Below are 223,904 nucleotides of genomic sequence, written 5' to 3'. Positions count from 1 at the left end.
CTGGGTGACCGACTGGATGGCGCCGATCTGGGTGGCGATCTCCTCCGTCGCCTTGGCGGTCTGGCTGGCCAGATTCTTCACCTCGCTCGCCACGACGGCGAAGCCCTTGCCGGCCTCCCCGGCGCGCGCCGCCTCGATGGTCGCGTTGAGGGCCAGCAGGTTGGTCTGCCCGGCGATGGAGGTGATGAGGCTGGTGATCTCGCCGATCTTGGCGGCGCCGGCGGCCAGCGCCTCCACCGTCTTGCGGCTGGCGTCGGCGCGGTCGATGGCCTGGGCGGACATGGCCACCGACTGCTTCACGCTCTCGGCGATGCTGCGGATCGACTGGGTGAGCTGCTCCGCCGCCGCGCTGGCGGTCTGGACGGTGCGGCTGGTCTCGTCGGCGGCGCCGGCCACCGAGGCGTTGCACTGGTCGGCGCGCAGCGCGCTCTCCAACATGCTGCCGGCGCTGCCCTTCATTTGCGAGGCGGCGGTAGAGGCCTCGCCGACCGTCGCCTGGACCGAGCGGTCGAAGGCGGCGGCAAGGCGGGTCAGCCGCTCGCCCCGCTGCGCCTCCTCCGCCTGCCGGGCCAGCTTCTCGGCTTCGAGCTGTTCACGATGCTGGGCGTTCTGGCGCAGCATGTCGATGGTGCGGGCCATGGCGCCCATCTCATCGCGGCGATCCAGGGCCGGCACGGCGACCGCATAGTCGCCCTGGGCCAGCCGCCCGACCATGGCGGTGATCTGCATCAGCGGGCGCGTGATGGCCGAGACGACGAGGTAGAGCGCCGCCATGATGGCGAGGAAGGCGACCGCCCCGACGACGATCTGGGTCACCGCGTCGGCGGTCACCCGCGCCTCCACCCGGTCGGTGCGCAGACGCAGGACGAATTCGCCGATGGTCTTGCGCTGCCCGGCCTGCCCGCCGACGATTGGCTTCACCACCTCGATGAAGCCCTTCGCGGCCTTGGTGTCGCCGACCTCGGCGACCACCTTGGCCTTGTCGTCGCGCACCTGGGCGCCGAGGAAGTCGGGATCGGAGGACGGCGCCTTGGCGACCTCGCGCACCTGCTCGGTGTCGAAGTCGTAGAGCGGGATCGCCGCGGCGCGGGCCTGCAGCGACGCCACCATGTCGGCGCGCGCCGCCAGCGTCTCCTTCGCCTGGTTGGCCGAGCTGTGCACGCCCCAGGCGATGGCCAGAACCTGATAGACCAGCAGCACGCCGCCGATCAGCAGCAACGCCCGCAGGCGCAGCCCCAGACCGCCGCCTACATTTCTGCCGCCTTGATTCCCGCTGTCCTGCGTCCCGTCTGCCGCGCCGCTGACCGTCATGATCCGCCCTTTTCTCTTGCTGAACAATCGTTTGCCGAACGGTCGGCGCCCGCCTTGGCGCTATTGGGTCGCCTTGAACCCGGCTTCGAGCTTCGCCAGAACCGCCGCGGCGTCCGGGGTCTTCTTCGACACGACGATGTAGACGTCCAGGCTCTGGACCGACGTGGCCTTCAGGTCGGAAAGCGTCTTCCCACCCAGCGCCTGCTGCATCGGCAGCGAGTATTGCAGCAGCGTCGGCGCCCGCCCGGCCTGGAGAAGCTGCAGCGCTTGGTCGGCGGTGCGCGCATCGACCAGTTGCACCTTGTTGGCCGGGTCTTCCATCCAGGCGCGCCAGCCGCCGTAGGAATAGCCGTTCAACGCGATGACCGCCTTGCCCGACAGATCCTCCTTCGCCTTGACCGCCGGAGCTTCGCCGATGCCGTAGGCGTTCAGCTCGATCCGGGCGATGGGGGCGGCGCTGATCAGCGTGGAGCCGTCGAATTCCTTGACCGTGCGGATTCCCAGGAAGATGTTGAACTCGCCGTCCGCGATGCCGGAGAAGAGGCGGCGGGCCGGGGCCGATTCGGCGGTGTAGGCGATCCCGGCGGCCTTGGCGGCCTTGTCGAACGCCTCGATCAGGCTGCCCTTTGCGGCGCCGCCGTCGGTCTGGGTGTAGGGCGGGAATTCCACATAGCCGAGCTTGACCCCGTCCGCCCGCGCCGTGGCGATCCCCGGAGCGGCCATGCCGGCAACGGCCCCGACCATGGCTCCGAACAGGCTGGCGAACACCCCGGCCCGCAGCGTCCGCCGGGCGCCCCCGGCAACAGTCGCGATCATACGGCTTCCCCTTGCTGTGTCGTTCCGCGCTCGCGCCGGCGCACAGGCCGCCTTATGCGAGTATTTTTTGGAAAACATACATCTTTCCGCGATGCACCTCCACAAGGATAGGGCTGCAATATTGAAATCTGATGGCAGTCCTTAAACAATCCTGACCGGTTGCGGAAAGCCGAACGCCGGACATAAGCTGATCCCCGTTTTCCCCCGCCGAGGCGTCCTTCCGTGAACTCCGTCTTCCTGCCGACCGCCTGCCCGCACGATTGCCCCAGCACCTGCGCCCTCGAAGTGGAACAGGTCGCGCCGGACCGCATCGGCAAGGTCCGCGGAGCCGCCGCCAACAGCTACACGGCGGGCGTCATCTGCGCGAAGGTCAGCCGCTACGCCGAGCGCGTCCATTCTCCCGACCGGCTGAGGACGCCCCTGCGGCGCACCGGCCCCAAGGGGTCGGGCCAATGGGCGGAAATCGGCTGGGACGAGGCGCTGGACCGCATCGCCGACGCCTTCCTGGACGCCGAGCGAGTCCACGGCGCGGAAGCCGTATGGCCCTATTTCTACGCCGGCACCATGGGGCTGGTGCAGCGCGGCGGCATCCAGCGGCTGCGCCACGCCAAGGGCTATTCCCGGCAGATCAGCACGGTCTGCGACACGCCGGCCAACATGGGCTGGCTGGCCGGCCACGGCGACATCCGCGGCGCCGACCCGCGCGAGATGGCCGACAGCGATCTGATCGTGAACTGGGGCGGCAACCCGGTGGCGACCCAGGTCAATGTGATGACCCACGTCAGCCGCGCCCGCAAGGGCCGCGGGGCGAAGCTGGTCACCATCGACCCCTACCGCACCGGCACGGCGGAGGTGTCGGACCTGCATCTGATGCTGCGCCCCGGCACCGACGGGGCGCTGGCCTGCGCGGTGATGCACGTCCTGTTCCGCGAGGGTCTGGCCGACCGTGCCTATCTCGACCGCTACGCCGCCGGGGCGGATCGGTTCGAGGCGCATCTCGCCACCCGCACGCCCGAATGGGCGGCGGCGATCACCGGCCTGACGGTGGAGGAGATCGTCGGCTTCGCCCGCCTCTACGGCACCACCAAGCGCAGCTATCTGCGGCTGGGCTATGGGCTGACGCGCGCCCACAACGGGGCGGCGCAGATGCACGCGGTGTCCTGCCTGCCGGTGGTCACCGGCGCCTGGGCGCACAAGGGCGGCGGGGCGCTCTACTGCTCGTCGGGCATCTACAGCATCGACCGCACCCTGTCGGAGGGGCTGGACCGGCTGGACACCTCGGTGCGCGGCTTCGACCAGTCGCGCATCGGCGCGGTGCTGACCGGGGAGGACATCGCCAGTGGTCCGCCCATCACCGCCATGCTGATCCAGAACACCAACCCGGCGGCGATCTGTCCGGACAGCGCCCGCGTGCGCCGAGGCTTCCTGCGCGACGACCTGTTCGTGGCGGTGCACGAGCAGTTCATGACCGACACGGCGCAGCTGGCCGACATCGTCATCCCCGCCACCACCTTCCTGGAGCATGACGACCTCTACCGTGGCGGCGGGCAGATGCACATCCTGATCGGCCGCAAGGTGATCGAGCCGCAGTTCGAATCGCGCGAGAACCACTGGGTGATTTCCGAGCTGGCCCGCCGCGTCGGCGCCGAGCATCCCGGCTTCGGCATGAGCGCGCTGGAGATCATCGACTCCATGCTGAAGACCTCCGGCCTGACCGACGCCGCCACCCTGACGGAGCAGCGCTGGATCGACGCCCAGCCGGATTTCGAGACCTCGCATTTCCTGAACGGCTTCGCCTTTCCGGACGGGCGCTTCCGCTTCGCGCCGGACTGGGCGGCGCTCGGTCCCTACGGCGCCGGCCAGTTGCCGGAACTGCCGGACCACATGGCGCCCGGCCGCCCGGCCGACGCGGAGCATCCCTTCCGCCTCGTCACCGCCCCGGCGCGGCAGTTCCTGAACTCCAGCTTCACCGAGACGGTGACCGCCCAGCGCCGCGAAGGCCGTCCCACCGTCCTGATCCATCCGGAGGACGCGGCGGACCTCGCCCTGGCCGACGGCGACGCCGTGCGCCTCGGCAACGGGCTGGGCAGCGTCGTCGTCCACGCCAAGCCCTTCGCCGGGGTGCCGCGCGGGGTGGTGATCGTGGAAGGCATCTGGCCGAACAGCGCCTTCCTGGAGGGGATAGGGATCAACACCCTGACCTCGCCCGAGCCGATCCCGCCGGCGGGCGGTGCGGCCTTCCACGACACGGCGGTGTGGCTGCGCGCGGCGTGACGTGGCCACGGCCTCCCATCACCGGACATGATCCGTCCCATCTGAACAAATCATTTTTCACGATGGCCGGACTGTCCTAGCCTCCCTCCGCGGATCACCGAAAGCGGAGGGCGGCGCGATGCCGGTTCACACCAGTCTGACCCAGCGCCTGGGCCTGTCCAACCCCATCGTACAGGCCCCGATGGCCGGGGGCGCCGACACGGCGGACCTCGTCGCCGCGGTGGGCGAGGCCGGCGGGATCGGCTTCGTCGGCGCGGCCTATCTGTCACCGGAGCAGATCGCCGAACGGGCGCGGGCGATCCGCGCCCGGACTTCCCGCCCCTTCGGGATCAACCTGTTCGCCCCCCTGCCCGCGCCCGACGCACCGGGCGCCGGGAGGATGGACGCGGCGGTCGCTGCCATCGCGCACTACCACGCCGACCTCGGCCTGCCCTCTCCCGGAACGCCGGTCCTGGGAGCCGACGGATTCGCCGCCCAACTGGCAGCGGCGCTGGACTGCGGGGCGTCGGCGTTCAGCTTCACCTTCGGCATCCCGCCCGCCGACGCATTGGCCGCCATCAAGGCGCGGGGCATGCTCCTGATCGGCACGGCGACCGGCGTCGAAGAAGCCATTGCGCTGGAGCGGGCGGGCATGGACGCCGTGATCGCCCAGGGTTCCGAGGCCGGTGGGCACCGCGGCAGCTTCGCCACGGGCCCGGGCGAGGTGGATTTCGCCGCCGGACTGGTCGGCACCATGGCGCTGGTTCCGCAGGTGGTGGACGCGGTGAAGCTGCCCGTTCTGGCCTCCGGCGGCATCATGGACGGGCGCGGCATCGTGGCGGCGCTGGCTCTGGGCGCTGCCGGCGTGCAGATGGGTACCGCCTTCCTGACCTGCGCCGAGGCCGGCATCCCCGAGGCGCACAAGCGGGCGATCCTCGACGCCCGCGAGACCCAGACGCGGGTGACCCGCGCCTTCTCGGGCCGCCCGGCGCGCGGGATCGTGAACCGGGTCATGGAGGACATCGCGGACGGCGACGCCCTGCCCTTCCCCCTTCAGAACGCGCTGACCCGCCCGATGCGCACCGCCGCGGCGCAGCAGGGGCGCGCCGAGTTCCTGTCTCTGTGGGCCGGACAAGGCGTCCGCCTTGCGCGGCGGCAGACGGCGGCGGAGCTGATGGCGCGGCTGGTGGACGAAACCGACGCCACGGTCCGGCGCCTGACGGGGATCATCTGACGGAAGCCATCGTATGAGCGGCGGTCAGCCGGCCACCGTGGCCTCCGCGCAGACGCGGTTGCGCCCGCCGCGCTTGGCGGTGTAGAGCGCCTCGTCGGCGCGGCGCAGCAGGGCCAGCAGATCCTCGCCGGGCCGGTATTCCGCCGCGCCGACCGACAAGGACACCGATCCGTAGTTGGCGTTGCGCGTCCGGTTGATGATCTGCCGCGACCCCACCGAGGCGCGAAGCTGCTCGGCCACCTTGATGGCGTTGGCAAGCGCGGTGTGGGGCAGGATGACGCTGAACTCCTCCCCGCCGTAGCGGGCGACGGTGTCGCGCCCCTTCACCCCCTCGGTCAGCACCTTGGCGACCAGCTTCAGCACATGGTCGCCGACGAGATGGCCATGGACGTCGTTGAAGCGCTTGAAATGATCGATGTCCACCATCAGCAGGGTCATCGGCATGCCGGTCTGCATCGCCTCCTCCGCGGCGGAGGCCAGCGCCAGATCGAAGCCGCGCCGGTTGACAATGCCGGTCAACCCGTCGGTCATCGCCTCGCGACGCGCGGAATCCAGAACGACGCGCAACTCGGCCAGCTGCTGGCTGGATTCGAGGAGCTGGCTCTGCAGACGGGTCTGGCGATCCACGATGGCGGTCGTCTCCGCCGCGATGGCCGCCACCATGGCGCGCAGCTCGGCCAGGCTCATCGGCTGGTCCAGTTCCCCCCGGAAACCGGCCAGCGCCTGCCCGTAGCGGTCAGTCTCCGACCCGACGCTGCCCAATTGGTCGAGGATGCGCCCCAGAGCGACGCGCGCGCGTTCCGACGTTTCGCGGATGGCCTGGGCCTCGGCATCGAGCGTGAAGAAGCGTTTGTACAGCTCGTCGCAATGACCTTGCGACAGCGTGGCGCCGTCGCGCTGGGCCAGTTCGATGGCCCGCGTCAGGTCCGGGTTCTGCCCACCGAAATAAGCGTACCAGAGGGTGAAGTTTTCCGGATTCGGCAGAAGCCCATGGACGGCGATCCGATCCATGGCGCGGCTCGCGAGAATCCGCGCCGTCTCGAAATCCTGATCGCCCGCCATCGTGCCCGCCTTTCCACTGCGTTTTGAAAAAAGCTACCGCAGCGGGAAAGAGACGGGCAAGCGACTTTCCAAATGGGTCACTATATTACAATTGCGAGGAAATTTACTTACGAATTCCTCAGTTGCACTGACCTACGGATTTCTCGGCGCACACCGTCGTGCCGTCGATCCAGGTGGCGCCCGACAAATCGGCGTGCCGCAGGTCCGCCCCGCCGAGACGCGCCCCGGTGAAGTTGGCGTTGTGCAGAATGGCGTTCACCAGCTTCGCGTTGCGCAGGTCGGTTTCCTTCAGGGACGCCCCGGTCAGATCGGCCCGCGTGAAATCGGCCTCGATCAGGCGGGCGCCATCCAGCTTCACCCCCGGCATGGTGGCGCTGAAGAATTTCGCGCGGTAGCTGTCGGTCTCCGAGAGGTCGGCGTCCTTCAGCGTGGCCCGCTGGAAGGTGGCGTCGCGCAGCATTGCCCCGGCCAGTTTCGCCGACGACAGATCGCGCCCGTCGAAATAGCAGCGGCGCCAGTTCACCTTCGGCTGCGCCGGGTCGGTGCATTCGGCCAATGCGGCGGATGGGACCAGGGCTGTGCCCAGGAAGGTGGAAAGTACCGCGAAGGCGGCGAAAATTGTCGTCTTCATGCGCCAACAGATAGTGTCGCAGGGGCCGAATAACAAAGGGTCCGGCGCAACAAAAGGCGGTGGTGGGCAGCGACTTACCGTCACGCCCCCTTCGGCGTCCGCAGCGCGACCGAACGACCGGCCTGCGGCGGCACGGGCAGAGCGGCGTGCTCGGCCGCGGTGCGTGTCAGCCGCTCCGCGGTTTCCGGAGCCAGCGGCACCGAACGGCGCTCCGCCAGATCGACATGGAGCAGGACGAATTCCGCCGTGGCGGCGAGGAAGCCGTCCTCCTCATGGCGCATTTCGTGGAACAGATGCAGCCGCTTGGCGTCCGCACCCAGGACCAGGGAGGTGAAGGTCAGCCCATCCCCCTCCGTCACCTCGCGGGCGTAGGTCAAGTGCGCCTCCACCGCGAACATCGACCGTCCCTCACCCTCCGCATAGGCCTTGCCGATCCCGAAACGGTCGAGCACGGCATCGGTCGCGTGATCGAAGGCGAGCAGGTAATAGGCCACGTTCATGTGGCCGTTGTAGTCGATCCACTCCGGGCGGACGGTTTCCCGGTGCAGGCGAAGCGGGGTGGGCGAATGGTTCATGCCCTCAAGGATAAGCGATGCCGCCACGCTTTGGGAACCGGCTTGGACGGTCAGCCAAGCCGGTTCCGGCGATCCTGGAACGCCTCTTTCCCCATCGCGACGCGGGAAAGGAGGCGATGCCCCGGTTCAGGCGCCCCGCGTCACACGCTGAAGTACTTCGCCCGCGGGTGATGGAGGACGATGGCGGACGTGCTCTGCTCCGGGTGGAGCTGGTGCTCGTCGGACATCTCCACGCCGATCCGCCCGGCGTCGAGGAGCGTCAGAAGCTGCTCCTGGTCGGCGAGGTTCGGGCAGGCCGGATAGCCGAAGCTGTAGCGGCTGCCGCGGTAGGCCTGCTGGAGCAGCTTCTCCTTATCGCGGCTGTCCTCGGCGCCGTAGCCCAGCTCGGCGCGGATGCGGGCGTGGACATACTCCGCCATGGCCTCGGTCATCTCCACCGACAGGCCGTGCAGGTAGAGGTAGTCCTGGTAGCGGTTCTCGGCGAACCACTCCCGCGCCACCTCGGCGCAATGCTGGCCCATGGTGACGATCTGCAGGCCCAGCACGTCGCGCTCGCCGTCGTTCACGTCGCGCAGGAAGTCAGCGATGCACTCGCCGTCCTCCTTCGCCTGACGCGGCAGGGTGAAGCGGGCGACCTCGCTGGTCCCATCCTCGGCGAACAGGATGACGTCGTCGCCGTCGGCCGCCGCCTTCCAGTAGCCGTAGACCGCCTGGGGCCGCAGGATCTCCTCCTTCGCGGCGATCTGAAGAATGCGGTCGAGCACCGGGCGAAGCTCCTTCTTCGCCCACTCCTTGAACTCCTCGAAGGACTTGCCGTCCTTCCGGTAGCCCCACTGGAGCTGGTAGAGCATGCGCTCGTTCAGGTAGGTCACCAGCGTCTTCAGCGGGACATGCTCGATGACCTTCGGCCCCCAGAAGGGCGGCGTCGGCACCGGCACGCCCTCGGCCAGACGGGCGCGGCGGGCGCGGGCGGCGTCCTTGTCCACCGGACCGACGGTGGCGCTCGTCGCCTGCCCGAGCACGCGGCGGCGGTTGACCGCCCGGCCCGCCCGCTTGGCCTGCTGGATGGCGAGCTGCTGGTCGAAGCTGCCGCCCACCACCTGATCCATCAGGGTCAACCCGTCGAAGGCGTCGCCCGCGTAGGCCACGCGACCCGAGCCGTAGGAGGCCACGCAGTCCGTCTCCACATAGGCGCGGGTCAGCGCGGCGCCGCCGAGCAGGACCGGAACCTCCAGCCCCTCGCGGGTCATCTCCTCCAAATTCTCGCGCATGACGACGGTGGACTTCACCAGCAGGCCGGACATGCCCACGGCGTCGGCCTTGTGCTCCTTCGCCGCCTGGATGATCGCGCCGACCGGCTGCTTGATGCCCAGGTTGACCACCTTGTAGCCGTTGTTGGTCAGGATGATGTCGACGAGGTTCTTGCCGATGTCGTGGACGTCGCCCTTCACGGTGGCCAGCACCATGGTGCCCTTCTGCTGGCCGTCCAGCTTCTCCATGTGCGGCTCCAGCCACGCCACGGCGGCCTTCATGGTCTCCGCGGACTGGAGCACGAAGGGAAGCTGCATCTTGCCGGCGCCGAACAGCTCGCCCACCACCTTCATGCCGTCGAGCAGGTAGGTGTTGATGATCTCCAGCGGCGGGTGGGTCTTCATCGCCTCGGCGAGATCGTCCTCTAGCCCGGTGCGGTCGCCGTCGACGATGCGCTCCTTCAGCCGTTCCTCGACCGTCTCGGCGCGGGCCTTCTTCTTGGCGTCCGCGGCCTTGCGGCCTTCGAACAGCGCGATGAAGGCCTGGAGCGGATCATACCCTTCCGCGCGGCGATCGAAGATCAGGTCCTCGGCGGTCTTGACCTCCTTTTCGGGGATCAGGTGCAGCGGCATGATCTTCGACACATGCACGATGGCGCCGGTCATGCCGCGCTTCACCGCATGGTCGAGGAAGACCGAATTCAGGACGTGGCGCGCCGCCGCGTTCAGGCCGAAGGAGACGTTGGACAGGCCCAGGATGATCTGGCAGCCGGGCATCTCACGGCTGATCGCCTCGATGCCCTCCAGCGTCCAGATGGCCAGCTTGCGGTCGTCCTCGTTGCCGGTGGCGATGGTGAAGGTCAGCGGGTCGAACAGCAGGTCGTGGGCCGGCAGGCCGAACTCGTTGACCGCGAGGTCGTAGAGGCGCTTGGCGACGGCGAGCTTGCGCTCCGGCGTCTTCGCCATGCCCTCCTCGTCGATGGTCAGCGCGATCACCGCCGCGCCGAACTTCTTGGCGAGCGCGAGGCGCTTGCGGGCCGGCTCCTCGCCGTCCTCGAAGTTGATCGAGTTGAGGATCGCCTTGCCGCCGTAGAGCGCCAGCGCCTTCTCCAGAACGATGTATTCGGTGGAGTCGATGACTAGCGGGGCGGTGACCGAGCCGGCGAAGCGCTGCACGACGGCCTGCATCTCCGCCACCTCGTCGCGGCCGACGAAGGCGGTGCAGACGTCCAGCGTGTGCGAGCCTTCCTTCACCTGCTCGCGCGCCATCTCGACGCAGCCGTCCCAGTCGTTCTTCTCCTGAAGCTCGCGCCACTTCTTGGAGCCGTTGGCGTTGCAGCGCTCGCCGATGGCGAAGAAGGCGTTCTCCTGGCGCAGCGTGACCTGGGAGTAGAGCGAGGCGACCGCGGGCACCCAATGGACCGTGCGGCCCTTCGGATTCGGGCGGTGCGAGCCCGCCGGGGCCAGCTTGCGCAGCATCTGGTTGGCCGCCGCGATGTGCGGGACGTTGGTGCCGCAGCAGCCGCCGACGAGATTCACCCCATCCTCAGTCACGAAGCGCTCCAGCCAGTGCGCGAAGTCGTCGGCGCGCAACGGGTAGTGCGTCTTGCCGTCGACCAGTTCCGGCAGGCCGGCGTTCGGCTGCACGGAGACGAGGCCCGGCCAGTTCTGGGTCAGCCACTTCACATGCTCGCTCATCTCCAGCGGGCCGGTGGCGCAGTTCAGGCCCATCAGCGGGACGTCCAGCGCCTGGATCACCGTGGCCGCCGCGGCGATGTCGGTGCCGACCAGCAGCGTGCCCGTGGTTTCCACCGTCACCTGGACGAAGACCGGCGTGTCGCTTCCGGCCTCGGCGCGGGCGCGCTTGATGCCGTTGACGGCGGCCTTGATCTGCAGCGGGTCCTGGCAGGTCTCGACCAGGATGGCGTCGGCACCGCCGGCGATCAGACCGGCCGCCTGGACGAAGAAGCTGTCCTCAAGGTCCTGATAGGGGATATGGCCCAGGCTGGGCAGCTTGGTGCCCGGCCCGACCGAGCCGATGACGAAGCGCGGCTGCCCGTCCGTGAAGGTCTCCGCCGCCTCGCGCGCCAGTTCGACCGCGCGCTGGTTGATCTCGAACGCCTTCTCGGAGATGCCGAACTCGCCCAGCGTCACCGGGGAGGCGCCGAAGGTGTCCGTCTCCACCATGTCCGCGCCGGCCTCGAAATAGCCGCGGTGGATCTCCCGCACGATGTCCGGACGCGAGAGCGGCAGGATGTCGGTGCAGTTCTCGTGCCCCCAGTAGTCCTTCTCCACGTCGAGATCGAGCGCCTGGATGCGGCTGCCGAACCCGCCGTCGCAGAGCAGGACGCGGTCGCGGAGAGTGTCGAGAATGTGCGGCATGGGAAGATCGGGTCCGTTTCGGAAGGAAGGTCGGGCGGAAAGGGTCAAGAGGTTGTCAGCGGTTCACTCAAGGCCATGGCGGTTCGTGGGCCACCAGTCGTGATCAAGCACCTGCTCCAGCGTGTAGGGGCAATCCTGTGGGACGGCGTCTTCGGACATTCCATCCCGGGCGAGACCAAGGACGGCCAAGCGGCGGGCATCCCGGTGGGCACGCGCGAGGTCAATTTTCTTGCGCAGGCTGGGGCTGGCGTCGATCTCGTCCCAGGCGGCGATGCGGTGATTGACCACCGACTCCCGCCACCCCAGCCGGGGGTCGGGCGCGGGCGAACGTTCGAGCTTCAGAAGATGCTCGATCACCCGCTTCAGTGCGCTGCCAAGCGCCTTGGCATCCGAACGCCCCATGTCCTCGATCTCCCCCGCCACATGCTCCCAATCGATGGGCGTATCGAGGCGTTCGCGGGCGGCTTCGCGGAGAAGGCGGGCCTGTTCCTGGGTCCAGGCGTAGAAGTCGTCGTCGTAGCCGATCCGGCTGTCCATGGCCCTTCCTCCGCGACCGCGATGATCCGCAACACCCTAGCACAGGGGGGCGGTCAGGACACCGCCGGCTGCTTTGCCTTGACGCCCAGCATTCGGCAGATGGCCACCGTCAGGTCGGAGCGGTTCAGCGTGTAGAAATGGAAGTCCTTGATGCCCTGGGCCTGGAGTGCCTGGCACTGCTCCGCCGCCATGGTCGCGGCGACGAGCTGACGGGTCTCCGGATCGGCGTCCAGCCCCTCAAAGGTCTCGGCGAAGCGCTTGGGCATCGCCGCCCCGCACTTGCCGGCGAACTCCACCGCGCGGGCGAAGTTGGTGATCGGCAGGATGCCGGGCACGATCGGCACGGTGATGCCGGCGGCGGCGCAGCGGTCGAGGAACCGGAAATAGGCGTCGTTGTCGAAGAAGAACTGGGTGATCGCCCGGGTCGCCCCGGCGTCCACCTTGCGCTTCAGGTTGTCCAGGTCGAACTGGGCGCTCGGCGCTTCCGGATGGGACTCCGGATAGGCGGCGACGGAGATCTCGAAATCGGCGACCTTCCTCATCCCCGCCACCAGATCGGCGGCGTAGGCGTAGCCGCCGGGATGCGGCACGTAGCGCCCACCCACCCCGCCCTCGGTCTCCGGCGGATCGCCGCGCAGGGCCACGAGATGGCGGATGCCGGCGTCCCAATAGGTGCGGGCGATGGCGTCGATCTCCTCGCGTGTCGCACCCACGCAGGTGAAGTGGGCGGCGGCGGGGATGCCCGTCTCCTTCTGGATGCGCGTCACCGTGTTGTGCGTGCGCTCGCGGGTCGAGCCGCCGGCCCCGTAGGTCACCGAGACGAAGGACGGGCCGAGCGGGGCCAGGCGCTGGATCGCCTGCCACAGGCTCTGTTCCATCTTCTCCGTCTTGGGCGGGAAGAATTCGAAGCTGACCGACGGGGTGCCGGACGTCATGACTGGGCTCCGCTGATGGAGAGGATGGAAGACACGGCCGGGGATGCGCCCTTCGCGGCGCGCACCGCCGGCCAGATGGTTACGGTAAGCGGTTCGCCCGGCAGATGCACCACCGCGCCGCACTCCAGGCCGGATTGGCGGCACCAGGCGGCGACCTCGGCGTCGGAGAAGCCCAGCCGGCGGTGCGCATGCTCCGCGCGCAGGGTCTCCAGGACATGGGGGGCGAAATCGACCACCAGCAGCAGGCCGCCGGGCCGCAGCACCCGCGCCGCCTCGGCCAGAAGATCGGCCGGCGCCTCCGCGAAGTGCAGCACTTGGTGGACGACCGCCGCGTCGAAGGACCCGGACGGAAAGGGAAGCTGGTACATGTCCGCCTGCCGCACGTGGCAATGGCGAAGCGCCGTATCCTCCAGCTTGGTGCGGGCAATCGACAGCATCTCGCGCGACTGGTCGACGCCCACGGCGCGCCGGGCGCGCGGCCCCAGCACCTCCAGCATGCGGCCCGTGCCGGTGCCGATGTCCAGAAGGTCGCCGATCCCGTCGGCGGGGATCAGGCGCAGCAACGCCTCCTCCACCTCGCGTTCCGGGACGTGGAGGGAGCGGATTTCATGCCAGCGGGCGGCGTTCTCCCGGAAGTAGCTGGCCGCCGCCTCCGAGCGGGCGCGCTTGATCGCGTCCAGCCGCTCCAGGTCCAGCGTCAGCGTCGGGTCGTCGGACGGGATGGCGTCCACCAGCACCCGCGCCAGCTCGCCCGAGGCCCCGCGTTCCGTCAGCCGGTAAAAGGCGAAGGTGCCCTCCCGGAAGCGGTCGAGCAGCCCGGCGTCGCACAGGAGCTTCAGATGGCGCGACACCCGCGGCTGGCTCTGCCCCAGGATCTGGGTCAGTTCGGTCACCGTCAGCTCGCCATGCGCGCACAACGCCAACAGCCGAAGCCGCGTGGTTTCCGCCGCCGCCTTCAATGTCGCAAGCAGTTCGTCCATGACCGCCGGCACCGTCCCCAATGCCCCCGAAGGGCTGGCCGACCACCGCGGTCCGCCATGCGGGATACAGATATAAAGATATCTTTATGCAGCGTAAACACGTTTTCACCGCACCCCTTCCAATCGGGGGGAAGCGGCTGACGGAACCCCCGGACGGCACGCGAAGGGCGCGGCAATCCTACCACAAGGGGCGGTATCCGTATGGTGACCTCGCGTGGCACGCTGGTCAAAAGGCGGCGCCTGTGTTAGGCACGGAACAAAGGGATCGCACGGATTTTCCGGGCGATGTCCTGTCCGGCAGCGTCCGTTGCCGCCCGGCGGGGGGGGTCGAACCCTTCGGACGTGGCGCGACGGGGCCGCGGAATCGGATGCCCCGCCCAAAGTCGTGTCCCCAGAAAGAGCCGTCGCCGATGAAGCTGGCCAACCTCTCCCGCTCCCTTCTTCGCTCGGCCGCCGTGGCCGTCGTCGCCCTCGGCATGGCGGGCTGCGCAACCGCGCCCGGCAGCAACGAAGCCGATGTCACGGTCAGCGATCCCCTGGAGATTCCCAACCGATTCGTCTTCGCCGTCAACGAGACCGCGGACATCCTGCTGATCCGCCCGGCGACGGAAGTGTATGTGGGCGTCGTCCCCGACCCGCTGCGTCAGGCGGTGCACAACTTCGTCCAGAACCTGCTCGGCCCGCTCTACATCGCCAACAACCTGTTGCAGGGTGATTTCGAGGGCGCCCAGGTCGCCACCGGCCGGTTCATGACCAACACCATCCTCGGCCTCGGCGGCCTCGCCGACGTGGCGACGGAGGCCGGTATCGGCGACCGTCCGGAGGATTTTGGCCAGACGCTGGGTGTCTGGGGCGTCGGACCGGGGCCCTACGTGGTGCTGCCGTTCCTCGGCCCGTCGAACGTCCGCGACACGCTGGGCTACGGCGTCGACACGTTGGCCGACCCGTTCCGCATCGGCACCAACGCGGCCGGGGCGGACGGCGCGCAGTACGGCCGGACCGCCGCCGCCGGTCTGGACCGCCGCTCGCAGCTCCTGCGCGAGATCGACGACCTGCGCAAGAACTCGCTGGACTTCTACGCGACGGCCCGCAGCCTGTACGCGCAGCAGCGCCGCGCCGCGATCGCCAACGACATCGCGCCGGCGACGCCGGAGTTCCCCGATTTCGACGAACCCGCCAAGAAATAAGGAGGAGGCCTGCCGCGGTGCGACCGTCCGCGCTCGATCCTTTAACCGATTGAGTGTTGACAAAGCCTCCGCGGCAGCCACTTTTGCCTTGCCATGCTGACACGTCGCCTGTTTCTCGTGTGCGCGGCCCTGCTCGCGGTGAGCAGCTGGGCCGCCCGTCCCGCCGCCGCGCAATCGGCCGATCCGGGCGCGACCGCGTTCATCCAATCGCTGGGTAACGAGGCCGTCGCCACCTTCTCGAACAAGAGCCTGTCGCGCGAACAGGCGGTGCAGCGCTTCCGCACCCTGCTCTACCAGGGCTTCGACGTGGCCTACATCGGGCGCTGGGTGCTGGGCCGCTATTGGAACTCCGCCACGCCGCAGCAGCACGACGAGTACCAGAAGCTGTTCGAACGGTTGATCGTCAACACCTACGCCGACCGCTTCGTCGAGTATTCGGGCGAGACCTTCCGGATCTCCGGGTCCCGCGTGGAAGGCGAAGCGGACACCATGGTCTCCACCCAGATCGTCCGCCCCAACGGCCCGCCGGTGAATGTGGACTGGCGCGTGCGCAAGCGCGACACCGCCTACAAGATCATCGACGTGGTGGTCGAGGGCGTGAGCATGGGCGTGACCCAGCGCCAGGAATTCGCTTCCGTCATCGGCCAGAACGGCGGTCGGGTCGAAGGGTTGCTCCAGGCGCTGCGCCAGAAGGTCGGTAGCGCCGGCTGATCCTTCGCTCCGCGCGTCCCGGAAAGACCGGACCATCTCAAGGGCTGCCTTCAGGCGGCCCTTTTTCACGGCTGCTTTTTCATGGCCCCTTTTTCATGATGGGCCCAAACGGCGATTCCGTGACGAACACCGCCGGAAGGGGTATGGTCCCGCCCGAAGCCTCTCTTGTGTGTTGCAGCAGCGGGCGCCCCATCCGATGGCCGACCGGACTCCGAACGAGATCGAAGAGATCAAGGCGATCATCCTCGCCCACCAGACGTGGCTGACGCGCCGCGGCGGGCGGCGGGCCGACCTCAGCTTCCGCGATCTTTCGAATCTCAACCTCGACCGGGTGAACCTGAACGGGGCGAAGCTGGCCGGAACCAATCTGGTCGGCGCCCGCCTCGTCCGGGCCGACCTCTCGCAGGCCGACCTGTTCGGCGCCGACATGGAAGGGGCGAACCTGACCGCCTCGACGCTGATCGGGGCGGATCTGCGCGGCGCCAACCTGCACCGCGCCATCCTGACCGACGCCAACCTGCGCGGCGCCGACTTCCGGGCCGGGTCCCTGATGAACGGAACGAGCGACAAGCCGCGCAGCGACGGCGTCACCCGCCTGACCGAGGCGAAGATGGAGCGCTCCATCCTGGCCGGCGCGAACTTCACCGGGTGCGACCTCAGCGGCGCCGACCTGAACGACGCCGATCTGACGGGCGCCGACATGACCGCGGCCGTCCTGGTCGGCGCCGATTTCTGGGGCGCCACCCTGGACGGCGTGACCTTCGACGGCACCACCATCGACGAGGCGACGCTCGACCGCAACTACCTGCCCGCCTCCCTCCCGGAGAACGCCATCGTCAAGCCGGCCTACAAGCCGATGCCGGCGGGCGCCTTCCTGGAGGCCGTCACCGAGCACGAGCGGTGGGTGAACAGCCAGGGGGCGGAGGGCCGCCATCTCGATCTCGATCTCGTCTCGGTGATCGGGGCCGACCTGACCGGCCGCGTGCTCGCCGCCGCACGGCTGCGCCGTTGCCGCCTGATGGGTGTGCGGCTGCGCAAGGCCAGCTTGGAGATGGCCGACCTCTCCTACACCGAGATGATCGGGGCCGACCTGACGGAGGCCTGCCTGAACGGCACCAACCTGCGCCGGGCCGGGCTGTCCCGCGCCGTCCTGGCCCGCGCCGACGCCCGCCCCGCCCGCCTGTCCGGCGACCGTCCCTGGCCCGCCAATTTCGACGGCGCCAACCTGACCGGCGCCGACCTGCGCGACGCCCGGATGGAGGACGCGGTGCTGCGTTCCGCCAAGCTGGGTGGCGCGAAGCTCGACGGCACGGGGATCACGGTGACGGTGGACACCGCGCCATCGCCGCCCCCGGCGCCGGAGGAACGGCGGGCGCAGAAGCGCTACGCCCAGCCCTGTCTGGTCGTCCAGACCGACCGTGGCGCCCATTCCTCCCGCAACTGGTCGATCGGCGGCGTCAGTTTCTACGCTCCGGACGATCTGTTCGAGGAGGGCGAGACGATCGAGGGCCGCCTGTCCATCGCCGGGCGGAACGACATCATGGCCACCGCGCGTATGGTCGTCGTGCACAAGGGCGCGGGGAAAGGCCAAGTGTCCGTGCGCTTCCACCAGTACGGCGACGATCTCAAGCAGCTCTTGAAGACCGCCTTCCTGGAGCATCAGAAGCTGGAAGGGTAGCCGGAGAACGCCCCCTCCCCCGAAGGGGGAGGGGGCGTTCGCCGGAGCCGCTTAGGAACGGACCAGCGGCTTGTACTTGATGCGGTGCGGGTTCACCGCATCCTCGCCCAGACGGCGCTTCTTGTCGGCCTCGTAGGCTTCGAAGTTGCCCTCGAACCACTCCACATGGCTGTCGCCCTCGAAGGCCAGGATGTGGGTGGCGAGGCGGTCGAGGAACCAGCGGTCGTGGCTGATGACCACGGCGCAGCCGGCGAAGCTCTCCAGCGCCTCTTCCAGGGCCCGCAGCGTGTCGACGTCCAGATCGTTGGTCGGTTCGTCGAGCAGCAGGACGTTGGCGCCGGACTTCAGCATCTTGGCGAGATGGACGCGGTTGCGCTCACCGCCGGAGAGCTGGCCGACCTTCTTCTGCTGGTCCGGACCGCGGAAGTTGAAGGACGAGACGTAGGCGCGGCTGGGCATCGACTTCTTGCCGAGGTCGATGATGTCCAGCCCGTCGGAAATCTCCTCCCACACGGTCTTGTTCGGGTTCAGCGAATCGCGGCTCTGGTCGACATAGCCCAGCTTCACCGTCTCACCGACGCGGAAGGTGCCGGCGTCCGGCCCATCCTGCTCGGTGATCATGCGGAACAGGGTGGTCTTACCGGCGCCGTTCGGGCCGATCACGCCGACGATGCCGCCCGGCGGCAGGCGGAAGGACAGGCCGTCGATCAGCAGGCGGTCGCCGAAGCCCTTGTTGATGCTCTCGGCCTCGATGACGACGTTGCCCAGGCGCGGCGGCGTCGGGATGACGATGCGGGCCTCGCCCGTCGCTTCCTTGCCGCTCTCGGCCAGCAAGGTCTCGTAGGCGGAGATGCGGGCCTTGCTCTTGGCCTGACGGGCGCGCGGGGACTGCCGGATCCATTCCAGCTCGGTGGCGAGCTGCTTCTGGCGGGCCTCCTCGGCGCGGCCTTCCTGCTCCAGACGCTTCTGCTTCTGCTCCAGCCAGGAGGAATAGTTGCCTTCCCACGGAATCCCCGACCCGCGGTCGAGTTCGAGGATCCAGCCAGTCACGTTGTCGAGGAAGTAGCGGTCGTGGGTGACCAGGACGACGGTGCCCTTGTAGTCCTCCAAGTGCTTCTGCAGCCACGCCACGGACTCGGCGTCCAGATGGTTGGTCGGCTCGTCGAGCAGCAGCAGGTCGGGCTTTTCCAGAAGCAGCTTGCACAGCGCGACGCGGCGGCGCTCACCGCCAGACAGCTTGGTCACGTCGGAATCGCCCGGCGGGCAGCGCAGCGCGTCCATGGCGATCTCGACCGTGCGGTCGATGTCCCAGGCGTCGGCGGCGTCGATCTTTTCCTGAAGCTCGGCCTGCTCGGCCATCAGCGCGTCGAAGTCGGCGTCCGGGTCGCCCATCGCCTCAGACACGGCGTTGAAGCGGTCCAGCAGGCCCTTGGTCTCGGCCAGGGCCTCCAGGACGTTCTCCTGCACCGTCTTCGTCGGGTCGAGCTGCGGCTCCTGCGACAGGTAGCCGACCTTGGCGCCCTGCGCGGCCCAAGCCTCGCCCGAATAATCCTTGTCCAGGCCGGCCATGATCTTCATCAGGGTCGACTTGCCGGCGCCGTTGACGCCGAGGACGCCGATCTTCACGCCGGGCAGGAAGGACAGCCAGATGTTGTCCAGAACCTTCTTGCCGCCGGGGTAGACCTTGGACAGGCCCTTCATCACATAGACATATTGATAGGACGCCATGCGCCGCTCCGACCCTTCTGCACAAAAAGGAAAAATCCAGGACGCCACCCGCGGCGCCACTTCGCTCGTTCAGGGTTTTAGCGCATAAGGACGCGGCATGAAACGGCGAAGGAGGGAAGCCGGGTGGTCGAGATTTATGTGGATGCCGATGCCTGCCCGGTAAAGTCGGAAATTTACCGGGTGGCCGGGCGCAACGGAATCAAGGTGTGGATCGTCAGCAACGGCCCGCTCCGCCTGCCCAACGAATGCCTGTCGGAGCTGGTCGTCGTCGGGTCGGAGTTCGACGCCGCCGACAACTGGATCGCCGAGCACGCGACCGAGGCCGACATCGTGGTCACCGCCGACATCCAGCTCGCCGACCGCTGCGTCAAGAAGCGCGCCGTGGTGATCGGCCCGACCGGCCGCCCCTTCACCGACGACAGCATCGGCTCGGCCATCGCCACCCGCGCGCTGATGCAGGATCTGCGCGACATGGGCGTGGTCAGCGGCGGCAACAAGCCGATGAGCCAGCAGGACAAGTCGAAGTTCCTGCAGACGCTCGATCAGGCGGTGCAAGCGCTGAAGGCCGGACGGCGGCCGAAATGGCGGTGAGGCGTCACTCGGGCAAAGTTCACTTGGGCAAAGTTCACTTGGGCAGGATTCACTCGGGCAGCGCGCCGGCCTGACCGGCGGCGAAGGCGCGCGCCTGCCCGTGCGTGGCGATCCCCCGCTGCTCCAGCCGCGTCAGCAAACCCGCGGCCAGTTCCGCCTCGACCAGGGCGGGGGCGAAGGGACCCAGGCGGCGGTCGGTGGCGATGCCGAAGGCGGCGCCCAATTGCACCAGCGAGGCCCCCTCCAGCGCCGGATCGAGCGCCGCGGCGAGCCGGGCGAGGTCGAGCGTCGGCGGCGCCTCCGGCTCTGGCAGGCCGGCGTCGCGGCAGGCGCGGGCCAGCGTGCCGAGCGCCGTGTCCACCCCCCAGCCGACCACCGCGCAGCCGCGCAGGGCGTCGGCGATCACCAGCCAAGCCGCGGCGAAGGGGCGCGCGCCTTCCACCATCGCCGCGGTCACGCCGTGGGTCGCAGTGCCCTCCGCCGGGATCGGCGCGCCGGGATCGATGAACAGCTCCAGCGACAGGCTGCGGAAGACGCGCGGCCCGACCATCCGCACCGTCCCCACGGCGACGACCGGCCCCTCCTCCGCCCGCCCGGTGGCGGTGGCCACCCACAGGCTGACCATCGGCAGGGCCAGCAGCGGGTCCTCGTCGCCGAGATGGACGGGACGGGCGTTGGGGCGCAGCAGCCTCCGCTCGCCGGACAGCAGCGGCTGCGCCTCCCCCGCCTTCGCCGGGAAGACCAGGGCGATCCCCGACTGGAGCCCCAGATCCTTGACGCGGACCGGCACCTCGCCCCCCTGGGCGCGGCGCAGCAGGGCGGAGACCATCTGGCCGTCCTCGCGCGCCCGCTCGATGGCGCGGAACAGCTCGGGGCGCGACAGGTGGTCGTAGATGTCGGCCCCGGCCGCCAGCCCAAGATGGGCGGAGGCCGCCGGATTCAGCGTGTCGATCCGCCCGAAATCGTCGAGCACCACCACCGGCTCCTCCAGCGCGGCGATCACCCCGGCCAGCCGTTCGCCCGGACGGCTTTCGCCGTGGCGGCCATGACGCAGCGCCTCCGCCGCCGCCCGCGCGAGGTCGCCGGCCTCGTCCTCCTTCGCATCGGCGGCGAGGGAGGCGGCGCTGCGTCCACGCCACGCAGACAGGGTCTCGCGCAGCCGGCCCAGATCGCGGAAATGGCGGTTCAGCCGGGCAAAGGCCATCCACAGCGCCAGCACGCCGATCCCGACCGCCCCCATGTCCAGCAAGGAACGCTCGGGATCGGCGACGACCAGCCGCCCGATCTCCACCCCCAGGAAGGCGAGCGCCATGCCCGCCACCGCAAAGCCCAGCACCGCCGAACGCCACGCCCCGCCCCGCATCGGGCCGCCTCCACACACCGTACGAATGGCGCGACTGTAGCGCCCCCGGGTGCCGGCGGAAAGGGAGCGGGCGGGTCAGCCCTCCCGCTCCCGCCCTGCTAATCCGCCGCGAAGCAGTAGAGCAGCCCCGCGCCGCCCGTGCTCTTCAAGGCATCCTGGCTGCAACCGCCCCGCGTCAGGTGCGAGCTGTTCCAGGATTTGGCCGAGGGGTCGTCGCCGAGCCCCATGCGGTCGTGGTGACCGACCATGGCGGCGCCCTCCGTCCCGCTGCGGGTCCAGTTGCCGCAGGTCCGGTCCTCCGCACCATCGAAGGCCGTGCCGTCCGGCTGGCTGCCGGTCAGGATGTCGTGGGTGTTGGGGGTGTCGCCGCGGCCTTTGACCGTCTCACCGGTTTCGGTCAGCCCGGTCTGCTTGGTCAGGCCGTTGGTGGTGTGCAGATCCTCCACGCTGCGGGCGATCACCTGCCCCTTGGCGTTCTGCCAGGGGCCGGGGCCGATGCGGTCGCGGGCGTTCACTGCGGGTCGGCCGTCGGCCGCCTGGGTGGACAGATAGGCCTTCCAGTCGCGGTTCCCCGCCCCGACGGCCTGCGCCAACTGCCGGCAATGGCGATCCGCACCTTCCAGGCCGCCGAGGTCGGCGCCCTTCCCCGATCCGACGCTGGTGATGAAAAAGCTCATGCCCGCGGAGCCTCCGGACGTCTGCGCAGACGCCGGCGCCGCCGCCGACAGAACCGCCGCCGATAGCGCAGCGCCGATGCCAGCCCCAAAGATGGTGCGGACCATGGGTGCCCTCCCCTGCCTTGTTGTTCAGACGATGGTGGTTTGTGGACGCTGGGCCAAACGGCTTTATTCCGCATCCTTTCGGCGCTCCGCCCATCCGCATGGCCGATCCTTCTTTTTTCCCCTTCCGGTGCGGTGCGGAATCCTTATCTTCCCTGGCGGTTCGCTGGGCGACCTCGCCCCAAGAGCCCCATCGAATTATTTAATACGAATTTCGAACCATTTTTCCCACATATCGCTCGAAAGCTCCATGCAACTCAAAATAATTATGAGAGTGAGCGCGAACAAACACACGCTCTCGTTATCCCGCCTTTAAAGATTCAAAGACTTATTTGGAGGCTGTTAATCGCTCATTAAGGCAGTTTTGGCAGATTTGATCTTGCGTTCTCCTTCACATTTTTTGGGTCCGGCGATGGTGATGGTCTACCACCCTTACGCGCTCCAGCATCGGCGGGAACGGCGGTCCGGGCGCAGGCTTGCGCTGGCCTTGATCGTCGCGCTCGGCCTTCCCCTGGCGGTGGGCGCCGGCTACACCCTGGAGACGGTGCGCGGCTACGCGGTGCAGGCCCGTTTGGCGCAGGCGGTGGACGCAGCGGCCCTGGCCGGTGGACGGGTGATGTTCGACGACCAGCGCGACGGCCATATCCGCAGCTTCTTCGACAACGCCTTCACCAAGAGCTTCCTGGGTGCCCACGCCGCGGTGCTGAAGATCGAGGACGACACGCGCAGCGGCGTGCTGACGGTGCACGGACAGGCGACGGTGAAGGCGCTGTTCACCCGCGTCCTGGGCGGCAGTGATCTGGTCGTGGAGGCGCAATCGGTCGTGCGCCGCAACATCCGTGGCCGCAAGGGGTCTTAAACCCTTCGAATCGCACCCCTCGGCGCCGTCGGATGGACGGCCACCACGGCGCCGTGCCCCTGCCCGAATTTTTTAAGGCATCGGGAAGCTTTGCGCTGATACGATACGGGATCAGGTTCACCCACAAGCCGCCCCGCCCCCGTGTCCAGCATCCTGTCCCTATCATCGGCGTCGAACGCTCAATCCCTGTCCGGGATGAGTCGGCTTCGGCAGATGCTGGCCAGCGAAGCCATTGCGGTGCAGCCCATCCGGCGCGTGCCGGGGGAACAGGAACGCCGGCGGTCCGACGATGTCTCGGCCACCGACGATGCGCTGAAAAGCGGAAACTGGACGGAACTGGGCGGAGCGGAAGGCAATCGCGCCGGCCGTGCCGGTTCCTCGTCCAGATTTGCGCTGGACGATGCGGAGGGTGACGACGGACCAGTGACCGGCGCGTCGCCGCGCCTGAGCGCCACCCCCAACGCTGGTTTTATAGCGCAGAGCATCCATCAGGACGCCATGGGCAGCGGCCTGCACATCGAACCCTGGTCCGCCGCCATCACCGCCTACCGCAAGGCCGACGCCGCGGCCTATGCGGCCGGGACGTCGGCGGGGATGTCCGTCTAGGCGGCGGACCGCTCCCCATCGCCTGTTAGGCCCCCATCGCTTAGGACGAGGAGTCCTCGCCGTAGATCTGCTCCTGCTGGTAGGCGGTCAGGCCCACGCGCTGGATCAGGTCGAGCTGGGTCTCCAGCCAGTCGATGTGTTCTTCGGTGTCCTCCAGGATCTCCCGGAAGATTTCGCGGCTCTGATAGTCGCGCACCGCGTCGCAGTCGGCGATGGCTTCCAGCAGGTTGCCGCGGTTGTGGCTCTCGATGCCCAGGTCGGCGGTGAACATCTCCGGCAGGTCCTCGCCGATCTTCAGCTTGTGCAGGTCCTGAAGGTTGGGAAGACCTTCCAGGAACAGGATGCGCTCGATCAGCTTGTCGGCGTGCTTCATCTCGCCGATGGATTCCTCGTAGACCTTGCCCGCCAGCCGGTGCAGGCCCCAGTTCTTCAACATGCGGGCGTGCAGGAAATACTGGTTGATGGCCGTCAGCTCGTTCGTCAGAATCGTGTTGAGGTGCCGGATAACCTTCGGATCACCTTTCATCTACCCCTCCGTCTTGATTGGCCACGCGGGATCGCGCGCGGCGCGCTGTTCTTTTGCCCGACGACTGCCGCCAAGTGTAAGCCAATAGCGCAGGATCGCAATCGGCTTCCGGTTCGGCTGGCTTCAGGGCCGCTCGCCGCGGACCGCCTCGGCCAGCCGGCGCAGCCCCTCGTCCCCGGCCATCGCCTCCACCGGCAGGCCAAGCCGGCGGCGCCAATTCGGATGCTGGTCCACGGTGCCCGGCAGGTTCGGCTGCTCCACCTCGCCAAGCGCGTCCTCGATCTGCACCATGGCGATGCGGCCCGGCGAGCGGGCGAGATAGCGGTGCACCGCCTCCATCAGCTCGCGCGAGAAGGGTTGCGAACCCTCGTTGTTCGGGTAGCGGACCGGGCGCAACCCTTCCCGCTCCAGCGCCTGAAGCATCCACCAGCGGTCCACGCCGCGGTCCCAGACGTCCTTGTTCCGCGCCGCCTCGTCAGGATAGAGGTCCAGTTTGGCCCGCCAGTCGAGGTCGCGGTTGATCCAGAAACCCTTGAAAGTGGCGAGGTCGTGGGTGGTCACCGTGACCATGGCCCCGGCGGGATACTCGTCCGGCGCCTTGAAGCCGCCATCGGCGCTGCGCTCGAAATACAGCACGCGGTAGCTGAGGATGCCGGCCCGCTCCAGCGCCGGGCGGAAGCCCTCCGGCACGGTGCCGAGATCCTCGCCGATGACGATGCAGCGGTTGCGCCGGCTTTCCAGCGCGATGATCCGCAGCAGATCCTCGAACGGGTACTCGACATAGGCGCCGTCGCTGCCGTCCGCCGGGATCCAGAACAGGTGCTGCAAAGCCATCACATGGTCGATGCGCAGCGCCCCGGCGTGGCGCATGTTGGCGCGCAGCATGGCGATGAAGCTGCCATAGGCCGATTCACGCAAGCCCACCGGCGACAGCGGGGCGAGGCCCCAGTTCTGCCCCTTCATGTTGAACTGGTCCGGCGGCGCGCCGACGTTGGCCCCCTGCACCAGGATGTCCGACTCACCCCAGGCCGCCGCCCCGCCGGGATGCGCCGCCACGGCGAGGTCGCGGTAGAAGCCGATGGGCAACCCGGCTCGGCGCCCGCGCTCCGCCGCCGTGCCCAGCTGGCGGTCGGCCTCCCATTGCAGATACTCGAAGAAATCCACCCGCTCGGCCTGCTCGGCGGCGAAGGCCTGGACCTCCGGGCTGTCCGGGTGCTGGAAGGCCGGCGGCCACGTCCGCCACATCCATTGGGACGGGTCGCGGCGATAGAAATACTCGTGCAGCGCCTCGAACACGGCGTGGCGGCGCAGCGGCTCGCCCATCTCCCGTCGGAACGTCTCGAACGCCTCGCGCCGCGCGTCGCTCTCGCCCAGCGCGCGGAAGGTCGCGTGCAGCGCCTCCAGGACCGGCATCTTCAGGGCGGAGACGGCGGGATAGTCCACCAGCTCCATCGCCCGCGCGGCGGCCAGCCGCTGCCGGAAGTCCTCCGACGCGATGAGGGCCTGCGCCTGCGGCGTGGCCGCCAGCTCCGGCACCCGCTCCACGTCGATGTAGAGGACGTTGAGGAAGGTTCGGCTGCTCGGCGAATAGGGGCCGATGTGGTTGGGGTCGGCCGGGAACAGCGCGTGCAGCGGGTTGAGCCCGACCAGCCCGGCGCCGAGCCCCGCCGCCGTCTCGGCGAAGCGCCCGAGATCGTCGAAGTCGCCGATGCCCCAGTCATCGCCGCTCTTCAGTGCGTAGAGCTGCAAACCGATGCCCCAGGTCCGCCCGCCGGGAACGACGTCCTCCACCGTCAGGCAGCGCTGCGGGGCGACGATCAGCACCGTGCCGCCCTCCAGCGTGCCGCCCACGCCCTGGGGCCGGATCACCACCGACAAACGGTGATAGCCGAGCGGCAGGGTCGGCGGCAGGCGGGTCGAAACCGTCCGCCGCTCGTAGGCCACGCCGTCGAGCACCCGCTGCTCGGCCAGCGGCAGGTTGCCGACGCGCAGCGCCGCGCGGTGGGCGAGCCCGCCCTCCTCGGTCAGCGTCCAGGTCAGCTCGGCGTCCTCCAGCCCGGCTGGGACGGCCAGGGCGAGGCTGAGCGGCGCGCCCTCGTCGATCACCAGGACGGGAGGCAGCATGCGCCGCCACGCCCGGTCCTCCACCGCGTGCAGGCTCGCCGCCAGTTCCTCGCCGGTGTCGGCGGGATAGCCCATGGCGGCGGACAAGGCCCGCTTCGTCGCGTCGGAGGTCTCGCGCCGGTTGCCCCAGATGTCGTGGTAGAAGGGCTCGATGCCAAGCCGTTCGGCAAGCCGGTCGAGATCGCTCATTCAGGGGTCCCCGCGTTTGTCGGTCGTGCGTCTTGGTGGCGTCATTCTGGCCGCAACGGCCTGCGCGCGAGCATTGCGCGTCGGGCCGATTCCGTCCAGCCCCGAACATTCGAATTTTCATATTGACCGCAACGCTTTCGCGCACGGCGACGGGGCAAGGGTGACAACGCGCCGCAACCCTGGATGATCCGGCCTTCTTCAGCGGCTCACCATTTGCGGGATCACGACCCGACCGCCTCTTTCGCGGCATCGCCATTCGCCGCGGGCATCGCCACGGCGACCCGTGCCGCCTCCGCCTTGGCCGCCTCCGCCTTGGCTTGGGCCATCTGCTCCAGGCGGGTGCGGTAGCCGGTCACGGCGGCGGCGACCTCCGCCATCATCGCATCGAGCGGGCGGGCCGTGTCCACCGCCCGCATCAGGTCGCGGGCGAGCGAGCGAGCGCTCTCCAGCTCCTCCGCCGCGACGGCGCCCGATTCGGCGTGGAGCCGCAGCCGTTCGGCCATCATCTTCAGGGACTTGGCGACGGACTCCGCCGGTCCCGGCTCGCCCAGGTCGTCGAGGCGGCGCAGCAGGTCGTCGAGGAAGGCCGGGACGCGGGCCACATGCTCCACCGCCATGCGCTCCGGCGGGCGGGCGGTCAGGCCGATGGCGGCGAACTCGATCAGGAAGGCGACCTGGACGCTGATGCGCAGCAGCTTCTGCTCGTTGACGAAATGGTTGGCCTCGGCCATGAGCTGCCGGGCGTTGATGTGCGCCCAGCGGTTGGTGGCCTTCAGCCGCAGCGTGTTCGGCGCGTCGAGCAGCGGCACCTGGGCGCCCTCGCGCGGCGACTTGCGCCGGTCGGGGCCGGTGTAGTCGGCAGTCACCACGAACTTCTTGCGCGATTCGATCAGGGCGGCCAGCCGTTCCTGAACCTGCTTGGGCGAGACCGGCTTCACCAGAAGATCGTCGGCCCCGGCGTTGGTGACGCGCATGACCAGAAGGGGCGTCGGCTGCCACGTCGTGGCGACGATGCAGGCGTAGGGATTGCGGGTGTCCGGCTCGTTGCGCAGGCGGCGAATGAGGCGCAGCGCCTCCGCCTCCTCCCCGTCGATGTCCAGCAGGATCAGGTCGGGGGTGGCCGCCGCCGCCATGTCCGCCGCGTCCCGGACCGAGCCGTAGGTCTCCGCCCGCTTCATCCCCAGCCGCGCCAGCACCTCGCGCAGGACGCGCTGGGTGTTGGACTGCGTGTCGATGATGGCGGCATCAACCAGGGAATAGTCGTAATCGGGCATGCGTCGATTCCGCGGAAACCGGAGGTAGAAAGGCCACCCCAGGCCAGGACGTTAGCACAGGCGGAAAATACCGCCTAATGACCCGCATCAACGACCGGGCGATTCGACCTGCACGAACACCAGCGCCGTCCGCCCGTCGACCGGCATCGTCCGCCCGGCGAGCTGCATCCGCCCGTCGCCGGCCCCGTCCGCCACGCGGGTGTCGAGCACGCAACGCCAGCCGCGCGCGTCGGGAACCTCGGGCAGTGTGACGTTGACCGTGTCGGTGTGGGCGTTCAGCACGATCAGCAGCACCCCGTCGTCCTGCGGCGCCCCGTCCACCCCGGTATAGGTTCCGGCATGGCCGTTCAGCAGCAGCATGATGCAGCGCGCGTGGCCGTTGCGCCAATCCTCCGCCGACTTCTCAACCCCCTGCGGCGTGTACCAGACGATGTCCTTCAAACCGTCCGCGGAGGTGCGGCGGCCGTGCAGGAACACCGGACGGCGCAGCACCGGATGGGCCTTGCGCAGCGCGATCAGCCGCTTGACGAAGGCCAGCATCGGCCCGCCCTCGCCCTTCAGCCGCGCCCAGTCGAGCCAGGAGGTCTCGTTGTCCTGGCAATAAGCGTTGTTGTTGCCCTTCTGGCTGTGGCCGATCTCGTCGCCGGCCAGCATCATCGGCGTGCCCTGCGACAGGAACAGGGTGGCCAGCAGGTTGCGCTTCTGCTTGGCGCGGGCCTCGCGGATCGCCGGGTCGTCGGTCTCACCCTCCACCCCATGGTTCCAGGAGTGGTTGGCGGAATGGCCGTCGCGGTTGTCCTCGCCGTTGGCCCAATTGTGCTTGTCGTTGTAGGAAACGAGGTCGTGCAGGGTGAAGCCGTCGTGCGCCGTGACGAAGTTCACCGACGACCAGGGCCGCCGCCCGCGCTTCTCGAACAGGTCCGATGAGCCGGCGATGCGCCCCGCCAGTTCCGGCAGCATGCCGTCGTCGCCGCGCCAGTAGCGGCGCACGGTGTCGCGGTAGCGGTCGTTCCACTCCGCCCAGCCCGGCGGGAAGTTGCCGACCTGATAGCCGCCGGGACCGACGTCCCACGGCTCGGCGATCAGCTTGACGTCGGCCAGCGCCGGGTCCTGCCGCACGGCGTCGAGGAAGCCCGACCCGGGGTCGAACCCATAGGGCTCCCGCGCCAGCACGGTGGCGAGGTCGAAACGGAAGCCGTCGACGTGCATCTCCGTCACCCAGTAGCGCAAGCTGTCCATGACCATCTGGAGCACGCGCGGGTGGCTGAGATTCAGGGTGTTTCCGGTGCCGGTGTCGTTGATGTAGAAGCGCGGATTGTCGGGCAGCAGCCGGTAGTAGCTGAGGTTGTCGATGCCCTTGAAGGACAGGGTGGGGCCGAGATGGTTGCCCTCGCCCGTGTGGTTGTAGACCACATCGAGGATGACCTCGATCCCCGCCTCGTGCAGGCGGGCGACCATGGTCTTGAACTCCGACAGCACGCCGGTGGTCATGTAGCGCGGCTCGGGCGCGAAGAAGCCGACGCTGTTGTAGCCCCAGTAGTTGCGCAGGCCCTGCCCGACCAGATGCCGGTCGTCGGCGAAGGACTGCACCGGCAGGAACTCCACCGAGGTGATGCCCAGCGCCTTCAGATAGTCGATCACCGCGTGGGTGGACATGCCGGCGAAGGTGCCGCGCAGCGGGGCCGGCACCTCCGGGTGGCGCATGGTGAAGCCGCCGACATGCGTCTCGTAGATCACCGTGTCCGACCAGGGCACCGCCGGGTGACGGTCGTGGCCCCAGGTGAAGGCGCGGTCGACCACCCGGCACTTCGGCATGCCGCGGGCGTTGTCGCGCCGGTCGAAGGACAGATCCTCGCGCGTCGAGCCGACGCGGTAGCCGTAATGGGCGTCCGACCAGCGGAACGGCCCGAACAGCGCCTTGGCGTAGGGGTCGAGCAGCAGCTTGTTCGGGTTGAAGCGGTGCCCCGCCGCCGGCTCGTAGGGACCGTGGACGCGGTAGCCGTAGAGCAGGCCGGGCCGGGCCTCCGGCAGATAGCCGTGCCAGACCTCGTCGGTGTGCTCCGGCAGGACGACCCGCTCGACCTCGCGCTGGCCGGTCTGGTCGAACAGGCACAGCTCGACCTTCTCTGCGTGAGCGGAGAAGAGGGCGAAGTTAACCCCGAACCCGTCCCAGTTCGCCCCCAGCGGATAGGGCTTGCCGGGCCAGACGGCGGTGCGCGTGGCGGTGGAGATGGACATCAGACGACGATCCCGTCTTGTGGGACCGTCATGGCCGGTTCCCTTCGATCCGCATCAACTCCGCGACGACCACAGCCCTCAGCGGCGAAAGTTCGTGTTGAATGGTGTGCCACGTAAGAGCGTCGTCCACGTTGTCGTAATCGTGCCGGTAGATGTTACCGGCACCGGCTATGGCCCGCCAATCGATTTCGGGATGGCGCTGTCTGACGTCATCGGGGATGCGCCGAGAGGCTTCCGAAATGATTTCGAGAGCGCGCAGCACGGCGTAACTGGTCTTCTGATCGGCCAGAAAATCCTCGAACCCCATTCCAGAAACGAATCGGGCAATCGCATCGATGTTCTGAACGATGTCCTCCAGCCGCCGCTGCGGCGACCTAGAAGGCATGCACCGCCTCCTCCGCCACGCTGTCCCGAAGGGCGGGTTTCAAATTCCTCCGCACCACCACATCCGTCGGACGGTCGAACAGGTCACCGATGTCCAGCGTCACCCGCGTGTACTCGAACAGCCCCATGGGACGCCCGGGGTCCAGATCGATCACGATGTCGATGTCGCTGTCGGATCGGGCCTCGCCACGTGCCACAGAACCGAAGACGGCGGCATGCAGGACACCGCGTCGACGCAGGTCCGCACTGTGGCTGCGCAGGATGCGCACCACCTCTTCGACGGACGGCGGCCGGTTCCTCATCGTCATGAACGTTCCCCCGGACGCTCGTCCGCCCGGAGCCTGTGCGGGATAACCAAATCAATAAAGAAGAGGCACGCACCGCCCGTCAAGGGTGCCCATTGGGAAGAGACGGCCCCCTACCCCGCCTTCCGCTCCAGCACCAGCGTGCCCAGCGGCGGCAGGGTCAGGGTGATGGAGTGCGGACGGCCATGCCACTCCGTCTCCTCGCTCTCCACGCCGCCGGCGTTGCCGACGCCGCTGCCGCCATACTCCGGGGCGTCGGTGTTCAGCACCTCCTCGTAGCGACCCGGCAGGGTGACGCCAACGCGGTAGCCGTCGCGCGGCATCGGGGTGAAGTTGCAGACCACGACCACATGGTGCTCCGGGTCCTCCCCGCTCTTGCGCAGGAAGGCGAGGACGGAGTTGTCGCTGTCGTTTGCCTCGATCCATTCGAAGCCCGCCGGGTCGCAGTCGGTCTGGTGCAGCGGCTTCAGCCCGCGGTACATGCCGTTCAGGTCGCGCACCAGCGCGTGCAGCCCCTGGTGCAGCGGCTCCTCCAGCAGATGCCAGTCCAGGCTGTGCGCCTCGCTCCACTCGCGCCACTGGCCGAACTCGCCGCCCATGAACAGCAGCTTCTTGCCGGGATGGGCGAACATGAAGCCGTAATAGGCGCGCAGGTTGGCGAACTTCTGCCAGTCGTCGCCCGGCATCTTGTTGATCAGCGAGCCCTTGCCGTGCACCACCTCGTCGTGGCTGAGCGGCAGGACGAAGTTTTCCGAGAACTGGTAGATCAGGCCGAAGGTGAGCTGGTGGTGGTGGTAGCGGCGGTGGATGGGGTCCTTCGCCATATACTCCAGCGTGTCGTGCATCCAGCCCATGTTCCACTTGTAGCCGAAGCCCAAGCCCCCGAGATAGACGGGTCGCGACACCGCCGGCCACGCCGTGGATTCCTCGGCCACCGTCATGATGCCCTGGTTGTGGCCGTAGGTCAGTTCGTTCATCCGCTTGAGGAAGGCGATGGATTCCAGGTTCTCGCGCCCGCCGAAGCGGTTGGGAACCCACTCGCCGGCCTTGCGGCTGTAGTCGAGGTAGAGCATGGAGGCCACGGCATCGACCCGCAGCCCGTCCAGCCGGTAATGCTCCAGCCAGAACAGCGCGTTGCCGAGCAGGAAGTTCTGCACCTCCGTCCGGCCGAAATTGTAGATCAGCGTGTTCCAGTCCTGGTGATAGCCCTGGCGCGGGTCGGCGTGCTCGTAGAGGTGCGTGCCGTCGAACCAGCCCAGCCCGTGCGGGTCGGTCGGGAAGTGGCCGGGCACCCAGTCGAGCAGCAGCCCGATCCCCGCCGCGTGGCAGGCGTCCACGAAATACTTGAAGTCCTCCGGCGTGCCGTGGCGGCTGGTCGGCGCGTACATGCCGATCGGCTGGTAGCCCCAGGAGCCGTCGAAGGGATGCTCGGTGATCGGCAGCAACTCGATGTGGGTGAAGCCGAGATCCTTCACGTAGGGCACCAGCCGGTCGGCCAGTTCGCGGTAGGTGAGGAAGCGGTCGCCCTCCTCCGGCACCCGCGCCCAGGAGCCGAGATGGACCTCGTAGATGGAGATCGGAGCGGTCAGGTCGGCGCTGGCGGAGCGGGTCCGCTGCCACTCGGCGTCCTGCCAGTCGTAGGACGGCAGGCCGTGCACGACGGAGGCGGTCTGGGGGCGGAACTCCGCCTGGAAGGCGTAGGGGTCGGACTTCAGCGGCAGCAGGTCGCCGCCCGCCCCCTTGATCTCGAACTTGTAGCGCTGGCCGACGGTGGCGTGGGGCACGAAAATCTCCCACACACCGGCTTCCGTCCGCTTGCGCATGGGCAGGCGCCGTCCGTCCCAGTCGCAGAAATCGCCGACGACGCTGACCCGACGGGCGTTGGGCGCCCAGACGGCGAAGGCCACGCCGGCCACGCCGTCGATCTCCCGCGGGTGGGCGCCCAGCCGCTCGAAGCTCTTGAGGTGCGTGCCCTCGGCCAGCAGATGGATGTCCAACTCGCCCAGGACGGACCAGAAGCGGTAGGCGTCCTCGAACTCCACCGTCGCCAGGGGGAACTGGACGCGCAGGCGGTAGCGGAAGGGCTCCTTGCGGTCGGTCAGGACGGCGACGAAGAAGCCCTCGCCATGGACCTTGTCCGCCTCGCCCACCGGGTCGCCCGACGCGCTGTCGATCACCCACAGCTTTTCCGCGCCGGGGATGAAGGCGCGGACCTCGACGGGCTGATCCTTGCCGGTCTGGTGCATGCCCAGGATCGCGAAGGGATCACCGTGGTTGGCGTGGACGATGGCCTCGATGCCGCCGCTCAACGGCGACGCGGCCTTCGGCGACGCTTCCTGCGCCTTGGCACGGTTTCCCGTTCGGATGTCGTTCGGCATCAGCTGACCTTCCCCTACCCTTGCTCGTTCTTGGGGTGTGAACATAGCGCCGGGGCGTTTGTCACACCACGCCCGCGGCGTCCTATGTCCCGTTTCGGGTTTTGCCTCAGGACTCGCCGTCCAGAAGCCCCAGCACGCCCTTCACCGGAATGCCGATCCAGTTGGGCCGGTTGGCGGCCTCGTAGGCGATCTCGTACAACGCCTTCTCCATCAGGAAAAGCGCGAGGAGACGGCGGTCACCGGCGGTTCCGTCCGGCACGTCCGGGCAGGCCCCCATGGCGGCGCGGTAGGCCTCCAGGAAGCTCTGCATGCTGCGCCGTTCCCAATCAAGCGCCGCCTCCATCACGGCACCGGCCTCCTCCAGCACGCCCGTCTCGTCGATCCGGAACAGCGCTGCCCAGGTGGCGTAGTTGAAGGAGCGCAGCATCCCCGCCACGTCCCGCAGCGGGCTGTGCTTGGCCCGGCGCTCCTCCAGGGACTTCGCCGGCTCGCCCTCGAAGTCGATGATGTACCAGTCGTTCTGGGCACGCAGCACCTGCCCCAGGTGATAGTCGCCGTGGATGCGCGTCTTGTCGCCCTGCGGTGGCGTGTCCGCCAGCTCGGCCAGCCGGTTCATCACGTCAGTGCGGCGGGCCAGCAGCGATTCCGCCTGCTCGCGCACGGCGGGGGCCAGACGGTCCAAGGCGCCGGGCAGCGCGGCGAAGGCGGCCTCGGCCTGACGGCGGGCGGCCTCGCCCCAGCCCTTCAGGTCGTCGGCGGTGACCGGCTCCGGATCGAAGGCCGGATCGCCGGTCCGCTTCGCCAGCGCGCAATGGAGTTCCGCGGTGCGCTGGCCGAGTGTCGCCATCATGGCGGCGTGCATGCCGAAGGGTTCGCCCTCAGTGGGCTCCTCCGGGTCGTGGGACAGGCCGAGACGGATGTCGTCAAGATCGCGCACCAGCGAATCGACGGTGCTGCTCCAGCCGTCGCCCTGGTTGCGGACATAGCCCTGGAGAACGAACAGCGCGGTCGGCGTGCCGTCCTCCGCCACATGCTCGACGGAACCGAGCAGCGGCGGCGTGTTCTGGAAGCCCGCCACCTCGGTCAGAAAGCGCCCGACCTCCAGTTCCGGATGGGCGCCGGGGGTCAGGCGGCGGAACGCCTTCAGCACGGCCTGGCTGCCGACGAGGATGGAGCTGTTGCTCTGCTCCACGCCGAGGCGGCGGATTTCGGTGTCGTCGTCCACCGACAGGTCGGCCATGCAGGCCGTGGGCGAGAAGCGCAGGTGCCCGCTCGACGCCGGAACCTCCCGCCCCTCGCGCAGGGCGGTCAGCAGGCTGCGGGTGAAGGCGTCGGCCTGCATGGCGTCGTAGATGGCGCCGGTCCGCGGACCGCGCCGGGCCTTGGCCAGCGTGAAGGGCAGCAGCGGCCAGCCGGTGTTGCCGGCGTTCTCCTCCCAGCTCATGGCGAGCGGCAGGAAGTAGGACTGCGGCTTGGCTCCGGTCAGGGAGACGTCGGCCCGCACCATCATGAAGCCGTCGCCCGGCCCGTTGAGCCGCGCGAACATCGGGATGTGCGCGCTCTCGATCCGGCGGTCCTTGGCGGCGAACCAGCGCTGCTGCGGCAGGTAGGCCTGCAGGATGTCGCGTGCCAGTTCCTCGCCGGCGCGGCCGCTGATCAGGCTGTGCCAGCCGTCGCGCACGACAATGGTCAGCAGGTCGGGCACCGGCTCCGGCATCGTCTCGTGCCAGGAGGGCAGAGCCGCCTCGGCGGCCAGCGCGAACCAGTAGAAGCCGTAAGCAGGGATGGTCAGCAAGTAGGGCAAATCGCCGACCGGCGGGAAGACCGTCCGGCCCAGCATCTCCACCGGCACGCGCCCGCGGAACTGCTTCAGGTCCAGTTCGACCGCCTGGGCGGAGCGGGACAGGTTGGCCACGCAGAGGATGACCTCGTCGCCCTCCTCCGTCGAATGGCAGCGCAGATAGGCCAGGACCTTGCGGTTGCCCGGATAGAGGAGTTGGAAACGGCCGCGCCCGAAGGCCTTGTGCTGCTGGCGCACCGCGATCAGCCGCTTCATCCAGTTCAGCAGAGACGACGGGCTGCGCTGCTGCGCCTCCACGTTGATGGCCTGGAAGCCGTAGATCGGGTCCTGGATCGCCGGCAGATACAGCCGAGCCGGGTCGGCGCGGGAGAAGCCGCCGTTGCGGTCGGGCGACCACTGCATCGGCGTGCGCACGCCGTCGCGGTCGCCGAGATAGATGTTGTCACCCATGCCGATCTCGTCGCCGTAATAGAGCACCGGCGTGCCCGGCATGGACAGCAGCAGGCTCTTCAACAGCTCGATCTTGCGGCGGTCGTTCTGGAGCAGCGGGGCGAGGCGCCGCCGGATGCCCAGGTTGATCCGCATGCGCCGGTCGGCGGCGTAGAAGTCCCAGAGATAATCGCGCTCCCGGTCGGTCACCATCTCCAGCGTCAGCTCGTCATGGTTGCGCAGGAAGATGGCCCACTGACATTCGTCCGGGATGTCCGGAGTCTGGCGCATGATGTCGGCGATGGGGTGCCGGTCCTCCATGGCGACGGCCATGTAGATACGCGGCATCAGCGGGAAGTGGAAGGCCATGTGGCATTCGTCCCCGCCCTTCTCCAGGTCGCCGAAATAGGGGAGCACGTCCTCCGGCCACTGGTTCGCTTCGGCCAGCAGCATGCGGTCGCCGTAGCCCTTGTCGATCTCGGTGCGGATCGCCTTCAGGACGTCGTGGGTTTCCGGCAGGTTCTCGTTGTTGGTGCCCTCGCGCTCCTTCAGGTAGGGCACGGCGTCGAGCCGCAGCCCGTCCACCCCCATGTCCAGCCAGAAGCGCATGACGTTCAGCACCTCCTGAAGAACCTTCGGGTTGTCGAAGTTCAGGTCGGGCTGGTGCGAATAGAAGCGGTGCCAGAAATAGGCCTGCGCCTCGGAATCCCAGGTCCAGTTGGACTTTTCCGTGTCGCAGAAGATGATGCGGGTGCCCTGGTACTTCTGGTCGGTGTCGGACCAGACGTAGAAATTGCGGTGGTTGGAACCCGGCTTGGCCTGACGGGCGCGCTGGAACCACGGGTGCTGGTCGGAGGTGTGGTTGATGACCAGTTCCGTGATGACACGCAGGCCGCGGTCGTGGCACTCGCGCAGGAACCGCTTGAAGTCCTGGAGATTGCCGTAGGACGGGTTGACCGCCTTGTAGTCGGCGATGTCGTAGCCGTCGTCGCGCAGCGGCGAGGGGTAGAAGGGCAGCAGCCACAGCGTGGTGACGCCAAGCTCCTGGATGTAGTCGAGCTTCTGCGTCAGGCCGGCGATGTCGCCGATGCCGTCATTGTCGGCGTCGAAGAACGCCTTGACGTGAAGCTGATAGATGACCGCGTCCTTGTACCAGAGCGTGTCGTTCCGATCGATCCGGCCATTGTCCGAGTTCTTCATACCGCCCCGTCGCTCCGCTGGTCTGGTGGAGCGGGGCCGCCGCACGGGCGGGGAATCCCGCGCCCATCCGGCAGCCGCGCCACATCATAAACCAGTTAGAGTTGGGTCCGTTCCACGGCAAAGGCAACGTTGGACGCGAAACCTGCGATGGCGGACCACCATTGGAGGCGGTGCCGAACTCAGGCGGAGGCCCGCTTCCGCTTGGCGCCAGGAATAAGGCTGCGGTAGACGCCCTGATCCTCTTCGATGAAGTGGGCGATCAGGCGGTGCTCGACCCAGTTGGTCAGTTCGTTGGGCGTGCAGAAGACGACGCCGTACGGCCCCTCGAACCGCAGGGCCAGCAGTTCTTCGGTGATCTGCCGGTGCAGCCGCTTGTGCTTCTCGACGCCGGCGCTCTTGGCGTCGATCCAGAACTGTTCCTCGTCGGAGAAATGCTCCTCCGTGTACTTCACCAGGGCGGCGAAGGCGTTCTGGATGATCTTGTAGCCCTGCCCCGCCGCGACCGCCATGTGCAACAGCCCGGCCAGTTCCAGAAGGGTCCGGTGCTGCTCGTCGATGGACTCGTTTCCGACCGTGTATTCGGACTTCCACGGGAAGCGGGCGGATGGCTGCATGGGAGGGCCTGCCGGCGAACGGCTGTGCTGAAGGTGTGGGGGACGCCGCAAGATAGCACCCCGAACCGCCCGCCGGGGTCGGACAACTTGCCGCAAATCGTGTCTCCGCCTGGCGCGATGGATGCAATCTTCGGCAAATTATCACAAAGGCGTCGGATCAGCCTTTCACCGGCTTCGTCATGTAGGTCATGCCGCCGCCGTAGGAGGCGAGCTTGGCCGCCAGCCCGGCCCCGCCGTCATGGGGCCGGAATCCTTGCGCGTCCCAAAAGGCCCGCGCGCCGGGGGTCGAGGTCAGGGCCAGCCAGCGAAACCCCTGCCGCGCCGCCAGCGCGTTCATGCGCTCCAGCGCCGCCACGCCCAACCCCAGACCCCGCGCCGCGGGCAGCAGGGCGACGTCGTGCAGATAGAGGCAGTCCGGCATTTCCGGCAGCGCGCCGAGCGGCGAGTCGAGCGGCGGCGGAACACCCAGCCGGCCCGGATGCATCACGATATAGCCGATGCAGGGTCCGTCCGCGTCCGCCCCGGAGACTTCCGCCATGGCGCAGCCGTCGGGGTAGAGGGCCAGCCGCTCGGCGAACACGGCACGTTCCTCCGGGTAATCGGGGTGCACGACCTCGGCGATGGCCATCACACGGTCCAGGTCCGCCGATTCCATCGCCCGCCAGCCCGCATTCATCCGCATTCTCCTGTCCTCCCCGCCCTTTCCAGCCTTCCAGCCCACCATCCGGGCGCGCTATGGTGACCGTTCGCACACCAGCCGACCGGAGGACCACCCATGACCGACACCGCCGCGGCGAGCCTGCTGCCCAAGGTGCGGACCATCGCCCACGAAGCGGGTCAGGTGATCCTGCGCTTCTACAACGACGGCATCGACGCCGCCACAAAGGTCGACGGCAGTCCGGTCACCCAGGCCGATCTGGCCGCCGAGCACGTCATAACCCCGGCCCTGCACCACATCGCCCCCGGCATTCCGGTTGTCGCGGAGGAGGCCGTGGCCGCCGGGCACCGGCCGGACATTTCCGGCGGGCGGTTCTGGCTGGTCGACCCGCTGGACGGCACCAAGGAGTTCATCAGCCGCAACGACGAGTTCACCGTCAACATCGCCCTGATCGACGGCGGGCGTCCGGTCCTGGGCGTCGTCTACGCGCCGGCCACCGGCGACCTCTACGCCGCCTGCGGAGCGGGCACCGCCGTTCATTGGGTGGAAGGCCGCCACGACTACCCCATCCAGGTGCGCAAGCCGCCGCCCGACGGCCTGACCGTGGTCGCCAGCCGCTCCCACGGCAGCGGCAGCGAACTGGACGGCTTCCTCGCCGGCTACACGGTGAAGAACCGGGTGACCTGCGGCAGCTCGCTGAAATTCTGCACGGTGGCGTCCGGCAAGGCCGACCTCTACCCCCGCTTCGGCCCGACCAGCGAATGGGACACCGCCGCCGGCCACGCCATCCTCGCCGCCGCCGGCGGGCGGGTGGAGCAGCCCGACGGCTCGCCCTTCCTCTATGGCAAGGCCGACATCGTGAACCCCCATTTCGTTGCGTATGGATGGTGACGACTCTGTGTGACGCGGCCATCGCGGTTCTGACCACCGCGGCGCCGCTGGAGAAGGTGCGCCTGACGCGGAATTACGCCGCGGCGTGGCGCGATGGCCTCATTGCTGAGTTCGGCGCGCTGGTCCCGCCGGAGCGCCCCGCCCGTCCGGAGCGTCCGCCGCTGATGCTGCCCCGCGACATGCCCAAGCGCGGGCGCGGCGGCAGCGCGCAGAACCGCCTCGCCCTGCTCCACGCGCTGGCCCACATCGAGCTGAACGCCATCGACCTCGCCTGGGACATCGTGTGCCGCTTCGTCGGCGAGGGGATGCCCAAGGGCTTCACCGACGACTGGGTGCAGGTCGCCGACGACGAGGCCCGGCATTTCCAGATGCTGGAGGAGCGGCTGAACCAGCTCGGCTCCGGCTATGGCGAGTTGCCGGCCCATGACGGGCTGTGGCAGGCGGCGACCACCACCGCCCACGACCTCGCCGCCCGGCTGGCCGTGGTGCCCATGGTTCTGGAGGCGCGCGGGCTCGACGTCACTCCGGAAACCGTCCGCCGCCTGCGCGAGTTCGGGGACGCGGAGAGCGCCGCCCTGCTCCAGGTCATCCACGACGAGGAGATCACCCACGTCGCCGCCGGACGCCGCTGGTTCGGCCATCTCTGCGCCAAGCGCGGCGTGGACCCGGTGGAGACGTGGCAGGATCTGGTGAAGCGGTATTTCCGCGGCGGCCTGAAGAAGCCGTTCAACGTGACCAGCCGCCAAGCCGCCGACTTCGGCCCGGAATTCTACGAGCCGATCGCGGAGTAACAAGCGATGGCGCCGTCAGGTCCGGCGGCGCCATCGTTCCGGATGGCGGCTGGTATGAATGCAAGCGATGACATACACGCCGTCGGCCTCGTCACGGAAGAACAGGGCATAGGGAAAACGCCCAAGCCACGCCCGTTGAATGTTGCCATGCACATGCGGAAAGCGGTGTGGGGCGTCTCCGATCCGCCACGACAGCGCATCAATGGCATCGAAAAAGCGGTCGCCCAAACCTGCGGAGCGCGCATCGTACCATGCCTGCGCCTCGGCCAACTCCTCCGCTGCTTCAGGAAGAAAGTAAACGGGACGGCTCACGCTCTCCCCGGACGCAGGACGCCGCGGAGTTCAGTCCAGGATACGGCCTTGACCCGGCCTTCCTGAAAGTCAGCGTTCCGGCGGTCGAGTTCGGCCCGCACCCCCTCCGAGACCGGCACATCGCCTTCATCCAGCGATTCCCAAAGCTCTCCGATCAGGTCCAGGCGTTCCTGGGGGGACAAGTGGCTGAAATCGATGGGCATGACGATGGGCTTTCATCCAGGGCATTCCGCCTGTGAAATGGTAATGGCAACAGAGGGCGTCGAGAAGGGAAAAAACCCAGCTCCGCCCCTACCCTTGCAACAGCTTTGGGTTGGCGATGCCCAGCCGGGCCTGGACGATCTCCTCCAGGCACTCCATCAGCACGTCCTGCCCGTCGTGGTCGAAGTCGCCCGCGGCGATCTCGATGCACAGCCGGTGCTGCAGGGCCTCCACCCGCCGGCGCAGGTCGGCCCCGGACAGGCTGTCGTCGGCGTCCTCGCCGTAGAGCAGGGCCAGCGCCGCCAGCATGGCGTGACCGGCCTCGTCCGCGCCGGCCAGCTCGCGCTGCACGATGCCGAGCGCGTTGGCGATCATCAGCGCCGTGTAGCGCTGAGCCGGCGGGATGTGGGGAAGCAGGTCGGTGCGGAACGTCTCCGCGACGATGCTCAGCAATTCCTGGGCGTCGGGGCTGGTGCGCATCAGGCAACCCTCTCTTCGTCGGCATCGCCGGACGGTTCGGCACCCACCGCCGCCGGGGCGGACGCCGTCAGCCCCAGCCCATGGAGGTGGCGCAGCAAGTCCAACTCGATCTCCGGCAGCATCCGCCCGGTCAAAGCCAGCTCCAGCGACGGCTCCTCGCCGGAGGTGTGGCGGCGCCCCTGGAGAACCGCGATGGCCGCCCAGCGCATGTAGGCGGCGGTTTCCCAATAGGCGACCGCCTGCGGGTCCACCCGGCGGCCCGACGTCTCCTCGTAACCGGCGTAGAAGTCCTCCCGACCGGCCAGCCCGCCTGCCTCGCGGTCGTTACGCCCGAACCGCCAGGAGCGGGCGCAGAACCAGCCAAGATCCTCCATGGGGTCGCTGAATCCCGCGAACTCCCAATCCAGGATGGCGGTCAGGCCGCCGTCCTTCACCAGATAGTTCCCAGTGCGGTAGTCGCGGTGGCACAGCACCAGATCGCCCGGCGGCGGCGCGTGGATTTCCAGCCAGCGCAGGCCCCAGGCCAGCACGGCGTCGCGCAGCGCCAGATCGCCCAGCCAGTCGCGGTAGGCGTGGACGCAGTCGAGCGCCGGCGATGCGGCCGGCACCGGCAGATCCTCCAGCCCCGGCGTGTCCGGCCCGGCCTTGTGCAGGCGGCCCAATTGCCGGCCAAGCTCGCGGGCGAGGCCGCGCTGCGGCTGGTCGGCCTTCACCACCTTGTGCCCGGCCCCGATGCCCTCGGCGCGGCGCATGATGTAGAAATCGGCACCGAGAACCGCCGGGTCGCCGCAAGCGGCGATGGGTTCGGGCGCCGCCACCCCGGCGCCGAAGGCGGCGCGCAGCACAGCGAACTCCTGCGCCTTGGAAATGCTGGCCTTCATGCCGGACGCCGCCGCGCCGCCGGGCTGGGCGCGCAGAACGCAGGCGTGCCGCCCGGCCTGCGGCCCGCCATCGATGTCCAGAGTCACCGCGAGGTTGAGCGAGATGGCTCCCCCGCCGAGCGTGCCTTCGTCAGCCACCGACACGCGCGTCGCGCCGGTCGCCCCGGCCAGCCACGATTCCAGCCGCGGCCGGCTTTCCCCGTCGATCAGTGCGCCCATCCCATCACCCCCAGGCCCAGAAGCCGTCGCCCTCGTCCATGTAGAATCGCGCCAGGACCATCTTGTGGACCTCCGACGCCCCGTCCACCAGCCGGGCCTGCCGGGCGTAGCGGTACATCCACTCCAGCGCCGTGTCCTTCGAATAGCCCCTGGCCCCGCAGAGCTGGATGGCCGTGTCCACCGCCTTGTGCAGCGTGTCGGCGACATGGACCTTGGCCATCGACACCTCCTTGCGGGCGAAATCGCCGCGGTCGAGCTGCCACGCCGCCTTCATGACCAGCAGCCGCCCGATCTCGATCTGCATGGCGACGTCGCCCATCATCCACTGCACGCCCTCGTGCCCGGCGAGCGTGGTGCCGAAGCTCTCGCGCTCGCGCACATAGGCGGCGGCGATCTCCATGGCCCGCTTCGACAGGCCGGTCCAGCGCATGCAATGGGTCAGCCGCGCCGGGCCGAGGCGGATCTGCGTCGCCTTGAGCCCGTCGCCGATGTTCATCAGGACGTTCTCGTCGGAAACTTCCAGCCCGTCGAAACGCAGCTCGCAATGGCCGCCATGCTCCTCCGGCCCCATGATCGGGATGCGGCGGACGATCTCCCATCCGGGCTGGTCCTTGTCGAACAGGAAGGCGGTCAGCCCCTTGCGCGCGTCGTCGGAGGTGCGGGCGATCAGGATGAAATGCTGCGCCTCGCCCGCCCCGGTGATGAACCATTTGTGGCCGGAGATCACCCAGCGGTCGCCCTTGCGCTCCGCCCGGGTCTTCATCATCGAGGGGTCGGAACCGCCGCCGGGATGCGGCTCGGTCATCGCGAAGGCGGAGCACACCTTGCCGTCGACGATGGGCTGGAGCCAGCGCTCCTTCTGCGCCTCGGTCGCCACCTTGTTGAGAAGCTGCATGTTGCCATCGTCGGGGGCGGCGCAGTTGAAGCAGACCGGCCCGAAGATGGACCGGTTCATCTCCTCGTAGGCGGCGGCCATGCCGACGATTCCCAGCCCCTGCCCGCCGCGCTCCACCGGCATCTGCGGCGCCCACAGCCCGGCGGCCTTCACCTCCCCGCGCAGGCGCTCCAGCAGGGCGGGCGCGATGTTCTCGTGCGCGTCGTAGGAGGCCGGGTCCGCTTCCAGCGGCAGGATGCGCTCCTCCACGAAGGCGCGCACGCGGCGGCGGAACTCCTCGATCGGCGGGGGCAGGCTGAAATCCATCGGTTCGGGTCCTCTCCGTGGTTTTTTCTTGATTACAAGGTGCTGACCAAGTGCCCGCCGTCCACCGGCACGACCGCCCCGGTCATGTAGGCCGACGCGTCGGAGCAGAGCAGCAGCAGCGGCCCGTCGAGGTCCGCCAGCCGCCCCAGCCGCCGCTGCGGCACCCGCCGGATCAGCGCCTGCCCGGAGTCGGTCGCCAGGAAGTCTCGGTTCAGGTCGGTTTCCATGTAACCGGGGGCCAGCGCGTTGACGCGGATGCCGTAACGCGCCCACTCCAGGGCCAGCGCCTGGGTCATCTGCACCAGCCCGGCCTTCGACGCCGTGTAGGCCACGACATGGCCGGCCACCCGCAGCCCGAGGATGGAGGCGATGTTGACGATCGACCCGCCCCGCCCCTGCTCCCTCATCACGCGCGCCGTCTCCTGCGCGGTGAGAAAGGCGCCCTTCAGGTTGGTGTCGATGACGCGGTCCCACTCCTCCTCCGCGTAATCCAGCGCGGGCTTGGCGACGGTGGCCCCGGCGTTGTTGACGAGGATGTCCAGCCCGCCGAGCGCACCCGCCGCCTCGCGGACACCGGCGCGGACGGAGGCGGCGTCGGTGACGTCCAGCGGCACGGCGATGGCCTGCCCGCCCGCCGCTTCGATCTCGGCGACGGCGGCGTCCAGGCTCTCGCGCCGCCGCGCGGCCAGAGCGACGCGGGCGCCCGCCGCGGCGAGCACACCGGCGAAGTGACGGCCCAGACCGGCGGAGGCCCCGGTGACCAGGGCGGTGCGGTTGGTGAGGGAGAGGGTCATGGGGATCCTGAGTTTGTGAAGGTGGGGTTCATGCGTCGGGCCCCCTCCCTAACCCTCCCCCGCTGCGCAGGGGAGGGAACTGACTCCTCCCCCTGCGCAGCGGGGGGAGGTTGGGAGGGGGGCTCCGATGCGACCACTCCCTCACAACCCCCTCGCCTGCTCGCGCAGCACGAACTTCTGAATCTTCCCGGTCGAGGTCTTCGGCAAGGCTCCGAACACCACCGTCCGGGGCGTTTTGAAATGGGCGAGATGGTCGCGGCACCAGCCGATCACCTCGGCCTCGCTCACCTGCCCTTCCGATCCTGGCTTCAGCGTGACGAAGGCGCAGGGAGTCTCGCCCCATTTCGCATCGGGACGGGCGACGACGGCGGCCTCCATGACGTGGGGGTGCTTGTAGAGGACCTCCTCGACCTCCAGCGAGGCGATGTTCTCGCCGCCGGAGATGATGATGTCCTTGGCGCGGTCCTTGATCTCGACGTAGCGGTCGGGGTGGAGGACGGCGAGGTCGCCGGTGTGAAGCCAGCCGTCGCGCAGCGCCTCGTCGGTCGCCGTGGGGTTCTTCAGATAGCCCTTCATCACCGTGTTGCCGCGCAGCGCCAACTCGCCCAGCGTCTCGCCGTCGGCGGGCACCTCGCGGCCGGTGTCGGGGTCGAGCACGGTCTGCTCGGACATGGTGACGTTGGGCACGCCCTGGCGAGCCATCTTCACCGCCCGTTCTTCCAACGGCAGCTCCGCCCAGCTCCCCTGCCACGCGCAGCCGGTGGAGGGGCCATAGCATTCCGTCATGCCGTAGAGGTGGGTCAGACGGAAGCCCATCCGCTCCATCCCCGCGATCACCGCGCTGGGCGGCGCCGCACCGCCGGTCGCCACCTGCACCGGGTCGTGGTCGAAGCCGCGCTTCACCGCGTCCGGCGCGTGGATCAGCATAGTCAGCACGACCGGCGCGCCGCAGAGATGGGTGACCTTCTCCTCGGCGATCAGGCGGAAGATCGCCGCCGGGTCGACGGCGCGCAGGCAGACATGGGTCGCCCCGACCGCCGTCACCGCCCAGGGGTAGGTCCAGCCGTTGCAGTGGAACATGGGCAACGTCCACAGATAGACGCTGTCAGGCCGCAGCCCGAAGGTGATGACGTTGCCGAGCGCGTTCAGATGGGCGCCGCGGTGATGATACAGAACGCCCTTAGGATTCCCGGTGGTACCGGAGGTGTAGTTGAGCGCGATGGACTCCCACTCGTCCTCCGGCGTGCGCCAGAGCGTCTCGGGGTCGCCGGTCTTGAGGAAATCCTCATACTCCAGATCGCCCACCGGGTCGGCGTCCTGCGCCGCCGGGTCGTCGATCCACACCACCCGCGGCGGGGCCGCCATGTGCTCCAGCGCGGCGCGGGCCACCGCGGACAGGCCACGGTCGACCAGGAACAGGCGGCTCTCGGCGTGCTCCAGGATGAAGGCGACGGCGGGCGGGTCGAGCCGCGTGTTGATGGCGTTCAGCACCGCCCCGGCGCCGGGAATGCCGAAATGCGCCTCCAGCATCGCCGGGGTGTTGAAGGCCAGGACCGACACCACCTCCCCCGGCCGGACGCCGGCCCGGCTCACTGCGGAGGCCAGCACGCGGGCGCGGCGTTCGACCTCAGCCCAGCTCCGCCGCAACGGGCCGTAAACCACGGCGGTCTTGTCCGGATAGACCATCGCGGAGCGGCGCAGGAAGTCCAGCGGCGTCAGCGGCACATGGTTGGCCGTGCGCCTGGATAGGTCTACGGACGGAGTGGTGGCGTCCACGCTCGTCTCCTTCCCTGTTCTGCGGTCCCTGAGTCAGGGCCGGCGCCTCATACCGGGCGCCTTGCCGACGATGGTAGTCACGAACCATTGGGCAGAACAAGTTTCACCTTTGGTCGGTCCCTTCCCCTATGCCCGCAAGAACGTGGCAGGGACGGGCGAGCGCGTTACCGCCTCTGGCGCCGCGGTTGCAGGCCGTCCGCCCGCTACACTGTCCGGCATCGAGCCGTATGGGGGCGACCATGACGACGGTGCGGATCGCGTTCGACAAGGAACTGGTGCTGTCCGGGCATTTCCTGCTGAAGCATCTGGAGAAGCCGGAACTGCAACGCCTCGCCGCCAGCGCCCGGCTGGCCTATTTCCGGCCCGGTGCGGTCATTTTCCAGAAGGGCGACCCCGGCGACAGCATGATGGCGGTCATCCGCGGGCGGGTGAAGATCTGCTCCCACTCCACCGACGGCAAGGAGCTGGTGCTGAACATCATCAACAAGGGCGGCCTGTTCGGCGAGATCGCCCTGCTCGACGGCGAGCCGCGGACCGCCGACGCCGTGGCGCTTGAGGAGACCGACCTGCTGGTGCTCGACCGCTCGAAGTTCGTGCCGCTGCTCAACGAGCGCCCGGCGGTGGCGCTCCAGCTCATCACGGTGCTGTGCAAGCGCCTGCGCCAGACCAGCGAGCATCTGGAGGACACGCTGTTCCTGGAGGCATCGTCGCGCTTCGCCCGCGCGCTGATGCGGCTGGCCGACGTGTTCGGCAAACCGGCGCCGGGCGGGCTGAAGCTGGACATCAAGCTGTCGCAGCAGCAGCTCGGCTGTCTGGTGGGCGTCTCGCGGGAGAGCATCAACAAGCTGCTCGGCGAATGGCAGCGCAACGGCGTGATCGCTGTGGAATCCGGGCGGATCACCCTGCTCGACCGCGACGCGCTGGAGGAGATTGCCGAGGCGAATGGGTAGGGTGTCGCGTCGGGCCCCCACCCCACCCCTCCCCCGCTTTGCGGGAGAGGGTGCCTTCTGCGAAGCGTCATCCGTCCCCTCCACCTCGGAGAGGGAGAGGTTAGGGAGGGGGCCCGACGCAACCACTCCCCCTCAATTTAACTCCCGCAGCACCCTCATCCCGTTGTTCAGATACCGCACGTCGGGATCGTAGAACAGCCGCGCCGTGTCGGTGATGTCAGCCAAGCCGCCCCGCCACGACCCGCCGCGCAACACGCGCTCACGACAGTTGGTGGAGGTCCAGGCGCTGCCGTCCGTCGGCGCGCCCGCATAGTCGGCGTGCCAGCAGTCGGCAACCCACTCCGCCACGCCGCCGTTCATGTCGTGCAGGCCGAAGGGATTCGGCTTGTAGCTGCCAACCGAGGCCGGGGTGAGCCGCTCCTGCGCGCCGCCGCAGTCCTTGCAGTTGGCGAGCGTGCCGGTCTGCCCGTCCCACCAATAGCGGCCCGTCGTACCGCCGCGCGCCGCGTATTCCCATTCCGCTTCAGACGGCAGGCGGTAGCGCTGGCCGGTCTTCTGACTCAGCCACTTCGCGTAGGCTTGGGCCTCCAGCCAGGAGATGTTGTGGATCGGGGTGCTGTCGGTGGGCTTGGTCATGCGCGGCATGCCGCCGGTGCAGCCGCCACCCTCCACGCAGGCGCGCCACTCGGCCACCGTCACCTCGTAGGCACCGAGCGCGAAGGGTTTGGCGATGGTCACCCTGTGCACCGGACGTTCGGAGCGGTCGCTCTGGTCGCTGCCCATGGAGAAGCTGCCGGGCGCGATGCGCACCATCACCGGACAGTCCGGGCAATCCTGGAAGCTAGCCGACTTGCTGTGGTTGCGCACCGCGCTGTTGCCGTTGGTGGCCAGGGGTGCTGCCGCCACCTGCTCGGGCGCTGACACTGGCGCCGGCTGCGGTGGTGCCGGCGGGGGCGGTGCCGCCGCCTCGACGACTGGGGCCGGGGTTGGGGCCGGGACCGGAGAAGGCACCGATTTCGGCGGCGGCGCTTGAGGCGCCGACGCGACCTCCGGCGGCTTGGCGGCGGGGGTGAGCGCGCCCAGCTTCTCACGCGCCGGCTTGGCGTAGGCGCCACTGCCGAACAGCCGCAGGAAGGCTTCGAAGTCGGCGGGCTCGCGGCTGCCCTTGACCATCTGCCACAGCGATTCCTCAAGCGCCGGCGCGGCCGGAGCGGTACCCGGCGGAGCGATCTCCAGCGTCACCGTGCCGATGGCCTTGCCGCCCTTGCCGTCCTCCACCTGATAGGTGAAGGCGCCGGCGGCCCCTGCCCGCTCCTGCTCCGGGTCGAAGGTCAGCCGCGTCAACCCCTCGGCCGGCAGGCGGTCGCCGGGGCGGATCAGGGTGGCGCCGTCCCGCACCTTGCCGCGGTCGGGCACGGCGGTAACGGTGACGGTCAGCGGGTCGCCGTCGGGGTCCACCGGCGCCTCGATGGTCAGGAGATTCGGCAGGGCACGGACAGTGCGCGCCCCGGCGACGATCGGCGGGCGGTTGCTGGGCTTGATGGCGATCGCCACCCCGCCCCGCACCACGCCACCCCGCCCGTCCATGATCGCGAAGTCAAACCGCCCGGCGTCCCCCACCATCGTCGCGTCCGGCTTGAAGCTGGTGGCGGCGAGTTGCTCCACGGTCAGATAGTCGCCGATCAGCACGGTGCGGTCGCCGATGCGCACGCTGCCGCCGCGCGGCAGGCCGGATATCTGGGCGAAGAGCTGGTCGTCGTCGGGATCGGTCGGGCGCCCGATGCGCAGCGGCTCGGCGTCGGCGCGGTCGGACAGCTCCAGCGGGCGGATTTCGCCGAGCACCGGCGGGCGGTTCGGCGGGCGCGGGTTGAAGTAGAAGGGCGCCGCCCCCAGCGAGCCGAAAATGTAGGGCTCCTGCCGCCCGTTGGTCGCCTGCCGCACGGTGTCGCGCACGTTGCGGAAGAACAGGCTCAGCTCCAGCCCCGGCGTCTGGAGGTGCTGGAGCAGCGCGTCTGTGTAGGGGCTGTGGTCGCTCTGCCCGTCCTCGGCCAGTTGGTCGGCGCGGGTCGCCATGGCGACCAGCGTGTCGCTGGGCGTGTCGTCGACGCGGGCGAAGCCGTAATTGACCTGGATGCGGTTCTGCCCGGCCTGCTTCAGCCGGTCGACGAAGGGGTTGTTGCGGCAGGAGTCGAGCATCAGGATGCCCAGCTTGCGCGCCTGCGACAGCTCGCCCAGCATCAGGTTCAGCGGCATCGCCTCGTAGACGAGGTCGCGCTCACGCTCCAGCTTGGCGTCCGCCGGGACGATGTAGTTGTTGCCGCCCACTTGGATGCCGTGCCCGGCGTAGAAGATCACCGCCACGTCGGCCTGCGAGGCGCGGATGCCGAAATCGCGCAGAGCCCGCTCGAAGCCGCGGTTGTCCATGTCGAACTTCTCGTCCACGTCGAACTGCAGCTTGCGCAGGGCCTCGGCGATGGCCTTGGCGTCGTTCACCGGGTTCTGGAGTTCGGGGGCGAACTCGTACTTGCCGATGCCGACGACCAGCGCGATGCGCTTCTCCGGGGACTGGGAGGCCTGGGCTGCAGATTGAGGGGGAGCGGATTGGGCGGCCGCGCCCGGCGCCCACCCAAAGAGGCCAAGCAACAGCAGGACGAGGCCGAGCGACCAGAGGTCCCTGCCCAAACGATGCTGCGTCGAGGGTCCGTCGAACATCGGCCGGCTCCATGGTGGGAAGGCGGTTGCGCACCCCATACCCGGCACCTGTCGGCATAAAATTGCCAATTAGCCGATGTTAATATTTCGATTCCTGCGCACCAAGCGTTCATTCAGCCTAATCCCGAATACGGAGAAGGCCCGCTCACTCCCCGGCCTCCGCCGCGGGCCGCGCCTCCTCCCCCTCCCGGTCGAGGACCAGCCAGGCGCGGACCGCCTTGCGCTTGCCCTTCAGTGCCATCTCGCCCACCGGCAGTCCGGCCACCGTGCCCTGCACCGCCGTCCAGGTCGGCTCCCCGATGACGATCCGGCAATGGGGGGAGGAGCGCATGTCCACCGTCTTGCCCAACGCCTCCAGCCGGGCCGCCGTGTTGGCGGTGTCGCCGAGCAGCGAATACTCCATGTGCCGCAAGCCGCCCAGGCTGCCCGCCACCAGCGGACCGGTGTGGATGCCGACGCGGATGCCGATGGCCGGCAGCCCCTCCGCCTGCCAGCGCTTGTTCAACTCCCGAAGCTCCCGCCCCATCTGGACGGCGCAGCGCACGGCGCGTTCGGCGTCAGCGTCAATCTCGGCCTGGGTGGTGCGGGCGACGGGAGCGCCGAAGACCGCCAGGATGGCGTCGCCGATGAAGCGCAGAACGATCCCGTCATGCGCCGCCACCACCCGCACCATGGCGTCGAGATAGCCCTCCAGCCAGAGGATCAGCGGCTCCGGCTCCAGCGCCTCGCAGACCGTGGTGAAGCCCTCGATGTCGGAGAAGAAGACGGTGGCGGTCAGCTCCTGCGGGCGGGGGCGCCCGCCGGCCAGGAAGGTCGCGCGCTCCCGCCAGATCTCGTCGGCGACGGGCTGGGAGACGTGGTTGGCAAACAGCTGCATCAGGCTGCGGCGGTCGGCGCGCTCCTTCAGCGACAGATGCGCCGTCATCACCGCGATGCCGCCCAGCCACGCCGCCGAGGGCGCCATCATCGCCACCAGCGGCCCGCCCTGGGCGAACAGCGCCAGCGCCGCCGCCCATAGGGCCAGCAGCCCGAGCAGGCTCGCCGGCACCAGCAGCCACACCGGCCAGCCCGCTGCCGCCAGCGCCACCCCCGCGGCGCTCAACGCCAGCACCAGCGCGACCATCCAGCCATCGGACAGGTCGCGGCTGGTCCGCCCGTCGAGGATCTGGGCCAGCGCGTGGGCCTGGATCTCCACCCCCGGCGTGGACAGGCCGGCGACCGACAGCGGCGTGCGGTGCTGGTCCACCCCGACCAGGACGGTGCCGACCACGGCGATCCGCCCGGCCAGCCAGCCGCGCGGCAGCATTCCCACCATGTCCGCCGGATAGGTCGGGAAGGGCGGCGCGTCCGGCGACGGGCGGGCGTGCCAGTCGATGCGGAAGGGCTCCGCCGGGACCTCCCCCCCGGCCGCCCCTCCGGCAAGCTGGGCCATCCGCGCCGGGAAGCTGGGCAGCCCGTCCGGCCCGCGCGGCACGTGCCAGCGCACCGTGCCGTCGAGCCGGTCCTTGGCGAGGTTGGCGTGGCCGTGCGGGATGCCGTCGAGGAAGCGCCCGAGGTAGCGCCGCTGCTCCTCGGTCAGCGGCGTGTCGCCGAGCGCGGTGATGGCGACCACCGGCACCGTGGCGCGTTGCATGCGCTGGCGCAGCCGCTCGTCGAGCGCCGGCAGGGTCGGCTGGTCGAACAGGATGTCCAGCCCGATCGCCCGCACCCCCGCCGCCTCCAGCGTCCCCACCAGATCGGCGAGGAAACCGCGGTCCACCGGTGACCGGCAGGCCAGCGTGGCGAACAGGTCCTCCCCCAGCGTGACCAGCACGATGCCGGGATGCTGCGGCGCGGGCGGCGTGAAGTAGGCGATGGCGAGGTCGCGGAAGCTCTCGTCGGCGGAGCGCAGGGGAGGCACCAGCCGGGTCAGCCCCAGCGCCGCCGCCGACACGCCGACCACCGCGGCCAAGCCCACCAGCCCTCTGGCCAGTCCTTTGGCGAGCCACGGGGCTTTTGCCCAGCTTGGCCTGCCCCCCGATGTCCCCAACGGCGGCGCCCTCACTCCACGCGCAGGATCACCTGCGCCATCACCAGTTCGGTCTGCTTCAGCGAGGCGAGCGTCCGCTCCAGCCGGGCCGCCGCCTCGTCGGACAGGGGCCGGAAGGCGTCCTGCCGCCCCGGCAGGTCGGCGCCGAGATCGCGCCCGGCGGCGAAGCAGCGCACCTCCTGGTCGGCGGACAGGCTCCCCGACCGCTCCGCCGCGCGCAGCGGCACCGGCATGCGGTCGCCGGCCAGCGTCAATGTGTGGTGCCCCTCCACCAGCGAACTGGCCGACGGCCCCGGCGGGTAGATCGGCGTCAGCTGGCCGCGCGTGTTGCGCAGATAGCAGTAGAGATGCGCGTCCCGGTTCGTCTGGAGCACCAGCGTCACCGCCTCCCCGGACCGGTAGGTCGGGTAGAGGCCGCGGTCGGTGGCGAGATAGAGATTCAGCGGCGCCACGCTGTCCCGCACCGGGTCGAGCAGAGCCGCTGCCTGGGTGGCGCAGCCGGCACCAGCCAGCCGGACAGCCAGCTCAGCACCCTGCACCTCGGCACTGACCACGCGCAGCGTCACGCTGTGGCGCACCCGCCCATCTGGCCCGGCAACGGAGACGGCGGTTCCGTCCGTCATTGGAAGCTCGCGCGGCCAGGGCATCGTCGCTCCCTTGTCCCAGCGCAGCGTGGCGGTGGCGCCGCGGTTTTCCGCGCGCAGGGTGGCCGGGATCAGCGCCGGGTCGGCGGGCTTGCGCAGCAGCACCGTGCCGCCGGACTTCACGCATTGGGTTCCGGGGCGGCCGGGGTCGAGGGTGAAGACCTGCTCCTCCCCCTTCTGCATCGGGGTTCCGACCGCGCGGGCAGCACCCAGGTCGGTTTGGAAGAAGCGCTCCCCACCGACGAGGCTGCCGACTCCGCCCCAACCCGAAGCATCGGGCATGCGGTCGAGCGACCCGTCAAACGGCCCCTTGATCCGCAGCATGCGTCCGTTGGCGAACAGGAACATGGCGTTGGCGCCGTCCGGCACGGTGACCGCCGCGCCGTCGGGGACCAGTTGCCCCTGGGCGTAGCCGGGGGCGGTGGAGGCGACGACCACCGCCTGCTCCGCCGCCGCGCGGCCGGCGGTGACGCCGACCGCTCCGACGGCGGCCAGTGTCAGGGCCGCCGCCACGAGTCCGCTCAGGGTCCTGTGCGCCATGCTGGCCTCCACCGGCGGGGATCGCGGAATCATTGGCGTTTCCCGGACGCCTGTCCAGGCGGCGAAGGGGGAAGGACGGGGCTGCGGACCCGGCCCAAAGAAGGGCGGACGCCGTGAACGGACGGGCATGGTCGGACCTCCGAAATGATGCGCGCCGGCCAATTTGCCGGCCCGTCGAGGCTAGACGGCGGAAGACGGCGGCCGCTGTGAGGCGCGGCACAAAGTTGCGCAGGAGTTGGCCCCCTCCGACGTACTGAGTGTGGCGGGCTCCACAGCGCGGCCCGGTCCAGCCCCCTAGAGTGCCGGGCAGGACCGGCGCCCCGTTGGTCCGCTCCAGCGCCCGAGGAGACCAACCATGACCAACCGCCGCACCAAAGCCGACGCCACCGAGGGCTTCGACGACCGCTTCGCCCGTCATGGAATCCTGGAGGTCGCCTATCTGCGGTCGGTGGAGATCGACGGACTGCACGCCTACGCCGTGTACGCCGCGAACGGCACCTGCCTGTGGCTGGACACCGACCGCGCGTCGGCGGGGGCGACGCTTCAGGAGCATGGGATGGAGCTGGTCAGCGTGCATTGAGAGCGGAGGTGATGGGGGCATTGCCCCCACCCTCCCCACTTCGTGGGTCCCCTCCCTCCCCCGCTTCGCAAGGGAGGGATTTTTCGTGTCAGCAACAACGATTCCCTCCCTCGCCGAAGGACGGGGGAGGGGTCGAGGGAGGGGGGCGGAAGGCACTCAACTCATTCCTTCGGGCTCAACAGACACGACGTCCGGTTCCGCGTCACGATGGCGAGGCTGTTCTCCGGCTCGCCCGCCCGGCGGAAACGCAACGAATTCAACTGGCTGGCGACGCTGAGCGACAACACGTTCAAATCCGTCTCGTCGATGATCTTCTCGCCGTCCTGCCAGCACTGGATGCGCACGCGGCCCTTGGGAACTCCGACGTCGATACCACCGGGCTGCACGCCCGGGTCGCTGCTCTTCTTGCGGACCACCGTCGCGTCGGCGGCGCCCCCGACGAGGGGGAGCGCCGCGATCGCCACCAGGAGAAGGAGTTTTCGGACCATGGCGCGCGTCCCCCTTCCCTCTCGATCACTGGATGGGCCGGAACTCGACGCGCCGGTTGCGGCTGTCGGTCGGGTCGGGGGTCAGCGGCTGGCTCTTGCCCAGGCCGGCGATGGCGATGCGCTGCGGCTCGATGTGGTGGACGCGGACCAGATACTCGCCCACCGACACGGCCCGGCGCTCGGAGAGGGCGAGGTTGTATTGCTCGCTTCCCACGGCGTCGGTGTGCCCTTCGATGACGAGGCGGAGCTGCGGGTCCTGCGACATCAGCCCACCGACCGCATCGACGTAGGAATAGAACTCCTTCGGGACATCGGCGGAGTTGAAGGCGAAGTTGATGCGGAAGCCGAAGCCGTTGGTCGGGCGGGTCTCCGCCGGGGTTTCCGGCGCGGAGAGGGTGGCCGGCTGCACGCCGTTGGAGCGGCGCGGCGCGGCCGGCGGCGGGGCGACGGGCGGGGCCGCGGCCTCCTGCACGGGCGCGCGCTTGGGCTTGGGCTGAGGCGCCGGCTCCGGCTGCGCCACGGGTGCGGTCGGTTGACTGTAGCTCGGCTGGCTGTAGCCCGGCTGCGGGGTCGCCTGCTGTTGAGCGGGCGCGCCGTAGTTCACGCTGTCGGTCGGACGCGGGCGGTTGGCGCTGTTCATGCCGCCGCCGATGATCTCGATGCTGCGGGTGCGAATCTTCGGCTGTTCGCTGCCGTCCGTCGGCGCCGGGCCGGGCTTCACCGCCTCGCGCAGCTCGTCCACGGTCGGCGGGCGCTCGAACATCATGACCCGATTGCCACCGGAGCCCTCGACGGTCTGTGCCCGCGCCGGGACGGCCATGCAGGCCAGGGCGATCATCGGCAGGGCCAGAGCGGGAAGCGCCACGCCGTTCAGCCGTCGGGCGATGATCTTGGAGGTCGGTCGCGGCATCGCTGGTCTCCCATGATTCGGCGCCATGATCTGGCGTGGTGTTCTGCTGCCCCCTTCTCTACCCTCATCCCCCGCCCCCGCGCTGTGAGCCGGCCCACAACTCCCCGCTCTTACCGCTGCCCCGACCCTATCGTTGAGCCGACACGGCGGGCAGAACCTGCACGGCCATCTGCCGGCTGCGCACGTTGGTCCCCTGGATGCTGCCATAAGCGCCCACCACGTCGGCCAGCGTTGCGCCGGGGATGGGTTGAAGGTCCTCGGTCTTGTAGCGGTCGGCGATGCGCGTCCCGAGTTCGTCGGGGGAGACGATGCAGGCGATGGTCTCGGAGGCGCCGGGGCGGTCCATGCGCAGGTTGAAGGGCTTCTGCGCTCCCGGCGGGACTTCCACCTGCTGGTTGGCCTGGACGAAGCTGTCGGGCTGGAAGCGGTTGGGGAAGATGCGGGCCACCGACCCTGCGGCGTCCTGGTAGTAGCAGTAGACGAAGCCGTTGGCCGTCGGCTGCACCTTGACCACCAGCGCCTCCCCGGCGCGGTAGCGCGGCTGCGGCCCGCGGTCAGAACTGAGGACCAGATCGGGCGCCGCTCCGGCCGGCGCCGGAGTGGCGCGCGGCAACCCCTCCCCGCCCGCGTTCGACACCGATTGCAGGCGCGGCGCCCCCGGCCCCTTTTGCCCGCTGGGCTGGGCGAGCATGCGCTGGTAGAGGTCGAAGTCGATGCGCCCCGTGGCGATCAGGTCGTTGTCCGCCTGATAGCGGGAAATCGCGTCGCGGGTGCGCTCGTCGAGCTGGCCGCTGTCCGATCCGTCGTAATAGCCCTCGGCCAGCAGGACGCGCTGGACGTAGGCGACGCGCTGTGACGGTGCCATGCTGTCGAACCAGTCGCGCGCCTGCCCCGCGAAGGCCGGGTTGGTCTGGTCGATGCCGAGACACTGCCAGTAGGGGGTGCGGGTCATCTTGCCCAGCACCTCGATCGTGCTGAGTTCGATCAACGTGCGCACCGCCTGATGCAGCCCCTCGGACTTGTTGAGCGAGACGTTGAAGGACAGGCCGGCCTTGCCGATCACCGCCCCGGCGTCCGCCCCCTTGCCCGACGAGATGATGGCGAGCGAGTTGCTGGCCGACAGGCCGGGGATGATCTGGCGCGTCGCCAGTTCCCCGATGTTCAGGTCGACCGAGATCACCGACATCACCTGATCGGCGGAGATGCCCAGGTCGAAGGTCGGCAGCGAGATGCCGGCGCTGGCCGCCTCGCTCACCACATTGTCGTCGAGTTGGGTGATGGCGCCGCGCACGTAGTAGGACGGCGCACGGAAGTTGGGCTGCACCCCGATCATCCAGTAGAGCGCGTTCACGTCGTCCAGCGTCGGTTCGAAATCGACGAAGCGGAAGGCGTTCGACCGCTCCGACATGCGCGACACGGCGGTGATCAGCATCTCCTTGGTGCCGCCGGCCACCCGGCCCGTGGCGTCGGGAATGCCGTTGGAGGTGATGAAGATGTCGCGCTTGCCATGGTTCCACATCAGCGTGTCCATGCAGCGCAGCGCCTCGCTGAAGTTGGACACCGTGCGCACGGGCGGGGTCTTCGGCTTCTGGACCACGGTTGCCTGTTCGCCCGAGGTCACGCAGGCTCCGAGAAGCAGGAGCGCCGCGACAGCCGCCACCCTCGCGAAACCGGTGCGCCGGACAATTCCCATGGCCTCACTCCCTGGACGTTTACCCGGCTGGATCAGCGGGCCAGATCAACGCACTGACACGCGCGTGCTGTCGCCGCCCGGACGCACGGTGATGGTGATCTTCTTGGACAGGATCGGCGGGTCGTGCGGGATGTGCTCGGCGTCGCCCATCAGAAGCTGGAGCGTGTGCCGCCCCGGCGGCAGCTCCAGGTAGGTTTCCGTCTGGCCCTTGCCGAAATGGATGTAGTTGCGGTTGTTGGGGATCGGCTCGTCCATCGGCGGCAGGTCGGTGTCCACCAGCAGGTGATGGTGGCCGGTGTTGTCCTTTCGCACGCCCGCCGGCGCCACGCCGAAGTTGCGCAGGCCGAACCACACCTTGAAGCGGCCCCTCACCGCCTCGCCGTCGTTGGGCCAGCCGATGTAGATATAGGCGTCCTTCGGCGCCGCCGTCCGTCCGGACTTCGCGGCGTCGGGGGTGGAGGGCGTGCTTTCATGCTCGTGCCCCGGGCTGGCCGGCTGCGGCGTGTTGGTGGTGTCGGACAGCGGCTTGTCGAGCGGGTCGGCCTCCGGCGATGATTGCGCGGCCAGCGGCCCGGCGGCGAGCAGGACGGCCAGAAGGACCGGGACGGCGGCGGTGCGCATCATGACTTCCTCCCTGTCGCGCTCCCGTTGAGGGACGATGCCCTTAAGGGACGATGATGGTGACCTTCTGCGACATGATCGGCGGGTCGTGCGGGATATGATCCGCGTCGCCCAGGATCATCTGGAGCGTGTGCCGGCCCGGCGGCAGCTCCAGCCGCACCTCCGTCTGGCCGCCGCCGAAATGCAGCGACTGCTTGGTGTTCGGGATCGGCTCGTCGTAGGTGGCGAGATCGGAGTCCACCAGCAGATGGTGGTGCCCGGTGTCCTCCTTGCGGATGCCGGCCGGGGCGATGCCCATATTCTGCAAGCCCATGCGGACCCACAGCTTTCCGCCGGAGATGGTGGTGCCGTTGGACGGCCACATGATGTAGGCGCGCGCCCCTTCCGGCGCCTTCACCCGTCCATTCGCGCTTTGAGCGTTCGCACTTTGGGCCGACGCCACGCCCGGCAACAGGAGCAGCGCGGCCGCCACGATCATGGCGGCATGAGGCATGGGCACCTCGCTCTTCTGGCTCTTCTCTTTGGGAGTTTCAATCTTATGCTTGGTGGGCGGACAATGTTCGCGGTTTTTCGGGCCTCATCCTTTCTCTCCCCACCCTCCGAATATTAAGGAACGAAAGTGATCCCCGACCACCCCACTTTGCGCGAAGACCGGGGCCGCTTCGCCTATTCCTATTTTGGGCTTGACGGTTCCGCCTGCGGTGCGAAGGTCACGGGGCAGGAGGTTGCCGGTCCCGCATGCCCGATTCATCCCGCCTCGCCCCGCTTCCCGTCGGTCCCACCGGCGCGCCGCCGCGCCTCGGTTTCCGCCACCTTCTGGCCCCGGCGCTGCTGACCCTCGGGGCGGCCGGCCTGGCGGGCCAGCGCCCCTGGCTGTCCGGTCACATCGCCCCGGTCGCTGGCGTCATGGTGGCGGACGCGCTGGTCTCGCTGCTCGCCGCGGTGGCGTGGCTGGGAGCGGCATGGCTGGGATCGCGGGTCATCGACCTCGTGGTGGCGCGCAACGCCCGCGCCACGCCGATGCCGCGCCTGCTGACCGATCTGCTGCGCGCCCTGCTCTACGGCTTGGCAGTTCTCGGCATCCTGGCCTTCGTGCTGGGGCAGCCGGTGACCGGGCTGGTCGCCACCTCCGGCGTGGTGATCGCGGTGCTGGGCTTCGCGCTGCGCAACATGATCGCCGACATCTTCTCCGGCATCGCTCTGAACGTCGAGCATCCCTACCGCATCGGCGACTGGGTGGAGCTGACCCCCGGCGTCACCGGGCGGGTGGACGAGATCAACTGGCGGGCCACCCGGCTGGTCACGCTGGACGGCACGGCGCTGGTGGTGCCGAACGGGCTGGCAGCGGGCAACCGCATCACCAACTACAGCCAGCCCGGCAGCGGCTTCCGTGCCGGGGTTCCGGTGACCCTCGACGCCGAGGTGCCGGTGGCCCGCGCCAAGCGGATCATCCTGTCGGCCATCGTCTGCTGCGACGCCGTTCCCACCGAGCCGCGGCCCGACGTGATGGTGGACTCGATCACGCTGAACGGCGTCACCTATCAGGCAAGATTCTGGGTGGCGGACTATTCCCGGCTGGCCGCGACCCGCGACGCCGTGGCGACCACCATCCTGGAGCATCTGGCCCGCGCCGGGCTGGAGCCGGCCAGCCCCAAGCAGGAGATGCGCCGCCGCAGCAACCGCCCGCCGCCCTGTTCGGCGCTGGGGCTGGGGCGGGACCTGCTGTCCCATGTGGACCTGTTCGCCGCCTTCCGCCCTGAGGAGATCGATGAGCTGGCCTCCGGCATGCATCTGCGCCACGTCGCCGCCGGGGAAGCGGTGGTGCGCCAGGACGAGACCGGGACCTCCCTCTTCCTGGTGGCCGAGGGCGCGCTGGACGTGCGCGGGGCCTTCGGAGGGCGGACGCTCCTGCTCGACCACATGGGGCCGGGCGATGTGTTCGGGGAAATGTCGCTGCTGACCGGCCAGCCGCGCAGCGCGTCGGTGATTGCCAACACCGACGCCGTGGTCTACGAGCTGGACAAGGAGGCGCTCGACCCCGTCCTGCGCCGCCGTCCGGAGCTGGCCGCCCGGCTGGCCGACCTGATGGGCCTGCGCCAGCGCCGCAACGATGCCCACCGCCGGGCCACCGCCACCGCCGCCGTGACCCAGACGGCGACCGAGCATGACCTGCTGGCCCGGCTGAAGACGTTCTTCAGTTTGTGAGTCAGTTGCTCAACGGAGAGAAGGGCATCCCCGCCTGCTCCAGCGCCTTCTCGATCACCTCCGCCGAGGTCTGGTCGAACAGTTGCAGCAGCAGGTCGTCGATCTCGCGGTCCTGGCTGTTGCCGCAGGCGTCGAACAGGGTGGCGATGGCCTCCGTCTGGAAACGCTCGCGCCCCTCGTCGCCGCCCCGGTAGTCCAGTGCCTTCGCCACCGCGATGGCGACGCGGAAGGGCTTCAGCAGGGTGAAGGACAGGCCCGCCTTGGCGAACAGCCCCTTCAGCGCGTGCGGCCCGCCGTCCCAGGCGAGCTGACGGGCGTTCTCCGGCGGCAGGTTGGCGCGCACCGCCATACCGGCGTCGAACAGCGCGATCTCCCCGGCGCACAGCGCGCGGAAGAGCAGCGGCGCCGACAGCCGCCCGCGGATCAGCAGATGCCGGGCGAGAAGCTCCACGTCCGCCTCGCGCGGGGTCAGCGGCTTCAGCAGGAGCAGGGTCACCGCCTCCCGCGCCCGCTCGACCAGGATGCCGATCAGGCGGGGGTTCAGCCGGTGGGTGCGGATCAGCCGGTTGCGGATCTCCTCCGACACGAAGAGGATCAGTTTCTCCACCACCGCCGCCGACAGGTCGGGCCGCGCCGCCATGGCCTCGTTCACCGTGGCGACGCCACCCCAGCGGTCGAGCACGCTGTGCAGGGACGGTTCCGGGATGACGGCGCCCCGGTTGCGCAGAAGCTCGGTGATGACGATGACGTTGCCGTTGCGCACCAGCGCGTCGGACACCACGGGCGAGACGGAGCGGCGCCCGGCGATGGCAAGCTCCTTCGCCGGACGCCGTTCGCGCAGGATGTCCAGGAGCAAGCCTTCGCTCAGCTTTTCCGCGTGGCGCAGGATGGGAAAGGCCACCCGGTCCACGTCGCGGGCCAGCTTCTCCGCCAGCCCCTCCGTCAGCAGGGAGGAGTTGTGGATCTGCCACGCCACCGCCTCGCGCACGGCGGTCACCGCATCGGCGGCGAAGCGTTGCAGGATGTCCATGGCCAGCGCCCGTTCCGCCTCGGCGAGGTCCCCCGCCTCCAGGTCGCGCACCAGATGGGTCATGGTGTCGATGCGCGCCTGGGCGTCGGGTGCGGCCAGCAGGCGTTCGACATCCTTCTGGCTCAGGGACCGCTGTGACATGCGCTGGGTCTTCCGGAACGGACGCTCGGGATCAGTACTCCGGCGTATCGTAGCGGATCAGATCGCTCCACGCCCGCTCCAATCGGCGCAACGTGCGGTAAGTCGTCTCCAGATCGGCGGCTTCCTCGTCGGTACGGATCAGCGCCTCGCCCCGCACGGCCTCCAGCCCGCGCAGCGCCTCGCACAGCTTCAGGCCGCGCTCCGACAGGCGGAGCCGCGCCGTGCGTCGGTCGCGCTGCGAGGCGGAGCGGTCGACATAGCCCGCCTCCACCAGATGCTTCAGGTTGTAGGAGGCGTTGGAGCCGAGATAGTAGCCGCGCTCCAGCAAATCGCGCACCGACAGCTCCTCGCCGCCGATGTTGATCAGCATAAGGGCTTGGCCGGGGCTGAGGTCGTCGATCCCGATCCGCGCCAGCTCCATCCGCAGCACGTCCAGGAAACGCCGGGTCATGCTCTCGATGATGCGGCCGAGGTCGGTGTAGACGGCGGGCAGGGACGCGCCCACCGAGGCGGCGCTGTCCGGCGTGGCTCTCTCCGGCACGGCTGGGGTCGGCTGCTGCTTGGCGGCGGCGCTCATCGCGATACTCCCGCTTTGGAAAAAACCATCATGGTATGGCGTCGATCCAATTCCGAACGGTGGACGGTTTACCCGTCCTTCTGTCGCAAGAATGATAAGATTTTAGTTTAATTTGTAGAAACAATGTTGAGACATAGCGGCCCTGCGCACCGGAACCGCCCCATCCACCTCCTGTTGCTCCCCTGACCCTGCAACCCGCCCCTGCAACTCGGAGGAGACCGGCCATGCCGCAGTCCACACGTCATCCCGACACATCGCAAGCGCGCCGCCGGAGGGTCCGCTGATGCGCGGCGGCTTGACTCTCGCGGCCGGTTTGCTGGCCGGCTTGTGGCTGGACACTCGCCGCCGCACCAACCGGGCGGAGCAGGAGCACCCGCCGACCGGCCATTTCATGAGCGTCGGCGGCACCCGCCTGCACTATCTCGACCATGGGCCGAAGCGCGGGTCGAAGGACGGCACGGCGCCCCCCGTGGTGTTCCTGCACGGCAACGGCACCACCGCCGGCGACTGGGCGCTGAGCCTTCTGGACGAGGCGGCCCGGCACCGGCGCTGTATCTGCTTCGACCGGCCCGGCCATGGCTACAGCGAGGCGACGCCGCGGCGCGACGCCGGTCCCGCCGCCCAGGCCGCGCTGCTGCGCGCCGCCACCCGCAAGCTGGGGCTGGAGCGTCCCATCGTCGTCGGCCATTCGCTGGCCGGGGCGGTGGCGCTTGCCTGGGCGCTGGATTTCCCGGAGGAGATCGGCGGTCTGGTCATCCTGTCCGCCTTCACCCATCCGACCCCGCGCCCCGATTTCCTTCCCTTCATGGGACCGGCCATTCCGGCGGCCGGTCCGCTGCTCAGCCACACCGTCCTGCCGCCGCTGGACCGGCTGATCCTGCCGCCGCTGATGCGCCGCATCTTCGAGCCGAACCCCGTGCCGCCCAGCTACAACGAACTGTCTCCCGACCTTCTGCTGCGCCCGACGCAGTTGGAAGCCGCCGCCGATCAACTCGCTGCGCTGATCCCCGGCGTGGCGGCGATGGCGCCGCGCTATTCCGAGATCCGCTGCCCGATGGCGGTCGTCGCGGGACGGGAGGACCGCATCGTCGATCCCCACGCCCACGCGGTACAGCTGCACAACGCGGTGGCCGGATCGACGCTGCATCTGCTGGCGGAAACCGGGCACATGCCGCAGCACGCCCGCCCGGACGCGGTGATGGCCGCCATCGAGCGGGTGGAGCGGGCCATGACCGGCACGTCGGCTCACGCGGAGGCATGAGTCGTCCCTCCTGATTCGGCGACCGGGGATTGCGACTCGAAAAAAGCGACTCGTGGCGACTCGGGTGAGGGATGGTTAACAGTTTGGTTACGATCCGAGCGCTAACCTTTGGCCATATCGCACACTTTCAGCGCCTCAAGGATTACGCCGATGTCCATGGCCGCCGACGTTGACACCATCGAACGCACGTCCATCGTCGCCTACACCCTCCTCAACGAGCTGCACGACGTGCTGGCTCTGCCCAAGGCGCCCGATGACGTGACGCTCGGCATTCTGATGGGGCTGTCCATGTTCATGGACGACAAGGTCGGTCCGATGCGCTCCAAGCGCCTGATGTCGGAGGCGCCGACCATCGTCCTGAAGACCGACGCCCACGTCACGTCGGACCAGATGCAGCGGATCATGCCGGTCCTGCGCGCCTTCGGCGACCATCTGAAGGACATGCGCGCCAAGGCCGCCCGCCCGGTCGACGACACCGTCGCCTGACCGCGGAGCGCACCCCCGGTTTCACGAAAGGCCCGGCCGGCAACGGCTGGGCCTTTTGCCGTTCCGGTGCCCGGCTTGACCCGCCCGGCAATTCATCGGATGCTGAAACCATTGGTTCACCGGAGGGTCGCCGCCGGTGGTCCGGACGCAACGCAGGGGCGGCTTCGGCCATGGAACTGCCAACGGGGGATTGGATCTGGGCTCTGGCCATCGCCGCCCTTCTGACGGGCGCGACGGTCAGCGTTATCGTGCTCGCCGCCGTCGGCTCGATCCGCCGCAGCGTCAACGAGGGCGGCGCCCGCCAATCGCAGCAAATCCGCCGGCTGGCCGAGAACGTCGCCACCCTGAACGCCCAGCAGCAAGCCGCCGAGGGCCGCGTCCAATCCCTGACCGAGGCGAACCGCAAGCTGGCGGAGGAGGTCGCGGCGCTGAACGAGCGGCTGCGCGACGCGGACTCCGTCCCCCGCATCACCGGCAGCGCAAGGCTTCTCCACTGACCATGCCCGACTTGTCCACCTGCCCCATCGACGGCGACGCCGAGCGCGCCCGCTGGACCGCCAGCGCCGACGCCTGGGACCGCTGGGCCGACCCGATGGCCGATCTGGCCGACAAGCTGAACCAACCCCTGCTGGACGCTGCCGGGGTGACGGCGGGCGACCGGGTGCTGGACCTCGCCTCCGGGGCCGGTGAACCGGCGCTGAGCGCCGCGTTGCGGACAGGTCCGGACGGGCTGGTGGTGGGCAGCGACCTCGTGCCCGGAATGATGGCCGGCGCCCGGCGCCGCGCCGCGGGGATCGCCGACGGGCTACGCCCGGCCTTCGCCGCCGCCGACATGACCGCCCTGCCCTTCGCCGCGGCGAGCTTCGACCGGGTGACCTGCCGCTTCGGCATCATGTTCGTCCCCGATGTGGCGGCGGCCCTGGCTGAACTGCGCCGCGTGCTGCGCCCCGGCGGGCGGGCGGCCTTCATGGTCTGGGGGCCGCGCGCCGGCAACGCCCTGTTCGACACGGTGGGCGACGCTGTCGCCACCCAGTTGGGCGAGGACCGCAGCCTGGACCCGCTGTTCCGCTTCGCCGCCCCCGGCCCTCTGGCGGAGGCGATGCACGCCGCCGGCTTCGCCACGGTAAGCGAGACCGACATCACCCCGGTCCGTAAGGCCCCCCAGGGCCAGCCCTTCTGGCGCGCCACGCTGGAGATGAGCTTCGGCCACCGCCTGCACGACCTCACCGCCGGGCAGCGCGCCGACCTGGACGCCGAGGTGACCCGTCGCTTCGACGCGCAGGCCAAGGGCGGCACGATCCCCCTGCCCATCCACGTCCGCATCGTGACCGGCGCCTAATTTCCCTCCCCTGCGAAGCTCTCGCGCAAACCGAGGGTTTGCGCTGACGCGGCAGGCGGACCTTCGGTCCGCCGAGAGCGGGGGAGGGTCAGGGAGGGGGCAAGCCCTCGCACCCCGACGACGCGCCCAAGTGCCGCAGCCATCCCACCGAGCCACATCCCCGGTTGACCACGCCCACGCATTCCTTTGGATGTTGCGTGCCGACGGGCCCTACCCGTCCGGCATCCGAAAGGAGGTGATGCGCTTGAAAAAGTACCTGAAGTGGTTCCGCCGCTTCTGGTTCCGGATGAAGATCGAGTTGGAAGCCGGCTTCAACCAGGACCGCGATCGCTAAGGAACCAATGGGCGGGGTCGGGAAACCGGCTCCGCCTCCAGGAGACCGAAGGCGCATCACCTCCTTGCCTCGTAAAATACCACAGCTCCCGAAGCCGTCAAACGCCGCGAAGGACAGAGGCTCAACCGGCGCTCAGGGTTCGCCAACGCGCCATTCAATGAAGCCTCATCGGGTCGATGGGGCGGTCGCCCATGACCTCCTCCAACGACGACTTCCGGGGCGTTGTGGACGGTGGCGCCTCGTCCTTCCCCGAAACACCCCGCACACGCGGACAGGGCGGGTCCCACACCGTGGCGAGGGCGATCCACGACAGCCCGAGTCCCACCAGGATCACCGAAAACGACACAACGTATGCGTAAGGAAACCTGTCCCCGAGAAAGCTCATGGTCATCTCGTCGAGGCTGGCGATCAGGCCCAGTTGCTTCCGGTACCCCCATGTCCACGGCAGGGTAAGCGGCACCAGCAGTCCACCCCAGATGATGAGCAACACACCGGACAGACGCATGGTACACCCGTTCCGCACTGAATAATTACTTTAAGTTTACAGCGCTTCAGATACATGGTCAACGCTCTTCGCCCGGATGAAAGTCCGGACATGGAACGCACGCAGGAATTCGGGCGGATGCTCCGCACGCTTCGGGAACAACGAAACCTCACGCAAGAAGATCTTGCGGAGTTGATTGACCGTTCCGTTCAGGCAGTTTCAAAAATGGAGCGCGGCTTGACGTTTCCTAAATTGGAAACGCTCATCAACATAAGTGAAAAAATGAGCGTTCCACTGCGCAATCTGCTCATTGCATTCGAACCAAACGCTACGCATGATCCAAATCGGGAGGATTTGGAATTTTCGATTATTAGAGCAACAAAGCGACTGAGCATTCGAGACCTAAGTATACTCGAGAAAATCTCTCTTTCTTTTCCAGATGAAAACGCTCAAACGATATCCCATCCATGAAAGAGATGCAGCAATTCGGGAAAATGCTCCGCGAACTTCGAGAGCAGCGAGGACTTACACAGGAAGACCTTGCAGGATTGATCGAGCGCTCCGTTCAGGCGATTTCAGCGATGGAGCGTGGGCAGAACATGCCGAGATTGGAGACGCTAATTCGCATTAGCGAGAAGCTAGATATTCCATTATGCGATATCGTAAAAATATTTGATACTCGCAACGAAAACAACCAAGAGAAAACCTTGCTGGAAATTACCATAGTCGATGCAGCACGACACCTGAGTCTTCGCGATCTCAAAGTCGTATCAAACATCATAAAGTCATTCCCAAAAGAAAATAAAAAACGATACGATACTGGAATTTTCTTTATCTCTTACCACCTCCCCAAAGGCGCCAACATTGGCCGTTCGCCAGCCCGTTCGACTTTCTGACAATGCTTTCAAATATCATTTCCACGAAGGCAGGAACATAGTGTTTCCAATACGTTGCGTGGTGCAATGCCTGGATTCTCGCTTTCGCAGGAATGACGTGGAACGAAGTTTTCCTCAACCGTGAATACAATTCCTGATTACAGCCAGCGCTCATGCCTGAACTCCCCTCCCCCCTCCTCCCCGCCAACGTCCAGGGCTGGTTCCGGTCGCGGGGCTGGGCGCCGCACCCGCACCAGCTCGCCATGGTCGAGGCGGCGGCGGCCGGGGACAGCGCCCTGCTGATCGCGCCGACCGGCGGCGGCAAGACGCTGGCCGGCTTCCTGCCATCGCTGATCGATCTGGCGGAGCGCCCGCGCGAGGGGCTGCACACGCTCTACATCTCGCCGCTGAAGGCGCTCGCGGTGGACATCCAGCGCAATCTGGAGGAGCCCGTCGCCGAGATGCGGCTGCCCATCCGCACCGAAACCCGCACCGGCGACACGCCCGAATCCAAGCGGCGGCGGCAGCGGGCCAACCCGCCGCACATCCTGATGACCACGCCGGAAAGTCTGGCGCTGATGATCGCCTACGCCGACGCGGCGACGATCTTCCGGCACCTGCGCTGCGTCATCATCGACGAGTTGCACGCGCTGGCCGGGACCAAGCGCGGCGACCTGCTGGCGCTGGGGCTGGCGCGGCTGTCCCGGCTGGCGCCGCAGGCCCGGCGGGTCGGGCTGTCGGCCACCGTGGCGGAGCCGGCGCAGCTGCTCGCCTGGCTGTCCAAGACCGGACACGCGGATGGCGGCGACGTGCGGCTGGTCACCGGGCGGGCCGGCGCCTCCGCCGAGGTGGACATCCTGACGACGCGCGAGCGGCTGCCCTGGTCCGGCCGCATGGCCATGCACGCGCTGAAGGAGGTGTACCAGCGCATCCGCGCTCACCGCACCACGCTGGTCTTCGTCAACACCCGCGCCCAGGCGGAACTGGTCTTCCAGGAACTCTGGCGCCTCAACGACGACACGCTGCCCATCGCGCTCCATCACGGCTCGCTGGCGGCGGAGCAGCGGCGCAAGGTCGAGGCCGCCATGGCGGCGGGCAAGCTGCGGGCGGTGGTGGCGACCTCCTCGCTCGACCTCGGCATCGACTGGGCGGCGGTCGATCTGGTGGTGCAGATCGGCGCGCCGAAGGGGGCGAGCCGGCTGGTCCAGCGCATCGGCCGCGCCAACCACCGGCTGGACGAGCCGAGCCGCGCCCTGCTCGTCCCCGCCAACCGGTTCGAGGTGCTGGAATGCCGCGCCGCGCTCGACGCCGTGGCGGCCATGAGCCTGGACGGCGAGCGGCCCCGCCCCGGCGGGCTGGACGTGCTGGCCCAGCACATGCTCGGCATGGCCTGCGCGGAACCGTTCCGGCCCGACGACCTGTACGACGAGGTGGTCTGCGCCTCCCCCTACGCCGGGCTGTCGCGGGACGAGTTCGACGACGTGCTGGACTTCGTGGCGACCGGCGGCTACGCGCTCGGCAATTACGAGCGTTTCCATCGGCTGACGCTGCGCGAGGACGGGCGCATGGCGGTGGCCGGGCCGGCGGTGGCGCGGCAGTACCGCATGAACGTCGGCACCATCACGCAGGAGGCCATGCTGCGCGTGCGCCTGAGCCGCGGCCCGGTGCTCGGCGAGGTGGAGGAGCATTTCATCCAGGGCCTCACCCCCGGCGACACCTTCGTCTTCGCCGGCCAATTGCTGAAGTTCCTCGGCATCCGCGAGATGGAGGCGCAGGTCGCCAAGGGGGGCACCGGGGAGCCGAAGGTCCCGGCCTACGCCGGCGGGCGGCTGCCGCTGACCACGGCGCTGGCCGACCGGGTGCGCGCCATGCTGGCCGACCCGGCGCAGTGGCCCGGCCTGCCGGAGGACGTGCAGGAATGGCTGCGGCTCCAGCGCTGGCGTTCCGTCCTGCCGGCGCGCGACGGGCTGCTGGTGGAGAGCTTCCCCAAGGCGGGCAAGCGCTTCCTCGTCGTCTACGCCTTCGAGGGGCGGAACGCGCACCAGACGCTGGGGATGCTGCTGACCCGGCGGATGGAGCGGATGGGCTGCGGCCCGCTCGGCTTCGTCGCCACCGACTATGTGCTGGCGGTGTGGTCGCTGCGAACGCCGAAGGACATGGATGGGCTGTTCGACCAGGACATGCTGGGCGACGACCTGGAAGCCTGGATGGACGAGTCCTCGATGCTGCGGCGGACCTTCCGCAACGTGGCGCTGATCACCGGGGTCATCGACCGCCGCCATCCGGGGCAGGAGAAGTCGGGGCGGCAGGTCACCTTCTCCTCCGACCTGATCTACGACGTGCTGCGCAAGCACGACCCCGGCCATGTGCTGCTGCGCGCCACCCGCGCCGACGCGGCGGGCGGGCTGACCGACGTGCGGCGCCTGTCGGATTTCCTGGTCCGGGTGAAGGGCCGCATTACCCACAAGGACCTCGACCGCATTTCCCCCCTCGCCGTGCCGGTCATCCTGGAGATCGGGCGGGAACGGGTGGACGGTTCCGCCACCGACGAGCTTCTGGAGCAGGCCGCCGCCGATCTGGTGGCCGAGGCGATGCCGGAATTGGATTCGTCCCGTGATGAGCAGGGCCGGCTGACGTTGTGATGACCATGGACACGACGATGACCCTGCGGGGCGCCGCGCTGGCCCCCGATCCCTCCGGCGCGCTGGTCTGGCCGGCGGAGCGGACGCTGGTGGTCGCCGACCTGCATCTGGAGAAGGGCTCCGCCTTCGCGGCGCGCGGGCGGATGCTGCCGCCCTACGACACGCGGGCGACGCTCGGCCGGCTGGCGGAGCTGGTGGAGCGGCTGGCCCCGGAGCGGGTGATCTGCCTTGGCGACAGCTTCCACGACCGCCGGGCGGCGAGCCGCATGGAGGCGGGGGACGTGGTGCGGCTGCGCGACCTGACCGGGCGGGTGGCGGACTGGCTGTGGGTCACCGGCAACCACGATCCGGAACCGCCGGAGGGGTTCGGCGGGCGCATCCTGGACGAGTTGGCGCTCGGCCCGCTGACCTTCCGGCACGAGGCGGTGCCCGGCGCCGTCGGCGAATTGTCGGGGCATCTGCACCCGGTGGCCGCCGTCGTCGTGCCGGGCCGGCGGGTGCGGGAGCGCTGCTTCGCCTTCGACGGGGGAAAGCTGATCCTGCCGGCCTTCGGCGCTTTCGCGGGCGGGCTGAACGTGCTGGACCCGGCGGTGTCCGGCCTGCTGGCGGCGCGGTTCGAGGTGCATCTGCTGGCCCGCGGCAAGGTCCACCGCTTCCCGCGCAGCCGCCTCTCTCCGGACAAGGCTTGACAAGAAAAAGCCCGGAGAGTCGGGGGAACTCTCCGGGCGAGTGGTCCTGCCGGCACTGGCGGTGAAACGTCCGGCAGGAGGGACCTCGATGAAAAGACAGAACGTCAGTTCGGCATCATGACCGTGTCGATCACGTGGATGACGCCGTTGGACGCCATGATGTCGGGCTTCACGACCTTCGCGTTGTCCACCATCACGCCGCCCTTCGTCGCGTCGATGTCCACGGTGGTGCCCTGCACGGTTTTCGGCGATGCCGTCTTGCCGGCGATATCGGCCGAAGTCACCTTGCCCGACACCACATGATAGGTGAGTACGGAGCGGAGCTTCTCGCGGTTCTCCGGCTTCAGAAGATTTTCGACCGTGCCGGCGGGAAGCTTGGCGAAGGCCTCGTCGGTCGGGGCGAAGACGGTGAAGGGACCGCTGCCCTTCAGCGTGTCCGCGAGGCCGGCGGCCTGGACGGCCTGGACCAGCGTCTTGAACTGGCCCGCCGAGACGGCGGTGTCCACGATGTCCGCCGCCTTGGCGGACATGGCGGCGAGGGACAGCGGCAGGGCGACGGTGGCGGCGGTCAGCAGGCGTGACAGGCGGGACATGTGGTTTCCTCCGTTGATGACGTCTCGTTCCTCCCCCGACCGTGGAACCGGCGCCGTCGGCCGCCGTGCCTCCGGCTCCACGTCGTGGCAGCGAAGGCGGAAATAGCGGTGCGGAAATCGCCGTCAATAGGATTTCCCCAGGAAAAATTTTCGCCGCCGTGGTGATCCGGAACAATTGGCGCCGCGTAGCAAGAGCCACTGACCGTGGTCATTGGCTGCGGCGTTTTGGCATGCCCGTTCTTCTGTCCATGTCCTTAAAGTTGGCCGATGACGACCGATCAATCCCCCATCCTCGTCTGGTTCCGCAACGATCTTCGCCTTGCCGACAACCCGGCGCTCAGCGCCGCGGCGGAGGATGGGGCGCCGGTCATCCCGGTCTACATCCGTGAGAAGGACGCCCACGACCCCTGGCTTCCCGGCGCCGCCTCCCGCTGGTGGCTGCATGGCAGCCTGGAGCGGCTGGGCAAGGCGCTGGCTAAGCTCGGCTCGCCCCTGGTGCTGCGCAGCGGCGACCCCGCCGCCGTGCTGGCGGCACTGGCGGAGGAGACCGGCGCCGACACGCTGCTGTGCAACCGCCGCGCCGGCCCGACCGCCATCGCCCGCGACCGCCGGGTGGTCGAACGGCTGAGCGTGCGCGGCGTGACGGTGCACCCCCACAACGCCGCTCTGCTCTTCGAGCCGGGAACCATCCGCACCAAGTCGGACACGCCCTTTCGGGTCTTCACGCCCTTCTGGAAGGCGCTGCTGTCGATGCCGGAACCGCCGCGCCCCACCCGCGCGCCGACCAAGCTGACCCCGCCGGCCAAGCCGGTGTCCAGCGAGTCGCTGAAGGACTGGGATCTGCTGCCCAGCGCGCCGGACTGGGCCGGCGGCCTGCGCGAGCGCTGGGAGCCCGGCGAGGAGGCGGCGCGGGAGCGGTTGGCCGATTTCCTGGAAGGTCCGGTCGCCGCCTACCCGGCGGAGCGCGACCGCCCGGACCATGATGGAACCTCGGCGATGTCGCCGCACCTCGCCTTCGGGGAGATCGGCCCACGGCAGATCTGGCACGCCACCCGCCACGCCGCAGACCAGCGGCATGAGTTGGCAGCCGGCGCCGAAGCCTTCCTGCGGGAACTCGGCTGGCGGGAGTTCAACCACCATCTGTTGCGCGAGGAGCCGGGCATTCCGGACACGCCGCTGGACGCGCGCTTCGCCCGCTTCCCCTGGCGGACGGACAAGGCGGGCCTCCGCGCGTGGCAGCGCGGGCGCACCGGCTATCCCATTGTCGACGCCGGAATGCGGCAGCTTTGGCAGACCGGCTGGATGCACAACCGCGTGCGGATGATCGTCGGTTCCTTCCTCATCAAGGATTTGCTGATTCCCTGGCAGGAGGGCGAGGCGTGGTTCTGGGACACGCTGGTCGACGCCGACATCGGCAACAACGCCGGGAACTGGCAATGGGTGGCCGGCTGCGGCGCCGACGCGGCCCCCTTCTTCCGCGTCTTCAACCCGATCCTCCAGGGCGAGAAGTTCGATCCGGAGGGGGCCTATGTCCGGCGCTATGTGCCGGAACTGGAAAAGCTGTCCAACCGCTGGATCCACAAGCCGTGGGAGGCCCCGGACGAAGTGCTGCGGCAGGCGAATGTGAAGATCGGCAAGGATTACCCGCGGCCGATCGTCGACCACGGCACCGCCCGAGACCGCGCGCTGGCCGCCTTCAACGAGGTCAAGAAAGCCGGCGATTGATCGTTGCGGGATCGTAAAACCCGACCATGCGTTTTCATTCCGCCTTCATGGGAGTGCAAAGAAACCGTCACAGGCCCCCGGTAAGGTGCGCCCGCCCCCACCCAAAATAAATTTGCGGAAAGAGACGAGGCACACCGATGGACACCCATGACCTGCCCCAGAAGGGCACCAAGTATCTGACCTTCGAGGGCCGCGAGGACATCGGCTCCAACCCGTCCGAAAACCCGACCATGGGCGACGTCATCAACGCCCGCCTCGGCCGCCGCGACATGATGCGCGGCATGCTGACCGGTGCGGCGGTCAGCGCCCTGATCGGCCCGGCCGCCCTGCTCTCCCCGACCCGCGCGGCCGAGGCCGCCGTGACCGGCGCCCCGCGCCCGGCCAAGGCCAGCTTCTCCTTCCAGGAAGTGGCTCACGGTGTCGACGCCGACCATCACGTGGCATCCGGCTACGACGCCGACATCCTGATCCGCTGGGGCGACCCGGTGGTCCCCGGCGCGCCGGCCTTCGACCCGATGAACCAGTCGGCCGAGGCGCAGTCGAAGCAGTTCGGCTACAACAACGACTTCGTCGGCTACGCCCCGCTGCCGCTCGGCTCGCAGTCGCCGGACCGCGCCCTGCTCTGCGTGAATCACGAGTACACCGACGAGGAGGTCATGTTCCCCGGCGTCGGCGTGGAGCAGCAGAAGGACAAGTTCGCCCGCATGACCAAGACGCTGGTGGACATCGAGATGGCCGCCCACGGCGGTACCGTCGTCGAGATCCGCAAGGTCAAGGGCAAGTGGGTGACGGTGGCGGACTCCCGCTACAACCGCCGCATCACCGGCGAGACGGCCTGCGCCATCACCGGCCTGGCCGCCGGCCACGCCCTGATGAAGACCAGCTACGACCCGACCGGCACGATGGTCCGCGGCATGCTGAACAACTGTTCCGGCGGCATGACGCCCTGGGGCACCTGGCTGTCGGCGGAAGAGAACTTCAACGGCTACTTCTGGGGCAAGGTCGAGGACACCAACCCGAACGCCAAGGTGCTGAAGCGCTACGGCTTCCCCGGCGAGTGGTACAATTGGGGCGTCCACCACGACCGCTTCGACATCGCCAAGGAGCCGAACGAGTCCAACCGCTTCGGCTGGATCGTCGAGATCGACCCGTACGACCCGACCTCGACCCCGAAGAAGCGAACGGCGCTCGGCCGCTTCAAGCATGAGGCCTGCCAGATCGCGCTCGGCAAGGACGGCACCGTGGTCGCCTACACCGGCGACGACGAGCGCTTCGACTATGTCTATAAGTTCGTCGCGGCCAAGAAGTTTGACCCGAAGAACCGCGCCGCCAACATGGACATCCTGGAGACCGGGACGCTCTACGTGGCGAAGTTCAAGGCCGACGCCTCGGTCGAATGGCTGCCGCTGGTCCACGGCCAGGGCCCGCTGACCGCCGAGAAGGGCTTCCCCGACCAAGCCACCGTCCTGATCAACGCCCGCCTCGCCGCCGACGCGCTGGGCGCCACCAAGATGGACCGCCCGGAGGACATCGAGGTCAACGCGGTGACCGGCAAGGTCTACGTCATCCTCACCAACAACTCCCGCCGCAAGCCGGAGCAGGTGGACGCGACCAACCCGCGCGCCGAGAACAACTGGGGCCACATCGTCGAGATCCTGCCGGAGAACGGCAACCACGCCGCCACCAAGGCGGAGTGGACGATCCTGGTCCGCGGCGGCAACCCGGCGGACGAGAAGGTCGGCGCGCAGTTCCACGCCGACACCTCGGCCAACGGCTGGTTCTCCTGCCCTGACAACGCGGCGGTGGACCACCGCGGCCGCCTGTGGATCACCACCGACCAGGGCGAGAACTGGAAGAAGGCGTCCGGCACCGCCGACGGCGTCTGGGCCGTGGAGACCGAAGGCGACCTGCGCGGCCTGTCCAAGATGTTCTACCGCGTGCCGGTGGGGGCCGAGATGTGCGGCCCCTGCTTCACCACCGACGACAAGACCCTGTTCGTCGCCGTGCAGCACCCGGCCACCGATGGCGTCGACCAGTGGGAAGGCTTCAAGGGCAAGCTCTCCTCCTTCGAGGACCCGGCGACCCGCTGGCCCGACTTCAAGCCCAACATGCCACCGCGCCCGTCGGTGGTCGCCATCACCAAGAAGGACGGCGGCGTGATCGGTCTCTAACCGGTCGGGGAACCGCCCCCAATCGAGCGACACGCCTGAAAGGGCGGCCCCCGCGTCCGGGGCCGCCCTTCTTCTTTGTCTGGTGTCGGCGTCCGGCGATGTAATAAGATAACGCCATGACCACCGATCCCCAACCCACCGCCGGCCCGGCCTCCCGGCATGGGCACGACCACGCGCATTGCATCGCCGACGCGCTGACGCGCGCCGACGCCCTGTGCGCGGAGCGCGGCGCCCGGCTGACCGCGCTGCGCCGGCAGGTGCTGGAGCTGGTCTGGAACAGCCACAAGCCGCGCGGCGCCTACGCCATCCTGGAAGACCTCAGCCAGCGCGAGGGCAAGGCCACCGCCCCGCTGACCGTCTACCGCGCGCTGGAGTTCCTGGTGGAGCACGGGCTGGTCCACCGTATCGAATCGCTGAACGCCTACATCGGCTGCGCGGCGCCGGGGGCCGTCCATTCCGGGCAGTTCCTGGTGTGCGAGACCTGCGGCAACGCCGTGGAGATCGACGATCCGCGCATCCGCGCCGCCATCGGCACGATCGCCGCCGAGCATGGTTTCCAGGTCAGCCGCCCCACCGTCGAGGTGCGCGGCACATGCACCGACTGCCAGGAGAAGACCCCGTGACCGCCGCACCCACCCCCGCCGCCCAACCGGCGCCCCGCCTGCCCGTCTCGGTGCTGACCGGCTTCCTCGGCAGCGGCAAGACCACGCTGCTGCAACGGCTCCTGCACCATCCCGGCATGGCCCGCACCGCCGTGGTCATCAACGAGTTCGGTGAGGTCGGGCTGGACCATCTGCTGGTCGCCAAGGCGTCGGAGAACATGGTGCTGATGGACAGCGGCTGCCTGTGCTGCACCATCCGCGGCGACCTCGTCGACACGCTGCGCGACCTGTTCCTGAAGCGCGTGCGCGGCGACATCCCGGAGTTCGACCGGGTGGTGGTGGAGACCACCGGCCTCGCCGACCCGGCCCCGATCATCCACACGCTGATGAGCGACCCGCTGCTGGCCGCCCGCTTCCGCCTGGACGGGGTCATCAGCACGGTGGACGCGGTGCACGGCGCCAGCCAACTCGACCGCCAGCCGGAGAGCGTGAAGCAGGCCGCCGTCGCCGACCGCATCGTGCTGACCAAGACCGACCTCGCCACGCCCCACACGACGCTCGCCTTGTGCCAGCGCCTGTCGGCGATCAACCCGGCGGCTCCGCAGATTCCCGCCGCCTTCGGCGAGGTCGATCCGGCTCTGCTGTTCGACGCCGGCCTCTACAACCCGGAGACCAAGAGCCCCGACGTGGCGCGCTGGCTCCGGGAAGAGGCGTACCGCGACGAGCAGGCCCATCATCATGATCACGGGCATGACCATGATCATGACCACCATCACCACGAACACGGGCATGGCGACGCCTGCGGTCCCGACTGCGGGCACGATCACCACCACCACGACACCAACCGGCACGACGACCACATCCGCGCCTTCTGCATGGTGGTGGACGAGCCGATCCCGTGGAACAACTTCGTCGACTTCATGGAGGCCCTGATCGCCACCGGCGGGGAGAACCTGCTGCGCATCAAGGGGTTGCTGAACGTGAAGGAAAGCCCACTGCCGGTCGTCGTCCACGGCGTGCAGCACATGTTCCATCCGCCGGTCCAGCTCCAGGAATGGCCCGGCGAGGACCACCGCTCCAAGATCGTCTTCATCACCCGCGACATCGGCGAGGCGGTGATCCAACCGATGTTCGACCAGTTCGTCTGGGGAGCGGAAGGGGCGGCCTGAGGGGCTTTGCCCCCTCCCTAACCCTCCCCCTCCCTTCCGTCGGTGGTACGGGGACGGTCGCCCGCCGGACTGCCGCCGCTTCGCAGAAGGCACCCTCTCCCGCAACGCGGGGGAGGGCCGGGGAGGGGGCAACCGCCCGCCTCACTTCACCTTGTAAAGCTGGAAGTACCGCCCCTCCTGCACCAGCGTCAGATGCTCCGGCACGGGGTTGGCACGACCGGGCTCGCTGAACAGCACATAGACGTAGCCGAAGCGCCGGGGCCAGTCGGCCCAGTAATGGTTGTCGCGCAAGCCCGGCTGGCGCACCGCGTCGGCGACGTAGCCGATGCGCGGCATGTAGGTGAAATCGCCGTCCAGGTCCGCATAGTCCGGCTTCAGCAACAGCACCTGCTTGCCCGGATGCGTGAAGGCGATGGGCACGAGGCTGGAGCGCTCCATCAGCGCCAGCACCGGCGCGTGGTGCAGGCCGAAGGACAGGGCACGGTCGTCGGTGAACTGGGTGGCGCGGAAGATCGACTTGTGCAGCGCCTCGTCGGCGTAGGTGGCGAGCACCGTGCTGCCCGGCTCAATCCGGTGCAGGGACTGGCGCACCTCCTCCAGCAGCGGGTCCACCTTGGCCAGCCCCACCCCGGCGTCGGCGCTGCGCAGCAGCGACAGCGCGACCACCACCGAGAGGAAGGCCGCCCGCATGGCTGAGGTCGCCAACTCCCAGCGCACGAAGCCCAGCGCAACGAAGGCGATGCCGATGGGCAGGCGGCTGTCGGCGAACCAGGAGCCGAACAGGACCAGCGGCATCGCCGCATAGACCACCAGCCCCAGCGCGATGGTGATGGCGCCAACCGGATGGACCCGCAGCGCCCCGCTCCACAGGCCCCAGGCGATGCCCAGCCCGACCGCGATCCCCGTCACATAGCCAACCGTATCGGCATAGCCGCCGAACAAGAAGTCGAAGCCCATCAGCTTCGCCGTGCCGACCCACAGCACCGCGTCGGCGAAGCCCGACGACGGGCTCATCAGCAGCAGCGGCGGCACGATCAGGAAGGGCAGACCGAAGGCCAGCGCGTCCGGCAGCGCCCGCCGCGGTTCGCGCCAGCCACCGCTCCGCCACAGCCGCCAGCCCTCGAAGGCCAGCAGCGTCAGGCCGTAGAGCCCGAGGGCGAACAGGTGCGAGATGAACAGAAGCAGCACGATGCCGAGCGAGGCCAGCCCGCGCTGCCAGGGCGCGCGCTCCCGCATGACGATCCAGCCGGCGATTCCCCACAGCGCCAGCCCCAGCCCGAACAGGTAATTGAACAGGCCCATGTAGGTGGACAGCGTGTAGAGGAACAGCCCGGCGGCCAGCGGCCCCAACTCCACCCGGCCCCAGACGGCACGGTAAAGCGCGATGGAGCCGGTCACCAGAACCAGATAGCTGGCGGTGACGAAAAGCCGGCTCGCCGTGTGCACGCCGATCAGCTTGGCCAGAGGCGGCACGACGATGTCCATCACCAGATTGGGGATGATCGCCCAGCGCACCATGTAGAATTGCGCCAGCGCCGGGTCCTGGTCGAGATCGGCCAGGGCGTACATGCGGGTGACGTGGTTGACGTAGTCGCCCAGCGCCGGAATCTCGAACATCCAGACGGGGACCGAAGCCGCCACCAGGATCAGCAGGGCGGCGGGCCAGACATACACGGACTCGGTACGCGACGCCGCCCGCCCGTCGAGGGTGAAATCCCTGAACATGCGGCCCCCCTCAGACGCTTTTCGGGAAGGACTGGGGCGGAGCGCCAGAGGCGGCTACAGGAGCCGCCGCCGTGGGGGATGCCTGCAGGTCCTGCGGATAGCGGTTCTGCAGGCCGGCCCGGTAATGGGTCCAGAAGCCGCGCAGCCCCTTCACGTCGGCGCGCCGGTGCAGCAGGTAATAGAGCGTGTACTTGACCATCATGCGGGCGATGGACTTGCGCTCGTAGGTGGCATGGATGTAGCCCATGTTGCGGAAGAAATAGGGGGCGCGGTTCTCCGGCATCTCCTCGATCGTGCCGAGAAAGCCGCCGACCAGCGGACGCTGGGTGCGGCGGTTGCGCGGGTGGACGTGCAGGGCGTGCACCGCCGTCCCGTCGCGCAGCCCGGCCCGGCGCGCGCGCAGGGTGAACTCCCACTCGTCGCCCCAGATGAACATCTCGCGCTTGATGTTGCCGATCCGCTCGAACACGCGGCGGCGCAGCAGGGTCCCGTTGAACAGCGCGATGGCGCCCGGCACGATGCCGTCCTGCGCCGCGGCGGCGAAGGCGTCGGCCTTGGTGAAGCCCTGCATGGTGAAGGCCAGGTCGCCGCGGTCCTCCGCCGCGACCACGGTCGGCCCAACGAGGTCGAGGTCGTGCCGCTCGCCCTGGCGCAGCAGTTCAGCCAGCGCGCCCGGCGCCGGGATGCCGTCGTCGTCGGTGCTCCAGATCCAGCGGGCGCCCAGTTCCAGCGCCGTGGCGAAGGCGGTGTGGTAAGCGCCGGCGGAGCCGATGTTGGCCTGCCGGACCACCAGAAGCTCCGGCATCACGGCCCGCTGCTCGGCCAGCCATTCCGCGGTGCCGTCACTGGAGCCGTTGTCCACCACGACGATGCGGTCGGGCCGCGGCTCCTGCCCATGGATGGCCGCCAGACAAGTCTTCAGCAGGGCCAGACGGTTGTGGGTGACCACCACCGCGATGACCGGCGTCTCCCAGGGCGTTTCCCGAGGCCGTTCCTGGGCTCCGGTGTCCAGCGTCCGGGGCGTCTGGGCTTCTGACATGCGGTTTCCGTCCTTCGTCTGTGCTTCGGGCGTCTGAGCTTCGGGCATCGGTGCCTTGGGGCTGCCTTGAACAGGCCACCCCAAGTTTTTTGCTTTGCGAAGAGAGGGCAATGCCCCGGACGGAGAGGGGCGGCACCATTCGCATAGCCCATAAGGAGAAAAATCAGCTCAGACGCATCCAGCCGGTGCTCCACAACCACATAACGGCGAATCCCATCGACAAAAGGGTCATCGGGATGCCGCAACGGGCGTGCTCCACAAAGCCGAGCCGGACGCCGGAGGCCGCCGCCCGCTCCACCACGATGATGTTGGCGAGGCTGCCGGGGATCAGCAGGTTGCCGGCCAGCGTGGACAGGATCGCCAGCCCGTAGAGAGCCCCCTCCGGCGGCGACGGCCAGGCGGCGAGCAGCAGGATCACCGCCGGCACGTTGCCGATGCTGTTGCTGGCGGCCAGGGCGAGCGGGGTCATCACCGCCAGCCGGTCGGGCAGCCAGCCGGCGGCCTCCAGCCCCGACACGAACTCGGCGGGCAGGCCGGTCAGCTTCAGCGCGTGGTTGATGGCGAACAGCGCCGCGAAGAGGACCAGCAGGTGCCAGTCCACCATGCCCAGCATCCCGCGCGAGGCCAGCCGCCGGCTGATCAGCATCGCCCCGGCGACCAGCAGCACGCCGATCTCGTGCGGCAGGTCGGTGGTGAACAGGCCGAGAAGCACCAGGGTCGCCACCACCGCCTTGCCGAGCTGCGCCCGGTCGAGCGTCACCGGCTCCGCCCCGCCCTCCCCGGTCGCCCCGCTGCCCGCCGCGCCGTCATCCGGCTCGCCGAAGCGGCCCCGCCAGGCGAGCCACACCACGACATACACCACCACGAGGCCGACCAGCGCCGGCACCCCGCAGACCGCCAGGAAGCGCCAGAAATCCAGATGCCCCATCTGGCCGATCAGGATGTTCTGCGGGTTGCCGATCACCGTCGCCGCCGAGCCGGCGTTCGCCGCTCCGGCCAGACCGATCAGGTAGGGCCGCGGGTCCAGCCGGCGCGCCAGCAGTCCGACGCAGAGCATCGGCGTCATGGCGAAGACCACCACGTCGTTGGCGAGGATCGCCGACAAGCCGCCGCCCACCGCCACCGTCACCGCCAGCAGCCGGGCCGGGGAACGCGCCGCCTGCGCCACCCGCAGGGCGCACCAGTCGTAAAAGCCGCTGGCCGCGTATTGGGCGGACAGCACCATCAGCCCGAACAGGATGAACAGGGTCGGGAAGTCGATGGCCTCGGTCACCTGCCCCGATTCCAGCGCCCCGATGGCGAGCAGAAGGATGGCCGCGACCAGGGCGATGCCGGTGCGGTCGATGCGCAGTCCGGGGAAGCGCCCCAGCGCCATGCCGACATAGGTGAGGACGAACAGCGCGACGACCGTCAGCGTCATGGGCGGGACGGCCAGGAAGGAAATGGGCATGGATGGGGGTTCGCTGCGGGGTGGAGGAAGCCCCTCTATAACGGCCCGGCACCGGGTCAGACCATAGGCGCCAAGCCGAGGTCAGGCCAGCGTGACCGTCATCCCTTCCCGCGCGGCGAAGCAGTCCGGGAACACCGCCTGGGCGGCCGCCTCGATGGCGGTCATGGTGGCGTCGTCATGGTCGGGGTCGTGGTGGAACAGCACCAGCCGCTTGACCCCCGCCGCCTGGGCCAGCCGGACGCCCTCGGTCCAGGTCGAATGTCCCCAGCCGATGCGGTTCCGCCATTCCTCGTCCGTGTAGGTGCTGTCGTAGAGCACGAGGTCGGCGCCGTCGATCAGATCCAGGATGTTGCGGTCGGGATGGCCCGGCACATGCTCGGTGTCGGTCACATAGGCGAAGGACTTGCCCAGATGCTCGACGCGATAGCCGGTGGCGCCGTCCGGATGGTTCAGCCGCGCCGTGCGGACCTGCACCCCTTCGCCCAGCGCGAATTGGTCGCCGGCCGTGATCTCGTCGAACACGATGTTGCTTCCCATAGTGCGCATGGGCACCGGGAACAGGGGGCGCTCCATCTGCCGGGCCATGGCCGCCTCGATGCCGGGGGTGCCATTCAGGTGGCCGGAGACGATGCGCAGGTGGAAGCCCTTGGTGTAGGCCGGAGCGAAGAAGGGAAAGCCGCAGATGTGGTCGAGGTGGGTGTGGCTCATCAGCAGGGTCGCCTCGGCAGCGCCCTCCTTCAGCAGGCGCTTGCCGAGCATGCGGATGCCGGTGCCCGCGTCGATGACGATGCGCTGGTCGCCCGCCTGAACCTCGACGCAGCTGGTGTTGCCGCCGAAGCCCATATGGGACGGCAGCGGGCAAGGGACCGTGCCCCGAACCCCCCAGAAGGTCACCGAAAAGCCCATACCGACCTCAAGACGCGAATCTCCGGTCCACCGCACCGCCTGAAGCCGCTACCCGTGAAGCCGCTGCCGTGGACCGTTAAGACGGCATTTTAGCATGGTTTTCGGTTTACGCGGTGACGACCGTCACAGCCCCGCCGGTTCCAAAGAGGGAGGCCGCCCCCATCCGGATTGGACCAGGCAAGGTCCTGGGGTCAGCTGGTCCACAGGATGCTTTCGATGAAACGCTCGCAGGACCGGCGGTGGACGCATCCGGTGCAGCCCGCGTCGGAACAGGGCAGCCCGGTCTTCAGGACGGTCAGCCCATCCACCAGCCGGTCCTTCGTGGCCTGATCGATGACGTCGGCCACAAGCACGTCGCGGATCGCCTCCGCGACGAGGTCGTCTTCCTGTTCCGGTACGATCACGATCTGCCTGAGAGCCTGCATGCGAAGCACCTTTCCATGGTTCAACTGCACCACGGGGGTGTTTCGCCAGCATTTCAGGCGGAGCACTCAAAAGTATCGAATTGCTGCAATCCAACACGTCTATTCGCAACGACTGACGGATTCCTGAACGATCACTCCGAACCAGCCGAGTCCTTTGTAGGTTTCATAACCCGGCGTGACGGCGAAACCGACCACGCGTCCCTGGTCGTCGGAATAGCTGCCGTGCCCTTGGCCGCCGGTGCGCAACGGAAAACTTTCCGCCAGGACGCCCCTGCGGTCGGACGCGGCGATCACGCGGTGGCGGCTGTCCACCAGAAGGCAGCGGGTCCGGGCGCGCTCCTCGTCGGTCAGGCGGACGGAGTCGACGACGCTCTGGGACTGGGGCTGCCAGTCGAAGAAGACGCCCAGAACACCGACCACGGCGCCACCCTCCTCCCCGCCGGCCCGGATGGCCGTGGCGTAGGTGGCGACGGTGGCGCGGTCCAGAAGGTCGTTGGTGCCGATGTCGGCCACCGCGAAATCCGTGCCGCTGCGGGTCGCCATCGCCTCGCGGAACCAGGGTTCCGACGCGACCGACGCACCCACCGGGCGGCGGTAGCGGTCGGGCCGCCCGTTCGCCAGAACCACGCCCTTGGCGTCGACGATCCAGAGGTCGAGATAGACGGTGTAGGCGCCCAGGATGACGCCCAGCCGTTGCGCGGCGTCGCGGCGGTTGGTCTCGGACGGATCGTCGGCGCAATCCACCACGGCGCGGTCGGTGGCCCACCAGCGCACGTCGCAGGACCGCTCGTACAAATTGCGGTCGATGATGTCGATCATGTTGAGCGCCAGATCGGCCAGCCGACCGCCGCGCAACTGCGAGACCAGACGGTTGCCGAGCGTGTTCAACTCGTCGGTCTGCACCGCCATCTGGCTGCGCAGTTCCCCGCCGATGCCGGTGATCCGTTCCGAGATGGCCTTCACCTCCTGGGCCACCACGGCGAAGCCCCGTCCAGCCTCCCCCGCGCGCATCGCCTCGATCAGCGCGTTGAGCGCCAAGATCTTGGTCGTGTTCGTAACGGCCTGAATCTCATCCATCTTGCGCGTGGCGAGATCGGACACGGCGCGCGACAACGCCACGATTCGCTCGGGCATAAACATCACCTCCAAGAGTCATCAGTGATGACGCCCGTTGATGACCAACGACCGGATTTTTCGGTTCAGCCGATCATCCGCAACCCACCCCGGCCGCATTCAATGGATGCAATCATGAAACTGCAACACTCAATGGTACCCATTTCAACGCCGCCCGAACGGCGGCGCCATCGACGTCACGGCGCATCCCCGGACGGCGGGCCTGTGACCGTTCAGACCTTATAGGCCAGACGCAGGCCGCCCCAATGACGCCCGCGCACGGTGATCGGCGCGGAGACGTCTTTCATCAGGGCGTATTTGCCGCCCCCCATGTCGCGCCGGTAGGTCTGGAGCAGGAACGGCTTCGTGCTGCGCCCCGCGGCCAGGCCGACCCGGTCGTTGAAGATGCGCCGATTGCGGCAATTGGCCGCGTTCCAGGTGGGGTCGGTTCCCTGGGGTTGGCTGAACTTCCGGTTGTGGGTCGGCAGGTAGCCGTTCGAATCGACCGCCACGCAGAAGACGATACGTTCGCTCTGCCCCAGCAGCGAATCGAGGACCTTCGGCAGCACGCGGTCGCAGAACTCCGTGAAGCGGGTCATGTGCTGCTGCGGGTTGGAGCCGGGAATGGGCTGGTAGTTGCTGTCGAACAGGTCGCCCTCGCGCACCTCGCCGCGCGCCATCGCATCCTCGAAGTCCGCGGAGATGCGCGACGCGGCGTCGGAGACCATGCGGATGAAAGGCGTGTCCACCGTCTCCACGTCCAGTTCGGCGGTGATGCCGATCAGCCGCTCGCTCATGCCGACCAGCGTGTTCACGCGGTCGCGCGCCTGGGCCAGATTGTCGCTGGACAGCTGCACGCCGACCGCGAGGTCGTCGATCTCGTGCTGCAACTCCTCGCAGTTGGCGCCGATCTCGGAGGAGGCCGCGTCGATCTTGTCGGTCTCGCCGTTCAGTTCCGACATGGCGCGGCCGACGGTCTCGATGACGGCGCCAATGGCGGTGGTGCCCTCGCTCACCGCGCGGGCCTTGCCGGCGCTGGACGCGCTTTCGGCCATCAGGCGCTGCGCCTGGTCGTTGAGGTATTTCAGCGTGGCGTCGATCTCCGTCGTCGCCTCGCTGGTCTTCTTGGACAGGGCCTTCACCTCGTTCGCCACCACGGCGAAGCCGCGCCCCGCCTCGCCGGCGCGGGCCGCCTCGATGGTCGCGTTGAGCGCCAGCAGGTTGGTCTGCTTGGCGATGACGAAGATTTCCTTGGCGACCCGGCCCACGCGGTCGAGCGCCTCCTGAAGACCGGCGATCTGGCCTTCGATGCCCCCCACCGCGGCGACGAGGGCGTGGATGTCGTTCATCGACCGCTGCACCCGGTCGTGCGAGGACTCGACCTCCTGCCGGGCCTGCTCGGTCACGGAACGCGCCACGGTCGCGGCGGCGGAGATGCGCTGCGTGCTCTCCGACATCTTGTTCCCGGTGCCGCGCAACTGCGCGAAGACGTTGGCCTGATGGCCGAGGCGGCCGTTGACCTCCTCCACATGGCCCGCGATGTCCGCGATCTCGATGCCGAGATTGCCCGCTTCGGTGGCAATGTCCGCGATCAAATGAGAGCGGCCGCCGAACGCACTGTCCATTTTTCCGCCATCCGTTTCACAAGAATGCGCAGAGCGCTAAAATCCAATGCAATTATTACCGAACCCTTACAATTGCGCAACGGAGGAAGGGTCATTCTAAAAGGCAATGTGCCCAATTATTGCGCGCCGGTAACCTGATCGCAACCGAAGGCGGAGAAAGCGTCAGCCGGCACTGCCCTCTACGCCCTGGCCCGGGGCGCCTTGACCAGGAGCGCCCTGGCCATCGGCGATGCGATGGTCCAACCGGTCGTCCTGAAGACCGGCGGGTTCCTGGTGGATCAGGACCTCGGCGCCGGGAAAGGCGTCCTTCAGGCGGTTCTCCACCCGGTCGGTGATGTCGTGCGCCCTGGCGACCGACAGCGAGGGGTCGAGTTCCAGGTGCAGTTCGATGAAAGCGCCGACGCCGGAACTGCGGGTGCGCAGATCGTGCATCCCCGCGACGTCCGGTTGCGCCATCACCAGCACCGCGATGCGCTCCCGCTCCTCCGCTGGCAGTTCGCGGTCCATCAGGACGTTCAGCGCCTCCCTGGCGACCTTGCGGGCGCCGTAGAGCAGGAAGGCGGCGATGCCCAGACCGAACAGCGGATCGAAGGCGCTGATGCCCGTCCATCCGGTCAGCAGGATCGCCAGGATGACCGCCGCGTTCATCAGCAGGTCGCCGGAATAATGCAGCCGGTCCGCCCCCACCGCGACCGAGCCGGTGGCCGTCACCACATGGCGCTGGAAGGTGATCAGGCCGGCGGTCAGCAGGATCGACAGCAGCATCACGGCGATGCCCACCGCCCCCTCGCCCACCGGCTGCGGGGTGATGAGGCGGCGCACCGCCTCGATGGTCAGGAACAGCGCGGAACCGCCGATGAAGGCGGCCTGGGCGAGCGCGGCCAGCGCCTCCGCCTTGCCGTGGCCGAAGCGGTGCGCCTCGTCCGGCGGGCGCAACGCCGTCCGCACCCCCAGCAGCGTCACCACCGAGGCCATCATGTCGGTGCTGGAATCGATCAGCGACGACAGGATGCTGACCGAGTCGGTCGCCAGATAGGCCGCCAGCTTCGCCAGGATCAGCGTGAGAGACACCGACACGCTGGCGTAGGTGGCGTAACGGCGCAGCCGGTGCGAACGCGATTCGTTCATGAGCGCCTTCTCATGTGATGACGGCACCGGTCCTTTACGGGAAAAGACGCTCCGTCGTCCAGCGCGCCGGCTCCTGCGCCGCCGGGTCGCCTTCGCGCAGGTACAGAATCCGCTCGTGCAGGCGGAAGGGGCGGTCCTGCCAGAACTCGATTCGCCGCGGCAGGATGCGGAAGCCGGTCCAGTGCGGCGGCCGGGGAACCGCGCCCAGGCCGAACTTGGCAGCGAACTGGGCGACCCGCTTCTCCAGCTCCCAGCGGCCCTCCAGCGGGCGCGACTGCTGCGACGCCCAGGCACCGATGCGGCTTTCCCGCGGGCGGCTTTCGAAATAGGCGTCGGCCTCGGCGTCGGACACCTGCTCCACCGCGCCCTCGACGCGGACCTGACGCTTCAGCGTCTTCCAGTGGAAGCACAGGGCGGCGTTGGCGTTGGCCAGAAGCTGCTCGCCCTTGCGGCTCTCCGTGTTGGTGTAGAAGACGAATCCGCGCGGATCGATGCCCTTCAGAAGCACCATGCGCAGCGACGGCGCTCCCTGCGCGTCGGCCGTGGCGAGCGCCATGGCGTTGGGATCGTTGATCTCGCTGCGGGTGGCCTCGTCCATCCAGTCCTGGAACAGGGCGTACGGGTCCCGGTCGTTGGATTCGCTCATTGTCCCCTCGTCGCGCGGCCGTAGGCCCAAAGTTTCAACGTCAGGTTTCGGCGCCGTTCCCGGCGTCTTCCCAGTTCACAAATATGCCCAATTCACAGATAGGATAGCCTCGCATATATGAGTGTCCACCGGTGCGCCAGAAGCAAGGCACGCCGGCTCCCAACCTTTCGAGGCAGCATCGATGTTCGTGAAGAAGCTCGTCCCGGCGGCGATGGCGATCGCCCTGCTTGCGGGTTGCGTCAGCACCTCCCAGGAGGCCACCAAGAACGCGGAAACCGTCGGCGGCCGGATCTCGTCGACCTATGGCAACGCCTCGGGCAAGGTCGCGTCCTCGGGCACCGGCCCGCTGCTGGGCGCCTTCATCGGCGGCGCGGCGATCCAGCCGTCGGACGCGGCGGCCGCCGAGACCGCGGCCAAGCGCGCCTACGCAGCCCCGGTCGGCGACAAGATCGGCTGGACCAACCCGGCGACGGGCCATTACGGCTCCCTGACCACGACGCGTGAGGGCTACAACAACGCCGGTCAGTATTGCCGGGAGTTCCACCAAACGGTAACCACAAAGAGCCAGACCGAATTGGCCTACGGAACCGCTTGCAAACAGGCCGACGGTACGTGGAAGATTGTCGCCAATTCGTAATGCCGTATCCCCGGGCTTCGGGGTGGAATAACTCTGTCCGTGGAAAGCATGCGTGACCCTTATCAAATCCTCGGCCTCACCCGCTCCGCGAGCGCCGACGACATCAAGAAGGCGTACCGCAAGCTCGCCAAGGAGTTCCACCCCGACCTGAAGCCCGGCAACGCCGCGAACGAGGAGCGCTTCAAGGAAATCTCGGCGGCCTACACGCTGCTGTCCGATTCCGACAAGCGCGCCCGCTTCGACCGCGGCGAGATCGACGCCTCGGGCCAGGAGCGGCACCACGGGTTCGGCGGCCGCTCCCGCGCCAACGCCGGGCGCAGCCGCGCCTACAGCGGGGCCGGCGGCGGCGCCGGAGACGATTCCTTCTTCGGCGGCGAGGACTGGTTCTCCGACCTGTTCGGCGGCGGGCGCAAGCGCGGCGGGCCCGGTGGCGGCGCCGCGGGCGGGGCTGCCGGCGGCGGTTCGCGGTCGCGCGGCAGCGACATCAACTATTCGGTCTCCGTGCCCTTCGTCGAGGCGGCGCAGGGCACCAAGCGGCGCATCAGCCTGTCCAACGGCAAGAGCATCGACGTCGCCGTTCCCCCGGGGACGGAGGATCAGGCGAAGCTGCGGCTGAAGGGCCAGGGGCTTCCCGGCGCCGGCGGCTTCGGGGCCGGCGACGCCATCGTCGAGGTCCATGTCGAGGCGCACCCCTTCTTCACCCGCCAGGGCTCCGACATCCATGTCGAGGTGCCGATCACCCTGAACGAAGCCGTTCTCGGCGCCACCATCCGCGTGCCGACCGTCAGCGGTCCGGTCGCGCTGAAGATCCAGCCGGGGGCCAACACCGGCTCCACCCTGCGGCTGCGCGGCAAGGGCGTGATGAACCAGGCGACCAAGCAGGCCGGCGACCAGTATGTTAAGCTGAAGGTCGTCCTCCCCGACCCGCCCGACGCGGAGCTGGTCAAGTTCATGGAGGAATGGTCGCGGACGCGCAGTTACGACGTGCGCAAGAAGGCCGGCCTGGAGTGAATCCGGGCCGTTAACCCTCTCCTTACTTCTGGGTCAAAGAAAAGTCCTGGACCGAATGCGGTTGATGCGGGGCGGTGGCGCCTTCATCAATGATGGTGATGTGCCGGAAACGGTTTTCACCGCCTTCGTAGGACGCCATGCCGCCGATCCCGAAAAAGTACCTGACCGCCGCCGCCGCTGTTGCTGCGCTTCTGCTTGGCTGGTTCGCCTTCGCGGCCTGGACCGACTACGCACGCGACGGCGCCGAGGAGGTCGCGACCTACAGCGACTTGGTGGCGGCGGCCGAACGGGGGGACATCGCGTCGGTCACCTTCCGCGGTGACGGGGCGCACGCCGTCACGCCGGACGGCCAGCGGCTGCGCGCCGTCGTTCCGGTCACCGATGACCTGCTGAAGGAACTGCGCGGGCGGAAGATCGCCATCGCCTTCGAGGAGGAGGCCGGCGGGCTGGTCTCCGGCACCGTTTCCGTTCTGGAGAAGCTGGCCCCCTTCCTGGTGATCGGCCTGCTGATCGGCGCGCTGCTGCTCAGCGGCGGTCAGTTCCTCGGCGGCAGCCGCGCCACCCGCGTCCGCCCGCGCGACACCGGCACCGTCTTCGCCGACGTCGCCGGGGTGGACGAGGCCAAGGACGAGCTTCGCGAAACCGTGGAGTTCCTGCGCGACCCGCGCCGTTTCGCCATGGCCGGTGCCCGCGTGCCCAAGGGCATCCTGCTGGTCGGCCCGCCGGGCACCGGCAAGACGATGCTGGCGAAGGCCGCGGCCGGCGAGGCCGGGGTGCCCTTCTTCACCGTTTCCGGTTCCGACTTTGTCGAAATGTTCGTCGGGCTGGGTGCCGCGCGGGTGCGCAGCGTCTTCAAGACGGCGCGGGCCGCCGCCCCCTGCCTGCTGTTCATCGACGAGGTCGACGCGCTGGCCGGCAAGCGCGGCGAATCCAACTCCCATTCAGAGCGGGAGCAGACCCTGAACCAGCTCCTGGTCGAGATGGACGGCATCGTGAACGGCGGCGAGGTGGTGGTGATCGCCGCGACCAACCGTGCCGAGATGCTGGACCCCGCCGTGACCCGGCCGGGCCGCTTCGACCGCCACATCCATGTCGCGCTGCCCGACGTGGCCGGGCGCGAGGCCATCCTGGGCGTCCACACCGGCCGGCTGCACCTCGCCCCCGACGTCTGCGTCCGCACAGTGGCGCGGGGCACGCCCGGCTTCTCCGGCGCCGAACTGGCCAACCTGACCAACGAGGCCGCCCTGTCCGCCGCGCGCAACGGGCGCGTCATCGTCGGCATGGCCGATTTCGAGGCGGCGAAGGACCGCGTCCTGATGGGCAACGAGCGGCGCAGCCTCGCCCTTTCCAGCCACGAGCGGCGCCTGACCGCCTATCACGAGGCCGGTCACGCGCTGGTCTCCATCCGCTGCCCGGAGGCCGACCCCATCCACAAGGCCACGATCATCCCGCGCGGCCGCGCGCTGGGCATGGTGGTGCGGCTGCCGGAGGGCGACCGCGTGTCGGTGTCGCGCGCCAAGCTGCTGGCCGACATCGCCGTCGCCATGGCCGGGCGGGCGGCGGAGGATCTGGTCTTCGGTCCGGACGCCGTCACCACCGGGGCCGAAGCCGATTTCCGCGCCGCCACCGACCTCGCCCGCCGCATGGTCACCGCCTGGGGCATGAGCGACGCCATCGGCTACGTTGCCCACGCCGGCAACGACCCCGCCGTCGTCCGCTCGGAACGCACCGCCTGGCGCATCGACGAGGAGGTCCGCCGCATCACCGACGAGGGGATGGAGCGCGCCCGGCGCATCCTGGCCGCCGACCGCGCCGCGCTGGAGCGCATCACCGCCGCCCTGCTGGAGCGCGAGACGCTGAGCGGCGAGGAGATCGGCGGGCTGGCGGCTGAGGAGCGGGAAACCGAAGCGGCCTGATGGTAAAAATCTTCTTTCACATTCAACGACAAACATTGCTGCATACGCGCATACATTGGTAAAATGCCGTAGATTTTTCGCACGGCTGTGCGAACAGCATCGGGGCTGAGGATGGCAAAAGCGGTTGCCCGCCGGACGATACTGGCCTTGGCGCTCGCCGGACTGACGGCGGGCGGCATGCCGTCGTCCGGTCTTGCCGCGACCGCCGAATCCGCACCCGCCGAGTCCGCGGCTGCTCCGGTGACCGTCAAGGTCGGCGGCTACGAGTTTCCTCCCTATGTCACCGAGTCCGGCGGCGGCGTCGCGCAGGCCCTGCTCGACCTGTTGAACGCAGAGCAGAGCGACTTCCGATTCGAACTGGTCCGCACCTCCCCCCAGCGGCGCTACGAGGACATGGAGCGGGGCCGCTTCGACATGATCGCCTTCGAAAGCCTCGCCTGGGGCTGGAAGGGGCGTCCCGTGGAGGCGTCGCGGGTGTTCCTGCGCGACGCGGAGGTGTTCGTCGCCAAGGCCGGTCCGGGCATGGACCAGAGCTATTTCGACCGGCTGGACGACAAGACGATCCTTGGGCGGCTCGGCTATCATTACGCCTTCGCCGGCATGACCGCCGACCCGGAGGTTCTGGAGAAGCGCTTCAACACCCGGCTGACCGTCACGCACGAGGGCAACGTGCGCAGCGTCGCCGCCGGGCGCGCCGCGCTGGCCATCGTCACACGCTCCTTCCTGGCGCAATTCCTGAAGGCCAACCCCGACATGGCGCCGCAACTCCTGGTGTCCGACCGCACCGACCAGATCTACGAGCACACCATCCTGGTCCGCCGCGACGGCCCGGTCGGCATCGACTGGGTCAACGGCACGCTCGACCGGCTGGAGCGCAGCGGCGCCCTTCCGGCGCTGTGGGCCCGGCAGGGAATCGCCCCGTGACCGAATTGCGCGCCCTCGCCGATGGCCGGCGCGACCGTTCGCTGCTGACCCGCGTCGGCAGCATCATCCTGGTCACCGCCGCCGCCGTGGGGATGGTCGCCGTGGCCGTGTCGGCCAACATCGTGGAGCACCAGCAGTTCTCGGCGCTGACCAAGCGGGCGCAGCTGGTGGCCGCCATGCAGACGGACGCGCTGGCCAACCCGATCTGGGAAATCGACGACCGCGCCGTCCGCAACATCATCGATTCGCTGCGCGAGCGCGACCCGGCCATTCTCGCCGTCTCCGTCTTCGAGCCGGGGCACAGCGAGCCGATGGCGGTGTCCGGCAACCCCAGGACCTCCGCCGACTCCACCACCATCGAAAGGGTCATTGACCTGCGGGGGCGCGACGGGGTGACCCGGCAGGTGGGGACGCTGCGCCTGCTCTATTCGACGGAGGAGGTCCACCGCAACACGCTGGATGCGCTGCTGCCGGTGGTCGGGCTGCTTCTGCTGTCCCTGGTCACCGCCATCGCCATCATCAGCGTCATGCTGAACCGCGTCGTGCTCCGTCCGCTGCGCCGACTGACCCAGGCGACCCAGGCGGTCTCCCGCGGCGATTACGGCGCCCGCCTCGCCACCGAGCGGGAGGACGAGATCGGGGTCCTGACCAAGACCTTCAACCGTATGGCCGAGACGGTCCAGGACTACACCCAGACCCTGGAATCCCGTGTTCAGGAACGGACGGAGGCGCTGGCCGACATCAACCGCCGCATCATGGACAGCATCAACTACGCCCAGCTGATCCAGTCCTCGATCCTGCCGAAGCCGGAGGTGCTGGAGGGCGGGCTGGCCCAGCATTTCGTCCTGTGGCGTCCACGCGACGTGGTCAGCGGCGACTTCTATTATTACCGCGAGGTCGAGGACGGCTTCCTCATCGGCGTGGCCGACTGCACGGGCCACGGCGTCCCCGGCGCCTTCATGACGATGACGGCCAGCGCGGTGCTGAACAACGTGGTGGACGGCATGGGCGCCGCCGACCCCGCGGCCCTGCTCGCCACGGTGGACGACAAGGTGCGGGCGGCCCTGCACCAGGACGGCGACGCGGCAAGCTGGGAAGGCGGCTTCGACAACGGGCTCGACCTCGCGCTGTGCTACGTCCAGCCGGCGCAGCGGCGGCTCGTCTACGCCGGTGCCCGCCTGTCCCTGGCCATCGCCGGCCCGGACGGGCTGAGCGAGATCCGCGCCGACCGCCGCAGCCTGGGCTATCGCGCGTCCGGCCCGACCCCGGCCTTCACCAATCACAGCCTGGACCTGCAGCCGGACCAGACCTTCTACATCTGCACCGACGGCCTGACCGACCAGTGCGGCGGGGAGCGGGGACGGAGCTTCGGCAAGCGCCGGCTGCACGGCGTGGTCGAGGAGTGCAGCGCGCTGCCGCTCGACCGGCAGAAGGAGCGCATCGAGGCCAGCCTGTCCGGCTTCCAGGGCGACCGCCCGCAGCGCGACGACATCACCATGGTCGGCTTCCGCGTCCGGCTGGCCGGCGACCCGGCGGCCCCGACGCGGAACACCCTGTGGGAAATCGCGTAACTACCCGTCCGAGGATTGCGTGATAGTGCAGCAGAGGGCCGTCGCGGGCCGAAGTCGCTCGACCTACGATTCGAATTCATATAGTTTCCGCGCCGGCCCTATGAACAATAAGCACCGGTAACGGGGGAGCAGAGGGGATGGCGGCCGTTACGATCGTTGTCGTCGAGGACGAGGCGTCTCTGCGACGTGACATGATCGAATACCTGCGCAGTTGCGGCTTCGATGCGGTCGGAGCGAAGAATGGGCGCGAACTGGACGAACAGATCGCCACGCGCCCGGTGTCCTTGGTTGTTCTGGACGTCAATCTTCCGGGTGAAGACGGGTTCAAGATCGCCACACGGCTGCGCGAGAATCCCGCCATCGGAATCATCATGGTGACCGCCCGCGGCTCCACCGTCGATCGGGTGGTCGGGCTGGAGCTGGGCGCCGACGCCTATCTGGTGAAGCCCGTCGAAATGCGCGAGTTGGAGGCCCAGGCCAAGGCCCTGCTCCGCCGCCTGGAGACGAGCAACGGCAACGCCGCCCCGCCGGCCCCGCAATCCTCCGGCCAGCCCGCGACCGACGAGGCCAGTTGGATTCTGGACGCAACGGCCTGGGCGCTGACCAGCCCGACGGGTGTGCGGGTCAGCCTGACGAGCATGGAGATGAAGCTGGTCTCGCTGCTGGCCGGGCAGGCCCGCCAGCCGGCAACCCGCGACCAGATTTCCGTGGCGCTCTACAACCGCCGCTGGAACCCCGACGACCGTTCGATCGACACGGTGGTCGGGCGCCTGCGCCACAAGGTGGAAAACGCCATCGGCGAAACCGCCCCGGTCAAATCGGTCCACGGCGTGGGGTATGTGTTCTCCGCTCCCGTCCGCATGACCTGAGGCCGCCGTGACTTGAGACCGCTCAGGCGGACGCCTCGTCCGGAGGGGTGATTTTCGGGAAGGTCAGGACGAAGCGGGTTCCCTGCCCCGGCGCGCTGCTCACTGCGATCGTCCCCTTCAGCGCCCCGACCGCCAGATTGTGTACGATGTGCAGACCAAGCCCGCTGCCCCCCTCGCCGCGCCGCGTCGTGAAGAAGGGATCGAAGATCCGCGGCAGATGGTCCGCCGGAATGCCCCGGCCATCGTCGGTGTAGACCAGCCGAACGGTGCCCGGCTCCGGCTCGTCCACCGTGACCGACAAGGCGCCGCCCTGCCCCTCCGCACCCTGCGCGTCGACGAAGGCGTGGGTGACGGAATTCATCACGAGGTTGGTCAGGATCTGCGACAGCGCCCCCGGATAGCTGTCGACCACCAGCCCGTCCGGGCAGGACACGGAGATGGTGTGCCGGCCCTGGCGGAGCTTGGGTTCCAGGCTGACCAGCGTCTCCTGGATGTAGCGGTTGAGATTCACGGCCCGCCGTTCGGCACTGGCGCGGTCCACCGCCACCTGCTTGAAGCTGGCGATCAGCTTGGCCGCCCGCTCGCAATTGGTGAGGATCAGCGCCGAGGTGTCCGTCGCCGTGGCCAGATAGCGGGAAAAGTCCGCCTTGCTCAATTCGCCCGACTGGGCGCGCCGGCGCAGCCCGGCGGTGGCGTCGGATAGATGCGACGCGCAGGACACGGCGATGCCCACAGGGGTGTTGATCTCGTGCGCCACCCCGGCCACCAGGGCGCCCAGGGAAGCCAGCTTCTCGGCGCGGACCATCGCCTCCTGGGCTTCGCGCAGGTCGGCCAGCGCACCTTCCGCTTCCTGCCGGCGGCGCTCCAGTTCCTGGTTGGCGGAGCCGATCTGCGCCTGCAGCCGGTCGCTGACCCGGACCAGCCGACGCTGCTCGCGCGTGCTGCGCTGGAACGCCTCCACCAGCGCCTCGAACTCGGCGCGCAGTTCGGGCGCGGCGGCGCCCAGCCTCTCCCCCAGAAGGCGGGCCTGCTCGATGGCCTGCTCCTCAGCGGCGAAGAGGTTGAAGGTCATGACGCCCCGTCGGCCGGAATCTGTTTCAGGGTGAAGGCGACGTGCTGCAGGTCCTCGGCGAAATCCTCGCCCAGCTCCTGCATGGAATCGTCGTTCTCCTCGTAGCACCAGGTGACCGAGATGCTGCGTCCCTCGCCAGCCGCCGTCTCCAGCATCTGGAAGATGTTCATCAGGGCCTTCGCGCTGGAGCTGTTGAAATACAGCAGCTCCATGTCGAAGCGGATGGGGTGGCCGCCCGCCTCGGCGAGGAAGCCGCGGAGCGCTGCGAAGATCGGGCCGAAGAAGGTCGCGACGTCGTCGGGATAGGACTCGCCGCTGAGGCGAAGCACGCCTTGGGCGAAGTCGAAATCGACTTCGGGCGTCCGGCCCGTCGCGGGTAGTTTCAGGGATTCCATGGTCGTCCGGATGTCCACAGCCGCTCTCAGATCCGAGCCTTGAGACAGAAGAAGCTTTTGCCTTCGTCCATTTCGAGGAAATCATACTCGATGGGTTCGCTGGCGCGGCGCGCGATCTCGATCAGGCCGATGTTGGCGCCCCGCGCGCCCTCTTCCGGGGTTTCGCGCAGCTGCTCCCGGTAATAGGTCTTGATCCCATCCTTGTCCAAGCCCTTCAGATACTCCAGCCGATCGCGCAGGCGCGGCACGTCGGCGTTGTACACGGTGTTGCCGCAGACGATGAAGACCTTCCCGCCCTCCATGCCGATGGTGACCATCCCGGCGCTCAGCTCGACCGGCTTCTCGCGCGCCCCGGTCACCTTTTCGGCGGAGTACCGGATGATGTTCTGCATCTGCTCGACGAAGACGGCGAAAACCCGGCGCACCGTGGGGCCGTCGGTTTCCTCCAGGGTCATCTTTTCACGCAAAGCCTCTCCCAGGGAATAGAGTATCCCCTCGGACAGATAGCCGCTAAACGAGAAAATGATGCCTTTCTCGTCAAGGTCCCGTTTGATCCCGGCATATTGCTGAGCGAGCATAATGGAGTCCACGGTTCTTCCGTTGGAGTGCGAAAAGGCCGCCCGCCGCGGCTGAGTGTTCCGGACCGGTTTCCGGCAATCGCGGCAGCCTTGTTATGAACACGTTACATTTCCGTCCGCCGCGCTGGAAGGATTATCCGGGGTGGGCGGCAGCGGACCGGCCTTGCGCGTTCAGCTTTTGACCGGAAGGCGGACGCGGAAGACGCTGCCCTGCCCGACCGTGCTTTCGGCGCTGATCGAGCCGCCATGCAGCAGGATGATCTGCCGCACCGTGTGCAGCCCGATGCCCGTCCCCGGCACGCCCACCGAGCCGGTTCCCCGGTAATGACGCTCGAACAGCAGGGGCAACTCATGCTGCGGGATGCCGCGGCCCTGGTCGGCCACCTCGACCACCGCCAGGCCCCCCTCGGTCTCGCCGCGCACGGTGATGCGGCAGTCGCCGTCCGAATATTTGAAGGCGTTGTTCAGCAGGTTGCTGAACAGCATGCCCAGCAGATGCCCGTCGGCCATCACCACCGACGGCAGCCGGTCCAGGTCCAGATGGAAGTCGCAGCCGGTGTAGGCGGTGCGGAAGGGTTCCGTCACCGAGCGCAGGAGCGTCCTCAAATCGACCTCGGCCCGCTGCACCCTCAGCGTGCCGGCCTGAAGCCGCTCGTCGGTCAGATGCGTGTCGATCAACCCGGTCAGGCGCTGAACGCTGCTGCGGATGACGCGCAGTCGTTCCAGAGAGTCCGGGGTCTCCCGCTCCGCCCGCAGCGTCAGCATCTGGGCGGCGCTGTCGATGATGGCCAGCGGTGTGCGGAATTCGTGGCTGACCATGGTGACGAACTGGCGCTGCTGCTCGCGGGCGACCAGCTCCGCCTCCAACGCCCGCTCCACCCGTTCCTTGGCGGCGACCAGGGCGGCCTGATTAGCGGCCAGTTCGGCCGTCCGCTCGCCGACACGCCGTTCCAGCGACTGGTTCAGCGCCACCAGATCCTCGTACAGGCACACGTTGTCGAAGCCGATGATGACGCGGGCGCAGAACAGCTCCAGCAGCCGGTGATCGTCTTCGCGGTAAGGCTCGCTCCGCTCCAGGGCGAAGACCGTCGTCCCATGTTCCCGGGTGCGGAAGGCGAGGATGCAGCGGGCCGACCCGAAATTGCTCTGCTGCGTCTCGAAGGCGCCGATCACCTGGGCGGTCAGGTCGGGCTCCAGCGTGTCGGGCGCGGGCCGCCCGACGAACCGCGCGAAACGGCCGGAGCCGGCGACCACGGCGGCCCGCGTCTTGCCGTCGCCGCGATCCACCAGGCGGCAGGCCAGAACGGCGCCGCCGCTGTTGTCCACGACCTTGCTGAGCTGGTCCACCAACTCTTCCACCAGCGTGCGCATGGAGCGGGTTTCGAACAGCGGAGCGGAGGCGGCGAGGATGCGCTCCAACCCCTGGCGGTGCCGCTCGATGGTCACGATGTCGCGCCACGCCCGCAGGCCGCTGACCAACGTGGTGAACAGACGCTGGGCGGTGAGTTCGCTCTTGGCCTTGTAATCGTTGATGTCGTAGGCGACGACCACGTCCCGCTCCGGCGCCTGTCCCGGCTGGCCGGTGCGCAGGATGATGCGCATGCGGTGGTTGTTCAGATCCTCACGGATGAAGCGGACCAGACGCAGGCCGGCGTCGTCCGTCTCCATCACCACGTCGAGCAGCGCCACCGGGATGTCCGGACGGGTCAACAGCAGCGACCGCGCGGCGGCGGCGGACAGGGCGCTGACCACTTCGAACGGGCGGTCTTCGAACTCGAAATCGCGCAGCAGCACCTCGGTCATGGTATGGACCTGGGGATCGTCGTCGACCACCAGCACGGGCCAAGGGTCCGCCGGCCGGCCGTTGACCGTGGAGTCGTCGGCGAAGCCGTCGTCGGGTCCGAACAACGGTTCGTCGTCCAGACCTTCGTCCATATCCTGGCCCATGCTCTCCTCCACGCATGACCTACCCGAATGGTTCCGCATCGACGGACAAGGAAGGCACCAAAGCGGTACGAGACCTAAGCCCACCCGTCCAGGGCTGTAGCAAATTGTCACAAAGCGCCATGCATTAGAGGCACATAGCACGAATTTGGGCCGATTCTGCCCTTTGATGAATACCCAAGTATTACTGTAATCTTTTATACTCCCCGAAAACGAGGGAGTTTGCCCGCGTATGGACATGGACCTCAATGTCGGGGACATCCAGAATGAGGATTCCAATGGCAGGGATCTGGACGGCATGACCCCAATCGGCACGACCCTGGACGCTATGCCTCTGGACAGCTCGGGCCCGAACGGCGCGCCCACCGGCCGGTACGCGGCGTTCCGCCGGTTCCTGTCATGCTTCGACCGCCGTCCCGGTGCGTCGCCGACCACGGAGCGGCCGGCCGGGCTGCCGGTGCGGGCCATGCTTCTCGGCTTGCTGTCCAGCCGGCGGCAGGCGCACACGCGCCGCCTGTGGGCGCGTTGGCTGGAGCCGGTGATGCTGCGCGATCCGGCCCTGCTGTCGGTCCCGGACCCGCTGCCCGGCTGCATCCGCGTCCTCGACACCGCCGGCTGGTGGCCGGCCCTGTCGCGGCGGATGGACGACCTGCCGGCCACCGTGCAGAACCGCCTGGAGAACCGGCTGGTCGACGGCGCTTTGGACCGGGTTCTCGCCTCCGCGGAAATGGTGGATTGGGCGGAAGTCCTGCGCGAGCGCTCGCTGGCCGTCCTGGACGCGCTGCGCACCGACCCCGCCGCGCTCGCCCTGTTCCTGGAGGAGGCCAACACCCACCGCATGCGCGCCGCCAGCACCCTGGCGATTCCCGGGGGTGTCGTGGCGCTCCGCGCCCTGGACGGCACGGACGTCGACACGCTGGCCGCCGCGCTGCGCCTGTGCGACGGATGGCGGGCGCTGGGCGGGCGGGCGCCGGACATGGAGATCGACGAGCTGCTGGCCTGCGTGCGCGGCGCGCTGGCCAACGACAGCGTCCCACCCGAAGCGATGGCCCTGTTCGCGGTGGCCGGTCTCTACACCCGCCGCGACCCGCTGCTCGGCGCGGCGCTTCGCGCGCTTTTGCCCCTGCCGCTGGTGGATGCCGCCGCGGCTTGGCTGACGGCGCACACCGAGGACACGGACAGCGGCGTCACGGATTTCCCCATGCATGGCGGCATTTCGACACGCGGTCTCGACCGCGGTCTGCGCGACCTGTACGAAGCCGCAAGGCGCTCCGGCGATTTCCCGTCTCCCGCGCACGCCAGACGGCCGGGGCATGCCCTGTCCGGGGCGATGAACGCCACCGGCACACCGGGCGGGCGCTGATGGTTCGGATGGTGATGCGATGAATTTGGACACCTTCGCCCTCGCCGTGCTGGTTCTGTGCGTGGGCGCGCTCGGCATTTCCGTGGTCTACGAGGCCTCGCGCCTGACCGCCACCGGCAGCCGCAAGGCGCTGGTGCGACGGAAGCTGGAAGCCCAGTCCGCCGACCTCGCCGCCCTCGGCCGCGGCATCGAGATCGCCCAGGCCGAGAGCGCCGCGAGGCAGGAGGCTCTCGACCGTCTGACCGCCGAGCGCGGGCGCCTGACCGGCCTGATCGCGTCGGTGAAAGCGTCCAAGATCGCCCTGGTGCATGAGATCGGCGACGCGCAGAGCGGCGCCCAGCGCTACGAGAGCGAGTTGCGCACCGTCCCGGATTTCGCCCGGCTCGACCCCCGGCGCATGCTGTTCGCGCGGGCGATCTGGGATCGCCGGAACATCGCCCGTGTCTGGGCCGACACGCCGGACGCCGCCGCGGCGATGCTCCAGCGTGCCTTCAGCACGCGCAACGGAGTCCTGGCCTCGCGGCCGGAAACGATCCCGCTTATCCCGGCCGGAAGCGGGACCAACGAAGGTGCGCGGCCGGTTTCCCCATGACGGCGATCATCCTTTACGCGTCGCTGCTGCTGCTGGCGGCCAGCGTCCTGGTGAACCGGATGGGCGAGCGCCGCGTCCGCGCGGCGCGCGACGAGATCGTCTCCGCCGAAAAGGACATCCGGACCATGGAGCAGCGCGTCCAGGAGGCCCGGAAGACGCTGGAGACGACGCGCGGTACGCTGGGTGGCCTGGAGGAGTCTCTGGCCGAGGCCAAGCGGCAGGCCGAGGTTCTGGAACGGCAGCTCGACGCGGCCCAGCGGGCGCCGATGGAGTTCTTCCACGTCTTCGACCGGCTGGAGGCCCGGCCCGGAACCATCTGGGAGGTGACGGTGCGCCGCGCCCCCGACGCGCTCTACACCAGCGGCGCCATGGCCGCCTCCTGGCGCGACGGGCGGGCCTATCTGGTCGTCGCCGCCAACCAGAAGGAGGCGCTGGACCGCGTCGCCCAGCGCTTCCCGCGCGTCAACGGCTACGAGATCGGGCCGGTCCTGACCTGCCGCCTGTTCCTGTCCAAGGATGCGACAGAGCGCAAGCGGGCCTGACACGCCTTGTGAGGCCCGCCACAGCGCGGGGAGGACACCATGGTTAGAGTGGAGCGAACGACCCTCCCACCCTGGTGACCGCCATGACCCGCCGCACCGCAACGCACCCCCAGTCTCCTTCACCGTCGCAGCCGGCCACCCGCGAGCGCCCCACGCCCGGCTTCACGGTCCTGCCGCTGGACGACCGCCGCTGTCCCCGCCGCGAGGTCGCCATGCTGTGCGAAACCGACAGCGGCCATCGCTGGGACGGCGCTTGACCACGGGGCTTGACCGGACCGCCCGCATCCCTATATCCCGGTCGCCCTCCCGTGAGGACGACCTCACCACGGCACACCCGTTTCGGGCGTGGGGAGTTCGGCGGGGACGACCCTGCCTCCAATCCATCGGAGGTGTTCCGTGTCCTGGGTCATCCTGTTCTTCGCCGGCCTCTTTGAAATCGGCTGGGCCGTCGGCCTGAAGCAGACGGAGGGCTTCACCCGCCCCATTCCCACCGCCCTGACCGTCGCCTCGATGGTCATCAGCCTCGCCCTGCTGGGCATGGCGCTGAAGTCGCTGCCGCTCGGCACCGCCTACGCCGTGTGGACCGGCATCGGAACGGTCGGCACCGTCATCCTCGGCATCTTCATCTACGGTGAATCCGCCGACATCCTGCGGCTCGGCTGCATCGCGCTGATCGTGGCGGGCATCCTCGGGCTGAAGCTCATCACGCCCTGATCCGCCTTCCTTGCCCCACTGTCAGGCGCGCTCCTTGCGCAGGACCGCGCGCGCGGCGTAGCCGAGCCCCCCGACCACCGCGAGGCCAGCGAGAAAGGCAAAGCCACGCGCCGCGGTTCCTGTGGTGCTCAGCGACAGGCGCTCCTCCTGGCCGGTGAAGCGCCCGTGCGTGCGGTGCAGGCCTGGAACCGGCTCGAACAGATTGTCGGGCCGGTTCGGCGCCTCCGTTTCTTCCGTCTCCTGCCCTTCGAAGGCGGTGAAGGCCACCCGGTAATCGGCGTAGGCGGGCAGCGCCTGGGTGCCAAGGATCGCCTCGGCGGTGGTGAAGCCCAGCCAGTGCTCCCGCTTGGGGTCCGCCGCGGCCCGGACGATGGCGCGGCCGATGTCGTCCGGGTCGAAAATGGCGCCAACCGGCTTGGCCCGGCGCGTCATGTGGCTGCGCGCCCAGTCGAACTGCGGCGTGTTGACCGCCGGCAGATGGACCATGGTCACCTGTAGGCGGCTGCCGTCGTGGATCAGTTCGGAGCGCAGGCTGTCGATGAAGCCGCGGATGGCGCTCTTGGCCCCGCAATAGGCCGCCTGAAGCGGGATGGAGCGGTAGGCCAGCGCCGACCCGACCTGAAGGATGAGGCCGCGGTCGCGCGGCAGCATGCGGCGCAGCGCCGCCATCGTGCCGTGGACGGAGCCGAGATAGGTCACCTCGGTCACCCGCCGGACCTCCTCGGGCGTCAGGTCGCGGATGCGCCCGAACACCGTCACCATGGCGTTGTTGACCCAGACATCGATGGGACCGAGCGCCCGCTCGGCCTGCTCGGCGGCGGCCTCCACCGCCTCGGCATCGGCGACGTCGGCGGTCAGCACCAGCGCCGCGCCGCCGAGCCGCTCGACCTCCGCCGCCACCTCCTCCAGCGCCTCGCGGGAGCGGGCGATCAGCCCGACCGCCGCGCCCCATTCCCGCGCGAAGGCAAGCGCCGTCGCCCGCCCGACCCCGGCGGACGCTCCGGTGACGACGACGACGGGCCGATTCCGGCCGGCAACGGGATTGGAGGGCATGGCGGCGGGGCTCCATGGGCTGGGGTGGGCATCGACGCTGTCCCAACCCGCCCGAAGCCCGCCGGTTCCGCCACCGCAGTTCCGCCGCCGTTGCGCTTACGGCGCTTCGACGATCTCGAAATCGTGGGTGATCGCGGCGGTGGCGCCCAGCATGATCGAGGCGGAGCAGTATTTTTCCGCCGACAGGGCGATGGCGCGCTCGACCTTGGCCGGGTCCAGGCCGCGCCCGGTGACCACGAAATGAACATGGATCTTCGTGAAGACCTTGGGGTCGGTCTCGGCGCGCTCGGCCTCGATCTCGGCCACGCAGTCGGTGATGGCCTGACGGCCTTTCTCCAGGATCATCACCACGTCGAAGCCGGTGCAGCCGCCCATGCCGATCAGCAGCATCTCCATGGGACGGATGCCCAGGTTGCGCCCGCCCGCCTCCGGCGCGCCGTCCATGATCACGGCGTGGCCGCTGCCGGACTCGCCGACGAACATCCGACCATCAACCCACTTCACCCGCGCCTTCATGGCGGTCTCCCGATTATTGTTCGTCTTCCAATGGATGGCATGGCTTGCAGCCGGTCGGCCAGGGCTCGCCCAGATCCTCCACGAAGCAGGTCCAGGACGGGCTTTCCAGCCGGATGCAGGCGCCGCCGGCGAAATTCAGGACAAGGGCGCCCTCCGCCGCCTCGACGGAGAGCAATTCCAGGATCTGCGCGCGGTCCTTCAGGTCGAGGCCGCGCAGCTTCACGGCCTTCACCCCTTCGATCCGCACGCCGCAATTGACGCGCTCGAAGGGGTTCAGGTGGTCGTCGTCGGCGGTCGGGCCAGGGCGCCGCTTGCCCGCGGTCTCCCACTTGAAGCGGTTGGCCACCAGCACGAAGCGCGCCTCTTCGGGCAGGAAGCACATGTCCCCGATCGGCAGGATGGCGTCCTGCAGACAGGCGGAGACGACTTTCAGATCCTCGGCATCCTGTGCGCGCAGGCGGATCGGCGTGGCGGTCATGAGCTTCCCTTCGCTGTGGACGGCTGAACGGGCGCAGGACGCCGTCAGTCGTCCTCCGCCCGGATGCGTTCGATGTCCGCGCCGCAGGCCGCCAGCTTGTCCTCCAGCCGCTCGTAGCCGCGGTCGAGGTGATAGACGCGGTTGACCGTCGTCTCCCCTTCCGCCGCAAGACCGGCCAGGACCAGCGACACCGACGCGCGGAGATCCGTCGCCATAACGGGCGCGCCGGTCAAACGCTCCACACCCCGGACGAGGGCGGAGGAACCGTGCACCGTGATGCGGGCTCCCATGCGGGTCAGCTCGGGCGCGTGCATGAACCGATTCTCAAATATGGTCTCGGTGATCATGCCTGCACCCCTGGCCGTGCACATCAGGGCCATCATCTGGGCCTGAAGGTCGGTGGGGAAGCCGGGATAGGGCTCGGTCATCACGTCCACGCCGACCAGCTCGCCGTTGGCGCGGGAGACGCGAATGCCCGTCTGGCCATTGGTCTCGATCTCGGTGAACTCCACGCCCGCCGGGACCAGGGCGGTCACCGCCGCCTTGATCAGGTCCAGACGGGTGTTCAGGATGTCCAGCGTGCCGCCGGTCATCGCCGCCGCCATGGCGTAGGTGCCGGTCTCGATGCGGTCCGGCACCACCATGTGGCGGGCGCCGTTCAGCCGGTCGACGCCGACGATGGTCAGCCGGTCGGTGCCGATGCCGGTGATCTTGGCGCCCATCTTGACGAGGCATTCGGCGAGGTCGGTGACCTCCGGCTCGCGGGCGGCGTTGACCAGCACCGTGGTGCCGCGGGCCAGCGTGGCGGCCATCAGCAGGTTCTCGGTGGCGCCCACCGACACCTTGGGGAAGACATACTCGGCACCGCGCAGGCCGCCCTGCGGCGCCTTGGCGACGATGTAGCCGCCCTCGATGCGGATGTCCGCCCCCATGGCCTCCAGGCCCTTGATGTGCAGGTCCACCGGGCGGGCGCCGATGGCGCAGCCACCGGGCAGCGATACCTTGGCCTCGCCGCAGCGGGCGAGCAGCGGGCCGAGCACCAGGACGCTCGCCCGCATCTTGCGGACGAGGTCGTAGGGGGCCGTGGTGTTGGTGATGTCGCGGGCGGTGAACTCCACCACGCGGCCGGCGCAATCCCCGCCCGCCCCGGCCATGTGGATCGCGACGCCGTGCTGGAGCAGCAGGTTGCACAGCGTGTTGATGTCCGCGAGGATCGGCAGGTTGGTGAGCGTCAGCGTCCCGTCGGTGAGGAGCGCCGCGGTCATCAGGGGCAGCGCCGCGTTCTTGGCGCCGCCGACCGTGATCGACCCGTGAAGGGGCTTGCCGCCGCGGATGCGGATCTTGTCCATGAAGCTGTCTTGTCCGGTCAGATGCTGTCGAAAAGGCCGAAGCCCGGCGGATTAGGCCATCTTGCGGGTCCGAGGGTCCGACGACACGCCCATCGTCGGCGGACTTCTCGGGTCTTACGGGGATTGAATCTGTCAGGCGTTGTAGCGGAGCATGCGGGCGCGCTCAAGGGAAGGAATTGAGGCTTTTTCTCATGGAAGCCCTTCTCCCGCCGCAATTGAAAGGACGGACCGCGTGACACAGGACAGCGCCCGGCACAGTGCCCGGGACGAGTTGATGGCCGGACTGACCCTCTCCCTCTCCGGGCGGCTCGACCCGGACGAGGTGAAGCAGATCCACGGTGAACTGCGCGCCTTCAACGAGCGCTTCACCGACCCCTACGACCTGCGGGACCTCCAGGTGACCGTCCGCGACGCGGACGGGGCGCTTATGGCCGGGCTGACCGGCTACACCAACTGGGAATGGCTGTATGTGGATTATCTGTGGGTCCATGACGGCCGGCGCGGCGGCGGGCTTGGCGCCCGGCTGCTGGCCGCCGCGGAGGTGGAGGCGGTGAAACGCGGCTGCCGCTGGTCGCGCCTCTACACCTACGATTTCCAGGCGCCGGGCTTCTACCGCAAGCAGGGCTACGAGGTGTGGGCGGAGATGGAGGGCTACCCGCCGGGGCACACGCAGATCTGGCTCAGGAAGGCTCTGCGGCGGGACGGGGAATAGCCTGCACGGCGGATTCGTTGCGCTTCAGGAAGACGATCACCGCGCAGACCACCACCATCCCGGCGAGTTGGGGCAGTTCGAAGGTTTCGCCCAGCAGCAGGAAGGCCGTCACCCCGGCGAAGACGGGATCGAGCATGCCGATCACCGTCGCCGGGAACGGTTCGATGGTCTTCAGCCCTTCCAGATAGAGCCAGTAGGGCGCCACCGTGCCGAACACGCCGATGAACAGCACGAAGCTCACCGTCTCCCAGGTCACCTCGACCGCCGCGTAATCAATGGCGGGAGTGGCGAGCAGCCAGAACAGCGCCGACAGGAAGAAGGGCCAGAAGGTCATCGACCAGCTGTCCAGCCCCCGCCGGTGGCCGTGGGCGCAACGGACGTTGTAAGCGGCGAAGCACACGGCGCAGAGCATGCCCACCGCCGCCCCCAGCGCGTTGCCCGACCACAGGGCCGGATCGTAGGCGCCGACCAGCAGGAAGCAGCCGGCGGCGTTGCCCGCCAGGATCAACGCCACCGCCCGGTTCATCCGGTGGGTGCCGAGCAGCAGCCCGGCGGCCACGATCAGCATGGGGGCGGTGTATTCCAGCATCAGCGCCAGCGCCACGTTGGTCAGAGCGATGGCGTAAAAGAAGGTCAGGTTGACCAGAGTCAGCCAGACCGCCAGTTCCCCCAGGAACGGCAGGTCCACCCGCCGCACCCGGATCGGCCGGCCGAGCGCCAGCATGATCAGGGCCAGCACAGCGGCGGACACCATGGCGCGCACCGCGATCATCACCAACGGCGGCATGGAGGCGACGAACATCATCTTGGCCGCCGTCCCGGCCACGCCGAACAGCAGGGCGGAGGCGACGATGCAGCCATAGCCCCACAGGCGCGCCCGCGCCGAGTCAACCACCATGGCCCCGCCCTGCCCCGTTCCGGATCGGCGGCAACGATACCGTGCGACTGGCTCCGGACCGATGCGGCAAATGCGTCATCGGTCAATGACTGTCAGCCCGGCTGGCCGTCCTTCTCCCGCCCGCGCGCCTGCTCCTTGCGCTTGCGCAGGTTCTCGCGCAGACGGGCGGCGAGCCGGTCCTGCTTGTCGTCCTTTTTCGGCGAAACGGCGGGGGGCGGGGCGGCGGGTGTCTTGGTCGTCTCGTCGGTCGTCATGCGGCGCTCGCGGCAAGCGGGGCCGGGGCGGCGGCGCTGCCCCAGCGGCGGTTCCAGTCCTGGAACATCAGCACGTTCCAGAGCCGGTGCTGGTTGTTGCGGGTTCCCGCCAGATGCTCCGTCCAGCAGGCGCGGATCGGCGCGGGATCGAAGAAGCCCTCCCGGCGCAAGCGTCCCTCGTCCAGCAAATCCTCCGCCCAGTCGCGCAGCGGGCCGCGCAGCCAGCCGTCCAAGGGAATGGCAAAGCCGGCTTTGGGCCGCTCCACCAGGGCCGGTGGGACATGGCGGTAGAGCACTTGGCGCAGCAGCCACTTGCCCTTGCCGTCGCGCAGCTTCTGCGCTTGCGGCACGCGCCAAGCGAATTCCACCACCCGGTGGTCGAGCAGCGGCACGCGCGCCTCCAGCGACACGCCCATGCTGGCGCGGTCCACCTTCGCCAGGATGTCGTCCGGCAGATAGGTGACGCTGTCGAGATGCTGCATGCGCTCGACGAAATCGGGGATGCTCGCCGCCAGCCCATCGTCCCAGGCCGGACCATGCGGCTCCCGCCCGCCGCGGACCAGTGCGTCGGGGTCCGGCCACTGGCTGACCAGACGGCGGTAGATGGCGTCCGGCCCGGCGGCGTCCAGCACGCCGGCCAGCTTGTGCAGCTTGTCGCCGGTCTGGCGCGGGCGCCGCCCCTCGGGGATCAGTCCGGCCAGCGCGTCCCAGCCGGCGGGCCGGACGGCGCGGATCAGCCCGGCGGCGCCACGGCGCAGCCCGGCGGGCAGCGGCGCCATGCGCCGCCACAAGGCGGGCGCCGTCAGATAGCGGTTGTAGCCGGCGAACAACTCGTCCCCGCCGTCGCCGGACAGGGCCACGGTGACGGAGCGCCGGGTCATTTCCGACACCAGCAGCGTCGGAATCTGCGAGCTATCGGCGAAGGGCTCGTCGTACCAGTCGGCCAGCTTGGGGATGACCTCCAGCGCGTGGCTGGCCTCCACCCGAAGCTCGGTGTGCTCGGTGCCGAGATGAGCGGCGACCGCGCGGGCGTGCACCGCCTCGTCGTAGCCGTCCTCTCCAAAACCGATGGTGAATGTGCGCACCGGCCGCGCGCTCTGCGCCTGCATCAGCGCGACGACGGTGGAGCTGTCGATCCCGCCGGACAGAAAGGCGCCCAGCGGCACGTCGGCCATCATCTGCCGCCCGACCGCGTCCTTGAGTAGCGCCTCCAGCGCGTCCGTCGCGTCGGCGTCGGACAGCGACAGCCGGTCGGCGATGCCGGCCCGCGCCGCGTCGCCGGGGTCCCAATAGACGGTGCGCTCAGGGTCGCGCCCCGGACGGACGGTCAGGATGCTGCCCGGCTCCAGCTTGTGGACGCCCTGGTAGATGCTGTGCGGCGCCGGGACGTAGCTGAAACGGAGATAGGCGGACAGCGCGTCGCGGTCGATTGCCGCCGTGAAGGCCGGGTGGGCGCGCAGCGCCTTGGGCTGGGAGCCGAACAGCAGAGCCCCGCCCATCCGCGCCCAGTAGAGCGGCTTCACCCCCAGATGGTCGCGCACCAGAAAGAGCGTGCGCTCGCGGCGGTCCCACAAGGCGAAGGCGAAGATGCCAACCAGCCGGCGCACGGTGCGCTCGACACCCCAGGCGGCACAGCCCTCCAGCAGCACTTCGGTGTCCGAGTGGCCGCGGAATTGATGGCCGGCGGATTCGAGTTCCGCCCGCAGGTCCTGGAAATTGTAGATCTCGCCGTTGTAGGCGATCACCCAGCGCCCATCCGCCGACTCCATCGGCTGGCGGCCCAGCGGCGACAGCTCCACGATGGCGAGCCGCCGGTGGCCGAGGGCGATCCCGGCCTCCCCATCCGCCCACACGCCATCCCCGTCGGGCCCGCGGTGGGCGATGGTGTCGGCCATGCGCCGTGCTGTGGCCTCAAGCCCGGATGCAGGCCCAGAGCCGGCCAGGAAGCCGCAGATGCCGCACACGGCGCGCGCCCTCGCTTTTAATGGTCGGAGCGGTGCAGGATGCTGTCGCGCAGGCCCGTCTCGTAGGCCATGCCCTCGGCGGTCACGATGCCGTAACCGGCATCGCGGCGCAGCATGCCTTTGCGCTCAAGGATGGTCCAGACGGCCTCGTTGGTCAGGCCGGTGGCGTCGCGGGAGGCGACGACCGCGCTGCCCAGATGGAAGTGGTTGCCATGGGCGTGCGGCAGGTTGGTGACCTGGAAGGCCCCCTCCTCGCCCTCGACCGGCTTCTGCTCCAGACGGGCGAGTTCCTGAAGGAGGGTCAGCGTCTTGAGCTGCAGCGGGTTGAGGTTCGCGGGATTCTTCTTCGGCGGCATGGATGTCCGGCTCGGCAACGTGATTAAGGTTGCGGCAGTAGATCGGGTGCGCCCGCCGGCTGTCAAGCGGTGGAGGATTTTTGCGGACTGGCGTCCGGTCCCCGGGTCGGGCATAAGACGGGCTGTTGACGCGCGCGTTACGTTCGAAGCAAGCGTCTGGCCGGTGCAGGCCCGTCAAGGATGGTGGATATGACGATCGTGGTCACCGGCGCGGCCGGCTTCATCGGCTCGCACGTCGCGGCGGCCCTGCTGGACCGCGGCGAGACGGTGTTGGGGATCGACAACCTCAACGACTACTATTCCGTGGCGCTGAAGGAGGCGCGGCTGGCCCGCCTCGCCGCCCGTCCCGGCTTCCGCTTCATCAAGGCCGACGTGTCCGACCGCGCGACGGTCGAGGCGCTGGCCCCCGACTTCACGACAGCGACGGGCGTCGTGCATCTGGCCGCCCAGGCCGGGGTGCGCTACTCGCTGGAGAATCCCTACGCCTATGTGGACGCCAACGTCACCGGGCAGGTGGCGATGCTGGAAGCCGCCCGGCGCATGCCGAAGCTGAAGCATTTCGTCTACGCCTCCACCTCCTCCGTCTATGGCGCCAACAAGAAGATGCCCTTCTCGGTGGAGGACCGCGTCGACTCCCCCATGTCGATCTACGCCGCGACGAAGAAGGCGGCGGAGATGATGACCTACGCCTACTGTCACCTCTACAAATTCCCGGCGACCGGCCTGCGCTTCTTCACCGTCTACGGCCCGTGGGGCCGCCCGGACATGGCCGCCTATCTGTTCGCCGACGCGATCATGGCGGGCCGTCCGATCCGCGTCTTCAACGAGGGGCGGATGAAGCGCGACTTCACCTATGTGGACGACATTGCGGCGGGGGTGCTGGCGGCGCTCGACCGTCCGGCGGCCCCCGACGCCAATGGCGCGCCGCACGCCGTCTACAACCTCGGCAACAACCGGACCGAGGACCTGATGCGCTTCATCGGCATCATCGAAGAGTCGCTGGGGCGCAAGGCCAACATGAACATGGAGCCTATCCAGGCCGGAGACGTGCCGGAAACCTCCGCCGACATCGAGGTCAGCCGCCGCGACCTCGGCTATGAGCCGACCACGTCCATCGAGACCGGCCTGCCCCGCTTCGTCGCGTGGTACAAGGGCTACCACGGCCTCGCCTGAGGTCCGCCGTTCCGATCCGCCCCTCCGAGATCCGCCCCTCCGAGATCCGCCCCCCGAGATCCGCAACGTGTCCGTGAAACCAAAGCTGATCTACCTCGTCACCGAGGACTGGTATTTCTGGTCGCATCGGCTGCCGATGGCCCGCGCCGCGCGCGATGCCGGCTTCGACGTCGCGGTGGCCGCCCGGATCGACCGGCATGGCGACCGCATCGCCGCCGAGGGCTTCCGCGTGCTGCCGCTGTCCTGGCAGCGGCGCAGCGTCAACCCGCTGGGTGCCCTGTCCGACGTCGCCGAGATCGCCGCCCTCTACCGCCGGGAGGCGCCGGACATCGTCCATCACGTGGCCGTGAAGCCGGTCGTCCTGGGCGGGCTGGCGGCGTGGCAGGCCGGGGTTCCCGCCGTGGTGAACGCCCTGGCCGGGCTCGGCACCATGTTTCTCGGCACCGGCGGCGCCAAGGCCCGGCTGGCCGGCCAGCTGGCGAAGCCGGTCCTGGGCTGCATGCTGCGCCGTCCCAACAGCGTCACCATCCTGCAGAACGAGGACGACCGCCGGACCCTGCTGGAGCAGCGTCTGATCACCCCGGACAAGACCTGCATCATCCGCGGCTCGGGCATCGACACGGCGCACCACACTGTCCTGCCCGAACCGCCGGAGCCACCGGTGACCATCGGCTGCGCCGCCCGCCTGCTCGCCAACAAGGGCATGGACCGGCTGGTCGAGGCGCACGACCGCCTGCTGGACAAGGGGTTGGACGTGCGGCTGATCCTGGCCGGCCAGCCCGACCCGGCGAACCCCACCTCCTTCCCGCAACCGGTTCTCGACGGCTGGGCCGCCCGCCCGAACGTCGAGCTGACCGGCCATCTCGACGACATCCGCGCCCTGTGGCGGCGCTGCCACGTCGCCGTCCTGCCGACGCTGGGCGGCGAAGGGCTGCCGAAGAGCCTGCTGGAGGCCGCGGCCTGCGGGCGAGCCATCGTCGCCACCGACGTGCCGGGCTGCCGCGAGGTGGCGCGCGCCGGCGAGAACGCCCTGCTGGTCCCGCCCGGCGACGTGGCGGCCCTGACCGACGCGCTGGAGGTCCTGGTGCGCGACGCCGCCCTGCGGCGGCAATTCGGCGCGGCCAGCCGTCGGCTGGTCGAATCCGACATGGCGGCCGACCGGGTGGGCGCGAAGACGGTCGAGCTGTACCGCCGCCTGCTGGCTTCCGCCCGGACCGGCACGGCCGCCCCGGTCGCGGAGGCGTCATGAGCGGCGCCCTGGCCCTGGCTCTCGCCCTGGGCGGCAGTTTCGCGCTGTCCTGGCTGCTCACCGGACGGGTGCTCGCCTACCTGCGGCGCAAGGCGATCCTCGACCACCCGAACGACCGGTCCAGCCATTCCATCCCGACGCCGCGCGGCGGCGGCTGGGGTGTGATGCTGACCCTGCTGCCCGCCTGGGCGGTCATCGCCGCGACGGCGGACGATCCGCTGCGGGCGCTGCCGATCCTGGTCGGCGCGGTGGCGCTGATGGCCGTCTCCTGGATGGACGACCGGCGCGGGCTGGGTCCGGCGCCGCGTTTCCTGGCCCAGATCGCCGCGGTGGTCGCCGGGCTGAGCGCGCTTCCCAGTGGCGCACTTCCCGGTGGCGCACTTCCCGGCGACGGGCTGGTCTTCCAAGGGCTGCTGCCCTTCTGGGCGGACCGGCTGGTGGCCGCGGTCGGCTGGCTGTGGTTCGTCAACCTGTTCAACTTCATGGACGGCATCGACGGGCTGGCCGGCGGCGAGGCGGCGTCCATCGGCGCCGGGCTGGCGCTGGTCGCCGCGCTCGCCGGGCTCGACCCGGCGTTGGCCCTCTACGGGCTGGCCGCGGCGGGGGCGGCGCTGGGGTTCCTGATGTGGAACTGGCATCCCGCCAAACTCTTCATGGGCGACGTCGGCAGCGTGCCGCTGGGCTTCACGCTGGGCTGGCTGCTGCTGGCCCTGGCGGCGTCGGGGCTGTGGGTCGCCGCCCTGCTCATCCCCGCCTATTTCCTGGCCGACGCGACCTTCACCCTGCTGCGCCGTTTGGTCGAGGGCAAGAAGGTCTGGCAGGCCCACCGCGAGCATTTCTATCAGAAGGCCACCCAGCGCGGGCGCAGCCACGCCCAGGTCGTGCGGCTGGTCCTGATGCTGAACGCCGCGCTGCTGCTGCTGGCCGCGGCGTCGCTGGCGCTCGGCTGGGTGGTGCTCCCGGCGGGAGCGGCGGCGGTCGTTCTGCTGCTGGCCCTGCTGGCGCGCCCTGTGCGGGCGGCGGCGTGATGCGCGTCCTGGTCACCGGGGCCACCGGTTTCGTCGCGCGGACGGTCATTCCTCTGCTTGTGGCGCGCGGGCACAGCGTGCGTGCCGTGGTTCGCCGCCCCGACGTCGCGGTTCCGCAGGCGGCGGAGACCGTCACCATCGACGACATCGGCCCCGCCACCGCCTGGGGCAACGCGCTCCAGGGCATGGACGGGGTGGTCCATCTGGCCGCCCGCGTCCACGTCATGCGCGACCGCGAGTCCGACCCGCTGGCCGCCTTCCGCCGCGTCAACACCGCCGGCACCCGCGTGCTGGCCGAGGCGGCCGCGGCGGCCGGCGTCAAGCGCATGGTCTATCTCAGCAGCGTCAAGGCGCTGGCCGACGAGAGCCGCCCGGACGAGCTGAGCGAGGAGACGGAGCCCGATCCGCATTCCCCCTACGGCATCTCCAAGCTGGAGGCGGAGCGCGCTCTGGCCGAGATCTCCACCCGCACCGGGCTGGAGGTCGCGGTGATCCGCCCGCCGCTGGTCTACGGTCCGGGCGTGGGTGGCAATTTCCTGCGGCTGATGCAGGCGGTGGACCGCGGCATCCCCCTGCCGCTGGGCGCCCTGGAGAACCGGCGCAGCCTGATCTTCGTGGGCAACCTCGCCGACGCCATCCAGGAGTGCCTGACCCACCCGCAGGCGGCGGGCGCACGGTTCCTGGTCCATGACGGCCGCCCCATGTCCACGGCGGAGCTGGTGCGCGCCATCGCGGAGGCGCTGAACAAGCCCGCGCGCCTTCTGCCCGTGCCGCCGTCCCTGCTGGCCCTCGCCGCCCGGCTGGCCCGGCGCGAGGCCATGCTGGACCGCATCGCCGGCTCGCTGGTGATCGACGATGGGGCCATCCGCCGCGCCCTGAACTGGCGCCCGCCCTGCTACCCTGCGTACGGCTTGCGCCTGACCGCCGAATGGTTCAAAGCTGTGCGCGGCTGAACGGCCAACATGGTCCGCGGGTTGCCCGAAAGGGAACGGCCCCGGCAAAGCGAATTCCAAGGTAAAGCGCATGCGCATCCCGTCCCCGCGGGCGTCCCTCGTCTACCTTCACGACCTGACGATGACGGCCGTTTCCCTGGTTGTGGCGCTGTATCTGCGCGTGGGCCAGCAGGCGTTCGACGAATACAGAGACCCGCTGCTGACGGGCCTGCCCATTCTGGTGCTGATCGGCGCGGTGGCGTTCCGTTTTTCCGGGCTGTACCGCGGCATCTGGCGCTACGCATCGGTGCCTGATCTGGCCCAGCTCCTACGCGCGGTCACGATGGTCGTGCTGTGCTTCGTCGCGGTCATGTTCCTGCTGACGCGGCTGGAATCCCTGCCGCGGTCCCTGCCGGTGATCCTGTGGTTCGTGCAGCTCGTCCTGCTCGGCGGCCCGCGCTTCGCCTACCGTCTGGTGAAGGACCGCCGGCTGGGCCTTCATGACCGGGAAGCAGGGGGCGTGCCACGCATCCCGGTGCTTCTGCTCGGCGTCAGCGACGCGGCGGAGCTGTTCATCCGCTCGCTGGACCAGAACGCCGGCGCCGCCTACCGCGCGGTCGGCCTGCTCGACGACAAGAACCGCCGCATCGGCCACGCCATCCGCGGCGTGCCCGTTCTGGGCGGTCCCGACGACCTGCCCCGCGTGGTCGAGGAGCTGGCGCAGCGCGGCGACCGCCCGCAGCGCCTGATCGTCGCCAAGGGCCAGGCCGACGTGCCCGGCACCGTCCTGCGCGACCTGCTGGAGCAGGCGGAGTTGCTCGGCCTGTCCATGGCCCGGCTGCCCAGCCTGACCGAGTTCAAGTCCGCGCTGGGCGAAGGCAAGATCGAGGTGCGCCCGATCGCGCTGGAGGACCTGCTGGGCCGTCCCCAGGCGGTTCTCAACCGCGGCGCCATCGCCAGCCTGGTGACCGGACGGCGCGTCGTGGTGACCGGGGCGGGCGGCACCATCGGAAGCGAGCTGGTCCGCCAGATTGCCGCCCTCGAACCGGAGACGCTGACCCTCGTCGATGCCGGCGAGTTCAACCTCTACACCATCGAGATGGAGATGCGGGAGCGCTTCCCCGCCCTGGCGCTCCAGGCGGTGATCGCCGACGTGCGCGACCGCGACCGCATCTTCCGCCTGTTCCAGACACAGCGCCCGCACATGGTCTTCCACGCCGCGGCGCTGAAGCATGTGCCGCTGGTCGAGGCCAACCCGGCGGAAGGCGCGCTGACCAACGTCATCGGCACCCGGAACGTCGCCGACGCGGCGCGGGCCAACGGCTGCCAGGCGATGGTTCTGGTGTCCACCGACAAGGCGATCCGCCCGACCAGCGTGATGGGCGCCACCAAGCGCTTCGCCGAATGCTACTGCCAAGCGCTCGACATGCTGCCGCCGCGCGACGGCAGCGAGACGGCGACCCGCTACATGACGGTGCGCTTCGGCAACGTGCTGGGCTCCAGCGGGTCGGTGGTGCCGCTGTTCACCCGCCAGCTCGCCAAGGGCGGCCCGCTGACCGTCACCCACCCCGACATGCGCCGCTACTTCATGACGGTGCGCGAGGCGGTGGAGTTGGTGCTCCAGGCCTCGGCCCACGGGGTCGCCCGCGCGGAGGAGCGCGGCAAGGTGCTGGTGCTCGACATGGGCGAGCCGGTGAAGATCGTTGACCTCGCCCGACAGATGATCCGGCTGGCCGGCTATCGTCCGGGCGAGGACATCAGGATCGAATTCACCGGCCTGCGTCCCGGCGAGAAGCTGTTCGAAGAAATCCTGACCTCGGCGGAGGCGCCGTCGCGCACGGAGGCCGACGGCGTGTTCCTCGCCTCTCCCCGCGTCATCGACTACGCCCTCATCAACCGCGCCCTGGGCGAGCTGGAGACGGCGGCACGGGCCGGGGATGCGGAGCGGGTGATGACGATCCTGACCAACATCGTCCCCGACTTCCGCGCCGAGGCCGTCCTGCCGCCGCCCAGCGCCTTCAGCAACGCCTCCGGCGAGGGCGGCGCCGACTGACCGGTGCGGAAATCCGGCAGGATCCTGGGCGTGACCATGGGCGGGGATTTCCCCGCCCATTTTTCTTTGGCGAGAAAGCGCTTCCCCGCTTGCATCGCGGCAAGGCCTGTGGCATAACCCGCGCCACTTCGACGGTTGGCCGCAAGTTCTTCCCGGCCAGCATCACCGTCCCGGCGCTGCCGTAGCTCAGTGGTAGAGCACTCCCTTGGTAAGGGAGAGGTCGAGAGTTCAATCCTCTCTGGCAGCACCATCCTCCCCCCTTTTGATTTCTTCGAGAATGCTGAAGCGCAACCGCAGGCCGGCTTGCGTGGCTTTTTGCGTTCTGCATTCAGCGATGGATCTGGACCTTGCCCCCTCCCTACCCCTCGCCCGCTTCGCAGGGGAGGGAATGGATGCCGCTTCGCGTAAGGCCCCCCACCACCCCCTTAAAAGAAAAACGCCGCCCCGGATCGCTCCGGAGCGGCGTTTCCCTTTGGAACCCGGACGGGCGCCGTCGTTAGTCGACGACGGTCACGCCACGACGGTTCTGCGCCCAGGAGGCCTCGTTCGAGCCGAGGACCGCCGGCTTCTCCTTGCCGTAGGAGATGACCTTGACGCGCGACGTGTTGATGCCGCCGGCGACGAGGTAGTTCTTCACCGAGTTGGCGCGACGCTCACCCAGGGCGAGGTTGTACTCGCGGGTGCCGCGCTCGTCGGCGTGACCTTCGATGGTCACGGTGACGTTCGGGTACTGCTTCAGCCAGGAAGCCTGACGGTCCAGGGTGGCGCGAGCCTCCGGAGCCAGGTCGTAGCGGTCGAGACCGAAGAACACGCGGTCGCCAACGTTGACGACCAGGTCTTCCTGCGAGCCCGGACGGATGCTGGACTGGGTGGCGGCGCCATTGCCCGAAGCGTTGCCGGCATCCTTCGGAGCGGTTTCGCAAGCGGCAACCAGAGCGACGGCCGCGATCAGGCTCAGATACTTGATACGCATGTCTAATGACCCCCTAAGCGACACGATATGTTTTGACCGGATTGTGGAGGAAGAACGCCGCCGACTTCCGCCAGACCCCGACGGAAGTACCGACTTCCGGCCTTCGTCTTGAGCGTCGTTCTTGCGCGCGCAAAATAGGGCTACTCCACTAGGGAATCAAGGGCGACCATGCGGGATCGGAGCCGTCGAGCGGAGTGATCACACGGCGTTCGTTTGCGCCCGTCACGTCGATGGTGTAGAGCTTCGCGCTTCGCCCGCGGCCGTCGCCGGCCGGAACATCGCGGAAGAAGCTCAGCACGCGGCCGTTCGGCGCCCAGGTCGGGCCTTCCACGTGGAACGACTCGGTCAGGATGCGCTCGCCGGTGCCGTCCGGGCGGATCACGCCGAGCGCGAAGTTGCTGCCGCGTTGGCGGGTGAAGGCGATCAGATCACCGCGCGGCGACCACACCGGGGTGCCGTAGCGGCCCTCGCCGAAGGTCAGGCGCTTCTGCCCCGAGCCGTCCGCGTTCATGATGTAGAGCTGCTGGCTGCCGCCGCGGTCCGACTCGAAGACGATGCGCTGGCCGTCCGGCGAGTAGCTGGGACCGGTGTCGATGCCCGGCGAATCGGTGAGCTGGGTCTGGCGGCGGGTCCGCAGGTCCAGGGCGTAGATGTCGGTGTTGCCGTTCTGCGCCATGCTCATGATGACCTTGTTGCCGTCCGGCGAGAAGCGCGGGGCGAAGGTCATGCCGACGAAGTCGCCGAGGACTTCCTGGCGGCCGCTGTCGATGTTGAACAGGTACACGCGCGGCTTCTTGTTGAAGTACGACATGTACGTGATTTCCTGGGTCGCCGGCGAGAAGCGCGGCGTCAGGACGAGGTTCTTGCCGTCGGTCAGGAACTGATGGTTCTCACCGTCCTGGTCCATGATGGCGAGCTGCTTCTTGCGCGCGTTGGCCGGGCCGGATTCGGCCACATAGACGATGCGCGTGTCGAAATAGCCCTCTTCGCCGGTCAGCCGCTTGTAGATGGCGTCGGCGACGATGTGGGCGATGCGGCGCCAGCTGTCGGCGGTCGCGGTGTAGCTCAGCCCCTGCATGTACTGGCCGGCGGCGACGTCCCACAGGCGGAAGTCGACCTTCATGCGGCCGTCGCCCATGGCGGTGGTGTTGCCGGCGACCAGCGCCTGGGCGCCGACGGCGCGCCAGTCCTGGTAGCGCGGCTCGCCGGAGCGGAGCTGGTCGGGGGTCTGCAGGAAGCCCTTGGGGTCGAGCGGGCGGAACAGGCCCGACCGCTCCAGGTCGGCGGCGACCACCTTGGAGATGTCCGAGCCGACCTGCGCCTCGCGCCCGCCGGCACCGGCGAAGCTGGTGATGGCGATCGGCAGCGGCTCGACCACGCCCTTGGTGATGTCGATTCGCACCTCGGCGCGGGCCGGGGCGGGCGCCGCGACGCCGAGGGCGAGCAGCAGGGCGCCGGCGCAACCGGCGGCCTTCAGCAGGAGCCTCGTCTTCTTCGTCATCGTCAGAACATGTCCCTCGGGTCGAAATTGAACACGAAGTAACGCCACTCTTCATACCGGGCGGGCGTGAAGTCGCCGGAGAACTCGCTGATGGGCAGGGGGCTGGCCCGCTTCACCGCGCGCAGCGCGGCGTCGGCCGATGCCCGGAAGGCCGCGTCCGACATGTAGCGGGAGCGGTACCTCTCGTTGATCGTCGCGTTGAGGACCGAACCGTCGCGGCCCAGCTCAACGATGATCTCCACCTGCATGTTCCCGGCGTCCTTGCGGCCCGGGTCGAAGTTCCAGTTCTTGCTCACCGCTCCGCGGATGCCGTCGATGGCGCGCCCGGACGGCTTGAACGGCTTGTCCGGACCGTTCACCGCCTTGGCGGCCCCCGAGGGCGCCGGCGATGCGGCGGCGTGCTGGGTCGGCTTGGCGTCGGCCTTGCTTTCCGAAGCCGCCGGCTTGGCCGGGGCGTTCTTCTGAACGTTCTTCAGAAGGTCGGCCAGCGCGTCGGTCTTCTCCGGCGGCTTCTCCGGCTTCTTCGGCTCGGCCTTCGGAGGCTCCGGCTTGGCCGGCTCGGGCTTCTTGGGCTCGGGCTTGGGCGGTTCCGGTTTGGCCGGTTCCGGCTTCGGCGGCTCGGACTTCTTCGGCTCCGGCTTCGGGGGCTCGGGCTTGGGAGGCTCAGGCTTCGGCGGTTCCGGTTTGGGCGGCTCCGGCTTCGGAGGCTGCGGCTTCGGTTCCGGCTTGGGCTCGGGCGGCTTGACCACCGGCGCCGGCTCCGGATCGGGCGGCGGCGGGGGGCGGTGCCGGCTTGGGGCGGCGGCGGCGTGGTGGCGGGCGTCGTCGGCGTTCGGCGCCTCTGGCGGCGGTGGGGGCGGCGGCTCGCTGGCCGGTTCCGGCGGCGCGGGGGCCGGCGGGCTCGGCTTGGCCTCGGGGACCGGCGGCTTGGGCGCCGACGGCTTGGGCTCGCCTTTGTCGACGCGCGCGGCCTGGGTCACCTCGCCCATGTCCACGATCTCGATCGGGATGGACTCGGGGATGTCCAGCTTGCGATCGCTGGGCGGCATGCCGAGCACGAACAGCGCGACCAGCGCGACGTGCAGCGTTGCCGAGGCGATCAGGGGTTTGCGCATGGGTCAGCCTTCAACTCGCCGTGGCGTCTCAGCGCTGCGCCGAGCCGCCGACGCGCGGCCCGGTGGCGCCCGGCCCGCTGGGCATCTCGGCGACCAGCCCGACCTTCTTGAAGCCGGCGGCGCTCATGGTGCCCATCACCTCCAGCATCTTGCCGTAGGCGATCTTCGCGTCGCCGCGCACCAGGATGCGGGCGTCTGGGTTGTTGTTGGTCACGGCGATCAGCAGCGGCACCATGTTGGCCGTCTCCACCGCCGTCTCCTGCACATAGACCCGGCCGTCGGACTGGACGGTCACGAACAGCGGGTCCTTCTGCGCCTCCAGCGGCGCGGCGTTGGTCTTCGGCAGATCGACCGGCACGCCGACGGTCAGCAGCGGTGCCGCGACCATGAAGACGATCAGCAGCACCAGCATGACGTCGATGAAGGGCGTCATGTTGATGTCGGCCATCGCGCGGTATCCGCGGCGGCGGCCCCGACCGTGGCCGCCCTTTCCTGCGAGCTGGGCTCCCATGTCAGGCGGCTCCCCGCTCCTCGAGGTGGCGCGACAGGATCGCCGAGAACTCGCCCGAGAAGGTCTCCAGCCGGTCGGCGTAGCGGCCGAGGTCGGTGGTGAACTTGTTGTACGAGATCACGGCGGGAATGGCGGCCACGAGACCCAGCGCCGTGGCGAACAGCGCCTCGGCGATGCCGGGGGCGACGACGGCGAGGCTGGTGTTGCCCGAGGCGGCGATGGAGGTGAAGGAGTTCATGATGCCCCACACCGTGCCGAACAGGCCGATGAAGGGAGCCGTCGAACCGACCGAGGCCAGGAAGGTCATGTAGCGTTCGGCGCGCAGCATCTCGCGCCCGATGGTCACCGACATGACGCGCTCGACCCGCTGCTGCAGCGAGCCCTTCATGGAGCCGATGCCGCGGTCGGCGGCGTGGCGCCACTCGCGCATGCCGGCGGCGAAGGTCGCCGACATCGGATCGCTCGGGTTCTGCCCGATGCGGTCGTACAGCGCGTCCAGCGAGCCGCCGGACCAGAAGCTTTCCTCGAAGGCGTCCGCCTGCGCGTTCAGGCGGCGGATGCGCATCAGCTTCTCGATGATGATGGCCCAGCACCACACCGAGGCAACCAGCAGCATCAGCATCACGACCTTGACGATCAGGTCGGCCTGCCAGAACAGGCCCCACATCGTGATGTCGTGAGCCTTCGCCGCGGCCCCGACCACCTGGGCGGAATTCAGATCCATCGCAGTCAGTCTCGCTTCTGCCTTTTGTACAAATCGATGAGCGCCTCGCGGACCGGCGCCGGAAGGCGCGCGGGACGTCCGGCCCGGTTACCGGCCAAATTGATCATCGCCAGCTGAATCACCGCCCGCGCGAGGTCGCGGCCGTCGCGACGGGCAAGTTGTGCAACTGCGAAGGAGGCACCGCCGGTATCGGTGATTCGCGTCACCACTTCAAGCGTATCCTCGAGCTTTGCGGGAGCGACAAAATCGATCTCCGCCCGTCGTACCGCAAATGACACACCGTCGCTTTCAGCCAGCCCGGCGTTGGTGAATCCGGTCAGCCGCAGCATCTCGGTGCGCGCCCGCTCGAAGAAGCGCAGGTAGTTGGCGTGATAGACCAGCCCCCCGGCGTCCGTGTCCTCGTAGTAGACCCGCAAGCGCAGCCTGTGCTGCGCGTTCTCGTCAAACCAGCCCGAAAGATTCGCCGTCCCGGTACCGTCAGACATCGCCGTCCTCCGGGTCCGGGTTGGCCTCCGACAGCCGGTCCAGCAGATCGAACTGGCGGGTCGGCGCCGACGGCGGGTTGAGGCCGAGATAGCGAAAGCCCTGATCGGTCAGCATGCGCCCGCGCGGGGTCCGCTGCAGGAAGCCCTGCTGGATCAGGTAGGGTTCCACCACCTCCTCCAGCACATCGCGCTGCTCGCCGAGTGCCGCGCCCAGCGTGTCCACGCCCACCGGGCCGCCGCCGTAGTTGTTGGCGATGATTCCCAGATAGCGCCGGTCCATGCTGTCGAGGCCGAGCCGGTCGACCTCCAGCCGGGTCAGGGCGGCGTCGGCGATGCGGGCGTCCACCTCCGGCACGCCGGCCACCGAGGCGAAGTCGCGGACCCGGCGCAGCAGCCGCCCCGACACGCGCGGCGTCCCGCGCGAGCGGTTGGCGATCTCCCGCGCCCCTTCCGGCGTGATGAGCATGTTGAACACAGCCGCGGCTCGGCGGACGATCAGCTCCAACTCATCCGGCTCGTAGAACTGCAGCCGCACGGGAATGCCGAACCGTTCGCGCAGGGGGCGCGTGATCAGGCCCGAGCGCGTGGTGGCGCCGACCAGCGTGAAGGGCGGCAGGTCGATCCGGATGGACCGCGCCGACGGGCCTTCGCCGATGATGAGGTCGAGCTGGAAATCCTCCATGGCGGGATAGAGCACCTCTTCCACGGCGGGATTAAGGCGATGAATCTCGTCGATGAAGAGGACGTCGTGCGGCTGCAGGTTGGTGAGCAGCGCGGCGAGGTCGCCGGCCCGCGCGATGACCGGGCCGGAGGTCGCGCGGAAGCCCACCCCCAGCTCGCGCGAGACGATCTGGGCCAGGGTCGTCTTGCCCAGGCCGGGCGGGCCGAACAGCAGCACATGGTCCAACGCCTCCCCGCGGGAACGGGCGGCCTGGATGAAGATCGACAGGTTTTCGCGCGCCTGCCGCTGGCCGATGAACTCGGCGAGCGAGAGCGGGCGGATCGAGGCTTCGCCGGAGTCGCCGGCGCCCCGCCCCGGCTGCACCAGCCGGTCGGGATCGGAGCCGTTCTGGTCGGCGGTCATTGGCTGAGTTCCTTAAGGCCATGGCGGATCAGCTCCGACACGCCGGCCCCGTCGCCCAGCTTGCGCCCGGCGGCCACGACGGCGCCGAACGCCTCCGACCGCCCGTAGCCGAGGTTGACGAGGGCCGAAACGGCGTCCGCCATGACCATGTTGTCGGGTCCGCCCGCCGCCGGCGCCGCCTTGCCGCCCGCCGCCGGAGCGGCGGAGGCCGAGGCGCCGAGGGTGAGGTTGCCCACCTTGTCCTTCAACTCGTTGACGATGCGCGCGGCCACCTTCGGCCCCACGCCGTCGGCGCGGGTGAGCGCCGTCTTGTCCTGCGCCGCGATGGCGCGGGTGAGCTGGTCCGGGTCGAGCACGCCGAGAATCGACAGGGCCAGGCGCGAGCCGACGCCCTGGATGGTGGTCAGCAGCCGGAACCAGTCGCGCTCGCCGGAATCGGCGAAGCCATAGAGGGTGATCCGGTCGTCGCGGATGAAGGTCTCGACGACCAGCGCCCGCCGCTCCCCCACCGCCATGCGCGACAGCGTGCGGTTGGAGCAGGCGACCTGATAGCCGACCCCGTTGACGTCCACCACCACCCAGTCGGTCCCGACCGAATCCACGACACCGGTGAGCTTGGCGATCATGGGGAATTCTCCTTGTCCCTCAAACGCTGGAGGGGATCACGGCGCAACACGGTGGTCGCGGAAAGCGCCGTGCGGATGGTTTCGAGAACGCCTTCCAGATTGTCGTTCACGTCGTTGTTCCAGAAGCGCAGCACACGGAAACCGGCCTGTTCCAGCATGCGCGTCCGGCGCTCGTCATAGGGCGCCTGATCGGCGTGCTGTCCGCCGTCCAGTTCGATCACCAACCGATGGTCGTGCGCGACGAAATCCACGATGAAGCCGACAATAGGTTCCTGCCGACGGAATTTGGCCCCCATCTGCGCGTTCCGCAAACGTTGCCATATGATCTTTTCCATCTCGGTGGAATCGCGCCGCATTTGAACGGCCCGATTGGTGTGCAAAGGCGCCGGCTTGTCCTTCGCAACCGGCAGCAACACCCCCTCTCCCCTCTGGGGAGAGGGTTGGGGTGAGGGGGTTGCGCGCGTGCCGGACATCCCACCACGTGCATCCCCCTCACCCGGCCCTACGGGCCACCCTCTCCCCGGAGGGGAGAGGGACTGCACATCGCTCCGCCGCCACATCTGCCAGCTTGCGCGGTGATGCGCGTGGCAGATCGCCACGGCCAGCGCGTCCGCGGCGTCCGGCGTGGTGATGGCGCAGCCGGGAAGCAGCAGACGCACCATGGCTTGCACCTGCGTCTTGTCGGCCCGGCCCTGCCCCACCACGGCCTTCTTCACCATGTTGTTGGCATACTCGGCGACCAACAGCCCGGCCAGCGCCGGGACCAGCAGGGCCACCGCCCGTGCTTGCCCCAGCTTCAGCGTGGAGACCGCGTTGCTGTTGACGAAGGTCTCCTCCACCGCCGCCTCGTCGGGGCGGTAGCGCTCCAGCACCTCGGTCAGCGCGTCGTGGATCTGGCACAGCCGTTCGGCGAGCGGACGGCCGTCGTCGGAATGGACGGCGCCGTCCGCCACATGGGTCAGCCGGTTGCCGGACACGTCGATGACGCCCCAGCCGGTGTGGCGGAGGCCGGGGTCCAGCCCCAACAGGCGTACGGGCGGCTGTTGCGCCGCCCCGCTCCTTCCGGCCTGCCCAAGCACCCCGGTCCCTCCGCTCCGCGGCCTGAAATCAGGCCGTCAGCTTCTGCATCAGCTCGTCGGAGATGTCGAAGTTGCCTTCGACGGTCTGGACGTCGTCGTTGTCCTCCAGCACGTCCAGCAGCTTCATCAGGCTGGCCGCGGCGTCCTCGGACGGAGCGACGGTGTTCAGCGGCTTCCAGGTCAGGCGCGCGCTCTCCGCACCGCCGAACTTGGCCTCCAGCGCGTCGCGCACGATCGCGAAATTCTCCACCGTGGTGGTGACCTCGTGACCGTTCTCGTCGGACGCCACGTCTTCCGCGCCGGCTTCCAGAGCCACCTCGAACACGGCGTCCGCGGCCGCGGCGGCGGCCGGGTAGTAGATCGCGCCGACGCGGCTGAACATGAAGCTGACCGAGTTCGTCTCGCCCAGCGAGCCGCCGTACTTGGTGAAGGCCGAGCGCACTTCCGAGGCGGTGCGGTTGCGGTTGTCGGTCAACGCCTCGACGATCAGAGCGACGCCGCCGGGGCCGTAGCCCTCGTACCGCACCTCGTCGTAGTTCGCGTCGTCACCACCGCCGGGCGTGCCCTGCTTGATCGCACGGTCGATGCGGTCGCGCGGCATGTTCTGCACGCGGGCCGCGGTGATCGCGGCGCGCAGGCGCGGGTTGGCCGCCGGGTCCGGCAGGCCGCCCTTGGCCGCAACGGTGATCTCGCGGGCGAGCTTGTTGAAGATCTTCGACCGCTTGGCGTCCTGCGCGCCTTTGCGGTGCATGATGTTCTTGAATTGGCTATGACCGGCCATGCGTCGAACGAGCCCCAGATGGATTCAAAGATACAAGGTCTTGTGAAACAGCTTGGTAAGCGGTGGGACACATGTACCAGCCTTTGTGCGCCACCGCACGCCTTCGGCGCCGGAGACGACACCTACCCATATAGAAAGTCAATATGGCAGTATTGGGGCGCCCCTTTTGCGCCCCGCGGGGCCGGAGCCGGTGGCGCCGCTCAGCCCCGGACCGGCATGGACTGGCTCAGCCGGCCGCCCAGCCGAACCGGCTGGATGCTGGTGGCGAGCCCGGTGCGGTCGTCCGTCTCGACGTAGCAGCCACAGACGGTGCCCTCGCCTTCCGCCGGGCTCAGCCGCTCGGTCGGCAGCTTGCGGATCAGCTTGGCCATGGCGACCTCCTTCTTCATGCCGATGGCGCTGTCGTAGTCGCCGCACATGCCGGCGTCGGTCAGATAGGCCGTGCCGCCCTTCATCACCACATGGTCCGCCGTCGGAACGTGGCTGTGCGTGCCGACCACCAGCGAGGCGCGGCCGTCGCAGAAATGGCCCATGATCATCTTCTCGCTGGTCGCCTCGCCATGGACGTCGACCAGGATGGCGTCGGCGCCGTTGGGGCCCAGCCGGTGGGCGCGCAGCACCCGGTCCACCGCGGCGAAGGGATCGTCCATCGGGTCCATGAACAGGCGCAGCATCACGTTCATGACCAGCACCTTGCGCCCGCCCCGCGCCTGCAGCAGCACGAAGCCGCGCCCCGGAGTCCCTTCCGGGTAATTCAGCGGACGAATGATGCGCGGCTGCTGGTCGATCGCCGCGACCAGCTCCTTCTGGTCCCAGCTGTGGTTGCCCAGCGTCACCACGTCCACGCCGGCCGCAAAGAACTCCTCGGCGATTTTCACGGTGATGCCGAAGCCGCCGGCGGCGTTCTCGCCGTTGACCACGGTCAGGTCGGGGTCGAGCCGGTCGCGCAGCGTCGGCATGTGCGCGATCACCGCGTCGCGTCCCGACCGCCCCACCACATCACCGAGAAACAAAAGCCGCATCGTCCCCAACCTTCACTGCGTAAAGCGGAGCGTCTCGCGCTCCGTCAGAATCCAATCGAGCCGCTCGTCGTGCGCCCCGCAGGGCACCGCGTCCATCTCCTGCGCGGCGAAGGCCATGCCGACCGCCAGGACGGGACGGATCGCGCGCAAGGCGTCCAGCGTCCGGTCGTAGTAGCCGGCGCCGTAGCCCAGCCGGTGCCCGCTGCGGTCGAAGGCCAGCATCGGCACCAGCAGCACCGCCGGAACCACCTCGGGCCGGTCGGCGCCCGGCTCCTGGATGCCGTAGCGGCCGGCGGCCAGCGGCAGCGCCGGGTCCCAGTCGCGGAAGGTCAGCGCCTGCCCGCGCGGCCCGGACACCGGAAGCGCGACGGAGCGCCCGCCTGTCTTAAGCCCGCCGGCCCTAAGCCCGCCCATCCTAAGATGGAGCAGCAGAGGCCGCACGTCGAGTTCCGAACCGAGCGGCCAATAACCGGCAACCGGTCCGTCGGCGATAAACCCCGGCCGAACCAGCTCCTCCAGGAAGCGGTCGCGCAGAGCATCCGCGGCAAAAGCGCGCATCCGGTCGTCGCTGAGGGAATCGCGCCGGGCGCGTGCCTGGGCTCGGGCGGCGTCCTTGGCCGCGCGCAGGTCGGTCATCGTCGCCTGGAAAGGTCGGGGAAAGTCAGGGGAGAGGCGGAAGGTGCCGCCTTGGCCGTTGGCATTGCTTATCCTCCATGACCTGCAGAGCAGGTGGGCGCCGTGTAACCGGACCAGGGTCCGGACAGGGACAGCTCCCGAGAGTCTAAGATTATCGGCCCTGGGGATTATTGCGACCTGACGAACCAGGCAGCGACCTTCCGTTCACTAACTTAAGCGCGCTCGAGCCGCGCGGCAACCTCTTCGATGCGCAAAGCGACATTGTCCACGGCGGCGGCCACCTCGGCCTCGTTGACTGTGGACAGCGGGGCGAGGCCGCGGCCGGCCATGACGTCCTGCATCTCGTCGGCCATGACGATGGCGGTGAGGACGAGCATCTGCGCCTCCGACCCGGATTTCCCGCCGCCGGTCACCTGCTTCAGCTTGGCGTCCACGAAACCGGCCAGCTCACGCAGGCGGGCCTCCTGGCCGTCCTGGCAGAAGACGCGGTAGGCGCGCCCGTTCACCTCGATGTCCACCTGGGCCATGGCTCAGTTCTCCAAAACCGCTTCGAGACGGCCGATGGCCGCCTCCAGACGCTTCGACACGGTTTCCGCGTTCTCCTGGGCCCGCGCCTGCTCGATGCGCGCCTCGCGCAGGGACTCGCTCAGCTCCTGCTCGCGCTTGGCCACCCGTTCCTCGCGGGCGCACGCGGCATGCTCCAGACGATCCACGGCCTTGGAGAGGCGGTCGAGCGCGGCTTTCAGGGAATCCATGGGCGGAGAACCTTGACGGACGGATGGACGGCGGGCGGGCAGCAGTTCGCACATGCATAAAATGCCGAGCGCTACAGTTGGGCCGGCCATGCCGCCCCGTCAACCGGAATTACGCCGCAGTTCACGGTGGAAATGGCGCCGTCACAATGCGCCGGAAGCCGGACCGCCATCCCCATTCCCGTGTTGACCTGCGCACACGGGTTCTGCATGGTGCGCGCGTCCTGCGGGAAGCCTTGTTTCCCGCCCAATCGGTGTTGCCCGATGCCATTCGGCCCCCACCGTTCGCTGCCCGCCTGCCCACGGGAACATTCTTCAGGAACCCTGCCCGATGTCCGCTGCTTCCGCCGCCACCCCGCCCGCCCCCATCACCACCATGGCGAACGCCATCCGCGCGCTGTCCATGGACGCGGTGGAGGCCGCGAAGTCCGGCCACCCCGGCATGCCGATGGGCATGGCCGACGTGGCCACGGTGCTGTTCACGCGCTTCCTGAAGTTCAACCCGAAGCAGCCGGCCTGGGCCGACCGCGACCGCTTCATCCTGTCGGCCGGCCACGGCTCGATGCTGATCTACTCGCTGGGCTACCTGACCGGCTATGAGCGGATGACCATCGACGAGCTGAAGCGCTTCCGCCAGCTCGGCAGCCTGACGCCGGGCCACCCGGAGGTCGACCCGTCGCTCGGCATCGAGATGACCACCGGGCCGCTGGGCCAGGGCGTCTCCACCGCCGTCGGCTTCGCCCTGGCGGAGCGCATCACCAACGCCCGCTTCGGCGACGATCTTATCAACCACTTCACCTACGTCATCGCCTCGGACGGCGACCTGATGGAGGGTGTCAGCCACGAGGCCTGCTCGCTGGCCGGCCATCTCGGGCTGAACCGCCTGATCGTGCTGTGGGACGACAACCACATCTCCATCGACGGCTCGACCGACCTCAGCTTCACCGACGACACGCCGGCCCGCTTCCGCTCCTACGGCTGGAACACGGCGACCGTCGACGGCCACGATCCGGAAGCCGTCGCCAAGGCCATCGAGGCCGCGCAGACCTCCGACAAGCCGACGCTGATCGCCTGCCGCACCATCATCGGCAAGGGCGCCCCGAACAAGGCCAACACCCACGGCTGCCACGGCTCGCCGCTGGGCGCCGACGAGGTGGCCGCCACCCGTGAGAATCTCGGCTGGCCGCACGAGGCCTTCGTCGTCCCGCAGGACGTGCTGGACGCTTGGCGCGCCGCCGGCACCCGCGCCGACGCCGCCTACGCCGACTGGGCGCAGCGCGTCGCGGCGATGGACCCCTCCGCCCGCAAGGCGTTCGAGGCGGCCATGGACCGGGGCGTTCCCGCCGGCCTGGACGAGCTGATCGCCGCCTTCAAGAAGAAGGTGTCTGAGGACAAGCCGAGCTGGGCGACCCGCGTCGCCTCGGGCAACGTGCTCGACATCCTGGTTCCGGCGGTGCCGGAGATGATCGGCGGCTCCGCCGACCTGACCCCGTCGAACAACACCAAGGCGAAGAACACCGCCGACGTGAAGGGCCGCGGCGAGTTCAACGGCCGCTACGTCCGCTACGGCGTGCGCGAGCACGGCATGGCCACCGTCATGAACGGCATGGCGCTGCACGGCGGCGTCATTCCCTACGGCGGCACCTTCATGCAGTTCGCCGATTACTGCCGCCCGTCGATCCGTCTCGCCGCGCTGATGAAGCAGCGCTCGATCTTCGTGATGACCCACGACTCGATCGGCCTCGGCGAGGACGGCCCGACCCACCAGCCGGTGGAGCATCTGGCCGCTCTGCGCGCCATCCCGAACCTGCTGACCCTGCGCCCGGCCGACGCCGTGGAGACCGCGGAGTGCTGGCAGATCGCGCTGGAGCGGGTCAAGGGCCCGTCCGTCCTGGCGCTGACCCGCCAGAACGTGCCGACCCTGCGCACCGAGCACGCGGCGGAGAACCGCTCCGCCCGCGGCGGCTACGTGATCCTGGAGGCCGAGGGCGAGCGCAAGGTGACGCTGCTCGCCACCGGCTCGGAAGTCTCGCTGGCCGCCGAGGCCCGCAAGGCGCTCCAGGCCGAGGGCATCGGCGCCGCCGTGGTGTCGATCCCGAGCTTCGAGCTGTTCGAGGCGCAGGACGACGCCTACAAGGCTTCCGTTCTCGGCAGCGGCGTCCGCGTCGCGGTCGAGGCCGCCATCCGTCAGGGCTGGGACCGCTGGCTCGGCTATCCGGGCGCCACGGCCGTCGCCTTCGTCGGCATGAGTGGCTTCGGCGAGTCGGCTCCCTATCAGGAACTCTACAAGCACTTCGGCATTACCGCCGAGGCCGTGGTCGCCGCGGCGAAGGCGCGCCTGTAAAAGAGCGAGCGTTCGCAGGATCGGGCTCCGGGCCGACGGTCCGGGGCTGACAATTGCCGCCCCGGACCACACATCCGGGGCCGGGAGTTACCGCCCCAAGCCGGATGGTTCGGGGTCGGGGAATGCCAGACTGGAGGAAAAACAATGGCTGTTCGGGTAGCGATCAACGGTTTTGGCCGTATCGGCCGTCTGGTTCTGCGGGCCATCTACGAGAGCGGCCGCAACGACGTGGAGGTCGTGGCGATCAACGACCTGGCCGACCTCAAGGCCAACGCCCACCTGCTGAAGTACGACAGCGTCCATGGCCGTTTCCCCGGCACCGTGGAGGTCAAGGATGGCGCCCTGATCGTCAACGGCCACTCGATCAAGGTCGTGCAGGAGCGTGACCCGGCCAAGCTGCCGTGGAAGGATCTGGGCATCCAGATCGCCATGGAATGCTCGGGCATCTTCACCAAGCGCGCCGACGCCGCCAAGCATCTGGAAGCGGGTGCCGAGAAGGTGCTGATCTCCGCCCCGGCCACCGACGAGGACATCACGGTGGTCTACGGCGTCAACCACGACCAGCTCAAGGCCGAGCACCGCATCGTCTCGAACGCGTCGTGCACGACGAACTGCCTGGCCCCGGTGGCCTTCGTGCTGAACAACCTGATCGGCATCGAGAAGGGCTTCATGACGACGATCCACTCCTACACGGGGGATCAGCGCATCGTCGACACCAACCACAAGGACCTGCACCGCGCCCGCGCCGCGGCGCTGAACATGATCCCGACCTCGACCGGGGCGGCCAAGGCGGTGGGCAAGGTGCTGCCCGAGCTGAAGGGCAAGCTGGACGGCACCGCCATGCGCGTGCCGACGCCGAACGTCTCGGTGGTCGACTTCAAGTTCACCGCCAAGCGCGCCACCTCGGTGGAGGAGATCACCAAGGCGATCGCCGAGGCCGCCAACGGCCCGCTCAAGGGCATCCTGGGTGCCTACACCGAGGATCTCGTCTCCACCGACTTCAACCACGACCCGCACAGCTCGATCTTCGCGCTGAACGAAACCAAGGTCATCGACGGCAACTTCGTCCGCATCATGACTTGGTACGACAACGAGTGGGGCTTCTCCAACCGCATGAGCGACACCGCCGTCGCCATGGCCAACGCCAAGTAAGCCGTCCGTGGCTTGCTGCAAAGAGAAAGGGCGCCCTGAACGGGGCGCCCTTTTTCATGAGCGGATTGTTGCGACAGCGGTCGCGGTCACCCCGCCTTGACGGCGTTGATTCCCGTGGCCTGCGTCAACTGGTCGGCGACCCAGGCGGAGACGCTCTTGCCTTCACGTTCCGCACAGGTGGCGATGGCACGGTGGAGCATCGGGTTGACGCGGATGGCGAGCTTGCCGGAATAGGGCTGCTCGGTGTTGCCCGCCATGTCGCAGGCCATCGCCAGATAGTCGTCCACGGCCTCGCGGAAGGCCCTGCGCAGCTCATCGACCGAGCGGCCGGTGAAGGTGATGCCGTCGCGCGTGTTGATGACGGCGCCGACGAAGATGCCGGCGTCGTTGTCGAAATCGATCTGGGCCTTGTAGCCCTTATAGTCCATCATCGGCGGCGACCCCAGGAATGCGTAGGTTGGAAGGATAGCCTCGCCTCCGCCCCCGCGGTTTGACCTGCCTCAATTCCCGGAATCGGGCTGAGGGAATGCCAGCCGTGTTTTTCCCGTCATGCCCCCTGCCCCCATGACCGCCCTGCCCCCGCATTCCCGCCCCATCCGCATCCACAGCCTGACCGACGCCGACGCCGCCTGCGCCGCGGCGGCGGAACTCGGAATTCCCCTTCTGCTGGTCAGCGCGCCCGGTGCGGCGGCCTCCGCCGGGGCCGGCTGGTTTCGCGCGGTCGCCGCCCGCGCCGCCGCCCGACACCCGTCGGTTGCGATGACGGCGGTGCTCGACTGCGCCGACCGGCCCGGCGATGCCCTGGGCGCGCTGTCCGCCGGGATCGGTGCGATCCTGTTCACCGGGCGCTTGGATGTCGCGGAGCGGCTGGCCGACATCGCCACGCAGCGCGGCGCCCGCCTGCTGACGGCGCTTCCCGAGGCCCTCGACCTGCGCAGCGCCCGCGATCCCCGGCGCACCTGCCGGAATTGGCTAGGCGGGCAAGACGGCGGCCATGTCACGGAATAGTCCCAAGGCGATACCGCTTTTTCCCCGAATCCGCAGGATCAAAAGTGGTGTATGGTGGTTTCCTCATCACGATGCGGTACCACCCTCATGACCACGACCACGCCTTTGCGGCCCCAGGCGGGCGCCACACCGCTGAAGGGTGAGGACTCCGCTCTCCTCCATCCGGAGAGGCCGGACGGGCTGCCGCGCGGCTCGCGCTTTCCCGCGCCTCAGGTGGAGAAGATCCGCGGCGCCCGCCTGCTCGTCGTCTGGGCCGGCCTGGCTGCCGGGGCCTGGGCCGTGGCGGTGGGTGCGGGCTACGGCCTCTACGTCATCGTCCAGTCCGTGCTCTGACGACAAAAGGCTGCTGCGCGACGTTCGTGTCGCCTTTCGGAGAATTCCGAATCCGGCCTCTTGGATAGGCCCTTTTGGCGCTGCGGAAGGCCGCGTTACACCCCTGCCGACGTTGCAAAGAGTCCCGCGCTGGGCTATGAGGGCCGCATTTCCGACAGAAACCCCAAGGGGAAGAGCCAGATGAAGCTCACTCGTCGTGTTAAGGAAATTCTTGCGAACTACGAAAGCGACACCCCGGGCGTCAAGGCCAACCTTGCCCGCATTCTTATGGAAGGCAAGCTGGGCGGCACCGGCAAGCTGGTGATCCTCCCCGTCGACCAGGGTTTCGAGCACGGCCCGGCGCGCAGCTTTGCGCCGAATGAGCCGGGCTACGACCCGCATTACCATTACCAGCTCGCCATCGACGCCGGCTGCAACGCCTACGCCGCCCCGCTGGGCTCGCTGGAGGCCGGTGCCTCGACCTTCGCCGGCTCGATTCCGCTGATCCTCAAGATGAACAGCGCCAACAGCCTGTCGCGCCAGAAGGAGGACGCCGATCAGGCGGTGACCGCCTCGGTGCAGGACGCGCTGCGCCTCGGCTGCTCGGCCATCGGCTTCACGATCTACCCCGGCTCGGACGCCATGTACGACCAGTACGAGGAAATCCGCGAGTTGTCGAAGGAGGCCAAGTCGGTCGGCCTGCCCACCGTTCTGTGGTCCTACCCGCGCGGCGGCACGATCTCCAAGGAGGGCGAGCTGGCCATCGACGTGATCGGCTACGCCGCCCACATGGCCGCCCTGCTCGGCGCCCACATCATCAAGGTGAAGCTGCCGTCGGCCCATCTGGAGCAGGCGGAGGCCAAGAAGGTCTACGAGTCCAAGAACATCCCGATCGCCACCCAGGCCGACCGCGTCCGCCACATCATGCAGTGCGCCTTCAACGGCCGCCGCATCGTGGTCTTCTCGGGCGGCGCCACCAAGGGCGAGGACGCGGTGTTCGAGGACGCCCGCGCGATCCGCGACGGCGGCGGCAACGGCTCGATCATCGGCCGCAACGCCTTCCAGCGCCCGCGCGAAGACGCTTTGAAGCTGCTCGACCGGATCATGAAGATCTACCAGGGCAAAGAGTAAGGATCGCCTCGGGTGACCGAAACCGCCTGTCGGCTCTACCTCGTGACGCCGCCGGTCCTGGAACCGGCGGCGTTCGCGCCGAAACTGACCGAAGCGCTGGACGCGGGCGATGTCGCCTGCGTCCAGTTGCGTTTGAAGGACTGCTCCGACGACGCCGTGCGCCGGGCCTGCGACGCCCTGCGCCCGATCGCCCAGGACCGCGGCGTGGCCTTCATCCTGAACGACCATCCCGAACTGGCCCGCGAGACCGGCTGCGACGGCGTGCATGTCGGGCAGAAGGACACGCCCTACGCCCAGGCGCGGCGGATCGTCGGAAACGACGCCATCGTCGGCGTGACCTGCCACGACAGCCGCCATCTCGCCATGGAAGCGGGCGAGGCCGGGGCCGATTACGTCGCCTTCGGCGCCTTCTTCCCCACCACCACCAAGGACGCCGAATTCAAGGCGGAGCCGGAGCTGCTCCGGTGGTGGTCGGAGCTGATGGAGGTCCCCTGCGTCGCGATCGGCGGGATCACCCAGGAGAATTGCGGGCCGCTGGTGAGCGCCGGGGCCGATTTCCTGGCCGTGGTCGGCGCCGTGTGGAACCATCCCGATGGACCGGGCGCCGCCGTGAAGGCGTTCAACGCCGCCATCGCCGCGGCCGAAGGGTAACGAAGGCCGCCGCCGGATCATGGACCTCCTTTCCATCGAGACGCTGTCCGCGCTGTTCGCGGTCGGCCTTGTCGCGGGCTTCGTCGACGCCATCGCCGGGGGTGGCGGGCTTCTGACCCTCCCCGCGCTGCTCTGGGCCGGCCTGTCGCCCGCCCAAGCGCTGGCGACGAACAAGCTGCAATCGAGCTTCGGCTCCTTCTCCGCCGCGGTGAAATTCACCCGCGGCGGCGAGGTGAAGCCGCGCGACATGGCGGTGATGATCGGCTGCACCTTCGCCGGCTCCGCGGCGGGCGCCATCATCGTCCAGATGATCGATCCGGGATTCCTGCGCAACGTCATCCCGGTGCTGCTGATCGGCATCGCCATCTGGCTGCTCGTCTCCCCGAAGGCCGGCGAGATCGACGCGCAGCAGCGCATCGGGGAGCGTGGATTCGCCCTGCTCGCCGGGACGGGGATCGGATTTTACGACGGCTTCTTCGGGCCGGGCACCGGCACCTTCTTCGCCATCGCCTTCGTCTCGCTGCTCGGCTTCAACCTGCGCAAGGCGACCGCCCACACGAAGGTGCTGAACTTCACCAGCAACATCGCCGCCCTCCTCTTCTTCCTGGCCGGCGGGCAGATCGCCTGGGTGGCCGGGCTGCTGATGGGCGTGGGCCAGATGATCGGCGCGCAGATCGGCGCCCACATGGTCATCCGCAACGGCGCCGCCATCGTGCGGCCCATGCTGGTCGTCGCCTCCATCGCCATCACGGCGAAGCTGATCTGGACCGACGCCCAAGGGGTGATCGGCGCGGGCATGGCCATGGTCGCCGGCTGGCTGGGCTGAGCGCCCCCAATATCCCGATTTTCACACCCGCGCCCTCATGCCGCGGCGAATCGACCGTAGCGGGCATTCCCCTCCCCCCTGCACACTCGCGGGCGCATGATTTGTTGGCCCAACATTTTTTCAGCGGGGCCACTTTACGTTAACGTCAATCTGTGTATCATTGCGTCAAATAACGAAATTGGGGAGAAACGCATGTCCAAAGGGTCATTGAAGGGGAATCTGCTCGCCGCTGCCGCGGCCGTCGCCATTGCGGCCCCGCTGCCGGCCTGCGCCGCCGGCTATCTGCTGAAGGAGCAGAGCGCCTCGGGCCAGGGCACCTCCTTCGCGGGCGCCACCGCCAACGGCATGGGCGACGCCACCGGCCTGTTCTTCAACCCCGCGGCCCTGGGGACCATCGAGGGGAATCAGGCGGTCGGCGTTCTGAGCGGCGTGTTCCCGACCTCGAAGACCAGCAACGCCCGCGGCACCCGCGCCACGCGGCTGGGCGGCAGCACCATCCAGGGCACCTCCGACCCCGGCGACATCGGCATGGACGCGGTGATTCCGTCGGGCTACATGGCCTACACGGTGTCGCCGGACGTCAAGCTAGGCCTCGCCATCACCGCCCCCTGGGGCCTGTCCACCGACTATCCGGAAAGCTGGACCGGCCGCTACCACGGCATCCATTCCAGCCTGCTGACGATCAACATCTCCCCGACCGTGTCCTACCGGCTGATGCCGGACCTGACCATCGCCGGCGGCCTGCAGCTCCAGTACGCCAAGGCGCGGCTGAGCCAGGCCGTGGACTTCGGCTCCATCCTGGCGGCGACCGGCGTTCCCATCGCGCCGGGTTCGCGCGACGGCGTGGGCGAGGTCAAGGGCGACGACTGGGGCTTCGGCTTCACCGCCGGCATGCTGTACGAGCCGGCCAAGGGCACCCGCTTCGGTGTCTCCTACCGCTCCTCCGTCTTCCACGAGCTGGACGGCGATTCGAAGTTCGAGGGCGTCCCCGCGACTCCGGCGCTGCAGGCCAGCTTCGCCAATTCGCCGGTGCGGGCGAAGGTCGCCACGCCGGACATCATCTCCTTCGGCGCCTATCACGAACTGACCAGCTCCTTCGCTGTGATGGCCGACGCGCAGTGGACCAACTGGTCGCGCTTCAAGGAGCTGCGCATCCGCTACCGCAACCCGCTGCGCACCGACACGGTGACCGACGAGAATTGGGACGACTCCTGGTTCTTCGCGCTGGGCGCCGCCTACAAGTGGAACGAGAAGCTGACCCTGCGCTTCGGCGTGGCCTATGACCAGACCCCGGTCAGCGACCAGTACCGCACGCCACGCATCCCGGACGAGGACCGTTACTGGGTGTCGATCGGCGCCGGCTACCAGGTCACCGACAACATCCGGACCGACATCGGCTACAGCCACATCTTCGCCAACAAGGCCAAGATCGACCTGCGCGACAACCTGACGGGCAACGACGCCTTCCGCGGCAACCTGTCCGCCGACTACAAGGCCCATGTGGACGTGATCGCGCTCCAGACCAAGATCACCTTCTGATCCGCATCCCGGTGGAGCGCGCGGGCGCCGCCCGTTCGCTCCACCGTCCCCGCCTCTTGTCCATCGCCGGGTCCGTGCTAGGCTTTCCCCCAATCAAGAACCCGACCCGGGAGAGGAATCCGCATGGCCGACACCTTCACCGCCTTCGTCATCGAAGACGCCGACGGCAAGCCCAAGGGGGGCTTCAAGCCGCTGAGCCTGACCGACCTGCCCGACCATGACGTGCTGGTCGAGGTCGCCTGTTCCACCCTGAACTACAAGGATGGCCTCGCCGTGTCCGGCAAGGGCCGGATCGCCCGCAAGCTGCCGATGGTCGCCGGCATCGACCTCGCCGGCACGGTCGTGGAGTCGCGCTCCGCCGACTGGAAGGCCGGGGACAAGGTCATCGTCAACGGCTGGGGGCTGTCGGAAACCCAATGGGGCGGCTACAGCCGGTTCCAGCGCGTGAAGCCGGAATGGTTGATCCGGCTGCCCGACGTCTTCTCGCCGGAGGAGGCGATGGGCATCGGCACCGCCGGCTACACCGCGGCGCTCTGCGTCGACGCGCTGGAGGATTGGGGCGCGATCCAGCCCGGCGGCAAGGAGGTTCTGGTCACCGGAGCGGCCGGCGGCGTCGGTTCCGTCGCGGTCGCCCTGCTCGCCAAGGCCGGCTATCCGGTCACCGCCTCCACCGGACGGCCCGAGACCCACGAGTATCTGTCCGGCCTGGGCGCCACCGGCTTCATCGACCGCGCCGCCCTTCAGGAGAAAGGCCCGCCCCTGCAGAAGGAGCGTTGGGCCGGCGGCGTCGATTCGGTGGGCGGCATCACGCTGGTCAACGCCCTGTCGCAGACCGTCTGGGGCGGCGCCATTGCCGCCTGCGGGCTGGCGGGCAGCGCCGATCTGCCCGGAACGGTGCTGCCGCACATCCTGCGCAGCGTCACTCTGATCGGCGTCGATTCGGTCGCCGCCCCGGCGGCGCGGCGCGAGCGCGCCTGGGCGCGGCTGGCCCGCGACCTCGACAAGGACCATCTGAAGACGATGTACACCGTGGAGCCGATGTCGAAGCTGCCGGAACTGGCCGGCCAGATCCTCGCCGGGCAGGTGCGCGGCCGCGTGGTGATCGACGTAACCGCCTGAAGACGCCGGTACCGGTGGCAGGTGGGGTCAGGCCCCCGCCACCGGCAGCCACAACACCTCGTCGATGCGCTCCGCCCCGCTGCACAGCATGACCAGCCGGTCGAAGCCCAGCGCGATGCCGCTGCACTCCGGCATACCGTGTTCCAGTGCTGCGAGGAAATCCTCGTCCACCGGGAAGCGGTCGCCGTAGATGCGTTCCTTGAGGTCCATGTCGGCCTCGAAACGGGTGCGCTGGGCGCGGGCGTCGGTCAGCTCGCCAAAGGCGTTGGCGAGTTCCAGACCGCAGGCGTACAGCTCGAACCGCTCGGCCAGCCGCAAGTCCTCCGGCTTGGGGCGCGACAGGGCGGCCATGCAGATGGGATAATCGGTCAGCACGCAGGGCACGCCGGCGCCCAGATGCGGCTCGATCCGGTCGAACATGATGCGGAAGACGATGTCCTCCCAGCGGTCGCCGTCGTGCGGGGCGATGCCGATGGCCCGCGCCATGGCGGCCAGCGGGGCCGGGTCGGGGTCGTGGCTGCCGTCGAAGGTTTCCAGCAGATCGATCCCCGCATACTCGCGGAAGGCGTCCTGAACGGTCAGCACCCGCCACTCCTTGAAGGGGTCGCAGGTCATGCCGCGGAAGTCGAATCGCGTCCGCCCGGCGGCGATGGCGGCCTCGCGCACCAGATCCTCGCAGTCGCGGATCAGCGTCCGATAGCCCTCCCCCGCCCGGTACCATTCGAGCATGGAGAACTCCGGCGCGTGGGTGGCCGACCGCTCGCCGTTCCGAAAGACGTGGGCGATCTGGTAGATGCGCGGCAACCCCGTCACCAGCAGCTTCTTCATGGCGAATTCGGGGCTGGTGTGCAGGTGCAGCCGCAGCCGGTCGTCGGGGTGCGGCCCCACCAGTTCCGTCGCGAAGGCCTGGAGATGCGGCTCCATCCCCGGCGAGACCTGGAGCGCCGGGGTGTCCACCTCCAGGAAGGCGTTCTCCTCGAAGAAGCGGCGGACGGCGCCCAGCACGCGGCCGCGCACGGCCAGATGGGGGCGGCGGCGGGCGAAGCTCTCGGGAGCCCAGGCGGGCGTGACGGGGGACATGATGGCCTTCACTGACGGAGCGATGACGTTGCTTAGCAGAGCGGGAGCGGCGGCGAAAACGGACAAAGAAGGCGCAGAACGCCGATTGAGCCCCACCCGGCGTTGCCACCGGCCCGGCAAGCTGCTAGGTTCCGCGCCGCCTGTCTCCTGGAAATCACGAGTATGTCATGAAGGTCAACGCCAACACGATGCGTCCCGGCCATGTGCTGGAGCATAACGGGAAGCTCTGGGTCATCACGAAGACCGCCATCGTCCAACCCGGCAAGGGCGGCGCCTTCATCCAGCTTGAAATGAAGGATGTGCGCACCGGCAACAAGTCGATCGAGCGCTTCCGCACCCAGGAGACGGTCGAGCGCGCCCGCCTGGACGAGCACGAGATGACCTTCCTGTTCGCCGAAGGCGACAGCTACACCTTCATGGACAAGGAAAGCTACGAGCAGACCGCCATCCCCGGCGAGATCATCGGCGACCAGAAGGTGTTCCTGCAGGACGGCATGGAAGTCACCGTGCAGTCCTTCGAAGGAGCGCCGCTCGGCGTCGAGATCCCCGGCAAGGTCACCCTGCAGATCACCGAGGCCGACCCGGTGGTGAAGGGCCAGACGGCCTCCTCCTCCTACAAGCCGGCGAAGCTGGAGAACGGCGTGTCGATCCTGGTCCCGCCGCACATCGAGTCGGGCACCCGCGTCGTCGTCGACACCCAGACCGGCGAGTATGTCGAGCGCGCCAAGGACTGACCGTCCCGGCTGATTTTCTGCGCACCGGCTCTCGCTTAAGGCAGGGGCCGGTGTATTCTTTTTCCGGTTCCGCACGAGATAAAGCACGCCCATGGCCACCCGCTCCGCCCTTATCAACGTGATGGTCCGCGCCGCCGAAAAGGCGGCCCGCGGCCTTGTCCGCGACTTCGGCGAGGTCGAGCACCTCCAGGTGTCGCGCAAGGGCCCGGCGGACTTCGTGTCCGCCGCCGACATGAAGGCGGAAAAGCTGCTGCGCGAAGAGCTGCAGAAGGCCCGCCCGGATTTCGGCTTCCTCATGGAGGAGACGGGCGCCAGCAAGGGCAGCGACCCGACCGCCCGCTGGATCGTCGATCCGCTGGACGGCACCACCAACTTCCTGCACGGCATCCCGCACTGGGCGATCTCCATCGCCGCGGAGAAGAACGGCGAGATCGTCGCCGGCGTCGTGTACGAGCCGGTGCACGACCAGATGTTCTGGGCCGAGAAGGGCCAGGGCGCCTTCCTCAACCACCAGCGCCTGCGCGTGTCGGAGCGCCGCAACCTCGCCGACGCGGTGATCGCTACCGGCATCCCGTTCAAGGGCCGCGGCGACCATGCCGGCTTCCTGGTGGAGGCCGAGGCCCTGATGAAGGAGGTCGCGGGCATCCGCCGCTTCGGCGCCGCCTCGCTCGACCTCGCCTACGTCGCGGCGGGCCGCTACGACGGCTATTGGGAGCGCGGTCTCGCCCCCTGGGACGCCGCGGCCGGCCAGCTTCTGGTCACCGAGGCCGGCGGCTTCGTCGGTGAGATCGGCGGCGGGCGCAATCCGGTGTTCGGCGGCACGATCCTGGCGGCCAATGCCCATTTCCACCTGCCGATCGCCAAGATCCTGCGCGGTGCGGCGGAACGCAAGGTGCGCTCCGCTCCCGCCGGAGCGGCTGGGGCGGCGGACGCCGGTCAGGGCTGACCTCCGGCCGAGCCATAAGCCCTTCATGACGTTGGGGTAGCAAGGGCCGCGCTTTGGTGGGGAAACACGCCGCGCGGCCCAAAGGGCGTTGTCCCTACGCCGATCGAAGGGCTATGGTACCAACGCTTTTCCGTGTCACTGGGAACAACGCGCTGGTCACCATGAGGATTGTCGGACGCATGAGCCGTTCTCCGAACGCGCCCGCCGGGCGGCCGGTACCCCCGCGCGTCCTCTCCGCCGCTGCGGCCGTGGCTCTGTCCCTGGCCGTGACCGCCTGCTCCTCGCCCGGCACCGCGCCGCCCCAGACCAGCGCCGCACCGCCCCAGACCGCCGCCGCCAACACGGGCGGACTGACGCTGGAGAACGCGCAGCCGCTGCCGATTCCGCCGCGGCCCGATCTCTTCCCGCCCCCGCCCCCGCCGGCCCCGCCCGTCTTCAAGGCCCCGACCCTGATGACGGCGCCGGATCTGCCGCAGATTTCGATCGGTCCCACGCCACCGCCACCGGCCCTGCCGGAAGGCGCGCCGCCGGTCCCCGCCTCCAACCGGCCGGCGGCATCGCCGCCGCCCGACCGGACGCAAACCGCTGCCCTGCCGCCGCCAACTCCGAAGGCACCCTCGGCGCCCTCCCTGCCCCGCATGGAGCCGTTGACCGTGCTGTTCGATGGCACGGCCACCACCTTGCCCGATCCGGCCCAGACGCGTCTGGACACCATCGCCGAGCGCATGAACGCCAACCCGCAGCTTCGCCTGCAGATCCGCTCCTACGCCAGCGGCACGCCGGAAACGGCGCGCGAGGCGCGGCAGCTGTCGCTGGCCCGCGCGCTGGCCGTGCGCGAACGGCTGGGGACCGCCGGCATCGCCAGCACCCGCGTCGACATCCGCGCCATGGGTATGGAGGCGGCGGGCGGTGCGCCGGACCGGCTGGACGTCGAGTTCCTGAACCAATGAGCTGCTCTCTGTAAGCCGTACCGCCTGCCCCCTTCCCTGGACGAGAGTGCCCATGGCCGCCATCGCCCCGTCGTCCCACCCTCTTGAGGAGCCTTCCCCGATGACGCGCCCGGAGCGCTTCCTGACACGGATGATCCTCTTCCTGGTGGTCGTGGGAAGCGTGACGGCCTTGCTGTTCCCGGCCCTGCGCGCCGCCTTCATGAACAACCCGGCGCTGAACGGGCTGATCCTCGGCACGCTGCTCGCTGGCATCCTGTTCATCTTCCGCCAGGTGCTGATGCTGCGGCCCGAGGTGGCATGGTTGGAGCATTTCCAGTCCGGCAACCCCGCCGTCGCCGCGCCGGAGCCGGTTCTGCTCGCCCCGATGGCGCGCATGCTGCGGGAGCGGCGCGGGCGGCTGACCCTATCCGCGTTGTCGATGCGCTCGCTGCTCGACGGCATCGCCTCGCGGCTGGACGAGTCGCGGGAGTTGTCGCGCTACCTGATCGGTCTGCTGATCTTCCTCGGCCTGCTCGGCACCTTCTGGGGCCTGCTGCACACGGTGCAGTCGGTCGGCTCCGTCATCGGCGGGCTGTCGGTGCAGGGCGGCGATGTCGGGGCGATGTTCAGCAACCTCCAGCACGGTCTGGAAGCGCCGCTGACCGGTATGGGCACGGCCTTCAGCTCGTCGCTGTTCGGTCTGGCGGGCTCGCTGGTGCTGGGCTTCCTGGAGCTTCAGGCCAGCCAGGCGCACAACCGCTTCTTCCAGGACGTCGAGGACTGGCTGTCCGGCGCCACCCGCCTGTCGAGCGGGGCCGGCGGCAGCCTGGAGACCGGCGACCAGTCGATGCCCGCCTATCTGACGGCGCTGCTGGAGCAGACGGCGGAAAACCTCGACTCGCTGCAACGCACCGTCGCCACCGCCGAGGAGGGCCGCCGCTCGGCCAACGCCAATCTGATGGCGCTGACCGAACGGCTCACCACGCTGACCGACCAGATGCGCGCCGAACAGCAGCTCCTCCTGCGCCTCGGCGAGAGCCAGCTGGAGATGAAGGGGCTGCTCGACCGGCTGTCCGACGCGGCCATCGGCGGGTTCGACGACGCTTCGCGCCAGCATCTGCGCAACATGGACATCTACCTCGCCCGCATGGTCGAGGAATCCTCCACGGGCCGGGTCCAGGCGGTGCAGGAAATCCGCAGCGAGATCAAGCTGCTGGCCCGCACCATCGCCGCCCTGGCCGAAGAATCGGAACAGCGCTGATTGGAACAGCGCTGACGCCTACCCCCTGTCCGTCCGGAGGGACACCCCGCCATGCCCAGCATCAGCCGCCGCAACGGCCACCGCGAGGCCAGCGCATGGCCCGGATGGGTGGACGCGCTGTCGTCCCTCGTCATGGTGGTCATCTTCCTGCTGATGATCTTCGTCGTCGCCCAGTTCTACATGGCGACCGCCCTGACCGGGCGTGACGAGCAGCTCGGCAGCCTGAACCGCAAGGTGGCGGAGTTGAACGACCTGCTGGCGCTGGAGCGGGACGCCAACGCCGACCTGCGCATCAACGTCGCCCAGCTTTCGGCGGAGCTTCAGGGGTCCGTCGCGGCGCGGGACACCATGACCGGCCGCATCGCCACGCTCCAGGGCGACCTCGACCACGCCACCCGCGCGGCGGAGGAGTTGCAGCGCACAATCCGCGCCGACAAGGAAACCATCGAGCTGAAGCTGGCCGAGGCCGCCAGTCTCCAGGCCGACCTGAAGGCGCTGCGCGAGGCCCGGACCAAGCTGGAAAGCGAACTCGCCGCCGCCGCCGCGCAGCAACGCCTGACCGAGGAGCAGCGTCAGGCCCTGCTGGCCGAGCTGGGCGGGGAGCGCGACCGCTCCAAGGCGCTGGAAACACGGCTCGCCAGCGCCGACGAGAAGACGATGCTCGCGCAGAAGGACATCGAGAAGCGCGACATCCGAATCACTGAGCTGATGGCTTCCCTGTCCGCCGAGCAAGGCGCGACCGGCAAGGCGAACGAGCAGGTGGACCTGCTGAACCGGCAGATGGCCGCCCTGCGCGAGCAACTCGCCCGCATCGGCGCCGTGCTGGAGATCTCGGAGAAGAAGGCGGAGGAGCAGCAGGTCCAAATCGCCGAACTCGGCTCGCGGCTCAATCAGGCGCTGGCCGCCAAGGTGCAGGACCTCGCCCGCTACCGTTCGGAGTTCTTCGGGCGGGTGCGCGAGGCTCTGGGCAACCGGCCCGACGTGCGCATCGTCGGCGACCGCTTCGTCTTCCAGTCGGAGCTTCTGTTCCCCTCCGGCTCGGCGATGCTGGAGGAGGCCGGCAAGCAGCGGCTGGCCGCGCTGGCCCATACACTGATCGAGATCGGCCGGACAATCCCGCCGGACATCAACTGGGTGCTGCGGGTGGACGGCCACACCGACGCGCGCCCGGTGCGCATCCAGTTCGCCTCGAACTGGGAACTGTCGGCGGCGCGCGCCATCTCGGTGGTGAAGTACTTGATCGACCAGGGAATTCCGGCGGACCGTCTGGCCGCCGCCGGTTTCGGCGAGTATCAGCCGCTCGACCCCGGCACCAGCGACGAGGCGCTGGCGCGGAACCGGCGCATCGAGGTGAAGCTGGATCAGCGGTGAAAGGCGCATTGCCCCCACCCTTCCCACGGCTGCGCCGCGGGCCCCTTCCCTCCCCCGCTGCGCAGGAGAGGGAATTTTATCCCCTCCCTCGCCAAAGGCGGGGGAGGGTCAGGGAGGGGGCAAGCACTCCTTACTCCGCCGCGACCGTCTCCGGTTCCACCGCAGGGCTCCACCGCAGCACCGGCTTGCGCGCCGCAGCGGTCTCGTCGAGGCGGCGGCGCGGGGTCAGGCGCGGGGCGCCCTGGAAATAGGCCACGTCGCCGGACTTGGCCCGCTCCGCCAGGGCGCGCAGGGCGGTGACGAACTGATCCAGGCTGGCCTTCGACTCGGTCTCGGTCGGCTCGATCAGCAACGCGCCATGCACGACCAGCGGGAAGTACATGGTCATCGGGTGGAAGCCCTCGTCGATCAGCGCCTTGGCGATGTCGAGCGTGGTCACCCCCGTGCCCTTCAGGAAACGGTCGTCGAACAGGCATTCGTGCATGCACGGCCCCTCGAAGGACGGCGTCATCACGTCCTGCAGACGGGCCAGCAGGTAATTCGCGTTCAGCACCGCGTCGTTCGCCACCTGCCGCAGCCCGTCGGCGCCGTGGCTCATCATGTAGGCGAGCGCGCGGACGAACATGCCCATCTGGCCGTGGAACGCCTTCATCCGCCCGAAGGCCGGGCCGTCGCCGGCCTGCTCCACCAGACGGAAGGCGCCGTCCTTGTCCTGCACCACATAGGGCACCGGGACGAAGGGGGCCAGCGACTCCGCGAAGACCACCGGGCCGGAGCCCGGACCGCCGCCGCCGTGCGGCGTGGAGAAGGTCTTGTGCAGGTTGATGTGCATCACGTCGATGCCGAGGTCCGCCGGACGCACCCGCCCGACGATGGCGTTGAAGTTGGCACCGTCGCAGTAGAAATAGGCGCCCGCCGCGTGCACCGCCTCGGCGATGGTGATGATGTCGCGCTCGAACAGGCCGCAGGTGTTCGGGTTGGTCAGCATCAGGCCGGCCACGTCGGGGCCGAGCTTGGCCTTCAGCGCCTCCAGATCGACGCGCCCGTCCTCGGTCGCCGGGATCGCCTCGACGGCGTAGCCGCAGGCGGCAGCGGTCGCCGGGTTGGTGCCGTGGGCGCTTTCGGGGACGAGGATCTTGGTGCGGCCCTTATCGCCCTTGGCATCATGGGCGGAGCGGATCGCCATGATGCCGCACATCTCGCCGTGAGCGCCCGCCGCCGGGGCCAGCGTCACCGCCGCCATGCCGGTCAGCGTGGCGAGCCAGCGGCCCAGCTCCGCCATCAGTTCCAAGGCACCCTGCACCGTGCTTTCCGGCTGGAGCGGGTGCACGTCGGCGAAGCCCGGCAACCGTGCCATCTTCTCGTTCAGGCGCGGGTTGTGCTTCATCGTGCAGGAGCCGAGCGGGTACAGACCGCTGTCGATGGCGTAGTTCTTCTGCGACAGGCGGGTGTAGTGGCGGACCACCTGCGGCTCGGCGAGGCCCGGCAGGCCGATCCGGCCGCGCGGCTTCACCGCCCCCAGGCGCGAGCCCACCGCGGGGACCTCCGGCAGGTCGACGCCGCAACGCCCGGCGCTGTCCTGTTCGAAGATCAGCGGCTCCTCGATCTGGAGGCCGCGGTTGCCGGTGACGGTCTGCGGAACGGCGCTGTCAGAGCCTTCGGCGAGGCCGGTCGGGCGACCCTGGTTGTTCATGCTCATCACAGAACCTCGGCGAGGGCGGTGGCGAAGGCGTCCATATCGGACTCGGTGTTGGTCTCGGTGGCGGCCACGATCAGCAGGTCGTCGAGCCCGCCGCCGAACAGGCGGGAGGCCGGAACACCGCCCAGGATGCCGCGTTGCGCCAGAGCTTCCACGACCTCCGCGGCCGGCTTCGGCAGCTTGACGGTGAATTCGTTGAAGAAGCTGTCGTTGACGATCTCGACACCCGTCACCGCGGCCAGCTTGTCGGCCAGTTGAACGGCCTTGGCGTGGTTGATCTCGGCAAGCCGGGTGAAGCCCTCCTCCCCCAGCAGGCTGAGGTGGATGGAGAAGGCCAGCGCGCACAGGCCGGAGTTGGTGCAGATGTTCGAGGTCGCCTTCTCGCGGCGGATGTGCTGCTCGCGGGTGGAGAGAGTCAGCACGAAGCCGCGCCGCCCGTCGGCGTCCACCGTCTGGCCGCAGAGGCGGCCCGGCATCTGGCGGACCAGCTTCTCCTTCACCGCGAACAGCCCGACATAGGGGCCGCCGAAGTTCAGCGCGTTGCCCAGCGACTGGCCTTCCGCCGCCACGATGTCGGCGCCCATCTCGCCCGGCGGGGTCAGCAGGCCGAGCGACACGGCCTCCGTCACCACGACGATCAGCAGGGCGCCCTTGGCCTGGCAGGCCTTGCCCAACTCCGTGTAGTCACGGACATGGCCGAACACGTCCGGGTTCTGCACGACGACGCAGGAGGTGTCGCCGTCGACCTCGGACAGCAGATCCTCGCCGCCGGTCGGGGCCGGGGGCATCACCACCGTCTCGAAACCGATGAAGCGGGCGTCGGTCGTGGTGGTGTCGCGGTAATGCGGGTGCAGGCCGCCGGACAGAACGGCCTTCTTCCGGCGGGTGACGCGGTTCGCCATCATCACGGCTTCCGCGCATGCGGTGGCGCCGTCGTACATGGAGGCGTTGGCGACGTCCATGCCGGTCAGCAGCGAGACCTGGGTCTGGAACTCGAACAGGACCTGCAGCGTGCCCTGGCTCACCTCCGGCTGGTACGGGGTGTAGGCGGTCAGGAACTCGCCGCGCTGCACCAGATGGTCCACCGTCGCCGGGATGTGGTGGCGGTAGGCACCGGCGCCGAGGAAGCTCGGCACGCTGCCGGCGGGCAGGTTCTTGCCCGCCATCGCCGACAGGGCGCGATCGACCTCAAGCTCGCCCATATGGTTGGACAGCCCCTCGATCGGGCCGGAGAGGCGGGCCGCCTCGGGCACGTCGCGGAACAGCTCGTCCACCGACGGCACGCCGATGGCCTCCAGCATGGAGCGCCGGTCGGCCTCGGTCAGGGGCAGGTAACGCATCTCAGGCTTGCCCTTCCACGAAGGCCTTGTAGGCGGCCTCGTCCATCAGCCCGTCCAGCTCCGCCGGGTTGCTGAGGCGCAGCTTGAAGAACCAGCCGGTGGTCTCGGCCCCGGCGTTCACCAGCGACGGGTCGTTCTCCAGATCGGCGTTGGCCTCGATCACCTCGCCGGAGACCGGGGCGAAGACGTCGCTGGCGGCCTTCACCGACTCCACGACGGCGGCTTCCTTGCCCTGGGCGAGCTGGCGGCCGACGTCCGGCAACTCGACGAACACGACGTCGCCGAGCTGGTGCTGGGCGTGGTCGCTGACGCCGACGGTGCCGACGTCGCCCTCGACGCGGACCCACTCATGGTCCTTGGTGTACTTGATGGTCATGATTGTCCCCTGTTCGAAACGGTTTTGTGATTCTCAGCCGCGGTAGTAGCGCTGCGGCACGAAGGGCATGGCGGCGACCTTGGCGGCCAGCGGCTTGCCGCGGACCATGAGCTCGACCGGCGTGCCCACCGCGGCGTGCGCGCGGTCCACATAGCCCATGGCGACCGGGGCCGAGGCGGTGGGGCCGAAGCCGCCGCTGGTCACCTCGCCGATCTTTTGCCCATCCGCGTCGCAGACGTCGGTGTGCTCGCGGGCCGGCTGGCGGCCTTCCGGCTGGAGGCCGACGCGGCGGCGCGGGGCGCCGTTGGCGAGCTGGTCCTTGATGATGGCGTAGCCGGGGAAGCCCCCCTCTTCCCGGCGGCGCTTGGACAGCGCCCATTCCAGGCCGGCTTCGACCGGCGTCGTCGTCTCGTCAATGTCGTGGCCGTAGAGGCAGAGCCCGGCCTCCAGGCGCAGCGAGTCGCGGGCGCCCAGCCCGATGGCCTCGACTTCGTCCTCGGCGAGCAGGGCGCGGGCGATGGTCTCGGCGTCGGACTTGTCGCAGGAGATTTCGTAGCCGTCCTCGCCCGTGTAGCCGGAACGGGTGACGATGACCGGGATGCCGTTGAAGGTGGCCGGCAGGTAGCTCATGAACTTCATGGTGGCCGCTTCGGGGATGAAGCGCCCGAGCACCGCCGCGGCCTCCGGCCCCTGCAGGGCCATCAAAGCGAGGTCGTCCAGCAGTTCCACCTCGGCCTTGCCCTTCAGCCGCTCGCGCATGTGGGCGACGTCATGGTCCTTGCGGGCGGCGTTGACGACCAGGAACAGGTGATCCCCGGCGTTGGTGACCATAAGGTCATCCAGGATGCCACCCTGCTCGTTCAGGAACAGCGTGTAGCGCATGCGCCCACGGGCCAGCCCTTTGATGTCGCCGGGAACCAGCGACTCCAGCGCGGCGGCCGGGTCCTCGCCGGTCAGGCGCACCTGCCCCATGTGCGACACGTCGAACAGCCCGGCCTTGGCGCGGGTGTGCTGGTGCTCCTTGAGGATGCCGAGCGGGTACTGCACCGGCATGTCATAGCCGGCGAAGGGAACCATCTTGCCCTTCAGCTCCAGATGGAGGCTGTGCAGTGGCGTTTTCTTGGGGGACTCAGAAGCCTCGGTCACGCGGGTCCTCCGACATAGGGTCGCACAACCCGCGCCGGGATTGGCGCGAGTCCTGCCCCCTCTGTCCTGGACCTGAGAGATTCACCGGCGGGGTCCAACCCTCGACAACCGGTTTACTCCTTCGGTGAGCCGTCATCCGCTGTGCGCGAACCGGGCTGCTTTCCAGAGTTGCCTTATCCCCCTTGCGGTCCTTTTGCCTGAGAGTTTCCGGGGCGGTTGCTCCTTCGGCGCCACTGTCCGGTGAACCGGCCAGTGATCTCTCCCGCGAGGGATCGTCGGCTTGTGCCGCTTAACCTACCGGGACCTTTGCGAATGTCAATCGGGGTTCGCTGGCGGGGTTCGCTGGGGTCCCGGCGACGCTCACTTCAGGTCCAGATGGCTGCCGTCGCAGAAAGGCGGCTTCTTGGTCGCCTTGCAGCCGCAGAAGCGCGCCTTCATGGAGGTGGTGGGGGCGAACTTCATCGGCTCCAGCCCGGTGCCGGCGTGGCTGCCGTCGCACAGCGGCTGCTTGGCGCTGCGCCCGCAGCGGCACCACCAATAGGTCTTGCCGGCTTCCAGCTCGATGACGATGGGTTCCTTGGTCGCGGCGACCGGTGAGCTGGGCATGATGCTGCCCCCCTTACCCGATCACTGCTTCATCTGCGCGCGGTTGAAGGCCAGCTGCTCCGGCGTCAACTGGAAGCCCAGGAAAATTTTCCAGTCCTTGCCGTTGGCGTCCTTGGGCAGCGGAATCTTCGGAGCCAGTTCCTCGCGGCTGCCGGAGCGGAGCTTGCCGGACTCGAAGGTCACGGAGGTGTCGAATTCCGACTTGGTCGTCGGCGTCTCCTCGCCCGGCTTGGCGACGGCGACGAAATAGCGGTAGTTCGCCGTGTTTCCCTGCATGGCCGGCCCGCGCTCCGCGATCAGGAAGACGTTCACGTTCACCGTGACGCCATCGCTGGTGTAGTCGCAGTTGCCGGAATAGTCGGCCAGCGCCGCGCGGGAGGTTACGTCCGTCAGGTCGCGCCCGCCGCCGTTGCGGAACTGGGTGACCTCCGCCAGATCGCGGACGATGGACACCTTCGGGCAGGCCAAGGCCGCGTCCGCCGCGGTGTTCGATCCGCCCCCGAGTCCGGAGCAGCCGGTGAGCGCCAGAAAACCCAGACTCGCGAATGCAAGCGCCCGCGGGCTTTTCCGGGCGGGGGTTCCTATATTACGGTCGCGGCGGCGGTCCATCGGTCTGGCCTAACGGTTGGAAGGGTGTGTTCTGCCACGACTTTAGAGAAGCGGTGGGGCCGGCACAAGGCCACGCCGCCGCTGCGACGAACGAACCCCTACACCCCCTTTTTCGAGACACCGGAACGACGCGCATGACCCAGACGCCCCTGACCATCCTGCTCGCGGCCCCCCGTGGCTTCTGCGCCGGCGTGGACCGCGCGATCCAGATCGTGGAGGTGGCGCTGGAGCGGTTCGGCGCCCCCGTCTATGTCCGGCACGAGATCGTCCACAATCGATTCGTGGTGCAGAGCCTGGAGGCCAAGGGCGCCATCTTCGTGGACGAGCTGGATCAGGTGCCCGACGGCGTGCCGGTGGTCTTCTCCGCCCACGGCGTGCCGAAGTCGGTCCCGGCGGCGGCGGAGCAGCGCGGCCTGTTCTACCTCGACGCCACCTGCCCGCTGGTCAGCAAGGTGCACCGCGAGGCCGAGCGCCACTTCAACGAGGGGCGCCAGATCGTCCTGATCGGCCACGCCGGCCACCCGGAGGTGATCGGCACCATGGGCCAGTTGCCCCAGGGCGCCGTGGTTCTGGTGGAGACGGTGGAGGATGTGGCGACGGTCCAGGTGGACGACCCGGAGAATCTCGCCTACGCCACCCAGACCACCCTGTCGGTGGACGAGACGGCGAGCATCGTCGCCGCCCTCCAGGCCCGTTTCCCGTCCATCGGCGGACCGAAGAAGGAGGACATCTGCTACGCCACCACCAACCGCCAGCAGGCGGTGAAGGCCATCGCGCCGAAGGTGGACGCCCTGCTGGTCTTGGGCGCGCCGAACTCCTCCAACTCCAAGCGGCTGGTCGAGGTGGCGAAGATCCACGGCTGCCAGCGCGCCCAGCTCGTCCAGCGCGCGGCGGACATCGACTGGTCGGCGCTCGACGGAGTCGCCACGCTGGGCATCACCGCCGGCGCTTCGGCCCCCGAAGTGCTGGTGGAGGAGGTCATGGAGGCCGCCCGCGCCCGCTACGCCGTGACGGTGGAGGAGCTGCGCACCGCCTTCGAGGACATCACCTTCAAGCTGCCGAAGCCGCTGCTGGACGGCGGCGCCCCTTCCCGTCCGGTCCCGGCAGACGCATAATGCAAAGACCCGCATAATCCGGGGACCGGCCTTCGCGAAGGAGACGTTCATGGGCGCCCCCGCCATCCAGAAGATGGACATCGACGAGTTCCTGGCCTGGGCCGACCGGCAGGAGCCGGACACCCGCTACGAGCTGGTCGGCGGTCAGCCGCGGGCGATGAACGCGTGCTCCCAGGCGCACAGCCGGCTGACGGCGGCGATCATCATCGCTATCGGCATGCGTCTCCGCCCACCCTGTCGAGTCTTGACGGAAACGGCCATCGAACGCGACGACCGCAACGACTGCTTTTACGAGGCCGACATCGCCGTCACCTGCTCGCCCCACCAGCCCGGTCAGCGCTCGACGCCGAATCCGGTGCTGGTGGTCGAGATCCTGTCCGACAGCACGGCCAGCCACGACCGCGGCACCAAGGTGCCCGACTACATGCAGATCCCCTCCGTGCAGGAGGTGCTGCTGGTGGACAGCTGCGCCGTCCGGGCGCAGCTCTGGCGCCGTGACGGACGGCGCTGGATCGTCGAGGATTTCACCGAGGACGCCACGCTGCCGCTGGCCTCCATCGGGGCGGAGCTTCCCCTGGCGGCGCTTTACGACGGCATAGCCCTGTGAGCGGCCCAGAGGCGAGCGGCCGCGGCAGCATTGACCGGCGCCCCGAATCCCGGTAAGGCGCTGGCATGGCCGTATACACCGAAGTCACCGACGACGAGCTGAACGCTTTCATCGCCCAGTACGATCTGGGCGCCGTCCTGTCCTGCAAGGGCATCGCGGAGGGGGTGGAGAATTCCAACTTCCTTCTGGTGACGGAGCGCGGCCCCTTCATCCTGACGCTCTACGAGAAGCGCACCCGCCGGGAGGATCTGCCCTTCTTCCTGGGTCTGATGGAGCATCTCGCCGACAAGGGCATCGCCTGCCCGTTGCCGGTCCAGGGGACGGACGGGCTGGCCCTGCGCGAGCTGGCCGGGCGCCCGGCGGTGATCGTCACCTTCCTGGCCGGCATGTGGCCGCGCCGCATCACGCCGCACCACTGCGCGGAGCTGGGGACGGCGCTGGCCCGCCTGCATCTGGCCGTCGCCGACTTCCGGATGGAGCGCCCCAACGCCCTGTCGCTGGACGGCTGGAAGGATCTTGCCGGCAAATGTGCGCCGCGCGCCGACGAGGTGGCCCGCGACCTCCGCGCGACGCTGGAGGCGGAACTGGCCGCGCTGGAGGCCAACTGGCCCGCCGGCCTGCCGTCCGGGGTCATCCACGCCGACCTGTTCCCCGACAACGTGTTCTTCCGCGGCGACGGGCTGTCCGGCCTGATCGACTTCTACTTCGCCTGCAACGACTTCCTGGCCTACGACATCGCGATCTGCATGAACGCCTGGTGCTTCGAGGTCGACGGGTCGTTCAACGCCACCAAGGCGCGAATGCTGCTGACCAGCTATCAGAAGGTCCGCCCTCTGTCGCCGGCGGAGCTGGCCGCCCTGCCCTGGCTGTGCCGCGGCAGCGCCCTGCGCTTCCTGCTGACGCGCCTCTACGACTGGCTGAACCATCCGCCGGGGGCCTTCGTGCGTCCGAAGGACCCGCTGGAGTATCTGCGCAAGCTGCGCTTCCACCAGACCGTCCGCGGGCTCGGCGATTACGCGCTCGACGACGGCGGCAGCTATCAGGTCTGACGCCATGACGGACACGACGGATACCGGCACCGGCGGCGAGAGCGCGCCGAAGGTCGTCGACATCTTCACCGACGGCGCGTGCAGCGGCAACCCCGGCCCCGGCGGCTGGGGCGCCATCTTGCGTTACAACGGGGTGGAGAAGGAGCTGTACGGCGGCGAGCCGGCCACCACCAACAACCGCATGGAGCTGATGGCCGCCATCCAGGCGCTGGAAGCTCTGAAGCGGCCCATGGAGGTGCGGCTCTACACCGACAGCGAGTATGTGAAGAACGGCATCACCCAGTGGATTCACGGCTGGAAGGCCCGTGGCTGGAAGACCGCCGACAAGAAGCCGGTGAAGAACGAGGATTTGTGGCGCCGCCTGGACGAGGCGAAGCGGCAGCACTGGATCGAGTTCCACTGGGTCCGTGGCCATGCCGGCCACCCGGAGAACGAGCGGGCCGACGCGCTGGCCCGCCAGGGCGTCGCCGAGGTCCGGCAGACCGGGCGGGGCTGACCCGTCCGGCGAATGGCCGCCATCCTCAAGGGTTTGTGGACGGCGGCCCCACCGCCCCGCTAGGCTCCCTCCGACAACAAACGACGAAAGATCGTTGGGAGGAGACCGAGATGTATCCGCATTTGCGGAACGAAGCCCGCTGGGTGCTGCCCGAGGTGCTGGCCCATCAGGCCGCCGAACGCGGCGGCAAGACCTTCGTCACGATGATTGGCGGCGAGTCCCTGACCTACGCCGAGGCGCAGGAGCAGGCGGGCCGCGTGGCCGGCTTCTTCGCCGGGCTGGGTGTGAAGCCGGGCGACACGGTGGCGGTGATGCTGCCGAACGGGCTGGACTTCGTGCGCGTGTGGCTGGGGCTGGGACGGCTGGGCGCCGTCATGGTCGCGCTGAACACCGAGCTGAAGGGCGGCTTCCTGGAGCACCAGCTGGAGAACGCCGGGGCCGCCCTGGCGGTGGTCGACGCCGCCCTGGCCGACCGCATCACCGACATCACGCCACGCCTGACCGCGCTGCGTGGGCTGGTGGTGCCCGGCGCCGCCCAAGGATCGCCGCACACGGCGCTGGAGAGCTGGCGCGACGCCGCCCCCTACGACGGCCCCCTGCCCCGCGCCGGCGACGACGCCTGCATCATGTACACGTCGGGCACGACCGGCCTGTCGAAGGGCGTGCTGATGCCGCACGGCCACGGCTTCCTGTTCGGGCTGGGCTCCATCGACAATTTCGCGCTGACCGACGAGGACCGCTTCTACATCTGCCTGCCGCTGTTCCACGCCAACGGGCTGTACATGCAGCTTTACGCCGCGATGATCTCCGGCGGGTCGGCGGTGCTGCGCGAGCGGTTCAGCGCGTCGGCTTGGCTGGACGACATCCGGCGCCACGGCTGCACGGTGACCAACTCGCTGGGCGCCGTCACCGCCTTCGTGGTGGCCCAGCCGCCGCGCCCGGACGACCGGGACCACCCCCTGCGCCTCGTCGGCGCCGCCCCCAACCCGGCGGACACCGAACGGGTGCTGCGCGAGCGCTTCGGCGTCCGCGACGTCATCAGCCTTTACGGCATGACCGAGGTGAACATCCCGCTCTACGCCGAGATGGGCAAGCCGCGCCCCGGCACCTGCGGCAAGGTCTACGACCGCTACTTCGAGGTGGAGATCCGCGACCCGCAGACCGACATCCCGGTGCCGCGCGGTCAGGTCGGCGAGGTCATGGTGCGCCCGAAGGCCGCCTTCGGCTTCCTGTCCGGCTATCACCGGATGCCCGACAAGACGGTTGAGGCGTGGCGAAACCTGTGGTTCCACACCGGCGACGCCGCGGTGATGGACGCGGAGGGCTACGTCACCTTCGTCGACCGCATCAAGGACTGCATCCGCCGCCGCGGCGAGAACGTCTCGTCCTACGAGGTGGAGACGGTGCTGTCGCGGCTCGAGGGCGTGGCGGAGGTCGCCGCCTACGCCGTGCCGGCGGGCATTCCAGGGGCGGAGGACGAGATCATGGTCGCGCTGGTCGCCGCACCGGGCGCCACCCTGACGCCGGAGGCCGTGGCGGCCTACGCCGAGCGTGAACTGCCGCGCTACGCCCAGCCCCGCTATATCGACATCGTGGACGCCTTCCCCAAGACGCCGACCGCCAAGGTGCAGAAGGCGAAGCTTCGCGAGCGCGGCGTGGCCGACACCACCTGGGACCGCACGAAGGCGACTTGAACGAGAACCTGCGCACAATTCCCTCTCCCCTCTGGGGAGAGGGTCAGGGTGAGGGGGGTGCGCGTGGCGGAACGTCCAGTACAAGCGCACCCCCCTCACCGGCCCTTCGGGCCACCCTCTCCCCAGAGGGGAGAGGGTTTATAATGACGCCCCCGGGTTGCTCTGCTCCCCTTACAGCGCGCCCAGCACCGCTTCGGCCGAGGACACCTCGAACTGGCCCGGCTTCTCCACGGCGAGGTGGGTGACCTTGCCGTCCTTGGCGACCAGGGCGAAGCGCTGGCCACGCAGGCCGAGGCCGTAGCCCGTGCCGTCCATCGTCAGGCCCAACGCCTGGGTCAGCGCGGCGTTGCCGTCCGGCAGCATGGTGACCTTGCCGCCGACTCCGTTCTTCTCGCCCCAGGCGCGCATCACGAAGGGGTCGTTGACGGCGAGGCAGACGATGTCGTCCACGCCCTTGGCCTTCAGGTCCTCGGCCTTCTGGACGAAGCCCGGCAGATGCTTGGCGGAGCAGGTCGGGGTGAAGGCGCCCGGCACGGAGAACAGCACCACCGTCTTGCCCTTGAACAGCGCGTCGGTGGTGACGTCCTGCATCCCGTTGTCGGTCAGATGCTTCAGCGTGACGGACGGGATGGCGTCGCCCACTTGAATGGTCATGTCTCCTGAACTCCCAAATTTTTTGTGCTTCAGCTTTTGATCTTGCCGGACGCCCGGTCGAGCGCGTCGAGGACGGCGCCCTCGGTCAGCAGTTCCGGAAGCGCGATGCCCTCCGGAGCCCCCGGACCATAGACGATGTTGAAGGGAATACCATAGCGGCCGTGTCGGGCAAGATAGCGGGCAATGCTCTCGTCCGGTCGGGTCCAGTCGGCGCGCATGGCGGTCACCGTCCCGGCGTCCTCCAGCCGTTGCGCGACGGTGCCGCGGTTCAGCACCAGCTTCTTGTTGGCCTGGCAGGTGATGCACCAGTCGGCGGTGACGTCCACGAAGACGGTGCGCCCGGCGGCCACCTGCTCGCGGATCGCCGCCTCGTCGAAGACGGTCCAGCGCGCCGCCGTACTTTCGGCCACCGGAGCCGCCCCGGCGGAGGGACCGAAGACGGCGGGAACGGCGAAGGCCACCACGGCCAGCAGCCCGGCCAGCGCCGCCCCGGCCCAGCGCGCCGTCTCCGCCAGCCGGCGGCCCAGCCACAACGAGGCGACCAGCCCGCCCATCAGCACGGCGACGGCCAGCGCCGGCACCTCGCCGACCTGGACGACCAAAACCGACAGCAGCCAGAGCGCGGTCAGGGCCAGCGCCCCGCCCAGCACCCGGCGCAACGCCACCATCCAGCGCCCCGGACGCGGCAGCAGGCGCGCGGCGCGCGGGAAGGCGGCGATCAGCAGATAGGGCAGCGCCAGCCCGACGCCCAGCGCGGCGAAGATGGCGAAAACCTCCAGCGCCCCGCGGGCCAGCGCGAAGCCCACCGCCGTCCCCAGGAAGGGCGCGGAGCAAGGCGTGGCGAGCAGCGTGGCGAAGGCGCCCGTGGCGAACTGTCCACCCAGCCCCTGCCCCTCCGGCCCGCCCAGCCGGTCGGCGACGGCGCGCGGCAACGGAAGCTCGAACAGGCCCCACAGGTTGGCGGCGAACAGGGTCACCAGCACGACCATGAAGACGAGGAACAGCGGCTGCTGGAACTGGATGCCCCAGCCCACCGCCCCGCCCGCCGCCTTCACCGCGACCAGCGCCCCGGCGAGGATCAGAAAGGAGGTCAGGATGCCCGCCGCCGAGGCCAGGAAGCCGGCGCGCACCGCCGCGGGCGCCCGTCCGCCATGCTGGACGATGGACAGCAGCTTCAGCGACAGCACCGGCAGCACGCAGGGCATCAGGTTCAGGATCAGCCCGCCCAGCAGGGCGACGCCCAGCATGGCCAGCAGCCCCGCCGGAGCCGCCCCGGCACCTCCGCCCAGCCCCGCCGCAGCGGTCGCCGGAGCCTCCACGGACCGGTTGCCGTCCACCACGGTCAGCGTCATCGCCCGTCCGGCGAGGTCCAGGCCGGGCGTCGGGTCGGTCGCGTCCATCCGCAGGATCGCGCGCCGGTCGCCATCGAGAAATTGGCTCTTGGGTGCGGCGAAGGTCACCGGCGGGTCGGTCTCCACGAACACGTCGGGGGCGACCATCGGCTCGCGGGCGGTGACCTCCACCTCCAGCACGGCGCCCTGGCCGCGCACCGCCGTGACGGTCAGGCCCGACGCCCGCCCGTCGCCGGGCACCAGGGACTGGGCGCGGGCGATGTCGTTGGCCGACGGCCCCGGCGTCGCCGGCCCCTCGGGGATGGACAGGGACAGCGCCACCATCTCCGGCACGCAGATGGTCGAGCAGACCAGCAACTCCGCCTTCAGCGCGAGGTCGAGCGGCTTGCCCGGCTCCGCCGGTGTGGCGGCGATGGGGAACAGCACCTCCGCGTCGTAGCCCGCCGTCTCGAAGCCCAGAACGGTGAAGCGGTGCGGCGCCGGGTAGATCAGTTCCGTCGCCTTGAGGTTCCGCGACTCCGACCAGTCCAGCCGCGGCGCGAAGCCGGCATCGCCCGGGGTGCGCCAATAGGTCTTCCAGCCGGGCTCCAGCCGAACCTCCAGCCCCAGGGGGATTTTGGCGAGATCGCCCACCCCCTGCACCGACGCGACGAGCCGCGCCTCCACCGGGCCGGACTTGACCCAGGAGCCGGTCTCCGCCCTCCCCATTCCGGGTGCGGCCAAGGCCAGGATGGCGAGCAGGAACGGAACAAACCTTTTCATCGCACCGACTGTTCTCATATCAAGACGCAGCGGGCCGCCCATCGGCCGCGGCTGTATATGGATGACAAAGCTTGGCCCGTGCTGTCACACTCGGGCGAAGACGGCTTCGGGTGGCCGCCCAGCGGTCCGCCCGTCCCCCGACACAAGGATAGCGCCCATGCCGCACCTGACCAAGTCCTCGGACTATCTGACCGGCCAGTTGCTGATCGCCATGCCGGGCATGACGGACCCGCGTTTTCAGCGGACCGTGATCTATATGTGCGCCCACAACGAAGACGGCGCCATGGGCCTCGTCGTCAATCGTCTGTTCGGGTCGGTCACCTTCGAGGATTTGCTGGAGCAGCTCGAGATCGAAATCCAGGAGCCGATCGCCAACATGCCCGTCCATTATGGCGGGCCTGTGGAGTCCGGGCGCGGATTCGTCCTGCATTCGACCGATTACGTGCGGGACGGCACGCTGGTGGTGGACGACGAGGTGGCGCTGACCGCGACCATCGACATCCTGCGCGCCATTTCCGAAAACCGCGGGCCGCGCCGCAACATCCTGCTGCTCGGCTACGCCGGCTGGGGGCCGGGGCAGTTGGACGCGGAAATCCAGGCTAACGGCTGGCTGAACGTGCCCTGCGACGAGACGCTGCTGTTCGATCCCGAACTGGACACCAAGTGGGAGCGCTCGATCGCCAAGCTCGGCGTCAGCCTGTCCATGCTGTCGGCGGAGGCCGGGCACGCCTAACGGCGTCCCCTCCCGATCACGAGCACGACCCGCCGCACCACAAGCGGCGGGACCTCACCTCAAAACTTTTGTTTCACGGACCCTTGCTGGCGATCGCCAGGGCGAGGCCGCGGGCCTGCATCAGCTCGCTGCAGCGTTCGACCAACTCGTCACCGGCGTAGACCGCCCAGCCGCTCTGAAACCCCGACGCCTCATAGCGCAGATCGACGCGGCGCCCGTCCAGCTCGACGGCGTAAGTCAGGGAGTCTTCTTTCGTCCAAGTTGCGTTCGGATAGGTTGGGTTCGACGACATATCCGCCTCATGCGATGCGAAGGACATGCCGTCAGCCTGCGCCCGCTCCCTTAACCGCGGGTTAAGCTGGCCGGAACGACGTCTTGGGATTTTGGAGGCGGGCACCCCGACCGGACGGGCTAGCCCCGCCACTCCTCGCGCAGGATGGCGTAGAGGACATGGTCCCGCCACACCCCGTCGATGCGCAGATAGCCGCGCGCGTAGCCTTCGTGGGTGAAGCCGACCTTTTCCAGCAGGCCGCGGCTGGGCGCGTTGGTCGGCAGGCAGGCGGCCTCGACCCGGTGCAGCCCCAACTGCCCGAAGGCGAAATCCAGCACCAGCCGGGTGGCACCGGACATGTAGCCGTTGCGCGCGTAGGGCTGCCCCACCCAGTAGCCGAGCGTCGCCATCTGGGCCACGCCGCGCCGCAGGTTGGTCAGCCCCAGCCCGCCGACCAGCCGGTCGGTCGCGCGGTCGTAGACGAGGAAGCTGTAGCCCTGGTCGTCGCGCCACTCCTGCGCCTGCCGCCGCAACCGCCGCCCGAAGGCGGCGCGGGTCAGGGCGTCCGCCGGCCAGGTCGGCTCCCAGGGAGTCAGGAAAGCGCGGGAGTCCGCCCGCAGGTCGGCCCATTCCCGCCAGTCCCGCGGCAGTGGCGGGCGGATGTAGCAGATCGGCCCGTCGAGCCGGACCGCCGGCGGGCTGATGAGACCACCGCCGAGCAGGCGGATCATGCTGCCCCTCCCACCCTGGCGCGTCCCTTACCGGAACCGCGCGGCGATGCGGTCATACTCCTCCAGCCGTCCGATCGGGCCGAGCGCCGCCACGGTTGGGCGGCTTTCGCGCAGGCGCCGGGCGACGCGGACGATGGACTCGCGGTCGACCGCCCCGATCTTCTCGACGATCTCCTCCACCGGCACCGGGCGTCCGTAGACCAGAAGCTGCTGGCCGAGCTGCTCGCAGCGCGACATGGAGCTTTCCAGAGCCATCAGCGTGCCGGCGCGGAGCTGGGCGGCGGCGCGGGCCACCTCCTCCTCGGTCACGTCCTCGGTCACCCGCATCAGCTCGTCGCAGACGACCGGGACCAGTTCCGCCACCTCGTCCTCGCCGGTGCCGGCGTAGACGCCGAACAGCCCGCCGTCGCGGTAGGCGCCGGAGAAGGTGTAGATGGAATAGACCAGCCCGCGCTTCTCCCGCACCTCCTGGAAGAGGCGCGAGGACATGCCGCCGCCGAGCAGCGTCGACATCACCGAATGGGCGTAATAGTCCGGGTCGTGCACCCCCACCCCGTCGAAGCCCAGCACGAGGTGCATCTGCTCCAGGTCCCGCGCCTCGCGGAAGTCGCCGCCGGTGTACTGCGCGTCCTCGGACTCCGGCGCCGGACGGGAGGACAGCCCGTCGAAGGCCGACAGGGCCATGTCGACCAGCCGATCGTGCTCCAGCCGCCCGGCGGCGGCCAGGACGATGCCCGGAGCGCCGTAATGGCCGTCGATGTAATCGACCAGCGCCGGCCGCGACAGGGCGCCGACGATCTCCGCCGATCCCAGGACAGGGCGTCCCAGCGCCTGCCCCGGATAGGCGGTGGACTGGAAATGGTCGAAGATGATGTCGTCGGGGGTGTCGGCGGACTGGCCGATCTCCTGAAGCACCACCGTGCGCTCCCGGACCAGCTCCTCGCTGTCGAGGACCGAGTTCTGGAGCATGTCGGCGATGAGGTCGAGCGCCAGCGCCGTGTCCTCGTGCAGGACCTTGGCGTAATAGGCCGTCTGCTCGCGCGTCGTGTAGGCGTTGAGCTGGCCGCCGACATTCTCGATCTCTTCGGAGATACGGAAGGCGGAGCGCCGCTCGGTGCCCTTGAACAGCATATGCTCGACGAGATGCGCCACGCCGTTGACGCTCGCGGACTCGTTGCGCGTGCCGACCCCGACCCAGCAGCCGAGCGAGACCGACTGCACGCCGGGCATCGTGTCGGTGGCGACGCGCAGCCCGTTCGGCAGCGTGGTCACGCGGATGCTCATGCGGCCTCCTTGGCGGCGCGGGCGCGGGCGACGACGAAGTCCTGGACCGCCGCCACGTCGTTGGGCAGCTCGGACAGCCGCTCCTCCCGCTCGTAGAGGTCGGCAAGGCGCGGCGGCAGGACCGGGCGCCGGCCGGTGGCCGTCTCCACCGCGTCGGGGAACTTGGCCGGGTGGGCGGTCGCCATCACGACCACCGGCACCGACGGATCGACCGGGGCGGTCGCCGCGGAATGGATGCCGACGGCGGTGTGCGGATCGACCTGATAGCCGCCGGTCTTCTCCCAGACCTCCTTGATGACGTCCATGGTCCGGGCGTCGTCGGCGCGGCCCGCGGCGAAGATCGCGTGCGCCTCGGCCAGCTGCGCGTCGGTGACGGCGAACTTGCCCTCCGCGCGGAAGCCGTCCATGGCGGCCTGCACGGCGGCGCCGTCGCGGCCCAGCAGATCGAACAGCAGCCGCTCGAAGTTGGAGGAGATCTGGATGTCCATGCTGGGACTCAATGTGGGCACGACCGGAGCCGCCGACATGGTGCCGCTGGCAAAAAAGCGCGCCAGGATGTCGTTGGCGTTGGAGCCCACGATCAGCCGCTCAACCGGCAGGCCCATCGCCCGCGCGCCGTAGGCGGCGTAGACGTTGCCGAAATTGCCGGTGGGGACGGTGAAGGCCACTTTGCGGTCAGGCGCGCCCAGCGCCACCGCGGCGGCGAAGTAATAGACGATCTGGGCCATGATGCGCGCCCAGTTGATCGAGTTCACCGCCGACAGGCCCATCTTGTCGCGGAAGGCCATGTCGTTGAACAGCGCCTTCACCAGATCCTGGCAGTCGTCGAAGGTGCCGTGCAGCGCGATGTTGTGCACGTTGTCCGACAGGACGCTGGTCATCTGGCGGCGCTGCACCTCCGACGTGCGGCCCTTCGGGTGCAGGATGAAGATGTCCACGTTTTGGCGGTCGCGGCACGCCTCGATGGCGGCGGAGCCGGTGTCGCCCGAGGTGGCGCCGACGATGGTCACCCGCTCGCCGCGCTTGGCCAGCACATGGTCGAACAGGCGGCCGAGCAGTTGCAGCGCCACGTCCTTGAAGGCCAGCGTCGGACCGTGGAACAGCTCCATCACCCAGGTGCGCTGGTCGAGCTGCACCAGCGGCACCACCGCGGCGTGGTCGAAGCTGGCGTAGGCGTCCTTCACGATGGCGCGGAAGTCGTCCTCGGCGATGGCGCCGCCCAGGAAGGGCAGCATGACGCGCACGGCGATCTCGCTGTAGGGAAGCCCGCGCATCGCGCGGATCTCGTCGGCCGAGAACTGCGGCCAGCTTTCCGGGACATAGAGGCCGCCGTCACGCGCGAGACCGGCCAGAAGGACTTCTTCGAAACCCAGGACCGGGGCCTGGCCCCGCGTGCTGACGTACTTCAACGCACACTCTCCGACGCCTGAAGGTGGCCGACGCTGTGGCGGGCCGGCGACTCTTGTGGAACGGGCATAGTTAGCGCCCTCCCACACGCGGCGCAAGCGGCGGGTTCCGGGTGCGTTGCATTCCACCGTCCCTCTCCCGCCCCGGGAGAGGGACGGTGGAATGCTGTCCTCCGATCAGGCGCCGGTGTGGACGTCCAGCGGGTCGTGATGCAGCGCCGACGGATCGTGCGCGGCGTCGACCGGCGGAAGCTCCACCGTCTGGGCGGCGAGCGCGGCGTTCACCGAGGCGGCGGTGCTGTGATCCGCCGCCTGCGGCTGGGTCACCGTGTGGGACAGGACGTTGATGTCGCCCTCACCCAGAGCTTGCGCCTTGGCCGGTGCCCAGGCGGCCTTGGCCGGGCTGCCGCCGCCGTCGAACAGGCCTTCCTTGATGGCGTTGTACTTGGTCTGGTCGACCGTCTGCCAATCGTCCTTCAGGATGCCGCCGGTGTCGCCCGAGTTCGGGTTCCACGACCAGTAGGTCCAGCTCGCCCCTTCCTTGCCGGCGCCGAGGTCGTTGGTGCCGTTGCCGTCCAGGTCGCCGTTCATGTAGTCGATCAGCTTGGCCATGTAGGCCTTGTCCTGATCGGTCTCCAGCTTGCCGCCGAACTCGCCGACCAGCACCGGCGCCTTGTCTTCCTTCAGCAGCCAGCCCCAGTTGTCGGTGTACTGGCCCGGCAGGTTGTTCGGGTAGTCGCTGGCCTTGAACCACTCCATCTCATGGATGGACGGGCCGTAGGAGTGGACCGAGTAGACCAGCTTGCCCGGATTGTCGAACTCGATCGGGCGGTCCTTGGCGCCGCGCAGGTTGCCGCCCCACCACTCCCACTGGTTCTCGTGGATTTCGACGCCCTCGACCAGCAGCAGCCAATCCTTGTTCACGGACTGGATCTCGTTGCCGATGCGCTCCGCGGCCCAGGCCCAGTCGGTGGCCTTGTCGCCGCCGCCCCAGGTCGCCTGCCCGTGCGGCTCGTTGTGCAGGTCGGCGCCGACGACGGTGTCGTTGCCCTTGTAGCGCTCGGCCAGCATCTTCCAGTTTTCGATCATCTTCGACTCCGGGTACTTGTCGTCGTACCACAGGCCGTTCTCGTTGGCCGACGCACCGTCGCTGGAGCGGTGGTGGTCGAGGATGACCTTCATGCCGATGCGCCCGGCGTAGTCGATCACCTTGTCCATGACCTCAAGCGGGGACTTGTTCGCGAGGTCGGGATTCTTGGAGGTGTCGATGCCCGTCGCCCGGTCGGCGTCCAGAGCCGCGTCGCTCCACGGCAGGCGGATGGTGTTGAAGCCCATCTCCTTCATCTGCTCCATCATCCCCCAGTACCCGCGCATGTCCATGCCGTTGGGGTTGAAGACGAAGCCCTCGCCGCCGAACCAGTTGACGCCGGTCAGCTTGACGTTCTGACCCGACGAATCGACGATCTGGTTGCCGTCCGTGTGCAGGAAGCCCTTGGCGATGCCCATTGTGCTCAGCCCTCGTTGCCATTCGCGTTGGGCCGGAAGCTGGCGGTTTATGGTTAACGAAATATTGCCAGGAATGTCGCTTAATTCCGGCAATCCAAGGCATGTGTGACCATGTCCGGAAGAGCGGATTTTGAAGATATTTTAGACAATAAGGACACGTCGAGTGCTTGCGCTGTTTTGAAGCTGTTTTTCGGATTGATTGCTTAAAAGCGCGAAGCGGTGCATAGGAACGAAGGAGGGTTACGGGTCAGCCTTTTGCGTTCAGTGGATTTTGGGGATTTTCCGCTGCTGCGAACATGCTTCGGCGAAACCCATGCCCCCACCCCGGCCCTCCCCCGCTGCGCAGGGGAGGGAGAAAAAGTCCCCTCCCCTGCGCAGCGGGGGAGGGCCGGGGTGGGGGCAAGACTCCGCTCAAGCGCCCAGATACCGGCTCTCCAGATGCCGCCGGAACACCGCCGCATCCAGCGGCCGCCCGGTGGCCGCGGTCAGCAACTCGTCGCCGGACGCGTACAGGCACCCCTTCCCGTGCACGTTCACGCCCAGCCACGCCACCAGCGGCCCAAGGTCGCCGCGCGCCAGCGCCGGGCGGATGTACGGATCGGCCGTCGCCGCGGCCTCGAACAGCTGGGCGGCGGTCATGGCGCCCAGCGTGTAGCTGGGGAAGTAGCCCCAGGCGCCGGACGGCCAGTGGATGTCCTGAAGACAGCCCAGCCGGTCGTTCGGCGGCACCACCCCGACCAACTCCCTCATGCCGTCGTTCCAGGCGCCCGGCAGGTCGGCCAGCGCCAGATCGCCTGCGATCAACGCCTTCTCCAGCCGGTAGCGCAGGATGATGTGCGCCGGGTAGGTCACCTCATCGGCGTCCACGCGGATGAAGCCGCGCTCCACCCGGCTGTAGAGGCGGCGCAGATTGTCGGGCTCCCAGGCCGGGCCGGTGCCGCCGAACGCCTCCTGCGCGACCGGGGCCAGCCAGCACAGGAACTTCGGCGAGCGGCAGGCCTGCATCTCCACGATCAGCGACTGGCTCTCATGCACCGCCATGCCGCGGGCCAGCCCGACCGGCTGGCTCAACCAGTCGCGCGGGCGGCCCTGCTCGTAGAGGGCGTGGCCCGTCTCGTGCATCACCCCCATCAGGGCCTTGGTGAAGTCGTCCTCGTCGTAGCGGGTGGTGATGCGCACGTCGCCGGTGGCGCCGCCGCAGAAGGGATGCAGCGACACGTCCAGCCGCCCGCGGGTGAAGTCGAAGCCCGCCGCCCGCATCAGCCGCTCGCCCAGCGCCTTCTGGCTGGCGACGGCGAACGGCCCCACGGGCCGCAGCGGCGCCGGTTCGGCGGCCTGCCGGTCGAGGACGCGCCCGATCAGCTCCGGCAGGAAGCCCGCCAGACCGGCGAACAAGGCGTCGATCCGCTCGGAGCGGGCGCCGGGATCGTGCTCGTCCAGCATGGCGTCGTAGGGCGACAGGCCCATGGCCGCCGCCTTGGCCTCGCCGCACTCCCGCACGCGGCGCAGCACCTCCGACAGGCTGGGCAGCAGCTTGGCGAAGTCGCTTTCCGCCCGCGCGCTGCGCCACGTCATCTCGCAGGCCGAGATCGCCTTGCTGGTCGCCTCGATCAGGTCGCCGGGAACGGCGGTGGCGTGGCGGTGGGTGCGCCGCATCTCCCGCAGGTTGGCCGCCTGCCAATCGTCCAGACCGCCCGCCCCCTCGGCCTCCGCCAGCCAGTCGGCCACGCGGGGGTCGGTTTGCAGCTCGTGGGCGAGCACGGTCAGGGTGGCGGTCTGCTCGGCCCGCCCGTCGCTGGAGCCGTCGGGCATCATGGTCTGGCTGTCCCAGCTCAGGATGCCCAGGGCGTCGCCGATGGCGGCGATGCGGGCGAAACGGCGTTCCAACTCCCGATAAGCAGCGGTCATGAAGCGCAACTCCTAGGATGCCGGACCGGTCCTCCGGCGTTGGGACAGCACATAGACGACGATCAGCGTCGCGGCGAGGCTATACCAGGTGAACGCGTATTGCCTATGGTTGTTGGGCAGCTCGACCAGGGGCTGAATCCCGTTCAGCATTCCAGTCTGCGGTGCGTTGCCCCGTGCCGGGTCGGGGGTCATCTCGACCACCAGCGGGGCGACCGTCTCCAGCCCGGCGGAGGCCGCCATGGCCGGCGGGTCCAGCCGCATCCAGGACTCCGCCCCCGGCCGGTTGCCCGGTTGGAGCCAGCCGGCGGGTTGCGGCAGGCGGACCAGACCGGTGACGGTCACCGGCCCCTCCACCCGGCTCTCCGGACGGCTGGCGGGGGCGCGCTTGTCCATGGGCAGGAAGCCGCGGTTGACCAGCACCACGCCGCCGCCCTCCTCCGCCGGGCGCTGCAACGGGGTCAGCAGTTCGTAACCCGCCTGCCCCTGCCGGGGCCTGGCGACCAGCAGCATCTCCTTGTCGTTCAGAAAGCGCCCGCTGACGGTCACCGGACGGAACTCCAGCGCCTCCGGATCGGTAATGGTGGAGGGCAGCGGGATCGGGGGCGCGTGCAGCCGCTGCTCCACCCGGCGGACCAGATCCTCCTTCCACTCCAGCCGCTGCATCTGCCACGTGCCCAGCCCCAGCATGACCAGCACGGCGGGTACGGTGATCAGCGTCGCCCACAGCGAGGGACGGAAGCGGCGGGGTTCGACGGCGGCGGTCATGGTCACTCGTCCGGGTCCTCCAGCTCGTTGCGGCGGTGGCGGTACTGCAGCGCCACCACATAGGCCTTGGCCGGGCGCAGCATGCCGAGCGCCAGCCCGAGCACGACGATGCTCCAGACGACGGCGTGCAGCCACAGCGGCCAGTCCACCGACATCGACACCCACAACGCCACCGGCACGACCAGGAAACCCAGGATGAAGATCAGGAACACCGCCGGCCCGTCACCGCTGTCCTGCCGGGCGAGGTTCAGGTTGCACACCGAACAGCGCTCGTTGACCGTCAGGTAGCCGTCGAACAGCTTGCCCCGTCCGCAGCGCGGGCAGGCGCAACGCAGGCCGGCGGTCAGGGGCGATGGGCTGGTGTAGTACGTGCTCAAATGATCCGCCTCCTTCCAGGAACGGGAAGCCCCTCTCCCCCGGTGGAGGAGAAGGGCTTCGCAAGGCGACAGGGGGGATCGATCAGTGGCCGCTGGCGGCGCCCAACGACCCCCACCAGTAGATCGACACGAACAGGAACAGCCAGACCACGTCCACAAAGTGCCAGTACCAGGCCGCCGCCTCGAAGCCGAAATGGCTCCGCGGGGTGAAGTGGCCCTTCATGGTGCGGAACCAGCAGACCGCCAGGAAGATGGTCCCGATGATGACGTGGAAGCCGTGGAAACCGGTCGCCATGTAGAAGGTCGACGGGTAGATGCCCTGCTTGAAGCCGAAAGCGGCGTGGGCGTATTCCCAGCCCTGGAAGAAGGTGAACATCACCCCCAGCAGGACGGTCAGGCCCAGCGCGCGCGACGCCTCCTTGTTGCGGCCCTCAAGGATGGCGTGGTGCGCCCAGGTGACGGTGACGCCCGACAGCAGCAGGATCAGCGTCATCATCAGCGGCAGGTGGAAGGTTTCCAGCACCGTGATGTTCGGCGGCGGCCAGACGCCGTGCGGGTTCTCGGCGAACACCTTCGGGTAGAGCGCCGCGTCGTAGAAGGCCCAGAAGAAGGCGGCGAAGAACATCACCTCCGAGGCGATGAACAGCGCCATGCCGTAGCGCAGGCCGATCTTCACCACCGGGGTGTGCGCCTTCTCGCGCACCGCTTCCTTGATGACGTCGCGCCACCAGCCGAACATCACGCCCAGAATGGACAGGAAGCCGAGGGCTGCCAGCAGCCAGCCGCCGCCGTGCATGTAGATGACCATGCCCGTCGCGAACAGACCGGCTGCGAAGGCGCCCAGCAGAGGCCACGGGCTCGGCTTCACCAGATGGTAGGGATGCGGGATGCCGGCGCCCTCGCCCGCGCCGTGCGCGGAGGCTGGGGGATGCGGCATTTGCGCGTGCGTGATGTCGGCCATCGTCTCTTTCCAACCCCGGTTTGTTTCGCCCGATTTCTTCGTTCAGACTGTCTCTTTTTTCAGTTCGCCGCGGTCCCGGTGCCTTTCGCACCCGCGGCCTGCGTCGCGTGCTGCGCCAGCACCTGGGTCTCGTCCTTGGCGCGGAAGAAGGTGTAGGACAGGGTGATGGTGGTCACATCCTCCATCGCCGGATCGTCGGCCAGGGCCGGATCGACGAAGAAGGCCACCGGCATGTCCACCGACTGACCGGGCTCCAGCACCTGCTCGGTGAAGCAGAAGCACTCGATCTTGTTGAAGTACTTGCCGACCTTGTCCGGCGTGACGTTGTAGAGCGCGGTGCCCACGGTGGGCCGGTCGGTCCGGTTGGCGGCCTGATAGGCGGCCAGCCCCATCTCGCCCAGCTTCACCGTCAACTCCTTCTGCTCCGGCTTGAAGCGCCAGGGCAGCGACTGGTTGACGTCGGCGTTGAAGCGGACCTTGATGACGCGGTCGACCTGCCGCGCGGGCGCGGCGTCGGCCCGCTGGGTGGTGCCGCCGAAGCCGGTCACCTGACAGAACAGCGCGTAGAGCGGCACCGAGGCGTAGGCCAGCCCGACCATCCCGAAGACGAGGCCGAACAGCCCGGCCATGAACAGGCGGTTCTTCCGCCGGAGCCCTTTGTCGCCTTCTCGCCGGTCGTTCATGGCGCCGCTTCCTCCCTGCCGTTTGTCAGCTTGACGTCCCGTGGTCAGTGCCCGCCCATCCGCACCAGCGTGATGACGTAGAACATCACCACCAGCCCGATCAGCGCCGCTAGGACCGCGTAGTTGCGCCCGCGCAGCCGCTTGCGGCGTTCCTCGTATGATTCATCCATGATCGTCATGCCCCGCCTCCGGTCGTCAGGATTCCGCTCACCAGATGCTCGCCCATCAGCAGGGCGAACAGCAGGAACAGGTATAGGATCGAGAAGCCGAACATCTGCTTGGCCGGCTTGTCGTCGGTGGCGCGCAGCACGCGGACCGCGCACAGCACGAAGAAGGCGCCCAGCAGGCTCGACCCGATCAGATAGGCGAGACCGCCGATGCCCAGGAAGTACGGCGCCACCGCGACCGGCAGCAGGACCAGCGTGTAGGCCAGCATCTGCCGCTTGGTCGCGTCCGGACCGGCGACCACCGGCATCATCGGCACCCCGGCGCGCGTGTAGTCGCCGTTGCGGAACAACGCCAGCGCCCAGAAATGCGGCGGCGTCCACAGGAAGATCAGCAGGAACAGCAGGATGGAGGGCAACTCCACACCGCCCGTCACCGCCGCCCAGCCGATCATCGGCGGGAAGGCGCCGGCGGCCCCGCCGATCACGATATTCTGCGGCGTCCGCCGCTTCAGCCACATCGTGTAGATGAAGACGTAGAAGCCGATGGTCATCGCCAGCAGCGCCGACGCCGCCCAGTTGACCGCCAGCCCCATCACCACGACCGACGCCGCCGCCAGGATCACCCCGAAGGCCAGCGCGTTCTCCGGCTCCACCCGCCCCGATGGGATCGGGCGGCGGATGGTGCGCGACATCACCGCGTCGATGTCGCGGTCGTACCACATGTTGATGGCGCCCGAGGCACCGGCCCCGACCGCGATGCACAGCACCGCCACCGCCGCCAGCACGGGGTGGATGTGACCGGGCGCCAGAACGATGCCGGCCAGCCCGGTGAACACCACGAGCGACATCACCCGCGGCTTCAGCAGTTCGATGTAGTCACCCGGCGTCGATCCGGAGACCGGACCTGTCGAGACCCGTTCAATGCTCAGGTCCGTCATACTTCACTATCCTCCGGCCGGAGGAAGCCTCCCAGGCTCCCCCGGCGTCATGGTCACGAACGATGCGTCACTTCACCTGCGGCAGCGTCTCGAAGGCGTGGAACGGCGGGGGCGAACTCACGGTCCACTCCAGCGTGCCGGCCTGCGGCCCCCAATAGGCGGCCTCGACCTTCTCGCCGCTGCGCAGGGTCTTGTACGCGATCCACACGAAGAGAAGCGTGGACGCAAAGGAGAGATACGCCCCGAAGGAGGAAACCATGTTCCAGCCAGCGTAGGCGTCCGGGTAATCCGGGATGCGGCGCGGCATGCCGGCCAGACCCAGGAAATGCTGCGGGAAGAAGACCAGGTTCACGCCGATGAAGGTGGTCCAGAAGTGGACCTTGCCCCAGAACTCCGGATACTGGCGCCCCGACATCTTGCCGATCCAGTAGTACCAGCCGGCGAAGATCGAGAAGACCGCGCCCAGCGACAGCACGTAGTGGAAGTGCGCGACCACGTAGTAGGTGTCGTGCAGCACGATGTCCATGCCGCCGTTGGCCAGCACCACGCCGGTCACGCCGCCGACCGTGAACAGGAAGATGAAGCCGAGCGCCCACAGCATCGGCACCTTGAACTCGATCGACCCGCCCCACATGGTGGCGATCCAGGAGAAGATCTTCACGCCCGTCGGCACCGCGATGATCATCGTGGCGGCGGTGAAGTAGGCCTTGGTGTCGACGTCCAGCCCCACCGTGTACATGTGGTGCGCCCACACCACGAAGCCGACCACGCCGATGGCGACCATCGCGTAGGCCATGCCCAGGTAGCCGAACACCGGCTTGTGCGAGAAGGTCGAGACGATGTGGCTGATGATGCCGAAGGCCGGCAGGATCATGATGTAGACTTCGGGGTGGCCGAAGAACCAGAACAGGTGCTGGAACAGGATCGGGTCGCCGCCGCCCTCCGGGTTGAAGAAGCTGGTGCCGAAGTTGCGGTCGGTCAGCAGCATGGTGATGGCGCCGCCCAGAACCGGCACGGCCAGCAGCAGCAGGAAGGCGGTCACCAGCATCGCCCAGACGAACAGCGGCATCTTGTGCAGCGTCATGCCCGGCGCGCGCATGTTGAAGATGGTGGTGATGAAGTTCACCGCACCCAGGATCGACGAGGCGCCGGCGAGGTGAAGGGCGAAGATCGCCATGTCCACCGACGGCCCGCTGTGGCCCAGCGGCGAGGACAGCGGCGGGTAGATCGTCCAGCCGGTGCCGGCCCCCTGCCCCACGAAGGCGGAGCCCAGCAGCAGCAGGAAGGCCGGGACGATCAGCCAGAAGCTGATGTTGTTCAGCCGCGGGAAGGCCATGTCGGGCGCGCCGATCATCAGCGGCACGAACCAATTGCCGAAGCCGCCGATCAGCGCCGGCATCACCACGAAGAACACCATGATCAGGCCGTGCGCGGTGATCAGCACGTTCCAGACCTGCCCGTCGCTGACGAACTGCAGACCCGGCGACTGAAGTTCCAGCCGCATGATGACCGAGAACAACCCGCCGATCAGCCCGGCGATCACCGAGAAGATCAGGTAGAGCGTTCCGATGTCCTTGTGGTTCGTGGAGAAGAACCAACGCTCGACAAAGCCCGGCATGTGGTGGTCATGGTCATGCCCGTGGCCGTGTCCCTGCGCTTCCCCCGGATTGGCGTTTGCCATGTCTCTAACCCTCGCGTCGGCGGAATGATTTTTCTTTGAGGTGCCGCTGCATCCAAAGCATGAGGCTTACTGGACGGCCCCGGCGGACGGCATCTGGGCCACGTCGCGCTTGGTGTCGGGGGTTCCGTAAGCGGTCTTGGCCTTCTCGACCCACTGGTTGAAGGCCTCCTTCGAAACGGCCTCGACCGCGATCGGCATGAAGGCGTGGTTGACGCCGCAGATCTCGGAACACTGGCCGTAATAGACGCCTTCCTTCTCGATCCGCACCCAGGTCTCGTTGGCACGGCCCGGCACGGCGTCCTTCTTCACGCCGAAGCTCGGCACCGCCCAGGAATGGATGACGTCGCCCGCGGTGACCAGCACGCGCACGGTCGTGCCGACCGGCAGGATCACGCGGTTGTCGACCTCCAACAAGCGCTTCTGGCCGGGCTTCAGCTCCGACTCCTGAATCATGTAGCTGGAGAAGGCGATGTTGCCGTGGTCGGGATACTCGTAGTCCCAGTACCACTGCCGCCCGGTGACCTTGATGGTCATCTCCGACTCCGGCACCCGCTCCGCCTGGTAGAGCAGCTTGAAGGAGGGCACCGCGATGACGATCAGGATGATGACCGGAATGACCGTCCAGGCGATCTCCAGCACCGTGTGGTGCGAGGTCGTGGACGGCACGGCGTTCTTCTTGGCGTTGAAGCGCAGCGCCACCCAGCCCAGCAGCCCCGCCACGAAAATGACGATGGCGACGATGATCACCGTCAGCAGGTCGTGGAACGAGTCCATGGCGTGCTTGACCGGGGTGGCCGCCTCCTGAAGCCCCAATTGCCAGGGGTGGGGTTCGGCGGCGGAACCGGTCGCGGCAAATCCACACAAAGATGTCAGCGCCGCCAGAACGGCAGCGTTCAGGGTCTGCGTCTTCATCCCCACCCTCTTCGTTGCCCGCCGCCCACGGTCGCGGACGGCGGTCGTCCCTTCCCGCCGGACCCGCCTTCGCCCCTGTTTCCCTGGTGCGTTCCACCCCTGTCGGGCGGTTGCGCGTCCGGGCGTTGCGACGGTGCCGGTCTATGCAGGGATCGTGCCGTTTGTGGGCGGCGCGGTCCCCGCAGCGCGAGCTTAACCCTGCACTGCGCTTGGGTACAAGTCAGGCGTCCCTACACGAAGGACATAGGCGCAATGCCGGTTTCAAGCCCGCATCAAAACAGAAGTTGAGTTTCCGCATCGGCTTCGCACTGCGACAAGCTGTCGCAGTTTGATGGTACAGCGAATTGTCTCGGAAAATCAAGTTTTTAGGCTTGCACGTCCCTGGTGTGGGACGCAAGCGACCTTGCGGGGACGGCGCCATCCGGTCGCCGTTTGCGCTGCGGTAACCCACCACCGTGTTAGAACGGAAAAGCTCCGGGGCCGTCAGTGTCCGCTGGTGATGACCTTGCGGATTCGGCGCACGCCGGACCAGACGAAGGCGATGACGATGGGAATCATCAGCCCGACGAGCAGGTCGGGATCGACCTTCATCCCGAGTCCCTTCACGCCTTTCGCGGCGTAGCCGACGATGCCGACGAGGTAGTAGCTGATCGCCACCACCGACAGCCCCTCCACCGTCTCCTGCAGGCGGAGCTGGAGCTGCGCCCGCTTATCCATGGAGAGGAGAAGCTCGGCGTTCTGCCCCTCCACGGCGATCTCCACGCGGGTGCGCAGCAGGTCGCTGGCGCGGGCCACGCGCTGGGACAGCGCCTGCAGGCGCGATTCCACCGCTTCGCAGGTGCGGATCGCCGGGGCGAGGCGGCGGTCCATGAACTCGCCCACCGTGGGCAGCCCCTCGATGCGGATCTCGCGCAGTTCGACGATGCGCTTTTCCACGAGATTGTAGTAGGCCCGCGCCGCGCCGAAGCGGTAGGCGGTCTCCGCCGCGATCTGCTCGGTCTGGGCGGCCAGCAGGGTCAGCCGGTCGAGCAGCTCGCGCTCGTCGTCCAGGCCGCGCAGGGTGGCGATGCGGGTGGTCAGGTCGGCCAGATCGGCCTCGATCGGGCCGATGCGCGGCAGCACGCCGCGCGCCACCGGCAGCGCCAGCAGCGCCATCACCCGGTAGGTCTCGATCTCCAGCAGTCGCTGCACGACGCGGCCCGCCTGGTTGGAGGTCATCGCGTGGTCGGCGATCAAAATGCGCGAGAAGCCGTCGCCATGGATGCGGAAGTCGGTCCAGGCCGTCGCCGCCCTCCCGGAGATGCGCGTGCCGATGTAGCTCGGCGAGCCGAACATCGCCGCCAGCATGTTGGCTGACGGCTCCGGCGATTCGGCGTCGAGCACGGCGACATGGACGCCGACCATCAGCTCGCCCGGCAACCCGGCCAACCATTCCTTGGGCACCGCGTTCAGCGCCGGTTCCAGGAAGGGATCGACCAGCACGTTCGCCGGGGACACGGCGTTGGGACGGAAGACGGTCCAGGTGGAGAATTCGGTATGGCGCTCCCACTTCAGGCGGAAGCTGCCGAAGGAGCCGCTGTAATGGGTAGCCCCGGCGGGTGGGCGCGGCACGCCGGCCCAGTCGCACAGCTTCTCCAGATGCAGCCGGTCGGCCTCCGACGCGCCCTCCCCCGACAGCATCGCCAGCATGGTGGCGCGCACCGGGGTGGACAGGACCTCCGGCGGGCGGGTGTGCACCTCGTTGGTCAGGGTCACGCGCAGGGCGTGGTTCTTCAGGGGGTGGGCCAGGGAGCGCGCGTCTCCGTTGCCGGTGCGGCCCATCGCCAGCGCGTCGTCGGTCATAGTGGCCATTCCCCTTCCGAGCCCCATCCGCCCATGGACGACGAGCCTTGCCGGATGGTCCGCCCGTCGCCACACTATAAGTCTGATCTTAGACCACATCGCGCGTGCGGGTGCGAGAGCGCCGGTGCCGCATCGTTGTCCTACGATAGACCGATACCCCGGAGTTCCCATGAGCGCGCTTGCCGTCACCGACGATCTGTTCTTCAACCGCGCCGGCCTGGACCGTTCCCGTGTCGAGGGGGTGGTGGCCGACGCGCTGCGGGGGGCGGACGACGGCGAACTGTATTTGGAATATTCGCAGAGCGAATCGCTGGGCTGGGACGACGGCAAGCTCAAGGCGGCCAGCTTCGACACCACCCAGGGCTTCGGCCTGCGCGGCATCGCCGACGAGGCGACCGGCTTCGCCCACGCCTCCAGCCTGTCTGAGGACGCCATCCGCCGCGCCGCCGCGACGGTGCGCGCCGTCCAGGCCGGGCACGCCGGCACCTTCGCCGAGCCGCCCGCCGGCACCAACCGCGCGCTCTACATCCCGGACAACCCCCTGCCCCTGGTCCCCTTCGAGGCGAAGGTGAAGCTGCTGGCGGAGATCGACGCCTACGCCCGCGCCAAGGACCCGCGGGTGCGGCAGGTCTCCTGCTCGATCAGCGGCGAGTGGCAGGCGGTGCAGATCATCCGCGCCGATGGCGTGCGGGTGGCCGACCTGCGCCCGCTGGTCCGGCTGAACGTCTCCGTCGTGGTGGCCGAGGGCGACCGCATGGAGACGGGCGGCTACGGCGGCGGTGGGCGCGTCACCTACGAGCACTACATGCAGCCGGAGACGTGGCGGGCCTTCGTGGACGAGGCGCTGCGCTCCGCGCTCGTCAACCTGTCCTCCGTTCCGGCCCCGGCGGGCGAGATGACCGTGGTTCTCGGCAACGGCTGGCCGGGCATCCTGCTGCACGAGGCCATCGGCCACGGGCTGGAGGGCGACTTCAACCGCAAGAAGACCTCGGCCTTCGCCGGGCTGATGGGCCAGCGCATCGCCGCCCCCGGCGTGACCATCGTGGACGACGGCACCATCGAGAACAGCCGCGGCTCGATCACCGTCGACGACGAGGGCACCCCCGGCCAGTGCACGACGCTGATCGAGGACGGCATCCTGGTCGGCTACATGCAGGACCGCATGAACGCCAGACTGATGGGGATGCGCCCGACCGGCAACGGGCGGCGCCAGAGCTTCGCCTGCCACCCCATGCCGCGCATGACCAACACCGTGATGCGCCCCGGCGCCTACGAGCCGGAGGAGATCATCAAGTCGGTCAAGAAGGGCCTCTACGCCAAGAACTTCGGCGGCGGGCAGGTGGACATCACCAGCGGCAAGTTCGTCTTCTCCGCCAACGAGGCCTATCTGATCGAGGACGGCAAGCTCGGCCCGGCGGTGAAGGGCGCGACGCTGATCGGCAACGGCCCGGACAGCCTGACCCGCGTGTCGATGATCGGCAACGACACCAAGCTGGACCCCGGCGTCGGCACCTGCGGCAAGGACGGCCAGGGCGTTCCCGTGGGCGTAGGCCAGCCGACCCTGCGCCTGGACGGCCTGACCGTGGGCGGCACGGCGGCCTGACCGCCGCCACCGCTTCCCTTTCCTGCTTCGGAGGTTCCGCCCGTGTCGTCCCTCGCGCTGGTTTCGACCTTCTGTCCCGACCGCGTCGGTCTCGTCTCGGCGGTCACCGGCCATCTGTTCGGGCTGGGGGCCAACCTGCGCGACGCGACCTTTGCAGTGATGGGGGCCGGGGCGGAGTTCTCGGCGGTCTGCGAACTCCCCGACGGCGTCCCCGTCGGGGAGGTGCAGGAGGGGCTGGCCAGCCTGCCGGAGCTGGCCGGCGCGCAGATCAAGGTCACGCCCTTCGACTTCGATCCCAACCCCGGCCCGCTCGCCCGCATCACCCACCGCGTGGAGGTGTCGGGCGGCGACCAGCCCGGCCTGATCGCCCGCTTGTCGGAAATCTTCACCCAGTTCGAGGCGAACATCGTCCGGCTGGACGCCCAGACCCTGCCGGAACGGGAAGGCGGGCATTACACCATCCGCTTTGCCGTCTCGATCCCGCCGGAGCGCGCCGGCACCTGCCTGTCCGCGATCGCCAACACCGCGGAGACGATGGGCCTGACCTGCACCGCCGAACCGCTGTAACGCTTCTCGTGCATCAGCCCGCTTGCCCCCTCTCCCCTCCGGGGAGAGGGTTGGGGTGAGGGGGTTGAGCTTTTGCCGAACCTTCCGCCACGCGCATCCCCCACACCCGCCCGCTTCGCGGACACCCTCTCCCCAGAGGGGAAAGGGATAAAGGTTGCATTCATACGCATGAAAATGCCATGGATCGGGAATTATCCCCGATCATTTCCACCATGGCGTGAATCGCGTTCTCCTTGCCCTGGCGCTGTCCTTCGCCACCCTGCCCGCTCGGGCGGAGGGGCTTGAGGCGACCCTGTCCGACTGGGGAACCGCCGGGCTGCTTCAAACACCGACCGCGCGCGGCATGCCGGACGGCTCCGTCACCGCCGGCTTGACCGCTCTCGGTGGCCTCCATCGGCATGTCTTCGCCGGAGCGCAGCTCCTTCCCGGCCTGGACGTCACCCTGCGCAACAGCACCTACCCGAGTTGGCACGGTCTCAGCGAGCCAGGGGTGGACGTCAAGCTGCGCCTGCTGCGCGAGGGTCCCTGGTTGCCGGCGTTGGCGGTCGGTGGTCGGGACGTCACCGGCGGCGGGTTGGACCTGCCCGGCAAGGGCCGCTTCGCGGGGGAGTATCTGGTCGCCTCGCGCCGCTGGTGGAACGTCGATCTCAGCCTGGGCATCGGCTGGGGTGGGCTCGGCGACTATGGGCATGTCCGCAACCCGCTGCGCTTTCTCGGCGGGCGATTCAAGCGTGACCGCGACCCGGCGAAGGCGTCGTCCCGCGGGCCGGAGGCGTGGTTCACCGGGGAGCGCGCGGCCCTGTTCGGCGGCGTCGAGTGGCACACGCCGCTGGAGGGGCTCAGCGTCAAGCTGGAATACAGCGCCGACAGCTTCCGCGCCCAACAGCAGGACGATCCGAACTTCCAGCCCGGCCTGCCGCTGAACGCCGGTCTGGCCTACCGTCCCTGGAACTGGCTGGAGCTGGGCGCCGGGGTCGAGCAGGGTTCGCGCGCCATGCTGCGCCTCGCCGCGCGCTTCGACCCGCAGGAGGAAGGAGAAGCCACCGCGCTCACGCCGCCGCCTGTGGTCGGCGCCCGCCCCGCTGCGCCGGACACCGCGCTGCCCGCCTCGGACATCGCGGCTCTGGCCCGGCTGCACCGGCTGCCCGCCCGCACCGCGTTGGTCGACGGCGACCGGGCGGCCCCTGTGGCTGGACCCACGAGTGGTGTGGTCCCGGCCGCCGGAGGTCGAATGGCTCACCGTCGTCACCGGCAACGCCGGGTTGGACGGCACGACCGTCACCCTGTCGCGTCGCGCCGTTGAGCAGGCGGCCGGCCATCGCGGCAGCCCCGAGGAAATCTGGCGGACAGCCCGCGTGGACCGCTCCGCCGGCCCTCCACCGGCTTGGCCGGCGCGGCTCGCCCTGACCGTCACCCCGACCCTGGAAGCCAGCCTGTTCGAACAGAGCGCCCCGCTGGTGCAGCGGACCTACGGCGACACCGTGCTGACCGCGGAACCGTTGCGCGGGCTGGTTCTCAGCGGCGGGCTGCGGGTGAACGTCAGCCACAACCTCCACCTCCTCGACACCAACGCCATCCCGGCGGCGGAGCCGGTGCGCAGCGACCTGCCGCGCTACGCCGACCGCCTCGCCGCGGTCGAGCGGCTGTACGCGGCGTGGCTCGCCGCTCCTTCCGGGAGTTGGAGCACGCGCCTGTCCATCGGTCATTTCGAGGAGATGTTCGGCGGCGTGGGTGCGGAGGCGCTGTACCGCCCCCTGACGGCGCGCTGGGCGCTCGGGGTCGACCTCAACCGCGTCTGGAAGCGTCCGCCCGACGACGCGCTGCGCCTTGCCCCGGAAAGCGGGCGGAACACCGGGCACGCCAGCCTCTATTGGGAAGCGCCGGGGGCCGCCACGACGGGCGTGCTGCGGCTGGGCCGCTACCTCGGTGGGGATTGGGGCGGCACGCTGGAACTGATGCGCGCCTTTGACGGCGGCGTCCGCCTGTCCGCCCAGGTCACCTGGACCGAGGGCCCGGAGGGCGCGCAGAGCCGCTACGGCGGGCGGTTGGAGCAGGGCATCGCGTTGACGGTGCCCTTCAGTCCCGGAGGCTCCTGGCCGCAGGACGGGCGGCTGGCGACCGCGGTGAGCACCTTGGGACGCGACGCGGGGCAACGGCTGCGCCAGCCATTGCCCCTGTATGACGCGTCGGTCACGGCGGGTTACGGCCGCCTGACCGGATCATGGCCGCGGCTGATGGACTGAGCCGCGGCAAACTGAGATCCGTATAGTCCGGCGATCAGCGGATTTCGGAGATCGTCCCGGTCTTGGCATCGAGAAGCACGGTGCTCCAGGTGCCGTTGGCGGACTGGGCTTCCGCCACGTAGTTCTCACCCTGCTTGCGGAAGTCGCGGACCGAGGTGAAGCCGGCGGCGCTGAAGTAGTTCAGCAGCGAGGTCTGCATCAGCTCCTTGCGGTTCTGGCCGCGCTCGGCGCGCTGGGCGGTGTTCGGGTCGACGTTCATGATGACCTGCCGGTTGCCCTGCATGGTGTTGGGCATGGTGCCGGTGGCCGACCCGGTGGTCCCCATGGCGCCGCTGTTCGGCATGCTGTTGTTCATGGTGCCGGTCGAACCGTAGGTGCCGGGCGCCGCATAGGTGCCGGTGCTGCCGTAGGTGCCCGCGGTGCCGGCGCCGACGGTGGATTCGGCGCTGCCGCTGGTCACGCGGTCGGGCATGCGGCCGTCCGGCATCCGGCTCCGGGTCTGGTCGTTCCACGGCTCGGCCCGCTCGTTGGGCAGGCTTTCCACCTGCGGGCTGGTGGTCGGCAGGCCCGACGGGCTGGAACGCTCGTAGGGAACCTGCGGCGCGTTGTTCTGGTAGGTCTGGGCCATCGCGGCGGGAGCGGCGGCCAGGCTCGCGGCGAGAACGGCGAGGGACAGTTTGGCGTTCATGGCATCCTCTTCTCTCGATAGGGCGTCTCGCACCGGCGGAGCGGTGCCGCGCCTTTTCGCCCGCCCGGCCGGAACCAAGCAGGCTGGCGACCCCGACAACAGCGCTCGTCGGCGGTTGTTGCGGTCAAGCCAGCGTTATCGGGATGCCCCTCCCCCTTTTGGAACCGACCCTACCCAAAAAAAGCTCTTTGCGGCGACGGCGCCGCGGAACCTTTCAGAGTGGCGCCGTGTTCTGCACAATACTGACACGCTCTTCACAGAGTAGGACGTTCAACAGACTGCGCGCCGGACGAGCCGTCACGCGCTTCGGACCGGGCGGGGGAGGTTAGGATGCTCTATTGGGCACTTGTTTTCTTCGTGATCGCGCTGATTGCCGGCGCACTCGGTTTCGGCGGGATTGCGTCAGCCTCTTCAGGCATCGCGCAAATCCTGTTCTTCCTTTTCCTGATCCTGTTCGCAGCGAGTTTGATTCTGGGCCTGGTCAGGCGCCGCTAGACCCAGCACCCGCCCGGAACCGTCCGGGCGGGCGTTTCCCGCAGCGCGCCCTTGCTTGGCCGTTCCCGTTTCGGAAGGCCAGGCTCGCGAGTACCCCGAAAGCCTCTCGATGTTAGCCTCGCACCTGACCGGCAACGCCCCATCCGGAGCGTTGCCGGTTTCTCTGTGCGCCCGGCGTGAGCGGTGATGACGTTCGGACGGATCAGTCCTCGTCGGTCGGGCTGTGCCCTTCCATGAGCTGGCGCAGGGCACGACGGCCGCGCGACAGGCGCGACTTCACGGTGCCGATGGAGATGCCGAGAATGTCGGCGGCCTCGCCATAGGAAATGCCCTCCAGCCCGATCAGCAGGACCACCTCCCGCTGTTCGGTCGGCAACAGGCCGAGCGCGCGCTTCAGGTCGCGCAGCTCCAGCCGGACGAACTGCCCGCCATGGGCAGCACCGATCGCCGCCTGCCCTTCCCCGTCGATGTCCACGACGGCCTGCCGGCGACGGATGCCGTTGATGTGCAGGTTGCGCAGGATGGTGAAGAGCCAGGCGCGCAGGTTGCTGCCGGGCCGCCAGAGATGCAGGCGCGACAGGGCGCGCTCCAGGCATTCCTGGACGAGGTCGTCGGCCAGCGTGGCGTCCCGCACCATGGCGCGGGCGAAACGGCGCAGACGGGGAATCTCCGCCTCGATCTGCGCGATGATCGCCGGATCGGGGGGCGCCAACGGCGCCGAGGGCATTTCCGCCGCGTCTTCGACGGCCGGTTCGTCGGCTTCGACGCCATCCTCGGCTTCGACCGCAACGTTCAACTCGTCCTCGTCCGCACGGCGGCTTCCCATCACCGGCTTGAGGGCGACGGGGTCAAGCGGCGCGGGGCTGCTTGCCGGACGGCGCAAGGAACTCGCGACGTGGTTCGCCATCGGTGGAACGCTGCCTCCCTGTGTACCGAAAGATGTCCCGATCATTCCGGGCGCGTCTGGAAACGCCCGAACCATCGCTCCGGCCCCCGCCTTGCGCCGAATGCGCGCGGGGCATAACCGGATTCTCCAACGACAATCGTCGGTCCATCAGTACGTAATGGCGCACCACAGGGGCTGCCAGTTGGGAAAAAGGCTAAGCCACTTAACAATTTGGCGAGATTACCCCTAAATGCCAAGGATCGCCCGATTGCTCCCGTAGCGTTCGACCGGGGATGAGGTATCGTCTCCGGACATACGGGAGGCTTCATGACTTTGCTCAAAAGGAAAAGGCCGGCTGGCTTTCACCAACCGACCTCAAATCTCCTTTGCGGGATAGCCATGTCTATGGCCAACGATGAATTCGCTCATTCATCCATCCGCAGGTCCGCTGCCGGCGGTTCTTCTTCTCTGTATAGGCGGCGTTTCCGTCCCTTAGCGGAAGTCTTATTTCATTGTGTTCCGCTTCCTCTCTTGGCCGGAACCATATCGCATTACGTCTTTAGCGGACAGCCGGACGTTGGCTCTAAGGCAGCGATCTTCCCGCATACGCCGAAAGACCGGTCGATTTCACCAATCGGCGGAAGGCGCTTCAAGGCGGTGAAAAGCGCGGTGGCGCTGGCCGCCGGCGGGCTGATCGCGTCCTTTCTGACGGCGCTGCCGGCGGCAGCCCAGGAAGCGCCCGCCCAGACGGGGACAACCCAGACGGCGGCGGCCCCACCCCCCGTCTTCCAGAGCTCGGGCGAGCGCACGATCCGCGCCCTGGAGGCGCTCGCCAGCAAGGGCAGCCCCCGCGCCCAGTATGAGCTGGCCATGCGCTACGAGGTCGGCAAAGGCGTGAACCGGGACGAGCGGATGGCCCTCTCCCTCTATTGCCGGGCGGCCCGCCAGGACTACGCCGAGGCGGCCTACCGCGCCGGGCGCATGCACATGGCCGGGCGTGGCGCGGTGTCGAAGGACGAGGAGCTTGGCCGCTCCTGGCTGCGCCGCGCCGCCCAGTTGGGCAATGAGGACGCGACCCGGATGGTCAAGCCGGTCAGCACCTCGGGCAAGAGCGCGGCGGGGAAGGCTCCCGACCGCTGCGAACCGCCGAGCGTGCGCTGGGGCGTGATCCGCATGCCGCCCAAGGAAATCCGCGCCATGGTCACCAAGATGGCCCCCAGCTACGGGCTCGACCCCGATCTGGTGCTGGCGGTGATCGCCGTGGAGTCCGGCTACCGCGTGGATGTGGTGTCGGAAAAGAACGCCATGGGGCTGATGCAGCTGATCCCCGAGACGGCGGAGCGCTTCGGCGTGACCAAGCCCTTCGATCCCGAGCAGAACTTGCGCGGCGGCATGAAGTATCTGCGCTGGCTGCTGGCCTATTTCGACGGCAACGTGACGCTGGCGCTGGCCGGCTACAACGCGGGCGAAGGGGCCGTGCTCCAGTACAAGGGCGTTCCGCCCTACCGCGAGACGCAGGATTACGTGGTCAAGGTCCACAGCGTCTACCCGCGCCGCGTCCATCCTCACGACCCCGGCGTGGTGCGCTCCGCCGGTCTGCCCGCCGCCAAGCAGGAGGAGGTCGCCGAGTTGAGCGGCTCGCGTTCCGGCGGCGCTTCGAAGCGCTGAGGCCGAAACGAGGACCCAAAACGACGACGGCCCGCCGAAAGGCGGGCCGTGGATCGTTGATGCCGGAAAGGATGGCGTCCCCTAGGGGATTCGAACCCCTGTTACCGCCGTGAGAGGGCGGTGTCCTAGGCCTCTAGACGAAGGGGACCTTCATCGGGCGATGCTCGGTTGCCAGCCGAACGAAAGTGGCGTCCCCTAGGGGATTCGAACCCCTGTTACCGCCGTGAGAGGGCGGTGTCCTAGGCCTCTAGACGAAGGGGACAGTCTTTCGTCGTCTGACGACGTGGCGTCGTCGGCGTGGCGGGTTTTTAGCGAACCCACCCTGCCCGATCAAGCCTTTTCTGACAGATCTTTGGCGATTTTCAGAAAAGAGTTCACGACGGCCTGCGGCGTGTCGAAGGCGGTGACCAGACGCAGCAGATCGCCCTCCCAACGGTAGAAGCGGTAGCCCGCCGCCTCCAGCCCGTCGGCCACCGCTGCGGGCAGGCGCACGAAGACCTCGTTGGCCTCCACCGGATGGGCCAGTTCCGCCCCCGGCAGCGCGGCGAGGCCCTGCGACAGCCGGTCGGCCATGGCGTTGGCGTGGCGGGCCAGCCGGAGCCACAGATCGTCGGCCAGCCAAGCGTCGAGCTGCGCCGACAGGAAGCGGCCCTTGGACACCAGATGCCCGGCCCGCTTGCGCAGGAAGCCGAAATCCTCGGCCAGCGCGGGGTTGAAGAACACCACCGCCTCCGCGGCGAGGCAGCCACCCTTGGTGCCGCCCAGCGACAGCACGTCCACCCCGGCCTTCCAGGTCACCTCCGCCGGCGCGCAGCCCAGCCGGGCCACCGCGTTGGCGAAGCGGGCGCCGTCCATGTGCACCGCCATGCCGTGGGCGTGGGCGACGTCGGACAGGGCCGCCACCTCCTGCGGGCGGTAGACCGTGCCGGCCTCCGTCGCCTGGGTCAGGCTGAGGGCGGCGGGCTGCACCCGGTGGACCACCCCGATGCCCGCACCGCCGAGCGCCGCGGTCAGCGCGGCGGGGGTCAGCTTGCCGCCCTCCCCGGCCAGCGGCACCAGCTTGGCCCCGCCGGTGGCCATCTCGGGCGCGCCGCACTCATCGACGTGGATGTGGCTTTCCTGGTGGCAGTAGACCGCGCCGTAGGGCGGGACCAGGGCCGACAGGGCCAGCGCGTTGGCGGCCGTCCCGGTGGCGACCGGAAACACCGTCACCTCGGCCTCGAAGTGGGCCGACAGGCGCCGGGTGACGCTGGCGGTCAGCGGGTCCTGCCCATAGGGGTCGGCGGACCCGATCGCGGCCGCGGCCAGGGCGTTGACCACCTCCGGCGCGGCGCCGGCCACATTGTCGCTGCGGAAGTCGTACACAAAGGCGTCGGTCATGGCGCGGCTCCGGCGGTAACGGTCACGGCGATGGCGCCGGTGCGCGGGTCCATCACATAGAGGCGGTCCGCGGCGTCCGGTATGGTGACGCGGAAGACGACGCGGTTGCCCACCGCCACCGGCTCGCCCAGGCGCGCGCCCGCCGGCAGGCCCAGCACAACCTCCTCCGTCCGGCCGGCGGCGGCGGTTGCCCGCTCGGCATCCATGGCGGCCCGGCGCTCCGGATCGTTGATGCGCTTGTAGAGTTCGACGCCGAGGAACGCGAAGCCGGCGATGATCATCACGCCCATGATGACGATGAGTGCCTTGAGGAACTGCACGGTTTGGGGTCCACTCTCGCGCGAATGTGAGGAGTTTTGCCGAACGATGCCCGAACGCACCGAATTCGACGACGATGAGGACGAATACACCGGAACGCAGGATGGCGAAACCGGCGAAGGCACGCGGCAGCGCTGGAGCGTTCCCGACGATGTCGGCGGCCATCGGCTCGACAAGGCCCTGGCTTCGGGGCTTCCCGGCCTGTCGCGGTCGCGTGTGCAGGCGCTGCTGGAGAAGGGTTGCGTGCAGGACGGCACCGGGCGGACGGTCACGGACCCGTCGATGAAGGTCAAGCCCGGACAAACTTTCGACGTTTTCATCCCCGAAGCTGAACCTGCACAGCCCGAGGCCCAGGACATACCCCTGGACGTGGTCTATGAGGATGAGGACGTGTTGGTGATCGACAAGCCCGCGGGCATGGTGGTCCACCCCGCCGCCGGCAATCCGGACGGCACGCTGGTCAATGCCCTGCTCGCCCATTGCGGCGACAGCCTGTCGGGGATCGGCGGCGTGCGGCGTCCGGGCATCGTCCACCGGCTCGACAAGGACACCAGCGGCCTGATGGTCGTCGCCAAGAACGACCGCGCGCACCACGCGCTGACGGAGCAATTCTCCGGCCGCACGCTCAGCCGCACTTACCAGGCGCTCGTCTGGGGCGTCCCCTCCCCCCGCGAGGGGCGGATCGAGGGCAACATCGGGCGCAGCAGCAGCGACCGCAAGAAGATGGCCGTGGTCACCGGCGGCGGGAAGCACGCCGCCACCCGTTACCGCGTCGTCCGCTCCTTCGGCACGGCGCTGGCGCTGGTCGAATGCACGCTGGAGACCGGGCGCACCCACCAGATCCGCGTGCACATGGCGCACATCGGCCACCCCATCGTGGGCGACCCGCTCTATGGCAAGGGGCGTGCCGGACGTGCCGGCGGCAAGCACGCCTCAGCCCTGCCGGAACCCGATCGCGAGCGGTTTGTTGGCTTTCCACGGCAGGCGTTGCACGCTGTGGGATTGACCTTCCGCCATCCCGCAACAGGGGAGACGGTCCGCTTCCAGGCGCCGCTACCCACGGATATTAAAGATTTGTCAGATTTCTTAGAATCCCTGTAATCCACTATACCCGCGCGCAGAAGTCGGTTATTCTTCGCGTCAACAGCCACCAACGCTCACGCTTGCATCCGGGACCATCCTCGGCGGATCGAACGGGCAAGCGTACGGCGAGGCGGCGCAGAACAGTGAACGGCCGTGTGCCCGTCAGAAGGCACGAACAACAGCCGTCGGAGAGGGTCCAACATGGCGACGACATCCAGCGTTCCGGTCATCAGTTCCGAAAGCAACCTCTCGCGCTACCTCCAGGAAATCCGCAAGTTCCCCATGCTCGCGGCGGAGGAGGAGTACATGCTGGCCAAGCGCTGGCAGGAGATCGAGGATTCGGACGCCGCGCACAAGCTGGTGACCAGCCATCTGCGGCTCGTGGCGAAGATCGCCATGGGCTACCGCGGCTACGGCCTGCCGCTGTCGGAGCTGATCTCCGAGGGCAACGTGGGCATGATGCAGGCGGTGAAGCGGTTCGACCCCGACCGCGGTTTCCGGCTGGCGACCTACGCCATGTGGTGGATTCGCGCCGCCATCCAGGAATACATCCTGCACAGCTGGTCGCTGGTGAAGATGGGCACCACGGCGGCCCAGAAGAAGCTGTTTTTCAACCTGCGCCGCCTGAAGGGCCAGATGCAGGCCATCGAGGAGGGCGACATGTCGCCCGAGCAGGTGCGCCACGTCGCCACGACCCTCGACGTGCCGGAGCAGGACGTCGTCAACATGAACCGCCGCCTGGGCGCACCCGACCATTCGCTGAACGCGCCGCTGCGCGCCGACAGCGAGGGCGAGTGGCAGGACTGGCTGGTCGACGAGACGGCGAACCAGGAAATCTCGCTCGCCGAGAACGAGGAGCTGGGTAAGCGGCGCAAGCTGCTGACCGCCGCCATGGAGAACCTGAACGAGCGCGAGCGCGACATCCTGGTGGAGCGCCGCCTGCGCGACAACCCCACCACGCTGGAGGATCTGTCGCAGAAGTACGGCATCAGCCGCGAGCGCGTCCGCCAGATCGAGGTGCGCGCCTTCGAGAAGCTCCAGAAGGCCATCCGCAACGCCGCGGTGGAGCAGAAGCTGGCTGGGTGATTAACCCTCTCCCCTCTGGGGAGAGGGTGGTCCGAAAGGGCCGGTGAGGGGGATGGGCGTGGCGGTACGTCCGGCACAAGCACATCCCCCTCACCCTAACCCTCTCCCCGGAGGGGAGAGGGGACATTGTATGAAGTCGCCGCCCTCACGCCCCCGCGGGTTCGGCCAGTTGATCCTGCTCGTCCGGCGAGAGGCTGCCGGCCTCGTCGAACAGGTCGCCGGCGACCTCCGGTCCCCATTCCTGGACGAGGCCGACCTTCACGTCCTTCAGGGCGCTGACCCGCTTTTCGGCGCGCATCACCTCGAAATTCGCCACCATCGGCGGGATGCCGAAATAGAGCGCCCAGCCGATCGCCGCCGCCCCATACATGATCAGCCAAGCCAGCGGGTCCATGAAGATCTTGCCGGCGGCCCCGATGGTGTGGTTGTGCTTCCACAGCTCGATGGCGTAGGGCATGCAGCCGCAGAAATTCAGCCCGCCGACGGTGATCGGCGCCGATTTCTCCGGGTCGCGGTCGGTGACGTAGGCGACGATGGTCGGGATCATGCCGATGCCGAACAGGATCGAGGTGGGCAGCACCACCAGACCCGCCGGGATGATCAGCAGGATCAGCGTCAGCATGCTGCCCTTGCGCTTCTTCTTCTTTCCGCCGCTCTTGCCGCCGCGCGCCATGGGTGCCACCCGATCCTTGGTTTGAAGGCCGCCGTCAGAAGGCGAAGAAGAGGATGATGCCGCCGACCAGAAGGGTCGACAGCAGGCTCGACACGATGGCCGCCACCTGCCGGCCGGACGATTCGATGATGCTGTTCCGGTCGCCGATGCTCTGCCGCAGTTTGTTGATCTCGGCGTCGGCCTCGCGGTAGGCGATCTGGGCGGCCTCGAACTCCAGCTTGTCGCGGCGCAGCGCCTCCGGATCGTCGACGATCTTCAGCAGGTCGCCGAGGCGACCGTTGTGGGCGGCAGAGTCGGCCAGCTTGCGCACATTGTCCTGGTGCGGCCGGCTGTGGAAGCGGCGGAAGGCCGGGTCGAGCAGCGACACCACCCAGGCGGCGAGGTGCGACAGCCCGTCGGTGCCGGTGCGCGCCTGCACGTCGGCCAGGATGGTCAGCATGGCGATCACCCGGCGCATCGGCTCAATGCTGGAGCCGAGCTGGGTGTAGAGCATCTCGTCGGTCCGCCGGTGCCGCACCGCCAGGAAGGCGGCGACGTGGCGGTCGATGGGGTCCTTGTGCCGCTCGCTCCCTGCTCCCATCCAGTCGAGCGCGCGCAGCAGCTCCGCCGGATTGGTCGGCATCTGCTTGGCGATCAGCGGGCTGATGCAGGGCATGGTGGGGTTCATCTCGTAGAGCACGCGCTCCACCCCCAGACCGTGGCCCGTGCGGTCCAGCAGACCGCGGACCTGATCGAAGTTCTGCACCATCGGCACGAACTCCGGCTTGAAGTCGCTCTGCACGCTCACCCAGAACATGGGAAGCTGGTTGGCCAGGACCTCGGCCGACGGCTGCGGCGACTCGCCGCGCAGGAAGGCTTCGGCCAGCATGGTGCCGATGCCGTCGGGCATCATCGCCTTGCCGCGGTAGCGGATGGGTGCGCCGGGGTCCAGCGCCATGCAGACGCGCGACACCAGCCGTTCGGCCATGCTGCCGCCCTTGCCGGTGGTCGAGGCGGTCTGCACCGCGTTCGCCACCGCTTCGGCCCGCGCGTCGTCGCCCATGGAGCGGCGCAGCCACTTGTCCAGCTCGCCGCCTTCGATGACCGTGGCGGCGGGCGCCACATGGCGGGCGAAGGCACGGGCCAGCGTCCGGCAATGCCAGTAATCCTGTCCCTGGAACTCCAGCGGACGGGCGGCGCGGCGCGGCACCTGCGGCTGCTTCGGGCTGAGGCGGCGCCCGGCGACCCAGAGGTCGAGGTCCTGAAGCGTCCAGCGCTGCTTGGGATCGTCCACCAGCAGGCCGCGGATCACCTCGCTGATGGCCAGCGGCAGGCGCATCTGGCCGACCAGCGCCGGGTAGGACCCGCGCTCGATCTTGGCCTGGAGGATCGCCTCGTCCTCCGCCGCCCCCACGGGGTTGCGCCCCAGCAGCAGGAGCAGCAGCGTGACGCCCAGCGAATAGAGGTCGTCGGCCATGGTGCCGGTGCCGCGCCCGGCCGGCGAGGCCATGCCGCGCTCCACCGTCTCCAGCAGGACCGTCTGGCCGTAGCCCGGCGGGGTGGACAGGCATTCGCCCAGCATCAGGCTGCTGGAGGCCAGATCGCGGTAATAGAGGTTGGTCGGGCGGATCGCGCCATGGACCACGCCGCGGCTCGACAGCTCCTTCAGTGCCGCGACCAGCGGGTGGATAATCTGCCGGGTCAGATGATCTTCGGGGATCGGGTCCGTGGCCTCGGTCAGGCTGTTCATCAACCGCTTGCCCGCCGGACGCTCGAAGATCATGCAGAGGCGGCGCCCCTGGCTCGCCGGCCAGTCCACCATGCCCCAGTCGAGCAGGCGCATGTGGGCTTGGTTGTCGAGGCTGGCGATGGTGGCGGCGATGTCGGTGCGGGCCAGCGTGGCGCCGTGGCCGATGATGGCGAAGGCTTCGGACCGCTTGTCACGCAGCGGCTTGGCCGTGTAGGCGTTGCCGCCGATGGCGTTGAGAGCGGCGAGCGGCGCGCTGGGGTGGATTTCGTACCGCTCGGCCAGCTTGACCGGCTCGGCGTTCGCCATCATCCGATCCGCGGCGGCTGCGGTCATGGCATCGGATGGCATGGCGTTCGAATCCCCGGAGCCTGCGAGCGTGTGCCAGCCTTAGTCGCTCGAAAAGGGCAAACAAATTGTTAACGCGGGGAAAGTGGTCGCATCGGGCCCCCTCCCCGACCCTCCCCCGCTTTTCGCGGGAGAGGGAGATAGTCCCCTCCCTCACCGAAGGTGGGGGAGGGTTAGGGAGGGGGCCCAAGGCCTACACCTTCACATCAATCCTGGAACGGGTCGTTCATCAGGATGGTGTCGTCGCGCTCCGGGCTGGTGGACAGCAGGGCCACCGGAGCCTGGATCAGCTCTTCCACATGACGGACGTACTTCACCGCCTGGGCCGGCAGCTCCGCCCAGGAGCGGGCGCCCTGAGTGCTGTCCTTCCAACCCTCGAAGGTCTCGTAGATCGGCTCGACGCGGGCCTGGGCGCCGGCGTTGGCCGGGAAGTAATCCAGCTCCTGCCCGTCCAGACGGTAGCCGACGCACACCTTGATCTCGTCGAAACCGTCCAGCACGTCCAGCTTGGTCATGGCGATGCCGTCGATGCCGCCGGTCTTCACAGCCTGGCGCACCATCACGGCGTCGAACCAGCCGCAACGGCGCTTGCGGCCGGTGACCACGCCGAACTCCTTGCCACGCTGGCCGATCAGCTCGCCGACGTCGTCGAACAGCTCGGTCGGGAACGGGCCGGAACCGACGCGGGTCGTGTAGGCCTTGCAGATGCCCAGCACATAGCCGACGGCGCGCGGGCCCATGCCGCTGCCGGCGGCGGCGTTGCCGGCCACCGTGTTGGAGGAGGTGACGTACGGATAGGTGCCGTGGTCGATGTCGAGCATCTGGCCCTGGGCGCCTTCGAACAGGATGCGCTTGCCGGCGCGGCGCAGCTCGTCCAGCGTCTTCCAGACGACCGAGGCGTAGGGCAGCACCTGCGGGGTGATCTCGCGCAGCGGGTCCAGCAGGTCCGCCGGCTTCATCTCCGCAGCACCCAGGCCGCGGAGCAGCAGGTTGTGGTGGGCCAGCAGGGCGTCCACCTTCTCCTTCAGCACCGCCTCGTCGCCGAGATCGCAGAGGCGGATGGCCCGGCGGGCCACCTTGTCCTCATAGGCCGGGCCGATGCCGCGGCCGGTCGTGCCGATCTTGCCGGCGCCGCGGGCCTCCTCGCGCGCCTTGTCGAGCGCGCTGTGGACCGGGAGGATCAGCGGAACGTTCTCAGCGACCTGGAGCGTGGCGGGGGACACGTCCACGCCCTGGCTCTTGATCGCCGTCACTTCGCGGATGAAGGCCCAGGGGTCGAAGACGACGCCGTTGCCGATGATCGACAGCTTGTTCGGCCGAACCACGCCCGAAGGCAGCAGGCTCAACTTGTACGTCACGCCGTTGATCACCAGCGTGTGGCCGGCGTTGTGACCGCCCTGGAAGCGCACCACCACGTCGGCCCGGCTGGACAGCCAGTCGACGATCTTGCCCTTGCCCTCGTCGCCCCACTGGGCGCCGACCACCGCCACGTTGGCCATGTGTGTCTCCGCAAAAAAAGAAGGCAGAAAGAAAACGTTGCCCATGCAAAGGCATCCCCCGACCTTGCGGGGGAAGCCTCATCGTGAAGTCTCAAGTCAGCGGCGTGACCGTGCCGCCGTCCAGACGGTGACCGCAGTCCAGCCGTCGGGCCTCCGCCGCCGCGTCCGCCACGGGGGCCAGCCCCGCCACGGTGACCCAGCCCTCGGCGCGCAGCTTGCCCGCTGCGGCCCAGGAGGTGCCATGCGGCACATAAACGCGCTTGGCCGGCTCCGGCGCCGGAACGGCGCGCAGGAGCGTGTCCATGTAGAGGGTGAAGCCGGTCCCCGGCTCGCCCTCCTCTTCCACGCCCGGACGCACGCCGGCGCGGTAGCGGCCCCCCGCCCCCAGCTCGCCGCGCACGTCGCGCGCGAACAGGGTGAAGCTGAGGCCGGTCTGGTATTCGAAGCCGCGGTGCTCCACCAGATCGACGGTGATCGTCAGATCGGGGCGCGCGGCGCGCAGCAGGCGCAGGGCGTCGGTCAGGCGGCGCCGGTCCTTCTCCGCCGTCTCCGGCAGGGGCAGCGCCGACAGAACCTCCATGGCGCGCTCCGCCGGGCCGGAGGCGGCCATCAGCGTTTGCAGCAGCGAGGCCGCCGGACCGCCGACCGCGCTCACCGCCGCGGCGTCCTTCTTGTCCAGCGCCTCGCGCAGGCGGGCGGTCTCCTCCTCGCCGAGCCCGAGGCCGCGGCAGACGCGCGCCACCATGGTCGGAACGCAGAGATCGACGGACAGGTGCCGCACCCCCACCCCTTCCAGGGCGTGGGCGGCGAGCAGGATCACCTCGGCGTCCGCCTCGGCCTCCAGCGGGCCGATCAGCTCGACGCCGACCTGGGTGATCTGCCGCTCCGGGCGGAGCTGCGAGCCCTTCACGCGCAGCACCGGCCCGGCGTAGCACAGCCGCACCGGGCGGGCGCCGTTCTTCAGCCGGGTGGTGGCGATGCGCACGATCTGCGGGGTTATGTCGGCGCGCACGGCCATCATGCGCTGCGACAGCGGGTCCATCAGCCGGAAGGTCTGCTTCGCCATGGCGGCGCCGGAACCGGACAGCAGATTGTCCTCGAACTCGACCAGCGGCGGCTCGACGCGCTCGTAGCCGTGGGCGGTGAAGTCCGCCAGCAGGCGCGCCACCGCCGCCGCTTCGTGCGCCGCTTCGGGCGGCAGCACGTCGTGCAGGCCGGCGGGCAACAGGGCGGAGCTCAGGGAATCAGCGGGCATGGCCTGCGTCGTCTCGTCGAATGGGTGGCAAACCGTCGGCATGGCGAGAGCCCGCACGTCCGGTGGGCATGCGGTGCTCGGGCATACGGAGCGGGTCAATACCCCACCCCGCCTTCCTCATGCAAACGGAAAAGCCCCGCGGCTCATGCCCGTCTCCCCTGCGCCGACGACAGGCGCCCGTCCGGCGCGGTTCGGAACATGAATGCATTCCAATCTAATCTTTGTTGAGTTTGATGCGAAATCTCCGGCATCCTGTGTACGAACCGTGCCGGCAGCAGCGGGGCAATGGCACCATGGCACGCGCGTCCGCCAGCTACGAAGTGCAGATTTACGCCCAGGACCACTGGGTCCTCGAAGGCCGCTTCGATACCGAGGCGGAGGCGCTGGTCTTCGGCCGCAAGGCGCTGTCCGGCGGCAAGGTCGAGGGCATGCGGGTGGTGCGCGACTGGCGGCGCCCGGACGGCCGCCATGTCGAGACGGAAGTCCATGTGGAGTTCCGTCAGGTCTCCCGCACGGTGGCCGCCTCCCCCATCGACGAGGCGCCGGCGCTCTGCCTCACGCTCGACCATTGCTACGGCGTGCAGAGCCGGATGGCTATGAACCGCGTCCTGCGCAATTACGTGGAGCGCGCGGTGGTCACCCCGACCGAAGTGCTGCACAACCACGCGGAACTGGCGCGGCTTCTCAACACCGACAACCTCGTGCCCACCGCAGTCGGTCGGGTCGCCGCGCTCCAGGCGGAAAAGGCCGGGACGGACGGGCGCGGGCGACGCGACGCGCTGAACCTGCTGATGCACGAACTGACCGACCGGGCGCGCGTCGCCGCCGCGCGCAAGGACCTGCCGGCCATCGCCGCCACCGGCTTCCGCCCCATGTTCGACCGGCTGGATTCGAGCCTGCCGGCGGCGGAGCGCGACTTCCTCGCCTGCGTGGTCCTGTCGCGCGAGCTGGTGCAGATGCGCAACTGGCTGGCCAAGCTGGACTTCCTGGGGGAGCTGGCGCGGGAGGGCGGGACCGCGGCCGACCGCCCGCTGGGGCTGCTCGACGGCGTGATCGCCGACGTTCTGGGCGCCCCCTCCGTCGCACAGGAGCTTCTGGGCGTCCAGGGCAGCCTCGCGGAAGCGCTGTGCAACCTGATCGACCTGTCGCGGGGCCGCCTGTCCCCGGCCAAACGGGCGGAGGATGATCGTGCCGTCCAACTGAACGAGCTTCTCGCCTTCCACGACCTCGACCAGACGCGGCTGGTTATCCTGGATCTGGTGCGCCGGCAACTGAAGGGCACGCAGCCGCTCTACCGCTCCGACCCGTCGCTGGAGATGGACGCCTTCCAGGAGATCCTGAAGCGCACGCTCGGCCCCGACGGGCCGGCCGGGGGCGGTCCGATGGCGGAGGCGCTGGTCCTGCGCTACCTGCGCTTCCTGGAGGGCGGCGGGGCGCCGGGCCGCAAGCAGGCCATCACGGAGGTGACCGGCCGCATCCCCGACGCGCGGGACCGGGTGCGCTTCCTGCTTGCGCTGGCCGACTCTGACCTCGGCCATGGGCACGCCGGGGACATCGCCCGGCTGCTGCACGCGCTGACCGGCAACCCGGCGGGCTATGGCCGCTTCATCCACCCCCGCCTGCCGCCGCGCGACAATCTGGAAGCGCTGACCCTGCTCTATTGCCAAGCCGCCGACTCGGCGCTTCCGGAGGATGCGCGGACCCGCCTGACCGGCGACCTCGACGCGCTTCTGGTGGCCTACATCACCGAGGACCGGGTGGTGGAGCGGCTGGACGATCCCGGCGATGCGCTGCGGCTGCGCGCGAACCGTCTGCTGCAGGTCTGCGCGCCGGGAATCCTGCGCAGCCGGCGGGCCCTGGAGATGGTCCGGCGCCGCGTGGTCGAGCATCTTCGCCAACCGCAATTCGACCGGAAATACGTGGAGGACCTGCCCGACGCGGCGGCGCAGCAGCGCGCCCTGCGGGAGTTCTACCGCATGTTGGGAGAAGCCGGTTTCGTGTGAACCTCGGACGGTCCGACCGCCCCGATGCCGATGGACAGCACCCGCCCCTTTGGATAATCAGCGCATTACATCGGCAAAGACGGGGGGCCGCCATCGGCCTCCGCGGCGACGAAGGGCACAGCCTTGGGCAATGGCGTCGGCAATGGAATTGCGCTGGGACCGGTCTTCCACATCATCGGCATCCTTCTGACCATCCTGGGGCTCGGCATGCTGGTGCCGGCGCTGGCCGACGCCGCCGTGGGCAACAGCGACTGGACGGCCTTCGTCGGTTCCAGCGCGGCGACGCTGGCGGTCAGCGGCGGCATGGTGCTGGCGACGTCGAGCAAGGAGCACGCGCGCTTCACCGTGAAGCAGCATTTCCTGCTGACCACGCTGTCCTGGTGCGTTCTGGCGACCTTCGGCGCCCTGCCCTTCATGATCTCCGCCGCCCGCCTGTCCTTCACCGACGCCTATTACGAGGCGATGTCGGGCCTCTCCACCACCGGGGGCACGGTGATCGTCGGGCTGGACGACGCCCCGCCGGGGGTCCTGCTGTGGCGCTCGCTGCTGAACTGGTTCGGCGGGGTCGGCATCATCGTCATGGCGATCGCGGTGCTGCCCATCCTGCGGGTCGGCGGCATGCAGCTCTTCCGCACCGAGTCCTCCGACAAGGGCGACAAGCCCTTCGCCACGGTGCAGGACACCGCCGGCGCCATCGCCATGATCTATCTGGCGCTGACCATCCTGTCGGCGGTGGCCTACCATCTGGCCGGCATGACGTGGTTCGACGCGATCAACCACGCCATGGCTTCCATCGCCACCGGCGGCTTCTCGACCAAGGACGCCTCGCTCGGCTGGTTCGACTCCCACGCGGTGCTGTGGGTGGCGACCGTTTCGATGATCTGCGGGGCCTTGCCGCTGACTTGGTACATCCGCCTGCTGCGCGGCCAGCGCAACGCGCCGCTCTCCGGCGACAGCCAGGTGAACGCGCTGCTGGCGATCCTGCTGGTGGCCGGGGGCGCCATGACGGTGTGGGCCTTCACGGTGGTCGGCCTGCCCTTCCGGGACGCGCTGAGCCATTCGGCGGTGAACGTCACCTCGATCATCACCGGGACCGGCTTCGTCTCCACCGACTATTCGACCTGGGGCAGCTTCGCCGTCGTCGCCTTTTTCTTCTTCTACTTCATCGGCGGCTGCACCGGATCGACGGCGGGGTCGATCAAGGTCTTCCGCTGGCAGGTGCTGGCCTTGTCGATGCTGAACCAGATGCAGCGGATGCTGAAGCCGAACCGCGTGCTGGTCCCGCTCTACCAGGGCAAGGTGCTGGACGAGGATGTGGTCGGCTCGGTCATCAACCTCGCCTTCGCCTTCATGGCGGCCTTCGGCATCCTGTCGCTCCTGGTCGCCGCAATGGGCGTGGACTACCTGAGCGCGGCCAGCGCCGTCGCCTCCGCACTGGCGAACGCCGGGCCGGGGCTGGGGCCGGTGGTCGGCCCGGCGGGCACCATGGCCCCCCTGCCCGACGCCGCGAAATGGGTGCTGAGCTTCGCCATGCTGTTGGGTCGGCTGGAGGTCTTCACCGTGCTGGTGCTGATCCTGCCGAGCTTCTGGCGGGATTGACCGGGCCATGAAAATGGCCGCGCAGAAACGACTCAGCCGCGCAGCCTGTCCAGAATCTGTTGGCTGTGATTCACCCCACCAAAGAAGACGGCGAGAATCCTGACCTCGACCACCCCCTCATCGATTTGGAAATAGAAGATGAAATTTCGACTGGTGACGGTGCGGATGCCGGATCGAATTTCCGGATGCTCGGTGCCACGATGCGGATGGGCCTCGAAGGTCCGCATGTAGGAAAGGGCGTCGCCGATCCGCACGGCGGCCCGTTCCATCGCGCGCTCCCCATCGTCACCCAGGTCTCGATAAGCCTGAACGAGATGATCCTCGATCAGGTCGAGGTCTCGGGTGACGGAGGCCGCACGGCGGACCTTATAGAGCCGCACGCGCACGCCGCTTGCGCTCCAACATCGCCCGGGTTTCCGCTTCACCGTCATCAAGATCGACGAATGCACCGGCGCGGCGTTGGTCGATCAAGATCCGCAGCGCTTCGATCTCGGCGTTGCTTCTCTCGGTGTCGCGCCGAAGCATGTCGAGACCGCGCTGGAGCACCGCGCTGAGGCTTGGATACTGCCCGGTCTCGACAAGGCTGCGTGCGAAGGCTTCCTGTTCGTCGGTCAGCGAGATCGAGGTCTTCACGGTCATGCGTTGCCCTCCCTCACCAACCAAGTACTACCCAGTAGCACCAACGTCAAGGTTCAGCGCCCGAAGGTCTCCGCCTTGATCGTGGCGAAGGCCCAGTCGAGCCAGGGCAGGACCGCCTCCATGTCCTCGTTCTCCACCGTGGCACCGCCCCACAGGCGCAGGCCCGGAGGGGCGTCGCGGTAGGAGCCGGCGTCGAAGGCGGCCTCCTCCTTCTCCAGAAGTGCCGCGAGCTTCTTGGCGAAGTCGGCCTGGGCCTCCGGCGTCAGGGCGGTCACCTCGGGGTCGGTGAAGCGCAGGCAGATCGAGGTGCAGGAACGCGTCGCCGGATCGTCCCCCAGGAAGCCGGCCCAGGTCGAGGCCGCCACCCATTCCGAGACGATGCGCAGGTTCTGCTCCGACCGGCGGATGAGCTGGGTCAGGCCGCCGACCGACAGCGACCAGCGCAGCCCGTCGATGGCGTCCTCCACGCAGAGCATGGACGGCGTGTTGATGGTGTCGCCGACGAAGACGCCCTCGATCAGCTTGCCGCCACTGGTCAGGCGGAAAATCTTGGGCAGCGGGCGGTCGGGCTGGAAGCTCTCCAGCCGCGCCACGGCGCGCGGGCTGAGCACCAGCATGCCGTGCGCGGCCTCGCCGCCCAGCACCTTCTGCCAGGACCAGGTGGCGACGTCGATCTTGCTCCAGGGAATGTCCATGGCGAAGGCGGCGGAGGTCGCGTCGCAGATCGACAGACCCTCGCGGTCCGCCGGAATCCAGTCGCCGTCCGGCACCCGCACGCCCGACGTCGTGCCGTTCCAGGTGAAGACCACGTCGCGGCTGAAATCGGCCTGCGACAGGTCCGGCAGTTCGCCGTAGGGGGCCTGGATGGTCCGCACGTCGGACAGGCGGAGCTGCTTGGTGACGTCGGTCACCCACTCCTTACCGAAGCTCTCCCAGGCCACCATGTCCACGCCCCGCTCACCCAGCAGGTTCCACAGCGCCATCTCCACCGCTCCGGTGTCGGAGGCCGGAACGATGCCGATGCGGTAGTCGCCGGGGATCGCCAGCACGGCGCGGGTGAGGTCGATGACCTCCTTCAGCTTCGCCTTGCCCGGCTTCGAGCGGTGGGAGCGGCCGAGCAGCGCGCCGTCCAGGGCGTCCAGCGACCAGCCGGGCCGCTTGGCGCAGGGGCCGGAGGAAAACAGCGGGTTCGACGGCCGGCGGGCGGGCTTCATGGACACTCTACTCCCCGGAACATGGGATTGCGGTATGGCCGGGGACGATAGGAGGTGCGCGGGACCCCGTCAATCAGCCGCTCACGCGCAGCAGCGTCGCCTGGATGTGCCGCGTGCCCGCCGCGTCGCAGATGTAATAGCAGACCGCCACCCGCCCGTCCGCCAGAACGGTCGCCCAGGGATAGCCGACGTCGGGCGACGGAGCGTCGGCGCGGACGATGATCTCCGGCGCGCTTTCCAGCGTCTCCCGCCGGCTGTCCCAGACGCGGGCGCGCACGCCATAGGGCTGGTGGCGGTAGCCGTAGACGACGAACAGCCGCCCGTCCGGCAGCGGGCAGGCGTCGTAGGGATGCCCGATGACCGCGCTCTCGATCCAGGGCGCCCAGCTCTCCCCCAAATCGCGGGAGACGGAGGTGGCGAGGCGGTCGCCCAGCCCGGTGGTGCGGTGGAAGGCGACCAGCTGCCCGTCGGCGGTCAGGTGCAGGGCGGTCTCGCAGAAGCCGGCCCGTCCCGCCGGATCGCGCGCGATAGTGCTGCGCAGCGCCCAGCTTTCCCCCTGGTCGCGGGAGGCGAACAGGTAGCTGGTGTAGGGGCCGCCGGTGTAGGTCGCCATCAGCAGCGTGCCGTCCGGCGCCTCCACCGCCCGGCCGCGCACGGCGCCGCCAAGCATCGGGCGCAGGCCGGGCAGGATCGGCCCCTGGTCCGGCAACTCCGGCAGGTAGCGGTGCGCCGACCAGTGCCGCCCGCCATCGTCGCTGACGCGGGTGCTGCCGCCCCAGAACAGGAAGAAGGTGCCCGACGTCTCGGCGTTGCCCAGCAGGTGGACGCCCTTCTCGCGCAGCCGCAGGCCGTGGCGCGCCGACATCGGGTACCAGCCGAAGCTGCCCAGGACAATCCGCCCCGAGCGCAGGACCAGCAGGCTGGGGTCCTGATCGCCCGCCTCCGGGTCGGTGGGCAGCGGCAGCGGCGCGCCCTCCGGCTCGAAATCCGGGGTGAAGGACTGGATCACGAGGTGGGAGCGCGAATCCACATGATCGACGCTGGTGAAGTCGCCGTTGCCCTCCGCCGGTTCCCCGTGCAGCCAGCGGTGATCGCGGGCGCGCCGGAAGGCCACCAGCACCCGCCCGTCGGCCAACGTCGCCATTGAGGGGAAGGACGCGTAGAAGCGCCGGTCGCTGTAGACGACGCGATGCGAAAGAATGTCGAGCATACCCCTGGAATCCACCTCGCGCCCGCGGCATTGGGGACGCCCGGCCACTGTCCGTTTGCCGCAATGAAGGATTCCTTTACGGTGCGCGTGATCCCTTGCTAGTCACACGCTTTCCGCAGCCCCGCCCGGCGAAGGTCATGACCGAAGTGAGCACCGAAACGGCCGCCCCCGCGAACATCCCCTACGGCCGCCACCGCGACCGCAACGACCTGTCGCAGGTGCTGCCGCTGACCACCCCCTTCTCGTTGCTGATCGACCCGTCGAACGGCTGCAACTTCCGCTGCGTCTTCTGCGCCACCGGCAACCCGGAGCTGCTGAAGGAAGTCGGCCGGCCGCGCGGCGCCATGAAGTTCGACCTGTTCCGCAAGATCGCCGACGACATCGCCGAATTCGACGCTCCGATCAAGTCCGTCCACCTCTACAAGGACGGCGAGCCGCTGGTGAACACGCGGATCGAACACATGGTCCATCGTCTGAAATCGCGCGGCCTGGCCCGCCACGTCGAGATGACCAGCAACGGCTCCCTGCTGACGCCGGAGCGGGCGGATGCCCTGCTGGCCGCCGGGCTGGACGCCATGCGAGTCTCCGTCTACGGCGCCAGCGACGCCATGTACAAGCGGGTCACCCAGCGCTTCGACCGCTTCCAGACCATCGTGGACAACGTGGCCTATCTTTACCGCCGCAAGACGGAGCTGGGCCGCGACTTCCACCTCCACTGCAAGATCATCAACGTGGAGCTGACGGAGGAGGAGCGGCAGAGCTTCATCGACACCTTCACGCCGATCGCCGACAGCCTGTTCGTCCATCCCCTGCACGGTGAGGCGCTGGCCGAGGAGAGCGCCTTCGCCGCCGCCCCCGACACCGCCCGCAAGGTGTGTTCCGAGCCTTTCCTGAAGCTGGCCATCAACTTCAACGGCGAGGTGTCGGTGTGCTGCGCCGACTGGCGCATGGGGACCATCGTCGGCAATGTCGCCGAGGAGTCGCTGCACGACATCTGGAACGGCGAGCGGCTGCGCGATTTCCGGCTGAAGCATCTGGAGGGCCGCCGCGACGAGATCGAGGCCTGCCGCGGCTGCTCCTACGTCCAGACCCTGCCCGCCGACAACAACCTGGACGGCTTCGCCGCGGACCTCATCGCCAAGTACCGGGTTTAAGCGCCCACAATGCCGGCGTTTACGGCCAGCGCTTCGCACGCAACGGCACCGCACCGGACCCCTCCCCCGTTACCGTCCCGGAATCCTGCGGGTCCGGTTCCCGAGCCCCCGCTTCGAGCGGCTCCACCTCCAGCGGCCGGTCGGACAGCAGGTCCTTGATCGGCACGCCGAGGATCTCCTCCTGGTCGCGCTCCGCCTGCTCCAGCAGCTGGGCCGTGCGGTCCTGCCAGGGCAGCTCCAGCCCGCCCAGCCCGCGGACGGAGCCGCGCAGGCCGATGCCCAGCGCCTTCATCAGGTCGTAGAGCGTGGCCTCGCTGAGGTCGCGGGTGACGACCCAGGCGTTGTGCGTGGTGTGGGCCACCCAATGGGCGTCGCGAAGCTGCTCAAGGATGCCGTCGATCAGCACCGTGCCGACCGGCACGCGCCCGACCAGCGTCCGCCGCCGCAAGCCGACGCCCAGCCGCGTCCCCTCCAGAAGCTCGTGCAGGACGGCCAGCGCCAGACCCAGCCGCTGGGCGGGCAGCAGCCCCTCCGGCCCGCCGCGGGTGATCTTGCCGGCCCGCCATTCGGGCAGCGAGGCGGTGATGACCGCGCCGAACAGCACCGTCGACCAGGCGATGTAGAGCCAGAACAGGAAGATCGGCACGGTCGCCAGCGCGCCGTAGATGGTCTGGTAGGCGGGAAACTCCTTCATGTACATGGCGAAGCCCGCCTTGGACGTCTCCAGCAGCAGCGAGGCGACCGCCCCGCCGCAGGCGGCGTCCATCCACCCCACGTCTCGGTTGGGGATGATGACGTAGAGCAGCGTGCAGCCGACCAGCTGCAGCATGAAGGGCAGGATCGCCCCGATCCCCACCAGCGGGTCGGCGAAGCCCTCCAGATGGGCGAACTGGAGCACCGCCCACAGGGTGCTGGACAGCGACAGGCTGGCGCCGGCGAACAGCGGGCTCAGCGACACCACCGCCCAGAAGGACAGGATGCGGGTGACGTAGGAGCGCGGTTCCCGCACCCGCCAGACGGTGGCGAAGGACCCCTCGATGGTCCAGATCAGCAGGACCGCGGACATCGCCAGCCCAACGATGCCGAACACCGGCATCTGCCCGGCGTTGGCCATGAAGGCCGCCAGATATTGCAGGATGGCGTCGCTGTTCTCCGGCACGAGGTTTTTGAACAGCAGCGTCTGGATGCGCGATTGCAGCGCGTTGAAGGCGGGAAAGGCCGAAAAGATCGCGAAGCCGATGGTCATCAGCGGCACCAGCGCTAGCAGCGAGGTGTAGGTCAGCGAGGCCGCGGTCTGGAAGCAGTTGTCGTTGTAGAAGCGCATGGAGGAATAGGCGATGAAGCCGCCGATTTCCCGAATGCGCACAAAGGGGTTCCACGCCCCTTTCGAAGTGCCTTCGGTTTCAGCCACAGGACGCCTCCCGCCTTGGTTTGACCGGGCCGGTCTTTCGTGTAGGATGCGGCCCACTTTTCAAAGCATACTCTGGATGCACGAGGTACGGATGTCCAACCCGAAGCCGCTCATGGACGGCAAGCGCGGCCTGATCATGGGCGTGGCGAACGATCGGTCGATCGCCTGGGGAATTGCCTCCACGCTGGCGCAGCATGGCGCCGAACTGGCCTTCACCTATCAGGGTGATGCGCTGCTGAAGCGTGTGAAGCCGCTGGCCGAGCAGGTCAACGCCCCGCTGCTGCTGCCCTGCGACGTCACCGACGAGGCCAGCGTCGACGCGACCTTCGCCGCCATCGAGAAGGAATGGGGCAAGCTGGACTTCCTGGTTCATGCGATCGCTTTTTCCGACAAGAACGAGCTGGATGGCCTCTACCTCGACACGACGCGGGCCAACTTCCTGCGCACGATGGACATCTCCTGCTACTCCTTCACCGCGGTGGCGCAGCGCGCCGTCCCGCTGATGAAGGACGGCGGCAGCCTCCTCACCCTCTCCTACTACGGCGCCGAGCGCGTGATGCCCCACTACAACGTGATGGGTGTCGCCAAGGCCGCGCTGGAGGCGAGCGTGCGTTACCTGGCGGTCGATTTGGGCGGTCGGGACATCCGCGTCAATGCCATCTCCGCCGGTCCGATCAAGACGCTGGCCGCCAGCGGCATCGGCGACTTCCGCTACATTCTGAAGTGGAACGAGCTGAACGCCCCGCTGAAGCGCAACGTCACCATCGGCGAGGTCGGCGGCGCCGGCCTGTTCCTGCTGAGCGATCTCGGCACCGGCGTGACCGGCGAGGTCATGCACGTCGACTCCGGCTACCACACCGTCGGCATGGTCGCGGTGGACGCGGCGGCCGAGGTGTCGCAGCTCCTGGGGTCGCTGGGCGGCGCGGGCAAGCCCGCCTGATCCCAGGCCTATGGCAACGGCGGGTGCGTCCGGTTCGTTCCGGAACGCCCGCCGGAAACGCCCTTACCCCATTTGAGACATTTTTTACCGAACGTCGTATTACTTACTTTTGCGCGCCGCAGCATACCGCTATTCTTCACACATACGGAAGGTTGCGGAAGGTGACGGTCGGATGCGTGCACGGCGTCAATCGGATTCGGTGTCCCCAATTCTGGAGCAAATTCTCTACGGCGGCTCCAGCGTCTCGATGAATTTGATCACCATCACCCGCGAGATTCCCGAAGAAAACCGCCTGTTCCGTGCCCGTGGGTTGAACAAGGCCATTCTCTTCAAGTATCCGAATTTCGACGAAGACGCCGACGACTATGCCAACCCCATCGCCGACGAGGATGAGGACGGCGACGCCGCATCGCGGCCGGTCGAAACCGGCATCTACATTCCGCACAGCGTCGAACACACCGAAGCGGGCGGCCTCGCCATTTATCTGCGTGCCCGCAACAGCAACATCCTTCTGGCCGAACAGTTCGGCATCGGCGAGGCCAACAGCGAGGCCGCGGCCGCGGACCTGCGCACCCTCACCCTGATCGACAGCGTGCCGTCGCTGGACGCCTTCCTGCTGAAGGCGTGCTTCGAAGGTGAAAAGGTCCCGGTGGACAAGCGTCACTGGGCGATCAGCGACACCGAGGACCAGCAGCTCCGCCGCCTGATCCGGGCGCGCATCGAGCCCATCGTGCGCAAGGCCATCGACGGCGGCGGCAACGGCGCCCAGAGCATCGAACGCTTTCTGGAGGCGATCTGGAATCCGGAGCTTGAGGAGGCCGGCCTGTTCGTCTCGGCCTTCGGCATCGACCGCAGCGAAGCGGACCAGATCTTCAGTGCCTGGAAGGGCACGACCTTCTACGAGTACCAGCTTCGCCGCATTGCGCCGCGGGCGCGGATCATCCTGAACTGGCTGAAGTCGCGGGAATGCATCCCGGTCGACATCCGCATGCACAAGCCCTATGAGACCCAGCTTCTGATGCACATCGAAAAGGTGGGCAAGCTGCTGGAAACCACGCTGCTGGACATTCGGCAGATTCTCGCCGATTACGAGGCGAGCTTCTCCGCCTTCATGGCCGGCCAGCCGGAACCCTTCCGCGACTATCTGCGCAAGATCCGCTCCCATTACTGGCTTCTCGGCTACTGCGTCTCCGCCTTGACCAGCGTGTCCCACCTGGACGCCCGCTGCATGAAGAACAACCCGCAGCGCAAGCTCTACTTCGAAGCCACGCACAAGCTGCTGCGCCAGTTCGAGGTCGCGCTCGACCGCCGGCGTGAGCAGAAGGGAGCGTTCTAAGCCCCCTCGCGCTTGACGCGCCGGCCGAAACGCCGCAAGAAACGCGCTCGACCGCAAAACTTGCGGTAACATCGTGTCGCATCGGGAGTCCTCGCCATGGCCGGCAACAGCTTCGGAACGCTTTTCCGCTTCACCACCTGGGGCGAGAGTCATGGGCCGGCGATCGGCGTGGTGGTGGACGGCTGCCCGTCGCTGCTCTCCCTGACCGAGGCGGACATCCAGCCCTGGCTCGACAAGCGCCGCCCCGGCCAGTCGCGCTACACCACCCAGCGCCAGGAGCCGGATCGGGTCAAGATTTTGTCGGGCGTGTTCGAGGGGCAGACCACCGGCACGCCGCTCTCGCTGATGATCGAAAACACCGACCAGCGGTCCAAGGACTACAGCGAGATCGCGTCCAAGTTCCGGCCCGGCCACGCCGACTACACCTACTGGAAGAAATACGGCATCCGCGATTACCGCGGCGGCGGGCGCTCCTCGGCCCGCGAGACGGCCTGCCGCGTGGCGGCGGGTGCGGTGGCGCGCAAGGTGCTGGGCGACGGCGTGACCGTCCGCGGCGCGCTGGTGCAGATCGGCCCGCACAAGGTGGACCGCAGCCGCTGGGATTGGGCGGAGGTGGACAACAACCCCTTCTTCTGCCCCGACCCGCAGGCCGCCGCCGAATGGGCCGACTATCTGGACGGCATCCGCAAGAGCGGCTCCTCCATCGGCGCGGTGGTCGAGGTCGTGGCCTCCGGCCTGCCCGCCGGGCTCGGCGACCCGCTCTACGACAAGCTGGACGGCGATCTCGCCCGCGCCATGATGACGATCAACGCCGTCAAGGGCGTGGAGATCGGCAACGGCTTCGAGGCCGCCACCCTGACCGGCGAGCAGAACGCCGACGAGATGCGCGCCGGCCCCAATGGTGAAGCGGAGTTCCGCTCCAACCTGGCCGGGGGCATCCTCGGCGGCATCTCCACCGGCCAGGACATCGTGGTGCGCTTCGCCGTGAAGCCGACCAGTTCCATCCTCACCCCGCGCCAGACGGTCGATCTGCAGGGCAAGGACACGGACATCCTGACCAAGGGCCGCCACGACCCCTGCGTCGGCATCCGCGCCGTCCCGGTCGGCGAGGCGATGATGGCCTGCGTCCTGGCCGACCATCTGCTGCGCCACCGCGCCTACGCGCGGGGCTGAGCCCGATGCGGGGACGCAGGACGGCGGCGTGGCGCGGCGGCGTGATCGCGGGGTTTCTGCTGGTCGCCGCCCTTCCCACCGCCGCCCAGGCCCAAACCCAGGCCCCGACCTACCGCGAGCATGCGGAGACCTTCAAGGACTGGCGCCTCTACTGCCAAGTGTGGAGCGAGCCGCGCCGCGTCGAATGCGAACTGCTCTCCCGCCCCGGCAGCGACCGGCGATCGCGCCTCGTCTGGCTGCGCTCCAGCGAGCGCTGGCTGGAGGGGATGCGCTTCCGGCTGGACGAGCAGGCGATGGACCTGTCGAAGATCGTCCGCGTTTGGGTGGACCGGGCGCTGTTCCGTCCCGAATATCCGTGCGAGCGGTTCGAGTGGGAGACCAACACCTGCGCGGTGGTCGATCCGGAAACCAACGCCAAGCTGGTCGAGCGGCTGGCTCCCGGCAAGGAGGTTTCCGCCGTCGGCTCCGCCCCGGCGGGCGGCAAGGCGGAGGTGCGCTTCTCCCTGACCGGCTTCAAGCCGGCGTTGGAGCGCATGGAGGAGATCCGCCGCGAGGCGGGCATACGCTGGAAATAGACACGGCGCTCAGGCCGGATCGCCCTCGCTCTCCGGCTTGGCGTATTTTTTCTTGGCGCGGTCCAGCGAGGCGAGAAGCTGCTGGCCGATGGCCCCGCCGTCGCCGTTGATCCGCCCGGCCATCACCGCCTTGATGGCGTCCACATGGGCCTTCAACAGCAGGCGCTCGTTGCCGGTGACGGCGGGGAAGCCGCCCTGCGTCGCCTCGTAGAGCGACTTGGCGATGCGGGTGATCAGCGGATAGCCGAAAATGCCGCCCTGCCCGCGCATCTCGTGGGCGGAGCGGTTGATCTGCGCCATCAGCGCCGGGACCGCGGCGGAGTCCCCGCCCAGCCGATCGACGCGGCGGGCCAACTCGTCGACCTCTCCGGCGATCCAGGTCGCGTAATCGCCCGCCCGGTTTTGGATCTCCGCCTCCGCCGCCGCCAGCACTTCGTCGGGAAGCGTCGGCACAGGGTCCTTCGGCGCGATGCCCATCTTGGCGCCCAGCCGGTTGTGCAGATCGAAATGAATCACCGGAAAGCGGTCGATGCCTGCCGCCTTGGACGCGCTGTGCACCACCAGGATTTCCCTGGGTCCGGTCATCCGGCAATCCATCGCCACCGGGCGTTGCGTCCGCCGCCGGTCCGGTCCGAAGTAGCCCTTGGCGAGCACGAAGCGCCGCGGCCGGGCGATGGCCGCCAGCAGGCGGCTGGCGATGATTGCCGCCGAAAAGGGTTTGGCGATGAAGTCGGTGGCGCCCAGGTCGCGCGCCTGCTCCACATAATGGCGGTCGGCGGCGCCGGACAGCATCAGCACGGGCAGGAAGCGGTCCGGCGATTTCGGGCTGCAGCGCAGCCAGCGCAACAGCATCAGTCCGTCCACCTCCGGCATCACCAGATCGGTGATGACGACGTCCACCGGCGCCGTGCCGGGCGGCAGGGCGGCACGGCGCTCCTCCAGGAAGCGGATGGCTTCCGCCCCACCCGGCTCGGCATGCACCGCGCCGACCCCGATTGTGCGCAGGGTCGCGGTCAGCACGTTGCGGATGAAGGCGCTGTCCTCGACCACCAGAACCGAGAGGAGGCCGAGCTTGGGCGCGCCTTTGCCACCCGGATCGTTCATCGACGGAACCACTGCTTTGGAAGTGGATGCAGTCTTCGCACGGGCAACGGCCGCTTGGCGAGACACAACTTAGGAAAGGCTGGGTTGCAACTCCCCGGCGAAGCGTCCTGTCGCCCTGACCGGAGGTGGGGCTTTGCGAAGCGCCGCCGCCCGGATACCCTGTCGGACAAAACAGCATCGACCACAACGACGCCAACACACCGGAGGAGAGCACCAAGATGCCGCAGCCCGATCACGTCATGGCCCTGCCCGTTCCCGAGACGCCCGACCTCGACCCGGACATGGCCGCGCTCTTCGCCAAGTGCGAGGAGAAGCTGGGCTTCGTCCCCAACGTGCTGCGCGCCTACAGCCTGCGCCCGAAGAAGCTGCGCACCTTCGCCCAGCTCTACAACGAGCTGATGGTCGGCGAGAGCGGCCTGTCCAAGCTGGAGCGCGAGATGATCGCCGTGGTCGTGTCCTCGGCCAACCATTGCTACTACTGCCTCGTCGCCCACGGGCAGGCGGTGCGCAAGCTGTCCGGCGATCCGGAGCTGGGCGAGATGCTCGCCTTCAACTACCGAGCCGCCAAGCTGGAGCCGCGCCAGCGCGCCATGCTCGATTTCGCGTGGAAGCTGACCAAGGAGCCCTGGACCATGGGCGAGCCGGACCGACAGGCGCTGCGCGACGCCGGCTTCGGCGAAGAGGACATCTTCGACATCGCCGACACCGCCGCCTTCTACAACATGTCCAACCGCGTCGCCTCGGCGGTGGACATGATGCCGAACCGCGACTACCACAAGCAGGACCGCTAAACGCCCGACCGCCAAACGCTGGACCGTTGACGCCGCGCAACCACCGGAGCCCCCTCGGATGCTGAGGTTCTTTGTCCGCCTGTTCGCCCTCATCGGCTTCCTCGTGGTGGCCGCCGTGGTCACCGGGGTCGTGCTGGCGGTCCGGCACGAGCCCTCCCTGCCCGAGACCGTGGTGCTGGAGTTGGACCTCCGCGACCCGCTGGCGGAAGGGAGCGTGGACCGGCTGGGCAGCTTCCTCGGCCACGAGACGACCTTCCAGGAGGTGCTCGACGCGCTGGAGCGTGGACGCACCGACCCGCGGGTGAAGGGCGTGCTCGCCCGCTTCGGCGGCGATGGCGCCAGCTTTGCCCAGGTGCAGGAGCTGCGGGCGGCGGTGGAGCGGTTCCGCGCGTCGGGCCGCTTCGCCATCGCCTTCGCCGAATCCTACGGCGACACCGGGGCGGGCAACCGCTCCTACCTGTTGGCCAGCGCCTTCGACGAGGTGTGGATGCAGCCGCTGGGGCTGCTCGGCCTGACCGGCCTGTCCGCCCAGATCCCCTTCGCCCGCGGCGTGCTGGACAAGCTGGACATCCAGCCGCAGGTCTTCCAGCGCGAGGAGTACAAGAGCCTCGCCGACAGCGTCATGCGGACGGACTTCACGCCCGCCCACCGCGAGATGATGGAATCCCTGCTCGGCGACCTGACCAACCAGATCGTCGACGGGGTGGCGGTGAGCCGCCGCCTCCCCCCCGCCGCCGTCAAGGCGGCGATGGACCGCGCGCCCCTGATCGACCGCGAGGCGGTGGACGCCAAGCTGGTCGACCGGCTGGGCTACGCCGACGAGGCGCGGGAGGAGGCACTGCGCCGCGCCGGAGCGGCGCCCGGCGCCGACACCATGGAGGCGGCGGATTACCTGGGCATCGCCGGCCCGCCCAACCGCAGCGGCCCGACCATCGCGCTGATCCACGCCACCGGCACCATCACCGGCGGCGACAGCGGCAAACCCGGCCTGGGCGAGGTCACCGCCGGGTCGGAGACGATCGTGGCGGCCGTCGAGGACGCGGTGGACGATCCCGACGTCAAGGCCATCCTCTTCCGCATCGACAGCGGCGGCGGCAGCGTGACCGCGTCCGAGACGATCCGTCGCGCCCTGGTCAAGGCCCGGCAGTCGGGCAAGCCGGTGATCGCCACCATGGGCGGCACGGCGGCGTCTGGCGGCTACTGGATCGCGCTGGCCGCCGACCGCATCGTCGCCTCCCCTGCCACGGTGACCGGCTCCATCGGCGTGGTCGCCGGCAAGATGTCGGTCGCCGGCCTGTCGGAGCGGCTGGGCGTGCATTGGGGCGTCCTCGACACCGCGCCGAACGCCGGCCTGTGGTCGCCCTTCCGCCCCTTCGGCCCCGACGGGGAGGAGCGACTGAACGCCATCATCGACAGCAGCTATTCCACCTTCCTGTCCCGCGTGGCGGAGGCGCGGCACCTCACCCCCGAACAGGCGCGGGACGCCGCCAAGGGCCGCGTCTGGACCGGCGCCCAGGCCAAGACTCTCGGGCTGATCGACGAGTTGGGCGGGGTCGCCACCGCGCTGACGCTCGCCAAGCAGGCGGCGAAGCTGGCGCCGGACGATCCGGTCACCGTGACCGCCTATCCGCGCCCGAAGCCGCTGATCCGGGAAATCCTTGATCTCGCCTCGGGCAAGGGCGATCTGGTGGAAGCCGTGGCGGTGCTGGCCGGGTTGCGCCCGGCGCTGGCCGAGTTGGCGCCGCTGGTGAAGGCGGCCCGCAGCGGTGCGGTGGAAGCGCGCATGCCGCCGCTGGGCCTCGAACGGTAAAACGTTTGGACAAAATTCAGGCCGGCGGGACAACCGCCGGCCTGCAGAAGAGTGGCTGCGTCGCGTTGTGACGGCTGCGTCTCGTCAGAAATGCATCGTCAATGGCGCGTCGCATACCCCGCCGAACAGAGCATCATCAGCGAACCGGCGCTGGTCCGGTTCTCACTTTCCAAGTAACTCTGAAATCCTGGCGAGCAGACCAACCGCGCGATTTCGTCCTTGGAAAAGACCGGCAGGAAGGGATTGTTCGACAGCTCCTCGTAAGCAGCCCTGGCCACTACTCTCAGATTAAGCGGAATCGCCGCGATATATCGGTCGAGAGCACATTCGTCCTCGCGCTCCATCTGGCGCACTCCTTTCCTACGTTTCTCGTGATTAGTGGCTACGGATTAAAGATTGCGCAAAGCGCCAATCGCGTAAAGCGACATAAGCGAACGGGGCAACAGATCCTGCACAGTGTTGTGCCCGTATCACATCATACCTTCTGGGTAAGCTGTGCGCTGGTGGCAAATCCCATCGATTTTTATCTTTCAACCCCGCCATGAAGCGGGGCATCGGGAGAAAGGAACGAGGCACCGCCGCGCCATGAATTCACGCAATCAAGCTCAGGCCATTGAAAAGGAATGGATATGGAAAATCACTGCACATTCGAAAGTCTCGTCTCGACGATCCCTGAAAGCCGAAATCGGCCCTTATCGAATTCGGCTCTGAAAATCCATTAGTCATATGCGCAACGTCGAAGACAGCGCGTGGCGCGCTACGCGCTTGATCTTTAGAAAGCCGGCACGGCGCGCTCCTTCGAAGGACGGATTGCCCGGATTGACTGGCAGGAACGCTTCCTATATAGCCGCTGAACCCTTCGCCGTTTCAAAACCGCCGGCGCGCACGGAAAAGGCAAGGCGCCGCGCAAGGGAGGGTTTGAATGTCACGGTCGGACGGCAAATAATTCAGTAGGCCGTCCTTTACTCCCGCAGACCTGAAGTGCTCCGTGGAACCAGAAGACAACGATCACACCATCGCCGACGCGCCCACGTCACCCGATGAGGGCGCGGACAGGGTTTCCGTCTATGGTCCCTATCCGGAAGGCCGGGATCGGGTCTGCTGCATCGTCGGCATCGGCGCATCCGCCGGCGGGTTGGAGGCGCTCCAGCGCTTTTTCGACAATGTGCCGGGGGAAAGCGACCTCGCCTATGTGGTGGTCCAGCATCTCTCGCCGGTCCACAAGAGTCTGATGGTCGATCTGCTGGCCAAGCACACCGCCATGTCGGTGGTGCAGGCCGCGGACGGCATGGCGGTTGAGCGCAACACCGTTTATCTGCTGCCCCCCGCCAAGCATTTGTCGATCGAGGACGGGCGGCTGATCCTGACCGCCAAGGACGCCGCCGGGGGCATGAGCCTGCCCATCGACATCTTCTTCACCGCTCTCGCCAAGGACCAGGGGCCGCGGGCGCTGGGCGTGGTGCTGTCCGGCACCGGGTCGGACGGAACGCGCGGCCTGCTGGCGATCAAGTCGGCGGGTGGCTTCGCCGCCGCGCAGGACCCCGAATCGGCGCAGTTCGACGGCATGCCGCGCAGCGCGATCGCCACCGGGCAGGTGGACATCGTGAAGACGGCGGACAAGCTGCCGGGCTGCCTGATCGAACACGCCGGCCGGGTGCTGTCCCGCAACCTGCCCGTCCCGGCCAAGCCGCAGGAGCGCGACAACGACCCCCTGGCGCAGATCGTGGCGGCCATCCGTTCGGTCACCGGGGTGGATTTCTCGCACTACAAGCTGGCGACCCTGCTGCGCCGGATCGAGCGGCGGATGCACACCGCCGGCCTCGACTCGATGAGCGACTACGCCGCCCTGCTCCGCCGCAACAGCGCCGAGACGGTCAGCCTCTACAAGGAGATGCTGATCGGCGTCACGCGGTTCTTCCGCGACGAGGGGGCCTTCGCGTCGCTTGCCGACAAGGTGATCCCCACCCTGCTGGCCAAGCGCAGCCCCACCGACATGGTGCGCGTCTGGGTTTGCGGCTGCGCCACGGGCGAGGAGGCCTACTCCATCGCCATCCTCTTCGCCGAGGCGCAGGAACGGATGGGGCGGTCCTTCGACGTCAAGATCTTCGCCACCGACATCGACCAGGACAGCATCGAAATCGCCAGCCTGGGCGAGTACCCGCGCTCCATCGCGGAGGACGTGTCGCACGACCGGCTGACCCGCTACTTCTCCGCCCGCGGCGACCATTATCTGGTGTCGCGCGACATCCGCCGCATGGTGGTCTTCGCCGCCCACAACATCATGCGCGATCCGCCCTTCACCAAGATCGATCTGGTGAGCTGCCGGAACCTGCTGATCTATATGGACTCGCCGCTTCAGCGGAAGGTGCTCAGCCTGTTCCAGTACGCGCTGCGGCAAAGCGGCTTCCTGTTCCTGGGCACCAGCGAGACGCTGGGCGACCTGTCGGCGGAATTCCACGTCCTGGACAGCCGGAACAAGCTGTTCCAGAGCCTGCGCACCGGGACCCACCGGCTGTCGCGGCTGCTCGTCCCCACCGTCGCTTCTCCGGTGCACCGCCACGGCGACGAGACCTTGTCGCAGGCGCAGGAGGAAGGGGCCGCCATCGACGAGGCGATCTCGACCCTGATGCGGGCCTATGTGCCGCCCAGCCTTCTGGTCAACGAGCAGATGAACATCATGCACGTGTTCGGCGAGGCGTCGGCCATCCTGAAGGTGCCGCCGGGCGAGGCCACGCTGAACGCGCTGAAGCTGCTGCCCTCCTCGGTCTCCATGGTGGTGGGGACCGCGCTGACGCGGGCCTTCCGCTCCGGCGAGGAGTTCGCCCTGTCGAACATCCCGGTGAAGGACCGCGAGGGGTTGCCCGCCGTCAGCCTGCGCGTGAAGCCCTTCGTCGCGCGCAAGACCGGCCGGCGCTTTGCGCTGATCGTGCTCGACCCCAGCGCCCCGGCGCTGGCCTTGCCGGACAGCGACTTCGACTTCGACACCGACACCGCGGAGCGCATCCGCGGGCTGGAGCAGGAACTGGTTTCCCGCGGCGAGAATCTCCAGGCCACCATCGAGGAGCTGGAGACCGCCAACGAGGAACTCCAGGCGACCAACGAGGAGCTTCTCGCCTCAAACGAAGAGTTGCAGAGCACCAACGAAGAGCTGCAATCGGTCAATGAGGAGCTGTATTCCGTCAACGCCGAGTATCAGGCGAAGGTGGAGGAGCTGACGGAGGTCACCAACGACCTGGACAACCTGCTGCGCTCGACCGAGATCGGCACGGTCTTCCTGGACAGCGGCATGGTGATCCGGCGCTTCACCCCGGCGGCGGCACGCTTCATCAACATCATCCCGCGCGACGTCGGGCGGTCGATCTCGCATCTGTCGACCAACATCGACTACCCGGATTTCCTCAAGGACATCGAACGGGTGTTCCACGACCACAAGCCGGTGGAACGCCATGTCCCGGTGCGCGGCGACCGCTGGATCCAGACGCGGATCCTCCCGTACCTGACCGAGAAGAACCAGGTGGCCGGTGTGGTCGTCACCTTCGTGGACGTCACCGCCGCCAAGGCCGCGGAGCACCGGCTCCAGACGGTGCTGGACAGCCTGCCCGAGCATGTGGCGGTCATCGATTCCGATGGCGCCATCACCATGGTCAACCACGCCTGGCGCATGTTCGGCGAGAAGAACGGCGCCCCGGCGCTGGACCGCTGCGGGCCGGGAACCAATTATCTTGATGTGTGCAACGCCGAGGAAGGAACCGAAGGCGAAGACATCGCCCGTGCCGTGAACGACGGGCTGCGCCGGATTCTGTCCGGCGACATCGAGCAGTTCACCATCGAATACCCTTGTCACTCCGACAAGGAGGAGCGCTGGTTCATGATGCACGCCTGCCGTCTGGCCGGATTGTCAGGGGGAGCGGTGGTCAGCCACATCGACATCACCAACCGGAAGCGGATGGAACTGCGCGCCAGCGGACGGCGGAACGGCCAGAAAAAATCCGGGCCATCCATTGCCAAGGACCCGGCGGCCGGGGGCGCGGCGTGAACGGATTCCGCAACGAACGGCTTCGCAAGCGCGCGGAACAGGCCCTCAATTCGGGCGGCTTCGAAGGGGCGGAGGTCTCGGCGACCACGCTCAAGGAAGTCCTGCACGAGCTGTACGTCCATCAGGCCGAGCTGGAAATCCAGAACGAGGAGCTGCGCACCGCCCAGCAGGCGCTGGAAGCCTCGCGCATCCAGTATCTCCAGCTGTTCCAATCGGTGCCGCTGGCCTGCTTCACCATCAACGCCGCGGGCATCATCTGCGAGGCCAACGTCGCCGCGGAGCGGCAGTTCGGCCTGCCGTTGCGCCGGCTGAAGGGCCGCCCGCTGACCCTGATGGTGGAGTCGCTGGACCATGGGCGCCTGTTCACGGCGCTGGCCCGGCTGCGCGATTCCGGGCAATGGACGCGCCAGGAATACGCCTTCGTCGGCGCCCACAGCGCCATCGACGGGCTGACCGACGCGCGGGTCGTCGAACTGGAACCCGGGCCGGACGGCGTCGACAAGGGCGACGTCCTGCTGACCATCACCGACGTGACGGAGCGCAACGCCTGGGTCAGCGAGCTTCAGGAGGCCCGCGACGAGGCGGAGCGCACCCGTGCCGCCTACCACCACATCCTTCAGGCGGTGGCCGACGGCATCTGCGGTCTGGACGCGCGCGGCGCCGTCACCTTCGTGAACGCCGCGGCCCAGTCGATGACCGGCTTCGGCGCCAGCGAACTGGTCGGCCGTTCCTTCACCGCGCTGATCGGCGGCGACGCCGAGGAGGAAGGCCGGCGCGCCCTGACGCTGTCGCTGGCCGACGGGCTGGTCCGGCAGGTGACCGACGGGCGCCTCCGCCGCCAGGGCACCGACGATTTCGTGGCGGAGCTGACCGTCTCCCCGATCCTCCAAAACGGGGCGATCACCGGGGCGGTGGTGGCCTTCCGCGACGTGACCGCCCGCCGCGCCGCGGAACAGGCGCTGGCGGAGAGCGAGCGGCGGCACCGCACGCTGGTGCAATCGCTGTCCGAAGGGCTGGTGATGCGCTCGACGGACGGCACGGTGATGGTGGCCAACGCCATGGCGGAACGGTTGATGTCCGGGCCGACGGGCGTGCTGCTCGACCCCCTTGCCCGCCCCCTCGAAAGCCGCAAGCCGGGCGATCGGACGGGCCGCGCGGCGAGGCGGCGCTTCATCGGCGCCGACGGCGCCCGGTTGACCGGACTGCCGCCCACCGCCAAGGCGGTGGACAGCGGAAAGCCGGTGGTCGAGCAGATCGTCGGCATCGCCGAGGGCGATGAGGCGGCAGCCCCCACCCGCTGGCTGCGTGTTTCCAGCCATCCGGTGCCGGGCGCCGACGGACGGCCCGAGGCGGTGGTATCGAGCGTCACCGACATCTCCGCCATCAAGTCGATGGAGCGCGACCTGAACGTGGCGCTGGACGCCAAGGAGCGTTTCATGGCGGCGGCCAGCCACGACCTGCGCCAGCCGGCCCAGGCCCTGACCCTGCTGTCCGGCCTGCTGCTGAAGGAGCCGATCCCCGAAGACGCGCGGCGCATCGCGACCCAACTGCGCGACACCGTGGCCTCGCTCGGCGGGCTGCTCGACTGCCTGCTGGACATTTCCAAGCTGGAGGCCGGTCTCGTCACCCCGCACAGCGCCCCGGTCGAGGTGGGGACGATCATGGAGCGGCTGCACGGGGAGTTCCGGGCAGTCGCCGCCTCCTCCGGGCTGACGCTGCGCACCGTGCCGGTGCGGCTGGGCGTCTGCACCGACGGCGGCCTGCTGGAGCGGGTGCTGCGCAACCTGCTGACCAACGCCATCCGCTACACGCGGCAGGGCCGGATTCTGTTCGGGGCGCGGCGGCGCGGTGGCGCCCTGCGGTTCGAGGTGTGGGACACCGGCATCGGCATTCCGGAGAACCAGATCGACCGCATCTTCCAGGACTTCTACCAGATCGGCAACGCCGCCCGCGACCGGCGGGAAGGGCTGGGCATGGGGCTCAGCATCGCGCGGCGCCTCGTCCACATGCTGGGCGGCACCATCGAGGTGACCTCGACGCCGGGCAAGGGCTCCTGTTTCGCCGTTACCCTGCCGTCGGGGGCCATTCTCGACGAGCGGCACTGCGGCGATTCATCGGACGACTCCGCCGCGGGCAGTGGCGAGGCGGACGGCGACGCCTCCGTCCTGCTGGTCGAGGACGACGCGGTGATCCGCATGGCTTTGGCCCTGATGCTGGAGGGCTGGGGCTATCGCGTGACCGAGGCCGGTTCGGTGGCGGAAGCGCTGGAGCTGGTGGACGGCGCGCTGGTGCCCGACCTCGTGCTCACCGACTACCGCCTGCCGGACGGCGACACCGGGCTGATGCTGATGGACACGCTGCGCCGCCGCTTCGGACCCGACCTGCCGGGGGTGCTGCTGACCGGCGACACCTCGTCCGACCGGCTGCGCGAGGCCGCCGGCGCGCAATGCGCCCTGCTGCACAAGCCCATCCAGCCCGACGACCTGCGCCGCACCGTGCGCGCCAGCCTGGAGCACCGCGACGTGGAGACGGAAGCGACGTAGCGGTAAACCTTGCCCCACCCCGGCCCTCCCCCGCGTTGCGGGAGAGGGTGCCTTCTGCGAAGCGGCGGCAGTCCCCTCCACCTCGTAGAGGGGGAGGGTTAGGGAGGGGGCAAAGCCGCTGCCTTACGGACGCTCCAGATCGGCCTGGGTGGCGCGCTTCAGGTGGTTCAGCCGCTCCTCGGCCTCGTTGCGGGCGTAGGGGCCTTCCACATCCATGCCGAAGCTGACATAGAAGCCGTCGGCCTGGGCGATGTGGGTTCCGACGGGCAGATACTCGTCGGAGGCCTCGTCGTTGCCGATGATCGCGCCGTTCCGGATTTCCACGATGTGCGCCATGACCCGCTCCCCCAACGTCGTTGGTGAACACCAATCGGTGTTCAACGGTGGCGGTCCCGTCCGGGTTCCTTACGCTTGCCTCCGCCGCACCAGCCGGTCGAGGCGCAGCCGGTGCCGCCGGTCGCTGAGCCGCCGCACCGTCGCCAGCGACGCCGCCAGCACACCCAGCCCGGTCGCGCCGGAAATCAGGAACATGATGAGGATCTGGTACTTCACCGCCTCCCCCGGATCGACGCCGGAGAGGATCTGGCCGGTCATCATGCCGGGCAAGGACACCACCCCCATGGCCGCCATGCTGTTGATCGTCGGCATCAGCGCGGTGCGCAACGCGTGGCGCAGGATGGGCCGCAGGGCCGTCCAGCGGGTGCAGCCGAGCGCGAGCTGCGCCTCGATGGCCGACCGCTCCCGCGCCGCCGTCGCGGTCAGGGTGTGGAGGGCCAGCCCCACCCCGCTCATTGCGTTGCCCAGCACCATGCCCAGCATCGGAATGGCGTAGCGCGCGTCCCACCAAGGATCGGGCCGCACCGCGGTGGACAGGCCGAGCAGCAGGACGATCCCCGCCGCCGTCCCCATCGCCCCGGTGCCGATGCCGTAGGACCACCAGCCGGCCAGCCGCCGCTCCTGCCGGGCCATCGTCTCCTGGCCGGCGAACAGCAGCATGACCAGCGCCGCCCCCAGGGTCAGCCAGGGCGATTCCAGGGCGAACAGCCGGGTCAGCACCAGCCCGACCAGCGACAGTTGGACCACCATCCGCAGCGCCGCCACCAGCAGCGGCCGCGCCAGCCCCAGATCCAGCGCCATGGACAGGCCGCCGTTGACCAGCAGGAGCAGCCCGGCCACGGCGAGGTCGGTGTAATGCAGGGACACCAGCATCGCCCTACCCCTCCGTCACCACGCCATCCGCGACGTGCAGATGCCGCCGGGCCAGGCGGACGGCCTGCTCCGGCGCGTGGGTGACGATCAGCACGCCGGCCCCGCGGGCCAGCTCGGCGCGCAGCAAAGCCTCGACCCGCCCCGTCGCCTCGGCGTCCAGCGCTCCGGTCGGCTCGTCGAGCAGAAACACCTCCGGCCTCTGGACCAGCGCGCGGACCAGCGCCAGCCTTTGCCGCTCCCCCGTGGACAGGCGGGCCACCGGCCAGTCCATCACCTCCCCCGGCAGGCCCAGCGCCATGGCGAGCGCCGCAGCGCGGTCCGGCTGGGCGAAGTGGGGGCCCACCCGATCCTCCCACCAGCCCGACTCGGCGGCGACGTAGGTCACCCGGCGGCGCCAGAGCGGCGCGGGCATGTCCTCCCGAAGATCACCGTTCAGCCGCACCTCCCCGGTCGACGGGTCGAGATCGGCCAGGGCGCGCAACAGTACGGATTTCCCCGATCCGGATTTCCCCTGAACGGAAACGCACTCGCCGGCCTCCACCTGGAAACTGGCGGGCTTCAGCACGGTCGTGGACAGGTTGCTCACGCTCAGCATGGCGGGGTACGGCGACTATTCCGGAAGGTGGAAGGGGAGATTACCAGCCATTCATGGCGGAGTCCTTGCGCGGAACGTCTCGGGGGCTATGGTACGCCCCACCGCTCATTCCGGCCTGAACCGAGACCATGACCGACGCCTCCAACGACCACGCCGTCTTCACCCACCGCGAAATCATGCGGGTGTTCAGCGGAGTGGCGCTCGCCATGCTGATGGCGGCGATGGACCAGACCATCGTCGCGACGGCCCTGCCGACCATGGCCCACGACCTGGGAAGCCTGGAAAACCTGCCCTGGGTGGTCACCGCCTATCTGCTGGCCTCGACCTCGACCACGCCGATCTACGGCAAGCTGAGCGACCTTTACGGGCGCAAGCGGGTGCTCCAGGTGGCGATCTTCCTGTTCCTGATCGGGTCGGTGCTGTGCGCGCTGGCGCAGAGCATGGGTCAGCTCATCCTGTTCCGCGGCATCCAGGGGCTGGGCGGCGGCGGCCTGATGGCGCTGGCCTTCACCATCATCGGCGACGTGGTGGCCCCGCGGGAGCGCGGGCGCTACCAGGGCTACATCGGCGGCATCTTCGCCCTGTCCAGCGTGGCCGGGCCGCTGCTGGGCGGCATCTTCACGGAACGGCTGAGCTGGCACTGGATCTTCCTCATCAACCTGCCCCTGGGGGCGGCGGCGCTGCTGATGACCAGCCGGGCGCTCGACCGCCTGCCGGCGGGACGGGCGAAGCCGACCATCGATTATCTCGGGGCGGCGCTGCTGATGGGCACGGTGACCTCCCTGCTGTTCGTGGTGTCGCGCGCCGGGGTCGCCCTGCCCTGGACCTCCCCGACGATCCTCGGCCTGTGCGTCCTGGGCCTCATGATGCTCGGGGTCTTCCTGTGGCACGAGCGGCGGGTGAATGAGCCGATCCTGCCGCTGCACCTGTTCCGCGAGCCGGTTGTGGCCGTCGCCAACCCGGTGGTGGCGGTGTCGGCCATGGTGCTGTTCGCCGGCATCGTCTATCTGCCGCTGCGCTCGCAACTCGTCGCCGGGACCAGCGCCACCACGTCGGGCTTCCTGCTGCTGCCGATGGTGCTGGGCATGGTGCTGGGCGCCGGGGGCGGCGGTCGGCTGATTTCCAAATCCGGCCGCTACAAGGTCTTCCCGCTGGCCGGACTGGCGCTGGCGGCGGTGATGTATCTGGCGCTCGGCCTGTCGCCGACGGTGTCGGAAAGCGGACTGTGGTCCACGCTGATCCTGGTGCCGCTGGGCATCGGGCTGGGGCTGGTCATGCCGGTGATGACGGTCGCCGTTCAGAACGCGGTGGACCGGCGCGACCTGGGTGCGGCCACGGCCTCGGTGGGCTTCTTCCGCTCGCTCGGCGGGTCGGTCGGGGTGGCGGTGTTCGGCGCGGTCTTCGCCGCCGACGTCGAGTCCCGGCTGAACGCCGCCGGCCTGCCCGGCATCAGCGGGCGCGAGGTGATGGAACGCGGCCCGTCCGCCCTGGCCAATCTGGCCCCCGCCGCCCGCTCCACCGCCCAGTCGGTGTTCGAGCACGGCTTCTCCACCCTGTTCCTGCTGGCCGCCGGGCTGGCCGTGGTGTCCTTCGTGCTGACCCTGTTCCTGAAGGAGCTTCCGCTGCGCTCCGCCGCCGACGCCGCCAAGGCCGGGGCGGAGATCGCCTGAGAGTGGGAGTCAGGCGCTACGCCTTGTCCTCGCTGGGGAAGTGCCGCCCCTCGCCCAGCTTGTCCTCGATGTAGAGCATGTTGACCAGCACCAGCATCACCACCGCGAAGGGCGTCGCCAGGAACATGCCCATCAGCCCGAACAGCACGCCCCCCGCCGCGATGGCCGCGATGGTGATGACCGGGGGCAGATCCACCACCTTCTTCTGCATCAGCGGCATGACGACGTTGCCCTCGACCTGCTGGATCGCCAGGTAGAGCAGCGCCACCCACAGCGCCTCCTGCGGCGATTGGGCGAACGCGATGAGGATCGCCGGGACCGCCGCCAGGAAGGGGCCGATCAGCGGAACGAATTCCAGGAGCGCCGCCAGCAGGCCCAGAGCCGGAGCGCTCGGAATGCCCAGCAGCAGCAGGCCCACGGTGGTCAGCACGCCGACGATGGCCATGGCCGAAAGCTGCCCGATCAGCCACTTCCACAGCGAGTCCCCCATCACGTCCATCACCTCCCGCGCCCGCTCATGGCCGCGCGGCGGCACCAGCAGGATGACGCCGCGCTGGTAGACGCCGGGCGAAGCGGCGAGGTAGATGGCTGTGAACATCACCACCACCAGATCGCCCAGAAAGAACATCACGCTGGACGCGACCGTCTGCAGCCGATTCAGCCAGGAGGAGGCGTCCTGCCCCTGCTTCATGATCTGGTCGCGCAGCGAACCGGGAAGCTGCTGAACGGCCCCGCTGATCTGCTGGGAGAGCTGGTCGAACTGGCTCACCACCGACTGGCCCATCAGGACGCCACCGCCGATCAGAAGCACCGCCAGCAGCAGCAGAACGACGCCGAGCGACCACCCCTGCGGCAGTCCGGTGAAGCGCCGCACCAGCCCGGCGATGCGCTGGAACAGGATCGCCAGAAGCACGCCGGCGAAGACCAGCAGCAGCGCGTCGGCCACCTGCCAAGCCAGGAACAGCGTCCCCACCACGCCGGCGGCGATCAGCATCTTCCAGGTGAACAGCTTCAGTTCGGTCGCGGTGTTCCGCCCGGCGGTCGCCGGCTCCCCAGCTTGCGCAGAGGCATGAAGGGGAGCCTGTCTGGTCGCGTCCATCGTTTCTTCCCGCCGTGTTGCCACCGGCATGCCGGTCCGATGGACAAACGCCGCCCGCAGGAAAGTGTTGCACCGTCAGCCCGCTAGCACCTTCGTGCTAATACGCTTATCCGAATGCGCGCGGACGGTTGGCGCCCCATATAATGTCTGACGCCAAGGAGTCATTCTCGCTGATGTCACCTCAAAAGCCCGCCGGAAACGGCGGGCTCTTTTCTTGTGGGGATGTCTGTTATGGAGAGCGTCAGCCGGCGTCCGGCGGGAAGACGATGCCGACCTTCAGGCCGGGTTCGTTGTCCTCCAGCCGCAGCGACGCGTCGTGCAGCCGCGCCACCGCCTCCACGAGGCTGAGGCCCAGCCCGTTTCCCGGCGAGGCCCGCGCAGCGTCCAGCCGGACGAAGCGCTCCAGCACCTTCTCGCGCATGTCGGCGGGAATGCCGGGCCCGTTGTCCGCCACGGTGACACGGGCGGCCTGCCCGGGCCCGACTCCCTCCAGCAGCAGAGTGATGCGCCCGCCCTCCGGCGTGTATTTGATGGCGTTGTCCAGCAGGTTCGACACCGCCTGGGCCAACAGCTGCTCGTTCCCGCGCACGGTCGGCTCGGCCCGGATGTCGGTGACCAGGGTCAGGCCCTTCTCCTCCGCCACCGGTTCGTAGAGGTCGGCGGCCAGCCGGACCACGTCGGCCAGCCGCACCGGCTCCAGTCCCTTGCGGTTGGCGCCGGACTCGGCCTCGGCGATGGACAGCAGCGCGGTGAAGGTGGCGAGCAGCCGGTCGGCCTCCAGGATCGTGTCCTGCAGCACGCCGCGGTAGACCTCCGGGTCGTCGGTCTCGCGGATCAGGGCCAGCTCGACGCGGGCGCGCAGGCGCGACAGCGGCGTGCGCAGGTCGTGCGCCACGCTCTCGGTCACCTGCCGCATGCCGGTCATCAGCCGCTCGATCTGGTCCAGCATGGCGTTCAGGTTGCCGGCCAGCCGGTCGATCTCGTCGCCGCCACCGCCGCGCGGCACCCGGCCCGACAGGTCGCCGGCCATGATGCGGTGGGTGGTGCGGTTGATCGCCTCGATCCGGTGCATGGCGCCGCGCGCCAGCAGCAGGCCGCCGCCCAGCCCCAGCACCACCGTCACCAGGAAGACCCAGCGCAGCGACACGACCATGCGCCCGCGGAGCTGGTCCAGCTCGCTCATGTCGCGGCCCACCAGCAGGCGGAACTGGCCGGGCAGGACGAAGCTGACCGCCATCGCGGTGGAGGGCCGGTTGTTCACCCCGCCATAGTCGGAAATCTTGAAATGGGTCCAGCCGCCCGGCCCCGCCGTGGCGTCGGGCCAGCCCGACAGGTTGCCGGCCAGGATGACGCCGCCCGGCGTGGTCAGCAGGTAAATGGAATTGGTGTGCGAATAGCCGCTGCGCTCGCGCACGGAATCGACCAGCCCGCGCAGGCCGGCGCTGCGGTACTGGTCCTGAAGTCCGGCGACCTCCAGCGCGATGGTGGCGCCGATCTCCTCCTCCAGGAAGCCCGCGGTGGAGCGGTAGACGACGGCCAGGATCACCCCGACCGAGATGATGAACAGGCCCAGATACAGCAGGGCCAGCCGGAACGGCGTCGTGCGCAGAAGGCGCAGGGTGGGAATCGCCGCCTTCACGCTCCCCGGCCCGTCACCATTGCCGCCATCCTCATTGCGGCGCCCGCAGGCTGTAGCCGGCGCCGCGCACCGTGTGGATCAGCGGCGTCGGGAAATCCTTGTCGATCTTCTGGCGCAGGCGGGCGATGTGCACGTCGATGACGTTGGTCTGCGGGTCGAAGTGATAGTCCCACACATTCTCCAGCATCATGGTGCGGGTCACCACGCTGCCGGCGTTGCGCATCAGATATTCCAGCAGGGCGAATTCCCGCGGCAGCAGGTCGATGGACTTGCCGGCCCGCCGGACGGTGCGCGACAGCAGGTCCAGTTCCAGATCGGCGACCGCCAGGCGGGTCTGCGGCTGGGCGGCGCTGCGGCGGCGCACCAGCACCTCGATCCGGGCAAGCAGCTCGGAGAAGGCGAAGGGCTTGGTCAGGTAGTCGTCGCCGCCTGCCTTCAGTCCCTTCACCCGGTCGTCGACGCTGCCCAGCGCGGAGAGGAACAGCACCGGCGTGTCGTTGCCGGTCGCGCGCAGGATCTCGACCAGCGACAGCCCGTCGCGGCCCGGCAGCATGCGGTCGACGATCATGACGTCGTAATGCTCGGAGCCGGCCAGGAACAGCCCCTCCTTGCCGTCGTTGGCGGCGTCCACGACATGCCCGGCCTCCTTCAGCCCCTTGGCCAGATAGGAGGCGGCCTGCTGGTCGTCTTCGATGACGAGGACTTTCATGAGCATGAGTCTACCGCATCCTTCCGCGAGTCCAAAGGTGAATGCCCCCGCCCCTCCGGGGAGGGGAAAGGGCCAAACGACACGAAGGGGGAGGACATCCGCGCGGCGGGGGTTCGCACCGCGGACATCCTCCACCCCATCACACCGGAGACGGGAGGATCGCCGGTGTTACCCTGCGTCACGCCTTGACGAGCTTCAGCGGGACGAAACTCTCGTTGCCGCCGCGGTTGACCAGCAGCAGGACCGCCTTGCGGCCATCCTTCTCGGCCTCGTGCAGGCTCTTGGTCACCTCCGCGGGGGAGGTCACGCTGTGGTCGCCGACCTTGACGATCACGTCGCCCGGACGGACGGGCAGATCACCGGCCTGCGGCGACACCGAGGTGACGACCACACCCTTGACGCCCTCGCCCAGGCCGAGGCGGCTGCGGGCGGCGCCGTCCAGCGGGGCCAGCTTCAACCCGTTGACGGTCTCCACCGCGCTCTCGGCGGCGGGACCGGTCCCTTCCGCGGCGGCCATGCGCTGTTCGGCGGGCAGCGGCGCGATGTGGGCGGTCAGGGTCGTTTCCTTGCCCTTGCGGACCACGGTCATGGTCACCGTGTCGCCGGCCTTGGTGTCGGCCACCCGGCGGGTCAGGTCGCGCAGCGTGTTCACCGGCTTGCCGCCATAGGCCAGGATCACGTCGCCCTGGCGCACGCCGGCCTTGGCGGCGGGGCTGTCCGGGGCCACCTCGGCGACCAGGGCGCCCTTGGTCTGGGACAGGCCGACCGACTCGGCGATCTCCGGCGAGATCTCCTGGATCTTCACGCCCAGCCAGCCGCGCTCGACATGGCCGTTCTCCTTGAGCTGGGCGACGACCTGCTTGGCGATGTTCGACGGGATGGCGAAGCCGATGCCGACCGAGCCGCCGTTTGGCGAATAGATGGCGGTGTTGATGCCGATCACCCGGCCGTCCAGGGTGAAGGTCGGGCCGCCCGAGTTGCCGCGGTTGATGGCGGCGTCGAGCTGGAGATAGTCGTCATACGGACCGCTGTGGATGTCGCGCCCACGGGCCGAGATGATGCCCTTGGTCACCGTTCCGCCCAGTCCGAAGGGGTTGCCGACGGCCATCACCCAATCGCCGACGCGGGCGGCGTCGCTGTCGCCCCAATCCAGCGCCGGCAGCGCCTTGTCGGACTTCACCTTCAGCAGGGCGATGTCGGTCTTGGCGTCGCGCCCGACCAGCGTGGCGGGCAGCTCCGTGCCGTCCTGGAGCGTGACCTTGATCTCGTCGGCGCCGTCGATGACGTGGTTGTTGGTCACCACATAGCCGGCCGCGTCGATGATGAAGCCGGAGCCGAGCGAGCCGACCTTGCCGCGCGGCTGGCCCTCGGAGGGACCCTCGGACTGGTCGTCGCCGCCGGGGCCGCCGTTTTGGCCGAACTGGTCCTGGAACTGGCGGAAGAACTCTTCGAAGGGCGACCCCGGCGGGAAGCCGGGCATGCTCGGGTTGCCGCGCTCGGCCTTGGCCTGCTGGGTGGTGGAGACGTTCACCACGGCGGGCGACACCTTGGCCGCCAGATCGGCGAAGCTGCCCGGTGCGTTTTGGGACAGCGCGTTTTGCGTCAGGGCGCTTTCGGCGGCCGCGGCGGTGGACTGGTTGGCGATCAGGAACGGACCGGTCAGCACCGTGGTGCCGAGGAGGACGGCGGCGATGGTACGCCGCACCCGGCCCGACCGCGGGGCGCGTCCGGCGTTGGCGGGGGTGGACATCGGTTGCTCTCCGTGACTGGCATGCGTTGTTCGTTGCCCTGAAAGTAGCGGGCGCCGAGTCACGGGGGGCTTGCAGGCGGATTAAAAGTTTTTCAGGGAGGGAATATTAAGTCACGTCTCGATTACAGCGCCGATCCGGCCGTGCGCAGGCGGATGGTTGCGGCTTGCTGGCGGACGCGGTCGAGGTGGGGATTGATGGCCAGGGCGGCGTCGAAGGCGCGCAGCGCCCCCGCCGGCTGGTCGATGGCGAGGTAGACGAGGCCCAGCCCGGCCAGCGCCCCGAAATGCCGCGGCTCCAGCGCCAGCACCCGGCGGATGTCGCGCACCGCGGCGTCGTAATCCCCCAGCATGTATTCGGCGTTGGCCCGCTTGTTCCAGCCCTCGGCGTAGGTCGGGTCGGCAGCGACCACCTGATCGAAGGCGGCCAGCGCCTCGCCGTAGCGGTCGGCGTTCAGGCTCTGCACACCGTGGTGCATCAGCACGATCAGGTCGTCGTTGGGATGCTCCAGCCAGACGTCCCAGATGCGGTCCTCGACCGCCTCCGCCGCGACGGCGTCGCCGGCGGTCTGCAGGTCCTGGAACAAGCCGCCGAGTCGCGTGTCCTCCTGCCCTGCCCAAGCCCGCGAACCGGGGCTGGAAGCGCCGAGGAGCAGAAAGGCCAGGAAGGCCACGGGCAAGAAGATTCGCTGGGTCATTCCCAAAAATTGGGATGCGTCACTTGCCAGCAACACTGACCCGAAAGCGGTATCGCCGCAAGAAGAATCCCTCATCCCACCGGGGTGGTCTCGGCAAAGTTCCCGCCGGACAAAGAAAAAGGGCCGGCGAATCGCTTCGCCGGCCCCTTCCCCTGAAAACAGCAGCCCGTTATCAGGCGGCCTTGCTGCGGCCCGCCACGATCTCGTCGGTGACGTTGCGCGGCACCGGCTCGTAGTGGCTGAACTCCATCGAGTAGGACGCGCGGCCCGAGGTCATGCCACGGAGCTGGCCGATGTAGCCGAACATCTCGTTCAGCGGCACGTGGGCCTCGACGGCGATGTTGCTGCCACGCTCGAGCTGGCCCAGCACCGTGCCGCGGCGGCGGTTCACGTCGCCGATGACGTCGCCCAGGTAATCGTCCGGGGTGACGACCTCGACCTTCATGACCGGCTCGAGCAGGATCGGGCCGGCCTGCTTGAGGGCTTCACGGAAGCAGGCCTTGGCGGCGATTTCGAACGTCAGGGCGTTCGAGTCGACGTCGTGGTACTTGCCGTCCACCAAGCGGGCGCGGAAGTCCACAGTCGGATAGGAGGCGAGCACGCCCTCTTCCTTCTGCATTTCCAGGCCCTTCGCGACCGACGGGACGTATTCGCGCGGCACCGTGCCACCGACCGTCTCGTCCTTGAACACGAAGCCCTCGCCACGCTCCAGCGGCTCGAAGACGATCTTGACTTCGGCGAACTGGCCCGAACCGCCGGTCTGCTTCTTGTGGGTGTAGGTGTACTCGACCGGCTTGGTGATCGTCTCGCGGTAGGCGACCTGGGGCTTGCCCATGTTGCCTTCCACGCCGAACTCCGTGCGCAGACGGTCCAGCGTCACTTCCAGGTGCAGCTCGCCCATGCCGCGCAGGATGGTCTGACCGGTTTCACGGTCGGTCTCCAGACGCAGCGACGGGTCCGCGCGGACCATCTTGCCGAGCGCGATGGAGAACTTCTCCTGCTCGCCCTTGGTCTTCGGCTCGACCGAGACGCTGATGACGGGGTCGGGGAAGCGCATGCGCTCCAGGATCACCGGGTGGGCGGCGTCGCAGAGCGTGTCACCGGTGTCCGTCTCCTGCAGGGAGACGAGCGCGATGATGTCGCCGGCGCGGGCTTCCTCGATCGGGTTGGCCTGGGCGGCGAACATCTCGACCATGCGGCCGATCTTCTCGCGCTTGCCGCGGGTGGTGTTCAGGACCGACATGCCCTTGGTCAGCACGCCCGAATAGACGCGGACGAAGGTCAGCGAGCCGTAGGTGTCGTTCAGCACCTTGAAGGCCAGCGCCGCGAAGGGCGCGTCGTCGGAGCTGAGACGCTCGCCGTTCGGGTTGCCGTCCTCGTCCACCGTCTTGATGGCCTCGACGTCGGTCGGGGCCGGCAGCAGGTCGACGACCGCGTCCAGAACCTGGCAGACGCCCTTGTTCTTGTAGGACGAGCCGCAGAGAACCGGGGTGAAGGTGCTGGTGATGGTGCCCTTGCGCAGGCAGGTGCGCAGCACGTCGGCCGACGGCTCCTCACCCGACTCCAGGTAGGCTTCCATCGCCGCGTCGTCCATCTCGAGCGCGGTGTCGACCAGCTCGGCGCGCAGGGCCGGGATGCTGGCGATGTTGTCCAGGTCTTCCTTGACGGTCAGGTTGAGCTTGCTCGCCAGATCGTCGGTGATGTCCCAGATTTCCCACTTGGCGTCCTTGTCGTCCGAGAACCAGACGTACGCCTTCATCTCGATCAGGTCGACCATGCCGCGGAAGTTGTCTTCCGAGCCCAGCGGAACCTGGATGCAGACCGGACGGGCGTTCAGGCGGCTCTTGATCATGCCGACGCAACGCTGGAAGTTCGCACCCGAACGATCCATCTTGTTGACGTAGCAGATGCGCGGGACGTTGTAGTTGTCCGCGAGGCGCCAGTTGGTCTCGGACTGCGGCTCCACGCCGGCCACGCCGTCGAACACGACGACCGCGCCGTCGAGCACGCGAAGCGAGCGGTTCACCTCGATGGTGAAGTCCACGTGGCCCGGGGTGTCGATGACGTTGATCTTCTTACCGCGCCAGAAGGTCGAGACGGCAGCCGACTGAATCGTGATGCCGCGCTTCTGCTCCTGCTCCATGTAGTCGGTCGTCGTCGAGGACTTCAGGTCCTTCGTCTCGTGCACGTCGATAATCGTGTGCTTACGACCGGTGTAGTACAGGATGCGCTCGGTGGTCGTCGTCTTGCCGGCATCGACGTGGGCGATGATGCCGATGTTCCGGATGTCAGAAAGAGGCGTTTGGCGCGGCATGTTGCGAATCCATTACTGTAACGCAGCTATCGAAGCGCAACGACGGTCGTCCGCTCCGGCGGCAGAGGTTGGTCGGGGTTTTACGGATGATCTGTTAAGGCGTGATTAACGTTCTGTAAATCCGGAAGGTCAAGCCTTCCGGATTTTTTCGAAGCACGCGGCCCTTACAGTCTGGTGGGCCACGCCGGCAAACCCCAACCGAGGGAGCCGGGTCGCCCCGTCACGCAGCTTATTTGGCCGCCGTCACCTGAATTTCAACGAGATACTCCGGCGCGGCGAGCTTCGCTTCCACGGTGGCGCGGGCGGGCGGGTTGGCCGTATCGACCCAGGCTTCCCACGCCTTGTTCATCGCGCCGAAGGTGGACATGTCCGTCAGATAGATGGTGGCGGACAGCAGCTTGCTCTTGTCCGAGCCGCCCTCGGCCAGCAGGGCGTCGATCTGGCCCAGGATCTGGCGGGTCTGCGTCTCCACGTCCGGAGTCGGATCGTTGGCCACCTGACCGGCCAGATAGACCGTGTCCTTGTGGATGACCATCTGGCTCATGCGCGGTCCGGAATGGAAGCGCTGGATCGACATCGGTACGGCTCCGGTTACGGGGTCTTGAACGCGCGTACGTCTATGCGATTCACGTCCAACGGCCTAGCAAAAAATGAGGCGCCACCGCTCAAAGCTGCCCCGCGCCCGTGCATCACCGCAAAGAAGGCGTATTTCCCTCCACGGCGGCCACGAAAGCGGCGCTCGGCACGGCGATGTTGCGGGGATTGGGGCCGCTGACCGCGGCCACCGCGATGCCGGCCACCGCCCAGCCCTCCCCCGCCCTATCCCCGCCGGGCGTGCGCACCAGCAGCGCCGCCCCGCTCACCCCGCGCGTCCCGTCGCAATCATGGACCAGCAGCGGCCCGCGGTCGGTGTCGTTGATGCCGCGCGCCGCGCAGGCGGTGTCGGCGGTGACGAGGTGCGCCCGGTCCTGGCTGTAGCCGC

General features: G+C 68.7%; 209 protein-coding genes, 3 tRNA genes, 1 other RNA gene, 1 pseudogene and 1 riboswitch (2 of these 215 running past the window's edge). Of the genes and pseudogenes, 83 read left to right on the top strand and 131 right to left on the bottom strand.

The window, feature by feature from the left end; translation table 11 throughout:
* Positions 1-1,311, bottom strand: partial view of a methyl-accepting chemotaxis protein gene (locus ABAZ39_RS05225; RefSeq protein ID WP_081862889.1) — the 5' portion only. Its footprint begins 303 nt before the window's first position; the window shows 1,311 of its 1,614 coding nt (coding positions 1-1,311); its start codon is at positions 1,309-1,311; the stop codon falls past the left edge of the window.
* Between the two features lie 60 nt (positions 1,312-1,371).
* On the bottom strand, positions 1,372-2,127 hold the full coding sequence (locus ABAZ39_RS05220) for a transporter substrate-binding domain-containing protein (protein ID WP_038527451.1): 756 nt from the start codon (positions 2,125-2,127) through the stop codon (positions 1,372-1,374).
* A gap of 222 nt (positions 2,128-2,349) precedes the next feature.
* Between ABAZ39_RS05220 and ABAZ39_RS05215 the strand changes: the two genes are divergently transcribed.
* Positions 2,350-4,401: a molybdopterin oxidoreductase family protein gene (locus ABAZ39_RS05215; RefSeq protein ID WP_038527448.1), complete on the top strand. Its 2,052-nt coding sequence runs from the start codon at positions 2,350-2,352 to the stop codon at positions 4,399-4,401.
* 118 nt (positions 4,402-4,519) lie between these two features.
* On the top strand, positions 4,520-5,614 hold the full coding sequence (locus tag ABAZ39_RS05210) for an NAD(P)H-dependent flavin oxidoreductase (protein WP_038527445.1): 1,095 nt from the start codon (positions 4,520-4,522) through the stop codon (positions 5,612-5,614).
* 24 nt (positions 5,615-5,638) lie between these two features.
* Here the strand turns inward: ABAZ39_RS05210 and ABAZ39_RS05205 are convergent, their stop codons facing one another.
* From ABAZ39_RS05205 to ABAZ39_RS05175, 7 genes are all read right to left on the bottom strand, one after another.
* Positions 5,639-6,676, bottom strand: coding sequence for a GGDEF domain-containing protein (locus tag ABAZ39_RS05205; RefSeq protein ID WP_038527442.1), 1,038 nt, complete (start codon positions 6,674-6,676; stop codon positions 5,639-5,641).
* Positions 6,677-6,794: 118 nt separating this feature from the next.
* Entirely contained in the window at positions 6,795-7,307 is a 513-nt protein-coding gene (locus ABAZ39_RS05200; protein WP_051657810.1) for a pentapeptide repeat-containing protein, read from the bottom strand.
* 80 nt (positions 7,308-7,387) lie between these two features.
* Positions 7,388-7,882, bottom strand: a complete 495-nt coding sequence (locus ABAZ39_RS05195) for a thioesterase family protein (RefSeq protein ID WP_038527439.1) — start codon at positions 7,880-7,882, stop codon at positions 7,388-7,390.
* A 140-nt stretch (positions 7,883-8,022) separates the two neighbouring features.
* Complete coding sequence (metH, locus tag ABAZ39_RS05190) at positions 8,023-11,514, bottom strand: methionine synthase (RefSeq protein WP_038527436.1); 3,492 nt, start codon at positions 11,512-11,514, stop codon at positions 8,023-8,025.
* A 63-nt stretch (positions 11,515-11,577) separates the two neighbouring features.
* Complete coding sequence (locus tag ABAZ39_RS05185; protein ID WP_038527433.1) at positions 11,578-12,051, bottom strand: DUF29 domain-containing protein; 474 nt, start codon at positions 12,049-12,051, stop codon at positions 11,578-11,580.
* 53 nt (positions 12,052-12,104) lie between these two features.
* On the bottom strand, positions 12,105-12,986 hold the full coding sequence (metF, locus tag ABAZ39_RS05180) for a methylenetetrahydrofolate reductase [NAD(P)H] (protein ID WP_038527430.1): 882 nt from the start codon (positions 12,984-12,986) through the stop codon (positions 12,105-12,107).
* Positions 12,983-13,966 (bottom strand): ArsR/SmtB family transcription factor, encoded by a 984-nt coding sequence (locus ABAZ39_RS05175; protein ID WP_038527427.1) that lies wholly within the window; start codon positions 13,964-13,966, stop codon positions 12,983-12,985. The genes metF and ABAZ39_RS05175 overlap by 4 nt, the downstream gene beginning before the upstream one ends.
* A 410-nt stretch (positions 13,967-14,376) precedes the next feature.
* Between ABAZ39_RS05175 and ABAZ39_RS05170 the strand changes: the two genes are divergently transcribed.
* From ABAZ39_RS05170 to ABAZ39_RS05160, 3 genes are all read left to right on the top strand, one after another.
* Complete coding sequence (locus ABAZ39_RS05170) at positions 14,377-15,153, top strand: MlaA family lipoprotein (RefSeq protein ID WP_038527424.1); 777 nt, start codon at positions 14,377-14,379, stop codon at positions 15,151-15,153.
* Between the two features lie 93 nt (positions 15,154-15,246).
* Positions 15,247-15,864 (top strand): MlaC/ttg2D family ABC transporter substrate-binding protein, encoded by a 618-nt coding sequence (locus ABAZ39_RS05165; RefSeq protein ID WP_038527421.1) that lies wholly within the window; start codon positions 15,247-15,249, stop codon positions 15,862-15,864.
* 196 nt (positions 15,865-16,060) lie between these two features.
* Positions 16,061-17,542 (top strand): pentapeptide repeat-containing protein, encoded by a 1,482-nt coding sequence (locus ABAZ39_RS05160; RefSeq protein WP_038530747.1) that lies wholly within the window; start codon positions 16,061-16,063, stop codon positions 17,540-17,542.
* 51 nt (positions 17,543-17,593) lie between these two features.
* Here ABAZ39_RS05160 and ettA read toward each other — a convergent pair whose 3' ends face one another.
* On the bottom strand, positions 17,594-19,270 hold the full coding sequence (gene ettA, locus ABAZ39_RS05155) for an energy-dependent translational throttle protein EttA (protein ID WP_038527418.1): 1,677 nt from the start codon (positions 19,268-19,270) through the stop codon (positions 17,594-17,596).
* Between the two features lie 123 nt (positions 19,271-19,393).
* On the opposite strand from ettA, the gene ABAZ39_RS05150 reads away from it, so the two are divergent.
* Positions 19,394-19,861, top strand: a complete 468-nt coding sequence (locus ABAZ39_RS05150) for a YaiI/YqxD family protein (RefSeq protein ID WP_035674278.1) — start codon at positions 19,394-19,396, stop codon at positions 19,859-19,861.
* A gap of 49 nt (positions 19,862-19,910) precedes the next feature.
* Here the strand turns inward: ABAZ39_RS05150 and ABAZ39_RS05145 are convergent, their stop codons facing one another.
* Together ABAZ39_RS05145 and ABAZ39_RS05140 are read right to left on the bottom strand one after the other, a co-directional pair.
* The gene (locus ABAZ39_RS05145) at positions 19,911-21,224 is read right to left on the bottom strand and encodes a hypothetical protein (RefSeq protein WP_038527413.1); all 1,314 of its coding nucleotides are present in this window, start codon (positions 21,222-21,224) and stop codon (positions 19,911-19,913) included.
* A 98-nt stretch (positions 21,225-21,322) separates the two neighbouring features.
* The gene (locus tag ABAZ39_RS05140; protein WP_247881630.1) at positions 21,323-21,901 is read right to left on the bottom strand and encodes a hypothetical protein; all 579 of its coding nucleotides are present in this window, start codon (positions 21,899-21,901) and stop codon (positions 21,323-21,325) included.
* Between the two features lie 520 nt (positions 21,902-22,421).
* On the opposite strand from ABAZ39_RS05140, the gene ABAZ39_RS05135 reads away from it, so the two are divergent.
* Both ABAZ39_RS05135 and ABAZ39_RS05130 read left to right on the top strand, forming a co-directional pair.
* The gene (locus ABAZ39_RS05135) at positions 22,422-22,862 is read left to right on the top strand and encodes a hypothetical protein (protein WP_247874829.1); all 441 of its coding nucleotides are present in this window, start codon (positions 22,422-22,424) and stop codon (positions 22,860-22,862) included.
* A gap of 141 nt (positions 22,863-23,003) precedes the next feature.
* Positions 23,004-23,468, top strand: coding sequence for a hypothetical protein (locus tag ABAZ39_RS05130; protein WP_247881629.1), 465 nt, complete (start codon positions 23,004-23,006; stop codon positions 23,466-23,468).
* A 40-nt stretch (positions 23,469-23,508) separates the two neighbouring features.
* Here the strand turns inward: ABAZ39_RS05130 and bfr are convergent, their stop codons facing one another.
* The 10 genes from bfr to ABAZ39_RS05080 all read right to left on the bottom strand — a co-directional run bounded on the left by bfr (position 23,509) and on the right by ABAZ39_RS05080 (position 37,612).
* Positions 23,509-23,994, bottom strand: a complete 486-nt coding sequence (gene bfr, locus ABAZ39_RS05125; protein WP_014240606.1) for a bacterioferritin — start codon at positions 23,992-23,994, stop codon at positions 23,509-23,511.
* 123 nt (positions 23,995-24,117) lie between these two features.
* Positions 24,118-26,307: a 4-alpha-glucanotransferase gene (gene malQ, locus ABAZ39_RS05120; protein ID WP_038527400.1), complete on the bottom strand. Its 2,190-nt coding sequence runs from the start codon at positions 26,305-26,307 to the stop codon at positions 24,118-24,120.
* Positions 26,308-26,528: 221 nt separating this feature from the next.
* Positions 26,529-27,581 carry a response regulator gene (locus ABAZ39_RS05115; RefSeq protein WP_038527396.1) on the bottom strand — a complete coding sequence of 351 codons (1,053 nt, stop codon included), beginning with the start codon at positions 27,579-27,581 and terminating at the stop codon, positions 26,529-26,531.
* Between the two features lie 87 nt (positions 27,582-27,668).
* Positions 27,669-29,819 carry a glycogen debranching protein GlgX gene (gene glgX, locus ABAZ39_RS05110; protein ID WP_038527393.1) on the bottom strand — a complete coding sequence of 717 codons (2,151 nt, stop codon included), beginning with the start codon at positions 29,817-29,819 and terminating at the stop codon, positions 27,669-27,671.
* A gap of 28 nt (positions 29,820-29,847) precedes the next feature.
* Positions 29,848-30,204 carry a HepT-like ribonuclease domain-containing protein gene (locus tag ABAZ39_RS05105; protein ID WP_038527390.1) on the bottom strand — a complete coding sequence of 119 codons (357 nt, stop codon included), beginning with the start codon at positions 30,202-30,204 and terminating at the stop codon, positions 29,848-29,850.
* Positions 30,194-30,511: a nucleotidyltransferase family protein gene (locus tag ABAZ39_RS05100; protein ID WP_038527387.1), complete on the bottom strand. Its 318-nt coding sequence runs from the start codon at positions 30,509-30,511 to the stop codon at positions 30,194-30,196. Before ABAZ39_RS05100 ends, ABAZ39_RS05105 begins: the two co-directional genes overlap by 11 nt.
* A 110-nt stretch (positions 30,512-30,621) precedes the next feature.
* A complete protein-coding gene (gene glgB, locus ABAZ39_RS05095; protein ID WP_038527385.1) occupies positions 30,622-32,886 on the bottom strand; it encodes a 1,4-alpha-glucan branching protein GlgB in 2,265 nt (754 codons plus the stop codon).
* A 106-nt stretch (positions 32,887-32,992) separates the two neighbouring features.
* On the bottom strand, positions 32,993-36,316 hold the full coding sequence (treS, locus tag ABAZ39_RS05090; RefSeq protein ID WP_038527382.1) for a maltose alpha-D-glucosyltransferase: 3,324 nt from the start codon (positions 36,314-36,316) through the stop codon (positions 32,993-32,995).
* A gap of 179 nt (positions 36,317-36,495) precedes the next feature.
* A complete protein-coding gene (locus tag ABAZ39_RS32845) occupies positions 36,496-36,930 on the bottom strand; it encodes a bacteriohemerythrin (protein ID WP_051657809.1) in 435 nt (144 codons plus the stop codon).
* 157 nt (positions 36,931-37,087) lie between these two features.
* Positions 37,088-37,612 (bottom strand): GNAT family N-acetyltransferase, encoded by a 525-nt coding sequence (locus ABAZ39_RS05080; protein ID WP_038527379.1) that lies wholly within the window; start codon positions 37,610-37,612, stop codon positions 37,088-37,090.
* A gap of 93 nt (positions 37,613-37,705) precedes the next feature.
* Here ABAZ39_RS05080 and cysQ point away from each other — a divergent pair, with 93 nt between their 5' ends.
* Complete coding sequence (gene cysQ / locus ABAZ39_RS05075; protein WP_038527377.1) at positions 37,706-38,479, top strand: 3'(2'),5'-bisphosphate nucleotidase CysQ; 774 nt, start codon at positions 37,706-37,708, stop codon at positions 38,477-38,479.
* Positions 38,473-39,270 carry a ferritin-like domain-containing protein gene (locus ABAZ39_RS05070; RefSeq protein ID WP_038527374.1) on the top strand — a complete coding sequence of 266 codons (798 nt, stop codon included), beginning with the start codon at positions 38,473-38,475 and terminating at the stop codon, positions 39,268-39,270. Before cysQ ends, ABAZ39_RS05070 begins: the two co-directional genes overlap by 7 nt.
* A gap of 15 nt (positions 39,271-39,285) precedes the next feature.
* Here ABAZ39_RS05070 and ABAZ39_RS35415 read toward each other — a convergent pair whose 3' ends face one another.
* The 7 genes from ABAZ39_RS35415 to ABAZ39_RS05040 form a co-directional block, all read right to left on the bottom strand.
* Entirely contained in the window at positions 39,286-39,582 is a 297-nt protein-coding gene (locus ABAZ39_RS35415) for a type II toxin-antitoxin system RelE/ParE family toxin (RefSeq protein WP_144243462.1), read from the bottom strand.
* On the bottom strand, positions 39,579-39,785 hold the full coding sequence (locus tag ABAZ39_RS05065) for an addiction module protein (RefSeq protein ID WP_038527370.1): 207 nt from the start codon (positions 39,783-39,785) through the stop codon (positions 39,579-39,581). Before ABAZ39_RS05065 ends, ABAZ39_RS35415 begins: the two co-directional genes overlap by 4 nt.
* 88 nt (positions 39,786-39,873) lie before the next feature.
* Entirely contained in the window at positions 39,874-40,263 is a 390-nt protein-coding gene (locus ABAZ39_RS05060) for a DUF6285 domain-containing protein (protein ID WP_038527366.1), read from the bottom strand.
* Entirely contained in the window at positions 40,263-41,363 is a 1,101-nt protein-coding gene (locus ABAZ39_RS05055) for a phosphotransferase family protein (RefSeq protein ID WP_051657807.1), read from the bottom strand. The genes ABAZ39_RS05060 and ABAZ39_RS05055 overlap by 1 nt, the downstream gene beginning before the upstream one ends.
* Before the next feature lie 4 nt (positions 41,364-41,367).
* The gene (locus ABAZ39_RS05050) at positions 41,368-42,564 is read right to left on the bottom strand and encodes an acyl-CoA dehydrogenase family protein (protein WP_038527363.1); all 1,197 of its coding nucleotides are present in this window, start codon (positions 42,562-42,564) and stop codon (positions 41,368-41,370) included.
* Positions 42,565-42,596: 32 nt separating this feature from the next.
* On the bottom strand, positions 42,597-43,358 hold the full coding sequence (locus tag ABAZ39_RS05045; RefSeq protein ID WP_038527361.1) for an SDR family NAD(P)-dependent oxidoreductase: 762 nt from the start codon (positions 43,356-43,358) through the stop codon (positions 42,597-42,599).
* A 141-nt stretch (positions 43,359-43,499) separates the two neighbouring features.
* Entirely contained in the window at positions 43,500-45,134 is a 1,635-nt protein-coding gene (locus tag ABAZ39_RS05040; protein ID WP_038527358.1) for an acyl-CoA synthetase, read from the bottom strand.
* A 239-nt stretch (positions 45,135-45,373) separates the two neighbouring features.
* On the opposite strand from ABAZ39_RS05040, the gene ABAZ39_RS05035 reads away from it, so the two are divergent.
* Positions 45,374-46,084, top strand: a complete 711-nt coding sequence (locus ABAZ39_RS05035; protein ID WP_014240588.1) for a Crp/Fnr family transcriptional regulator — start codon at positions 45,374-45,376, stop codon at positions 46,082-46,084.
* A gap of 132 nt (positions 46,085-46,216) precedes the next feature.
* Here the strand turns inward: ABAZ39_RS05035 and ABAZ39_RS32840 are convergent, their stop codons facing one another.
* From ABAZ39_RS32840 to ABAZ39_RS05020, 3 genes are all read right to left on the bottom strand, one after another.
* A complete protein-coding gene (locus ABAZ39_RS32840) occupies positions 46,217-48,796 on the bottom strand; it encodes an SUMF1/EgtB/PvdO family nonheme iron enzyme (protein ID WP_051657805.1) in 2,580 nt (859 codons plus the stop codon).
* A gap of 145 nt (positions 48,797-48,941) precedes the next feature.
* A complete protein-coding gene (locus ABAZ39_RS05025; protein ID WP_038527355.1) occupies positions 48,942-50,753 on the bottom strand; it encodes an adenylate/guanylate cyclase domain-containing protein in 1,812 nt (603 codons plus the stop codon).
* Positions 50,754-50,836: 83 nt separating this feature from the next.
* Positions 50,837-52,009, bottom strand: a complete 1,173-nt coding sequence (locus tag ABAZ39_RS05020) for a DUF4384 domain-containing protein (RefSeq protein ID WP_144243460.1) — start codon at positions 52,007-52,009, stop codon at positions 50,837-50,839.
* Positions 52,010-52,364: 355 nt separating this feature from the next.
* Between ABAZ39_RS05020 and ABAZ39_RS05015 the strand changes: the two genes are divergently transcribed.
* A complete protein-coding gene (locus ABAZ39_RS05015) occupies positions 52,365-52,589 on the top strand; it encodes a DUF1150 family protein (RefSeq protein WP_038527350.1) in 225 nt (74 codons plus the stop codon).
* A 161-nt stretch (positions 52,590-52,750) separates the two neighbouring features.
* On the opposite strand, the gene ABAZ39_RS05010 is transcribed toward ABAZ39_RS05015, so the two are convergent.
* From ABAZ39_RS05010 to ABAZ39_RS04990, 5 genes are all read right to left on the bottom strand, one after another.
* On the bottom strand, positions 52,751-53,077 hold the full coding sequence (locus ABAZ39_RS05010; protein WP_038527347.1) for a hypothetical protein: 327 nt from the start codon (positions 53,075-53,077) through the stop codon (positions 52,751-52,753).
* Between the two features lie 25 nt (positions 53,078-53,102).
* Positions 53,103-53,987 (bottom strand): OmpA family protein, encoded by an 885-nt coding sequence (locus ABAZ39_RS32835; protein ID WP_051657804.1) that lies wholly within the window; start codon positions 53,985-53,987, stop codon positions 53,103-53,105.
* Positions 53,988-54,114: 127 nt separating this feature from the next.
* Positions 54,115-55,680, bottom strand: a complete 1,566-nt coding sequence (locus ABAZ39_RS05000; RefSeq protein ID WP_038527344.1) for a DUF4384 domain-containing protein — start codon at positions 55,678-55,680, stop codon at positions 54,115-54,117.
* Between the two features lie 45 nt (positions 55,681-55,725).
* Positions 55,726-56,304 (bottom strand): DUF4399 domain-containing protein, encoded by a 579-nt coding sequence (locus tag ABAZ39_RS04995; RefSeq protein WP_247874814.1) that lies wholly within the window; start codon positions 56,302-56,304, stop codon positions 55,726-55,728.
* A 40-nt stretch (positions 56,305-56,344) separates the two neighbouring features.
* Complete coding sequence (locus ABAZ39_RS04990; protein WP_103038918.1) at positions 56,345-56,794, bottom strand: DUF4399 domain-containing protein; 450 nt, start codon at positions 56,792-56,794, stop codon at positions 56,345-56,347.
* Positions 56,795-57,039: 245 nt separating this feature from the next.
* On the opposite strand from ABAZ39_RS04990, the gene ABAZ39_RS04985 reads away from it, so the two are divergent.
* On the top strand, positions 57,040-58,506 hold the full coding sequence (locus tag ABAZ39_RS04985; protein ID WP_247874815.1) for a mechanosensitive ion channel family protein: 1,467 nt from the start codon (positions 57,040-57,042) through the stop codon (positions 58,504-58,506).
* 1 nt (position 58,507) lies between these two features.
* On the opposite strand, the gene ABAZ39_RS04980 is transcribed toward ABAZ39_RS04985, so the two are convergent.
* Both ABAZ39_RS04980 and ABAZ39_RS04975 read right to left on the bottom strand, forming a co-directional pair.
* Positions 58,508-59,677: a DUF2336 domain-containing protein gene (locus tag ABAZ39_RS04980; RefSeq protein WP_038527339.1), complete on the bottom strand. Its 1,170-nt coding sequence runs from the start codon at positions 59,675-59,677 to the stop codon at positions 58,508-58,510.
* A gap of 31 nt (positions 59,678-59,708) precedes the next feature.
* Positions 59,709-60,254: a MarR family winged helix-turn-helix transcriptional regulator gene (locus tag ABAZ39_RS04975; protein ID WP_038527337.1), complete on the bottom strand. Its 546-nt coding sequence runs from the start codon at positions 60,252-60,254 to the stop codon at positions 59,709-59,711.
* A gap of 283 nt (positions 60,255-60,537) precedes the next feature.
* On the opposite strand from ABAZ39_RS04975, the gene ABAZ39_RS04970 reads away from it, so the two are divergent.
* From ABAZ39_RS04970 to ABAZ39_RS04955, 4 genes are all read left to right on the top strand, one after another.
* The gene (locus ABAZ39_RS04970; RefSeq protein ID WP_051657803.1) at positions 60,538-61,515 is read left to right on the top strand and encodes an alpha/beta fold hydrolase; all 978 of its coding nucleotides are present in this window, start codon (positions 60,538-60,540) and stop codon (positions 61,513-61,515) included.
* A 156-nt stretch (positions 61,516-61,671) separates the two neighbouring features.
* Positions 61,672-62,001, top strand: a complete 330-nt coding sequence (locus ABAZ39_RS04965; RefSeq protein ID WP_237903362.1) for a hypothetical protein — start codon at positions 61,672-61,674, stop codon at positions 61,999-62,001.
* Positions 62,002-62,171: 170 nt separating this feature from the next.
* On the top strand, positions 62,172-62,498 hold the full coding sequence (locus ABAZ39_RS04960; protein ID WP_038527333.1) for a hypothetical protein: 327 nt from the start codon (positions 62,172-62,174) through the stop codon (positions 62,496-62,498).
* Between the two features lie 2 nt (positions 62,499-62,500).
* On the top strand, positions 62,501-63,340 hold the full coding sequence (locus ABAZ39_RS04955; protein ID WP_038527331.1) for a class I SAM-dependent methyltransferase: 840 nt from the start codon (positions 62,501-62,503) through the stop codon (positions 63,338-63,340).
* A gap of 488 nt (positions 63,341-63,828) precedes the next feature.
* Here the strand turns inward: ABAZ39_RS04955 and ABAZ39_RS04950 are convergent, their stop codons facing one another.
* On the bottom strand, positions 63,829-64,179 hold the full coding sequence (locus ABAZ39_RS04950; protein ID WP_038527328.1) for a hypothetical protein: 351 nt from the start codon (positions 64,177-64,179) through the stop codon (positions 63,829-63,831).
* Between the two features lie 90 nt (positions 64,180-64,269).
* On the opposite strand from ABAZ39_RS04950, the gene ABAZ39_RS33880 reads away from it, so the two are divergent.
* From ABAZ39_RS33880 to pdeM, 4 genes are all read left to right on the top strand, one after another.
* Positions 64,270-64,629, top strand: coding sequence for a helix-turn-helix domain-containing protein (locus ABAZ39_RS33880; protein ID WP_160174800.1), 360 nt, complete (start codon positions 64,270-64,272; stop codon positions 64,627-64,629).
* Positions 64,626-65,054, top strand: a complete 429-nt coding sequence (locus tag ABAZ39_RS33875) for a helix-turn-helix domain-containing protein (RefSeq protein ID WP_081862881.1) — start codon at positions 64,626-64,628, stop codon at positions 65,052-65,054. Before ABAZ39_RS33880 ends, ABAZ39_RS33875 begins: the two co-directional genes overlap by 4 nt.
* Before the next feature lie 152 nt (positions 65,055-65,206).
* Entirely contained in the window at positions 65,207-67,675 is a 2,469-nt protein-coding gene (locus ABAZ39_RS04945; RefSeq protein ID WP_038527325.1) for a ligase-associated DNA damage response DEXH box helicase, read from the top strand.
* Positions 67,675-68,364 (top strand): ligase-associated DNA damage response endonuclease PdeM, encoded by a 690-nt coding sequence (pdeM, locus tag ABAZ39_RS04940; protein WP_038527322.1) that lies wholly within the window; start codon positions 67,675-67,677, stop codon positions 68,362-68,364. Before ABAZ39_RS04945 ends, pdeM begins: the two co-directional genes overlap by 1 nt.
* A 104-nt stretch (positions 68,365-68,468) precedes the next feature.
* Here the strand turns inward: pdeM and ABAZ39_RS04935 are convergent, their stop codons facing one another.
* On the bottom strand, positions 68,469-68,957 hold the full coding sequence (locus ABAZ39_RS04935; protein ID WP_038527319.1) for a fasciclin domain-containing protein: 489 nt from the start codon (positions 68,955-68,957) through the stop codon (positions 68,469-68,471).
* A 267-nt stretch (positions 68,958-69,224) separates the two neighbouring features.
* Between ABAZ39_RS04935 and ABAZ39_RS04930 the strand changes: the two genes are divergently transcribed.
* The 4 genes from ABAZ39_RS04930 to ABAZ39_RS04915 all read left to right on the top strand — a co-directional run bounded on the left by ABAZ39_RS04930 (position 69,225) and on the right by ABAZ39_RS04915 (position 74,624).
* Positions 69,225-70,682, top strand: a complete 1,458-nt coding sequence (locus ABAZ39_RS04930; protein ID WP_038527317.1) for a cryptochrome/photolyase family protein — start codon at positions 69,225-69,227, stop codon at positions 70,680-70,682.
* A gap of 137 nt (positions 70,683-70,819) precedes the next feature.
* Entirely contained in the window at positions 70,820-72,853 is a 2,034-nt protein-coding gene (locus tag ABAZ39_RS04925) for a PhoX family protein (RefSeq protein ID WP_038527314.1), read from the top strand.
* A 116-nt stretch (positions 72,854-72,969) separates the two neighbouring features.
* Positions 72,970-73,476 carry a Fur family transcriptional regulator gene (locus ABAZ39_RS04920; protein ID WP_038527312.1) on the top strand — a complete coding sequence of 169 codons (507 nt, stop codon included), beginning with the start codon at positions 72,970-72,972 and terminating at the stop codon, positions 73,474-73,476.
* Positions 73,446-74,624, top strand: a complete 1,179-nt coding sequence (locus ABAZ39_RS04915) for a CobW family GTP-binding protein (protein ID WP_103038902.1) — start codon at positions 73,446-73,448, stop codon at positions 74,622-74,624. The genes ABAZ39_RS04920 and ABAZ39_RS04915 overlap by 31 nt, the downstream gene beginning before the upstream one ends.
* Positions 74,625-74,765: 141 nt before the next feature.
* Here the strand turns inward: ABAZ39_RS04915 and ABAZ39_RS04910 are convergent, their stop codons facing one another.
* The 9 genes from ABAZ39_RS04910 to pdxH form a co-directional block, all read right to left on the bottom strand.
* On the bottom strand, positions 74,766-76,349 hold the full coding sequence (locus ABAZ39_RS04910; protein WP_038527309.1) for a hypothetical protein: 1,584 nt from the start codon (positions 76,347-76,349) through the stop codon (positions 74,766-74,768).
* 10 nt (positions 76,350-76,359) lie between these two features.
* Positions 76,360-77,388: a glycosyltransferase gene (locus ABAZ39_RS32830; RefSeq protein ID WP_051657802.1), complete on the bottom strand. Its 1,029-nt coding sequence runs from the start codon at positions 77,386-77,388 to the stop codon at positions 76,360-76,362.
* Between the two features lie 163 nt (positions 77,389-77,551).
* Positions 77,552-78,838, bottom strand: coding sequence for an SLC13 family permease (locus ABAZ39_RS04900; protein ID WP_081862879.1), 1,287 nt, complete (start codon positions 78,836-78,838; stop codon positions 77,552-77,554).
* 81 nt (positions 78,839-78,919) lie between these two features.
* Positions 78,920-79,744 (bottom strand): MBL fold metallo-hydrolase, encoded by an 825-nt coding sequence (locus ABAZ39_RS04895; RefSeq protein WP_038527306.1) that lies wholly within the window; start codon positions 79,742-79,744, stop codon positions 78,920-78,922.
* Positions 79,745-79,935: 191 nt separating this feature from the next.
* Complete coding sequence (locus ABAZ39_RS04890; RefSeq protein ID WP_038527302.1) at positions 79,936-80,169, bottom strand: hypothetical protein; 234 nt, start codon at positions 80,167-80,169, stop codon at positions 79,936-79,938.
* Positions 80,170-80,268: 99 nt separating this feature from the next.
* Positions 80,269-81,303 (bottom strand): methyl-accepting chemotaxis protein, encoded by a 1,035-nt coding sequence (locus tag ABAZ39_RS04885; protein ID WP_038527300.1) that lies wholly within the window; start codon positions 81,301-81,303, stop codon positions 80,269-80,271.
* Between the two features lie 212 nt (positions 81,304-81,515).
* Positions 81,516-82,907: a methyl-accepting chemotaxis protein gene (locus ABAZ39_RS04880; protein WP_038527298.1), complete on the bottom strand. Its 1,392-nt coding sequence runs from the start codon at positions 82,905-82,907 to the stop codon at positions 81,516-81,518.
* 162 nt (positions 82,908-83,069) lie between these two features.
* Positions 83,070-84,035, bottom strand: a complete 966-nt coding sequence (locus tag ABAZ39_RS04875) for a cation diffusion facilitator family transporter (protein ID WP_038527295.1) — start codon at positions 84,033-84,035, stop codon at positions 83,070-83,072.
* Between the two features lie 34 nt (positions 84,036-84,069).
* On the bottom strand, positions 84,070-84,681 hold the full coding sequence (gene pdxH, locus ABAZ39_RS04870) for a pyridoxamine 5'-phosphate oxidase (RefSeq protein WP_038527292.1): 612 nt from the start codon (positions 84,679-84,681) through the stop codon (positions 84,070-84,072).
* A gap of 181 nt (positions 84,682-84,862) precedes the next feature.
* On the opposite strand from pdxH, the gene ABAZ39_RS04865 reads away from it, so the two are divergent.
* The 6 genes from ABAZ39_RS04865 (at position 84,863) to ABAZ39_RS04840 (ending at position 91,609) form a co-directional block, all read left to right on the top strand.
* Positions 84,863-85,318: an RT0821/Lpp0805 family surface protein gene (locus ABAZ39_RS04865; RefSeq protein ID WP_035674078.1), complete on the top strand. Its 456-nt coding sequence runs from the start codon at positions 84,863-84,865 to the stop codon at positions 85,316-85,318.
* 48 nt (positions 85,319-85,366) lie between these two features.
* The gene (locus tag ABAZ39_RS04860) at positions 85,367-86,329 is read left to right on the top strand and encodes a DnaJ C-terminal domain-containing protein (protein WP_038527287.1); all 963 of its coding nucleotides are present in this window, start codon (positions 85,367-85,369) and stop codon (positions 86,327-86,329) included.
* 137 nt (positions 86,330-86,466) lie between these two features.
* Positions 86,467-88,245, top strand: a complete 1,779-nt coding sequence (gene ftsH / locus ABAZ39_RS04855) for an ATP-dependent zinc metalloprotease FtsH (RefSeq protein ID WP_038527284.1) — start codon at positions 86,467-86,469, stop codon at positions 88,243-88,245.
* A gap of 111 nt (positions 88,246-88,356) precedes the next feature.
* The gene (locus tag ABAZ39_RS04850) at positions 88,357-89,169 is read left to right on the top strand and encodes a substrate-binding periplasmic protein (protein WP_038527281.1); all 813 of its coding nucleotides are present in this window, start codon (positions 88,357-88,359) and stop codon (positions 89,167-89,169) included.
* On the top strand, positions 89,166-90,740 hold the full coding sequence (locus ABAZ39_RS04845; protein ID WP_038527278.1) for a SpoIIE family protein phosphatase: 1,575 nt from the start codon (positions 89,166-89,168) through the stop codon (positions 90,738-90,740). The genes ABAZ39_RS04850 and ABAZ39_RS04845 overlap by 4 nt, the downstream gene beginning before the upstream one ends.
* Before the next feature lie 137 nt (positions 90,741-90,877).
* Positions 90,878-91,609 carry a response regulator transcription factor gene (locus tag ABAZ39_RS04840; RefSeq protein ID WP_038527276.1) on the top strand — a complete coding sequence of 244 codons (732 nt, stop codon included), beginning with the start codon at positions 90,878-90,880 and terminating at the stop codon, positions 91,607-91,609.
* 22 nt (positions 91,610-91,631) lie between these two features.
* Here ABAZ39_RS04840 and ABAZ39_RS04835 read toward each other — a convergent pair whose 3' ends face one another.
* The 4 genes from ABAZ39_RS04835 to ABAZ39_RS04820 all read right to left on the bottom strand — a co-directional run bounded on the left by ABAZ39_RS04835 (position 91,632) and on the right by ABAZ39_RS04820 (position 95,589).
* Positions 91,632-92,681 carry a sensor histidine kinase gene (locus ABAZ39_RS04835; protein ID WP_038527273.1) on the bottom strand — a complete coding sequence of 350 codons (1,050 nt, stop codon included), beginning with the start codon at positions 92,679-92,681 and terminating at the stop codon, positions 91,632-91,634.
* Positions 92,678-93,094, bottom strand: coding sequence for a DUF1987 domain-containing protein (locus ABAZ39_RS04830; protein ID WP_308217003.1), 417 nt, complete (start codon positions 93,092-93,094; stop codon positions 92,678-92,680). Before ABAZ39_RS04830 ends, ABAZ39_RS04835 begins: the two co-directional genes overlap by 4 nt.
* A gap of 8 nt (positions 93,095-93,102) precedes the next feature.
* The gene (locus ABAZ39_RS04825; RefSeq protein ID WP_051657801.1) at positions 93,103-93,654 is read right to left on the bottom strand and encodes a SiaB family protein kinase; all 552 of its coding nucleotides are present in this window, start codon (positions 93,652-93,654) and stop codon (positions 93,103-93,105) included.
* Positions 93,655-93,825: 171 nt separating this feature from the next.
* Positions 93,826-95,589: an ATP-binding response regulator gene (locus tag ABAZ39_RS04820; protein ID WP_247881628.1), complete on the bottom strand. Its 1,764-nt coding sequence runs from the start codon at positions 95,587-95,589 to the stop codon at positions 93,826-93,828.
* A 307-nt stretch (positions 95,590-95,896) separates the two neighbouring features.
* Here ABAZ39_RS04820 and ABAZ39_RS04815 point away from each other — a divergent pair, with 307 nt between their 5' ends.
* The 5 genes from ABAZ39_RS04815 to sugE all read left to right on the top strand — a co-directional run bounded on the left by ABAZ39_RS04815 (position 95,897) and on the right by sugE (position 98,809).
* Complete coding sequence (locus ABAZ39_RS04815) at positions 95,897-96,961, top strand: hypothetical protein (RefSeq protein WP_211113714.1); 1,065 nt, start codon at positions 95,897-95,899, stop codon at positions 96,959-96,961.
* A gap of 19 nt (positions 96,962-96,980) precedes the next feature.
* Positions 96,981-97,553 (top strand): hypothetical protein, encoded by a 573-nt coding sequence (locus ABAZ39_RS04810; RefSeq protein ID WP_038527264.1) that lies wholly within the window; start codon positions 96,981-96,983, stop codon positions 97,551-97,553.
* Positions 97,550-98,095: a hypothetical protein gene (locus ABAZ39_RS04805; RefSeq protein WP_038527261.1), complete on the top strand. Its 546-nt coding sequence runs from the start codon at positions 97,550-97,552 to the stop codon at positions 98,093-98,095. Before ABAZ39_RS04810 ends, ABAZ39_RS04805 begins: the two co-directional genes overlap by 4 nt.
* An 83-nt stretch (positions 98,096-98,178) precedes the next feature.
* On the top strand, positions 98,179-98,352 hold the full coding sequence (locus tag ABAZ39_RS36055; RefSeq protein WP_160174799.1) for a hypothetical protein: 174 nt from the start codon (positions 98,179-98,181) through the stop codon (positions 98,350-98,352).
* Between the two features lie 139 nt (positions 98,353-98,491).
* Positions 98,492-98,809, top strand: a complete 318-nt coding sequence (gene sugE, locus ABAZ39_RS04800; RefSeq protein ID WP_038527258.1) for a quaternary ammonium compound efflux SMR transporter SugE — start codon at positions 98,492-98,494, stop codon at positions 98,807-98,809.
* A 21-nt stretch (positions 98,810-98,830) separates the two neighbouring features.
* On the opposite strand, the gene ABAZ39_RS04795 is transcribed toward sugE, so the two are convergent.
* The 4 genes from ABAZ39_RS04795 to murA all read right to left on the bottom strand — a co-directional run bounded on the left by ABAZ39_RS04795 (position 98,831) and on the right by murA (position 102,205).
* A complete protein-coding gene (locus ABAZ39_RS04795) occupies positions 98,831-99,862 on the bottom strand; it encodes an SDR family oxidoreductase (RefSeq protein WP_038527254.1) in 1,032 nt (343 codons plus the stop codon).
* A 96-nt stretch (positions 99,863-99,958) separates the two neighbouring features.
* Positions 99,959-100,378 carry an OsmC family protein gene (locus ABAZ39_RS04790; RefSeq protein WP_014240530.1) on the bottom strand — a complete coding sequence of 140 codons (420 nt, stop codon included), beginning with the start codon at positions 100,376-100,378 and terminating at the stop codon, positions 99,959-99,961.
* A 13-nt stretch (positions 100,379-100,391) separates the two neighbouring features.
* Positions 100,392-100,856 (bottom strand): DUF2948 family protein, encoded by a 465-nt coding sequence (locus ABAZ39_RS04785; RefSeq protein WP_038527250.1) that lies wholly within the window; start codon positions 100,854-100,856, stop codon positions 100,392-100,394.
* Between the two features lie 44 nt (positions 100,857-100,900).
* Positions 100,901-102,205, bottom strand: a complete 1,305-nt coding sequence (gene murA, locus ABAZ39_RS04780; protein ID WP_038527247.1) for a UDP-N-acetylglucosamine 1-carboxyvinyltransferase — start codon at positions 102,203-102,205, stop codon at positions 100,901-100,903.
* 232 nt (positions 102,206-102,437) lie between these two features.
* Here murA and ABAZ39_RS04775 point away from each other — a divergent pair, with 232 nt between their 5' ends.
* Complete coding sequence (locus ABAZ39_RS04775) at positions 102,438-102,917, top strand: GNAT family N-acetyltransferase (protein ID WP_247881627.1); 480 nt, start codon at positions 102,438-102,440, stop codon at positions 102,915-102,917.
* Here ABAZ39_RS04775 and ABAZ39_RS04770 read toward each other — a convergent pair.
* The 4 genes from ABAZ39_RS04770 to ABAZ39_RS04760 form a co-directional block, all read right to left on the bottom strand.
* Positions 102,886-103,815: a DMT family transporter gene (locus ABAZ39_RS04770; protein ID WP_038527242.1), complete on the bottom strand. Its 930-nt coding sequence runs from the start codon at positions 103,813-103,815 to the stop codon at positions 102,886-102,888. The genes ABAZ39_RS04775 and ABAZ39_RS04770 overlap by 32 nt on opposite strands.
* A gap of 92 nt (positions 103,816-103,907) precedes the next feature.
* Positions 103,908-104,069: a hypothetical protein gene (locus tag ABAZ39_RS36050; RefSeq protein ID WP_160174798.1), complete on the bottom strand. Its 162-nt coding sequence runs from the start codon at positions 104,067-104,069 to the stop codon at positions 103,908-103,910.
* Positions 104,066-106,033, bottom strand: a complete 1,968-nt coding sequence (gene asnB, locus ABAZ39_RS04765) for an asparagine synthase (glutamine-hydrolyzing) (RefSeq protein WP_038527239.1) — start codon at positions 106,031-106,033, stop codon at positions 104,066-104,068. Before asnB ends, ABAZ39_RS36050 begins: the two co-directional genes overlap by 4 nt.
* Before the next feature lie 17 nt (positions 106,034-106,050).
* Positions 106,051-106,389, bottom strand: coding sequence for a hypothetical protein (locus ABAZ39_RS04760; protein ID WP_038527236.1), 339 nt, complete (start codon positions 106,387-106,389; stop codon positions 106,051-106,053).
* A 189-nt stretch (positions 106,390-106,578) separates the two neighbouring features.
* Here ABAZ39_RS04760 and ABAZ39_RS04755 point away from each other — a divergent pair, with 189 nt between their 5' ends.
* The 6 genes from ABAZ39_RS04755 (at position 106,579) to ABAZ39_RS04730 (ending at position 113,074) form a co-directional block, all read left to right on the top strand.
* Positions 106,579-107,562: an SDR family NAD(P)-dependent oxidoreductase gene (locus ABAZ39_RS04755; RefSeq protein ID WP_038527232.1), complete on the top strand. Its 984-nt coding sequence runs from the start codon at positions 106,579-106,581 to the stop codon at positions 107,560-107,562.
* A gap of 67 nt (positions 107,563-107,629) precedes the next feature.
* The gene (locus ABAZ39_RS04750) at positions 107,630-108,811 is read left to right on the top strand and encodes a glycosyltransferase family 4 protein (RefSeq protein ID WP_247881626.1); all 1,182 of its coding nucleotides are present in this window, start codon (positions 107,630-107,632) and stop codon (positions 108,809-108,811) included.
* Positions 108,808-109,839, top strand: coding sequence for an MraY family glycosyltransferase (locus ABAZ39_RS04745; protein ID WP_038527229.1), 1,032 nt, complete (start codon positions 108,808-108,810; stop codon positions 109,837-109,839). Before ABAZ39_RS04750 ends, ABAZ39_RS04745 begins: the two co-directional genes overlap by 4 nt.
* Positions 109,839-110,792: an NAD-dependent epimerase/dehydratase family protein gene (locus ABAZ39_RS04740; protein ID WP_038527226.1), complete on the top strand. Its 954-nt coding sequence runs from the start codon at positions 109,839-109,841 to the stop codon at positions 110,790-110,792. The genes ABAZ39_RS04745 and ABAZ39_RS04740 overlap by 1 nt, the downstream gene beginning before the upstream one ends.
* Before the next feature lie 70 nt (positions 110,793-110,862).
* Positions 110,863-112,824 (top strand): polysaccharide biosynthesis protein, encoded by a 1,962-nt coding sequence (locus tag ABAZ39_RS04735; RefSeq protein WP_038527223.1) that lies wholly within the window; start codon positions 110,863-110,865, stop codon positions 112,822-112,824.
* Positions 112,825-112,999: 175 nt separating this feature from the next.
* A tRNA-Thr gene (locus ABAZ39_RS04730) sits at positions 113,000-113,074 on the top strand.
* Positions 113,075-113,320: 246 nt separating this feature from the next.
* Here the strand turns inward: ABAZ39_RS04730 and pal are convergent.
* From pal to ABAZ39_RS04660, 16 genes and pseudogenes are all read right to left on the bottom strand, one after another.
* Positions 113,321-113,797, bottom strand: a complete 477-nt coding sequence (gene pal, locus ABAZ39_RS04725; RefSeq protein ID WP_038527220.1) for a peptidoglycan-associated lipoprotein Pal — start codon at positions 113,795-113,797, stop codon at positions 113,321-113,323.
* Between the two features lie 148 nt (positions 113,798-113,945).
* The gene (tolB, locus tag ABAZ39_RS04720) at positions 113,946-115,298 is read right to left on the bottom strand and encodes a Tol-Pal system beta propeller repeat protein TolB (RefSeq protein WP_038527217.1); all 1,353 of its coding nucleotides are present in this window, start codon (positions 115,296-115,298) and stop codon (positions 113,946-113,948) included.
* Positions 115,299-115,300: 2 nt separating this feature from the next.
* Positions 115,301-116,413: a cell envelope integrity protein TolA gene (gene tolA, locus ABAZ39_RS04715; RefSeq protein WP_038527214.1), complete on the bottom strand. Its 1,113-nt coding sequence runs from the start codon at positions 116,411-116,413 to the stop codon at positions 115,301-115,303.
* A 28-nt stretch (positions 116,414-116,441) separates the two neighbouring features.
* Positions 116,442-116,924 (bottom strand): protein TolR, encoded by a 483-nt coding sequence (gene tolR / locus ABAZ39_RS04710; protein ID WP_014240514.1) that lies wholly within the window; start codon positions 116,922-116,924, stop codon positions 116,442-116,444.
* 1 nt (position 116,925) lies between these two features.
* Entirely contained in the window at positions 116,926-117,648 is a 723-nt protein-coding gene (tolQ, locus tag ABAZ39_RS04705) for a protein TolQ (RefSeq protein WP_014240513.1), read from the bottom strand.
* A 5-nt stretch (positions 117,649-117,653) separates the two neighbouring features.
* Positions 117,654-118,133 carry a tol-pal system-associated acyl-CoA thioesterase gene (ybgC, locus tag ABAZ39_RS04700; RefSeq protein WP_038527211.1) on the bottom strand — a complete coding sequence of 160 codons (480 nt, stop codon included), beginning with the start codon at positions 118,131-118,133 and terminating at the stop codon, positions 117,654-117,656.
* A complete protein-coding gene (gene ruvB, locus ABAZ39_RS04695; protein WP_038527208.1) occupies positions 118,126-119,217 on the bottom strand; it encodes a Holliday junction branch migration DNA helicase RuvB in 1,092 nt (363 codons plus the stop codon). The genes ybgC and ruvB overlap by 8 nt, the downstream gene beginning before the upstream one ends.
* Positions 119,214-119,843, bottom strand: coding sequence for a Holliday junction branch migration protein RuvA (gene ruvA / locus ABAZ39_RS04690; RefSeq protein WP_038527205.1), 630 nt, complete (start codon positions 119,841-119,843; stop codon positions 119,214-119,216). Before ruvA ends, ruvB begins: the two co-directional genes overlap by 4 nt.
* Positions 119,840-120,316 (bottom strand): endonuclease domain-containing protein, encoded by a 477-nt coding sequence (locus ABAZ39_RS36745; RefSeq protein ID WP_257722222.1) that lies wholly within the window; start codon positions 120,314-120,316, stop codon positions 119,840-119,842. Before ABAZ39_RS36745 ends, ruvA begins: the two co-directional genes overlap by 4 nt.
* A gap of 96 nt (positions 120,317-120,412) precedes the next feature.
* A pseudogene (ruvC, locus tag ABAZ39_RS36740) lies at positions 120,413-120,922 on the bottom strand (crossover junction endodeoxyribonuclease RuvC); the annotation flags it as partial.
* A gap of 28 nt (positions 120,923-120,950) precedes the next feature.
* The gene (locus ABAZ39_RS04680) at positions 120,951-121,703 is read right to left on the bottom strand and encodes a YebC/PmpR family DNA-binding transcriptional regulator (RefSeq protein WP_014240508.1); all 753 of its coding nucleotides are present in this window, start codon (positions 121,701-121,703) and stop codon (positions 120,951-120,953) included.
* A gap of 200 nt (positions 121,704-121,903) precedes the next feature.
* On the bottom strand, positions 121,904-122,725 hold the full coding sequence (locus ABAZ39_RS04675) for a TIGR00282 family metallophosphoesterase (protein ID WP_038527199.1): 822 nt from the start codon (positions 122,723-122,725) through the stop codon (positions 121,904-121,906).
* 12 nt (positions 122,726-122,737) lie between these two features.
* Positions 122,738-123,361 (bottom strand): 5-formyltetrahydrofolate cyclo-ligase, encoded by a 624-nt coding sequence (locus tag ABAZ39_RS04670; RefSeq protein ID WP_038527196.1) that lies wholly within the window; start codon positions 123,359-123,361, stop codon positions 122,738-122,740.
* 39 nt (positions 123,362-123,400) lie between these two features.
* Positions 123,401-123,560: non-coding RNA, 6S RNA (ssrS, locus tag ABAZ39_RS33695), on the bottom strand.
* Between the two features lie 13 nt (positions 123,561-123,573).
* Positions 123,574-123,888: a cell division protein ZapA gene (locus ABAZ39_RS04665; protein ID WP_014240504.1), complete on the bottom strand. Its 315-nt coding sequence runs from the start codon at positions 123,886-123,888 to the stop codon at positions 123,574-123,576.
* 3 nt (positions 123,889-123,891) lie between these two features.
* Positions 123,892-124,116: a hypothetical protein gene (locus ABAZ39_RS04660; protein ID WP_038527192.1), complete on the bottom strand. Its 225-nt coding sequence runs from the start codon at positions 124,114-124,116 to the stop codon at positions 123,892-123,894.
* A 328-nt stretch (positions 124,117-124,444) separates the two neighbouring features.
* Here ABAZ39_RS04660 and tkt point away from each other — a divergent pair, with 328 nt between their 5' ends.
* Entirely contained in the window at positions 124,445-126,457 is a 2,013-nt protein-coding gene (gene tkt / locus ABAZ39_RS04655; protein WP_038527189.1) for a transketolase, read from the top strand.
* A 144-nt stretch (positions 126,458-126,601) separates the two neighbouring features.
* Positions 126,602-127,609 (top strand): type I glyceraldehyde-3-phosphate dehydrogenase, encoded by a 1,008-nt coding sequence (gene gap / locus ABAZ39_RS04650; RefSeq protein ID WP_038527186.1) that lies wholly within the window; start codon positions 126,602-126,604, stop codon positions 127,607-127,609.
* Positions 127,610-127,695: 86 nt separating this feature from the next.
* Here gap and ABAZ39_RS04645 read toward each other — a convergent pair whose 3' ends face one another.
* Positions 127,696-128,040: a type II toxin-antitoxin system HicB family antitoxin gene (locus tag ABAZ39_RS04645; RefSeq protein WP_038527183.1), complete on the bottom strand. Its 345-nt coding sequence runs from the start codon at positions 128,038-128,040 to the stop codon at positions 127,696-127,698.
* 133 nt (positions 128,041-128,173) lie between these two features.
* On the opposite strand from ABAZ39_RS04645, the gene ABAZ39_RS04640 reads away from it, so the two are divergent.
* The 7 genes from ABAZ39_RS04640 (at position 128,174) to ABAZ39_RS04610 (ending at position 134,195) form a co-directional block, all read left to right on the top strand.
* Positions 128,174-128,617, top strand: a complete 444-nt coding sequence (locus ABAZ39_RS04640; protein WP_051657800.1) for a hypothetical protein — start codon at positions 128,174-128,176, stop codon at positions 128,615-128,617.
* 87 nt (positions 128,618-128,704) lie between these two features.
* A complete protein-coding gene (locus ABAZ39_RS04635; RefSeq protein WP_038527181.1) occupies positions 128,705-128,950 on the top strand; it encodes a hypothetical protein in 246 nt (81 codons plus the stop codon).
* 180 nt (positions 128,951-129,130) lie between these two features.
* Entirely contained in the window at positions 129,131-130,060 is a 930-nt protein-coding gene (locus tag ABAZ39_RS04630; RefSeq protein WP_014240815.1) for a class I fructose-bisphosphate aldolase, read from the top strand.
* Positions 130,061-130,072: 12 nt separating this feature from the next.
* Positions 130,073-130,711: a thiamine phosphate synthase gene (gene thiE, locus ABAZ39_RS04625; protein WP_038527178.1), complete on the top strand. Its 639-nt coding sequence runs from the start codon at positions 130,073-130,075 to the stop codon at positions 130,709-130,711.
* 19 nt (positions 130,712-130,730) lie between these two features.
* Positions 130,731-131,537: a TSUP family transporter gene (locus ABAZ39_RS04620; protein WP_038527174.1), complete on the top strand. Its 807-nt coding sequence runs from the start codon at positions 130,731-130,733 to the stop codon at positions 131,535-131,537.
* 192 nt (positions 131,538-131,729) lie between these two features.
* A complete protein-coding gene (locus ABAZ39_RS04615; RefSeq protein WP_038527171.1) occupies positions 131,730-133,076 on the top strand; it encodes an OmpP1/FadL family transporter in 1,347 nt (448 codons plus the stop codon).
* A 123-nt stretch (positions 133,077-133,199) separates the two neighbouring features.
* Positions 133,200-134,195 carry an MDR family oxidoreductase gene (locus tag ABAZ39_RS04610; RefSeq protein ID WP_038527168.1) on the top strand — a complete coding sequence of 332 codons (996 nt, stop codon included), beginning with the start codon at positions 133,200-133,202 and terminating at the stop codon, positions 134,193-134,195.
* Between the two features lie 27 nt (positions 134,196-134,222).
* Here the strand turns inward: ABAZ39_RS04610 and epmA are convergent, their stop codons facing one another.
* Complete coding sequence (gene epmA, locus ABAZ39_RS04605; protein WP_038527165.1) at positions 134,223-135,275, bottom strand: EF-P lysine aminoacylase EpmA; 1,053 nt, start codon at positions 135,273-135,275, stop codon at positions 134,223-134,225.
* A 167-nt stretch (positions 135,276-135,442) separates the two neighbouring features.
* On the opposite strand from epmA, the gene efp reads away from it, so the two are divergent.
* From efp to ABAZ39_RS04580, 5 genes are all read left to right on the top strand, one after another.
* Positions 135,443-136,009, top strand: coding sequence for an elongation factor P (gene efp / locus ABAZ39_RS04600; protein WP_014240821.1), 567 nt, complete (start codon positions 135,443-135,445; stop codon positions 136,007-136,009).
* A 91-nt stretch (positions 136,010-136,100) separates the two neighbouring features.
* A complete protein-coding gene (locus tag ABAZ39_RS04595; protein ID WP_038527161.1) occupies positions 136,101-136,955 on the top strand; it encodes an inositol monophosphatase family protein in 855 nt (284 codons plus the stop codon).
* A 179-nt stretch (positions 136,956-137,134) separates the two neighbouring features.
* Positions 137,135-137,905 (top strand): OmpA family protein, encoded by a 771-nt coding sequence (locus ABAZ39_RS04590; RefSeq protein WP_051657799.1) that lies wholly within the window; start codon positions 137,135-137,137, stop codon positions 137,903-137,905.
* Between the two features lie 100 nt (positions 137,906-138,005).
* Positions 138,006-139,145 (top strand): hypothetical protein, encoded by a 1,140-nt coding sequence (locus tag ABAZ39_RS04585; protein WP_038527158.1) that lies wholly within the window; start codon positions 138,006-138,008, stop codon positions 139,143-139,145.
* A gap of 51 nt (positions 139,146-139,196) precedes the next feature.
* Positions 139,197-140,516 (top strand): peptidoglycan -binding protein, encoded by a 1,320-nt coding sequence (locus ABAZ39_RS04580; protein WP_038527155.1) that lies wholly within the window; start codon positions 139,197-139,199, stop codon positions 140,514-140,516.
* Positions 140,517-140,646: 130 nt separating this feature from the next.
* On the opposite strand, the gene gcvPB is transcribed toward ABAZ39_RS04580, so the two are convergent.
* The 6 genes from gcvPB to ABAZ39_RS04550 form a co-directional block, all read right to left on the bottom strand.
* Positions 140,647-142,209, bottom strand: coding sequence for an aminomethyl-transferring glycine dehydrogenase subunit GcvPB (gene gcvPB, locus ABAZ39_RS04575; protein ID WP_372441615.1), 1,563 nt, complete (start codon positions 142,207-142,209; stop codon positions 140,647-140,649).
* A 5-nt stretch (positions 142,210-142,214) separates the two neighbouring features.
* Complete coding sequence (gene gcvPA, locus ABAZ39_RS04570) at positions 142,215-143,555, bottom strand: aminomethyl-transferring glycine dehydrogenase subunit GcvPA (RefSeq protein ID WP_038527149.1); 1,341 nt, start codon at positions 143,553-143,555, stop codon at positions 142,215-142,217.
* A gap of 1 nt (position 143,556) precedes the next feature.
* Entirely contained in the window at positions 143,557-143,931 is a 375-nt protein-coding gene (gcvH, locus tag ABAZ39_RS04565) for a glycine cleavage system protein GcvH (RefSeq protein ID WP_038527146.1), read from the bottom strand.
* 33 nt (positions 143,932-143,964) lie between these two features.
* Positions 143,965-145,077: a glycine cleavage system aminomethyltransferase GcvT gene (gene gcvT / locus ABAZ39_RS04560; protein ID WP_038527143.1), complete on the bottom strand. Its 1,113-nt coding sequence runs from the start codon at positions 145,075-145,077 to the stop codon at positions 143,965-143,967.
* 175 nt (positions 145,078-145,252) lie between these two features.
* A riboswitch (glycine riboswitch) is annotated at positions 145,253-145,352 on the bottom strand.
* Between the two features lie 85 nt (positions 145,353-145,437).
* Positions 145,438-145,683, bottom strand: coding sequence for a CDGSH iron-sulfur domain-containing protein (locus ABAZ39_RS04555; RefSeq protein WP_038527140.1), 246 nt, complete (start codon positions 145,681-145,683; stop codon positions 145,438-145,440).
* 21 nt (positions 145,684-145,704) lie between these two features.
* Entirely contained in the window at positions 145,705-146,151 is a 447-nt protein-coding gene (locus tag ABAZ39_RS04550) for a hypothetical protein (RefSeq protein ID WP_247875091.1), read from the bottom strand.
* 275 nt (positions 146,152-146,426) lie between these two features.
* On the opposite strand from ABAZ39_RS04550, the gene ispH reads away from it, so the two are divergent.
* From ispH to ABAZ39_RS04525, 5 genes are all read left to right on the top strand, one after another.
* The gene (gene ispH / locus ABAZ39_RS04545) at positions 146,427-147,407 is read left to right on the top strand and encodes a 4-hydroxy-3-methylbut-2-enyl diphosphate reductase (protein ID WP_038527134.1); all 981 of its coding nucleotides are present in this window, start codon (positions 146,427-146,429) and stop codon (positions 147,405-147,407) included.
* A gap of 49 nt (positions 147,408-147,456) precedes the next feature.
* Positions 147,457-148,014 carry a Uma2 family endonuclease gene (locus ABAZ39_RS04540; RefSeq protein ID WP_038527131.1) on the top strand — a complete coding sequence of 186 codons (558 nt, stop codon included), beginning with the start codon at positions 147,457-147,459 and terminating at the stop codon, positions 148,012-148,014.
* 65 nt (positions 148,015-148,079) lie between these two features.
* Positions 148,080-149,063 (top strand): homoserine kinase, encoded by a 984-nt coding sequence (locus ABAZ39_RS04535; RefSeq protein ID WP_038527128.1) that lies wholly within the window; start codon positions 148,080-148,082, stop codon positions 149,061-149,063.
* Positions 149,064-149,067: 4 nt separating this feature from the next.
* Positions 149,068-149,559, top strand: a complete 492-nt coding sequence (rnhA, locus tag ABAZ39_RS04530; protein ID WP_051657797.1) for a ribonuclease HI — start codon at positions 149,068-149,070, stop codon at positions 149,557-149,559.
* Positions 149,560-149,669: 110 nt separating this feature from the next.
* Entirely contained in the window at positions 149,670-151,253 is a 1,584-nt protein-coding gene (locus ABAZ39_RS04525; protein WP_038527125.1) for an AMP-binding protein, read from the top strand.
* Positions 151,254-151,424: 171 nt separating this feature from the next.
* Here ABAZ39_RS04525 and ABAZ39_RS04520 read toward each other — a convergent pair whose 3' ends face one another.
* Both ABAZ39_RS04520 and ABAZ39_RS04515 read right to left on the bottom strand, forming a co-directional pair.
* On the bottom strand, positions 151,425-151,907 hold the full coding sequence (locus ABAZ39_RS04520; protein WP_038527122.1) for a peroxiredoxin: 483 nt from the start codon (positions 151,905-151,907) through the stop codon (positions 151,425-151,427).
* Between the two features lie 29 nt (positions 151,908-151,936).
* Positions 151,937-154,021: a protein-disulfide reductase DsbD family protein gene (locus ABAZ39_RS04515; RefSeq protein WP_038527119.1), complete on the bottom strand. Its 2,085-nt coding sequence runs from the start codon at positions 154,019-154,021 to the stop codon at positions 151,937-151,939.
* A 157-nt stretch (positions 154,022-154,178) separates the two neighbouring features.
* Between ABAZ39_RS04515 and ABAZ39_RS04510 the strand changes: the two genes are divergently transcribed.
* The gene (locus tag ABAZ39_RS04510) at positions 154,179-154,754 is read left to right on the top strand and encodes a YqgE/AlgH family protein (protein WP_038527116.1); all 576 of its coding nucleotides are present in this window, start codon (positions 154,179-154,181) and stop codon (positions 154,752-154,754) included.
* A 73-nt stretch (positions 154,755-154,827) separates the two neighbouring features.
* Here the strand turns inward: ABAZ39_RS04510 and ABAZ39_RS04505 are convergent, their stop codons facing one another.
* The 15 genes from ABAZ39_RS04505 to ABAZ39_RS04440 form a co-directional block, all read right to left on the bottom strand.
* The gene (locus ABAZ39_RS04505; protein ID WP_144243459.1) at positions 154,828-155,046 is read right to left on the bottom strand and encodes a hypothetical protein; all 219 of its coding nucleotides are present in this window, start codon (positions 155,044-155,046) and stop codon (positions 154,828-154,830) included.
* A gap of 119 nt (positions 155,047-155,165) precedes the next feature.
* A complete protein-coding gene (locus ABAZ39_RS04500) occupies positions 155,166-155,756 on the bottom strand; it encodes a GNAT family N-acetyltransferase (RefSeq protein WP_038527111.1) in 591 nt (196 codons plus the stop codon).
* Between the two features lie 27 nt (positions 155,757-155,783).
* A complete protein-coding gene (locus tag ABAZ39_RS04495; protein ID WP_038527108.1) occupies positions 155,784-157,040 on the bottom strand; it encodes a M16 family metallopeptidase in 1,257 nt (418 codons plus the stop codon).
* Positions 157,037-158,449, bottom strand: a complete 1,413-nt coding sequence (thrC, locus tag ABAZ39_RS04490) for a threonine synthase (protein ID WP_038527105.1) — start codon at positions 158,447-158,449, stop codon at positions 157,037-157,039. Before thrC ends, ABAZ39_RS04495 begins: the two co-directional genes overlap by 4 nt.
* Before the next feature lie 174 nt (positions 158,450-158,623).
* Complete coding sequence (locus ABAZ39_RS04485) at positions 158,624-159,952, bottom strand: glycoside hydrolase family 5 protein (RefSeq protein ID WP_038527103.1); 1,329 nt, start codon at positions 159,950-159,952, stop codon at positions 158,624-158,626.
* Positions 159,953-160,363: 411 nt separating this feature from the next.
* Entirely contained in the window at positions 160,364-161,860 is a 1,497-nt protein-coding gene (locus ABAZ39_RS04480; RefSeq protein ID WP_038530709.1) for a carboxypeptidase M32, read from the bottom strand.
* Positions 161,861-161,872: 12 nt separating this feature from the next.
* Positions 161,873-162,625 (bottom strand): SURF1 family protein, encoded by a 753-nt coding sequence (locus ABAZ39_RS04475; RefSeq protein ID WP_038527099.1) that lies wholly within the window; start codon positions 162,623-162,625, stop codon positions 161,873-161,875.
* A 2-nt stretch (positions 162,626-162,627) separates the two neighbouring features.
* The gene (locus tag ABAZ39_RS04470; RefSeq protein ID WP_038527096.1) at positions 162,628-163,002 is read right to left on the bottom strand and encodes a DUF983 domain-containing protein; all 375 of its coding nucleotides are present in this window, start codon (positions 163,000-163,002) and stop codon (positions 162,628-162,630) included.
* Positions 163,003-163,084: 82 nt separating this feature from the next.
* Positions 163,085-163,963 (bottom strand): cytochrome c oxidase subunit 3, encoded by an 879-nt coding sequence (locus tag ABAZ39_RS04465; protein WP_014240850.1) that lies wholly within the window; start codon positions 163,961-163,963, stop codon positions 163,085-163,087.
* A 59-nt stretch (positions 163,964-164,022) separates the two neighbouring features.
* The gene (locus ABAZ39_RS04460; protein ID WP_014240851.1) at positions 164,023-164,646 is read right to left on the bottom strand and encodes a cytochrome c oxidase assembly protein; all 624 of its coding nucleotides are present in this window, start codon (positions 164,644-164,646) and stop codon (positions 164,023-164,025) included.
* Between the two features lie 44 nt (positions 164,647-164,690).
* Positions 164,691-164,825: a cytochrome c oxidase system small membrane protein gene (locus ABAZ39_RS37375; RefSeq protein WP_014240852.1), complete on the bottom strand. Its 135-nt coding sequence runs from the start codon at positions 164,823-164,825 to the stop codon at positions 164,691-164,693.
* On the bottom strand, positions 164,822-165,751 hold the full coding sequence (cyoE, locus tag ABAZ39_RS04455; RefSeq protein ID WP_038527094.1) for a heme o synthase: 930 nt from the start codon (positions 165,749-165,751) through the stop codon (positions 164,822-164,824). Before cyoE ends, ABAZ39_RS37375 begins: the two co-directional genes overlap by 4 nt.
* A gap of 67 nt (positions 165,752-165,818) precedes the next feature.
* Positions 165,819-167,432: a cytochrome c oxidase subunit I gene (gene ctaD, locus ABAZ39_RS04450; RefSeq protein WP_035674796.1), complete on the bottom strand. Its 1,614-nt coding sequence runs from the start codon at positions 167,430-167,432 to the stop codon at positions 165,819-165,821.
* Positions 167,433-167,498: 66 nt separating this feature from the next.
* Positions 167,499-168,344 carry a cytochrome c oxidase subunit II gene (gene coxB, locus ABAZ39_RS04445; protein ID WP_038527090.1) on the bottom strand — a complete coding sequence of 282 codons (846 nt, stop codon included), beginning with the start codon at positions 168,342-168,344 and terminating at the stop codon, positions 167,499-167,501.
* Positions 168,345-168,827: 483 nt separating this feature from the next.
* Positions 168,828-170,186: a DUF3422 family protein gene (locus ABAZ39_RS04440; RefSeq protein ID WP_014240856.1), complete on the bottom strand. Its 1,359-nt coding sequence runs from the start codon at positions 170,184-170,186 to the stop codon at positions 168,828-168,830.
* A 169-nt stretch (positions 170,187-170,355) separates the two neighbouring features.
* On the opposite strand from ABAZ39_RS04440, the gene tldD reads away from it, so the two are divergent.
* From tldD to ABAZ39_RS37365, 4 genes are all read left to right on the top strand, one after another.
* The gene (gene tldD, locus ABAZ39_RS04435; RefSeq protein ID WP_038527085.1) at positions 170,356-171,789 is read left to right on the top strand and encodes a metalloprotease TldD; all 1,434 of its coding nucleotides are present in this window, start codon (positions 170,356-170,358) and stop codon (positions 171,787-171,789) included.
* Between the two features lie 42 nt (positions 171,790-171,831).
* Positions 171,832-172,356 (top strand): glycine cleavage system transcriptional repressor, encoded by a 525-nt coding sequence (locus tag ABAZ39_RS04430; protein WP_038527082.1) that lies wholly within the window; start codon positions 171,832-171,834, stop codon positions 172,354-172,356.
* A 217-nt stretch (positions 172,357-172,573) separates the two neighbouring features.
* The gene (locus ABAZ39_RS37370; RefSeq protein ID WP_257722220.1) at positions 172,574-173,659 is read left to right on the top strand and encodes a YjbH domain-containing protein; all 1,086 of its coding nucleotides are present in this window, start codon (positions 172,574-172,576) and stop codon (positions 173,657-173,659) included.
* Positions 173,559-174,599, top strand: a complete 1,041-nt coding sequence (locus ABAZ39_RS37365; protein ID WP_257722219.1) for a YjbH domain-containing protein — start codon at positions 173,559-173,561, stop codon at positions 174,597-174,599. Before ABAZ39_RS37370 ends, ABAZ39_RS37365 begins: the two co-directional genes overlap by 101 nt.
* 34 nt (positions 174,600-174,633) lie before the next feature.
* Here the strand turns inward: ABAZ39_RS37365 and ABAZ39_RS04420 are convergent, their stop codons facing one another.
* Positions 174,634-175,287, bottom strand: coding sequence for a hypothetical protein (locus tag ABAZ39_RS04420; RefSeq protein WP_038527079.1), 654 nt, complete (start codon positions 175,285-175,287; stop codon positions 174,634-174,636).
* 330 nt (positions 175,288-175,617) lie between these two features.
* Between ABAZ39_RS04420 and ABAZ39_RS33870 the strand changes: the two genes are divergently transcribed.
* Positions 175,618-175,782 (top strand): DUF1328 domain-containing protein, encoded by a 165-nt coding sequence (locus ABAZ39_RS33870; RefSeq protein ID WP_035674837.1) that lies wholly within the window; start codon positions 175,618-175,620, stop codon positions 175,780-175,782.
* Between the two features lie 202 nt (positions 175,783-175,984).
* Here ABAZ39_RS33870 and ABAZ39_RS04410 read toward each other — a convergent pair whose 3' ends face one another.
* Positions 175,985-176,689, bottom strand: coding sequence for a sigma-70 family RNA polymerase sigma factor (locus tag ABAZ39_RS04410; protein WP_081862876.1), 705 nt, complete (start codon positions 176,687-176,689; stop codon positions 175,985-175,987).
* A gap of 636 nt (positions 176,690-177,325) precedes the next feature.
* Between ABAZ39_RS04410 and ABAZ39_RS04405 the strand changes: the two genes are divergently transcribed.
* Entirely contained in the window at positions 177,326-178,336 is a 1,011-nt protein-coding gene (locus ABAZ39_RS04405) for a transglycosylase SLT domain-containing protein (RefSeq protein ID WP_247881625.1), read from the top strand.
* A gap of 72 nt (positions 178,337-178,408) precedes the next feature.
* Here the strand turns inward: ABAZ39_RS04405 and ABAZ39_RS04400 are convergent.
* The 4 genes from ABAZ39_RS04400 to ABAZ39_RS04385 all read right to left on the bottom strand — a co-directional run bounded on the left by ABAZ39_RS04400 (position 178,409) and on the right by ABAZ39_RS04385 (position 180,036).
* A tRNA-Glu gene (locus ABAZ39_RS04400) sits at positions 178,409-178,484 on the bottom strand.
* A 38-nt stretch (positions 178,485-178,522) separates the two neighbouring features.
* A tRNA-Glu gene (locus ABAZ39_RS04395) sits at positions 178,523-178,598 on the bottom strand.
* 68 nt (positions 178,599-178,666) lie between these two features.
* Complete coding sequence (locus ABAZ39_RS04390; RefSeq protein WP_038527076.1) at positions 178,667-179,716, bottom strand: threonine aldolase family protein; 1,050 nt, start codon at positions 179,714-179,716, stop codon at positions 178,667-178,669.
* A complete protein-coding gene (locus ABAZ39_RS04385) occupies positions 179,713-180,036 on the bottom strand; it encodes a hypothetical protein (protein WP_038527073.1) in 324 nt (107 codons plus the stop codon). The genes ABAZ39_RS04390 and ABAZ39_RS04385 overlap by 4 nt, the downstream gene beginning before the upstream one ends.
* Positions 180,037-180,082: 46 nt before the next feature.
* On the opposite strand from ABAZ39_RS04385, the gene ABAZ39_RS04380 reads away from it, so the two are divergent.
* Together ABAZ39_RS04380 and rpoH are read left to right on the top strand one after the other, a co-directional pair.
* Positions 180,083-181,135 (top strand): RluA family pseudouridine synthase, encoded by a 1,053-nt coding sequence (locus tag ABAZ39_RS04380; protein WP_038527071.1) that lies wholly within the window; start codon positions 180,083-180,085, stop codon positions 181,133-181,135.
* A gap of 183 nt (positions 181,136-181,318) precedes the next feature.
* Complete coding sequence (gene rpoH / locus ABAZ39_RS04375) at positions 181,319-182,203, top strand: RNA polymerase sigma factor RpoH (RefSeq protein ID WP_038527068.1); 885 nt, start codon at positions 181,319-181,321, stop codon at positions 182,201-182,203.
* A gap of 145 nt (positions 182,204-182,348) precedes the next feature.
* On the opposite strand, the gene ABAZ39_RS04370 is transcribed toward rpoH, so the two are convergent.
* The 4 genes from ABAZ39_RS04370 to ABAZ39_RS04355 all read right to left on the bottom strand — a co-directional run bounded on the left by ABAZ39_RS04370 (position 182,349) and on the right by ABAZ39_RS04355 (position 187,704).
* Positions 182,349-182,876, bottom strand: coding sequence for a hypothetical protein (locus ABAZ39_RS04370; protein WP_038527065.1), 528 nt, complete (start codon positions 182,874-182,876; stop codon positions 182,349-182,351).
* A gap of 34 nt (positions 182,877-182,910) precedes the next feature.
* On the bottom strand, positions 182,911-184,953 hold the full coding sequence (locus ABAZ39_RS04365; RefSeq protein ID WP_081862875.1) for a serine/threonine-protein kinase: 2,043 nt from the start codon (positions 184,951-184,953) through the stop codon (positions 182,911-182,913).
* Between the two features lie 203 nt (positions 184,954-185,156).
* The gene (locus ABAZ39_RS04360; RefSeq protein WP_038527059.1) at positions 185,157-186,449 is read right to left on the bottom strand and encodes an adenylosuccinate synthase; all 1,293 of its coding nucleotides are present in this window, start codon (positions 186,447-186,449) and stop codon (positions 185,157-185,159) included.
* Positions 186,450-186,540: 91 nt separating this feature from the next.
* The gene (locus ABAZ39_RS04355) at positions 186,541-187,704 is read right to left on the bottom strand and encodes an ATP phosphoribosyltransferase regulatory subunit (protein ID WP_035674841.1); all 1,164 of its coding nucleotides are present in this window, start codon (positions 187,702-187,704) and stop codon (positions 186,541-186,543) included.
* Between the two features lie 293 nt (positions 187,705-187,997).
* On the opposite strand from ABAZ39_RS04355, the gene ABAZ39_RS04350 reads away from it, so the two are divergent.
* Both ABAZ39_RS04350 and ABAZ39_RS04345 read left to right on the top strand, forming a co-directional pair.
* The gene (locus ABAZ39_RS04350) at positions 187,998-189,707 is read left to right on the top strand and encodes a hypothetical protein (protein WP_038527056.1); all 1,710 of its coding nucleotides are present in this window, start codon (positions 187,998-188,000) and stop codon (positions 189,705-189,707) included.
* Between the two features lie 123 nt (positions 189,708-189,830).
* Positions 189,831-191,306: a TrkH family potassium uptake protein gene (locus tag ABAZ39_RS04345; protein WP_247874977.1), complete on the top strand. Its 1,476-nt coding sequence runs from the start codon at positions 189,831-189,833 to the stop codon at positions 191,304-191,306.
* A gap of 32 nt (positions 191,307-191,338) precedes the next feature.
* Here the strand turns inward: ABAZ39_RS04345 and ABAZ39_RS04340 are convergent, their stop codons facing one another.
* The 4 genes from ABAZ39_RS04340 to ABAZ39_RS04325 all read right to left on the bottom strand — a co-directional run bounded on the left by ABAZ39_RS04340 (position 191,339) and on the right by ABAZ39_RS04325 (position 194,369).
* Complete coding sequence (locus tag ABAZ39_RS04340; protein ID WP_051657796.1) at positions 191,339-191,692, bottom strand: type II toxin-antitoxin system RelE/ParE family toxin; 354 nt, start codon at positions 191,690-191,692, stop codon at positions 191,339-191,341.
* Positions 191,673-191,945, bottom strand: a complete 273-nt coding sequence (locus ABAZ39_RS04335; protein WP_038527053.1) for a ribbon-helix-helix domain-containing protein — start codon at positions 191,943-191,945, stop codon at positions 191,673-191,675. Before ABAZ39_RS04335 ends, ABAZ39_RS04340 begins: the two co-directional genes overlap by 20 nt.
* 53 nt (positions 191,946-191,998) lie before the next feature.
* A complete protein-coding gene (locus ABAZ39_RS04330; RefSeq protein WP_038527050.1) occupies positions 191,999-193,159 on the bottom strand; it encodes a phosphoserine transaminase in 1,161 nt (386 codons plus the stop codon).
* A gap of 73 nt (positions 193,160-193,232) precedes the next feature.
* Positions 193,233-194,369, bottom strand: a complete 1,137-nt coding sequence (locus tag ABAZ39_RS04325; RefSeq protein WP_038527046.1) for a sialidase family protein — start codon at positions 194,367-194,369, stop codon at positions 193,233-193,235.
* Between the two features lie 137 nt (positions 194,370-194,506).
* Between ABAZ39_RS04325 and ABAZ39_RS04320 the strand changes: the two genes are divergently transcribed.
* Complete coding sequence (locus ABAZ39_RS04320; RefSeq protein ID WP_038527043.1) at positions 194,507-195,523, top strand: radical SAM/SPASM domain-containing protein; 1,017 nt, start codon at positions 194,507-194,509, stop codon at positions 195,521-195,523.
* A gap of 19 nt (positions 195,524-195,542) precedes the next feature.
* Here the strand turns inward: ABAZ39_RS04320 and ABAZ39_RS04315 are convergent, their stop codons facing one another.
* On the bottom strand, positions 195,543-196,889 hold the full coding sequence (locus tag ABAZ39_RS04315; protein ID WP_038527040.1) for a YihY family inner membrane protein: 1,347 nt from the start codon (positions 196,887-196,889) through the stop codon (positions 195,543-195,545).
* 136 nt (positions 196,890-197,025) lie between these two features.
* Between ABAZ39_RS04315 and fabI the strand changes: the two genes are divergently transcribed.
* From fabI to ABAZ39_RS04295, 4 genes are all read left to right on the top strand, one after another.
* Complete coding sequence (gene fabI, locus ABAZ39_RS04310) at positions 197,026-197,874, top strand: enoyl-ACP reductase FabI (protein ID WP_014240881.1); 849 nt, start codon at positions 197,026-197,028, stop codon at positions 197,872-197,874.
* 199 nt (positions 197,875-198,073) lie between these two features.
* Positions 198,074-199,210: a hypothetical protein gene (locus tag ABAZ39_RS04305; protein WP_247881624.1), complete on the top strand. Its 1,137-nt coding sequence runs from the start codon at positions 198,074-198,076 to the stop codon at positions 199,208-199,210.
* Positions 199,211-199,306: 96 nt separating this feature from the next.
* On the top strand, positions 199,307-200,383 hold the full coding sequence (gene aroC / locus ABAZ39_RS04300) for a chorismate synthase (RefSeq protein ID WP_038527034.1): 1,077 nt from the start codon (positions 199,307-199,309) through the stop codon (positions 200,381-200,383).
* A 5-nt stretch (positions 200,384-200,388) separates the two neighbouring features.
* Positions 200,389-200,958 (top strand): invasion associated locus B family protein, encoded by a 570-nt coding sequence (locus ABAZ39_RS04295; protein ID WP_038527031.1) that lies wholly within the window; start codon positions 200,389-200,391, stop codon positions 200,956-200,958.
* Positions 200,959-200,967: 9 nt separating this feature from the next.
* Here the strand turns inward: ABAZ39_RS04295 and ABAZ39_RS04290 are convergent, their stop codons facing one another.
* Entirely contained in the window at positions 200,968-202,062 is a 1,095-nt protein-coding gene (locus tag ABAZ39_RS04290) for a response regulator (RefSeq protein ID WP_038527027.1), read from the bottom strand.
* Positions 202,063-202,280: 218 nt separating this feature from the next.
* Between ABAZ39_RS04290 and ABAZ39_RS04285 the strand changes: the two genes are divergently transcribed.
* A complete protein-coding gene (locus ABAZ39_RS04285; protein WP_014240886.1) occupies positions 202,281-202,853 on the top strand; it encodes a peroxidase-related enzyme in 573 nt (190 codons plus the stop codon).
* Positions 202,854-202,911: 58 nt separating this feature from the next.
* On the top strand, positions 202,912-204,663 hold the full coding sequence (gene sppA, locus ABAZ39_RS04280; RefSeq protein WP_038527024.1) for a signal peptide peptidase SppA: 1,752 nt from the start codon (positions 202,912-202,914) through the stop codon (positions 204,661-204,663).
* A gap of 98 nt (positions 204,664-204,761) precedes the next feature.
* On the opposite strand, the gene ABAZ39_RS04275 is transcribed toward sppA, so the two are convergent.
* Positions 204,762-205,007 (bottom strand): hypothetical protein, encoded by a 246-nt coding sequence (locus ABAZ39_RS04275; protein ID WP_038527021.1) that lies wholly within the window; start codon positions 205,005-205,007, stop codon positions 204,762-204,764.
* Positions 205,008-205,651: 644 nt separating this feature from the next.
* Between ABAZ39_RS04275 and ABAZ39_RS04270 the strand changes: the two genes are divergently transcribed.
* On the top strand, positions 205,652-208,699 hold the full coding sequence (locus tag ABAZ39_RS04270; protein WP_038527018.1) for a chemotaxis protein CheB: 3,048 nt from the start codon (positions 205,652-205,654) through the stop codon (positions 208,697-208,699).
* Positions 208,696-211,242, top strand: a complete 2,547-nt coding sequence (locus tag ABAZ39_RS04265) for a PAS domain S-box protein (protein ID WP_038527015.1) — start codon at positions 208,696-208,698, stop codon at positions 211,240-211,242. Before ABAZ39_RS04270 ends, ABAZ39_RS04265 begins: the two co-directional genes overlap by 4 nt.
* Before the next feature lie 123 nt (positions 211,243-211,365).
* Here the strand turns inward: ABAZ39_RS04265 and ABAZ39_RS04260 are convergent, their stop codons facing one another.
* From ABAZ39_RS04260 to ABAZ39_RS04250, 3 genes are all read right to left on the bottom strand, one after another.
* Positions 211,366-211,578 carry a hypothetical protein gene (locus tag ABAZ39_RS04260; RefSeq protein WP_038527012.1) on the bottom strand — a complete coding sequence of 71 codons (213 nt, stop codon included), beginning with the start codon at positions 211,576-211,578 and terminating at the stop codon, positions 211,366-211,368.
* A gap of 69 nt (positions 211,579-211,647) precedes the next feature.
* The gene (locus tag ABAZ39_RS04255; protein WP_038527010.1) at positions 211,648-212,451 is read right to left on the bottom strand and encodes an ABC transporter permease; all 804 of its coding nucleotides are present in this window, start codon (positions 212,449-212,451) and stop codon (positions 211,648-211,650) included.
* Between the two features lie 4 nt (positions 212,452-212,455).
* The gene (locus ABAZ39_RS04250) at positions 212,456-213,046 is read right to left on the bottom strand and encodes an ABC transporter ATP-binding protein (protein ID WP_038527007.1); all 591 of its coding nucleotides are present in this window, start codon (positions 213,044-213,046) and stop codon (positions 212,456-212,458) included.
* Positions 213,047-213,174: 128 nt separating this feature from the next.
* Here ABAZ39_RS04250 and ABAZ39_RS04245 point away from each other — a divergent pair, with 128 nt between their 5' ends.
* On the top strand, positions 213,175-214,716 hold the full coding sequence (locus tag ABAZ39_RS04245) for an MDR family MFS transporter (protein ID WP_038527004.1): 1,542 nt from the start codon (positions 213,175-213,177) through the stop codon (positions 214,714-214,716).
* Between the two features lie 16 nt (positions 214,717-214,732).
* On the opposite strand, the gene ABAZ39_RS04240 is transcribed toward ABAZ39_RS04245, so the two are convergent.
* The 8 genes from ABAZ39_RS04240 to ABAZ39_RS04205 all read right to left on the bottom strand — a co-directional run.
* Complete coding sequence (locus ABAZ39_RS04240; protein WP_051657795.1) at positions 214,733-215,815, bottom strand: AI-2E family transporter; 1,083 nt, start codon at positions 215,813-215,815, stop codon at positions 214,733-214,735.
* A 241-nt stretch (positions 215,816-216,056) separates the two neighbouring features.
* Positions 216,057-217,454, bottom strand: a complete 1,398-nt coding sequence (locus ABAZ39_RS04235; protein WP_038527002.1) for a sensor histidine kinase — start codon at positions 217,452-217,454, stop codon at positions 216,057-216,059.
* A 31-nt stretch (positions 217,455-217,485) separates the two neighbouring features.
* Positions 217,486-218,163 (bottom strand): winged helix-turn-helix domain-containing protein, encoded by a 678-nt coding sequence (locus tag ABAZ39_RS04230; protein ID WP_035674886.1) that lies wholly within the window; start codon positions 218,161-218,163, stop codon positions 217,486-217,488.
* A gap of 178 nt (positions 218,164-218,341) precedes the next feature.
* The gene (locus ABAZ39_RS04225; protein ID WP_038526999.1) at positions 218,342-219,913 is read right to left on the bottom strand and encodes a DegQ family serine endoprotease; all 1,572 of its coding nucleotides are present in this window, start codon (positions 219,911-219,913) and stop codon (positions 218,342-218,344) included.
* Between the two features lie 122 nt (positions 219,914-220,035).
* Positions 220,036-220,608 (bottom strand): tetratricopeptide repeat protein, encoded by a 573-nt coding sequence (locus ABAZ39_RS04220; protein WP_038526997.1) that lies wholly within the window; start codon positions 220,606-220,608, stop codon positions 220,036-220,038.
* Between the two features lie 172 nt (positions 220,609-220,780).
* Positions 220,781-222,922 carry an elongation factor G gene (gene fusA, locus ABAZ39_RS04215; protein WP_038526994.1) on the bottom strand — a complete coding sequence of 714 codons (2,142 nt, stop codon included), beginning with the start codon at positions 222,920-222,922 and terminating at the stop codon, positions 220,781-220,783.
* Positions 222,923-223,151: 229 nt separating this feature from the next.
* Positions 223,152-223,499, bottom strand: coding sequence for a RidA family protein (locus ABAZ39_RS04210; RefSeq protein WP_014240903.1), 348 nt, complete (start codon positions 223,497-223,499; stop codon positions 223,152-223,154).
* A gap of 112 nt (positions 223,500-223,611) precedes the next feature.
* Positions 223,612-223,904 carry the end of a trypsin-like serine peptidase gene (locus tag ABAZ39_RS04205; RefSeq protein ID WP_038526991.1) on the bottom strand. The gene runs 481 nt beyond the window's last position, so the window shows 293 of its 774 coding nt (coding positions 482-774); the start codon falls outside the window, past its right edge — the gene reads right to left on this strand; the stop codon is at positions 223,612-223,614.

The sequence above is a fragment of the Azospirillum argentinense genome, assembly GCF_000632475.1.
In the GTDB taxonomy this organism is placed as follows: domain Bacteria; phylum Pseudomonadota; class Alphaproteobacteria; order Azospirillales; family Azospirillaceae; genus Azospirillum; species Azospirillum baldaniorum.
This window is presented reverse-complemented; position numbering and strand designations above follow the sequence as displayed.

What these genes read in the sequence shown, in the direction of transcription:
- ispH (WP_038527134.1), top strand. Translation starts at nt 146,427, where the DNA reads ATGACCCAGACGCCCCTGACCATCCTGCTCGCGGCCCCCCGTGGCTTC.
- ABAZ39_RS05145 (WP_038527413.1), bottom strand. Translation starts at nt 21,224, where the DNA reads ATGCGGGGCGGGGCGTGGCGTTCGGCGGTGCTGGGCTTTGCGGTGGCG.
- tkt (WP_038527189.1), top strand. Translation starts at nt 124,445, where the DNA reads ATGTCCGCTGCTTCCGCCGCCACCCCGCCCGCCCCCATCACCACCATG.
- ABAZ39_RS04680 (WP_014240508.1), bottom strand. Translation starts at nt 121,703, where the DNA reads ATGGCCGGTCATAGCCAATTCAAGAACATCATGCACCGCAAAGGCGCG.
- ABAZ39_RS04675 (WP_038527199.1), bottom strand. Translation starts at nt 122,725, where the DNA reads ATGCGGCTTTTGTTTCTCGGTGATGTGGTGGGGCGGTCGGGACGCGAC.
- ABAZ39_RS33875 (WP_081862881.1), top strand. Translation starts at nt 64,626, where the DNA reads ATGAAAGAGATGCAGCAATTCGGGAAAATGCTCCGCGAACTTCGAGAG.
- ABAZ39_RS04355 (WP_035674841.1), bottom strand. Translation starts at nt 187,704, where the DNA reads ATGCCCGCTGATTCCCTGAGCTCCGCCCTGTTGCCCGCCGGCCTGCAC.
- ABAZ39_RS04910 (WP_038527309.1), bottom strand. Translation starts at nt 76,349, where the DNA reads ATGTTCAGGGATTTCACCCTCGACGGGCGGGCGGCGTCGCGTACCGAG.
- gcvPB (WP_372441615.1), bottom strand. Translation starts at nt 142,209, where the DNA reads ATGAACAACCAGGGTCGCCCGACCGGCCTCGCCGAAGGCTCTGACAGC.
- glgB (WP_038527385.1), bottom strand. Translation starts at nt 32,886, where the DNA reads ATGCCGAACGACATCCGAACGGGAAACCGTGCCAAGGCGCAGGAAGCG.
- ABAZ39_RS04590 (WP_051657799.1), top strand. Translation starts at nt 137,135, where the DNA reads ATGAGCCGTTCTCCGAACGCGCCCGCCGGGCGGCCGGTACCCCCGCGC.
- ABAZ39_RS05010 (WP_038527347.1), bottom strand. Translation starts at nt 53,077, where the DNA reads ATGGTCCGAAAACTCCTTCTCCTGGTGGCGATCGCGGCGCTCCCCCTC.
- glgX (WP_038527393.1), bottom strand. Translation starts at nt 29,819, where the DNA reads ATGTCCATCTCCACCGCCACGCGCACCGCCGTCTGGCCCGGCAAGCCC.
- ABAZ39_RS04860 (WP_038527287.1), top strand. Translation starts at nt 85,367, where the DNA reads ATGCGTGACCCTTATCAAATCCTCGGCCTCACCCGCTCCGCGAGCGCC.
- ABAZ39_RS05035 (WP_014240588.1), top strand. Translation starts at nt 45,374, where the DNA reads ATGACGACGGTGCGGATCGCGTTCGACAAGGAACTGGTGCTGTCCGGG.
- ABAZ39_RS05165 (WP_038527421.1), top strand. Translation starts at nt 15,247, where the DNA reads ATGCTGACACGTCGCCTGTTTCTCGTGTGCGCGGCCCTGCTCGCGGTG.
- ABAZ39_RS05070 (WP_038527374.1), top strand. Translation starts at nt 38,473, where the DNA reads ATGGTGACGACTCTGTGTGACGCGGCCATCGCGGTTCTGACCACCGCG.
- aroC (WP_038527034.1), top strand. Translation starts at nt 199,307, where the DNA reads ATGGCCGGCAACAGCTTCGGAACGCTTTTCCGCTTCACCACCTGGGGC.
- ABAZ39_RS05020 (WP_144243460.1), bottom strand. Translation starts at nt 52,009, where the DNA reads ATGGCGCACAGGACCCTGAGCGGACTCGTGGCGGCGGCCCTGACACTG.
- bfr (WP_014240606.1), bottom strand. Translation starts at nt 23,994, where the DNA reads ATGAAAGGTGATCCGAAGGTTATCCGGCACCTCAACACGATTCTGACG.
- tolB (WP_038527217.1), bottom strand. Translation starts at nt 115,298, where the DNA reads ATGACGAAGAAGACGAGGCTCCTGCTGAAGGCCGCCGGTTGCGCCGGC.
- ABAZ39_RS04970 (WP_051657803.1), top strand. Translation starts at nt 60,538, where the DNA reads ATGCGCGGCGGCTTGACTCTCGCGGCCGGTTTGCTGGCCGGCTTGTGG.
- ABAZ39_RS04875 (WP_038527295.1), bottom strand. Translation starts at nt 84,035, where the DNA reads ATGAACGAATCGCGTTCGCACCGGCTGCGCCGTTACGCCACCTACGCC.
- ABAZ39_RS05220 (WP_038527451.1), bottom strand. Translation starts at nt 2,127, where the DNA reads ATGATCGCGACTGTTGCCGGGGGCGCCCGGCGGACGCTGCGGGCCGGG.
- ABAZ39_RS04955 (WP_038527331.1), top strand. Translation starts at nt 62,501, where the DNA reads ATGCCCGACTTGTCCACCTGCCCCATCGACGGCGACGCCGAGCGCGCC.
- pdeM (WP_038527322.1), top strand. Translation starts at nt 67,675, where the DNA reads ATGACCATGGACACGACGATGACCCTGCGGGGCGCCGCGCTGGCCCCC.
- ABAZ39_RS04210 (WP_014240903.1), bottom strand. Translation starts at nt 223,499, where the DNA reads ATGTCGATCCAGCGCTTCCATTCCGGACCGCGCATGAGCCAGATGGTC.
- efp (WP_014240821.1), top strand. Translation starts at nt 135,443, where the DNA reads ATGAAGGTCAACGCCAACACGATGCGTCCCGGCCATGTGCTGGAGCAT.
- ABAZ39_RS04335 (WP_038527053.1), bottom strand. Translation starts at nt 191,945, where the DNA reads ATGACCGTGAAGACCTCGATCTCGCTGACCGACGAACAGGAAGCCTTC.
- ABAZ39_RS04360 (WP_038527059.1), bottom strand. Translation starts at nt 186,449, where the DNA reads ATGGCCAACGTGGCGGTGGTCGGCGCCCAGTGGGGCGACGAGGGCAAG.
- ABAZ39_RS05160 (WP_038530747.1), top strand. Translation starts at nt 16,061, where the DNA reads ATGGCCGACCGGACTCCGAACGAGATCGAAGAGATCAAGGCGATCATC.
- ABAZ39_RS04485 (WP_038527103.1), bottom strand. Translation starts at nt 159,952, where the DNA reads ATGGGCATCGCCAAGGGCTTCCTGCACACGGACGGCAACCAGATCGTC.
- ABAZ39_RS37375 (WP_014240852.1), bottom strand. Translation starts at nt 164,825, where the DNA reads ATGACGATCATGGATGAATCATACGAGGAACGCCGCAAGCGGCTGCGC.
- ruvA (WP_038527205.1), bottom strand. Translation starts at nt 119,843, where the DNA reads ATGATCGCCAAGCTCACCGGTGTCGTGGATTCGGTCGGGACCGACTGG.
- ABAZ39_RS05195 (WP_038527439.1), bottom strand. Translation starts at nt 7,882, where the DNA reads ATGAACCATTCGCCCACCCCGCTTCGCCTGCACCGGGAAACCGTCCGC.
- ABAZ39_RS04325 (WP_038527046.1), bottom strand. Translation starts at nt 194,369, where the DNA reads ATGCTCGACATTCTTTCGCATCGCGTCGTCTACAGCGACCGGCGCTTC.
- ABAZ39_RS05055 (WP_051657807.1), bottom strand. Translation starts at nt 41,363, where the DNA reads ATGGGCGCACTGATCGACGGGGAAAGCCGGCCGCGGCTGGAATCGTGG.
- ABAZ39_RS05170 (WP_038527424.1), top strand. Translation starts at nt 14,377, where the DNA reads ATGAAGCTGGCCAACCTCTCCCGCTCCCTTCTTCGCTCGGCCGCCGTG.
- gcvH (WP_038527146.1), bottom strand. Translation starts at nt 143,931, where the DNA reads ATGACCATCAAGTACACCAAGGACCATGAGTGGGTCCGCGTCGAGGGC.
- ABAZ39_RS04540 (WP_038527131.1), top strand. Translation starts at nt 147,457, where the DNA reads ATGGGCGCCCCCGCCATCCAGAAGATGGACATCGACGAGTTCCTGGCC.
- ABAZ39_RS32840 (WP_051657805.1), bottom strand. Translation starts at nt 48,796, where the DNA reads ATGTTCGACGGACCCTCGACGCAGCATCGTTTGGGCAGGGACCTCTGG.
- ABAZ39_RS04790 (WP_014240530.1), bottom strand. Translation starts at nt 100,378, where the DNA reads ATGAAGGCGCGGGTGAAGTGGGTTGATGGTCGGATGTTCGTCGGCGAG.
- ABAZ39_RS04985 (WP_247874815.1), top strand. Translation starts at nt 57,040, where the DNA reads ATGCCCGATTCATCCCGCCTCGCCCCGCTTCCCGTCGGTCCCACCGGC.
- ABAZ39_RS04515 (WP_038527119.1), bottom strand. Translation starts at nt 154,021, where the DNA reads ATGAAAAGGTTTGTTCCGTTCCTGCTCGCCATCCTGGCCTTGGCCGCA.
- ABAZ39_RS04595 (WP_038527161.1), top strand. Translation starts at nt 136,101, where the DNA reads ATGGCCACCCGCTCCGCCCTTATCAACGTGATGGTCCGCGCCGCCGAA.
- ABAZ39_RS04820 (WP_247881628.1), bottom strand. Translation starts at nt 95,589, where the DNA reads ATGGACGAAGGTCTGGACGACGAACCGTTGTTCGGACCCGACGACGGC.
- ABAZ39_RS04835 (WP_038527273.1), bottom strand. Translation starts at nt 92,681, where the DNA reads ATGACCTTCAACCTCTTCGCCGCTGAGGAGCAGGCCATCGAGCAGGCC.
- ABAZ39_RS05015 (WP_038527350.1), top strand. Translation starts at nt 52,365, where the DNA reads ATGACCAACCGCCGCACCAAAGCCGACGCCACCGAGGGCTTCGACGAC.
- ABAZ39_RS04960 (WP_038527333.1), top strand. Translation starts at nt 62,172, where the DNA reads ATGGAACTGCCAACGGGGGATTGGATCTGGGCTCTGGCCATCGCCGCC.
- ABAZ39_RS04930 (WP_038527317.1), top strand. Translation starts at nt 69,225, where the DNA reads ATGACGACCGATCAATCCCCCATCCTCGTCTGGTTCCGCAACGATCTT.
- ABAZ39_RS04480 (WP_038530709.1), bottom strand. Translation starts at nt 161,860, where the DNA reads ATGACCGCTGCTTATCGGGAGTTGGAACGCCGTTTCGCCCGCATCGCC.
- ABAZ39_RS04240 (WP_051657795.1), bottom strand. Translation starts at nt 215,815, where the DNA reads ATGGACGCGACCAGACAGGCTCCCCTTCATGCCTCTGCGCAAGCTGGG.
- ABAZ39_RS04900 (WP_081862879.1), bottom strand. Translation starts at nt 78,838, where the DNA reads ATGCCCATTTCCTTCCTGGCCGTCCCGCCCATGACGCTGACGGTCGTC.
- ABAZ39_RS04350 (WP_038527056.1), top strand. Translation starts at nt 187,998, where the DNA reads ATGGCACGCGCGTCCGCCAGCTACGAAGTGCAGATTTACGCCCAGGAC.
- ABAZ39_RS04645 (WP_038527183.1), bottom strand. Translation starts at nt 128,040, where the DNA reads ATGATGGACTATAAGGGCTACAAGGCCCAGATCGATTTCGACAACGAC.
- ABAZ39_RS04525 (WP_038527125.1), top strand. Translation starts at nt 149,670, where the DNA reads ATGTATCCGCATTTGCGGAACGAAGCCCGCTGGGTGCTGCCCGAGGTG.
- ABAZ39_RS04635 (WP_038527181.1), top strand. Translation starts at nt 128,705, where the DNA reads ATGACCACGACCACGCCTTTGCGGCCCCAGGCGGGCGCCACACCGCTG.
- ABAZ39_RS05115 (WP_038527396.1), bottom strand. Translation starts at nt 27,581, where the DNA reads ATGCCCGATTACGACTATTCCCTGGTTGATGCCGCCATCATCGACACG.
- ABAZ39_RS04755 (WP_038527232.1), top strand. Translation starts at nt 106,579, where the DNA reads ATGACGATCGTGGTCACCGGCGCGGCCGGCTTCATCGGCTCGCACGTC.
- ABAZ39_RS04475 (WP_038527099.1), bottom strand. Translation starts at nt 162,625, where the DNA reads ATGACCGCCGCCGTCGAACCCCGCCGCTTCCGTCCCTCGCTGTGGGCG.
- ABAZ39_RS04925 (WP_038527314.1), top strand. Translation starts at nt 70,820, where the DNA reads ATGGACACCCATGACCTGCCCCAGAAGGGCACCAAGTATCTGACCTTC.
- ABAZ39_RS33880 (WP_160174800.1), top strand. Translation starts at nt 64,270, where the DNA reads ATGGAACGCACGCAGGAATTCGGGCGGATGCTCCGCACGCTTCGGGAA.
- ABAZ39_RS04465 (WP_014240850.1), bottom strand. Translation starts at nt 163,963, where the DNA reads ATGGCCGACATCACGCACGCGCAAATGCCGCATCCCCCAGCCTCCGCG.
- ABAZ39_RS04580 (WP_038527155.1), top strand. Translation starts at nt 139,197, where the DNA reads ATGCCCAGCATCAGCCGCCGCAACGGCCACCGCGAGGCCAGCGCATGG.
- ABAZ39_RS36055 (WP_160174799.1), top strand. Translation starts at nt 98,179, where the DNA reads ATGACCCGCCGCACCGCAACGCACCCCCAGTCTCCTTCACCGTCGCAG.
- ABAZ39_RS32835 (WP_051657804.1), bottom strand. Translation starts at nt 53,987, where the DNA reads ATGCCGCGACCGACCTCCAAGATCATCGCCCGACGGCTGAACGGCGTG.
- ABAZ39_RS04740 (WP_038527226.1), top strand. Translation starts at nt 109,839, where the DNA reads ATGCGCGTCCTGGTCACCGGGGCCACCGGTTTCGTCGCGCGGACGGTC.
- ABAZ39_RS33870 (WP_035674837.1), top strand. Translation starts at nt 175,618, where the DNA reads ATGCTCTATTGGGCACTTGTTTTCTTCGTGATCGCGCTGATTGCCGGC.
- ABAZ39_RS04920 (WP_038527312.1), top strand. Translation starts at nt 72,970, where the DNA reads ATGACCACCGATCCCCAACCCACCGCCGGCCCGGCCTCCCGGCATGGG.
- ABAZ39_RS04330 (WP_038527050.1), bottom strand. Translation starts at nt 193,159, where the DNA reads ATGAAGCCCGCCCGCCGGCCGTCGAACCCGCTGTTTTCCTCCGGCCCC.
- ABAZ39_RS04965 (WP_237903362.1), top strand. Translation starts at nt 61,672, where the DNA reads ATGGCCGCCGACGTTGACACCATCGAACGCACGTCCATCGTCGCCTAC.
- ABAZ39_RS04995 (WP_247874814.1), bottom strand. Translation starts at nt 56,304, where the DNA reads ATGATGCGCACCGCCGCCGTCCCGGTCCTTCTGGCCGTCCTGCTCGCC.
- ABAZ39_RS04285 (WP_014240886.1), top strand. Translation starts at nt 202,281, where the DNA reads ATGCCGCAGCCCGATCACGTCATGGCCCTGCCCGTTCCCGAGACGCCC.
- ABAZ39_RS04555 (WP_038527140.1), bottom strand. Translation starts at nt 145,683, where the DNA reads ATGCCCAGCTCACCGGTCGCCGCGACCAAGGAACCCATCGTCATCGAG.
- ABAZ39_RS04840 (WP_038527276.1), top strand. Translation starts at nt 90,878, where the DNA reads ATGGCGGCCGTTACGATCGTTGTCGTCGAGGACGAGGCGTCTCTGCGA.
- ABAZ39_RS04785 (WP_038527250.1), bottom strand. Translation starts at nt 100,856, where the DNA reads ATGACCGCCACGCCGATCCGCCTGCGCGCACAGGATGCCGAGGATCTG.
- ABAZ39_RS04670 (WP_038527196.1), bottom strand. Translation starts at nt 123,361, where the DNA reads ATGACCGACCTGCGCGCGGCCAAGGACGCCGCCCGAGCCCAGGCACGC.
- ABAZ39_RS04745 (WP_038527229.1), top strand. Translation starts at nt 108,808, where the DNA reads ATGAGCGGCGCCCTGGCCCTGGCTCTCGCCCTGGGCGGCAGTTTCGCG.
- gap (WP_038527186.1), top strand. Translation starts at nt 126,602, where the DNA reads ATGGCTGTTCGGGTAGCGATCAACGGTTTTGGCCGTATCGGCCGTCTG.
- ABAZ39_RS05135 (WP_247874829.1), top strand. Translation starts at nt 22,422, where the DNA reads ATGGTCTACCACCCTTACGCGCTCCAGCATCGGCGGGAACGGCGGTCC.
- ABAZ39_RS04370 (WP_038527065.1), bottom strand. Translation starts at nt 182,876, where the DNA reads ATGGCGCGCGGCGGCAAGAGCGGCGGAAAGAAGAAGAAGCGCAAGGGC.
- ftsH (WP_038527284.1), top strand. Translation starts at nt 86,467, where the DNA reads ATGCCGCCGATCCCGAAAAAGTACCTGACCGCCGCCGCCGCTGTTGCT.
- gcvPA (WP_038527149.1), bottom strand. Translation starts at nt 143,555, where the DNA reads ATGCGTTACCTGCCCCTGACCGAGGCCGACCGGCGCTCCATGCTGGAG.
- ABAZ39_RS05140 (WP_247881630.1), bottom strand. Translation starts at nt 21,901, where the DNA reads ATGAGCTTTTTCATCACCAGCGTCGGATCGGGGAAGGGCGCCGACCTC.
- ABAZ39_RS04505 (WP_144243459.1), bottom strand. Translation starts at nt 155,046, where the DNA reads ATGTCGTCGAACCCAACCTATCCGAACGCAACTTGGACGAAAGAAGAC.
- ABAZ39_RS04420 (WP_038527079.1), bottom strand. Translation starts at nt 175,287, where the DNA reads ATGAACGCCAAACTGTCCCTCGCCGTTCTCGCCGCGAGCCTGGCCGCC.
- ABAZ39_RS04950 (WP_038527328.1), bottom strand. Translation starts at nt 64,179, where the DNA reads ATGCGTCTGTCCGGTGTGTTGCTCATCATCTGGGGTGGACTGCTGGTG.
- ruvB (WP_038527208.1), bottom strand. Translation starts at nt 119,217, where the DNA reads ATGACCGCCGACCAGAACGGCTCCGATCCCGACCGGCTGGTGCAGCCG.
- tolR (WP_014240514.1), bottom strand. Translation starts at nt 116,924, where the DNA reads ATGGGAGCCCAGCTCGCAGGAAAGGGCGGCCACGGTCGGGGCCGCCGC.
- ABAZ39_RS05205 (WP_038527442.1), bottom strand. Translation starts at nt 6,676, where the DNA reads ATGGCGGGCGATCAGGATTTCGAGACGGCGCGGATTCTCGCGAGCCGC.
- ABAZ39_RS04320 (WP_038527043.1), top strand. Translation starts at nt 194,507, where the DNA reads ATGACCGAAGTGAGCACCGAAACGGCCGCCCCCGCGAACATCCCCTAC.
- ABAZ39_RS05210 (WP_038527445.1), top strand. Translation starts at nt 4,520, where the DNA reads ATGCCGGTTCACACCAGTCTGACCCAGCGCCTGGGCCTGTCCAACCCC.
- ABAZ39_RS04665 (WP_014240504.1), bottom strand. Translation starts at nt 123,888, where the DNA reads ATGGCCCAGGTGGACATCGAGGTGAACGGGCGCGCCTACCGCGTCTTC.
- tldD (WP_038527085.1), top strand. Translation starts at nt 170,356, where the DNA reads ATGAGCGCGCTTGCCGTCACCGACGATCTGTTCTTCAACCGCGCCGGC.
- ABAZ39_RS04630 (WP_014240815.1), top strand. Translation starts at nt 129,131, where the DNA reads ATGAAGCTCACTCGTCGTGTTAAGGAAATTCTTGCGAACTACGAAAGC.
- ABAZ39_RS04880 (WP_038527298.1), bottom strand. Translation starts at nt 82,907, where the DNA reads ATGGACAGTGCGTTCGGCGGCCGCTCTCATTTGATCGCGGACATTGCC.
- ABAZ39_RS04220 (WP_038526997.1), bottom strand. Translation starts at nt 220,608, where the DNA reads ATGACCCAGCGAATCTTCTTGCCCGTGGCCTTCCTGGCCTTTCTGCTC.
- fabI (WP_014240881.1), top strand. Translation starts at nt 197,026, where the DNA reads ATGTCCAACCCGAAGCCGCTCATGGACGGCAAGCGCGGCCTGATCATG.
- ABAZ39_RS04895 (WP_038527306.1), bottom strand. Translation starts at nt 79,744, where the DNA reads ATGGGCTTTTCGGTGACCTTCTGGGGGGTTCGGGGCACGGTCCCTTGC.
- ABAZ39_RS04250 (WP_038527007.1), bottom strand. Translation starts at nt 213,046, where the DNA reads ATGCTGAGCGTGAGCAACCTGTCCACGACCGTGCTGAAGCCCGCCAGT.
- ABAZ39_RS04660 (WP_038527192.1), bottom strand. Translation starts at nt 124,116, where the DNA reads ATGGATTCCCTGAAAGCCGCGCTCGACCGCCTCTCCAAGGCCGTGGAT.
- ABAZ39_RS04245 (WP_038527004.1), top strand. Translation starts at nt 213,175, where the DNA reads ATGACCGACGCCTCCAACGACCACGCCGTCTTCACCCACCGCGAAATC.
- pal (WP_038527220.1), bottom strand. Translation starts at nt 113,797, where the DNA reads ATGCGTATCAAGTATCTGAGCCTGATCGCGGCCGTCGCTCTGGTTGCC.
- cysQ (WP_038527377.1), top strand. Translation starts at nt 37,706, where the DNA reads ATGACCGACACCGCCGCGGCGAGCCTGCTGCCCAAGGTGCGGACCATC.
- ABAZ39_RS04585 (WP_038527158.1), top strand. Translation starts at nt 138,006, where the DNA reads ATGACGCGCCCGGAGCGCTTCCTGACACGGATGATCCTCTTCCTGGTG.
- sppA (WP_038527024.1), top strand. Translation starts at nt 202,912, where the DNA reads ATGCTGAGGTTCTTTGTCCGCCTGTTCGCCCTCATCGGCTTCCTCGTG.
- ABAZ39_RS05100 (WP_038527387.1), bottom strand. Translation starts at nt 30,511, where the DNA reads ATGACGATGAGGAACCGGCCGCCGTCCGTCGAAGAGGTGGTGCGCATC.
- ABAZ39_RS04295 (WP_038527031.1), top strand. Translation starts at nt 200,389, where the DNA reads ATGCGGGGACGCAGGACGGCGGCGTGGCGCGGCGGCGTGATCGCGGGG.
- ctaD (WP_035674796.1), bottom strand. Translation starts at nt 167,432, where the DNA reads ATGGCAAACGCCAATCCGGGGGAAGCGCAGGGACACGGCCACGGGCAT.
- ABAZ39_RS04620 (WP_038527174.1), top strand. Translation starts at nt 130,731, where the DNA reads ATGGACCTCCTTTCCATCGAGACGCTGTCCGCGCTGTTCGCGGTCGGC.
- ABAZ39_RS04380 (WP_038527071.1), top strand. Translation starts at nt 180,083, where the DNA reads ATGCCCGAACGCACCGAATTCGACGACGATGAGGACGAATACACCGGA.
- ABAZ39_RS04865 (WP_035674078.1), top strand. Translation starts at nt 84,863, where the DNA reads ATGTTCGTGAAGAAGCTCGTCCCGGCGGCGATGGCGATCGCCCTGCTT.
- ABAZ39_RS04795 (WP_038527254.1), bottom strand. Translation starts at nt 99,862, where the DNA reads ATGCCCTCCAATCCCGTTGCCGGCCGGAATCGGCCCGTCGTCGTCGTC.
- ABAZ39_RS04290 (WP_038527027.1), bottom strand. Translation starts at nt 202,062, where the DNA reads ATGAACGATCCGGGTGGCAAAGGCGCGCCCAAGCTCGGCCTCCTCTCG.
- ABAZ39_RS05050 (WP_038527363.1), bottom strand. Translation starts at nt 42,564, where the DNA reads ATGGATTTCAGCCTGCCCCCGCCGATCGAGGAGTTCCGCCGCCGCGTG.
- ABAZ39_RS05200 (WP_051657810.1), bottom strand. Translation starts at nt 7,307, where the DNA reads ATGAAGACGACAATTTTCGCCGCCTTCGCGGTACTTTCCACCTTCCTG.
- epmA (WP_038527165.1), bottom strand. Translation starts at nt 135,275, where the DNA reads ATGTCCCCCGTCACGCCCGCCTGGGCTCCCGAGAGCTTCGCCCGCCGC.
- rpoH (WP_038527068.1), top strand. Translation starts at nt 181,319, where the DNA reads ATGGCGACGACATCCAGCGTTCCGGTCATCAGTTCCGAAAGCAACCTC.
- ABAZ39_RS04495 (WP_038527108.1), bottom strand. Translation starts at nt 157,040, where the DNA reads ATGAGCATCCGCGTGACCACGCTGCCGAACGGGCTGCGCGTCGCCACC.
- ABAZ39_RS04915 (WP_103038902.1), top strand. Translation starts at nt 73,446, where the DNA reads ATGCACCGACTGCCAGGAGAAGACCCCGTGACCGCCGCACCCACCCCC.
- treS (WP_038527382.1), bottom strand. Translation starts at nt 36,316, where the DNA reads ATGAAGAACTCGGACAATGGCCGGATCGATCGGAACGACACGCTCTGG.
- ABAZ39_RS04520 (WP_038527122.1), bottom strand. Translation starts at nt 151,907, where the DNA reads ATGACCATTCAAGTGGGCGACGCCATCCCGTCCGTCACGCTGAAGCAT.
- ABAZ39_RS04885 (WP_038527300.1), bottom strand. Translation starts at nt 81,303, where the DNA reads ATGCCCGAGCGAATCGTGGCGTTGTCGCGCGCCGTGTCCGATCTCGCC.
- cyoE (WP_038527094.1), bottom strand. Translation starts at nt 165,751, where the DNA reads ATGACGGACCTGAGCATTGAACGGGTCTCGACAGGTCCGGTCTCCGGA.
- ABAZ39_RS04975 (WP_038527337.1), bottom strand. Translation starts at nt 60,254, where the DNA reads ATGAGCGCCGCCGCCAAGCAGCAGCCGACCCCAGCCGTGCCGGAGAGA.
- tolQ (WP_014240513.1), bottom strand. Translation starts at nt 117,648, where the DNA reads ATGGATCTGAATTCCGCCCAGGTGGTCGGGGCCGCGGCGAAGGCTCAC.
- ABAZ39_RS04390 (WP_038527076.1), bottom strand. Translation starts at nt 179,716, where the DNA reads ATGACCGACGCCTTTGTGTACGACTTCCGCAGCGACAATGTGGCCGGC.
- ABAZ39_RS04935 (WP_038527319.1), bottom strand. Translation starts at nt 68,957, where the DNA reads ATGTCCCGCCTGTCACGCCTGCTGACCGCCGCCACCGTCGCCCTGCCG.
- ABAZ39_RS04825 (WP_051657801.1), bottom strand. Translation starts at nt 93,654, where the DNA reads ATGCTCGCTCAGCAATATGCCGGGATCAAACGGGACCTTGACGAGAAA.
- ABAZ39_RS04275 (WP_038527021.1), bottom strand. Translation starts at nt 205,007, where the DNA reads ATGGAGCGCGAGGACGAATGTGCTCTCGACCGATATATCGCGGCGATT.
- ABAZ39_RS05080 (WP_038527379.1), bottom strand. Translation starts at nt 37,612, where the DNA reads ATGCGGATGAATGCGGGCTGGCGGGCGATGGAATCGGCGGACCTGGAC.
- ABAZ39_RS05065 (WP_038527370.1), bottom strand. Translation starts at nt 39,785, where the DNA reads ATGCCCATCGATTTCAGCCACTTGTCCCCCCAGGAACGCCTGGACCTG.
- malQ (WP_038527400.1), bottom strand. Translation starts at nt 26,307, where the DNA reads ATGAGCGATCTCGACCGGCTTGCCGAACGGCTTGGCATCGAGCCCTTC.
- ABAZ39_RS05175 (WP_038527427.1), bottom strand. Translation starts at nt 13,966, where the DNA reads ATGGACGAACTGCTTGCGACATTGAAGGCGGCGGCGGAAACCACGCGG.
- metH (WP_038527436.1), bottom strand. Translation starts at nt 11,514, where the DNA reads ATGCCGCACATTCTCGACACTCTCCGCGACCGCGTCCTGCTCTGCGAC.
- ABAZ39_RS04440 (WP_014240856.1), bottom strand. Translation starts at nt 170,186, where the DNA reads ATGACCGACGACGCGCTGGCGATGGGCCGCACCGGCAACGGAGACGCG.
- ybgC (WP_038527211.1), bottom strand. Translation starts at nt 118,133, where the DNA reads ATGTCTGACGGTACCGGGACGGCGAATCTTTCGGGCTGGTTTGACGAG.
- ABAZ39_RS32830 (WP_051657802.1), bottom strand. Translation starts at nt 77,388, where the DNA reads ATGTCAGAAGCCCAGACGCCCCGGACGCTGGACACCGGAGCCCAGGAA.
- ABAZ39_RS04810 (WP_038527264.1), top strand. Translation starts at nt 96,981, where the DNA reads ATGAATTTGGACACCTTCGCCCTCGCCGTGCTGGTTCTGTGCGTGGGC.
- ABAZ39_RS04225 (WP_038526999.1), bottom strand. Translation starts at nt 219,913, where the DNA reads ATGTCCACCCCCGCCAACGCCGGACGCGCCCCGCGGTCGGGCCGGGTG.
- ABAZ39_RS04535 (WP_038527128.1), top strand. Translation starts at nt 148,080, where the DNA reads ATGGCCGTATACACCGAAGTCACCGACGACGAGCTGAACGCTTTCATC.
- ABAZ39_RS04945 (WP_038527325.1), top strand. Translation starts at nt 65,207, where the DNA reads ATGCCTGAACTCCCCTCCCCCCTCCTCCCCGCCAACGTCCAGGGCTGG.
- ABAZ39_RS04990 (WP_103038918.1), bottom strand. Translation starts at nt 56,794, where the DNA reads ATGCCTCATGCCGCCATGATCGTGGCGGCCGCGCTGCTCCTGTTGCCG.
- pdxH (WP_038527292.1), bottom strand. Translation starts at nt 84,681, where the DNA reads ATGAGCGAATCCAACGACCGGGACCCGTACGCCCTGTTCCAGGACTGG.
- ABAZ39_RS05185 (WP_038527433.1), bottom strand. Translation starts at nt 12,051, where the DNA reads ATGGACAGCCGGATCGGCTACGACGACGACTTCTACGCCTGGACCCAG.
- ABAZ39_RS36745 (WP_257722222.1), bottom strand. Translation starts at nt 120,316, where the DNA reads ATGTCCGGCACGCGCGCAACCCCCTCACCCCAACCCTCTCCCCAGAGG.
- ABAZ39_RS04770 (WP_038527242.1), bottom strand. Translation starts at nt 103,815, where the DNA reads ATGGTGGTTGACTCGGCGCGGGCGCGCCTGTGGGGCTATGGCTGCATC.
- ABAZ39_RS04615 (WP_038527171.1), top strand. Translation starts at nt 131,730, where the DNA reads ATGTCCAAAGGGTCATTGAAGGGGAATCTGCTCGCCGCTGCCGCGGCC.
- ABAZ39_RS05060 (WP_038527366.1), bottom strand. Translation starts at nt 40,263, where the DNA reads ATGCGCACCAGCCCCGACGCCCAGGAATTGCTGAGCATCGTCGCGGAG.
- ABAZ39_RS04735 (WP_038527223.1), top strand. Translation starts at nt 110,863, where the DNA reads ATGCGCATCCCGTCCCCGCGGGCGTCCCTCGTCTACCTTCACGACCTG.
- murA (WP_038527247.1), bottom strand. Translation starts at nt 102,205, where the DNA reads ATGGACAAGATCCGCATCCGCGGCGGCAAGCCCCTTCACGGGTCGATC.
- ABAZ39_RS04805 (WP_038527261.1), top strand. Translation starts at nt 97,550, where the DNA reads ATGACGGCGATCATCCTTTACGCGTCGCTGCTGCTGCTGGCGGCCAGC.
- ABAZ39_RS04610 (WP_038527168.1), top strand. Translation starts at nt 133,200, where the DNA reads ATGGCCGACACCTTCACCGCCTTCGTCATCGAAGACGCCGACGGCAAG.
- ABAZ39_RS05045 (WP_038527361.1), bottom strand. Translation starts at nt 43,358, where the DNA reads ATGACCCTCTCCCTCACCAACCGCACCGCCCTGGTCACCGGGGCCTCC.
- ABAZ39_RS04365 (WP_081862875.1), bottom strand. Translation starts at nt 184,953, where the DNA reads ATGCCATCCGATGCCATGACCGCAGCCGCCGCGGATCGGATGATGGCG.
- ABAZ39_RS04760 (WP_038527236.1), bottom strand. Translation starts at nt 106,389, where the DNA reads ATGCCGCCGAAGAAGAATCCCGCGAACCTCAACCCGCTGCAGCTCAAG.
- ABAZ39_RS05105 (WP_038527390.1), bottom strand. Translation starts at nt 30,204, where the DNA reads ATGCCTTCTAGGTCGCCGCAGCGGCGGCTGGAGGACATCGTTCAGAAC.
- coxB (WP_038527090.1), bottom strand. Translation starts at nt 168,344, where the DNA reads ATGAAGACGCAGACCCTGAACGCTGCCGTTCTGGCGGCGCTGACATCT.
- ABAZ39_RS04230 (WP_035674886.1), bottom strand. Translation starts at nt 218,163, where the DNA reads ATGAAAGTCCTCGTCATCGAAGACGACCAGCAGGCCGCCTCCTATCTG.
- ABAZ39_RS04410 (WP_081862876.1), bottom strand. Translation starts at nt 176,689, where the DNA reads ATGGCGAACCACGTCGCGAGTTCCTTGCGCCGTCCGGCAAGCAGCCCC.
- fusA (WP_038526994.1), bottom strand. Translation starts at nt 222,922, where the DNA reads ATGCCGCGCCAAACGCCTCTTTCTGACATCCGGAACATCGGCATCATC.
- ABAZ39_RS05000 (WP_038527344.1), bottom strand. Translation starts at nt 55,680, where the DNA reads ATGGGAATTGTCCGGCGCACCGGTTTCGCGAGGGTGGCGGCTGTCGCG.
- tolA (WP_038527214.1), bottom strand. Translation starts at nt 116,413, where the DNA reads ATGCGCAAACCCCTGATCGCCTCGGCAACGCTGCACGTCGCGCTGGTC.
- ABAZ39_RS04980 (WP_038527339.1), bottom strand. Translation starts at nt 59,677, where the DNA reads ATGTCACAGCGGTCCCTGAGCCAGAAGGATGTCGAACGCCTGCTGGCC.
- ABAZ39_RS04510 (WP_038527116.1), top strand. Translation starts at nt 154,179, where the DNA reads ATGCCGCACCTGACCAAGTCCTCGGACTATCTGACCGGCCAGTTGCTG.
- ABAZ39_RS04815 (WP_211113714.1), top strand. Translation starts at nt 95,897, where the DNA reads ATGACCCCAATCGGCACGACCCTGGACGCTATGCCTCTGGACAGCTCG.
- ettA (WP_038527418.1), bottom strand. Translation starts at nt 19,270, where the DNA reads ATGGCGTCCTATCAATATGTCTATGTGATGAAGGGCCTGTCCAAGGTC.
- ABAZ39_RS36050 (WP_160174798.1), bottom strand. Translation starts at nt 104,069, where the DNA reads ATGACGACCGACGAGACGACCAAGACACCCGCCGCCCCGCCCCCCGCC.
- metF (WP_038527430.1), bottom strand. Translation starts at nt 12,986, where the DNA reads ATGACGTCCGGCACCCCGTCGGTCAGCTTCGAATTCTTCCCGCCCAAG.
- ABAZ39_RS04460 (WP_014240851.1), bottom strand. Translation starts at nt 164,646, where the DNA reads ATGAACGACCGGCGAGAAGGCGACAAAGGGCTCCGGCGGAAGAACCGC.
- ABAZ39_RS04500 (WP_038527111.1), bottom strand. Translation starts at nt 155,756, where the DNA reads ATGATCCGCCTGCTCGGCGGTGGTCTCATCAGCCCGCCGGCGGTCCGG.
- ABAZ39_RS32845 (WP_051657809.1), bottom strand. Translation starts at nt 36,930, where the DNA reads ATGCAGCCATCCGCCCGCTTCCCGTGGAAGTCCGAATACACGGTCGGA.
- ABAZ39_RS04850 (WP_038527281.1), top strand. Translation starts at nt 88,357, where the DNA reads ATGGCAAAAGCGGTTGCCCGCCGGACGATACTGGCCTTGGCGCTCGCC.
- ABAZ39_RS04890 (WP_038527302.1), bottom strand. Translation starts at nt 80,169, where the DNA reads ATGCAGGCTCTCAGGCAGATCGTGATCGTACCGGAACAGGAAGACGAC.
- ABAZ39_RS04640 (WP_051657800.1), top strand. Translation starts at nt 128,174, where the DNA reads ATGACCGCCCTGCCCCCGCATTCCCGCCCCATCCGCATCCACAGCCTG.
- ABAZ39_RS04260 (WP_038527012.1), bottom strand. Translation starts at nt 211,578, where the DNA reads ATGGCGCACATCGTGGAAATCCGGAACGGCGCGATCATCGGCAACGAC.
- ABAZ39_RS04255 (WP_038527010.1), bottom strand. Translation starts at nt 212,451, where the DNA reads ATGCTGGTGTCCCTGCATTACACCGACCTCGCCGTGGCCGGGCTGCTC.
- rnhA (WP_051657797.1), top strand. Translation starts at nt 149,068, where the DNA reads ATGACGGACACGACGGATACCGGCACCGGCGGCGAGAGCGCGCCGAAG.